General features: G+C 71.7%; 173 protein-coding genes, 1 tRNA gene and 10 pseudogenes (1 of these 184 only partly in view). 77 read left to right on the top strand and 107 right to left on the bottom strand.

All coding sequences use genetic code 11. The annotated features are described in order from the left end of the window. The 4 genes in view from ACIBVL_RS16700 to ACIBVL_RS16685 are tightly spaced (at most 11 nt apart) and all read right to left on the bottom strand, a layout consistent with a single transcriptional unit that may run on beyond the window. Positions 1–895: the 5' portion of an MDR family MFS transporter gene (locus tag ACIBVL_RS16700; protein ID WP_399097867.1), read on the bottom strand. Its footprint begins 338 nt before the window's first position; 895 of the gene's 1,233 nt are visible here — the first part of the coding sequence; it begins with the start codon at positions 893–895; its stop codon lies off the left edge, out of view. After that, positions 892–2,682 carry an ABC transporter permease subunit gene (locus tag ACIBVL_RS16695; protein WP_399097866.1) on the bottom strand — a complete coding sequence of 597 codons (1,791 nt, stop codon included), beginning with the start codon at positions 2,680–2,682 and terminating at the stop codon, positions 892–894. Before ACIBVL_RS16695 ends, ACIBVL_RS16700 begins: the two co-directional genes overlap by 4 nt. Before the next feature lie 3 nt (positions 2,683–2,685). Further along, positions 2,686–4,176 (bottom strand): ABC transporter substrate-binding protein, encoded by a 1,491-nt coding sequence (locus ACIBVL_RS16690; protein ID WP_399097865.1) that lies wholly within the window; start codon positions 4,174–4,176, stop codon positions 2,686–2,688. Positions 4,177–4,187: 11 nt separating this feature from the next. Beyond that, the gene (locus tag ACIBVL_RS16685; RefSeq protein ID WP_399097864.1) at positions 4,188–4,754 is read right to left on the bottom strand and encodes a GNAT family N-acetyltransferase; all 567 of its coding nucleotides are present in this window, start codon (positions 4,752–4,754) and stop codon (positions 4,188–4,190) included. Between the two features lie 162 nt (positions 4,755–4,916). Between ACIBVL_RS16685 and ACIBVL_RS16680 the strand changes: the two genes are divergently transcribed. The 3 genes from ACIBVL_RS16680 (at position 4,917) to ACIBVL_RS16670 (ending at position 8,379) form a co-directional block, all read left to right on the top strand. After that, positions 4,917–5,864, top strand: coding sequence for an AAA family ATPase (locus ACIBVL_RS16680; RefSeq protein WP_399097863.1), 948 nt, complete (start codon positions 4,917–4,919; stop codon positions 5,862–5,864). Positions 5,865–5,911: 47 nt separating this feature from the next. Next, positions 5,912–6,304 carry an SCO5389 family protein gene (locus tag ACIBVL_RS16675; RefSeq protein WP_399097862.1) on the top strand — a complete coding sequence of 131 codons (393 nt, stop codon included), beginning with the start codon at positions 5,912–5,914 and terminating at the stop codon, positions 6,302–6,304. A 290-nt stretch (positions 6,305–6,594) separates the two neighbouring features. After that, entirely contained in the window at positions 6,595–8,379 is a 1,785-nt protein-coding gene (locus ACIBVL_RS16670; protein WP_399097861.1) for a coagulation factor 5/8 type domain-containing protein, read from the top strand. A 76-nt stretch (positions 8,380–8,455) separates the two neighbouring features. Here the strand turns inward: ACIBVL_RS16670 and fusA are convergent, their stop codons facing one another. Both fusA and ACIBVL_RS16660 read right to left on the bottom strand, forming a co-directional pair. Beyond that, positions 8,456–10,546 carry an elongation factor G gene (fusA, locus tag ACIBVL_RS16665; protein WP_399097860.1) on the bottom strand — a complete coding sequence of 697 codons (2,091 nt, stop codon included), beginning with the start codon at positions 10,544–10,546 and terminating at the stop codon, positions 8,456–8,458. Between the two features lie 376 nt (positions 10,547–10,922). After that, positions 10,923–11,624, bottom strand: a complete 702-nt coding sequence (locus ACIBVL_RS16660; protein ID WP_399097859.1) for a DNA polymerase beta superfamily protein — start codon at positions 11,622–11,624, stop codon at positions 10,923–10,925. 448 nt (positions 11,625–12,072) lie between these two features. On the opposite strand from ACIBVL_RS16660, the gene ACIBVL_RS16655 reads away from it, so the two are divergent. From ACIBVL_RS16655 to ACIBVL_RS16625, 7 genes are all read left to right on the top strand, one after another. Continuing rightward, positions 12,073–13,233: an NAD(P)/FAD-dependent oxidoreductase gene (locus ACIBVL_RS16655; protein WP_399097858.1), complete on the top strand. Its 1,161-nt coding sequence runs from the start codon at positions 12,073–12,075 to the stop codon at positions 13,231–13,233. Beyond that, entirely contained in the window at positions 13,230–13,529 is a 300-nt protein-coding gene (locus ACIBVL_RS16650; protein ID WP_399097857.1) for a (2Fe-2S)-binding protein, read from the top strand. Before ACIBVL_RS16655 ends, ACIBVL_RS16650 begins: the two co-directional genes overlap by 4 nt. Continuing rightward, positions 13,522–15,006 carry an FAD-dependent oxidoreductase gene (locus tag ACIBVL_RS16645; protein ID WP_399097856.1) on the top strand — a complete coding sequence of 495 codons (1,485 nt, stop codon included), beginning with the start codon at positions 13,522–13,524 and terminating at the stop codon, positions 15,004–15,006. The genes ACIBVL_RS16650 and ACIBVL_RS16645 overlap by 8 nt, the downstream gene beginning before the upstream one ends. Next, positions 15,003–15,899 (top strand): dihydrodipicolinate synthase family protein, encoded by an 897-nt coding sequence (locus ACIBVL_RS16640; protein WP_399097855.1) that lies wholly within the window; start codon positions 15,003–15,005, stop codon positions 15,897–15,899. Before ACIBVL_RS16645 ends, ACIBVL_RS16640 begins: the two co-directional genes overlap by 4 nt. A gap of 23 nt (positions 15,900–15,922) precedes the next feature. Beyond that, positions 15,923–16,924, top strand: a complete 1,002-nt coding sequence (locus ACIBVL_RS16635; RefSeq protein WP_399097854.1) for a proline racemase family protein — start codon at positions 15,923–15,925, stop codon at positions 16,922–16,924. Between the two features lie 71 nt (positions 16,925–16,995). Beyond that, positions 16,996–17,697, top strand: a complete 702-nt coding sequence (locus tag ACIBVL_RS16630) for a GntR family transcriptional regulator (protein ID WP_399097853.1) — start codon at positions 16,996–16,998, stop codon at positions 17,695–17,697. Positions 17,698–17,875: 178 nt separating this feature from the next. After that, complete coding sequence (locus ACIBVL_RS16625; protein ID WP_399097939.1) at positions 17,876–19,162, top strand: flavin-containing monooxygenase; 1,287 nt, start codon at positions 17,876–17,878, stop codon at positions 19,160–19,162. Between the two features lie 237 nt (positions 19,163–19,399). Here ACIBVL_RS16625 and ACIBVL_RS16620 read toward each other — a convergent pair whose 3' ends face one another. The 6 genes from ACIBVL_RS16620 to ACIBVL_RS16595 all read right to left on the bottom strand — a co-directional run bounded on the left by ACIBVL_RS16620 (position 19,400) and on the right by ACIBVL_RS16595 (position 23,773). Then, positions 19,400–20,743 (bottom strand): cytochrome P450, encoded by a 1,344-nt coding sequence (locus tag ACIBVL_RS16620; RefSeq protein ID WP_399097852.1) that lies wholly within the window; start codon positions 20,741–20,743, stop codon positions 19,400–19,402. 8 nt (positions 20,744–20,751) lie between these two features. Continuing rightward, positions 20,752–21,345, bottom strand: coding sequence for a GTP-binding protein (locus ACIBVL_RS16615; protein WP_399097851.1), 594 nt, complete (start codon positions 21,343–21,345; stop codon positions 20,752–20,754). Then, complete coding sequence (locus tag ACIBVL_RS16610; protein WP_399097850.1) at positions 21,320–21,697, bottom strand: DUF742 domain-containing protein; 378 nt, start codon at positions 21,695–21,697, stop codon at positions 21,320–21,322. The genes ACIBVL_RS16615 and ACIBVL_RS16610 overlap by 26 nt, the downstream gene beginning before the upstream one ends. Beyond that, complete coding sequence (locus ACIBVL_RS16605; protein WP_399097849.1) at positions 21,694–22,095, bottom strand: roadblock/LC7 domain-containing protein; 402 nt, start codon at positions 22,093–22,095, stop codon at positions 21,694–21,696. Before ACIBVL_RS16605 ends, ACIBVL_RS16610 begins: the two co-directional genes overlap by 4 nt. Further along, positions 22,092–23,261: an ATP-binding protein gene (locus tag ACIBVL_RS16600; protein ID WP_399097848.1), complete on the bottom strand. Its 1,170-nt coding sequence runs from the start codon at positions 23,259–23,261 to the stop codon at positions 22,092–22,094. Before ACIBVL_RS16600 ends, ACIBVL_RS16605 begins: the two co-directional genes overlap by 4 nt. A gap of 427 nt (positions 23,262–23,688) precedes the next feature. Further along, a tRNA-Leu gene (locus tag ACIBVL_RS16595) sits at positions 23,689–23,773 on the bottom strand. A gap of 129 nt (positions 23,774–23,902) precedes the next feature. Here ACIBVL_RS16595 and ACIBVL_RS16590 point away from each other — a divergent pair. After that, positions 23,903–24,081, top strand: a pseudogene (locus ACIBVL_RS16590) (MFS transporter); the annotation flags it as partial. Between the two features lie 178 nt (positions 24,082–24,259). Here ACIBVL_RS16590 and ACIBVL_RS16585 read toward each other — a convergent pair. The 4 genes from ACIBVL_RS16585 to ACIBVL_RS16570 form a co-directional block, all read right to left on the bottom strand. Further along, positions 24,260–24,934: a GntR family transcriptional regulator gene (locus ACIBVL_RS16585; protein ID WP_399097847.1), complete on the bottom strand. Its 675-nt coding sequence runs from the start codon at positions 24,932–24,934 to the stop codon at positions 24,260–24,262. Positions 24,935–25,132: 198 nt separating this feature from the next. Further along, positions 25,133–26,080, bottom strand: a complete 948-nt coding sequence (locus ACIBVL_RS16580; RefSeq protein ID WP_399097846.1) for a beta-ketoacyl-ACP synthase III — start codon at positions 26,078–26,080, stop codon at positions 25,133–25,135. Between the two features lie 171 nt (positions 26,081–26,251). Next, positions 26,252–26,389, bottom strand: coding sequence for a hypothetical protein (locus ACIBVL_RS16575; RefSeq protein ID WP_399097845.1), 138 nt, complete (start codon positions 26,387–26,389; stop codon positions 26,252–26,254). Further along, positions 26,355–27,692: an OFA family MFS transporter gene (locus tag ACIBVL_RS16570; protein WP_399097844.1), complete on the bottom strand. Its 1,338-nt coding sequence runs from the start codon at positions 27,690–27,692 to the stop codon at positions 26,355–26,357. Before ACIBVL_RS16570 ends, ACIBVL_RS16575 begins: the two co-directional genes overlap by 35 nt. 150 nt (positions 27,693–27,842) lie before the next feature. Here ACIBVL_RS16570 and ACIBVL_RS16565 point away from each other — a divergent pair. Both ACIBVL_RS16565 and fdhD read left to right on the top strand, forming a co-directional pair. Then, a pseudogene (locus ACIBVL_RS16565) lies at positions 27,843–28,342 on the top strand (Fe-S-binding domain-containing protein); the annotation flags it as partial. Positions 28,343–28,349: 7 nt separating this feature from the next. Then, the gene (gene fdhD / locus ACIBVL_RS16560; protein WP_399097843.1) at positions 28,350–29,198 is read left to right on the top strand and encodes a formate dehydrogenase accessory sulfurtransferase FdhD; all 849 of its coding nucleotides are present in this window, start codon (positions 28,350–28,352) and stop codon (positions 29,196–29,198) included. 69 nt (positions 29,199–29,267) lie between these two features. On the opposite strand, the gene ACIBVL_RS16555 is transcribed toward fdhD, so the two are convergent. Both ACIBVL_RS16555 and ACIBVL_RS16550 read right to left on the bottom strand, forming a co-directional pair. Next, positions 29,268–29,795: an isochorismatase family protein gene (locus ACIBVL_RS16555; RefSeq protein ID WP_399097842.1), complete on the bottom strand. Its 528-nt coding sequence runs from the start codon at positions 29,793–29,795 to the stop codon at positions 29,268–29,270. A gap of 81 nt (positions 29,796–29,876) precedes the next feature. Continuing rightward, a complete protein-coding gene (locus ACIBVL_RS16550; RefSeq protein ID WP_399097841.1) occupies positions 29,877–30,896 on the bottom strand; it encodes a bile acid:sodium symporter family protein in 1,020 nt (339 codons plus the stop codon). Positions 30,897–31,492: 596 nt separating this feature from the next. Between ACIBVL_RS16550 and ACIBVL_RS16545 the strand changes: the two genes are divergently transcribed. Next, on the top strand, positions 31,493–33,319 hold the full coding sequence (locus tag ACIBVL_RS16545) for an AMP-dependent synthetase/ligase (RefSeq protein WP_399097840.1): 1,827 nt from the start codon (positions 31,493–31,495) through the stop codon (positions 33,317–33,319). 120 nt (positions 33,320–33,439) lie between these two features. Then, positions 33,440–34,276 carry an aldo/keto reductase gene (locus ACIBVL_RS16540; protein ID WP_399097839.1) on the top strand — a complete coding sequence of 279 codons (837 nt, stop codon included), beginning with the start codon at positions 33,440–33,442 and terminating at the stop codon, positions 34,274–34,276. A 123-nt stretch (positions 34,277–34,399) separates the two neighbouring features. Here the strand turns inward: ACIBVL_RS16540 and ACIBVL_RS16535 are convergent, their stop codons facing one another. From ACIBVL_RS16535 to ACIBVL_RS16525, 3 genes are all read right to left on the bottom strand, one after another. Then, on the bottom strand, positions 34,400–35,329 hold the full coding sequence (locus ACIBVL_RS16535; RefSeq protein ID WP_399097838.1) for a class I SAM-dependent methyltransferase: 930 nt from the start codon (positions 35,327–35,329) through the stop codon (positions 34,400–34,402). Between the two features lie 454 nt (positions 35,330–35,783). Next, positions 35,784–37,508 (bottom strand): glycoside hydrolase family 6 protein, encoded by a 1,725-nt coding sequence (locus ACIBVL_RS16530; RefSeq protein WP_399097837.1) that lies wholly within the window; start codon positions 37,506–37,508, stop codon positions 35,784–35,786. 71 nt (positions 37,509–37,579) lie between these two features. Further along, positions 37,580–39,076 carry a cellulase family glycosylhydrolase gene (locus tag ACIBVL_RS16525; RefSeq protein WP_399097836.1) on the bottom strand — a complete coding sequence of 499 codons (1,497 nt, stop codon included), beginning with the start codon at positions 39,074–39,076 and terminating at the stop codon, positions 37,580–37,582. Between the two features lie 316 nt (positions 39,077–39,392). Between ACIBVL_RS16525 and ACIBVL_RS16520 the strand changes: the two genes are divergently transcribed. Further along, positions 39,393–42,308, top strand: coding sequence for a glycoside hydrolase family 48 protein (locus tag ACIBVL_RS16520; RefSeq protein WP_399097835.1), 2,916 nt, complete (start codon positions 39,393–39,395; stop codon positions 42,306–42,308). A gap of 131 nt (positions 42,309–42,439) precedes the next feature. Further along, positions 42,440–45,112 (top strand): cellulose binding domain-containing protein, encoded by a 2,673-nt coding sequence (locus ACIBVL_RS16515; RefSeq protein ID WP_399097834.1) that lies wholly within the window; start codon positions 42,440–42,442, stop codon positions 45,110–45,112. A gap of 69 nt (positions 45,113–45,181) precedes the next feature. Here ACIBVL_RS16515 and ACIBVL_RS16510 read toward each other — a convergent pair whose 3' ends face one another. The 3 genes from ACIBVL_RS16510 to ACIBVL_RS16500 all read right to left on the bottom strand — a co-directional run bounded on the left by ACIBVL_RS16510 (position 45,182) and on the right by ACIBVL_RS16500 (position 48,489). Then, positions 45,182–47,068 carry a rhamnogalacturonan lyase gene (locus tag ACIBVL_RS16510; protein ID WP_399097833.1) on the bottom strand — a complete coding sequence of 629 codons (1,887 nt, stop codon included), beginning with the start codon at positions 47,066–47,068 and terminating at the stop codon, positions 45,182–45,184. Between the two features lie 138 nt (positions 47,069–47,206). After that, positions 47,207–47,959, bottom strand: a complete 753-nt coding sequence (locus tag ACIBVL_RS16505) for a class I SAM-dependent methyltransferase (protein ID WP_399097832.1) — start codon at positions 47,957–47,959, stop codon at positions 47,207–47,209. Between the two features lie 224 nt (positions 47,960–48,183). After that, positions 48,184–48,489 carry a 4a-hydroxytetrahydrobiopterin dehydratase gene (locus tag ACIBVL_RS16500; RefSeq protein ID WP_399097831.1) on the bottom strand — a complete coding sequence of 102 codons (306 nt, stop codon included), beginning with the start codon at positions 48,487–48,489 and terminating at the stop codon, positions 48,184–48,186. Positions 48,490–48,883: 394 nt separating this feature from the next. On the opposite strand from ACIBVL_RS16500, the gene ACIBVL_RS16495 reads away from it, so the two are divergent. The 3 genes from ACIBVL_RS16495 (at position 48,884) to narJ (ending at position 51,253) form a co-directional block, all read left to right on the top strand. Then, a complete protein-coding gene (locus ACIBVL_RS16495) occupies positions 48,884–49,747 on the top strand; it encodes a helix-turn-helix domain-containing protein (protein WP_399097830.1) in 864 nt (287 codons plus the stop codon). Between the two features lie 45 nt (positions 49,748–49,792). Further along, complete coding sequence (locus tag ACIBVL_RS16490; RefSeq protein WP_399097829.1) at positions 49,793–50,599, top strand: SAM-dependent methyltransferase; 807 nt, start codon at positions 49,793–49,795, stop codon at positions 50,597–50,599. A 126-nt stretch (positions 50,600–50,725) separates the two neighbouring features. Further along, complete coding sequence (narJ, locus tag ACIBVL_RS16485) at positions 50,726–51,253, top strand: nitrate reductase molybdenum cofactor assembly chaperone (protein ID WP_399097828.1); 528 nt, start codon at positions 50,726–50,728, stop codon at positions 51,251–51,253. Here narJ and dnaK read toward each other — a convergent pair. From dnaK to ACIBVL_RS16450, 7 genes are all read right to left on the bottom strand, one after another. Continuing rightward, a complete protein-coding gene (gene dnaK / locus ACIBVL_RS16480) occupies positions 51,250–53,121 on the bottom strand; it encodes a molecular chaperone DnaK (RefSeq protein WP_399097827.1) in 1,872 nt (623 codons plus the stop codon). The genes narJ and dnaK overlap by 4 nt on opposite strands. 95 nt (positions 53,122–53,216) lie before the next feature. Further along, positions 53,217–53,975, bottom strand: a complete 759-nt coding sequence (locus ACIBVL_RS16475) for a glycerophosphodiester phosphodiesterase family protein (protein WP_399097826.1) — start codon at positions 53,973–53,975, stop codon at positions 53,217–53,219. 139 nt (positions 53,976–54,114) lie between these two features. After that, on the bottom strand, positions 54,115–54,540 hold the full coding sequence (locus ACIBVL_RS16470) for an OsmC family protein (protein ID WP_399097825.1): 426 nt from the start codon (positions 54,538–54,540) through the stop codon (positions 54,115–54,117). A gap of 68 nt (positions 54,541–54,608) precedes the next feature. Beyond that, positions 54,609–56,408 carry a hypothetical protein gene (locus ACIBVL_RS16465; protein ID WP_399097824.1) on the bottom strand — a complete coding sequence of 600 codons (1,800 nt, stop codon included), beginning with the start codon at positions 56,406–56,408 and terminating at the stop codon, positions 54,609–54,611. Next, complete coding sequence (locus ACIBVL_RS16460) at positions 56,405–57,466, bottom strand: ATP-binding protein (RefSeq protein ID WP_399097823.1); 1,062 nt, start codon at positions 57,464–57,466, stop codon at positions 56,405–56,407. Before ACIBVL_RS16460 ends, ACIBVL_RS16465 begins: the two co-directional genes overlap by 4 nt. 101 nt (positions 57,467–57,567) lie before the next feature. Then, positions 57,568–59,592, bottom strand: a complete 2,025-nt coding sequence (locus ACIBVL_RS16455) for a phage holin family protein (protein ID WP_399097938.1) — start codon at positions 59,590–59,592, stop codon at positions 57,568–57,570. Positions 59,593–59,841: 249 nt separating this feature from the next. After that, positions 59,842–60,243, bottom strand: coding sequence for a hypothetical protein (locus ACIBVL_RS16450; protein WP_399097822.1), 402 nt, complete (start codon positions 60,241–60,243; stop codon positions 59,842–59,844). An 84-nt stretch (positions 60,244–60,327) separates the two neighbouring features. Here ACIBVL_RS16450 and ACIBVL_RS16445 point away from each other — a divergent pair, with 84 nt between their 5' ends. Both ACIBVL_RS16445 and ACIBVL_RS16440 read left to right on the top strand, forming a co-directional pair. Further along, entirely contained in the window at positions 60,328–61,101 is a 774-nt protein-coding gene (locus ACIBVL_RS16445) for an MBL fold metallo-hydrolase (RefSeq protein WP_399097821.1), read from the top strand. Further along, positions 61,098–61,730 carry a DedA family protein gene (locus ACIBVL_RS16440; RefSeq protein ID WP_399097820.1) on the top strand — a complete coding sequence of 211 codons (633 nt, stop codon included), beginning with the start codon at positions 61,098–61,100 and terminating at the stop codon, positions 61,728–61,730. Before ACIBVL_RS16445 ends, ACIBVL_RS16440 begins: the two co-directional genes overlap by 4 nt. A 205-nt stretch (positions 61,731–61,935) precedes the next feature. On the opposite strand, the gene ACIBVL_RS16435 is transcribed toward ACIBVL_RS16440, so the two are convergent. From ACIBVL_RS16435 to ACIBVL_RS16420, 4 genes are all read right to left on the bottom strand, one after another. Continuing rightward, positions 61,936–62,997, bottom strand: a complete 1,062-nt coding sequence (locus ACIBVL_RS16435) for an MBL fold metallo-hydrolase (protein ID WP_399097819.1) — start codon at positions 62,995–62,997, stop codon at positions 61,936–61,938. Continuing rightward, on the bottom strand, positions 62,994–64,241 hold the full coding sequence (locus ACIBVL_RS16430; protein WP_399097818.1) for an aminotransferase class I/II-fold pyridoxal phosphate-dependent enzyme: 1,248 nt from the start codon (positions 64,239–64,241) through the stop codon (positions 62,994–62,996). Before ACIBVL_RS16430 ends, ACIBVL_RS16435 begins: the two co-directional genes overlap by 4 nt. A gap of 235 nt (positions 64,242–64,476) precedes the next feature. Further along, the gene (locus ACIBVL_RS16425; RefSeq protein WP_399097817.1) at positions 64,477–65,343 is read right to left on the bottom strand and encodes a hypothetical protein; all 867 of its coding nucleotides are present in this window, start codon (positions 65,341–65,343) and stop codon (positions 64,477–64,479) included. 150 nt (positions 65,344–65,493) lie between these two features. Next, the gene (locus tag ACIBVL_RS16420; RefSeq protein WP_399097816.1) at positions 65,494–66,288 is read right to left on the bottom strand and encodes an RNA polymerase sigma factor SigF; all 795 of its coding nucleotides are present in this window, start codon (positions 66,286–66,288) and stop codon (positions 65,494–65,496) included. Between the two features lie 261 nt (positions 66,289–66,549). On the opposite strand from ACIBVL_RS16420, the gene ACIBVL_RS16415 reads away from it, so the two are divergent. The 6 genes from ACIBVL_RS16415 (at position 66,550) to ACIBVL_RS16390 (ending at position 72,735) form a co-directional block, all read left to right on the top strand. Continuing rightward, the gene (locus tag ACIBVL_RS16415; RefSeq protein ID WP_399097815.1) at positions 66,550–68,340 is read left to right on the top strand and encodes a thiamine pyrophosphate-requiring protein; all 1,791 of its coding nucleotides are present in this window, start codon (positions 66,550–66,552) and stop codon (positions 68,338–68,340) included. A gap of 139 nt (positions 68,341–68,479) precedes the next feature. Further along, positions 68,480–68,860 carry a DUF2795 domain-containing protein gene (locus tag ACIBVL_RS16410; RefSeq protein WP_399097814.1) on the top strand — a complete coding sequence of 127 codons (381 nt, stop codon included), beginning with the start codon at positions 68,480–68,482 and terminating at the stop codon, positions 68,858–68,860. Next, the gene (locus ACIBVL_RS16405) at positions 68,857–69,519 is read left to right on the top strand and encodes a diguanylate cyclase (RefSeq protein WP_399097813.1); all 663 of its coding nucleotides are present in this window, start codon (positions 68,857–68,859) and stop codon (positions 69,517–69,519) included. The genes ACIBVL_RS16410 and ACIBVL_RS16405 overlap by 4 nt, the downstream gene beginning before the upstream one ends. Before the next feature lie 6 nt (positions 69,520–69,525). Then, positions 69,526–70,068, top strand: coding sequence for a type 1 glutamine amidotransferase domain-containing protein (locus ACIBVL_RS16400; protein ID WP_399097812.1), 543 nt, complete (start codon positions 69,526–69,528; stop codon positions 70,066–70,068). Then, positions 70,068–72,173: a catalase gene (locus ACIBVL_RS16395; protein ID WP_399097811.1), complete on the top strand. Its 2,106-nt coding sequence runs from the start codon at positions 70,068–70,070 to the stop codon at positions 72,171–72,173. Before ACIBVL_RS16400 ends, ACIBVL_RS16395 begins: the two co-directional genes overlap by 1 nt. Positions 72,174–72,423: 250 nt before the next feature. Next, on the top strand, positions 72,424–72,735 hold the full coding sequence (locus ACIBVL_RS16390) for a hypothetical protein (RefSeq protein WP_399097810.1): 312 nt from the start codon (positions 72,424–72,426) through the stop codon (positions 72,733–72,735). A 145-nt stretch (positions 72,736–72,880) separates the two neighbouring features. On the opposite strand, the gene ACIBVL_RS16385 is transcribed toward ACIBVL_RS16390, so the two are convergent. After that, entirely contained in the window at positions 72,881–73,231 is a 351-nt protein-coding gene (locus ACIBVL_RS16385) for a DUF6158 family protein (protein ID WP_399097809.1), read from the bottom strand. Positions 73,232–73,296: 65 nt separating this feature from the next. On the opposite strand from ACIBVL_RS16385, the gene ACIBVL_RS16380 reads away from it, so the two are divergent. Beyond that, positions 73,297–74,406 (top strand): Vms1/Ankzf1 family peptidyl-tRNA hydrolase, encoded by a 1,110-nt coding sequence (locus tag ACIBVL_RS16380; RefSeq protein WP_399097808.1) that lies wholly within the window; start codon positions 73,297–73,299, stop codon positions 74,404–74,406. 11 nt (positions 74,407–74,417) lie between these two features. Here ACIBVL_RS16380 and ACIBVL_RS16375 read toward each other — a convergent pair whose 3' ends face one another. Together ACIBVL_RS16375 and ACIBVL_RS16370 are read right to left on the bottom strand one after the other, a co-directional pair. Continuing rightward, complete coding sequence (locus ACIBVL_RS16375) at positions 74,418–76,037, bottom strand: ABC-F family ATP-binding cassette domain-containing protein (protein ID WP_399097807.1); 1,620 nt, start codon at positions 76,035–76,037, stop codon at positions 74,418–74,420. A gap of 334 nt (positions 76,038–76,371) precedes the next feature. Next, on the bottom strand, positions 76,372–77,049 hold the full coding sequence (locus tag ACIBVL_RS16370) for a histidine phosphatase family protein (protein ID WP_399097806.1): 678 nt from the start codon (positions 77,047–77,049) through the stop codon (positions 76,372–76,374). A gap of 197 nt (positions 77,050–77,246) precedes the next feature. Here ACIBVL_RS16370 and ACIBVL_RS16365 point away from each other — a divergent pair, with 197 nt between their 5' ends. Both ACIBVL_RS16365 and ACIBVL_RS16360 read left to right on the top strand, forming a co-directional pair. Further along, a complete protein-coding gene (locus ACIBVL_RS16365) occupies positions 77,247–78,068 on the top strand; it encodes a class I SAM-dependent methyltransferase (RefSeq protein ID WP_399097805.1) in 822 nt (273 codons plus the stop codon). Positions 78,069–78,121: 53 nt separating this feature from the next. Beyond that, complete coding sequence (locus ACIBVL_RS16360; RefSeq protein WP_133913849.1) at positions 78,122–78,292, top strand: hydrophobic protein; 171 nt, start codon at positions 78,122–78,124, stop codon at positions 78,290–78,292. Positions 78,293–78,310: 18 nt separating this feature from the next. Here ACIBVL_RS16360 and ACIBVL_RS16355 read toward each other — a convergent pair whose 3' ends face one another. The 13 genes from ACIBVL_RS16355 to ACIBVL_RS16295 all read right to left on the bottom strand — a co-directional run bounded on the left by ACIBVL_RS16355 (position 78,311) and on the right by ACIBVL_RS16295 (position 88,236). Next, positions 78,311–78,595, bottom strand: coding sequence for a gas vesicle protein K (locus tag ACIBVL_RS16355; RefSeq protein WP_399097804.1), 285 nt, complete (start codon positions 78,593–78,595; stop codon positions 78,311–78,313). After that, on the bottom strand, positions 78,592–78,780 hold the full coding sequence (locus ACIBVL_RS16350; RefSeq protein WP_399097803.1) for a gas vesicle protein: 189 nt from the start codon (positions 78,778–78,780) through the stop codon (positions 78,592–78,594). The genes ACIBVL_RS16355 and ACIBVL_RS16350 overlap by 4 nt, the downstream gene beginning before the upstream one ends. Beyond that, entirely contained in the window at positions 78,777–79,565 is a 789-nt protein-coding gene (locus ACIBVL_RS16345; RefSeq protein ID WP_399097802.1) for a GvpL/GvpF family gas vesicle protein, read from the bottom strand. The genes ACIBVL_RS16350 and ACIBVL_RS16345 overlap by 4 nt, the downstream gene beginning before the upstream one ends. Further along, entirely contained in the window at positions 79,562–79,930 is a 369-nt protein-coding gene (locus ACIBVL_RS16340; protein ID WP_399097801.1) for a gas vesicle protein, read from the bottom strand. Before ACIBVL_RS16340 ends, ACIBVL_RS16345 begins: the two co-directional genes overlap by 4 nt. Next, a complete protein-coding gene (locus ACIBVL_RS16335; protein ID WP_399097800.1) occupies positions 79,927–81,093 on the bottom strand; it encodes an SRPBCC family protein in 1,167 nt (388 codons plus the stop codon). The genes ACIBVL_RS16340 and ACIBVL_RS16335 overlap by 4 nt, the downstream gene beginning before the upstream one ends. Further along, positions 81,090–81,785: a DNA primase gene (locus ACIBVL_RS16330; RefSeq protein ID WP_399097799.1), complete on the bottom strand. Its 696-nt coding sequence runs from the start codon at positions 81,783–81,785 to the stop codon at positions 81,090–81,092. Before ACIBVL_RS16330 ends, ACIBVL_RS16335 begins: the two co-directional genes overlap by 4 nt. After that, positions 81,782–82,045, bottom strand: a complete 264-nt coding sequence (locus tag ACIBVL_RS16325) for a gas vesicle protein GvpG (RefSeq protein WP_399097798.1) — start codon at positions 82,043–82,045, stop codon at positions 81,782–81,784. Before ACIBVL_RS16325 ends, ACIBVL_RS16330 begins: the two co-directional genes overlap by 4 nt. Positions 82,046–82,052: 7 nt before the next feature. Further along, entirely contained in the window at positions 82,053–82,808 is a 756-nt protein-coding gene (locus tag ACIBVL_RS16320; RefSeq protein WP_399097797.1) for a GvpL/GvpF family gas vesicle protein, read from the bottom strand. Further along, positions 82,805–83,245 carry a gas vesicle structural protein GvpA gene (locus ACIBVL_RS16315; RefSeq protein WP_399097796.1) on the bottom strand — a complete coding sequence of 147 codons (441 nt, stop codon included), beginning with the start codon at positions 83,243–83,245 and terminating at the stop codon, positions 82,805–82,807. Before ACIBVL_RS16315 ends, ACIBVL_RS16320 begins: the two co-directional genes overlap by 4 nt. Positions 83,246–83,303: 58 nt before the next feature. After that, positions 83,304–83,591: a gas vesicle protein gene (locus ACIBVL_RS16310; RefSeq protein ID WP_399097937.1), complete on the bottom strand. Its 288-nt coding sequence runs from the start codon at positions 83,589–83,591 to the stop codon at positions 83,304–83,306. Positions 83,592–83,772: 181 nt separating this feature from the next. Next, positions 83,773–84,705 (bottom strand): non-homologous end-joining DNA ligase, encoded by a 933-nt coding sequence (gene ligD / locus ACIBVL_RS16305; RefSeq protein ID WP_399097795.1) that lies wholly within the window; start codon positions 84,703–84,705, stop codon positions 83,773–83,775. Then, a complete protein-coding gene (locus ACIBVL_RS16300) occupies positions 84,702–86,555 on the bottom strand; it encodes a transketolase (RefSeq protein ID WP_399097794.1) in 1,854 nt (617 codons plus the stop codon). The genes ligD and ACIBVL_RS16300 overlap by 4 nt, the downstream gene beginning before the upstream one ends. Before the next feature lie 4 nt (positions 86,556–86,559). Next, positions 86,560–88,236, bottom strand: coding sequence for an FAD-dependent oxidoreductase (locus ACIBVL_RS16295; protein ID WP_399097793.1), 1,677 nt, complete (start codon positions 88,234–88,236; stop codon positions 86,560–86,562). Between the two features lie 209 nt (positions 88,237–88,445). On the opposite strand from ACIBVL_RS16295, the gene ACIBVL_RS16290 reads away from it, so the two are divergent. Both ACIBVL_RS16290 and ACIBVL_RS16285 read left to right on the top strand, forming a co-directional pair. Continuing rightward, positions 88,446–89,405 carry an LLM class F420-dependent oxidoreductase gene (locus tag ACIBVL_RS16290; protein ID WP_399097792.1) on the top strand — a complete coding sequence of 320 codons (960 nt, stop codon included), beginning with the start codon at positions 88,446–88,448 and terminating at the stop codon, positions 89,403–89,405. 5 nt (positions 89,406–89,410) lie between these two features. Next, on the top strand, positions 89,411–90,508 hold the full coding sequence (locus ACIBVL_RS16285) for an enolase C-terminal domain-like protein (RefSeq protein WP_399097791.1): 1,098 nt from the start codon (positions 89,411–89,413) through the stop codon (positions 90,506–90,508). A gap of 6 nt (positions 90,509–90,514) precedes the next feature. Here ACIBVL_RS16285 and ACIBVL_RS16280 read toward each other — a convergent pair whose 3' ends face one another. Both ACIBVL_RS16280 and ACIBVL_RS16275 read right to left on the bottom strand, forming a co-directional pair. Beyond that, positions 90,515–91,540, bottom strand: a complete 1,026-nt coding sequence (locus ACIBVL_RS16280) for an SDR family oxidoreductase (RefSeq protein WP_399097790.1) — start codon at positions 91,538–91,540, stop codon at positions 90,515–90,517. Positions 91,541–91,546: 6 nt separating this feature from the next. Further along, positions 91,547–92,056 carry a phage holin family protein gene (locus tag ACIBVL_RS16275; protein WP_399097789.1) on the bottom strand — a complete coding sequence of 170 codons (510 nt, stop codon included), beginning with the start codon at positions 92,054–92,056 and terminating at the stop codon, positions 91,547–91,549. A gap of 174 nt (positions 92,057–92,230) precedes the next feature. On the opposite strand from ACIBVL_RS16275, the gene ACIBVL_RS16270 reads away from it, so the two are divergent. Continuing rightward, on the top strand, positions 92,231–92,581 hold the full coding sequence (locus ACIBVL_RS16270; RefSeq protein ID WP_399097788.1) for a VOC family protein: 351 nt from the start codon (positions 92,231–92,233) through the stop codon (positions 92,579–92,581). A 94-nt stretch (positions 92,582–92,675) separates the two neighbouring features. On the opposite strand, the pseudogene ACIBVL_RS16265 reads toward ACIBVL_RS16270, so the two are convergent. Next, positions 92,676–93,310: pseudogene (locus ACIBVL_RS16265) on the bottom strand (arginase family protein); the annotation flags it as partial. A gap of 59 nt (positions 93,311–93,369) precedes the next feature. Here ACIBVL_RS16265 and ACIBVL_RS16260 point away from each other — a divergent pair. Next, positions 93,370–93,732 (top strand): DUF6204 family protein, encoded by a 363-nt coding sequence (locus ACIBVL_RS16260; protein ID WP_399097787.1) that lies wholly within the window; start codon positions 93,370–93,372, stop codon positions 93,730–93,732. On the opposite strand, the gene ACIBVL_RS16255 is transcribed toward ACIBVL_RS16260, so the two are convergent. Genes ACIBVL_RS16255 through ACIBVL_RS16230 form a run of 6 tightly spaced genes read right to left on the bottom strand, consistent with a single transcriptional unit; the run spans position 93,689 to position 99,761 of the window. Further along, a complete protein-coding gene (locus ACIBVL_RS16255; RefSeq protein ID WP_399097786.1) occupies positions 93,689–94,282 on the bottom strand; it encodes a GNAT family N-acetyltransferase in 594 nt (197 codons plus the stop codon). The genes ACIBVL_RS16260 and ACIBVL_RS16255 overlap by 44 nt on opposite strands. A 23-nt stretch (positions 94,283–94,305) precedes the next feature. Further along, a complete protein-coding gene (locus ACIBVL_RS16250) occupies positions 94,306–94,569 on the bottom strand; it encodes a DUF1049 domain-containing protein (RefSeq protein ID WP_399097785.1) in 264 nt (87 codons plus the stop codon). A gap of 36 nt (positions 94,570–94,605) precedes the next feature. Next, positions 94,606–95,532, bottom strand: a complete 927-nt coding sequence (locus tag ACIBVL_RS16245) for an LD-carboxypeptidase (RefSeq protein WP_399097784.1) — start codon at positions 95,530–95,532, stop codon at positions 94,606–94,608. Continuing rightward, positions 95,529–97,571 (bottom strand): S9 family peptidase, encoded by a 2,043-nt coding sequence (locus tag ACIBVL_RS16240; protein ID WP_399097783.1) that lies wholly within the window; start codon positions 97,569–97,571, stop codon positions 95,529–95,531. The genes ACIBVL_RS16245 and ACIBVL_RS16240 overlap by 4 nt, the downstream gene beginning before the upstream one ends. A 13-nt stretch (positions 97,572–97,584) precedes the next feature. Then, positions 97,585–98,898 (bottom strand): M20/M25/M40 family metallo-hydrolase, encoded by a 1,314-nt coding sequence (locus ACIBVL_RS16235; RefSeq protein WP_399097782.1) that lies wholly within the window; start codon positions 98,896–98,898, stop codon positions 97,585–97,587. Positions 98,899–98,927: 29 nt separating this feature from the next. Next, complete coding sequence (locus ACIBVL_RS16230; protein ID WP_399097781.1) at positions 98,928–99,761, bottom strand: M55 family metallopeptidase; 834 nt, start codon at positions 99,759–99,761, stop codon at positions 98,928–98,930. 92 nt (positions 99,762–99,853) lie between these two features. Between ACIBVL_RS16230 and ACIBVL_RS16225 the strand changes: the two are divergent. Continuing rightward, positions 99,854–100,429: pseudogene (locus ACIBVL_RS16225) on the top strand (sulfite exporter TauE/SafE family protein); the annotation flags it as partial. Positions 100,430–100,447: 18 nt separating this feature from the next. Here the strand turns inward: ACIBVL_RS16225 and ACIBVL_RS16220 are convergent. Continuing rightward, the gene (locus ACIBVL_RS16220; RefSeq protein WP_363090754.1) at positions 100,448–100,726 is read right to left on the bottom strand and encodes a metal-sensitive transcriptional regulator; all 279 of its coding nucleotides are present in this window, start codon (positions 100,724–100,726) and stop codon (positions 100,448–100,450) included. Positions 100,727–100,835: 109 nt separating this feature from the next. Between ACIBVL_RS16220 and ACIBVL_RS16215 the strand changes: the two are divergent. Next, positions 100,836–101,204, top strand: a pseudogene (locus ACIBVL_RS16215) (DUF2892 domain-containing protein); the annotation flags it as partial. A gap of 95 nt (positions 101,205–101,299) precedes the next feature. Here the strand turns inward: ACIBVL_RS16215 and ACIBVL_RS16210 are convergent. The 3 genes from ACIBVL_RS16210 to ACIBVL_RS16200 form a co-directional block, all read right to left on the bottom strand. Beyond that, positions 101,300–102,025, bottom strand: a complete 726-nt coding sequence (locus tag ACIBVL_RS16210) for a methyltransferase domain-containing protein (protein ID WP_399097780.1) — start codon at positions 102,023–102,025, stop codon at positions 101,300–101,302. A gap of 221 nt (positions 102,026–102,246) precedes the next feature. After that, positions 102,247–104,766, bottom strand: a complete 2,520-nt coding sequence (locus tag ACIBVL_RS16205; RefSeq protein ID WP_399097779.1) for a SpoIIE family protein phosphatase — start codon at positions 104,764–104,766, stop codon at positions 102,247–102,249. Between the two features lie 280 nt (positions 104,767–105,046). Further along, on the bottom strand, positions 105,047–105,490 hold the full coding sequence (locus tag ACIBVL_RS16200) for an SRPBCC family protein (protein WP_399097778.1): 444 nt from the start codon (positions 105,488–105,490) through the stop codon (positions 105,047–105,049). A gap of 201 nt (positions 105,491–105,691) precedes the next feature. Between ACIBVL_RS16200 and ACIBVL_RS16195 the strand changes: the two genes are divergently transcribed. Then, the gene (locus ACIBVL_RS16195; RefSeq protein WP_399097777.1) at positions 105,692–106,732 is read left to right on the top strand and encodes an Rv2578c family radical SAM protein; all 1,041 of its coding nucleotides are present in this window, start codon (positions 105,692–105,694) and stop codon (positions 106,730–106,732) included. A 144-nt stretch (positions 106,733–106,876) separates the two neighbouring features. Continuing rightward, on the top strand, positions 106,877–108,448 hold the full coding sequence (locus tag ACIBVL_RS16190; RefSeq protein ID WP_399097776.1) for an alpha/beta hydrolase: 1,572 nt from the start codon (positions 106,877–106,879) through the stop codon (positions 108,446–108,448). 143 nt (positions 108,449–108,591) lie between these two features. Here the strand turns inward: ACIBVL_RS16190 and ACIBVL_RS16185 are convergent, their stop codons facing one another. Both ACIBVL_RS16185 and ACIBVL_RS16180 read right to left on the bottom strand, forming a co-directional pair. Beyond that, on the bottom strand, positions 108,592–109,578 hold the full coding sequence (locus tag ACIBVL_RS16185; RefSeq protein WP_399097775.1) for a tryptophan dimethylallyltransferase family protein: 987 nt from the start codon (positions 109,576–109,578) through the stop codon (positions 108,592–108,594). 354 nt (positions 109,579–109,932) lie between these two features. After that, a complete protein-coding gene (locus tag ACIBVL_RS16180) occupies positions 109,933–110,508 on the bottom strand; it encodes an adenylosuccinate lyase (protein WP_399097774.1) in 576 nt (191 codons plus the stop codon). 670 nt (positions 110,509–111,178) lie between these two features. On the opposite strand from ACIBVL_RS16180, the gene ACIBVL_RS16175 reads away from it, so the two are divergent. The 12 genes from ACIBVL_RS16175 to pssA all read left to right on the top strand — a co-directional run bounded on the left by ACIBVL_RS16175 (position 111,179) and on the right by pssA (position 123,923). Continuing rightward, positions 111,179–111,703 (top strand): hypothetical protein, encoded by a 525-nt coding sequence (locus tag ACIBVL_RS16175; protein ID WP_399097773.1) that lies wholly within the window; start codon positions 111,179–111,181, stop codon positions 111,701–111,703. After that, positions 111,700–112,119, top strand: coding sequence for a hypothetical protein (locus ACIBVL_RS16170; RefSeq protein WP_399097772.1), 420 nt, complete (start codon positions 111,700–111,702; stop codon positions 112,117–112,119). Before ACIBVL_RS16175 ends, ACIBVL_RS16170 begins: the two co-directional genes overlap by 4 nt. Before the next feature lie 134 nt (positions 112,120–112,253). After that, on the top strand, positions 112,254–112,628 hold the full coding sequence (locus ACIBVL_RS16165; protein ID WP_399097771.1) for a hypothetical protein: 375 nt from the start codon (positions 112,254–112,256) through the stop codon (positions 112,626–112,628). Between the two features lie 384 nt (positions 112,629–113,012). Next, positions 113,013–114,818 carry a 3-hydroxyacyl-CoA dehydrogenase family protein gene (locus ACIBVL_RS16160; RefSeq protein ID WP_399097770.1) on the top strand — a complete coding sequence of 602 codons (1,806 nt, stop codon included), beginning with the start codon at positions 113,013–113,015 and terminating at the stop codon, positions 114,816–114,818. Between the two features lie 136 nt (positions 114,819–114,954). Then, entirely contained in the window at positions 114,955–115,770 is an 816-nt protein-coding gene (locus tag ACIBVL_RS16155; protein ID WP_399097769.1) for a TetR family transcriptional regulator, read from the top strand. Positions 115,771–116,193: 423 nt separating this feature from the next. Continuing rightward, positions 116,194–117,537, top strand: coding sequence for a crotonyl-CoA carboxylase/reductase (ccrA, locus tag ACIBVL_RS16150; protein WP_399097768.1), 1,344 nt, complete (start codon positions 116,194–116,196; stop codon positions 117,535–117,537). Positions 117,538–117,546: 9 nt separating this feature from the next. After that, complete coding sequence (locus ACIBVL_RS16145) at positions 117,547–119,574, top strand: protein meaA (protein ID WP_399097767.1); 2,028 nt, start codon at positions 117,547–117,549, stop codon at positions 119,572–119,574. Continuing rightward, the gene (locus ACIBVL_RS16140) at positions 119,571–120,530 is read left to right on the top strand and encodes an HpcH/HpaI aldolase/citrate lyase family protein (protein WP_399097766.1); all 960 of its coding nucleotides are present in this window, start codon (positions 119,571–119,573) and stop codon (positions 120,528–120,530) included. Before ACIBVL_RS16145 ends, ACIBVL_RS16140 begins: the two co-directional genes overlap by 4 nt. A gap of 4 nt (positions 120,531–120,534) precedes the next feature. Continuing rightward, positions 120,535–121,047, top strand: coding sequence for a MaoC family dehydratase (locus ACIBVL_RS16135; RefSeq protein ID WP_399097765.1), 513 nt, complete (start codon positions 120,535–120,537; stop codon positions 121,045–121,047). Between the two features lie 3 nt (positions 121,048–121,050). Next, positions 121,051–122,256: an acyl-CoA dehydrogenase family protein gene (locus tag ACIBVL_RS16130; protein WP_399097764.1), complete on the top strand. Its 1,206-nt coding sequence runs from the start codon at positions 121,051–121,053 to the stop codon at positions 122,254–122,256. Positions 122,257–122,425: 169 nt separating this feature from the next. Beyond that, entirely contained in the window at positions 122,426–123,082 is a 657-nt protein-coding gene (locus ACIBVL_RS16125) for a phosphatidylserine decarboxylase (RefSeq protein WP_399097763.1), read from the top strand. A 22-nt stretch (positions 123,083–123,104) separates the two neighbouring features. Continuing rightward, positions 123,105–123,923 (top strand): CDP-diacylglycerol--serine O-phosphatidyltransferase, encoded by an 819-nt coding sequence (gene pssA, locus ACIBVL_RS16120; RefSeq protein ID WP_399097936.1) that lies wholly within the window; start codon positions 123,105–123,107, stop codon positions 123,921–123,923. A 69-nt stretch (positions 123,924–123,992) separates the two neighbouring features. On the opposite strand, the gene ACIBVL_RS16115 is transcribed toward pssA, so the two are convergent. After that, a complete protein-coding gene (locus ACIBVL_RS16115) occupies positions 123,993–125,111 on the bottom strand; it encodes a glycerate kinase (protein WP_399097935.1) in 1,119 nt (372 codons plus the stop codon). A gap of 213 nt (positions 125,112–125,324) precedes the next feature. On the opposite strand from ACIBVL_RS16115, the gene ACIBVL_RS16110 reads away from it, so the two are divergent. Continuing rightward, positions 125,325–126,398 carry an ADP-ribosylglycohydrolase family protein gene (locus tag ACIBVL_RS16110; protein WP_399097762.1) on the top strand — a complete coding sequence of 358 codons (1,074 nt, stop codon included), beginning with the start codon at positions 125,325–125,327 and terminating at the stop codon, positions 126,396–126,398. Between the two features lie 81 nt (positions 126,399–126,479). After that, positions 126,480–126,980 (top strand): NUDIX domain-containing protein, encoded by a 501-nt coding sequence (locus ACIBVL_RS16105; protein ID WP_399097761.1) that lies wholly within the window; start codon positions 126,480–126,482, stop codon positions 126,978–126,980. A gap of 17 nt (positions 126,981–126,997) precedes the next feature. On the opposite strand, the gene ACIBVL_RS16100 is transcribed toward ACIBVL_RS16105, so the two are convergent. Further along, a complete protein-coding gene (locus ACIBVL_RS16100) occupies positions 126,998–127,198 on the bottom strand; it encodes a DUF2191 domain-containing protein (RefSeq protein ID WP_399097760.1) in 201 nt (66 codons plus the stop codon). Between the two features lie 78 nt (positions 127,199–127,276). Between ACIBVL_RS16100 and ACIBVL_RS16095 the strand changes: the two genes are divergently transcribed. Continuing rightward, positions 127,277–128,011: an SIR2 family NAD-dependent protein deacylase gene (locus ACIBVL_RS16095; protein ID WP_399097759.1), complete on the top strand. Its 735-nt coding sequence runs from the start codon at positions 127,277–127,279 to the stop codon at positions 128,009–128,011. Positions 128,012–128,017: 6 nt separating this feature from the next. Here ACIBVL_RS16095 and ACIBVL_RS16090 read toward each other — a convergent pair whose 3' ends face one another. The 6 genes from ACIBVL_RS16090 to ACIBVL_RS16065 all read right to left on the bottom strand — a co-directional run bounded on the left by ACIBVL_RS16090 (position 128,018) and on the right by ACIBVL_RS16065 (position 140,432). Further along, positions 128,018–128,557 carry a methylated-DNA--[protein]-cysteine S-methyltransferase gene (locus tag ACIBVL_RS16090; protein WP_399097758.1) on the bottom strand — a complete coding sequence of 180 codons (540 nt, stop codon included), beginning with the start codon at positions 128,555–128,557 and terminating at the stop codon, positions 128,018–128,020. After that, the gene (locus tag ACIBVL_RS16085) at positions 128,554–130,104 is read right to left on the bottom strand and encodes an AlkA N-terminal domain-containing protein (protein ID WP_399097757.1); all 1,551 of its coding nucleotides are present in this window, start codon (positions 130,102–130,104) and stop codon (positions 128,554–128,556) included. Before ACIBVL_RS16085 ends, ACIBVL_RS16090 begins: the two co-directional genes overlap by 4 nt. 50 nt (positions 130,105–130,154) lie before the next feature. Then, the gene (locus tag ACIBVL_RS16080) at positions 130,155–130,670 is read right to left on the bottom strand and encodes a hypothetical protein (protein WP_399097756.1); all 516 of its coding nucleotides are present in this window, start codon (positions 130,668–130,670) and stop codon (positions 130,155–130,157) included. Between the two features lie 91 nt (positions 130,671–130,761). After that, positions 130,762–132,174 (bottom strand): dihydrolipoyl dehydrogenase, encoded by a 1,413-nt coding sequence (lpdA, locus tag ACIBVL_RS16075; protein WP_399097755.1) that lies wholly within the window; start codon positions 132,172–132,174, stop codon positions 130,762–130,764. 76 nt (positions 132,175–132,250) lie between these two features. After that, a complete protein-coding gene (locus ACIBVL_RS16070; RefSeq protein WP_399097754.1) occupies positions 132,251–136,207 on the bottom strand; it encodes a glycoside hydrolase family 2 TIM barrel-domain containing protein in 3,957 nt (1,318 codons plus the stop codon). A 169-nt stretch (positions 136,208–136,376) separates the two neighbouring features. Then, the gene (locus ACIBVL_RS16065) at positions 136,377–140,432 is read right to left on the bottom strand and encodes a molybdopterin-dependent oxidoreductase (protein WP_399097934.1); all 4,056 of its coding nucleotides are present in this window, start codon (positions 140,430–140,432) and stop codon (positions 136,377–136,379) included. A 647-nt stretch (positions 140,433–141,079) separates the two neighbouring features. Here ACIBVL_RS16065 and ACIBVL_RS16060 point away from each other — a divergent pair. From ACIBVL_RS16060 to ACIBVL_RS16010, 11 genes are all read left to right on the top strand, one after another. After that, entirely contained in the window at positions 141,080–142,960 is a 1,881-nt protein-coding gene (locus ACIBVL_RS16060) for a M1 family aminopeptidase (protein ID WP_399097753.1), read from the top strand. Positions 142,961–143,162: 202 nt separating this feature from the next. Beyond that, positions 143,163–144,842 (top strand): FAD-dependent oxidoreductase, encoded by a 1,680-nt coding sequence (locus ACIBVL_RS16055; RefSeq protein ID WP_399097752.1) that lies wholly within the window; start codon positions 143,163–143,165, stop codon positions 144,840–144,842. Positions 144,843–145,032: 190 nt separating this feature from the next. Then, positions 145,033–145,587, top strand: a complete 555-nt coding sequence (locus ACIBVL_RS16050) for a hypothetical protein (protein WP_399097751.1) — start codon at positions 145,033–145,035, stop codon at positions 145,585–145,587. A gap of 120 nt (positions 145,588–145,707) precedes the next feature. Then, the gene (locus ACIBVL_RS16045; RefSeq protein WP_399097750.1) at positions 145,708–146,436 is read left to right on the top strand and encodes a class F sortase; all 729 of its coding nucleotides are present in this window, start codon (positions 145,708–145,710) and stop codon (positions 146,434–146,436) included. A gap of 133 nt (positions 146,437–146,569) precedes the next feature. Beyond that, positions 146,570–147,667: a SchA/CurD-like domain-containing protein gene (locus ACIBVL_RS16040; protein ID WP_399097749.1), complete on the top strand. Its 1,098-nt coding sequence runs from the start codon at positions 146,570–146,572 to the stop codon at positions 147,665–147,667. A 48-nt stretch (positions 147,668–147,715) separates the two neighbouring features. Next, positions 147,716–148,117, top strand: coding sequence for a cupin domain-containing protein (locus ACIBVL_RS16035; protein ID WP_399097748.1), 402 nt, complete (start codon positions 147,716–147,718; stop codon positions 148,115–148,117). Then, entirely contained in the window at positions 148,114–149,382 is a 1,269-nt protein-coding gene (locus ACIBVL_RS16030; protein WP_399097747.1) for a beta-ketoacyl-[acyl-carrier-protein] synthase family protein, read from the top strand. The genes ACIBVL_RS16035 and ACIBVL_RS16030 overlap by 4 nt, the downstream gene beginning before the upstream one ends. Next, positions 149,379–150,632 (top strand): ketosynthase chain-length factor, encoded by a 1,254-nt coding sequence (locus tag ACIBVL_RS16025; protein WP_399097746.1) that lies wholly within the window; start codon positions 149,379–149,381, stop codon positions 150,630–150,632. The genes ACIBVL_RS16030 and ACIBVL_RS16025 overlap by 4 nt, the downstream gene beginning before the upstream one ends. A 30-nt stretch (positions 150,633–150,662) precedes the next feature. Then, positions 150,663–150,920 (top strand): acyl carrier protein, encoded by a 258-nt coding sequence (locus ACIBVL_RS16020; protein ID WP_399097745.1) that lies wholly within the window; start codon positions 150,663–150,665, stop codon positions 150,918–150,920. 1 nt (position 150,921) lies between these two features. After that, on the top strand, positions 150,922–151,401 hold the full coding sequence (locus tag ACIBVL_RS16015; protein WP_399097744.1) for an SRPBCC family protein: 480 nt from the start codon (positions 150,922–150,924) through the stop codon (positions 151,399–151,401). A 22-nt stretch (positions 151,402–151,423) separates the two neighbouring features. After that, positions 151,424–151,756 carry a TcmI family type II polyketide cyclase gene (locus ACIBVL_RS16010; protein ID WP_399097743.1) on the top strand — a complete coding sequence of 111 codons (333 nt, stop codon included), beginning with the start codon at positions 151,424–151,426 and terminating at the stop codon, positions 151,754–151,756. Positions 151,757–151,828: 72 nt separating this feature from the next. On the opposite strand, the gene ACIBVL_RS16005 is transcribed toward ACIBVL_RS16010, so the two are convergent. The 6 genes from ACIBVL_RS16005 to ACIBVL_RS15980 all read right to left on the bottom strand — a co-directional run bounded on the left by ACIBVL_RS16005 (position 151,829) and on the right by ACIBVL_RS15980 (position 158,939). Next, a complete protein-coding gene (locus ACIBVL_RS16005) occupies positions 151,829–152,857 on the bottom strand; it encodes a methyltransferase (RefSeq protein ID WP_399097742.1) in 1,029 nt (342 codons plus the stop codon). Between the two features lie 40 nt (positions 152,858–152,897). Beyond that, positions 152,898–153,962, bottom strand: a complete 1,065-nt coding sequence (locus ACIBVL_RS16000; protein WP_399097741.1) for a nitrous oxide reductase family maturation protein NosD — start codon at positions 153,960–153,962, stop codon at positions 152,898–152,900. Positions 153,963–154,022: 60 nt separating this feature from the next. Beyond that, positions 154,023–154,532 (bottom strand): O-acetyl-ADP-ribose deacetylase, encoded by a 510-nt coding sequence (locus ACIBVL_RS15995; RefSeq protein ID WP_399097740.1) that lies wholly within the window; start codon positions 154,530–154,532, stop codon positions 154,023–154,025. 23 nt (positions 154,533–154,555) lie between these two features. After that, positions 154,556–155,968 carry a phytoene desaturase family protein gene (locus ACIBVL_RS15990; protein ID WP_399097739.1) on the bottom strand — a complete coding sequence of 471 codons (1,413 nt, stop codon included), beginning with the start codon at positions 155,966–155,968 and terminating at the stop codon, positions 154,556–154,558. Positions 155,969–156,099: 131 nt separating this feature from the next. After that, complete coding sequence (locus ACIBVL_RS15985) at positions 156,100–156,957, bottom strand: inositol monophosphatase family protein (RefSeq protein ID WP_399097738.1); 858 nt, start codon at positions 156,955–156,957, stop codon at positions 156,100–156,102. Positions 156,958–157,055: 98 nt separating this feature from the next. Next, positions 157,056–158,939: a gamma-glutamyltransferase family protein gene (locus ACIBVL_RS15980; RefSeq protein WP_399097737.1), complete on the bottom strand. Its 1,884-nt coding sequence runs from the start codon at positions 158,937–158,939 to the stop codon at positions 157,056–157,058. 467 nt (positions 158,940–159,406) lie between these two features. Between ACIBVL_RS15980 and ACIBVL_RS15975 the strand changes: the two genes are divergently transcribed. After that, on the top strand, positions 159,407–160,072 hold the full coding sequence (locus ACIBVL_RS15975; RefSeq protein WP_399097736.1) for a hypothetical protein: 666 nt from the start codon (positions 159,407–159,409) through the stop codon (positions 160,070–160,072). Between the two features lie 107 nt (positions 160,073–160,179). On the opposite strand, the gene ACIBVL_RS15970 is transcribed toward ACIBVL_RS15975, so the two are convergent. The 9 genes from ACIBVL_RS15970 to ACIBVL_RS15930 all read right to left on the bottom strand — a co-directional run bounded on the left by ACIBVL_RS15970 (position 160,180) and on the right by ACIBVL_RS15930 (position 171,355). Beyond that, positions 160,180–161,709 (bottom strand): NCS1 family nucleobase:cation symporter-1, encoded by a 1,530-nt coding sequence (locus ACIBVL_RS15970; protein ID WP_399097735.1) that lies wholly within the window; start codon positions 161,707–161,709, stop codon positions 160,180–160,182. Positions 161,710–161,834: 125 nt separating this feature from the next. Then, complete coding sequence (locus ACIBVL_RS15965) at positions 161,835–162,854, bottom strand: TIGR03842 family LLM class F420-dependent oxidoreductase (protein WP_399097734.1); 1,020 nt, start codon at positions 162,852–162,854, stop codon at positions 161,835–161,837. Between the two features lie 11 nt (positions 162,855–162,865). Further along, positions 162,866–164,269: a dihydropyrimidinase gene (gene hydA, locus ACIBVL_RS15960; RefSeq protein WP_399097733.1), complete on the bottom strand. Its 1,404-nt coding sequence runs from the start codon at positions 164,267–164,269 to the stop codon at positions 162,866–162,868. Between the two features lie 124 nt (positions 164,270–164,393). Further along, on the bottom strand, positions 164,394–165,236 hold the full coding sequence (locus tag ACIBVL_RS15955; RefSeq protein WP_399097732.1) for a nitrilase-related carbon-nitrogen hydrolase: 843 nt from the start codon (positions 165,234–165,236) through the stop codon (positions 164,394–164,396). Between the two features lie 180 nt (positions 165,237–165,416). After that, the gene (locus tag ACIBVL_RS15950) at positions 165,417–167,000 is read right to left on the bottom strand and encodes a PucR family transcriptional regulator (RefSeq protein WP_399097731.1); all 1,584 of its coding nucleotides are present in this window, start codon (positions 166,998–167,000) and stop codon (positions 165,417–165,419) included. A gap of 46 nt (positions 167,001–167,046) precedes the next feature. After that, a complete protein-coding gene (locus tag ACIBVL_RS15945) occupies positions 167,047–168,330 on the bottom strand; it encodes an aspartate aminotransferase family protein (protein ID WP_399097730.1) in 1,284 nt (427 codons plus the stop codon). After that, positions 168,327–169,169: a nitrilase-related carbon-nitrogen hydrolase gene (locus ACIBVL_RS15940; RefSeq protein WP_399097729.1), complete on the bottom strand. Its 843-nt coding sequence runs from the start codon at positions 169,167–169,169 to the stop codon at positions 168,327–168,329. Before ACIBVL_RS15940 ends, ACIBVL_RS15945 begins: the two co-directional genes overlap by 4 nt. Before the next feature lie 182 nt (positions 169,170–169,351). Next, positions 169,352–170,959 carry a hypothetical protein gene (locus ACIBVL_RS15935; protein WP_399097728.1) on the bottom strand — a complete coding sequence of 536 codons (1,608 nt, stop codon included), beginning with the start codon at positions 170,957–170,959 and terminating at the stop codon, positions 169,352–169,354. Positions 170,960–171,103: 144 nt separating this feature from the next. After that, on the bottom strand, positions 171,104–171,355 hold the full coding sequence (locus ACIBVL_RS15930) for a helix-turn-helix domain-containing protein (protein ID WP_399097727.1): 252 nt from the start codon (positions 171,353–171,355) through the stop codon (positions 171,104–171,106). Positions 171,356–171,387: 32 nt separating this feature from the next. Between ACIBVL_RS15930 and map the strand changes: the two genes are divergently transcribed. Continuing rightward, positions 171,388–172,158 (top strand): type I methionyl aminopeptidase, encoded by a 771-nt coding sequence (gene map, locus ACIBVL_RS15925; RefSeq protein WP_399097726.1) that lies wholly within the window; start codon positions 171,388–171,390, stop codon positions 172,156–172,158. A 172-nt stretch (positions 172,159–172,330) separates the two neighbouring features. Then, positions 172,331–174,874 (top strand): ATP-dependent Clp protease ATP-binding subunit, encoded by a 2,544-nt coding sequence (locus ACIBVL_RS15920; RefSeq protein WP_399097725.1) that lies wholly within the window; start codon positions 172,331–172,333, stop codon positions 174,872–174,874. Positions 174,875–174,895: 21 nt separating this feature from the next. On the opposite strand, the gene ggt is transcribed toward ACIBVL_RS15920, so the two are convergent. Then, complete coding sequence (ggt, locus tag ACIBVL_RS15915; protein WP_399097724.1) at positions 174,896–176,707, bottom strand: gamma-glutamyltransferase; 1,812 nt, start codon at positions 176,705–176,707, stop codon at positions 174,896–174,898. A 143-nt stretch (positions 176,708–176,850) separates the two neighbouring features. On the opposite strand from ggt, the gene ACIBVL_RS15910 reads away from it, so the two are divergent. Both ACIBVL_RS15910 and ACIBVL_RS15905 read left to right on the top strand, forming a co-directional pair. Further along, a complete protein-coding gene (locus ACIBVL_RS15910; protein WP_399097723.1) occupies positions 176,851–177,597 on the top strand; it encodes a hypothetical protein in 747 nt (248 codons plus the stop codon). A 3-nt stretch (positions 177,598–177,600) separates the two neighbouring features. Continuing rightward, a pseudogene (locus ACIBVL_RS15905) lies at positions 177,601–177,764 on the top strand (acyl esterase); the annotation flags it as partial. 117 nt (positions 177,765–177,881) lie between these two features. On the opposite strand, the gene ACIBVL_RS15900 reads toward ACIBVL_RS15905, so the two are convergent. Together ACIBVL_RS15900 and ACIBVL_RS15895 are read right to left on the bottom strand one after the other, a co-directional pair. Then, positions 177,882–178,625 carry an amino acid ABC transporter ATP-binding protein gene (locus ACIBVL_RS15900; RefSeq protein ID WP_399097722.1) on the bottom strand — a complete coding sequence of 248 codons (744 nt, stop codon included), beginning with the start codon at positions 178,623–178,625 and terminating at the stop codon, positions 177,882–177,884. A 134-nt stretch (positions 178,626–178,759) separates the two neighbouring features. Then, the gene (locus ACIBVL_RS15895; RefSeq protein WP_399097721.1) at positions 178,760–179,179 is read right to left on the bottom strand and encodes a DUF6278 family protein; all 420 of its coding nucleotides are present in this window, start codon (positions 179,177–179,179) and stop codon (positions 178,760–178,762) included. Positions 179,180–179,373: 194 nt separating this feature from the next. Here ACIBVL_RS15895 and ACIBVL_RS15890 point away from each other — a divergent pair, with 194 nt between their 5' ends. Continuing rightward, a complete protein-coding gene (locus ACIBVL_RS15890; protein ID WP_399097933.1) occupies positions 179,374–181,068 on the top strand; it encodes an SGNH/GDSL hydrolase family protein in 1,695 nt (564 codons plus the stop codon). A gap of 1 nt (position 181,069) precedes the next feature. On the opposite strand, the gene ACIBVL_RS15885 is transcribed toward ACIBVL_RS15890, so the two are convergent. The 4 genes and pseudogenes from ACIBVL_RS15885 to ACIBVL_RS15870 all read right to left on the bottom strand — a co-directional run. Beyond that, positions 181,070–181,849: an exodeoxyribonuclease III gene (locus ACIBVL_RS15885; protein ID WP_399097720.1), complete on the bottom strand. Its 780-nt coding sequence runs from the start codon at positions 181,847–181,849 to the stop codon at positions 181,070–181,072. 30 nt (positions 181,850–181,879) lie between these two features. Further along, a complete protein-coding gene (locus ACIBVL_RS15880) occupies positions 181,880–182,515 on the bottom strand; it encodes an MBL fold metallo-hydrolase (RefSeq protein WP_399097932.1) in 636 nt (211 codons plus the stop codon). A 43-nt stretch (positions 182,516–182,558) separates the two neighbouring features. Next, positions 182,559–183,860 (bottom strand): 4-carboxymuconolactone decarboxylase, encoded by a 1,302-nt coding sequence (pcaC, locus tag ACIBVL_RS15875; RefSeq protein WP_399097719.1) that lies wholly within the window; start codon positions 183,858–183,860, stop codon positions 182,559–182,561. A gap of 32 nt (positions 183,861–183,892) precedes the next feature. Next, positions 183,893–184,223: pseudogene (locus ACIBVL_RS15870) on the bottom strand (transposase); the annotation flags it as partial. 161 nt (positions 184,224–184,384) lie between these two features. Here ACIBVL_RS15870 and ACIBVL_RS15865 point away from each other — a divergent pair. Further along, the gene (locus ACIBVL_RS15865; RefSeq protein ID WP_399097943.1) at positions 184,385–184,873 is read left to right on the top strand and encodes a hypothetical protein; all 489 of its coding nucleotides are present in this window, start codon (positions 184,385–184,387) and stop codon (positions 184,871–184,873) included. Between the two features lie 3 nt (positions 184,874–184,876). Here ACIBVL_RS15865 and ACIBVL_RS15860 read toward each other — a convergent pair. Continuing rightward, positions 184,877–185,091, bottom strand: a pseudogene (locus ACIBVL_RS15860) (VapC toxin family PIN domain ribonuclease); the annotation flags it as partial. A gap of 173 nt (positions 185,092–185,264) precedes the next feature. On the opposite strand from ACIBVL_RS15860, the gene ACIBVL_RS15855 reads away from it, so the two are divergent. Continuing rightward, a complete protein-coding gene (locus ACIBVL_RS15855; protein ID WP_399097718.1) occupies positions 185,265–185,561 on the top strand; it encodes a hypothetical protein in 297 nt (98 codons plus the stop codon). Here the strand turns inward: ACIBVL_RS15855 and ACIBVL_RS15850 are convergent. Further along, positions 185,527–186,441, bottom strand: coding sequence for a pyridoxamine 5'-phosphate oxidase family protein (locus tag ACIBVL_RS15850; RefSeq protein ID WP_399097717.1), 915 nt, complete (start codon positions 186,439–186,441; stop codon positions 185,527–185,529). The two genes, ACIBVL_RS15855 and ACIBVL_RS15850, sit on opposite strands and share 35 nt — an antisense overlap. Then, on the bottom strand, positions 186,438–187,139 hold the full coding sequence (locus ACIBVL_RS15845) for a hemerythrin domain-containing protein (RefSeq protein ID WP_399097716.1): 702 nt from the start codon (positions 187,137–187,139) through the stop codon (positions 186,438–186,440). Before ACIBVL_RS15845 ends, ACIBVL_RS15850 begins: the two co-directional genes overlap by 4 nt. A 177-nt stretch (positions 187,140–187,316) precedes the next feature. On the opposite strand from ACIBVL_RS15845, the pseudogene ACIBVL_RS15840 reads away from it, so the two are divergent. Together ACIBVL_RS15840 and ACIBVL_RS15835 are read left to right on the top strand one after the other, a co-directional pair. Continuing rightward, a pseudogene (locus tag ACIBVL_RS15840) lies at positions 187,317–188,618 on the top strand (BTAD domain-containing putative transcriptional regulator); the annotation flags it as partial. 91 nt (positions 188,619–188,709) lie between these two features. After that, positions 188,710–190,887 (top strand): ATP-binding protein, encoded by a 2,178-nt coding sequence (locus ACIBVL_RS15835; protein WP_399097715.1) that lies wholly within the window; start codon positions 188,710–188,712, stop codon positions 190,885–190,887. Positions 190,888–191,018: 131 nt separating this feature from the next. Here the strand turns inward: ACIBVL_RS15835 and ACIBVL_RS15830 are convergent, their stop codons facing one another. From ACIBVL_RS15830 to ACIBVL_RS15820, 3 genes are all read right to left on the bottom strand, one after another. After that, positions 191,019–191,924: a type VII secretion system-associated protein gene (locus tag ACIBVL_RS15830; protein WP_399097931.1), complete on the bottom strand. Its 906-nt coding sequence runs from the start codon at positions 191,922–191,924 to the stop codon at positions 191,019–191,021. Between the two features lie 21 nt (positions 191,925–191,945). After that, positions 191,946–192,353, bottom strand: a complete 408-nt coding sequence (locus ACIBVL_RS15825) for a hypothetical protein (protein WP_399097942.1) — start codon at positions 192,351–192,353, stop codon at positions 191,946–191,948. A 125-nt stretch (positions 192,354–192,478) separates the two neighbouring features. Continuing rightward, complete coding sequence (locus ACIBVL_RS15820) at positions 192,479–193,774, bottom strand: MFS transporter (protein ID WP_399097714.1); 1,296 nt, start codon at positions 193,772–193,774, stop codon at positions 192,479–192,481. A 327-nt stretch (positions 193,775–194,101) separates the two neighbouring features. Between ACIBVL_RS15820 and ACIBVL_RS15815 the strand changes: the two genes are divergently transcribed. Together ACIBVL_RS15815 and ACIBVL_RS15810 are read left to right on the top strand one after the other, a co-directional pair. Next, the gene (locus ACIBVL_RS15815) at positions 194,102–194,998 is read left to right on the top strand and encodes a transposase (protein ID WP_399097713.1); all 897 of its coding nucleotides are present in this window, start codon (positions 194,102–194,104) and stop codon (positions 194,996–194,998) included. Positions 194,999–195,271: 273 nt separating this feature from the next. After that, positions 195,272–195,997 carry a hemerythrin domain-containing protein gene (locus tag ACIBVL_RS15810; protein WP_399097712.1) on the top strand — a complete coding sequence of 242 codons (726 nt, stop codon included), beginning with the start codon at positions 195,272–195,274 and terminating at the stop codon, positions 195,995–195,997. 125 nt (positions 195,998–196,122) lie between these two features. Here the strand turns inward: ACIBVL_RS15810 and ACIBVL_RS15805 are convergent, their stop codons facing one another. The 5 genes and pseudogenes from ACIBVL_RS15805 to ACIBVL_RS15785 form a co-directional block, all read right to left on the bottom strand. Then, positions 196,123–199,521: a BTAD domain-containing putative transcriptional regulator gene (locus ACIBVL_RS15805; protein WP_399097711.1), complete on the bottom strand. Its 3,399-nt coding sequence runs from the start codon at positions 199,519–199,521 to the stop codon at positions 196,123–196,125. Positions 199,522–199,639: 118 nt separating this feature from the next. Further along, positions 199,640–200,108: pseudogene (locus ACIBVL_RS15800) on the bottom strand (transposase); the annotation flags it as partial. 157 nt (positions 200,109–200,265) lie between these two features. After that, complete coding sequence (locus ACIBVL_RS15795; protein WP_399097930.1) at positions 200,266–201,345, bottom strand: transposase; 1,080 nt, start codon at positions 201,343–201,345, stop codon at positions 200,266–200,268. Between the two features lie 519 nt (positions 201,346–201,864). Continuing rightward, positions 201,865–203,028: a hypothetical protein gene (locus ACIBVL_RS15790; RefSeq protein ID WP_399097710.1), complete on the bottom strand. Its 1,164-nt coding sequence runs from the start codon at positions 203,026–203,028 to the stop codon at positions 201,865–201,867. An 11-nt stretch (positions 203,029–203,039) separates the two neighbouring features. Beyond that, the gene (locus tag ACIBVL_RS15785) at positions 203,040–230,522 is read right to left on the bottom strand and encodes a hypothetical protein (RefSeq protein WP_399097709.1); all 27,483 of its coding nucleotides are present in this window, start codon (positions 230,520–230,522) and stop codon (positions 203,040–203,042) included. Positions 230,523–230,686 lie beyond the last annotated feature (164 nt).

Below are 230,686 nucleotides of genomic sequence, written 5' to 3'. Positions count from 1 at the left end.
CGATCAGCGCCAGCCCGGCCGCCATCGAGCGGCGCGGGCCGATCCGCTCGCCCGCCCACCGGGTGACGGCCAGCTGCGCGGTCACCACGAGCAGCGACGACAGTGCGAACAGCCAGGCCAGCGGCGCCTGCGAACCGGCCGCACGCTCCACTTCGGCGGGCAGGGCCAGGTAGAACTGGTTGTGGGCGAGCAGGTAGGCGCCGTACGCGCAGCACAGCGCGAGGAAGCGGCGGTTGCGCAGCAACGGCCCCACCCCGCCCCGCACGTGAACGCGCTCACGGCCGGGGATGTGCTGCGGCAGCAGCCGCACGTGGCCCACGAGCACGAAGACGAAGACGCCGGCACCCGCAAGGCACACGGTACGGAAGTCGACCGACAACAGCAGCGCGCCCAACAGCGGTCCGACGAACGCCCCGGCCTGCCCGGCGACCGTGAACAGCGCCAGTACCCGGGTCCGCGACCCGCCGCCCGCCTCCTCGTGCACGACCGCCTGCCGAGCCACCTCGGACTCGACCGCCGGCGAGAACAGGGCGGCCGCGAACCCGATCAGCGACACCGCGCCGATCACCGCCCAGGCCCGCTCGGCGTATCCGAGCAGGCCGAACCCGGCGATCCTGAGCGCACATCCGGTGAGTACGACGGGCCGCACCCCGTACCGGTCGGCCAGCACCCCGCCGACCACGAACAGCCCCTGCTGGCTGAAGGTCCGCAGCCCCAGCACGAACCCGACGAGCCACCCCGCCATACCGACCGCACCGCCGAGATGCTCGGCGAGAAAGGGCAGCACGGCGAAGAAGCCGATGTTGAAGGCGAGTTGGGTGAGGACGAGCAGCCGCAGGAGCGCGGAGAGCCGGACCTTGTCCTCGGAACTCCGGTACAGGGAGAGGGCGCTCATCGGATGCCCGCCGACGCGGAGGCGCCGACATGAGGTCCGGGCGCCCTGCGCCGTGGCCGTCGCAGTCCCCCGGCCGCCGTGACGGCGAGGGCACCCAGCAGGGCGAGGACGGAGGCGGGGGCGAGGACGGCCCAGGGGGCGCGTTCGGCGTAGGGCTGGTTCTCGGCGAGCAGCAGACCCCACTCGGGGGACGGCGGCTGGGCACCGAGCCCGAGGAAGCCGAGGGAGGCGAGGGCGAGGGACAGGCCGGGCAGCCGCAGCAGGGCGTGGCGGGCGACGGGCGGGAGAACGGCGGGCAGGAGTTCGCTCCTGAGCAGATACCAGCGGCCGGCGCCCAGGGCACGGGTCGCGGTCAGGTGCAGCGTGGCCCGCTCCTCCCGCAGGAGTGCGGAGGTGTGCGCGGCGAGCGGGGCCCAGGCGACGACGGACACCGCGAGGACGGGCGTCGCGGTCCCGCTGCCCCAGAGCGCGGTGACGAGAAGGGCGGCCAGGACGGGCGGTACGGCGTTGACGGTGTCGACGAGCGGCCCCGACACCCGGGGCAGCAGCCCGAGCAGAACACCGGCGGCCAGGGCGAGCGCGCTGATGGCGAGGGCGAGGAGGAGGGTGTCGAGCGCGCCGTGGGCGACGCGGGCGAGCATGTCCCGGCCGAGGGCGTCGGTCCCGAAGGGGTGGCTGAGGGAGGGGGGTCGGAGGCGGGCGGTGGTGTCGAGGGCGAGGGGGTCGCGAGGGAGGCCGGGGCCTATGACGACGATCAGCAGAATGCCGTATGCGAAAGGGGGGATGCTGCGGGCGGTCGACGATGGTCCGTGGACCGTATGCGATGGCCCGTGGAGTGTATGCAGCGCACCGTCGCGCAGAGCCGGCCCGATGAGCCGTCGGGCGGCCAAGTGGGCCGCGCCGGTCGTGGCGGCGGCCAGAGCGACGAGGGTGAGCGTGCCGGCCTGGAGCACGGGAAGGTCCTGGGCGAGCGCGGCCTGCAGGGTGGTCCGGCCGAGGCCGGGGATGTCGAAGATCTGCTCCACGGCGACCGACCCGCCGGTCAGTCCCACGGCGAACAGCCCGAGGTTGGGGAGCAGTCCGGGCACGCAGCGGCGCAGCGCCTGGCGGGCGATGCTCCGGCCGGGCAGTCCGCGCGCGGCGGCGGCCGACGCCCAGGGCTCGGCGAAGGCGGCGGGCAGCTGGTCGTCGAGGAGACGCCCGAGGACGGCGCCGGCGGGCAGGCCGAGGGCGAGCGCGGGCAGGACGGTCCACTGCGGTCCGTACCAGCCGAGGGCGGGCAGCCAGCCCCATTGCACGCCGACGACGGTGGCGAGGACGGACGCGATGAGGAACTCGGGCAGCGCGGCGAGCACGGCGGACCCCGAGCCGCCCGAGGGCCGCCCGTCCAGGCGCCGGTGGGCGCCGAGGTACAGGGTGCGGGCGCACACCACGGCGGCCGTGCAGCCGGCGACGAACAGGGACACCGCCATCAGCAGCACGGACGCCCCGAGGGCCTGGGCGACGGCGGGCGCGACGTCGGCGCCGGAGATCCACGACCGTCCGGCGTCCCCGCGCGGGAGCCCGCCGAGCCACTTCCCGAGGAGGTTCGACGGGCCTTCCGCCAGCCCGAGTCGGGCACGGATGTCGGCGAGGACCTCGGGGTCCGGGTCGCGGTCGGCGGACCGGGCCTTGAGGACGGTGAGCGCCGGGTCGGTGTGCGAGAGCCAGGGCAGCAGCCCGATCCCGCACACCAGTGCCACGGCCAGTCCGGCACGCCACAGCAGCGTGCCCACCCTGCTGCCCATGGCTCAGCGCCGGGTTCCCGCACCGACCAGGGTGCGCTCGTAGGGGTCGAGGAGCACCCCGTCGACCTCGGCGGCGACGCCGGTGATGACGCGCTGGTGGGCCAGGGGGACGACGGCGTCGGTGCCGAGGACGGCGGCCTCGGCGGCCAGGGCGGCCTGCTGCCGCTTGCCGGTGTCGGCGACCGCCTGCGCCTCGGCCACGGCGCGGTCGACGGCCGGGGTGCACACCTGGGCGATGTTGTAGCCGCCGTCGCAGGTGAAGTCGCTCGCCAGGACGGCGACGGGGTCGCCCGTGTCGACGAGGGTGTTGCGGGCGAGGACGAACGCGTCGAACTTCCCGGCCAGCGCGTCGCTCTCGAGCCGCGAGTACTCGCGCACCTCCAGCTTCACCGTGAACCCGGCGTTCTCCAACTGCTGCTTCAACACCTGGGCTGCTTCGGGAAGTTCGGGCCGGTTGTCGTAGGTGGCGAGGGTGAGCGAGGCTCCGTCGGGATCCCCTGCCTCCGCGCGGTGGGCCGGCTTCACCCGGTTGCCCTCGGCCCAGGTGACGGCGGGCCCGTAGATGCCGGCGCCGGCGTCGGCGTGGCCCTCGTACACGCCCCGGGCGAACGCGGAGGTGTCGACGGCTGCGCGGGCGGCGGCACGCAGGGCGGGGTCCTCGAAGATGCCCGAGTCGGTGTTGAGGAGCAGACTCGTGGTGCGGGTGGTGGGGGTCTCGCGGCGGGTGTCCGCGTCGAGGCCGGCGACCTGGGCGACGGGTATCGCCTCGGCGACGTCGACCTGGCCGGTGCGCAGGGCGTTGGCGCGGGCGGTGCCGTCGGCGATGAAGCGGGCGTCGATGCCCGAGGCCTGGGCGCGGCCGCCCCAGTAGTCGTCGAACCGGTCGAGGCCGGCGGCGCCGGCGCCGGTGACCTCGGTGAGCTCGAAGGGGCCGGTGGCGGTGCCGGCCGGGTCGACGGCGTCCTTCTCCTCGTACGCCTTCGGGGAGAGGACGGCGAGGCTCGGGCTGGACAGGCGCAGGGGCAGGACGGGGTCGGGTTCGGTCGTGGTGATCCGTACGCCGGCGGAACCTTTCGCCTTCGCCGTGAGCGTGACGCCGGCGAGGGCGGCGGGGGCGGGTTCGGCCCGGGTGGCGTGGGCGAGGGAGGCGGCGACGGCGGCCGGGGTGACCTCGGTGCCGTCCTGGAAGACGGCCTCGCGCAGAGTGAACAGCCAGGTCCGGTCGTCCTCGCGGCGCCAGGACGCGGCCAGCGCGGGCGCTGCGGCGCCGTTGGCGTCGAGGATGGTGAGGCCCTCGGTCACCCCGAGGCGGCTGAGGATCGTGGCGTCGGCGCCGTACGGGGAGAGGTTCTCGGCGGGCGGGAAGGCGAGAGCGACCCGCAGCCGGGAACCGTCCTCGCCCTCGGACGCCTCCCCGCCGCCGCCGGTGGAGGCGAAGCAGCCGGCGAGGAGCGGGGTCAGGAGGAACGCGGCGAGGAGCCGGGGGTGGCGCATGGGTGACCGACCTAGGAAGTGAGGGGGGACAGGGTTGAGACGGCGAGGGAGTGCAGGGGGACCTCGAAGTGCACGATCTCCTGGCCGCCGGGGTCCTCGCGCTCGTCGTGCACGACCTCGCCGAGCGACCGCCAGAAGCCCTCGGCTCCTTCCACGGCCGGGTCGGTGTGCAGGTAGACGGAGCGGTAGACGCCGTCCGCGGCCGCGAAGGCGAGGAGTTCGGTGACCAGCCGCCGGGCGAGCCCGCGCCTGCGGTGCTCGGGGCGGACATAGACACGGCGCAACTGCGCGGTCGTCCCCGAGGGGAAGCGATCGGCGACGTGGCGCGGGTTGGGCGGGTGCGCGGGCCCACGCGAGTCCAGTGCGGCCGTGGCGACCACCTCGCCGTCGGCCGCGTCCAGCGCGACCAGCAGGAGGTGGCGGTCCGGGGCGAGATACGCGGCGGCCGGATCGATGATGTCGTGGTGCCAGCGCGGTACGTATCCGGTACCGAAGTCGCGGTAGACGGTGTCGAGCATGACGGCACGGGCACCGTCGAGGTCGTCGCGGCCGGCGGGCTTTATGCAGTATTCACGCATCTGCGCATCATATGCATTAAGGCCGGACGAGATGATCACCACCCGCCCCCGGCACCACTCGAGACGCCCCATTCCCCACACCTCCCCCCGACTTGACAGCGATCACGGCCGAGCCCTAAACCTAGCCACATGACATTCATTTTCAAAACAGGGGGTCGGTAGGTGCGCGTCGCGTTCGTCGGCAAGGGCGGCAGCGGCAAGACCACCCTGTCGGCGCTGTTCTCCCGTGAGCTGGCCCGGTCCGGGGCGCGGGTGCTCGCCGTCGACGGCGACATCAACCAGCACCTGGCCGAGGCGCTCGACCCCGGGGCCGGCCCGTTCGCCGCACCACCCCTGGCCGCGCATCTGGGCGGGATCAAGGACCTGTTGCGCGGTACCAACCCACGGATCGCCTCCCGCGAGGCGATGATCAAGACGACTCCTCCCGGCCGGGGCTCGCGCCTGCTGCGCCTGCTGGGCGAGGACGAGCTGCACGCACGCCACGTCCAACGGGTGGGCGGCGTTCCGCTGATGGTCACGGGCGAGTTCGACGAGAGCGACCTGGGCGTGGCCTGCTACCACTCCAAGCTCGGCGCCGTCGAGCTGTACCTCGGGCATCTGGTCGACGGCCCCGGCGAGTACGTCGTCGTCGACATGACCGCCGGCGCGGACGCCTTCGCCTCGGGCCTGTTCACCCGCTTCGACATGACGTTCCTGGTGGCCGAACCCACCCGCAAGGGCGTCTCCGTCTACCGCCAGTACCGCGACCACGCCCACGAGTTCGGCATCCCGCTCGCCGTGATCGGCAACAAGGTGACCGGCGAGGACGACCTGCTCTTCCTCAAGGAGCAGGTGGGTGACGACCTCCTCACCCACCTCGTGCACTCCACCTGGGTCCGGTCCTGCGAACGCGGTTCCCCCCAGGGCGAGTTGGAGGCGGCCAACCATCACACCCTCACCGTCCTGCGTGAGACGGTCGACGCCCGCACGAAGGACTGGCCGACGCTCCACCGGCACGCCGTCGAGTTCCACCTGCGCAACGCCCGCGCCTGGGCGGACGCGGCGACGGGCCAGGACCTGGCGGCCCAGGTGGACCCGGACTTCGTCCCCGGCCCGGCATCACTGACCTGACACCCACCCCCCTCTTCACGCTCTCCCCCAACACGAACAGGACACCCATGTCTCTCGACGTCTCCCCGAAGCTCCTCGCCGAGGCCGAAGCCGGTGACATCCGCGAGGCGGACTTCGTGGACACCGTCCGCACCTCCCTCCCGTACGCCTACGACCTCATCGGCTCCCTCGCCACCCGACTCCACTCCGGGACAGCGGAGTTCACCGACAACCAGACCCCGCCCCCGTCCGAGCAGGAGCGCGGCCAGCTACTGCGCGCCCTGGCCAGCGACGCCATCCGCGGCAGCCTGGAACGCCACTTCGACGTGACGCTCGCCTTCCAGAACTGCCACCGGGTCGCCGCCTTCCGGCCCGGGGCGCGGGACGGGGAGAGGTACGCCCGGTTCACTTCGACGCGGGCGCAGGTCCTGAACCAGTCTGCGGAGCTGCGGGACTGCTGACCCGCACTTCCGCGACGGTCCGTCTGCTCAGCGCCGGCCACGGCATCGAGCAGACGGGCCGGTTCCTCCAGCGGAAGATCCTCGACCACCTGGTGGACAAGGTCATCCCCGGCACCTCGGCCCGACCCCGGCACGGAACTGACGCACCACCACTTGACGTACGTGTTCGGACAGTTGAAGCATTCAGCGACGAGAGAGCGCTCTCAGAACAGCAGCCGTTCACTTCCTGAATCAGCCGTTCGCTCCCGGCCCGCCCATGCTTCGAGCCGCCCCACCGAGGAGAGCCGCCCATGCCCCAGACCCCCGCGCAGCCCCCTGCCCCGCGTCGCAGAGCCGTCCTCGCCGCCGCGGCGGCGGCCCCCGCCCTCACCGGACTCGGCGCCGCCCCCGCCTCCGCCACACCGCGCGCCCCGCGTCCCCGCCCGCTGCCGGGCGGCGGTGATCTCGGTCCGAACGTCCTCGTCCTCGACCCCTCGACCCCGGACATCCAGGCCCGCCTCGACGAGGTGTTCGCGCAGCAGGAGTCGTCCCAATTCGGCACCGGGCGCTACGCGTTGCTGTTCAAGCCCGGCACCTATCACGGCCTCAACGCCCAGCTCGGCTTCTACACCTCGATCGCGGGCCTCGGCCTCTCCCCCGACGACACCACCATCCACGGGGACGTGACGGTCGACGCGGGCTGGTTCGGCGGCAACGCCACGCAGAACTTCTGGCGCTCGGCGGAGAACCTCGCGCTCGTCCCGGCGAACGGCACCAACCGGTGGGCGGTCGCACAGGCCGCCCCGTTCCGCCGTATGCATGTCCACGGCGGCCTCAACCTGGCGCCCAGCGGCTACGGTTGGGCCAGTGGCGGATACATCGCCGACAGCCGGATCGAGGGCGAGATCGGGCCGTACTCGCAGCAGCAGTGGTACACCCGCGACAGTGCGATCGGCAGCTGGCTCAACGGCGTGTGGAACATGGTGTTCTCCGGCGTCGAGGGCGCCCCCGCGCAGAGCTTCCCCAGCCCGCCGTACACCACCCTCGACACCACGCCGGTATCCCGGGAGAAGCCCTTCCTCCACGTCGACGGCGGCGGCGCCTTCCGGGTGTTCCTGCCCGCCAAGAGGACGAACGCGCGCGGCGTCAGCTGGGGGAACGGCACACCGCGCGGCACTTCCCTGCCCCTGTCACGGTTCTACGTCGCCAAGCCGGGCGTCACGGCGGCGACGCTCAACCGGGCGCTCGCCCAGGGCCTGCACCTGCTGCTGACCCCCGGCATCTACCACCTCGACCAGCCGGTCCGGGTCAACCGCGCCAACGCCGTTGTCCTGGGCCTGGGTTACGCCACCCTCGTCCCGGACAACGGCGTCACCGCGCTCCAGGTCGCCGACGTCGGCGGCGTCCGGCTGGCGGGCTTCCTGGTGGACGCCGGACCGGTCAACTCCCGTACACTGCTGGAGATCGGACCTCGGGGCGCGTGCCGCGACCACTCCGCCAACCCCACCACCGTCCAGGACGTGTTCGTCCGGATCGGCGGGGCGGGCGCGGGCAAGGCCACCACCAGCATGGTCGTCAACAACCGGCACACGATCGTCGACCACACCTGGGTCTGGCGCGCCGACCACGGCGAGGGCGTCGGCTGGGAGACCAACCGGGCCGACTACGGCGTCGTCGTCAACGGCCACGACGTGCTGGCCACCGGCCTGTTCGTGGAGCACTTCAACAAGTACGACGTGCAGTGGTACGGCCTGCGCGGCCGCACGATCTTCTTCCAGAACGAGAAGGCGTACGACGCACCGAACCAGGCCGCCGTCCAGAACGGCCCGCTCAAGGGCTACGCCGCCTACAAGGTCGGCGACGACGTCACCACGCACGAGGCCTGGGGCCTGGGAAGCTACTGCTACTACAACGTCGACCCCACCATCGTGCAGCACCACGGGTTCGCCGCGCCGGACACCCCGGGCGTGAAGTTCCACGGCCTGCTGGTGATCTCCCTCGGCGGCAACGGCCAGTACGAGGCCGTCATCAACGACACCGGGGCGCCCACGTCGGGGACGTCCACGGTGCCGTCGACCGTGGTGTCGTACCCCTGACCGCCACATGCCGAAGGGCCGGGAACGGCAGAACCCCCGGGGGCTCCCTGGTCCGGAGTCCCCGAGGGCGGCGGAGCTACGGTGTCACCGCAGCCGTCGCCGGTGCCGGGGCGTACCCGGTGGGGCGGGCCGTGAAGGTGCCTCGGCCCTGGGTGCGACTGCGCAACCGGGTCGCGTAGCCGAACAGCTCCGCCAGCGGGACGGTGGCCGTGACCACCGCCGAGCCGCCGCGCACGGCCGAGTCGGAGACCCGGCCGCGCCGGGCCGCGAGATCGCCCAGGACTCCGCCGACGGCGTCCTCGGGCACGGTGACCGCGACCTCGACGACCGGCTCCAGCAGGACCATCGCGCAGGCCCGCAGCGCCTCCCGCAGCGCGAACCGGCCCGCCGTGCGGAAGGCCGTCTCCGAGGAGTCCTTCACATGGGTCGCCCCGTCGGTCAGGGTGACCCGCAGCCCCGTCACCGGATGCCCACCGAGGGGGCCCTCGGCGAGGGCGTCCCGGCAGCCGGCCTCGACGGCCCGCACGTACTCCTGCGGCACGCGCCCGCCGACGACGGCGGACCGGAAGTCGAACCCCTCCTCCAGCGCCTCCACGTCGAGCACCACCTGCGCGAACTGCCCGGCTCCGCCGTCCTGCTTGACGTGCCGGAAGACCACCCCGGACACCCCGCGGGCGACCGTCTCTCGGTATGTCACCCCGGGGCGGCCGACGTTGACGTCCAGGCCGAGGGTGCGGCGGATCTTCTCCACCGCGACCTCCAGATGCAGTTCGCCCATGCCCGACAGCACCGTCTGACCTGTCTCCGGATCCGTCCGCACGACCAGCGACGGATCCTCCTCCGCAAGCCGGGCGAGCGCCGAGGCCAGCCGGTCGGTGTCGGTGCTCCGCCCCGCCTCGACCGCCACCGACACGACCGGATCGGCGACCCCGGGCGGCTCGAGGACCAGCGGCGCCCCCGGCGCGCACAGGGTCGAGCCGGCCCGGGCCGCCTTGAGCCCGATCACGGCCACGATGTCCCCCGCGACCGCCCGGTCCAGCTGGGCGTGCCGGTCGGCCTGAACGCGCAGGATCCGGCCGATCCGCTCGACGCGACGGGTGCGTGACTCCCATACGGCGTCCCCCTTCTCGATCGTCCCCGAGTACACCCTCAGGTAGGTGAGCCGGCCGTTGGGGGTGGCGCTGACCTTGAACGCGAGGGCGGCGAACGGGGCGGCGGGGTCGGCGGGGCGTCGCTCGTCGACGGCATGCCGCATACCGTCGACGGCCGCGCGCATCCCGTCGACACCATCTCGCACACCGCATACAGCCGGCACATCCACCGGCGACGGCAGATAGTCGACCACGGCGTCGAGCAGCGGTTCGATTCCCCGGTTGCGGTACGCCGAGCCGCACAGCACGACCACGCCGTCGCCGGTGCGGGTGAGGTCCCGCAGGGCGGCGGTGAGGGTGCCGACGGAGAGCGTCTCGCGGTCGCAGAACTCCTCCAGCGCGGCCGGGTGCCGTTCCGCCACGGCTTCCTCCAGGAGTCTGCGCCGGCGCAGCGCTTCGTCCCGCAGGTCCTCCGGCACGTCGCCCTCGACGGCCGTGTCGCTGCCGTCGCCCCAGGTCAGTGACCGTAGGCGCAGCAGGTCCACGACGCCGGTGAAGGCGTCCTCCGCGCCGATGGGGAGCTGGACGACGAGGGGGACGGGGTGGAGGCGTTCACGTATGGACGCCACGGCGGTGTCGAGGTCGGCGCCCGCCCGGTCCAGCTTGTTGACGAACGCGATCCTCGGTACGCCGTGCCGGTCGGCCTGACGCCACACCGACTCGCTCTGCGGCTCCACTCCGGCGACGGCGTCGAACACCGCCACCGCCCCGTCGAGCACGCGCAGGGCACGCTCCACCTCGTCGGCGAAGTCGACGTGCCCCGGCGTGTCGATCAGATTGACGCGGTGGCCGTCCCAGTCGCAGCTGACGGCCGCGGCGAAGATGGTGATCCCACGGTCGCGCTCCTGGGGGTCGAAGTCGGTGACGGTCGTGCCGTCGTGGACCTCGCCGCGCTTGTGCGTGGTCCCGGTGGCATACAGGATCCGCTCGGTGACGGTGGTCTTTCCGGCGTCGACGTGGGCGAGGATGCCCAGGTTGCGTACGGCGGCGAGGTGACGGTCGAGGTTGTTGCGCACGGCCCTTGGCCTTTCGGGTGTATCCGGGGAACGGGCGGCGCGATGGGCGGCTGACGCAGATGTCCGCCGCGCCGTCCGCTCGGGGAGCGTGACGGCGCGTGGGAGTACTCCGGGTGTGCGTCAGCGCATCCGGTGCCGGCCGCGCAGCGGACACCGGACGGACGAGGACACGAGGATCACGTCGTAGCGGGCGCGGGGAGCGTCGACAGCGGTGTGGTCACGCATGGCCGGGCTCCCTTCGTTCGTCACGGTGGCGCACGCCTGTAGTGGGCGGTGCTGGATCTGCGGCGAGTGTAGGGGTGAACGGGCGGGCGCCGCAGGTGAATTTGTGGCGACCCGCGCCCTCTGCCTCGTCCACCCCCTCACCGTCGTGCAGTCAGGCCGAAGCCTCCTGCGCCGTGTAGTAGTGCCGCCGCACTCGGCGCAGCCAGGCCTCGGCGGCCGTCTCGTCGGGCTGATCGGGCAGGACGCTGCGGGTCTCGGCGAACTTCTCCTCGAAGTGGCGCAGCAGGGGCTGTGCCGCCTCGGGGTCGGCGGCGACCCGCTCGCCGAACCGGTGGTAGCTCTCCGGGTCCTCCACCCGGATGGTCAGGTGCCCGGTGGCGTACAGCTCGTAGCCCTGGGTGCACAGTCGCTTGAGGTGCCGGGCGTGCTTGGCGATCCGCCTGCCCGTGCCCCCGGCGGGTGTGCCGTCGCCGCGGTTTCGGAGCTTGCGGAACTGCTGGGTGGCGTAGCCGAGGTAGGCGTCACGGACGCGGCGGGCGCTCGGCAACGTCTCACGGATGCCGAGGAGTTCGTCGCCGAGCGGGGTGCGGACCTCGTACAACTCGTCCGGCAGCCAGACGAGTTCCATGACGGTCGGGTTGCCGCCGAGGGCGAGCCGGCACCATTTGGCGGCCTCGTGGAGGGTGAGGTCGGGGGCGGTGCTGACGTGCGACTCCTTCGGCGTGTGCAGGCCGTGCAGTTCTTCGGTGGGTGCCGCGAACAGGCCCAGGCGGTCCACGTCGGATCCTTCGTGCGCGAGTCCGTAGGCGGTCGAGCCGACGACGCCGGACAGGAGGATGTTGGTGACGGTCACTGGTGCCCCCGTGTGGTGTGCGCCCGGCGTGGTGACCCCGGGTGGTGGTGGCCCGTCACGGCGGTTCCGGATGCTCGGCGGCCCCACGACGGGACCGCCATGATGCCCCGGCGTCCTCCCCGCTCACCTCACATTTTCCGCGTCCCGCCGCATCCCTCCATTCACTCGAACGGATCAGTGCGCTGGTCGCGTGGCCGGTCAGGTGATGCCGTGGAGAGCCGGGGGCCTCTCCCCGTCCCGACCTCAGGAGGCATTCGTGACCACCCGTCGCCCGTCCCGGCCGCCCCACCCCTCCCGGCCGTCCGGCCCGACCCGCCCTTCCGGGCCGGGGCGCCCGGGCCGTCCGGTCCCTGCTCGGGCCGTCGCTTCCCGCCCTGTGCCCGGGCGGTCTCTTCGCCGTCGCGGTGGCCTTCTTCCCCCGGTCAGAACCATGTGACATATTACTGTGGTGACCAAGGGACCGAGCGGTGACGTGGTGGTCGTCGGCGCCGGCATGGTGGGCGCCGCCTGCGCGCTGTACGCGGCCCGCGCCGGGCTCGACGTCGTTCTGGTGGATCGCGGTCCCGTGGCGGGCGGCACGACCGGCGCGGGCGAGGGCAACCTCCTCGTCTCCGACAAGGAACCCGGCCCCGAACTCCAACTGGCCCTGCTGTCCTGTCGTCTGTGGACACGCCTCGCCGAAGAGCTGGGCGCCGCGGTGGAGTACGAGTCCAAGGGCGGGCTCGTCGTGGCGTCCACGCCCGAAGCGCTCACCGCCCTGACGGCACTGGCCACCGGACAGCGCGCCGCCGGAGTGGAGACGGTCGCCGTGGCTCCCGGGCAACTCCACGACCACGAGCCGTACTTGGCGCCGGGACTCGCGGGTGGCGTCCTCTATCCCCAGGACGCCCAGGTGATGCCGACCCTGGCCGCCGCCCATCTCGTACGGGCCTCCGGTGCGCGCCTGGAGACGGGCCGGACCGTGACAGGCGTGCTGCGCGGCGCCGACGGTGCCGTCCGCGGCGTGCGCACCGGCCAGGGCGACATCCTCGCGCCCGCCGTGGTCAACGCGGCCGGCACCTGGGGCGGTGAGATCGCCGCGCTCGCGGGGGCCCGCCTGCCGGTGCTCCCCCGCCGCGGCTTCGTCCTGGTCACCGAGCCGCTGCCGCGCCGGGTGCGGCACAAGGTGTACGCCGCCGACTACGTGGCCGACGTGGCGAGCGACTCCGCCGCCCTGCAGACCTCGCCGGTCGTCGAGGGCACCGCCGCCGGACCGGTGCTCATCGGCGCGAGCCGCGAACGCGTCGGCTTCGACCGCTCGTTCTCCCTGCCGGTCGTACGAGGGCTCGCCGCCGGGGCGATCCGGCTGTTCCCGTTCCTGGAACGCGTACGGGTGATGCGCACCTATCTCGGATTCCGCCCCTACATGCCCGACCATCTGCCCGCGATCGGCCCCGACCCGCGTGTGCCGGGCCTGTTCCACGCGTGCGGGCACGAGGGCGCCGGCATCGGGCTCGCGACCGGCACCGGCCATCTGATCGCGCGGGCGTTGACCGGCGAGAGCCCGGAGCTGGATGTGACGCCGTTCCGACCCGACCGCTTCGCCGCGTCCCCAGGAGGCCGCCCGTGAACCCGCTGCGCCTGGCGCGTGCCCGGCCCGGTACACCGTTCACCGTCACCTTCGACGGCCGGGAGATCGAGGCCCTGCCCGGGCAGACCGTCGCCGCCGCACTGTGGTCGGCGGGCGTCACCGCCTGGCGCACCACCCGCGGCGGAGGCAGACCGCGCGGGGTGTTCTGCGGGATGGGCGTCTGCTTCGACTGCCTGATCACCGTCGACGGCCGCCCCAACCAGCGGGCGTGCCTGGTCCCCGCCGTACCGGGCGCGGACATCCGTACGCAGGAGGGGACGGGTCACGATGACTGAGCGCGCCCCGGCCCTCGCCGTGATCGGGGCCGGCCCTGCCGGCCTCGCCGCCACCCTGGCGGCTGCCGCGCGCGGTGTCCGCGTGACGCTGATCGACTCCGCCGTGGAGCCGGGCGGGCAGTTCTACCGGCAGCCCGCGCGCGGCCTCGGCGCCCGGCGCCCGCAGGCGCTGCACCACCGGTGGCGCACCTGGGAGCGCCTGCGTACCGGCCTCGACGCCCACCTCGCCGCCGGACGTGTCACCCATCTGAATGACCGTCATGTGTGGTGCGTGGAAAGTGAGTCGACCGGCTTCACGGTCCACGCCCTGCTCGGCCCGCAGCAGCGGGAGTCCGTCGCGCTGCGCGCCGACGGGGTGCTGCTGGCCACCGGCGGATACGAGAAGGTCCTGCCGTTCCCCGGCTGGACCCTGCCCGGCGTGGTCACGGCCGGCGGCGCCCAGGCCCTGCTCAAGGGCGGACTCGTGCTGCCCGGACGCACGGCGGTCGTGGCCGGAACCGGCCCCCTGCTGCTGCCCGTCGCGACGGGCCTCGCCGCAGCGGGCGCCAAGGTGGTCGCCCTGATCGAATCGGCCGATCCGAAAGCCTTCGCGGGCCGGGCCCGGACCCTCGCCGCGGCCCCCGGCAAACTCGCCGAGGGGGCCGGATACGCCTCCAGGCTCCTGCGACACGGCATCCCCCTGCGGGCTCGTCATACGATCCTGGCGGCGCACGGCGCCGAGCGGCTGGAGTCGGTGACCGTCGCAGCGCTCGCCCCCGACGGCCGCCCGGTCCCCGGCACCGAACGCCGACTCGCCTGCGACACCCTCGCCGTGAGCCACGGCCTGCTGCCGCACACCGATCTCGCGGACGGGCTCGGCTGCCGCCTCGACGGGACCGCCGTGCGCGTGGACGACGAACAGCGCACCGACGTGCCCGGCGTCTGGGCGGCCGGCGAGACGACGGGGATCGGCGGCTCGGCCCTGTCCCTGGCCGAGGGACACATCGCGGGCCGGTCGGCGGCCGCCCGTCTCAGGGGCACCGCTCCCGAGCCGAGGGAGTGGGCACCCGCGGCCCGGACCCGTACCCGACTGCGCGCCTTCTTCACGGCACTCGACGGCGCATACGCGCCTCCGGCGCGCTGGGCGGAGCAGGTGACCGACGAGACGGTGGTGTGCCGCTGCGAGGAGGTCACCGCCGGGGCGGTCCGGGAGGCCGTCGGCTCGCTCGGCGCCGGCGACCTGCGCACCGTGAAGCTGCTGACCCGGGCCGGAATGGGCTGGTGCCAGGGCCGGATGTGCGAACCCGGGGTGGCGGGCGTGGCGGGCTGCGCACCGGTCCCCGCACGACGGCTGTTGGCCCGCCCGGTCCCCCTCGGCGTACTGGCCGCGTCACCGCCCCACCACGGCCCCAGTGCTATGTCACACCCCACTCCTTGCGACGACGAGCGCCGCAGGATCGCCGCACAGCCACCGACGGAAGAGAGGCCAACCCCATGACCACCTCACCGCACCGCCCCTGGCGAGGCGTCCTCGTCGCCACCGCGCTCCCGCTCGGCGACGACCTCCGCGTGGACTACGACCGGTACGCCGAGCACTGCGCCTGGCTGGTGGCGAACGGCTGCGACGGGGTCGTACCGAACGGCTCGCTCGGTGAGTACCAGGTCCTCACGCCCGAGGAACGCGCCCGGGTGGTGGAGACCGCGGTGGCCGCGATCGGCGGGGAGCGGGTGATGCCGGGGGTCGCGGCGTACGGGTCGGCGGAGTCGCGGCGCTGGGCGGAGCAGGCGCGCGAGGCGGGCTGCGGGGCGGTGATGCTGCTGCCGCCCAACGCCTACCGCGCCGACGAGCGCGCGGTGGTGGCGCACTACGCCGAGGTCGCCGAGGCGGGTCTGCCGGTGGTGGCGTACAACAACCCGATCGACACCAAGGTCGATCTCGTCCCCGAACTGCTGGCCCGGCTGCACGGCGAGGGGCTCATCCAGGGGGTCAAGGAGTTCTCGGGAGACGTCCGGCGCGCTTACCGCATCGCGGAACTCGCTCCGGAGCTCGACTTGCTGATCGGTGCCGACGATGTGCTGCTGGAGCTGGCGGTGGCGGGCGCAAAGGGCTGGGTGGCCGGGTATCCCAACGCGCTGCCGCGGGCCTCGGTGGAGCTGTACCGGGCCGCCGTGGCCGGGGACCTCACCGCCGCGCTCCCCCTGTACCGGCAGCTGCATCCGCTGCTGCGCTGGGACTCACGGGTCGAGTTCGTGCAGGCGATCAAACTGTCGATGGACGTGGTGGGCCGGCACGGCGGCCGGTGCCGTCCACCGCGCGTCCCGCTGCTGCCCGAGCAGGAGGCGGCCGTCCGCGCGGCCACCGAGAAGGCCGTCGCCGCGGGGCTCGCGTAACTCGACGAACACGAGGGGACCTCATGCGCAGCACACTCGTCCTGCACGCCGTCGACTCGCACACCGAGGGCATGCCCACCCGCGTGATCACCGGTGGGATCGGCACCATCCCCGGCGCGACGATGAACGAACGGCGACTGTACTTCCGCGAACACCGCGACGACATCAAGCAGTTGCTGATGAACGAGCCGCGCGGCCACTCCGCGATGAGCGGCGCGATCCTTCAGCCGGCCACCCGGCCGGACTGCGACTGGGGCGTCGTCTACATCGAGGTCTCCGGCTATCTGCCGATGTGCGGGCACGGCACGATCGGGGTGGCGACCGTGCTCGTCGAGACCGGCATGGTCGAGGTCGTCGAACCGGTCACCACCATCCGCCTGGACACCCCGGCCGGGCTCGTCGTGGCGGAGGTGACGGTGGAGGACGGCGCCGCCAGGGCCGTCACCCTGCGGAACGTGCCGTCCTTCTCGGTCGCCCTGGACCGCAAGGCCACCCTGGCCGACGGCCGGACGGTGACGTACGACCTCGCCTACGGCGGCAACTTCTACGCGATCCTGCCCCTGGAGGAGTTCGGGCTCCCCTTCGACCGCGGCCGCAAGGACGACATCCTGCGGGCCGGGCTGTCGCTGATGGAGGCGATCAACTCCGAGGAGGAACCGGTCCATCCGGAGGACCCGTCCATCCGCGGCTGCCACCACGTCCACCTGTACGCGCCCGGCGCCACCGCCCGCCACTCCCGGCACGCGATGGCCATCCATCCGGGCTGGTTCGACCGCTCGCCCTGCGGCACGGGAACCAGCGCGCGCATGGCGCAGCTGCACGCGCGGGGCGAACTCCCTTTGCACACCGAGTTCGTGAACGAGTCGTTCATCGGCACCCGTTTCACGGGCCGGCTGCTCGGCACGACGGAGGTCGCCGGCCGCCCGGCGGTGCTGCCCAGCTTCACGGGCCGCGCCTGGATCACCGGCACGGCCCAGTACCTGCTGGACCCGACGGACCCGTTCCCGGCCGGGTTCGTGCTGTGACGCCGGGGACTTCACCACCGTAGATACTGGTGGTACGTGACATGGCACCGCCCTTTCCGAGGAGAACCACCATGGCCGCCCCGCACCGGAGCAACAGCCCGCAGCCCGCAGCACCGTCGCTCCCCGTGCTCGGCGGCCGGCGCAGCAGTTACCGCGAGCGGGTCGCCGACGCCCTGCGGGCCGCGCTGATCGCGGGCGAACTGCGGCCCGGTGAGGTGTACTCGGCGCCGGCCCTGGCCGCCCGCTTCGGCGTCTCGGCGACACCGGTGCGCGAGGCGATGCTGGACCTGGCCAAGGAGGGCCTGGTGGACGCGGTCCCCAACAAGGGGTTCCGGGTCACCGAGGTCTCCGACCAGCAGCTCGACGAGTACACGCACATCCGCGCGCTCATCGAGATCCCCACGGTCGCGGCGCTGGCGACGACCGCCGACCCGGTGTCGCTGGAGGCGCTGCGGCCGGCCGCCCGGGAGATCGTCACCGCCGCGGTCGCGGGCGACCTCATCGCCTATGTCGAGGCAGACACCCGCTTCCACCTGGGCCTGCTCGCCCTGGCCGGCAACGCCCACCTCGTCGAGGTGGTCCGGGGCCTGCGTGGCCGGGCCCGCCTCTACGGCCTGACCGCCCTGGTCACCTCGGGCCGGCTGATGGCCTCCGCCGAGGAACACCTGGAACTCCTGGACGCCCTGCTGGCGCGCGACGAGCGGGCCGTACGCGAGGTGATGACCCGGCATCTGGGGCATGTGCGGGGGTTGTGGGCATCCGCCCGAGAATGACCGGCCGCGAGTGGGCCCCGACGCCGTCCTCGTACTCGCCCATTCCCTCCCCCGATACCCGTCCTGTCCCCGAAGCCCGCTGTGATCCTTGTCGCGGGCGGGCGAAGCGTGAGTGCTGCGCCGGACGGGCAATCATGTGCCGGTGCGAGAGGATGGTGTCCGACCTGTGGGGGAATCGGTGCGGTTGTGTCTGATCGGTGCGGGTCTGTCGGGGCTGGCGACGGCACACGCCCTGAAGACCGCCGGAGTGGACTTCGTCTGCCTGGAGCAGGCGAGCGACGTCGGCGGAATCTGGCGTCGGCCGCAGGCGGGCGAACGCGGCCCCGGCTATCTGTCGCTGCACCTCAACACCGCCAAGCAGCTGACGGGTTACTCGGACTACCCGATGCCCGCCTCCTACCCGCTCTACCCCCGTCACAGTCAGATGGCCGCCTATCTGCGCTCGTTCGCCGAGTGGGCCGGCGTACTGGACCGCGTCGAGCTGGGGACGACCGTGGAATCCGTACGGCAGGAGGCCGACGGTGGGTGGACGGTGGTCAGCCGGGACGCCGACGGCACGCTCTCGTCCCGTGGCTTCACGCAGGTGATCGTCGCTTCCGGGCACAACTCGGAGCCGTCGATGCCCGCTCTGCCGAGGGGTGCCGAAACGTTCACGGGAACGATTCGCCATTCTCTCGACTACCTCGACGGCAGCGAATACGCCGGACAGCGCGTCGTCGTCGTGGGGCTCGGCGCCTCGGCGGTGGACATAGCCGCGGATCTCTCCCGGCACGCCGAGGAGACGGTCCTCTCGGTGCGCCGGGGGCTGCACATCGTGCCCAAGCAGTTGTTCGGCATGGCCCTCGACGAGATCGCCGACGCGCCGTGGTGGATCGGCATGTCCCTGTCCGAGCAGCGCCGTTTCGTCGAGCAGGCACTGCTGGTCGCTCGTGGCAGGCTCGGCGACTACGGCCTGCCCGAGCCGGACCACCCGATCTTCGCCTCGGCCATCACCATCTCCGACGAGATCCTCAGCCGCATCCGGCATGGCGCGGTCACGCCGAGGCCCGCCATCGACTCGGTCGACGGCGACCGGGTCTCCTTCACCGACGGCACCTCGATGAGGGCCGACGCGATCGTGTACTGCACCGGCTACCAGATGGCCTTCCCGTTCCTGCAGCCCGGTTGCCCGGTCGGCCGGCAGGGCTCGGTCGAGTTGTTCAAGCGGGTCGTCGCTCCGGACCGTCCCGGTCTGTTCTTCGTCGGTCTGATCCGCCCCGTCGGTTCGATCACGCGGCTGGTGGAGGCCCAGGCACGGTGGATCGCGCGGCTCGTCACCGGTGCCGCGGTGCTGCCGGAGACGGAGGTCATGCGCAAGGAGATCGCCACGTACCTGAGCGGTGTCGCGGGTCAGTACGGGCAGCGGGAGGGCGCGTCGATCCAGGTCAACGTGGCCCCCTATCTGGAGGAGTTGCGCGAGGAGTGAGGCCGGAGAGCGGTCCGAGGCGATGTACTGCGGCCGGCCGAGCGGCCGTCCGGCCATGGACCGCGCCTGCCGCGACGGGACGAGGGCAAGAAGAGACCCGCCCCGGAGGACGGGTGTCTCGCCTTCATGCCTGTGCAGTCGGGGCCTTGGGGAAGAGCGCCCGCATTTGCCCCTCCTCCCCCCGGCGATGGGGGAACGGCGTCGATCAGGCGCCGGTTGGAAGGCTGCGAGGAGGCATCACTTCGTCAGCCAGTTGAGGAACTTGCTCCACACCCCTGCCTGTTCCTGGCGGCCCGCTCCGGCACTCTCGTGCACCGGGGCCGGGGTGGTGGTCTGCCGGCCCGGCCGGACCACCGGCTTGGCCGGGGTGAACCTCGCGGGAAGCGTGACAAGACCGCGGCTGAAGGGTCCCGGACGCCAGGTCAGACTGTCCTCGGGGACGCTGAGTTCCACGTCGGGCAGCCGGTTGAGAAGGTTCTCGATGGCCGACACGGCGATCTGCCGGGCGGGTTCCTTCGAGGGGCAGGCGTGCGGGCCGGCGCTCCAGGCGAGGTGCGCCCGGTTGCTGCCCGCCTGCCGGGCCGCCGACAGCGCGGGACCGGTGTTGGCGCCGGCGATGCTGACCAGCATCAGGTCACCGGCGGTGAGCTTCTGCCCGGCGAACTCCATGTCGGACACCGGATAGTGGGCGGCGAAGTTCGTCATGGGCGGGTTCTCCCACAGCGTGTCGTCCATCGCCTCCTCGATCAGCCCGCCCCCGTTGGCGTACCGGTCGTCGGTGAGCAGCCGGTGCAGGGTGTTGCCGATGAGGTTGACCAGGGGCTCGGCTCCCGCGCCCAGCAGCAGGGAGACCTGGTGGAGCATCTCCTCGTCGGTCAGGCCGGTGTGGTGCTTCAGCAGCCAGGAGGTGACGTCCTCTCCGGGCTTGCGCCGCTTGAGGGCGATCAGCTCGCCTACGGCCTGGAACAGCACCTCGCTGGCCTTGTCGGCGTTGACTCCGTCGAACATGCCGGAGATGCCGAAGAAGACACGGTCGCCGATGTCGGCGGTGCAGCCGAAGAGCTCGTTGAACACGAACAGCGGAAGCTGCTTGGCGTACGAGCCGATCAGGTCGGCGGAACCGCGTTCGCCGAACTGGGAGATGAGGAAGTCGGAGATCCGCTCGACGCTCTGGCTCAGCCGCATCGGATCGATGCGGGACATGCTGTCCGTGATGGACTGACGCAGCCTCAGGTGCTCGGCGCCGTCGGTGTACATGCAGTTGGGCCGGTGGGCGAGGACGGGCAGGACGGGGTTGTCGGGGGCGATGCGGCCCTCGTTGAAGTCCCGCCAGCGGCGTGCGTCCTTGCGGAAGGAGCCGGAGTCCTGCAGGAGTTGGAGGGCGGTGGCGTAGTCGGTGACGAGGGTGGCCTCGACTCCTGGGACGATCTCCACGGGCGCGGTGGGCCCGTAGTGCCGCAGATAGGTGTAGTAAGCCTGCGGGTCGGCCGCGTACTCCGGCCCGTACAGCGGCACTCTGCCGCCGGGCTGGTGCGCCGGGCACCCCGGAGGGGGCACGGGGGCGGTGGGTTGGGCGTCCATTTCTGCTCCTAGTGGGCACGGTCCTGCAGGTGGCGGACGAGGGTGATCAGCGCTTCCGCCGAGGACCTCTCGTCCCGTGCGTCGCAGGTGACGACGGGGGTGTCGTCGAGCAGGTCCAGTGCGTCGCGCAGGGCCATCTCGTCGCGCAGCGGCGAGCCGTCGAAGTGGTTGACGGCGATGGCGTAGTCGAGTCCGTACTGCTCGATGAGGTCGATCACGGCGAAGGAGTCCGCGAGTCGCTCGGGGTCGACGAGCACCAGCGCGCCGAGCGCGCCGCGCGCCATGTCCTCCCACATCTGTACGAAACGCTGCTGGCCCGGCGTTCCGAACAGGTACAGCACGACGCGGTCGCTGATGGTCAGACGGCCGAAGTCCATGGCGACCGTGGTGGTGGTCTTGCCCTGGACTCCCTTGAGGTCGTCGACCGACTCGGCGGCCCGCGTCATCGTCTCCTCGGTGGACAGCGGCTCGATCTCGGAGATCGCTCCGATGAACGTGGTCTTGCCCACCGCGAAGTGGCCGACGACGAGGATCTTGACCGCCGTCTGGGTCGCGCCCTCACGGACGTACGCCTTCTCATCCAAACTTGGCCCTGAGACCATTCAGCACCTCCTCCAGGATCTCCCTGTCGGCGAGCGGAGCCCGCTGCACGGGCGGGCGGGTGACGAGGTAGCCGCCCTCGGTGAGGGCGGCGAGGAGGATCTTCACCACACCGAGGGGCAGTTGGGTGTGTCCCGCGATCTCGGCGACCGAGAGGTAGCCTGCCGAGCACAGGTCGAGCAGGTTCTGTTCCTCCGGGGACAGCCGGGTGGGCCGCTGCTGCTGGTCGGCGGCGGCCGTGACCAGGGTGATGAGGGAGAGCTTGTCCTCGTCGGGCAGTCCGCGTCCCTTGGTGATGACGTACGGACGCACTAACTCCGGCGTCTGGGGTTCCAGTTCGTCGAAGCCGGTCATGACCGTACGCCGAGGTTCTCGCGCGGCGGGGTCGTGAGGGCCTTTCCGAGCTGGCCGACGAGTTGCTGCATCCGGAAGGTGATGTCCTGCATGTCGACGTCCGGCGAGGCCGAGACACCGAGGTAGGCGCCCTCGCCGGCGGAGATCAGGAAGACCCAGCCGCCGTCGAACTCGACCAGCGTCTGCCGCCAGCGCTGGTTGGCGTCCTCGCAGAAGAAGGCGAGCGAACGGCTGAGCGACTGCACCCCGCTCATCGCCGCGGCCACGCGGTCCGCGTCGTCCTTGCCGAAGTCCTGCGTCCGTGCCATCAGCAGGCCGTCGGCGGAGATCAGGACGGCATGCAGGGCCCCGGGAATCTCCAGGGCGCTGTCAAGCATCCAAGACAGATCGTCGTTCACGAGAACTCATGCCCTTCGCTGCTCGCACCACGGGTGCTGCTCGACTGTTCCGCGGGGTCCGACTGCGTGGCCCGGCCCGATCGGGTGCCTCGCTGGAAGGCACCCATGATCGCCGCCGTCTCGGCGCCCGAGCGGGCGGGACCGGAGGCGTTGGCACTGCCGGGCACGATGGCCATCGGCCGCTTGCGGCGCCGCTTCGGCAGACCGTCGGCGGTGGTGGTCATGCCCAATGGGGCCTCGGGGCCGCTGGAGGCCGGGGCGGTCGTCACGGGGGGTGCGACCGGCGTCGGCTCCTTCTGTTCGGGCGCGCTGGTGAGCAGGTCGTGCGGCAGGAGGAGGACCGCGCGGACACCGCCGTAGGGGGAGGTGGAGTCCACGGACACCTCGAAGCCGAAGCGCTCGCTGAGCACGCCGATCACGGCGAAGCCGAACTGCGGCGGGTTGCCGAGCGAGGAGACACCGGAGACGCGCTCGCTGGTCAGGAGTTTCTCGGCGCGGGCCCGTTCCTCGTCGTTCATTCCGACACCGGCATCGTCGACGACGATGCAGATACCCTTGGGCACCGTGCGGATGTTGATTTCCACGACGGTGTCCGGGCTGGAATAGCTGGTGGCGTTGTCGAGGAGTTCGGCGAGGGCCAGTGCGACCGGTTCGACGGCGCGGCTGGTGATACCGAAGTCGACCTGAGACAGAATTTCCACCCGCCGGTAATGGCGGACCCTGCCCTGGGCGCTGCGGACGACGTCGTATACCGACGCCACATCGCGCTGACGTCCGAGCCAGCCGTCGCAGAGTACCGCGATGGACTGGGCGCGGCGACCGAACTGCGAGTTCGTGTGGTCGATCTCCAACAGGTCTTGTAGGATGACCGACTCACCGTATTTGTTCTGCAGTCGGGAGACGATCAACTGCTGTTCCGCGGCAAGGCCCTGGAGAGTCCGCATGGCGGACTTCAGGACCGTTTTCGTTGCCTCGTCGGCTCTTTCCTGAGCTGCCTCGACGGATTTCGCGTACCCGTTCTCGAGCTCGGCGTGACGAGCCCGGAGATCTGCGAACTCCTGCCTTAACGTCCTTGCTGCCCTGCGCTGGCGAACGATGAGGGCGACGGTGACGATGAGGGCGACGAGGAGAGCCCAGAGTACCGGGTTCTGTATGTAATCAGTCATAAGACTCTCTTCAGGCGGCCTCGACTGACGGCCAGTTGCTGAATTCCCGTCAATTGCGGGTGGACCGGCGGACCGCCCACACCGGGGTTGCCGCCCGGACTGTCCCCGTAGTCGGAGATGTCGTCTTGCACCCATCCGCCCGCTCTACAAGCGAGCGTGATCGTATCACCACAAGAGGGCGGCACAGACCGTCAATATGGGGATCCTGCTGAACCTTGACGGCTCGTCAGCCGTACCGGAGAACGCCTCCGCAACAGCGCGTCCGCAGGGTGCGACAGAACAAGTGATAAACGATCTTCCGCGACATTCCGGTGAGGGGCAAACATTCAGCCCCGCGCCAGGAACAAGAGAACCCGCGCCCGGCGAGGCCGGGTGCGGGCATCAACCACTCACGGAGCGGACGCCCGCTCGATACGGAGGGTGAGAGTGTCCGAGGGGGGACTTGAACCCCCACGCCCGATAAAGGGCACTAGCACCTCAAGCTAGCGCGTCTGCCATTCCGCCACCCGGACAAGGTGTCTGCCGCCGGACGGGGGTGTTCCCCGCGGCGACATGGACAACAATACCAAGGTTTCGGAGTGCGTTTCACCTGCGTATCCGCCCGGCGGGGAGGTGGCGGCCCGGCGGGCCCGCTCGGCCATCCGAAGGAGGCCGTCAGGACCGTATGCCGCCCTTGATGTGGGTGTCCGTCGTGATGACGGCCGGCGCGTCGATCTTCGGGATCCCCTTCCAGGTCGACTACGCCAAGGACGCCGGCTTCGGCTCGCCGGTGGCGGCCTCCTGGATGGGTGTCATGGCGGTCGTCAACGGCATCGGCCGGCTACGACGGCGTCCACGCGCCGGCGGGCGGCGTGTCCATGGTGGCGGCCGGCATCGCGCTGCTGCTGCGGCAGCCGGGTGCCCCGGGGGGGCCCGTCCGGCCGCCGGGGGGTGCGCACCGCCGGCGCGTCCGCCCAGGGGGCCGCAGGGCCCCGAACCCGTGGGCCGAAGCCCCCAGGTCACTTGACGCGGGCGTGATACGAGCGCCGGGTGTGCTCGGTGTGCTCGCGCATGAGGGTGGTGGCGAGCTGCTCGTCGCGGTTGAGAATGGCGGTGATCAGATCACGGTGCTCGATCCAGGACTGCTCGCCGCGCTGCCGGGCGACCGGCGTGTAGTACCAGCGCACCCGCCGGTCGACCTGGGCCGCCAGTTCGGCGAGGACCGCGTTGCCCGCCAACTCCATGATCTTGGCGTGGAAGCGGGCGTTCAGGGCGACGGCCGCGTCCACGTCGTCGTCGGCGACGGCCTGCAGGCCCAGGCCCAGGATCTCGTCCAGGGCGTCGATGTCGGCGGTGTTCGCGCGGGCGGCGGCGAGCCGGGCCGCCTCCGCCTCCAACAACGCACGGACCGTGAGGAGTTGGTCGGCCTCCTCCTCGGTCGGCTCGTGCACGAACGCGCCCTGGGCGGGCCTGAGGTCCACCCAGCCCTCGGTGTTGAGCCTCTGCAGCGCCTCGCGCACGGGCTGGCGTGAGACACCGAGATGGCTTGCCAGCTCGCTCTCGACGAGGTGCTGCCCGGGCTGGAGAGCGCGGGTGGCGATGAGTTCGAGCAGCGCCTCGTAGACGCGGTCGCGCAGCGGGCCTGGCCGTTCGAGCTTGGGTACCGCGCCCTGCGGCAGTCCTGTCGACAACATCGGTCGGTTCCCCTCCTGGGCAGCGCCGGGCGACTGCAGCCGGAAAGCCACGTATGCGAAAAGCAAGGGGGTCGGCTGTCCGCTGTGTACTGCGTACTGTCTACAGCCAGTATCGATTGCCTTTCGTCTACAGTCTACGGCGCACGGTTGCCCGCCCCGGCGCAGTCGGACGCGTCACACAACCCCCGGGCAGACCCCTCACGGGCACCGTACGACCTGCCCGGCGTACGACAGGTTGCCGCCGAAGCCGAAGAGCAGCACCGGGTCCCCGGTGGAGATGGCGCCCTGCTCGACGAGCTTGGAGAAGGCGAGCGGGATGCTGGCGGCGGAGGTGTTGCCCGAAGCGGTGACATCGCGGGCGACCACCGCGTTGACGGCACCGATCTTCTGCGCGAGGGGCTCGATGATCCGCAGGTTCGCCTGGTGGAGGACCACGGCGGCCAGGTCCTCGGGGGCGAGTCCGGCCCGCTCGCAGGCCTGCCGGGCGAGCGGCGGCAGCTGGGTGGTGGCCCACCGGTAGACGCTCTGCCCCTCCTGCGCGAACCGGGCCGGCTGCCCCTCGATGCGTACCGCGTGCCCCATCTCGGGCACCGACCCCCACAGCACGGGCGCGATGCCGGGCTCGGTGCCGTCGGGACAGGCCTCGACGACCGCGGCGCCCGCCCCGTCGCCGACGAGCACGCACGTGGTGCGGTCGGACCAGTCCGTCACCTCGGACATCTTGTCCGCGCCGATGACCAGCGCGCGGGTCGCGGCGCCCGCGCGGACGGTGTGGTCGGCGGTGGCCAGGGCGTGGGTGAAGCCGGCGCACACCACGTTCACGTCCATCGCGGCCGGGCGCGGGATGCCGAGGCGGGCGGCGACCCGGGCGGCCATGTTGGGCGAACGGTCGACGGCGGTCGAGGTGGCGACCAGCACCAGGTCGATCTCGGAGGGCACGAGGCCGGCCGCCGCGAGCGCCTTGGCGGCGGCGTGCGCGGCCAGCTCGTCCACGGGCTCGTCGGGGCCGGCGATGTGGCGGGTGTGGATGCCCACCCGGCTCCTGATCCACTCGTCACTGGTGTCGACCATGCCCGCCAGGTCCTCGTTGGTGAGCACCTTGGCGGGCTGGTAGTGGCCGACGGCGGCGATGCGCGAGCCGTTCATGGGGGGTCCCCCTCGTTGCCGTGGGTTGCGGGATCCACCAGTCTGATCAGTGACTCACGGGTACGAGGACAGGTGTTGCGACAGGAAACGGGCGCCGGGGTTGTCGGCTTCCCTCTAACCCTCGGACGCCCGAACACTTCCCGAACGCCTGCCCGCGAGCAGGGCGAACTTCTAGCCGGTGAACAGTTTCGTCGCCTTCTGCACGAGCTCGTAGAGCCCGTAGGCGAGCGGGGCGCCCACCCAGAGCCAGGCGAACGCGATCAGCGGCCGCCGGTCAGGCGGACTCGGACTGCTGTCGGGCTGCGACATCGACGGCCTCCTTCGGGGCGGGGACGTGGTGGCGGGTGTGGACCGGGCGGACGAGTTCGTTGGCGACGAAACCGACGGCGAGCAGCCCGATCATGATGAAGAGGGAGAGGGAGTAGAGGTCCGAACCGTGTTTGCCGGCCTCCTCCTGCCGGTCGGCGATCCAGTTCACGATCAGCGGGCCGAGGACTCCGGCGGTGGACCAGGCGGTGAGCAGCCGCCCGTGGATGGCGCCGACCTGGTAGGTGCCGAAGAGGTCCTTGAGGTAGGCGGGGACGGTCGCGAAGCCGCCGCCGTAGAAGGAGAGGATCACCAGCGCGCAGAGGATGAACAGCGGCTTGGACGAGTCGCCGAACAGGGCGATGAGCGCGTACATCAGTGCGCCGAGGCCCAGGTAGAGGCGGTAGATGTTCTTGCGGCCGATCAGGTCGGAGGTGGACGACCAGCCGATGCGGCCCGCCATGTTGGCCGCCGACAGCAGGGCGACGAAGCCCGCGGCGGCGGTCACGGACACCGGGGTGGAGGTGTCGGCGAAGAAGTCCGTGATCATCGGGGCGGCCTTCTCCAGGATGCCGATGCCGGCGGTCACGTTCATGCAGAGGACGACCCACAGGCACCAGAACTGCGGGGTGCGCACCGCGGAACGCGCCGAGACCTGCACACCCGTGACACTGCTCGGGCCGGCCGCGGCCGCCGCCCCAGCGGTGCGCGGCACACGCACCAGCAGCACACCCAAGGTCATGAAGACTGCATACGACATCCCGTGGACAAGAAACGCGAGCGCGATCCCGGAGTGGTCGGCGCCGAAGGACTCCAGCATCTGCGCCGACCAGGGCGAGGCGATGAGCGCGCCGCCGCCGAAGCCCATGATGGCGATGCCGGTGGCCATGCCGGGCCGGTCCGGGAACCACTTGATCAGTGTGGAGACCGGCGAGATGTAGCCGATGCCCAGGCCGATTCCGCCCACGAAGCCGTAGCCGAGGACGATCAGCCAGTACTGCTCGGTGGCGGCGCCGAGCGCGGAGATCAGGAAGCCGGAGGAGAAGCAGACCAGGGCGACCGTCATGGCCCAGCGGGGCCCGTTGCGCTCGACCAGGGTGCCGCCGAACGCGGCGGACAGCCCGAGCATGACGATGGCGAGCTGGAACGGCAGCGCGCTCTCGGTGCCGCTGAGGCCGAGCGCGGACTCCAGCGGCGGCTTGAAGACGGACCAGGCGTAGGCCTGGCCGATGGAGAGGTGGACCGAGAGGGCGGCCGGGGGCACGAGCCAGCGGCTCCAACCGGGCGGTGCGACAGGGGGACTCATGAAACCCGAACGGTAGGAAGGATCACGGCCGTTGAGAAGGCGGCGCGTCGACCGTATGCGGTGAGCGGTATCCAGCATGCGACGAACGGTCGGACCGGCCGGTTTCCCGGGAGACGGCCGGTGCTGCGCACACCCTTGCCTGAAGGCCCACAGCCGGACCGCTTCGGCACGGACGCCGCCCGGCTCGACGAGGAACCGGAGATCGACAACGACCTTGCTGTGCGCGACTACGACAAGGGCATCCTGTGCCACAAGTGCGTCGACGCCTGCGGCGACCAGTGGCAGAACACGTTCGCGACCTCGGTGACCGGCCCCGGTTTCGACGCCCGGATCGCCGTGGAGCACGACGTCCCGCTGACCGACTCGGCGTCGCGGGTAGTACGGGAACGAACTGCGTCGAGGTGCGCCCGACGGGGGCGCTGTCCTTCAAGCCGGAGTACGACCGGCGGGCGGCGGGCATCTGGGACGAACCCGCGCAGACGCGGACGAGGACCGTGTGCGCGTACTGTGCCGTGGGCTGCCATCTCACCCTCCACGTGCAGGACAATGAGATCGTGAAGGTCACCTCGCCGCACGACAACCCGGTGACCCACGGCAATCTCTGCATCCAGGGCCGCTTCGGCTACCAGCACGTACAGAACCGGGGCTGATCATCACATGGGACGAGTCACCGAACGACGCAAGGTGCTCCGCATACGCGACGGAGCGGTCTCCACCCGGCCGGACACCCTCGTCGCCGAGGAACCGATGGAGATCCGGCTCAACGGCAAGCCACTCGCCATCACCATGCGCACCCCCGGGGACGACTTCGCGCTGGCCGCCGGTTTCCTGGTCAGCGAAGGTGTCCTGGGTTCCGTATCCGATCTGCAGAACATCGTCTACTGCGCGGGCGCGACCGCCGACGGCTCGAACACCTACAACGTGGTGGACGTGAAGACGGCCCCCGGGGTCACGGTCCCCGACATCACCCTCGAGCGGAACGTCTACACCACCTCGTCCTGCGGCCTGTGCGGCAAGGCGAGCCTGGACGCCGTCCGTACGACGGCCCGCTGGCCCATCGCCGACACTCCCCCGGTCCGTGTCGAACCCGAGTTGCTCGCGAGCCTCCCCGACCGGCTGCGCGCGGCCCAGCGGGTCTTCGACCGGACCGGGGGCCTGCACGCGGCGGCCCTGTTCTCCGAGGACGGCGAGCTGCTGGACGTACGGGAGGACGTGGGCCGGCACAACGCGGTCGACAAACTGGTCGGCCGTGCCCTGCAGAACGGCGACCTGCCCCTGTCCCGGACGCTCCTGCTGGTGTCGGGGCGGGCCTCCTTCGAGCTGGCGCAGAAGGCCGTGATGGCGGGCATCCCGGTGCTCGCCGCGGTCTCGGCGCCCTCCTCGCTGGCCGTGGACCTGGCCGCGGAGGCGGGGCTGACGCTGGTGGGCTTCCTGCGGGGCGCCTCCATGAACGTGTACGCGGGTGAGGACCGCATCGCCCTGCGGACCGCGGCCGTCCGGGGGTGACGCGGTTCCCCGCGGCACGGCGGGGACCCGGCCCGGCGGGGAGCGCCCCCGCGCCGCAGGGGGCGCGTCTCAGTCCGCCGCCAGGCGCACCTGCCCCGCCCGCACGACCGTTCCCAGCCGCGGGAAGTCCAGCTTGACCGAGGCCTCGTGCTCGGCCTCGGTGAGCGCGGCCATGGCGTCCTCGACGAAGACGAGGTCGTAGCCGAGGTCGCCTGCGGCGCGGGCGGTGGACTCGACGCCGAGGTTGGTGGCGATGCCGCCGAACACGACGGTGGTCACTCCGCGGGCGCGCAGCCGCTCGTCCAGGCCCGTGCCCTGAAAGGCGCCGATCGTGCGCTTCACGATCTCCGCGTCGCCGTCCCGGAGCAGCCCGTGGACGAGTCCGCTGCCGGGCGGCTGTTCGGCGACGCCGGGGCGTTCGACGCGGACGAGGACGACCAGAGCGCCGGCCGAACGGAAGGCTTGCGCCAACTCCTCGGCCACGGACAGCACTTCGGTGCCCTTGCGGGGTTCCAGGGGCAGGGCGACGATCCGGTCCATCAGATCGACGAGGACGAGGGCGGTGCGCGCGGGGTCGAGCGCGAGGGGTGCGGTCATGACGGAACGTTATCCGTCATGAGCCGTCCGTACCCGGCATCCGGATCAACAGGCCGGTGTGCCGCTCGCGTCGGCGTCGTCTCACGCCGTCGCCGACGCCCGCTCCGTGGCCGCTTCCCGCGACGAAGCCTCCAGCGGGTCCCGCGCCCGCCGCTTGGCGATCACCGCGCACACCATGAGCTGCATCTGGTGGAACAGCATCAGCGGCAGCACGGCGAGCGAGGCGTGCGCGCCGAACAGGACGCTCGCCATGGGCAGTCCGGAGGCCAGGGACTTCTTGGAGCCCGCGAACTGGATGGCGATCCGGTCCTCCCGGCCGAAGCGCAGCGCCTTGGCGCCGTACCAGGTCAGGGCGAGCATCACCGAGAGCAGCACCGCCTCGACGACGAGCAGTGCGCCGAGCCGTACGGGGCTGACCTGGTGCCAGATGCCCTGGACCACGCCCTCGCTGAACGCGGTGTAGACGACCAGGAGGATCGAGCCGCGGTCGACCAGTCCGAGCACCTTCTTGTGCCGGGTGACGAACCCGCCGATCCAGCGGCGCAGCACCTGCCCGGCGGCGAAGGGCACCAGCAGCTGCAGCACGATCTCCACGAGGGAGTCGGCCGAGAAGCCGCCCCCACCGCTGCCCAGCAGGGCGGCCGCCAGCAGCGGGGTGACGACGATCCCGGCCAGGGAGGAGAAGGAGCCGGCGCAGATCGCGGCGGGCACGTTGCCGCGGGCGATCGAGGTGAAGGCGATCGACGACTGGATGGTCGACGGGACGAGGGTGAGGAAGAGCAGCCCCTGGTAGAGCGGGTGGGTCAGGAACACCGGCACGAGTCCGCGGGCGGCCAGGCCGAGCAGCGGGAAGACGACGAAGGTGCAGACGAGGACGGTGGTGTGGAGCCGCCAGTGGCGCAGACCGTCCAGTGCCTCGCGGGTGGAGAGCCGCGCGCCGTAGAGGAAGAAGAGGAAGGCGATCGCGGCCGTGGAGGCGCCGGAGGCCACGTCCGCGGCGGTGTCGCGGGCCGGGAGCAGCGCCGCGAGCCCGACCGTCCCGAGCAACAGCAGGACGTAGGGGTCGACCGGCATCCAGCTCGGCCACTGCAGGCGTTTCACGGTGCTCCACGTACGTTCGATGGGCTGCCTCGGGGGCCGGAGGACCCCCTCCATCGTCCTCCTCGGGCCCGTGATCGGGAATCCGTCATACCGCTCTCACTGTGATGGCGGTATGCGATACCCGGTAGCCGGGTCGACGCACACGCTCGCGGGCGGCGGTGCGGCGGCCCTCGAAGGCGTCGTGCCCGGGCACGACGCTGCGCGCCGCCTTCACCACGGGGCTCGACACGGCGGAGGTGACCGCGGGCCGGGTGGGGGCTGATCGCCGTCGTTCTGGTGCGCGCACCGCGCGCGGCGGCCGCCGGAGTAACGGAATCGGCCACTCCGGCGCTGATCCAGGGGAGACCGGCACGCCGCACCTGACCTCGCCGGGAGGGTCGGGCGGCGTAAGCGGGACGGGCAGATTCGGTGGAGATTACGGCACCGAAACTTACTCTTCCGTCAGCTTTCTGTCCGACCCTTCCCCATGTGAGCCCATTTTCCGGCGCTGACCAGCGCAGACGAGAGCATCGTTCGCTTTCCGCCCCCCTCCCGCCCCATCGAGAGGTGGGGTAGCTTTCACGGCGCTGTGCGGCCATGAGAAGCGGGGTGCGGGTTTGCGCGAGTTCACCAACCCTCCGTTGGCGTTGGCACCGCCGGTGGGCGGTCTGGCCGACGTCGTCTTCCGGCACGCCCAGGAGGACCCGCTGTACGTGGCACTCGGCCGCAAGAACGAGCAAGGCGAGTGGCGGGACGTGACCGCCGCCGAGTTCCGCGACGAGGTCCTGGCCCTCGCCAAGGGCCTCCTCGCACAGGGCGTCCGCTTCGGCGACCGCGTCGCGATCATGTCCCGCACCCGCTATGAGTGGACCCTGTTCGACTTCGCCCTGTGGACGATCGGCGCCCAGGTGGTGCCGGTCTATCCGACGTCGTCGGCCGAGCAGTGCTTCTGGATGCTGTACGACGCCGAGTGCACGGCCGCTGTCGTGGAGCACGAGGACCACGCGATGACGATCGCCACCGTCATCGACCGGCTCCCGCAGTTGCGGCAGCTGTGGCAGCTGGACGAGGGCTGCGTGCGGGAGCTGTACGACGCCGGCGCCTCGGTCGAGGACGAGGTGGTGCACCGGCACCGGGAAGCGGTCACCCCCGACTCGGTCGCCACGGTCATCTACACGTCGGGAACCACGGGCCGCCCCAAGGGCTGTGTGATCTCGCACGGCAACTTCATGTTCGAGGCCGACACGGTCATCGAGCGCTGGGAGCCGGTGTTCCACTCCAAGAAGGGCGACGAGGCGGCGACCCTGCTGTTCCTGCCCCTCGCGCACGTCTTCGGGCGGATGGTGCAGATCGCGGCGATCCGCGGCAAGGTCCGCTTCGGCCATCAGCCCCAGCTGCACGCGGCCGCCCTGCTGCCCGACCTGGCCGTCTTTCGGCCCACGTTCTTCCTGGCCGTGCCGTACATCTTCGAGAAGGTGTTCAACGCTGCCCGCCGCAAGGCCGAACGGGAGGGCAGGTCGGGCCCGTTCGAGAAGGCCGTGGACGTGGCCGTGGCCTACGCGCAGGCGCTGGAGGCGAAGGCGTGGGGCATCGGGCCCGGTCCGTCGGCGGGGCTGCGGATGCAGCACCAGTTCTTCGACAAGGTCGTCTACTCCAAGGTGCGCGCGGCGATGGGCGGCCGGGTCCGGCACGCCATGTCGGGCGGCTCGGCCATGGACCGCAAGCTGGGGCTGTTCTTCGCCGGCGCGGGCGTGCAGATCTACGAGGGCTACGGGCTGACCGAGTCGACGGCGGCCGCGACCGCCAACCCGCCCGGCCGCACCCGCTACGGCACCGTCGGACAGCCCATCCCCGGCATGACCGTGCACATCGCGGACGACGGCGAGATCTGGCTGCGCGGAGAAAACGTCTTCCAGGGATACCTCAACAACCCCAAGGCCACCGACGAGACCCTGCACGACGGCTGGCTGGCCACCGGTGACCTGGGATCCCTCGACGAAGACGGTTACCTGACCATCACCGGCCGCAAGAAGGAGATCCTCGTCACCTCCGGCGGCAAGAGCGTCTCGCCGGGGCCGCTGGAGGAGCGGGTGCGCGACCATCCGCTGGTGGGCCAGTGCATCGTCGTCGGCAACGACCGCCCGTTCGTCGCCGCCCTGCTCACCCTCGACCACGAGGCCGTCGAGCACTGGCTGCGGATGCGCGGCAAGCCGCAGCTGGCCCCCGCCCAACTGGTGCGCGACCCCGACCTGGAGGCGGAGGTGCGCCGGGCCGTCGTCGCCGCGAACACGCTGGTCTCGCAGGCCGAGTCCATCCGCACCTTCCGCATCCTGGCTCAGCCGTTCACCGAGGAGCACGGGCTGCTCACCCCGTCGCTGAAGCTGAAGCGCAAGGCGATCGAGAACGCCTACGCGAACGAGGTCGACGCGCTGTACCGGACGTAAGGACGTTGTACGGCAGGTAAGGCTTTGGGGTACGAATTCCTGGGTCAGGAATGCATCACGGCCTGTGATCGTTGACGATGGGAGTACCACTTTGACGGACAACCGAAGGATCAAGAGCTCGTGAGCAGCAAGGTCCCCCCGATCATCCTCAACAACGGCGTCGAGATGCCCCAGCTGGGCTTCGGCGTCTGGCAGGTGCCGGACGACGAGGCGGAGCGGGCGGTCTCCACCGCGCTGGAGACCGGGTACCGCAGCATCGACACAGCGGCGATCTACGGCAACGAGGAGGGCACCGGCAAGGCCATCAACGCCTCCGGCGTGCCCCGCAAGGCCATCTTCGTCACCACCAAGCTCTGGAACCGCGACCAGGGGTACGACGCCACACTGCGCGCGTTCGACACCTCTCTGGAGAAGCTGGGCCTGGACTACGTCGACCTGTACCTCATCCACTGGCCGCTGCCGGCCCGGGACATCTACGTCGACACGTACAAGGCGTTCGAGAAGCTGTACGCCGACGGCCGGGTCAAGGCCATCGGTGTCTCCAACTTCCTGCCGGAGCACCTTCGGCGGCTGATCGAGCAGACGTCGGTGATCCCGGCGGTCAACCAGATCGAGCTGCACCCGCACCTGCAGCAGCACGCCGCCCGCGAGTTCCACGCGGAGCAGGGCATCGCCACCGAGGCCTGGTCCCCCCTCGGCCAGGGCAAGGGCCTCCTGGAGGTCCCGGCGATCGTGGCCATCGCCCAGAAGCACAACCGCACCCCGGCCCAGGTCGTGCTGCGCTGGCACCTCCAGCTCGGCAACGTGGTGATCCCGAAGTCCGTGACGCCGTCGCGGATCAAGGAGAACATCGAGGTGTTCGACTTCAGCCTGGACACCGAGGACCTGGCGGCGATCAGCGCGCTCAACGAGGACCGGCGGATCGGCCCGGACCCGGCGACGTTCGACCTCGGCTGAGGCCGGTCCGACACGGGCCCGGGCCCCGGGTTCGACCGGGATCGAGCGCGCGTATGAAGCGTGGAGGCAGAGGTGAGGGGGCGTGGCCAGTGGGTCACCCCCTCACCGGCGTCGGCGGTCGCTCTACGCCGGCTTCACCGCCGTGTGGACGGTGTGCGCCGCCAGCACGAACACGTCCGGCCTGCGGTGCACGCCCGCCGCGTCGTCGGGGTCGAGCAGCCGGTCCAGCACGGAGCGGTCCTCGGGGTCCATGGCGTCGCCGAAGACGTCGCGCAGCCGGGACAGGGACGTCGTGATGTAGGCACGGGCCCGGTCGGGGGCGGGGGCGGGCAGGTCGAGCAGGAAGCTGCGGGTGCGGCTGTGCTTCAGGCCCGCGGAACCGAGCAGCGCCGGCCAGTCCTCGGTCACGTCGACCGAACCGGGCAGGTCGGCCCGCATCCGCGCGAACCACTCCTCCTGCAGTGCGTCCAGCCGCGCCTCCAGGCCGGGGCGGCCCAGGCCGAGGTCGCGCGGCAGGAACCGGCTCGGCAACCCACCCTCCATGATCGCCAGCGTTCCGCCGGGCGCCAGCCGCTCCGTGAAGGCGGTGAGGGCGGCGCGCTGGTCGCCCAGGTGGTGCAGGCTGCGGCCCGCCCACAGCAGGTCGGCCGGATAGTCCAACTCATCCAGCACGCCGGGAAGTTCACCGGCCAAGGTGCCGAAGCGGTCGGCGTACCCGAGCCGGGCGGCCCGCGCCCCGGCCCTTTCCAGCAGTGGCTCGGAGCCGTCGACAGCCAGGACCCGCGCGCCGGGGAAGGTCTCGGCGAACAGACAGGACACGACCCCGGGACCGCTCCCCGCGTCGACGATCAGCCCCGGCTCGGTCACCTCCTTGCCCAGCCAGGCGAGAGCCCGCTCGTACAGGGGCATGAACAGTTCGGCCTGGGCTTCGAGGTGCGGGCCCATCTCGGCCCAGTCGATGTCGGTGCCGCCGGAGCCATGCGCGTGGCCATGCCCGTGGCCGTGGCCGGGTCCGTGCTCGTGCTGCTGGTGCTCGTGCGGGTGGTGCGCCATGGTGATCAGCCTCTCGTCGGGTACGCCGTCAGCGTGCGCCGACGCACCGCACGGTGGCCACTTCTGTTGCCGGGACAGCAAAAAAGCACCCCCACTCCACCGTCGCGGGAGCAAAAATCGGGATGTCGGACACGCGCCGGATCCCGGACGAGGCCGCCATGGACGACAGGCCGGCTGAACGGACTCGAGATCGCTCCGCGGCTGGTCGAGGCGCCGCGCACCGCCCGACGGCGTATGCGCCGGGCCGGCCCGGCGCGGTGTGACTGTGAGGTGTTCCTGGTGCGCGCGGCCCGGTCGCACCACGGCACCCGCCCCCGTTTCCGGGCCCGGCCGCCGCTGTGTCCGGCCGCCCCCACGAGCTGGAGCGGCCGGACGGGAATTACTCGGCGGTGGAGTCCGCGGTCCGCCGGGGCCCGGCCCGGGGGGGCCGGAGCCCCGGCGGATCCACCCGTCACTACAGCGGCGGGTACGCGTTCTGCATCAGCTGCTGGAACTGCGCCGAGAACCAGTGCCCGGACAGTGGGGCGTTCGCCAGGGCACCCGACATGTTGTTGCCGTTGCGGGGGTTGCCCGTGTACGTCGGGTCGCACATCCGGTCGAAGCCCTTGCCCTCGTCGTTCGAGATCGCGGTGCTGGAGCCGTCGGACTCGCCCGGCGGCTTCATCCACACGTACGCGTCGATCCCGGCGGCCGGAGCGGCCTGCGGGCGCTCGCCGAGGCCGGCACCGGACTGGTTGCACCAGTTGCCGATGTGGATACGGCGGTCGTAGCGGCCGCCGTCGACGTAGGTGTCCACGCTGGTCGTGGCGCCCGGGCCGGTGGGCCGGGCGGTGCCGCCCCAGCCGTTGCGGGAGGTGTCGATCAGCATGCCGATGTTCGACCGGAAACCGGTGGAGACCAACTGCGTGCGGAAGGCCTGCGCGTACGACAGCTCGTCGACGTACCGGTTCCAGTCCACCCACTTGGACTCACGGACCGACTTGCCGGCCACGGAGTCGTTGATGGTGAAGTTGTTCTCCTTCAGGGCGCTGTAGTTCGCCGTGTTGGTGATGAAGCCGTGTACATCGTCCACCGTCGCCCCTTCGGCGGTGGCGGCCTGGTAGAAGAGCTGGGCGGACGGGGCGAAGTTGTCGTCCCAGCCGAGCCAGCCGTGGTGACCGGCGTCGATGTAGTTGTAGACGTTGGGGATGTCGCCGAGCTTGTTCAGCGCGTAGCCGACGCCCTTCACGTAGTTGCCGTTGGCCTTCATGGTGTCGCAGGCCGCCGTGGCGGTGGGCCGGCTGCCGGTGTTGGTGACCAGGTTGGGCAGCGAGTCGATCTCGATGGTGGTGACGATCCGCAGGCCGGCGTACTTGCTGTCGGCGAGGATCGCCGCGATCGGGTCGATGAACTGCGTCTTGTACTTGTCGATCTCCGTCGGGCCCAGCTCGCCGTTGGAGGCGAGGGCCGCGCAGTCACGCCCCGGCAGGTCGTAGACGACCAGCTGGACGACCTCCTCGCCACTGCCCTTCTGGGCGAGGGCCGCGTCGAGGTGGGCGCGCAGCCCCATGCCGCCGTTGACGCCGTTGATCGCGGCGATGCGGTCGAGCCAGACGCCGGTGGGCTGGTTGGAGACGCGGGAGCCGCCCGGCTCGGCGGCCGCCTTCGCCGACCACTCCGGGTTCACGTACACCTTGGCGCCCGCGTAGGGGTTGTCGACCCTGGTGGAGGGGGTGCCCGGGTCGGTCGGCGTGCCGGGGTCGGTGGGCCCGCCGGTGCCGCTGTCGACGTTGCAGGTCACGCCGTCGAGCGTGAACGTGGTGGGCACCGCGTTGGTGCCGCTGTAGGAGCCCTGGAACCCGAAGCTGACCGAACCGCCGGTCGCCAGCGTCCCGTTGTAGCTCTCGTTGTTGGCGGTGACGGCCGTACCGGACTGGGTGATCTTCGCGTTCCAGCCGCTGGTGACCTTCTGGTTGCCGGCGTACGCCCATTTCACCGACCAACTCGTCTTCGCCGCCGAGTTGTTGGTGACCGTGACGTTGGCGGTGAAGCCGGTGTCCCACTGGTTCTGCACCTTGTAGTCGACGGTGCACGGGATGGCGGCGATGCCCGGGTCCCCGGGGACGACCGCGAGCGCCGTCCCGGACGCGCCGGCGACCAGCGCCAGCGCGGCGAGTATCGCTGTTCTGCTACGGCTCATGAGTGGGGGTTTCCTTGTCCGTTGCGGGTGTGGTCCGTTCCTTGGTCGTGCGGCTCGTTCTCGGGTGGCGCCTATCCGTCGAGGGCTCGCAGATGGTCGCGCAGGCCGGTGCCGTACGCGGTGGGGGTGCCGTCGTAGCTGGAGATGAGCGACGGGCCGGAGGAGCAGTCCCAGGTGTTCCAGGTCCAGCCCAGATACGACAGGTTCCGGTCGTCGAACCACTTCATGACCTGGTCGACGAAGGAGTGCGCACAGGTGTTCTCCCCGATCTCCCCGGCCACGAGCGGCACCTGGGCGGCCACGGGGGCGAGCGTGGAGTTCCAGCAGCTCTCGCTCGCACAGGAGTTGAAGTTGTAGACGTGGTACGCGGCGGCGAGATTGCCGGTGGGGTCGCTGGGCTTGTAGGTCAGCCACTGACTGAGGTCGTTGGAGTAGGCGAGCCCGCCGGCGAGGATGACGTTCTGGGCGCCGGTCGCCCGTATGGAGTCGACGAGATCCTGCATACCGGCGACTTCGTACCCGATGCCGGGGCAGGTGCCGCCGTCCCGCCAGCACTGCCACGCCTGGGTGGTCGTGGAGGTCGCGCGGTCCGGATAGGGCTCGTTGAACAAGTCGAACACGACGGCCCGGTCGGCCTTGAAGGTGTTGGCGACCGAGGTCCAGAACGACGGTGTGTACTGCATGTCCGGCATGGGCTTCTGGCAGCTGGCGTGCACGTCGGAGCAGCCGGCCGAGTTGCCGGTGTACTGGCCGTAGGTCCAGTGCAGTTCGACCACCGGTGTCATGCCGTGCGCCTCGACGCGGGCCACCAGGTCCTTGACGGCGTTGATGTAGGGGGCGCCGCCATAGGCGGAGTTGATGTTCGAAAGGCCCAGCCAGCACTCCTCGTTGAGCGGAATGCGGACGGTGTTGGCGTTCCAGTCGGCGATCGCCTTGATCGCGGCGTCGTCGACCGGGCCGTCCCAGATGCCGCGGCCCTGCACGCACATGAACTCTCCGCCGGAACGGTTCACGCCGAGCAGACGGCGGGCCGTTCCGTCGGCGTCCACGAGCCTGTTCCCGGAGACGTGCAACGCGGGTGGCACGTCACCGATGTCCGGCGGGTCGGTCGAGGGCGGGGTGGTGGGCGTGGGCGTCGGCGTGGGTTGCGTGTCGACATTGCAGGTCGTGCCGTTGAGCTTGAATGTCGCCGGCACCGCGTTCGCCGCGCCCGGCTTCGACGCGACGAAGCCCGCGTCCACGCTCGCGCCGGCGCCGAGGGAGCCGTTCCAGCTCTCGTTGGCCCCGGTGACCGTCGTGCCCGACTGAGACCACTTGGCACTCCAGCCCTGGGTGACCTTCTGCCCGTTGGCGAAGTCGAACGTCAGGCTCCAACTGCTCAGGGCCGCCGCGTTGTTGGTGATTCTCACGGCACCCTGGAAGCCGGCGTCCCACTGACTGGTGACGGAGTACTCCACCGTGCACGCGGGCGTGGCTCCGTGCGCCGTCATGACCGGCAGGGTCAGCCCCGTCCCGAGGGCGAACGTGCCGGCGACGGCTGAAAGGATTGAACGAGGGGGGTGTCGCATGAGCGACTCCTTGCAGCTCAGCGCGTCGTGACGGACGCGTCGACTGATGGAATCGCTCCCACTGGTGTCTCGAAGCTAGCGCCAAGCGCTGGCAAAGAACAGGGGAGCCGCTGACTTTCCCTCAACTTTCGGCGTCGAATCTTTTCGACTCTTCAAGCACCTTGACCGCTCTCACCCCCGTCCTCACTATGGGAGCGCTCCCACTGGTTCAAGGCTTGTTGCTCCTCCCCCCACCGCAACCGCCGACAGCCGACCGGCGACTGTCTACAGTCGCCCGCCGACCGCCGACGCCGAGCCGCAAGGAGAAACCAGACCCATGGACCTCTCACGCAGACGCCGCGCCGCGCGGCGCCTGTGGACCGCCGTCGTGGCGGCCCTCGCGCTTCCCCTCGCCATGCTGAGCACCAGTACGACTCCCGCCCAGGCGGCGGCACTTCAGTGCAGCGTGGACTACAAGGCCAACGACTGGGGCTCCGGCTTCACCGCGGACCTGACCCTCACCAACCGCGGCACCGATCCGATCAGCGGCTGGACCCTGACGTACTCCTACTCGGGCAACCAGAAGCTGTCGAACGGCTGGAACGGGACCTGGTCGCAGTCCGGTCAGCAGATCACGGTGAACAACGCCACCTACAACGGGACGATCGCCGCGGGCACCGCGGTGAGCACGGGCGCGCAGTTCACCTACAGCGGCACCAACACCGCGCCCACGAGTTTCGCGGTCAACGGCACCACCTGCGCCGGCGCCCACCAGCCGCCGGTCACCGTGCTGACCAGCCCGGCCGCGGGCGCCGTCTACACCCATGGCGACCCGGTGCCGCTCGCGGCGACCGCCGCGGCCGCCGACAACGCGACGATCAGCAAGGTCGAGTTCTACGACGACACGACCCTGCTGGGTACGGACACCAGCTCGCCGTACACCCTGTCGGCCTCCGGGTTGTCGGCGGGCAGCCACTCGCTGGTGGCCAAGGCCTATGACAGCCTGGGCGCGTCGGCGTCGTCGACGCCGGTCGGCATCACGGTCGCCTCGGGACCGGCCGTGGTCGCCTCCACGAACCAGCTGGCGGTGCAGCAGGGCAAGACGGGCACCTACGAGGTGAAGCTGTCGACCCAGCCCTCGGCCAACGTGACCGTCACGACCGCCCGCACCAGTGGTAACACCGGCCTCACCGTCACCGGCGGCGCGTCCCTCACCTTCACCCCGTCGAACTGGGGCACCGCGCAGAAGGTGACCATCACCGCGGACGCCTCCGGAACGGGCGCGGCCACCTTCGAATCGACGGCCACCGGACACGCCAAGGCATCGGTCGCGGTCACCGAGATCGCCGGCAGCAAGGCGTACGACGCCCGGTTCCTGGAGCTCTACGGCAAGATCACCAATCCGGCCAACGGTTACTTCTCCCCCGAGGGCATCCCCTACCACTCGGTGGAGACGCTGATCGTCGAGGCGCCCGACCAGGGCCACGAGACGACGTCGGAGGCGTACAGCTATCTTCTCTGGCTGCAGGCCATGTACGGCAAGATCACCGGTGACTGGACCAAGTTCAACGGCGCGTGGGACGTCATGGAGAAGTACATGATCCCCACCCACGCCGACCAGCCGACGAACTCCTTCTACAACGCGTCCAAGCCGGCGACGTACGCACCGGAGCTGGACACGCCGAACGAGTATCCGGCGAGGCTGGACACGGGCGTGTCCGTGGGATCGGATCCGATAGCCGGTGAACTGAAGACCGCATACGGTACGGACGATGTCTACGGTATGCACTGGCTCCAGGACGTCGACAACGTCTACGGCTACGGCAACGAGCCCGGCAAGTGCGAGGCCGGCCCGACCGCGACCGGACCGTCGTACATCAACACCTTCCAGCGCGGTGCGCAGGAATCGGTATGGGAAACGATTCCGCAGCCGACCTGCGACGCCTTCAAGTACGGCGGTGCGAACGGGTACCTGGACCTGTTCACCGGGGACTCCTCCTACGCCAAGCAGTGGAAGTTCACCAACGCTCCGGACGCCGACGCGCGGGCGGTGCAGGCCGCGTACTGGGCGGACATCTGGGCGAAGGCGCAGGGCAAGGGCAGTGACGTGTCCGCGACCGTCGGCAAGGCCGCGAAGATGGGCGACTATCTGCGGTACGCGATGTACGACAAGTACTTCAAGAAGATCGGCAACTGTGTCGGTCCGACCGCGTGCGCGGCCGGCACCGGCAAGGACGCCTCGCACTACCTGCTGTCCTGGTACTACGCCTGGGGCGGCGCCACGGACACCAGCGCCGGCTGGGCCTGGCGAATCGGCTCCAGTCACGCCCACGGCGGCTACCAGAACCCGCTGGCCGCCTACGCGTTGAGCAGTTACGCGGACCTGAAGCCCAAGTCGGCGACCGGGCAGGCGGACTGGAGCAAGTCCCTGACCCGCCAGCTGGAGTTCTACCGCTGGCTGCAGTCCAGCGAGGGCGCCATCGCGGGCGGCGCGACGAACAGCTGGGCGGGCCGCTACGCGACTCCCCCGGCCGGCACCTCCACGTTCTACGGCATGTACTACGACCAGCAGCCCGTCTACCACGACCCGCCGTCCAACCAGTGGTTCGGCTTCCAGGCGTGGTCGATGGAGCGGGTCGCCGAGTACTACCAGCAGACGGGGAACGCGCAGGCCAAGGCAGTCCTCGACAAGTGGGTCGACTGGGCGCTGTCCAAGACCACGATCAACCCGGACGGCACCTTCCTGATCCCCTCCACCCTCCAGTGGTCGGGCCAGCCCGACACCTGGAACGCGTCAAGTCCCGGAGCCAACACGGGTCTTCACGTCACCGTTGCCGACTACACCAACGATGTCGGCGTGGCCGCCGCGTACGCCAAGACGTTGACGTACTACGCCGCCAAGTCCGGTGACACGGAGGCGAAGACAACCGCCAAGGCGCTCCTGGACGGCATGTGGACCAACAACCAGGACGCCCTCGGCATCGCGGTCCCCGAGACCCGCGCCGACTACAACCGCTTCGACGACGGCGTGTACGTCCCGAGCGGCTTCAGCGGCAAGATGCCGAACGGCGACACGATCAACTCCTCCTCGACCTTCGCCTCGCTCCGTTCCTTCTACAAGAACGACCCGGCCTGGTCGAAGATCGAGAGCTATCTCGCGGGTGGTGCCGCGCCCGTGTTCACGTACCACCGGTTCTGGGCCCAGGCGGACATCGCCCTGGCCATGGGCTCGTACGCGGAGCTCCTCGAATAAGTCCCCGCTAAGGCTCCGCGTACCGCGCCGGGCGGCCCCTTCCCGCATGGGGGCCGCCCGGTAGTCGCACGTCCTCCACCAGCACTACTCGCACCTCCTCCCACATGGCTTCGCGAGGAAGGACCCCCACCGTGCGAAGAACCCGCATCCTCACGGCCGTGCTGGCGCTCGCCGCCGGCCTGATCGCGGGCGGCCCGCCCGCCCTGGCGGCGGACGGCGCCCAGCAGGTGACGCCGGCCGCAGAGTCGTACACCTGGAAGAACGCCCGGATCGACGGCGGCGGCTTCGTCCCCGGCATCGTCTTCAACCGCAAGGAGAAGAACCTCGCGTACGCGCGCACCGACATCGGCGGCGCCTACCGCTGGCAGGAGTCGGCCAGGACCTGGACGCCGCTGCTGGACTCGGTCGGCTGGGCGGACTGGGGGCACACGGGCGTGGTGAGCCTGGCCTCCGACTCCGTCGACCCGAACAAGGTGTACGCGGCGGTCGGCACGTACACCAACAGCTGGGACCCGGGGAACGGGGCCGTGCTCCGCTCCGCCGACCGGGGCGCCGGCTGGCAGAAGACGGACCTGCCGTTCAAGCTGGGTGGCAACATGCCCGGCCGGGGCATGGGCGAGCGGCTCGCGATCGACCCGAACAAGAACAGCGTGCTGTACCTCGGCGCGCCGAGCGGCAAGGGCCTGTGGCGGTCGACGGACTCGGGTGTCACCTGGTCGCAGGTGACGAACTTCCCCAACGTCGGCACCTACGTACAGGATCCCGGTGACACCAGCGGGTATGCGAGCGACAACCAGGGGATCGTCTGGGTCACCTTCGACGAGTCGACGGGTACGGCCGGTACGGTGACGAAGACGATCTACGTAGGGGTCGCCGACAAGGACAACGCGGTGTACCGCTCGACGGACGGGGGCGCGACCTGGAGCCGGCTGGCCGGGCAGCCGACGGGATACCTGGCACACAAGGGTGTACTGGATACCGTCAACGGCTATCTGTACATCGCATACAGCGACAAGGGCGGTCCGTACGACGGCGGCAAGGGCCGGCTCTGGCGGTACTCGACGGCGACAGGGACCTGGACGGACATCAGTCCGGTGGCGGAGGCCGACACCTACTACGGTTTCAGCGGGCTGACGGTCGACCGGCAGAAGCCCGGCACCGTGATGGCCACCGCGTACAGCTCCTGGTGGCCCGACACCCAGATCTTCCGCTCCACGGACAGCGGCGGAACCTGGACGAAGGCGTGGGACTACACCTCGTATCCCAACCGTTCGAACCGGTACACGATGGACGTCTCGTCGTCGCCCTGGCTGACCTGGGGCGCGAACCCGTCGCCGCCGGAGCACGCGCCCAAGCTCGGCTGGATGACCGAGGCGTTGGAGATCGACCCGTTCGACTCCAGCCGGATGATGTACGGGACGGGCGCGACGATCTACGGCACGGAGAACCTGACCGACTGGGACAGCGGAGGCCGGTTCACCATCAAGCCGATGGTGCAGGGGCTGGAGGAGACCGCGGTCAACGACCTCGCCTCTCCCCCGGCCGGCGCCCCGCTGTTGAGCGCCCTCGGTGACGTCGGCGGCTTCCGGCACACGGACCTGACGAAGGTGCCGTCGATGATGTTCACCGCGCCGAACTTCACGACGACCACCAGCCTGGACTACGCCGAGACCGACCCGAACACGGTGGTCCGGGTCGGCGATCTGGACTCGGGACCACATGTGGCGTTCTCCACGGACAACGGCGCCAACTGGTTCGCCGGAACGGACCCTTCGGGCGTCAGCGGCGGCGGGACGGTGGCCGCGGCGGCGGACGGCAGCCGGTTCGTGTGGAGTCCGGCGGGCACCGGCGTGCAGTACACGACGGGCTTCGGCTCGTCGTGGCAGCCGTCGAGCGGGATACCGTCCGGCGCGATCGTGGAGTCCGACCGGGTCGACCCCAAGACCTTCTACGGCTTCAAGTCCGGCAAGTTCTACGTCAGTTCGGACGGCGGGGCGACCTTCACGGCCTCGTCGGCGGCCGGGCTCCCGAGCGGTGACAGCGTGCGCTTCAAGGCGCTGCCCGGCACGAAGGGCGACGTGTGGCTGGCGGGCGGGGCGAGCGACGGCGCGTACGGGCTGTGGCACTCCACCGACTCCGGCGCGACCTTCACCAAGCTGTCGACGGTCGAGCAGGCCGACACGATCGGCTTCGGCAAGGCGGCGACGGGCGCCTCGTATCAGACGCTCTACACCAGCGCGAAGATCGGCGGGGTACGCGGCGTCTTCCGTTCGACGGATAGGGGCGCCACCTGGACGCGGATCAACGACGATGCCCACCAGTGGGGTTGGACGGGTGCGGCGATCACCGGTGACCCGAGAATCTACGGGCGGGTGTACGTGTCGACGAACGGCCGGGGTGTGATCTACGGCGACACCTCCGACACCAGCGGCGGCGGAAGCGGGGGCGGCGGCGGAGGTACGGACCCCACGCCCACCCCGACCGGCGCCTGCGCGGTGACGTACACGATCACCAACCAGTGGTCGGGCGGCTTCCAGGCGGACGTGAAGCTCGCCAACACGGGGACGAGCGCCTGGTCGGGCTGGAGCCTCGGCTGGACGTTCCCCGGCGGCCAGACGATCTCCCAGCTGTGGAACGCCGACTACACGCAGTCGGCGTCGGCGGTGACGGCGAAGAACGTCGGCTGGAACGCCAACGTGGCGGCCGGCTCGTCCGTGAGCTTCGGCTTCACGGGCAGCTGGACGGGGTCGAACGCGAAACCGGCGGCGTTCAAGCTGGGCGACCAGAGCTGCACGGTGAGCTGACGGGTGAGCCGACGAGCGTGGGTGCGCGCCCCCGGGGACGGGGACGCGCACCCACGTTCCTTCAGGCGTTCAGGGCGTGTACACCGCCGGGCGTGGTGCCGTCGGCATCCCGTTGCCGATGAAGAAGCTCGGGTGCGGCGGTTGATTGTATGCAGTGTTCTGCCAGGCCAGGCCTGTGCGGTACATCGTGTCGTGCAGCAGGGTGGTGATTCTCGTCGTCGTCTCGTACGGCGTCGAGTAGATCCTCAGGGCCGTGTTGTCGCTGGTCGGCCAGACGACCTCCTCGCGCCAGTCGCCGAGAATGTCGCCGGACAGGGACGGGGTGGCCTTGGTGCTGTTGTTGGAGTGGACGCCCGAGCCGGTCAGCAGGCGGGTGTCGGAGGACGTGCCGTACTTGTCGATGTGGGTGCCGTCCAGGAGCTCGCGGGTCGTGTCGGCGTCCCACCAGGACAGGAAGTTGACGGAGGACGGTTCCCGGCCCTTCGTCGCGCCCGCCGGGTCGCGGATGGAGGAGTCGGAGGCCGACCAGACCTCGGCCCCGTCGTTGCCGGCCCAGATGTCGCCGGCGACACCGCGGCCGTTGTCGCAGCAGGCGGCGAGCTGCCAGTTCACCGTGCCGTTCGCCGGGTTGATGTACAGCTCGGCGGGCTGGCTTGTCGACTCCGAGACCTTGAAGTACTCCAGGCCCGCGTGGGACGGGTCGAGATCGCCTAGGTGCTGGGCGTCGCCGTGGCCGGTCCTCGTCGTCCACAGGCCGTTGCCGTTGTCGTCGACCGCCATCGCCCCGTAGACGATCTCGTCCTTGCCGTCGCCGTCGACGTCCCCGACGGAGAGGCTGTGCGAACCCTGCCCGTCGTAGCCCTTGCCGGAGTTGGTGGAGGAGTTGGTGTCGAAGGTCCAGCGGCGGGTGAAGGCGCCGCCCCGCCAGTCCCAGGCGGCGACGACCGTGCGCGTGTAGTAGCCGCGCGCCATGATCAGGGAGGGGCGGGCGCCGTCCAGGTAGGCGGTTCCGGCGAGGAAGCGGTCGACGCGGTTGCCGTAGGAGTCGCCCCAGGACGAGACCGTGCCGCGGGCCGGGACGTAGTCGACGCTCTGCATCGCCTTGCCGGTCTGCCCGTTGAACATGGTCAGGTACTCCGGGCCGGACAGGACGTAACCGCTGGAGTTGCGGTAGTCGGCCGACGAGCTGCCGATCACCGTACCCGTGCCGTCCACCGTGCCGTCGGCCGTCTTCGTCGCGACCTCGGCCTTGCCGTCGCCGTCGTAGTCGTACACCTGGAACTGCGTGTAGTGGGCGCCGGAGCGGATGTTGCGGCCCAGGTCGACTCGCCACAGGCGGGTGCCGTCGAGCTTGATCCCGTCGAGGACGGTGTTGCCGGTGTAGCCGGACTGGGAGTTGTCCTTGGCGTTCGTCGGCTGCCACTTGAGGACGAGGTCCAGGGCGCCGTCGCCGTCGAGGTCGCCGACGGAGGCGTCGTTGGCCTCGTAGGTGTAGGCCACGCCGTCCGGCGTCGTGCCACCCGCGGGCGGGGTGATGGGGACGTCCTTGTAACCGGTGCGGAGTTGGACCGCGTGGACGGAGTCGGCCTGTTCTACGCCGCCCACGACCGCGCGGACCGTGTAGTCGGCCTGGGCCGGGGCGCCGGAGTGGAAGTAGTTGGTGGAGCCGGTGAGCGGGGTCGGGTTGACCTTCGTACCGGCCCGGTAGACGTTGAAGGAGACGCTGTCGGGGTCGGTGCCGAGCCAGCGCCAGCTGACCAGGTTGCCGCTGTCGGTGTGGACGCTGACCACGCCCCGGTCGAGGGCCTCGACCTGGCGGGCGGTGGCGGCCTCGGCGGTGCCGGGTGCCAGAGCGGTCAGACCGGCGCCGGCCAACGCGGCCGCGGCGGTCGCGGCGGCCAGGACAGCGGTACGGCGTCTGCGGTGGCGGTGCGCGTGCGGGTGGGGGTGCTGCACGAGACGTACCTCCCGGGTGGGCGGACTGGTTCCGATCAGTCAGTTGCCGCCGGGAGCGGCGGAGTTGCCGGGTCCGGGAGCCGGTGTCCGCCGTCTTCGGGATGCCGTCGACGACCTTTCGCATACCGTCGACGGGCTTCAGGTGCTGTCGGCCGGTTTCCGAAACGCCCGCAGAGTGAACTGCGGTTCCGGACGCGCCCGTTCCTGGTCCGGCAGGGCCGCGAGGCGCGCGGCGAAGTCGTCGGCTAGGGGGTGGCCGGGCGGCAGGGTGACGAACCAGCCGCGCCGGAGGTCGGCGATCGCCCGGCGCGGGCTGCGGCCCTGCCCCCGCCCGGGGAAGCGGGCCTGCCCGGCCGGGACCAGGCCGCAGCCCACGGCGTACGCCTCGACGAGCGCGGCGGCGTCGGACGCGGGGCGGCTCGGGCGGGAGGCGAGGACGACATCGATGTCGCTGCCCACGTTGTGCGAGGCGCCCTTGTCGACGGTGGTGACGTAGACCCCGCCCGGCCGCAGCACCCGGGCGCACTCGGCGACGATCCGCCGCACGTCCTCGGCGGCCTCCGCGAGATGCAGCAGCCAGACACTGCTGACCGCGTCGAACTCGGCGTTCCGGAAGGGCAGTCGGCGGCTGTCGGCGCGCACGATCGCACCGGGCAGCCGGGCGGCGGCCTGGCAGGCCATCGCGGGCGACAGGTCGACGCCCGCCACACGCAGGCCGTCGCGTCCGGCCGCGAGCCGCCGGGTGACGATGCCCGTGCCGCAGGCGACGTCCAGCAGACTGCGCGCCCGCGGCGGCAGCAGCCCCAGAACGGCCTCCGCGGCGGCGGCCGCGCGGGGTTCGCCACCGCGCGAGGCGTCGTAGCGTTCGGCTTCCTCGTCGTAGTCCAGCACGCGCCCTCCCCGTTCCGCCCGTCGACCGTACGCCCTGTGCTGGGAGCCGAGGTCGTATGCAGTCTGCTGTCAGCCCTATGTGGTATGTCGTATGCGTATTCCGTATCTGGTATCCCTCAGCCCGTACACCGCGGACCGTGCGCCGCGGGATGTATTTCGCGGGATGTTTCTCGCGGGTCGTACACGTGTCCGCCCTCGACGGAGCCCGCCGTCGGCCGTCGGCGTCAGTGCGCCCCGTGGCCCTCCGCCGCGTCCTCCACCCGTCGGGCGAGTTCGACGTCGAGGTCGGTGACGGCGCCGCCCGCGCTGTGGGTGTGCACGGCGAGGGAGACGGTGTTGTAGCCCAGGGTGAGGTCGGAGTGGTGGTTGAGCTCCTCCTGGATCCGCGCGACATGGACGACCAGGGCGGTCGCGGCGAAGTGGGAGGCGAGCCGGTAGGAGCGGGTGAGGCGGTCGCCGTCCAGCGACCAGCCGGGCAGCTCGGACAGCCGGTCCTCGATCTCCTTCTGGGACAGCGGTTCCACGGCCATGTCTGACTCCCTTCCTGGGTGTCGCGTACCTGTCCAGCGTGCCACAGGAGAGCGGCGGCGACCCTGGTCAGGAGGGTTCCCGGCGGTCCGTGCCGGGAACCCTCGAGGGACCCAGCCGCGGGCGGCCCCGTCGGCGAAGTCGTCCGCCGGCGCGGCGATCCCGGGCGCGGCCCTCGACCGGGAGTCGGGCAGGAATTCCTCCCGGCCGATCCCGCGACCGCCAAGCACTTCTGGCATTGAGGGACTGACATATGGTCTGTTGTCCTGTCGGCGGGGCGGGCCTTTGCGCAATGCCGAGCCACGAGTGGCGAGGACGTCACCTCCGACCCCGTGTGACCTCGGCCGGAACGTGACACACTGATCGGCGTGCCTCGACACGTAGGGGAGACGTGGCGTGAGTGAGCGGCGGCCCGCGCCCACGGTGGGTCAGGTGGTACTCGGCAGACGGCTGCAGGAGCTGCGTGAGGCGGCCGGCCTCGGCCGTGAGGAGGCGGCCCGCGCCCTGCGGGTGGCTCCCGCGACCGTACGGCGCATGGAGACGGCCGAGGTCGCGCTGAAGATCCCGTACGTGCAGGTACTGCTGGAGACGTACGGGGTCACGGCGGAGGAGGCCGAGGCGTTCGTCAGGCTCACCGAGGACGCGAACCTGCCCGGCTGGTGGCAGCGCTTCCACGACGTGCTGCCGGAGTGGTTCAGCCTGTATGTGAGCCTGGAGGGCGCGGCCCGGCTGATCCGCAGTTACGAACCGCACTTCGTGCCGGGTCTGTTGCAGACGGAGCGGTACGCGCGCGCCGTCCTGGAGGCCGGGACGGTAGGGCGGACGACGCCCCGGGCGACCGAGCGGCACGTGTCGCTGCGCATGGCCCGCCAGCGCCTGCTGGACGGCCCGAACCCGCCGCATCTGTGGGCGGTGATGGACGAGACGGTGCTGCGCCGCCCGGTGTGCGAGGACGCCTCCGTCATGCGTGAACAGCTCGACAAGCTCCTGGAGTTGACCGAGCGGGACGGGATCACGCTGCAGATCGCCGAGTTCGCGGACGGCCCGCACCCGGGGACGGCCGCGCCCTTCTCGCTCTTCCGTTTCGCCGAACCCGAACTGCCCGACATGGTCGTCAGCGAGTACCTGACCGGCGCCCTGTACCTCGACTCGCGCAAGGAGGTATCCGCGCATCTCGAGGTCCTCGACCACCTGACGACGCATGCCGCGTCCGCCCGGCACACCCAGAAGCTGTTGCGGGACGCCCGCAAAGCCCTCTGACAGCACTGGCCACCACGGCCCCCACGCGCGAGGAGAACAGCCCCTATGACCGGATCCGAGGCCGGGCAGGCGCCCGTCCGCATCGACACCAGCAGGCCGCACCCGGCCCGCGTCTACGACTGGTGGCTGGGCGGCAAGGACAACTACCCGGTGGACGAGGAGCTGGCCCGGAGGATCCTCGCCGTGGACGGCACGGTGCTGCGCGGGGCGCGCGCCAACCGCCGCTTCATGCAGCGGGCCGTCCGTGCCGCCGCCGAGTCCGGCATCCGCCAGTTCCTGGACGTCGGCACGGGCATCCCCACCGAGCCCAATCTGCACCAGGTGGCGCAGGGCGTGGCACCGGAGGCGAAGGTGGTGTACGCGGACAACGACCCGATCGTGCTACGGCACGCGGAGGCGCTGCTGCGCGGCACGGCCGAGGGCTCCACCGCCTACGTGCACGCCGACGTCCGCGACCTCGAGACGCTGCTGTCGCAGGCAGCGGACTCCCTCGACCTCGGCCGGCCGGTCGCGCTGTCGCTGGTGGCGCTCACCCACTACCTGGACGACACCGCCTACGAGCTGGTGCGCGCCTACCTGGCGAGGCTCGTCCCGGGGAGCTGGCTGATCCTCTCCCAGGTGACCCCCGACCTGAGCCCGGAGGCCATCGAGAACGCGGCGAACCAGTTCCGCCGCAGCGGCACCCCCTTCTTCCCGCGTTCGCTGCCCGAGTTCGCCCGCTTCTTCGAGGGGCTGGAGCTGCTCGGCCCGGGCCTGATCCCGGTGTCGGGCTGGCGGCCGGAGCCGGAGGACGTGGCGGTGCAGGCGGAGGGCATCGTGCCGGTGTACGCGGGGGTGGCCCGCAAGTCCTGAGCGGTGTGCCGTACCCGTCCGGGCCGTACACCCGGACGGGTGCCGTGAACGGGTGCGTTCACCGGTGCGCCCCTAGCGTCGGAGGACGGGGACCCGCACAGCATCGGCGACGCTAAGGAGGCCCCGATGCCCTCGGACGCCGTGCTCCATCAGGCTGCCGCGCTCTGTCTGACGTACCCTGACGACGACCTGCGTGCCCGGCTGCCCCTGCTGCGCGAAGCGGCCCCGCAGCTCCGGGGGTTCGCCGACCACGCCGCGCTCACCCCACCGCGGGAACTGGCCGCGCATTACGTGCAGGTGTTCGACACCGACGGTCGGCGCAGCCTGTACCTGAACCACTGGCGGAACGGCGGCGGCACCGGCCGGCCCGGCAGTCCGGTGCTCCGCTTCCAGGACCTGTACCGGGAGTACGGGCTGGAGTGCACCGGCGGGGAGCGGCCCGACTTCCTGCCCGCGGTGCTGGAGTTCGCGGCACGCACCGGCAACACCGACCCGCTCACCGAGCACCGCGAGGGCCTGCAGCGGCTCCGCTCCCGGCTGAACGGCTTCGGGACGCCGTACGCCTCCGTCCTGGACGCGGTATGCGCCACACTGCCGACCGTATGCACCACGCGGTCGACGGTATGCGGTACGCCCCGCTCGTCTCCGCTCTAGGCGCCCTTGGCCTGGTCCCGGTCGTCGTCGACGATCTCCGCGTCGACCACCGTCTCGTCGTCGTCCTGTGCCGAACGTCCGGTGTGGTCCCCGGTGGGGGCGTCGGCCGGCTGCTGCTGGGCCTGGGCGTACATCGCCTGTCCCATTTTCTGGCTGACGGTGGCGAGTTTCTCGAGGCCGGTCCGCAGGGCGGGTGTGTCGGCCTGCTGTTCGAGCAAGGCCTTCAGTTCGGTGACCGCCGTCGACACCTCCGTCCGGGTCTCGGCGGGTACCCGTTCCTCGTTCTCGCGGAGGAACTTCTCGGTCTGGTAGACGAGTTGCTCGGCCTGGTTGCGGGTCTCGGCGGCCTCGCGGCGTTTGCGGTCCTCCTCGGCGTACTGCTCGGCGTCGCGCATCATGCGGTCGATGTCGTCCTTGGGGAGCGCCGAGCCGCCGGTGACGGTCATCTTCTGTTCACGGCCGGTGGCGAGGTCCTTCGCGGAGACGTGCATGATCCCGTTGGCGTCGATGTCGAAGGCGACCTCGATCTGCGGGACGCCGCGCGGGGCCGGCGGCAGACCGGTGAGGTCGAAGACGCCGAGCTTCTTGTTGTAGGCGGCGATCTCGCGTTCGCCCTGGTAGACCTGGATGCCGACGGAGGGCTGGTTGTCGGCGGCGGTGGTGAAGATCTCCGAACGGCGCGTGGGGATCGTGGTGTTGCGTTCGATGAGCTTGGTCATGATGCCGCCCTTGGTCTCGATGCCGAGGGACAGCGGGGTGACGTCGAGGAGCAGGACGTCCTTCACGTCGCCGCGGATCACCCCCGCCTGGAGGGCCGCGCCGACGGCGACGACCTCGTCCGGGTTGACGCCCTTGTGCGGGTCCTTGCCTGTCAGTTCCCGTACCAGGTCGGTGACCGCGGGCATCCGGGTGGAACCGCCGACGAGGATGACGTGGTCGATCGCCGACAGCTTCACCTTGGCGTCCTTGACGGCCTGGTGGAAGGGCGTGCGGCAGCGTTCGAGCAACTCCGCGGTGAGCTCCTGGAACTGAGCGCGCGTCAGTTTCTCTTCGAGGTGGAGGGGGCCTTCGGCGGAGGCGGTGATGTAGGGGAGGTTGATGGTCGTCTCGGAGGACGACGACAGCTCGATCTTCGCCTTCTCGGCGCCCTCGCGCAGTCGCTGCAGCGCCATCTTGTCGTTGCCCAGTTCGATGCCGTACTGGCCCTTGAACTTCTTCACCAGGTGTTCGACGATCCGCTGGTCCCAGTCGTCGCCGCCGAGGTGGGTGTCGCCGTTGGTGGCCTTGACCTCGATGACGCCGTCACCGATCTCCAGGAGCGACACGTCGAAGGTGCCGCCGCCGAGGTCGAAGACGAGGACCGTCTGTTCCTCGCCGCGGTCGAGGCCGTAGGCGAGGGCGGCGGCGGTCGGCTCGTTGATGATCCGCAGCACCTTCAGACCGGCGATCTCCCCGGCCTCCTTGGTGGCCTGCCGCTGGGTGTCGTCGAAGTAGGCGGGCACGGTGATCACCGCGTCGGTGACGTCCTCGCCCAGGTAGGACTCGGCGTCCCGCTTCAGTTTCTGCAGGACACGGGCGGAGAGCTCCTGGGCGCGGTAGCGGGTGCCGTCCACGTCGCCCTGGTCGGGGAAGCGCCAGTTCGCGTCGCCCATGTGCCGCTTGACCGAGCGGGCGGTGCGGTCGACGTTGGTGACGGCCTGCCGCTTGGCGACCTCGCCGACGAGGACGTCGCCGTTCTTGGCGAAGGCCACGACCGACGGGGTGGTCCTGGCACCCTCCGCGTTGGCGATGACCGTGGGTTCGCCACCCTCCAGCACGGCCACCACCGAGTTCGTGGTGCCGAGATCGATGCCGACCGAACGTCCCATCGTCGTCCCCTTCCGTCAGGGAGCCTCCCGTGCCACCGGACTTCCAGCACAAATCGTGCGCGGGCTTCTGTCAATGGGGCGCAGGAGGCACACCTCTACGGGGAGTGACCGTCGCGGAGCTCAACCGCCCGCCGGGGCCGGTCGGTGATCACCACGTGCACCCGCGCGTCGGCGAGGAACCGGCGCAGTCGGGAGTCGTCGTTGACGGTCCAGACCATGGTGAACAGGCGGTGCCGGGCCGCGCGGCGCAGCACGGTGGCGCGGGCGAGGAGCTGGTGCACGGCCACGCCGTGCGCGCCGCAGGCCCGCAGGCGTCGCAGCGGGAACAGCTCGCCGGCCCGGGTCCCGGCCAGCCGGGCCGCCCCGACCTCCTGCCGGTCGCGGCCCAGGGACAGGGCGGTGCGGACCCCGGGGAAGTCCCGGGTGATCGCGGCGACGGAACGGTCCTCCAGGGAGGTGGCGACGAATCCGTCCCGGCCGAGCAGCGCCACCGCCCGGTCGACGACCTCGTGCTCGTAACCGGTCTCCTTCAGGTCCAGGTGCCCGGCGAGTTTCCCGGCGACCAGGGCCATCACCTCCTCGACGAGGGGAACGGCGTATCCGGCGCGCCGGCACAGTTCGGCGTATGTGATCCGGTTCAGCGGGGGGCCGGTGCGGCCGCCGGCCCGGGCGTCGTGGTGGACGACGAGCACGCCGTCGGCCGTGCGGCGGATGTCGAACTCGGCGTACTCCGCTCCGGAGGCGAGCGCGTCCTCATATGCCTGGAGGGTCGCGGCGCCGTGGCGCTCGGAGCCGCCGCGATGGGCGGAGACGGCGGGTCGGGCGGCCGACGGGGGGTGCGGGGGGCTGGTCACGGCTTCATGATCGGGGATTTCCGGTGGCGGCGGCCTCCCCGTGTCGCCCGGCGCGGCCGTGGTGCCGCCGGCGCCGGGCGCGCCGAACCGGCCGGTGCGCTGGGGCGCGGCCGGCCGGTGTCGGGGGTGGGGCGTCGGGTCAGGCGAGCTTCGCCGACAGGGTGATCGTGGTGCCGGTGAGGGCCTGGCTGACGGGGCAGTTCTTCTTGGCGTCCTCGGCGGCGGCGACGAACGCGTCGTTGTCGAGACCGGGGACCGTGCCCTCCACGGTGAGGTGGATGCCGGTGATGCCCTCACCCGGCTGGAGGGTGACGTCGGCCGAGGTCACGAGCTTGGTGGGCGGGGTTCCCGCGCCGGCCAGGCCGTGGGAGAGGGCCATGGAGAAGCAGCTGGAGTGGGCGGCGGCGATCAGCTCCTCGGGGCTGGTCTTGCCGTTCGCCTTCTCGGCGCGCGACGGCCACGACACCGGCTGTTCACCGATGCCGGAGGAGTCGAAGGTGACGACGCCGTTGCCCTCGAGCAGGTTGCCTTCCCAGACGGTGTGTGCGGAGCGCGTGGTGGCCACGGTTGTTCCTTTCGAGTGGGTTTCCCGTCGGACGGGTTTCCGTGGTTCCCATCCGATCACACTCTCGCTCACCGTACCCGGAACACCGGCCCCCGAGCCGTGAACGGCAGCCGGTTGCCCTGCGGGATCAGGTAGGCGTGTTCCCGCCGGATCCGCAGGACGTCGCACAGGCCGTCGGTGATGACCAGAACCGGCGCGCCGCGCGGGAAGTCGTCGGCGCGGTGCAGCAGGTCGATTCCGGGCTGCAGGACCGTGCCGCCGCGTCCGTGCACGCGGACCCGGCCCGCGATCTCGGTGACCGGGAGATAGCCGGCGTCGTGCGGTGCGGCGTCGCAGAAGACGACGCGGGCGGCCGGTACGTCGCGGGCCTCGGCGTAGGAGGCGATGGCGCCGAGGGCCTTGCCGAGGAGGGTGCGGTCCATGGAGCCGGAGGTGTCCAGGACGACGCCGAAGGTGCAGCGGGCGACCTCCTCGGGCGGGAAGTAGCGGCCCGCGCGGGGGATGTCGGGCGTGGACGCCTGGCGGCGGGCGGGGCGGGAGTACGTCCGCAGGGGTTCGGGGCGTGGGACGAACTCGTCGAACCAGCGGGCCAGTCGGGCGTCCCAGGGCAGCGGCGGGTGGCTCAGGGCGCGGATCTCCTGCACCAGCCCGCCGGGCAGGTGGCCCCGTTCCTGCCGTTCGTGCAGGTCGAAGCCCTGGGCGAGGCCGCGCCGGTAGAAGCCGTCGAGGTCGACGCAGTCCCGGGGCGGACCGAGGGGGGCGCCGAGGACGTCGCCGGCTCCCCTGCCGCGCGGGGTGGCCAGGCGGCGCATGCGGCGCAGGTCGCGGGCGATGCGGTCGTAGACCTCCTCGGCGGACAGCCCGGCCAGCTCCGGGTCGTGGAGGAGCCCGTCGGGCATGGTGCCGACCTGCATCTCGCGCAGCCATCCGTTGATGACGTAGTCGCAGGCGACGTTGAAGAGGTACGGGTCGCGGGTGCCGCAGCGGTCGCCGTGCCGGAGGGCGGCGTGCAGCATCTCGTGGGCGAGGACGAACCGCCATTCGTCGTCCTCGAGCCGGTGCAGTGGGTTGATGTAGATCTCGCCGGCCTCGGCGTTGACGGCGGCGATCTGGATCCCGTGGGCGCGGGCGAGCTCGGCGTCGGGGACGAGCCGGATGCCTGCCGCGATCCCGCCGAGCAGCGGGTAGGAGGAGATGAACCAGCTCAGCGCGCGTTCCCAGGGTCGCGCCGGGTCCACCTCGTCGTCGAGGCGGGCGCGTCGGCCGCCCGCCATGTCCATCGCGGCGGACACGGTCCGGGTGAGGGCGGTGGCGAAGGCGAGCTGCCGGTCGGGAGGCTTTCCGTTCCGCCAGGTGTCCCAGGTCAGCAGCAGCTGGTCGGGGGCGGGGCCGGCCGTGCCGCAGCGCTCGTACGCGGTGGGCAGACCGGTGCGGCGCCAGCGGGCGGCGAGCTGCTCCTCGTCGCCGTCGGGGTAGGTGAGCGGGTGGTCCTCGGGGGCCCTGCCGACGGGGAAGGTGAGGAGGAAACGGTTGACGACGGTGCAGCGGGCGGCGATGTCGTACCGGTCGGGCTGGGTCCGCACGGCGTTCTCCGCCGGGAGGTGGCCGAAGGCGAGGTGCAGGCCGGCGTGGGCGATCGACCAGGCCCAGACGGCGGGGTCGGCGATCCGGGCCGGGTGGGCGTGCAGGTCGCCGTCGGAGTCGACGCGGACGAGGCCGTCGCGCGGCGCGAGCTCGCAGTCCTCCCGGCGGCAGACGCCGAAGCCGAGGGCGTCCAGCGCCGGGTTGGCGCGCACCAGCCGCAGCCCTTCGGTGAACGCCTCCGCCGCCAGGTCCCGCTTCTTCTTGCCGCGGCCGCCCCGGCTCACCGGCGGGCCTCCACCAGCCGGGGCATGTCGCGGGCAGCCTCCACCAGGAACCAGGAGGGCAGCACCGGGTTGCCGTCGGCGTCGGAGGCGATGACGGTCTGGGCGACCTCGACGGATATCTCGGCGAGCCGCACGAGCAGCGACTTGGCGCGGTGGGCGGTCTGCCGGCCGTTCGCGGACATGTGTTCCTTGACGGCGGGGAGTTCCTTGATCAGGCGGCCGCGGAACGACTCGGCGAGGTAGTAGAGCAGGTCGCGGTCCTCGACGCGGTGCGGCCAGGGGGCGTCGCCCCTGAGGATGGCCTCGATGCCGTACCGGCTGCGGACGATCTTGACGTAGCCGCAGAAGGCGGTGGCGTGCGCGGGCGTCAGCGTGCCGTGGGCGAGGACCTTGAGGGTGTCCTCGTCGAGGCCCTGGCCGAAGGAGTGCAGGGCGTCGGAGAGCATGTGCCAGGAGCGGGGCGTGGAGAAGGGTTCCTCGGTCTTCGGCGGCTTGGACCACAGGTGGTCGGGGCGGTCGGTGAGGTGGTCGAGGACCCAGCGGTGGATGCCGTTGCCCGCCGCCCAGGCCAGCCAGTCCCTCGAGGACGCCTCCAGGTGGACGTGGGTGAGGCGGTTGACGAGCGCGGAGGCGATGGGGCGGGCGAGGGCGTTGTCGGTGGACCGGTTTCCGGCGCCGATGACGATCGAGCCCCGGGGAAGTTCGTAGTTTCCGATACGGCGGTCCAGGATCAGCGAGTAGAACGCCTTCTGCACATCCGGCGTGGCCGCGTTCAGCTCGTCCAGGAACAGGCAGTACGGCTCGTCGCGGGCGATCGCCTCCGGCGGGCAGAACACCGACCGTCCGTCGCGGATCTGCGGCACGCCGATCAGGTCCTCGGGCGCGAGCTGCGTACCGAGCAGGCTCACGCATTCCAGGCCCAGCGACTCGGCGAACTCCCTGACCAGGGAGGACTTTCCGATGCCGGGGGCGCCCCACAGGAACACCGGCCGGACGGTGGCGAGGCCGAGGAGGAGGTCGGGGATGCGGGAGGGCGTGACGGTGACGGCTGCCTGCAAAGCAGGGGCTCCTTGCGAGGGTCGTGGCAGAACTCGAGAAGGGCGCAGCGGCGCGGACTGCGACCAGTGTGTTCGTACGGCCCTGTCGGCGCAGCCGATTTTCAGGCGGCCCGTTCCTGAGGTGCCGGTTCCAGGGGGACCTGGGGGCCGTTGGACTCGCGCAGCCAGCGGCGCAGGACGCGGTGGACGTGTTCGGCGCCGGACAGCGCCTCGTCCTCCTCGACGGGCGCGGACAGGGCGAGCGGAGAGAGCAGGAAGGGTCTGGCCTGGGCGCCGCCGAGGCCGCCGTGGGAGCCGATCTGCTCCTCGAAGGCGAGGACCTCGCCGTCGGCCGGGTCGTGGAAGGAGTTGACCATGATGTCGGCGGTGTGCGGGAAGGAGTGGGTGCGGCGCACGGCGTCGGCGGCGCCGGGCCCGAACGCGGCCAGCGGGCCGGAATCGTCGTCGAGCCGGCCGAGGGGTATCTCCGCGCCGTAGGCGCCGAGGACGACCCCGCCGTGCTCCTCGCTGCGCACCAGGAGGAAGCCGATGCCGGGGTGGTTGGCGAGGGTGGGCAGCAGGGCGGGGTGGCGGGCGTCGATCTCCTCCTTGCTCATCCGGTGCGGGACGTCCGGGAAGGAGATCAGGCCGAGGTTGCCGGAGGCCAGCACGACCGGCTCGGAGCGGCGGCCGGACGGGCGGTGCTGGGCGCGGCCCTCCTCCACGGGCCGGTGCAGCGCCGCCCGGACGGCCGCGCGGGCCTCGGCGCCGCTGTGGGTGCGCTCGGCGCGGCGCGGCACGGGCAGCCCGCAGCCGGCCCGCACCAGGTCGCCGAGGGTGAGGCCGTAGCGGGCGCGGAAGGTCTCGCCGGGGCTCTGGCCGTGGTCGGACAGGACCACGATCCGGTAGGGGCGGGGGGCGTGCTCGGCGACCGTCTCGATCAGCGCCAGGGCCCGGTCGAGGCGGCCGAGCACCTGTTCGGTGTCGCGGCCGAGCGGTCCGGAGTGGTGCGCCACCTCGTCGTAGGCGACCAGGTCGGCGTAGACGGCGGTGCGGCCGGCGAGCATGTCGCCCATGACGGCGGCCACGACGACGTCCCGTTCGACGACGGTCGCGAAGGCTCGGACGAACGGGTAGAGGCCGCCGCGTGCCACGCGCGGACGCTCCTTGCGCAGCCGGGCGCGGGTGGACTGGGCGATCTCGCGGACCACCTCGGCGATGAACGACAGTGCCGTGCGCACGGCGTTGGCCGGGTCGGAGAAGTAGGCGAAGTACCCGGCGCGGGAACGGGTTTCCCGGCTGCGGCGGCGCGTGGCTATGGACAGCACGAGGGCCTGTTCGTCGGCGCCGCCGCCGAAGAGGTTGCCTCGGCTGGCGCCGTCGGCGGAGAGCAGCCCGCCGTCGCCGGTGCGCTCGACGGCGCGGCGCTGGAGTTCGGCGGCGCTGGTGGGGCGGTTGCAGACCATCACCTCGCCGGTGTCCTTCTCGTACCAGCGGAAGGCGGGCACGTCGTGGTTGCTGCCGTGCAGGATGCCGAGCTGGCTGGCACCGGTCTGGCTGGACCAGTCGGTGTGCCAGGGGGTGAGGCGGTGGGTGCACCGGCGGTCGGCGGCCTCGCCCAGCCATCCGGCGACCGTCGGCATCACCCCCTTGGCCACGGCCGTGGCCAGTACGTCGTGGCCGACGCCGTCGAGCTGGACGAAGACGGTGCCGGGGGTGGGCGGGCAGGGCGGGCCGCTCCGGCGGCGGCGGTCGGCGAGGCGGTAGAGGCGGCGGCGGTAGGCGTCGTCGTCGCGGACGGCCAGGGCGCCGCCGGTCGCGGAGGCGACGGCGGACATCACGGCGGCGACGATGACTGCGGTCTCGGGGGCGGCCTCGGTCTGTCCGGACGGGGTCAGCCGCAGGGCGATCAGCAGCAGGGAGCCGTTGAGGAAGAACACCAGCAGGCCCAGGACGAGCGCCGGCACGAGCAGCAGCAGGCGTACCAGCAGCGGCCAGGCGAGGGCGGAGAGGACACCGAAGACGCCGGCGCCGACGGCCGCGGTGACGGCGATGGTGGTGGCGCTGTCGCCGTCGGCGGACTGCAGGCGGAAGTCCGGCAGGATGCCCGCGAGCACCAGCATCGTCAGCGTGGAGACGGCCCACACCGCGAGACTCCGCCCGGCCTGGCTGACGGCCCGCCGCCACCGCACCCCTTGCACGCCCCGTCCACCTCGTCTTCCGGCCCCGACGCCCGTGAGGGGCCGTCATCCACCCTGTCATACGGCACTGACAGTCGCCCCGGGATATCGCCGGTGGCGACCCGGCCGCCGGTGGCGGCAAGCGCGGCGCATCCGGGTCGGCGGCTGCCCGCCGGAGGGCACCGGGGGGGGCGCCGCGGCGGCGGATCCTCTCGGCTACCGTCCGTCGTAGCCGGCCGTCGGCATCGACAGCCGCCGGTGCACACGGGCCTTCATCTGGGCGTCGTAGGCGGGCTCGGCGAAGCCGACCGTCTCCACCCGCACCCCGCGCCGGGCGCACTCCTCGGCGAACTCCTCGACGTCCGACAGCGCGCTCTCCAGGACACGGCGGCTGGGCGCCACGAACAGGTCGACGCCGGGCCGCACCCCGTCCCACAGGACGCAGTGGTCGGCGCGCAGCCCGCGCACCAGCAGCTCGCGGCTGACGACGTAGCCGCGCTGGGCGGCCCAGCGCGCGCACATCGCGTGCTGGCTGCGGGAGTCCACCAGGAAGGGATCGGCGTCCAGTTCCTCGAGCGGCGTCAGACTCGCGATCGCCGTGACCCGCACCGGTCCCATGGCGTCCCCCTCACCTCCGGGTTTCGCCGCCGACCCTACTCCTGCCCGTAGGCTTCGGGGGAGTCGCGCGAAGGAGGCAAAGGGGTGCCGGTGGAGATCACCTGGTGGGGTCATGCGACCTGCACGGTCGAGGATTCGAACGTGCGCGTGCTGACCGACCCTCTGTTCGCCCGCCGGCTCGCGCATCTGCGCCGCCGCCGGGGCCTCCTGCCCCCGCCGAACGCCTGGCGGGCGGACGTGGCGCTCGTCTCCCATCTGCACGCCGACCACCTCCACGTGCCGTCGCTGGCGCGTCTCGCGCCGGGCACGCGCCTGCTGGTGCCCCGGGGCGCGCCGCGCGCCGTGCCGGGGCTGCGGCGCCTGGCGCATCTGCGGGTCAGCGAGGTGGAGCCGGGTGACGAGACGTCGGTGGGCGGGCTGCGGGTGCGGGCCGTGCCCGCGCGGCACGACGGACGGCGGCTGCCGGTGGGCCCGCACCGCTCCCCCGCGCTCGGGTACGTCGTCGAGGGCGAGGCGCGCACCTACTTCGCCGGGGACACCGGGCTGTTCGAGGAGATGGCCAAGGAGGTCGGGCCGGTCGACGTGGCGCTGCTGCCGGTGGGCGGCTGGGGGCCGTATCTCGGCGAGGGGCATCTGGACGCGGGCCGGGCGGCCGAGGCGCTGGCGCGGCTGGCGCCGGGGAGCGCGGTGCCGGTGCACTACGGCACGTACTGGCCGATCGGGATGGACGCCGTGCGCCCCCATGAGTTCCATGCGCCGGGCGAGGAGTTCGTGCGCCTCGCGTCGCGCCGTGCGCCGGGCGTGACGGTGCACCGGCTGGAGCACGGGGAGAGCGTGCGCCTGGAGGCCGGGCGGTGAGGTGGTGGCTCGCCGCGGCCGCGACGACGGTGGTGCCGACGGAGTCCACGCAGCAAGTGCTCGGCTATCCGTCGCTGTTCCTGCTGGTGCTGATCGGCGCGCTGGTGCCGGTGGTGCCGACGGGGGCGCTGGTGAGTTCGGCGGCGGTGGTGGCGTTCCATCAGACGGCGCCGTTCGCGCTCGCGCTGCTGTTCGTGACGGCGTCCCTGGCGGCGTTCCTCGGCGACGCGACGCTGTACTGGCTGGGGCGGCGCGGCCTGCGGTCGAAGAACGGCTCGCGCTGGCTGGAGGCGATACGCTCGCGCGCCCCGGAGGAGCGGCTGGCGCAGGCGCAGGAGAAGCTCGCCGGCCACGGCACGGCCGTGCTGGTGCTGTCCCGGCTGGTGCCGGCGGGCCGGATCCCGGTGATGCTGGCCTGTCTGCTGGCGGAGTGGCCGCTGCGCCGCTTCGTCCGCGGCAATCTGCCGGCCTGTCTGGCCTGGGCGCTCACGTACCAGTTGATCGGTATCCTCGGCGGCTCCCTGTTCCCGGAGCCCTGGCAGGGCGTGGTGACGGCGGTCGCGCTGACCGTGGCGATCAGCGCGGCGCCGAGCGTGTGGCGAAGGATCAGACGGCCACGGGCGGCCTGATCCGGCACTCCGGGGCGAAACACACGCCAGTGCCGCGGCAGACGACGTTCGCCCCGTCGCGACGCCCGGCACGCTCCCCCAGTGGGGGCGCCCCCACTTTCCGCATCGGGCACAACCCCAAGTACGTCCCGTACGAGGGCTTGCGCCCGGCACGCCGAGAGCACACACCGGACGCCGCTCCGGGGGAACGTCGCCTGCCGCGGCACTAGTCCAAGGTCCGTGAGCCTCCGATCGGCAGGTCCCACAGGGCCTCGCGGTCCAGTCCCGCCTTCCGCCAGGCCGCGCGGACCCGTTCCAGGGGCTCCAGCACGGGCTCGGCGGACAGGACGAAGGTGCCCCAGTGCATGGGCGCCATGCGGCGGGCGCCCAGATCGAGGGCGGCCCTGACGGCCTCCTCCGGGTCGCAGTGGACGTCGCTGAGCCACCAGCGGGGGTCGTAGGCGCCGATGGGCAGCAGGGCCAGGTCGATGCCGGGGTAGCGCTGTCCGATGCGGGAGAACCAGTGGCCGTAACCGGTGTCGCCGGCGAAGTGGACCCGCTGCCCGTCGGGCGCGGTGAGCACCCAGCCGCCCCACAGGGAGCGGCAGGTGTCGGTGAGGGTGCGCTTGGACCAGTGGTGGGCGGGGACGAAGTCGAAGCGGACACCGGACAGTTCGGCCGCCTCCCACCAGTCCAGCTCGGTCACACGGGTGAAGCGGCGGCGGTGGAACCAGCGGCCGAGCCCGGCCGGCACGAACACGGGCGTGTCGCGCGGGAGGCGGCGCAGCGTGGGCGCGTCCAGGTGGTCGTAGTGGTTGTGGCTGATGACGACCGCGTCGACGGTCGGCAGCGCCTCCCAGGGAATGCCGACGGGGGTGATGCGGGCCGGGGTGCCGAGGATGCGGCGGGACCACACCGGGTCGGTGAGGACGGTCAGTCCGCCGATGCGGACCACCCAACTGGCGTGTCCCGCCCAGCTGACGGCGACGGTGCGGGCGTCCACGCGCGGCAGCGGGGCCGGCGCGAACGGCAGCCGGGGAATGTCGGCGAGGCCCTCCTTGCCGGGCCGTACGGAGCCCTCGCGGGCGAAGCGGGCGAGGGCCTTGAGTCCGGGCAGCGGAGCGGTCAACCGGTCGTGGAAGGTACGCGGCCACACCCGCGGCTCCCCCAGCGGGCGGGGCTCGGCGAGGGGCGGGACGGTGGGAGCGGACAGGGGTGACGGGGCGTCGGTGTCCCGGGTGGTCACCGTGCCGGTGGGGGTGGTGGTCGACTCGGACTGCTGCGTCATCGAGGAGGCTCCCATCGCTGAGCGTCGTCACGGAGATCGTCGAAGACCGACCTCAAGAGGATCAACGCGCGTTGCACGTGCGGCAGTTCCAACGGCGTGGGTGAGGTGAGGCATTCCGTGCGCTCGGCGTCCGTGCCGCCCAGCAGCCTGCCGGTGGACAGGCGCACCCGCAGCGCCCCGAGGTCGTCTCCGAAGCGGTGGCCGCCGGGCGCGGGCATGCCGAGCCGGGCGGTGAGGAAGTCCTCCAGGTCCTGCGCGTCGCCCACGCCGTGCGACGCGAGCGCCTCGCGCAGCGGCCCGAGGTCGGCGTACAGGTGGCGTCCGGCCTGCGGCGGCAGGGCGAAGGCGCCGGCGGCGACGACGGTGGCGTGCACCGCCTCGGCCACGCGCGCGTGCAGGCGTACGGCGGCGGCCACGCGCGCGGTGACGGGCTCGGGCTCGGCCAGAGCGTGGGCGGCGGCGGCGGCGACCGGTGCGGCCACGCGCGCGTCGAGGGCGGTGAGCACGTCGAGCACGCGCGCGTGCAGGCCTTCCCCGGCGGCCGAGGCGGGGAAGCGGGCTACGGCGGCCGGCCAGCCGACTGGCAGCAGCGCGCCGGCCAGGTCGGTGACGACGGTGACCTGCTCGGGCAGCATCTCGGCGGGACTGACCAGCACGGTGCCGTGCGGGTCGTGCAGGGTGTCGCGCCAGGTCTCGTCGCTGACCAGATGCAGGCCTTCCCCGGCGGCGGCCTCGACGGCCTCGTGGAGCACCTCGGGCGGGGCGACGGTGGCGGTGGGGTCGTCGGCGACGGACAGCACCAGCAGCCGCGGCTCGCCGCCCTCGGCACGCACCCGGCGCACGGTCTCCAGCAGGGCGAACGGATCCGGCACGCCCCCGCACTCGGCGGGCGTCGCCACATGGAAGACGGGCCGGCCCAGCAGGCGCGCGTACGGCGCCCACCAGGCCGCGCAGGGCCGGGGCACCAGGACGTCGCCGCCGAGCGCGGCGGTCAGCGCGAGCAGCAGGGCCGGGGCGCCGGGCCCGGCGACGATCCGCCCGGGCCCGGCGGGGGTGCCGCGTCGTTCCCAGTAGCCGCAGGCGGCGTCCAGGAGCGCGGGTCCGCCGCCGACGGGTTCGCCGTACGCGCGCGTGGCTGCTTTCGCGAGCACGGCGGCGAGGTCGGGCAGCACGGGCAGTCCGTCCGGCGGGAGCGGCGGGCCGTAGCGGACGGGCCCGTGGCCTTCCGGTTCCGTGCGCCGCATGGGTCCTCCGCGCAGTCCGTCCCTGTGCCGTGTGCCGCCGGGGCCCCGTGCCGTGTGGTGCCTGCCGTCTCGGTGGTGTCCGTCGTCCCGGTGGTGCGTGGCGTTTCGCATGGGGCGGGTCGTGCCCCCGGGCTCTGAGTACCCAGCAGTGCCCGTTCCCATGGCCGCCCGCCAGCGTTGCGCCGGTCACAGCGGGCCGGGGGGTCCTCCGGCGAGGTCAGGCGTCCGCCGGGGGCTAGCGGCGGCGCACCAGCCGGTGCGCGGCGGCCCCGCACGCGCCGGCGATCAGCAGACCGCCGGCGACCAGAGCGGGCACGGAATCGCGGAAGGCTCCGCCGGTCCCGGCCCGGACGCCGTGTGCGACCGTGGCGGGATCGGTGGCGTGGACGTGGGCTGTGGGGTGGGCCGTCGGGTGGGCGGTGGGCTGGGTCGTGGCGCAGGCGTCGTAGGAGCAGGTGGGGCCGGTGCCGGTGGAGCCGGGGTCGGTGTGGCCGGGGTCGGTGTGGCCGGGGTCGGTGGGGCCGGTGCCGGTGGAGCCGGAGTCGGTGTGGCCGAGGTCGGTGTAGCCGGTGCCGGTGGAGCCGGAGTCGGTGGAGCCGGGGTCGGTGGAGCCGGAGTCGGTGTAGCCGGAGTCGCAGGAAGCTCCGCTCCGGCCGGGGTCGACGGCGCATGGCTGGGTGCCGCCGTCGCTGCCGCCGGCGTCGCTGACGTCGAAGGTCGCGCTCCAGGGCCCGCCCTGTCCGCCGGGCGGTGCCGGGCAGGTCCCGTCGACGGTCCAGGCGCTGTCCGGCCCCGTCCCGCCGTCCGTTTCGGCGAGGTCGGGGACGATGTCGGCGCTGCCCTGGTAGGCGGGCCCGGCCGCTCCCCCGCCGTCGCCGGGGACCCGGCTCAGCTTGACGGTGCCCTCGGCGAAGGCCGGGGAGACGGCGTCCAGGGTTTCGGGGGCGGTGCCCTCGAGGGGGTCGCAGGAGACGGACACGGTGACGCTGCCACCCGGGTCGACACTGCCCGGGCCGACTTCGGCCGCCGGATCGGCGACCGCGACCGGCCCGGCGACGACCAGCAGGGCGGCGGCGAGGAGGAAGGGGGCGGTGCGGCGCATGCAAGGGCTCCTTAGGCCGACGAGTGCGGGCCACGGCGTTCATGCCTCGCCCTCATCACAGCCCGGGAGGACCCGCCCCGCGCGCGGCCACGGGCCATTGGCGGGACGGAAGCCCGCCACACGGGTGACTCGCAGGCGCGACGCCCGCCCCTACGCGGCGTCCCTCAGAACCTCTTCGCGCAACCGGTCGCAACACCGATTGATCAGCCGTGACACATGCATCTGCGAGATCCCCAACCGCTCGGCGATCCGGCTCTGTGTCATGTCCCCGAAGAACCGCATGTAGAGAATCGCCCGCTCCCGCTCGGGCAGCGCCGCGAGCCGAGGCCGAACGGCCTCCCGGTCCACGACGGTGTCCAGCGCCGGATCGGCCGCCCCCAGTACGTCGCTCAACGAGTAGCCGCCCTCACCACCGGGCATCTCCGCGTCCAGCGACAGCGCGGTGAAGCTCTCCAGCGCCTCCAGCCCGGCCCGTACGTCCTCCTCGCTCAGCTGCGCCTGCTCGGCGATCTCGGTGACGGTCGGGCTGCGTCCGGGCACGGTCTGGGACAGGTCCTGGCAGGCGAAGCGGACGCGGTTGCGCAGCTCCTGGACGCGGCGGGGCACGTGCACGGTCCACATGTGGTCGCGGAAGTGCCGTTTGATCTCGCCGGTGACGGTGGGGACGGCGTAACTCTCGAAAGCGTTGCCCCGCTCGGGGTCGTAGCGGTCGACGGCCTTGACGAGGCCGAGCGCCGCGACCTGGCGCAGGTCCTCGTGGCTCTCGCCGCGGCTGCGGAAGCGTCCGGCGATGCGGTGGGCCATGGGCAGCCAGGCCTCGACGAGCTGGTCACGGAGGGTGTCGCGCCGGGGGCCCGGCGGCAGTGCGGCGAGCCTGCGGAAGGCGTCGGCGGTGTCGGGGGCGTCGTCGTGGGGGTGGCGCTTCGCGTTCGCTCGATTTCGCATGATGCGTGGCAACTCCCTTGGAGTGCTCAGGGTTGACCGGTCTCCGTGGGAGTGCGGCCACAGCCGGCCGGGCCTGCCGGGGCCGTCGGCTACGGCGGTCCCACGGACGTGCCTCCGGTCCGAAGCACTGGGAGAGCGCCTGCCCCCGGCCCCCGCCCGCAAACGCCTGCCCAGGTTTTCCGGCGGTCCTCGGGGTCACTCGGCACACGTCACCTCAAACGTCCGCATGCCTTCTTTTCCCGACACCGGGAGGTCACGTCCATGAGCACCAAGGTCTCCGACCACATCCTGCAGCGGCTGCGCGAGTGGGGCGTGGAGGAAGTGTTCGGCTACCCCGGCGACGGCATCAACGGTCTGCTGGCCGCTTGGGGCCGGGCCGAGGACCGACCGCGGTTCGTGCAGTCCCGGCACGAGGAGATGTCCGCGTTCGAGGCGACCGGTTACGCCAAGTTCAGCGGCCGTCTCGGGGTGTGCGCGGCGACCTCGGGACCGGGCGCGATCCACCTGCTCAACGGCCTCTACGACGCCAAGCTCGACCATGTGCCGGTGCTGGCGATCGTCGGTCAGACGCACCGCACGGCGATGGGCGGCTCGTACCAGCAGGAGGTGGACCTGCACACCCTGTTCAAGGACGTCGCCTCTGACTTCGTGGAGACGGTGACCGTTCCCGAGCAGCTGCCGAACGTCCTGGACCGGGCGATCCGCACCGCGTACGCCCGCCGCTGTCCGACCGCGATCATCATTCCCGGGGACGTGCAGGAGCTCGAATACTCCGCCCCCACCCATGAGTTCAAGATGGTGCCCTCCAGCCTGGACCGCAGCGGCTGGACGGCGATCCCGTCGGAGGAGTCCCTGGAGCGGGCCGCCGAGATCCTCAACTCCGGCGACAAGGTGGCCATCCTGGCCGGGCAGGGTGCGGCCGGCGCCCGCGCGGAGGTCGAGCGGATCGCCGAGGTGCTGGGCGCGGGCGTGGCCAAGGCGCTGCTCGGCAAGGACGTCCTCAGCGACGAACTCCCCTACGTCACCGGCTCCATCGGCCTGCTCGGCACCCGTCCGTCGTACGAGATGATGCGCGACTGCGACACCCTGCTGACGATCGGCTCCTCCTTCCCCTACACGCAGTTCCTTCCGGAGTTCGGCAAGGCGCGGGGCGTGCAGATCGACATCGACCCGCACATGGTGGGGATGCGCTATCCGTACGAGGTGAATCTCGTCGGCGACGCGAGGGAGACGCTGCGGCGGCTGATCCCGATGATCCGGGGCGAGGAACGCGGCCGCGAATGGTTCGACACCGTGTGCGACAACGTACGGCGCTGGCACGAGGTGATGGAGCGGCGGGCGCAACTGTCCGCCGACCCGATCAACCCGGAGTACGTGGCCCGCGCCCTGGACCCGCTGCTGCCGGCCGACGCCATCGTCACCTCCGACTCGGGCTCGGTTGCCAACTGGTACGCCCGGCATCTCACGATGCGCCCCGGCATGCGCGCCTCCCTCTCCGGCACGCTGGCGACGATGGGCTGCGGGGTGCCGTACGCGATCGGCGCCAAGTTCGCGCACCCGAACCGGCCGGCGATCGCGCTGGTCGGGGACGGGGCGATGCAGATGAACGGCATGGCGGAGCTGATCACCGCGGCCAAGTACCGGCACCGTTGGGAGGATCCGCGGCTGGTGGTCGCCGTGTGGAACAACCACGACCTCAATCAGGTGACGTGGGAGATGCGCGCCATGGAGGGCGCCCCGTCGTTCCTGCCCTCGCAGGAACTGCCGGACGTGCAGTACGCGGCGTTCGCCCGCTCGCTGGGACTGACCGGGGTGCGGGTGGAGAAGCCCGAGGACGTCGAGGCGGGCTGGCGTACGGCCCTGGAGGCGGACGGGCCCGCGGTCGTGGAGTTCCTCACCGACCCCGCGGTGCCGCCGATCCCGCCGCACGCGACCTGGGAGCAGATGGAGGCGACGGCCGAATCGATCCTCAAGGGTGACGCCGACCGCGGCTCCATGATCAAGCAGGGGTTCAAGGCGAAGGTGCAGGAGTTCCTGCCGGGCAGGAAGTGACGGCTCCGGTCCCCGCGGGATCTCGTATGCAATATCCGCCATTCGGGATCTCGCATACCGGCATCCGTCTCCGCCAACCCGTGTCGGCTCCCGCCCCACGGGTACGCGGTGGGCCGGCCGAGAAGATCTGGAGGGAGACATGCAGCGAGGCAGTGACCGGCTGAGTGTGCACCGGGACGACGAGATGAAGCACGAACTGCAGGGTCTGCTCCGGTCCGGGCACCCCACGCGGTCCGAGGAATGGCACGACCCGGAGCCGTCCGCGGAGGACGATCCCGAGGTCTGGGGCGGTCCGGTGGTGCCCGGCACCTCCCGGGCGTCCCTGGCCACGGTCCGGCTGGAGCTGGGCCGGATCCTGGGGCGCAGCCCCTTTCCCGCGGGCCCGGACGAACTGGCCCTGACCCTGCGCCGCAGGAACGCGCCGGACGCGCTGGTGGAGGCCGTACGGCGGCTGCCGCACAAGGAGCGCTACGCCAACGCGGCCGCGCTGGCCGAGGCGCTGGTGGGGAGCGGCCGGTGAGCCGCGGTGACCGTGCGGCTCAGATCGCCGCCACGGGCGCCACCGTCGACGTGGGCGACGCGACCACCCGCTATCTGCTGTACGGGCTGCTGCCGAGCTGGTTCGTGCCCGGTCTCGCCGACTGGGCCATGCACCGGCGCACCCGTATCGAGGACACGGCGGGTACCAAGGAGTCGTTGATCCACTCGCTGATGATGGCCGAGGTCGGCCTCCCCATCGCACTCACCCTGCGCTACGAGGTCAATCCGCTGCTGCTGACCGTGCAGTGCGCGGGCGCCGCGGTGCACGAGGCGACCGCGCTGTGGGACGTACGGACGGCCGTGCACAGCGAGCGCGAGGTCAAGCCCGTGGAGCAGCACATCCACAGTTTTCTGGAGTCGCTGCCGTTCGGTGCGCTGGCCTCGCTGATGTGCCTGCACGCCGACCAGGTGAAGTCCCTGCTGCGGGGCGGACGCGGCGATCCGGACGCATGGCGGCTGGTGCCCCGCCGGAAACCGCTTTCACCCGGCTATCTGGCGGCCATCGCCGCCGCCATCGGCACCTGTGTGCTCCTGCCCTACGGCGAGGAACTGCTGCGCTGCCGACGGGCGGCCAGGGCCAGGAAGAAGAAGCGCGCCGGGGGCGACGCGGCCCACCGGCATGCCACGAAAGGACATTGAACGATCATGCGTATCGCGTTTCTGACGGCACCCGAGGGCGTCGAACAGGTCGAGCTCACCGATCCCTGGCAGGCCGCGGTGGACGCGGGCCACGAGCCCGTGCTGGTGTCGACGGAGTCCGGCGAGATCCAGGCCTTCAACCACCTCGACAAGGCGGACACGTTCATGGTGGACGAGGTCGTCGGCGAGGTCCCCGCGGAGTCCTTCGGCGGCCTGGTCCTGCCGGGCGGGGTCGCGAATCCGGACTTCCTGCGGATGAACCCGAAGGCCGTGGCGTTCGTGAAGGAGTTCTTCGAGCAGGGGCGGCCAGTCGCCGCGATCTGCCACGCCCCGTGGACGCTCGTCGAGGCGGACGTCGTGCGCGGCCGTGAACTGACCTCGTGGCCGAGCCTGCAGACGGACATCCGCAACGCCGGCGGCACCTGGGTGGACGAACAGGTGAAGATCTGCGACCACGGCCCCAACAAGCTGGTCACCAGCCGCAGGCCGGACGATCTGAAGGCGTTCTGCGAGGCCTATCTGGACGTGTTCGCCGGGGAGGCGAACTGATGGGGCCGTCGGCCGACCGCAAGGACCACCAGCTCGACGGCTTCCGCGCCGAGGACCCGGCGTCCGGGCCGCTGACCACCGACCAGGGCGTGGAGGTCGACCACACGGACGACTCACTGGCCGCCGGCGAGCGCGGGCCGACCCTGATGGAGGACTTCCACTTCCGGGAGAAGCTCACCCGCTTCGACCACGAACGCATCCCCGAGCGGGTGGTGCACGCACGGGGCGCGGGCGCCTACGGCTACTTCGAACCGTACGAGTCCTGCGCCGAGTTCACCCGCGCCGCCTTCCTGCAGGACCCGTCGGTGCGCACACCGGTGTTCGTGCGGTTCTCGACCGTGCAGGGCCCGCGGGGGTCGGCGGACACCGTGCGCGACGTACGGGGCTTCGCGACGAAGTTCTACACGTCCGAAGGGAATTACGACCTCGTCGGGAACAACTTCCCGGTGTTCTTCATCCAGGACGGCATCAAGTTCCCCGACTTCGTGCACGCGGTGAAGCCGGAGCCGCACAACGACATCCCGACGGGCGCCTCCGCGCACGACACGCTCTGGGACTTCGTGTCGCTCCAGCCGGAGACCCTGCACGCGATCATGTGGCTGATGTCGGACCGGGCGATCCCGCGCAGTTACCGCATGATGCAGGGCTTCGGGGTGCACACCTTCCGGTTCGTGAACGCGGACGGGCGCGGCACGTTCGTGAAGTTCCACTGGAAACCGCGGCTCGGCGCGCACTCGCTGGTGTGGGACGAGGCCCAGGAGTGCCAGGGCCGCGACCCGGACTTCAACCGGCGTGACCTGTGGGACGCGATCGAGGCCGGCGAGTACCCGGAGTGGGAGCTGGGCGTCCAACTGGTGCCGGAGGAGGACGAGTTCGCGTTCGACTTCGACCTGCTCGACGCCACGAAGATCATCCCTGAGGAGCTGGTGCCGGTCCGCCCGATCGGCCGGATGGTCCTCGACCGCAACCCGGAGAATTTCTTCGCGGAGACCGAACAGGTCGCCTTCCACACGGCCAACGTCGTGCCCGGCATCGACTTCACCAACGATCCGCTGCTCCAGGCCCGCAACTTCTCCTACCTGGACACCCAGTTGATCCGGCTCGGCGGCCCCAACTTCAGTCAGCTGCCGGTGAACCGCCCGGTCGCGCCGGTCCGCAACAACCAGCGCGACGGCTACCACCAGAGCACGGTCCACCGGGGCACGAACTACTTCCCGAACTCCCTCGGCGGCGGCTGCCCCGCCCACGCGGGCGCCGACGGCAAGGCGTTCACGCACTACACGGAACGCGTCGACGGCGCCACGATTCGCCGGCGCAGCCCCAGCTTCCAGGACCACTACAGCCAGCCCGCCCTGTTCTGGAACAGCATGGCGGACTGGGAGAAGCAGCACATCGTGCAGGCGTTCCGATTCGAACTGGGCAAGGTCGAGACCCGGGAGATACGGGTTCGTACGGTCGAGCAGCTCGCGCGGGTCGACGGCGGCCTGGCGCGGCAGGTGGCGGGTGGCATCGGGGTGGCCGAGCCGTCCGGCGGGATGGAGACGGCGTCCAAGCTGTCGTCTCCCGCGCTCAGCCTGGAGTCGCTGCGGGGCGAGGGGGCGATCCGCACCCGGCGGATCGCGGTGCTCGTCACCGACGGAGTGGACGCGCAGCAGGTGACGTCGGTACGGGAGGAGCTGGCCGCTCAGGGCGCGATCGTGGAGGCGCTGGCGGCGACGGACGGGAGCGTGTCGGCGATCGACGGTGAACGGTATGCAGTCGACCGCGCACTGCCGACCGTCGCCTCCGTCCTGTATGACGCCGTCCTGCTGCCGGGAGGCCCCACCGGCACCCCCGCGATCACCGGGGACCCGGACGTCATGCCGTTCGTGCGGGGCGCCTACCGGCACGGCAAGCCCGTGGGGGCACTGGGGTCCGGGGTAGGCGTGGTGGCGGCACTGAAGCCGGAGGGGGTGCGGCTGTCCACGGAGTTCCACCGGGTGGTCACCGACCAGGGGGTGGTCACGGACACCTCTCCGGGCGCCGCGAGCGAGGAGTTCGTCCAGGCGTTCGTGGCCGCGATCGCGGCGCACCGGCATTGGGGGCGGCTCCCCGTGCACGGGTGAGGCGACGGTAGGCGATCAGCGGGATGCGGTCGACGGCATGCGGGGCGGTCGACCGCATCCCGCTTTCTGCACGCGGTCGACCGCATACGTCACCCGCTCCGCCCCTCGCATCCCCCGAGCGGCACGCCGTCGGTTGCCGCGGGCGAGTCGGCGTGTTGAGGTGCAAAAGGTGCAATCGTAACATACGGTGCACACTTGTAACGCTCCGTTACAGAACGGAACACGCCACCCAGATAGCAAAGGTGATGTAATGCGCAAGCTTCACAAGGCCGGTCTCGTCGCCGCCATGATCGGTAGCCTCGGCCTGGCCGGGGCCGGTGTCGCCTCCGCCCACGGCTCGGGCGGGGACGAGGGCTCCCGGCAGTGCATTCAGCAGGGCGACGTCAACGTCGGTCTGCTGAACCTCCAGCACCTGAACCTCGGACTCGGAGGCCTGCTCGGTTCGCCCGGGATTGCCAGCGAGGACAACTCGAGGCAGCAGAGCTGCGTCACCGGTGACGGCTCCTACAGCGTGCAGGTCCGGGGCGACAGCGAGGACGGCTCGGGCCGCAAGCACGGCTGAGCGGCCTGAAACCGGACGGCCCCGGGATCCGACTTCGGGTCCCGGGGCCGTCTTGCACCGCTCAGTGGTGATGTATGCGTTCGACGGCATCCGGCAGGCGCCCGACGGACGACCGCAGACGACCGACCGCAGACCGTATACCGCCTCACACCTCCCCGGCGCCCCCGCCCGCCGCCCCCCGCCCCCACTTCCCCACCGGGGTCTCGGCCGCGGCGGGGCGAGCGCCCCGGACGCCCTCCACCGCGGTGGCCCGCTCCCTGGCCCCCTCCCGGGTGCGGCCGGGGGCCACGAAGCGGCGCGGGTTGCGGCGCAGGTACTCGCCCTCCAGCCGGGCCATGCGCTCGTTGTGGGCGCGCAGGGCGTCGTTCGAGCCGTACAGCAGGGTGTCGTGGCGCGTGCGATGGATCGTCTCCAGCTCCTTCATGAGTTGCTGGTCGTCCAGCCGGTCGGGGTCGACTCCGGTCATCGTGGTGCCCCACTCGTCGTGTTCGTCCATACGGTCCGGGTACCCGCTCGGGAGCATTGCCAGCACTACCCCCGAGCGGCATCCGGGAGGGAGCCATGGATCTCGCGTTTCTGCATCCACTGTACGAACATTCCGGCCCTTGGGCCTCCGTGTACGTCGATACCTCCCGGCACACGGAGAACACCCCTCAGGAGCGTCGCCTCACGGCCGCGGCAATGGCCCGCGAGCTGGCCCGGCAGGGTGCGGACGACGCCACGTGCCGGGCCGTGCAGCACGCCGTCGAGGAGCTGAGCCACTCCTCCGAGCCGCACGGGCGGGCCCTGTTCGCCCGGGCCGGCGAGGTCGTCCTCGATCCCGCGCTGGCCGCCCGGCCCCCGCAGGGCGACTGGGCCGAGTGGGCGCCGCTGCCCCGGGTCGCGCCACTGCTGGAGCTGGCCGACCAGGACCCGGTGTGCGTGGTGGCGTACATCGACCGCAAGGGCGCGGACTTCGAGCTGCGGACACCGTTGACCCGGGAAAGGGTGGACACGGTCAGCGGTCGGCAGTATCCGGTCCACCGCACGGCGACGGCCGACTGGTCCGAGCGGCACTTCCAGCTGAAGGTGGAGAACACCTGGGAGCACAACGCTGCGGAGATCGCGGACGCGCTCAGCGTCTGCCAGGAGGAGACCCGCGCCGATCTGCTGGTGCTGGTCGGGGACGACCGGGAGCGGCGGGCGGTGCACGAGCGGCTGCCGCGGCGGTTGCAGGACCGGGTGGTCGAGACGGACCGCGGTCAGGGCAGCAGGCTGCTGGACGAGGATGTGGAGGCGGCCCGCGCCGAGCATGTGCGTCGGCGCACCGAGGCCGAGCTGGAACGTTTCCTCGCCGCTCGGGCCCCGGACGAGAAGGGGCGTACCGGGGCGGTGGAGGGCGTGCCGGCGCTGGTCGAGGCGGCCCGTGAGCACCGGATCGACGAGTTGCTGATCCGGCCGGACAGCCCCGACGCCCACCGTGAGGTGTGGATCGGCGAGGACCCGGACCAGGTGGCGGTGCGCCGTACCGAACTGAAGGCGCTGGGCGAGCAGCACTCGTGGGCGGCCCGGGCGGACGACGCGCTGATCCGGTCGGCGGTCGCCACGGACGCGAGCGCGCTCGTCGTACCGCCCGAGGCGCCGGAGGAGGCGCCGGTGGGCGGGCTGGGCGCGCTGCTGCGCTGGAAGTAGCCCGCCTGGATTCACCTGGCCCGTTCCACGCGCCGTTCGTCCCAGACCGGGTCCGGGGTTTCCCGGACCCGGCCGTCGCTGCCGAAGACCAGGTAGCGGTCGAAGGAGCGGGCGAACCAGCGGTCGTGGGTGACGGCGAGGACCGTGCCGTCGAAGGCCTCGAGGCCTTCCTGGAGGGCCTCGGCGGACTCCAGGTCGAGGTTGTCGGTGGGCTCGTCGAGGAGGAGGGCGGTGACGCCCTCCAGTTCCAGGAGCAGGATCTGGAAGCGGGCCTGCTGGCCCCCGGAGAGCTTGTCGAAGGTCTGTTCGGCCTGCTGGGTGAGCTCGTAGCGGCGCAGCCGCGACATGGCCGCTCCCCGGTCCTGGGAGTGCTCCTTCCACAGGATGTCGAGGAGGGCGCGGCCCTGGAGTTCGGGGTGGGCGTGGGTCTGGGCGAAGTGTCCGGGCACGACCCGCGCGCCGAGCTTCCACTCCCCCGTGTGCGTCACCTCGTCACCGGCGAGGAGGCGCAGGAAGTGCGACTTGCCGGAGCCGTTGGAGCCGAGGACGGCGACGCGTTCGCCGTAGAAGACCTCCAGGTCGAAGGGTTTCATCAGGCCGGTCAGTTCGAGTCCCTTGCAGGTGACGGCCCTTACGCCGGTACGGCCGCCCTTCAGACGCATCTTGATGTCCTGCTCGCGCGGCGGCTCGGGCGGCGGGCCGGCCTCCTCGAACTTGCGCAGCCGGGTCTGGGCGGCCTGGTAGCGGGAGGACAACTCGTGGCTGATGGAAGCGGCCTGACGGAGGTTCAGGACGAGCTTCTTCAGCTGGGCGTGCTTCTCGTCCCAGCGGCGGCGCAACTCCTCGAAGCGGGCGAAGCGTTCGCGGCGGGCCTCGTGGTAGGTGGCGAAGCCGCCGCCGTGCACCCAGGCGTCGGCGCCGGTGGGCGAGGGCTCCACGGAGACGATCTTCTCGGCGGCGCGGGAGAGGAGTTCGCGGTCGTGGGAGACGAAGAGGACCGTCTTGCGGGTCTCCTTCAGCCGCTCCTCGAGCCAGCGCTTGCCGGGGACGTCGAGGTAGTTGTCGGGCTCGTCGAGGAGCAGGACCTCGTCGGTGCCGCGCAGCAGCGCCTCCAGCACCAGCCGCTTCTGTTCGCCTCCCGACAGGGTGCGGACGAGCCGGAACTGCGCCCTGTCGTAGGGCACCCCGAGCGCGGCCGTGGTGCACATGTCCCACAGCGTCTCGGCCTCGTAGCCGCGTGCCTCGGCCCAGTCGGAGAGGGCCTGCGCGTACTGGAGCTGCGCGGCCTCGTCGTCGACGGTCATGATCGCGTGCTCGGCCTTGTCGACGGCCTTCGCGACTTCCTGGATGCGGGGCGAGGACACGGAGACCAGCAGGTCGCGTACGGTCGTCTCGTCCCGTACGGAGCCGACGAACTGGCGCATCACACCCAGGCCGCCGCTGACGGTGACGGTGCCGCCGTGCGGCTTCAGCTCGCCGGAGATCAGGCGCAGCAGGGTGGTCTTGCCGGCGCCGTTGGGTCCGACCAGGGCCACCGCGGCCCCTTCGCCCACCCGGAAGGACACGTCGCCGAGCAACGCCCTCCCGTCGGGGAGGTAGTACTCGAGGTGCGCGGCTTCCAGATGTCCCATGAGGAGGCATTCTGCGGGCCGTCCCCGCCAACCGGCAAACCCTTATCCCGCCCCCGGCGCCACCTGCCCGAGCCCCTCGCCACGACCGACGGGCCGTACCGGGAACGCCTGGACCGCCGACGAAGCCAGCGGCCCCACCGGAAGAGGACCGGCCTCGCCACGGACAGCGCCCGAGCGTCGCCCTGCCGCCCCTGCCATGCCCCCGGCCCCCCGCCCCGGACGGCACCCGGCGGCGGCCGGCTCCCTCGGCGGCGTCACCGCCGGCAGCGATCACGTACGCGCCGTGCCCCGTCACCCTCGGCCCGAGCACCGCGCCCGGGCCGCGGGTACGCCCTCACCCGCCGAGCGCCTCGCCCGCCGGACGCGTCTCGCCCGCGGGACCCGCCTCGCCGGCCGGTACCACCGTGGCGCCCGCCCAGGTCAGGGCCTTCCAGCCGTCCTGCGGGGTGCCTTCCAGGATCACTGTGCCGGTGTTGGCGAGGCGGTGGGCGGCGGCGAAGGGGACGTCGATGTTGTGGGCGCGGGCGGCGACCCAGGTGCGGATCGCGGCGCCGTGGCTGACCAGGGCGACCGCTCCCGCGCCGGTCCCGGCGGCTTCGGCGGCCTCCGCGACCACGGCGTCGTAGCGCGCCAGGAATTCCACGCCGTTCTCGCCGCCCGGCATGCGCAGCTCCACCTCGCCCGTGGCCCAGGCGAACACCGTGCGCATGTAGAGCGCGCCGTCCTCGGAGTCGCCGGACCGCATCTCCAGGTCGCCCGCGGAGATCTCCCGGATGCCGTCACGGACGAGGACGTCGAGCCCGCGGGCGGCGGCCAGCGGGGCGGCGGTGAGCTGGGTGCGGACGAGCGTGGAGGCGTACACGGCCCCGATGCGCTCGTCGGCGAGGGCCGCGGGGAGGGCCGCCGCCTGCCGCTCGCCCAGTTCCGTCAGGCCGGGGCCGGGGACGGCGGTGTCGAGGAGGTAGTTCACGTTGGTGGGGGTCTGGCCGTGGCGGACGAGCAGCAGGCGCATGCGGTGACCCTTCCGGTCGCGGACGCCGTCCCGGCGGGTGACGGTGGCTTCAGGGTATCCGGAGACAGCGTGACACTCCGTCAGTCCACATGGTGAAATAGTTGGTCTCAAAATACGGTCGGCGAGCGTACGGTGATGAGCATCGCCCCGGGCTTTTCGGGAGCCGGGGGGCCGGTATGTCGAGAAGGGGTAGAGCCATGCCGAAGGCACAGGAGACCGCCGTCTACACGCACGGGCACCACGAGTCGGTGCTGCGTTCGCACACCTGGCGGACCGCCGCGAACTCCGCGGCCTACCTCCTCGGCTCGCTGAAGCCGCACATGAGGATCCTGGACATCGGCTGCGGCCCGGGCACCATCACCGCCGACCTGGCCGCCCTGGTCCCCGACGGGCACGTCACCGGCGTCGACCACGCGCCCGCCGTCCTGGAGCGGGCGCGCGCCACCGCCGCCGAGCGGGGCCTGACCAACGTCGACTTCGCGGTCGCGGACGTGCACGCCCTCGACCATCCGGACGACTCGTTCTGCGTGGTCCACGCCCACCAGGTGCTCCAGCACGTCGGCGACCCGGTGCAGGCGCTGCGCGAGATGCGGCGGGTGACGAAGCCGGGTGGGTACGTCGCCGTACGCGACTCGGACTACGCGGCGATGACCTGGTTCCCCGCCTCCCCCGGAATGGACGGCTGGCTGGACCTGTACCGACGGGTGGCGCGGGCCAACGGCGGCGAGCCGGACGCGGGGCGCCGGCTGAGGTCGTGGGCGCTGGCGGCGGGGTTCACCGACATCACGGCGACCTCCGCCACCTGGACGTTCAGCACGGCCGAGGAGCGGGCCTGGTGGAGCGGGCTGTGGGCCGACCGCACGCTGGCCTCGGCCTACGCGGAACGCGCCACGCAGGGCGGGCACGCCACCCCGGAGCAGCTGCGGGCCGTGTCGCGGGCCTGGCGGGAGTGGGGCGGGCGGGAGGACGGCTGGTTCGCCGTCCTCCACGGAGAGATTCTGTGCCGAAAGGATGTGTGAACCGCGGATGATTCCTGAAATCCGGGACACCCGGATTTCAGGAGGTTCACACTATGGTTCCCATTCTGCTGGTGCTGCTGCTGGTGCTGATACTTTTCGGTGCCGGATTCGCGGTGAAGTTGCTTTGGTGGATCGCGCTCGCGGTTCTTGTCGTCTGGCTCCTGGGATTCCTCTTCCGGGGCACCTCCGCGGCGGGAGGCAGGGGCCGTTGGTACAGGTGGTGAATTGACGGCTCTTCGGGATCATTCCCGGGGAAGCAGCGGTCCGAGCGGCCCGAGGTCCAGATTGAGGTCCTCGGGCCGCAGTCCGTAGCGGTCGCGCAGTTCGGCCATGCGGTCGTCGAGGAGCATCAGGGTGAGCCCGATGCGCTCCTCCTGCTCCTCGTTCAGGTCGCCCTGGTCGAAGCGGCGCAGCGCCTGCCGTTCCATCAGCTGGCGCAGCAGCTCCACCACGGTGAGGACGAGTTTGACCAGGTCGCGCTCGACGGTGTCGGGCTCGAGGTCCAGCCGGTTGCGGCGAGCGGTCACAGCGCATCCCCCCACGGCGACGGCACTTGTTCGTTCACGGAGCTGATCAGGGCGTTCAGGTCGATGCGGACGAGGTCGACGTCCGCGATGCGCAGCGTGACGTCGCCCGTGATGACGACCCCGCCGGCCAGCAGCCGGTCCAGCAGGTCCACGAGAGCGACCTCACGGCGCTCCACGACGGTCATGGGCCCTCCCCCTCGCCGGCCCCCTCGCCGGCGTCGTCGACGAACGAATAGGCCGCCCAAGGACCGGTGAGTTCCACGCGAATACCGGGCTCCTCGCCCTTTGTGCGGTCCACGATTTCCACGAATTCCTCGGATTGTCCGCGCGGCACGAGATAGGCGGCGTTCAGCACGTTCTGGCCGGCGGCAGAGGAAAGGGCGGAGTTCTGCGGCGGATGGAGCCTCGCGTCGTCGGCGTGCGCGCTCAGGGTGGTGTGCAGCCGGCCGGCGAATCGCTCGGCGCGCTGCCAGGTGTCCTCCTGCGCCATGGCCTTCCGGCGCCGCTGGAGCAGATAGTCGCGGCCGGAGGCGGGTTTCGCCGCGGGCGGCGCCGTCGCGCCGGGCTCCGTCTCGGGCTCGAGGTAGACCTTCACTCCCCACTCGACCCGTCCGGCCAGCCGGTCCAGGGTGCGCAGGAAGTACTCCTCGCGCTCCTCCATCATCACGCGGACGCCGCTGTCGTCCCGGAAGACGGTGGCCAGGCGCAGCGGCAGCGGCGTGGTGACGGCCGTGAGCGCGTCGATGACCTGCTGATGGGCGCGGGCGGTCGCGGCCAGCCAGTCCAGGTCCTCCAGATGCCGGCGGAGCGGCTCCTCGGAGAAGTCCCGCTCCGGTACATGACTGACCACGGCGATCAGGCCGTGGTGGGTGAGCAGCCTGGGCGGATCGCCCGCGACCCCCGTCAGATCGGCCTGCAGGGGCGCGCCGAGCGGCCGGCACACGGCGTAGACGTAACGCAGTCCGGTCATGGGGACTCCTCACGGACGTCCTGCGGGGTGTTCTCCCGGTTCTGGCGGGCGCGGCGGGGCTCCAGCTCCTCCAGCCGGGCCAGCCGCTCGCGCAGCTCGGCGTTCTCGCGCGAGAGCGCGTCGCGGCGGGCCCGGGTGGAGAGCGCCGGGTCGTCCTCCCACCAGTCGATGCCCATCTCCTTGGCCTTGTCGACGGAGGCCACGATGAGACGGAGCTTGATGGTGAGCAGTTCGATGTCGAGCAGGTTGATCCGGATGTCGCCCGCGATGACGATGCCCTTGTCGAGGACCCGTTCCAGGATGTCGGCGAGATTGGCGCCGCCGCCCTGGCCGTACGGCTCCGGCAGCCGGCTCGGCATGCTCATCGACGGCTCCCGCCCTCGGCGTAGGCTTCCTCGTCCTCGGGCTCCTCCTCGTCGTACTCCTCGTACTCGTCCTCGGCGGCCTCCTCCGGCTCACCGTCCTCCTCTTCCTCCTCCGACGCGCCCTCGGGTTCCTCTTCCCCGGGCTCTTCCTCCTCCTCGTCCTCGGCGTACGGGCCCTCCTCGTCCTCGGCCCCGTTCTCATCGTCCTCCGTGGCGCGGTCCTCGGCATCCCGCGCCTCGGCGCCCTCCTCGGGCTCGCCGTTCTCCTCGTTCTCCTCGTTCTCCTCCGCGACCGCGTCGTCGTGGGAGCGGACGACCTCGCCGTCGCGGATCTCGCCGCGCCAGCCGTCCTCCGCCTCTCCCTTCAGGGTGATGAAGCGGGCGAAGTTCTTCAGGTCGAGGCGGGCACGGCGGCCCTGGGCGCGCCAGATGTTGCCGGTCTTCTCGAAGAAGCCCGACGGGTAGTACTCGATGATCAGCAGGACGCGGGTGAGGCTGTCGGCGAGCCGGTGGAAGGAGACGACACCCCTCGTGGTGCCCTTGGCGCCCTCCGAGGACCAGGCGATCCTGTCGTCCGGCACCTGTTCGGTGGTCTTCGCCTTCCAGCTGCGGTTGGACCAGAAGACCTTCGCCTGCCAGTCGCTGGTGGTGTCGTCGGCGCGGCTCGCGCTCTTGACGCCCTTGGCGAAGGTGCTGAAGTCCTGGTACTGGGTCCACTGGTCGTAGGCCGTGCGCAGCGGCACGCCGACGTCGATGTGCTCCATGATGACGGTCGGCTTGTTGCCGGCTTTCCCCTTGCCCTTGCCCTTGCCGCCACCGAGTTTCTTGAAAGCGCCCATCACGTTGTCCTTGGCACGGGAGGCGCCGAGTTCCAGCGCGGAGCGCAGAGGTCCCTTGCCCTGGGCGAGCTTGCGGCCGCCTTCGAGGGCGAGCTTGCCGAGGCCCGGGCTGTTGCCCTCGGCGATGTCGGTGAGCTTGCCCGTGGTCTCGCCGAGCTTGCGGCCGACGCCGGTCAGCATGCGCGTGGCCTGGGCGGCGAGGTACTCCTGCACCTCTTCCTTGAGCCGTTCGGCGGCCTCGCTGTGGGCCACCTCGGTCAGCGGGTTGCCGGCGGAGGAGGCCGCGGACGTCGCGGATTTGGCGGATCCGAGTGTCTCGGTCATCGGTCACCGCCTCCCTTCGACCGCCGGGCGCGCGAGCCGCTGCCCGAGGCAGTCCTGGATGTGGTCCGCCCGGCCGTCTTCCCGGCCGAAGCGGTGGTCTTGGCGGCCGCCTTGCGGGCCGGGGCCCTCTTGGCGGGCGCTTTCCTGGCCGCCTTCTTCGCCGGCCCCTGCCTGGCCGCCGTCTTGCGCCGCGGCTCCTCTTCCTCGGTTTCCTCGGTCTCCTCCTCGTCCTCCTCGAGGTCCTGCGGCTCCTCGTCCTGCGCGCCCTCGTCCTCGGTCTCTTCCTCGTCCCGGGCGTCCTGCGGCTCCTCGTACTCCTCGTCCGCCCGGTCTTCCGTCTCGTCGTCCGCCCGCTGATCGCCCACGTCGGGGACGACGCCCGCGACCTGGTCGCGCACCTGCGCGGTGCGGCCGTGCAGCCGGTCGGCGAGCGCGTTCATCTGCCGTTCGACCATGGCGCCGGAGGCGGCCTTGCCGACCCCGCGCAGATCCTGGCGCACCTGGTCTCCGATCTCCTTGAACTGCGGGTTGTCCCGCAGTTGCTGGGAGAGCAGGTCCGCGAGGGCCTTGGGGGTCAGGTTCAGCTTCTTGCCCGCCACCAGCGAGCCGACGGCGAGGGCCATCTTCAGCTTCTTGGTCCGTCCGAGGAGGTATCCGGCCCCGACGGCGAGGCCCAGTCCCATTCGGTTCATCGTGTCGTCCCGTCGTCCGTTTCCACGTTGCCGCGCATCGCGACCTCCAGCCGGTCCAGGAGTTCGTCCTCCATGCGGTCGAACTCCTCCTCGGTGATCTCACCGGCTTCCAGCTGCTCCTCGAGCCGGGAGAGTTCGGTCCGGATCGCGGAGGGGTCGTAATAGATGCGTTCGGCTTCCTGGACCAGTTGTCTGATCACCCACGCGCTGCCACGCACGGGGGCGAACGGCAGCAGCAGTACCTCTCCGACCAGTCCCACGGCACACCTACTTCCCGGCTGTCTGCTCCGCGGGCTCGGCCGGTCCGGGCTCGACGAAGCTGTACGGCGGCAGCGGCCCGTTCAGGCGCACGTCGAGGTGCGGATGAGCCGCGCGGAGGTCGTCCACCGCCTGTGCGAAGCCCGCGGCCGCGTCCCGGTCCACCAGGAACGACACGTTGGCCAGCCAGCCCGTGGACTCCGGTCCCACGCTGACGGCCGCGGCGAGCGGCTCCAGGGCCTGCTGCACGAGGCCCGCATCCTCGGCCTCCTGGGCCTTGACGGCGGCGGCCACCATCTCGCCCAGCTGCAGCTTCTGCTCGTAAGTCCCGCCGCCCGCCTTCCGGTTGGCCTCGGCGAGGGCGCGCAGCTCCGGATTGCCCGCCATCACGTGGTGCAGCACGGCCTCCTCGGCATGGGTCGCCTTGACGTTGTACTCGACCTTGCCTTCGAGGGCCTTCAGCCGTTCCTTGTAGTGGTCGGCGCGCTCGGCGAGCACCCCGGTGACGGCGCTGTCGTCGGGGGCGACACTGCCGAACCTCATGGGCAGCACGCAGCCGGCGGATCCCGCCTCGGCGAGCACGTTCTGGTGGGCGAGGAGATCGCGCCGCTTGGGGCGCAGCCCCTCGGGGGCGTCGCTGACGATCGCCGCCAGCTCCCCCTCCTTCAGCACACGCACCGGCATGGGCGGCTCGCCGACGCCGCCCAGATCCTCCGGGACGGTGGGGTGCGAGCCGGCGGTGATGCCGTAGACGTACGTGCTCACTCCTGTTCCTCCTTACGGCGCGCCGAGGTGGTCTTGCGGGCCCGCGGCCTGGATTCGCGCTCCTCCTCCTTGCCGGAGCCCTCGTCACGGGCCTGTTTGAAGGCGTCGGAGATGGTCTCCGCTGCGCCGGACAGCGCTCCCTTGGACTTGCCGCGCGCTCCGGACTCGGTGATCTCGCCGACCATGTCGGGCAGGCCCGGGCTCTTGCGGGGCCCCGCCTCCAGGTCCAGGCGGTTGCACGCCTCGGCGAAGCGCAGGTAGGTGTCGACGCTGGCCACGACGACACGTACGTCGATCTTGAGGATCTCGATGCCGACCAGGGAGACCCGGACGAACGCGTCGATGACCAGCCCCCTGTCGAGGACGAGCTCCAGGACGTCGTAAAGGCCGCTGGAGCCCCCTCCGCCGCCGGACTGCTGTGCCGGGACTACGGTCATGCCGACCGCACCTCCTTGCCTTTGTGAGTGATGTCGGGACGTTCCGTCGCCGAGCGGCCTAGCGGCCGCCGGGCCTATGTGCGTCGGCCCGTCCGCGTTCGTAGCGGCGAACGCGCCGGTAGCCGGTGAGCTGCCCCTGGGGATCGAGCTGGACCTGATAGCTCGCCATCAGGCTCATGGTGTCGGGCACCCGTTCCAGTTCGAGGACCTCGACCTCCAGGGACCAGCCGTCCTCCGTCTGCTCGAAGGACGAGACGCTCTCGGCGGTCATGCCGGTCAGCTCGGCGAGCTGGGCGCGCGCCTGGCGCAGCACCTCCATGGGGCTCGGCCGGTCCTGGTCCGCCATGCTGTCGACCTCGTCCTTCGCTCCGTGCACGTCGTCCTCGGATCTCGGCGCGTCGCCCTTCGATCTCTGTACGTCGCGTGCAGTGCGTGTTCGCTCTGTGTTCCTCGTGTCAGACATGACCACCTCTTCCTCCGGGTGGCCTGAAGACTCTTGGCCAAACCTTCACGAACGACGGAGTGCTTCACATCCCGCGCAGGGCGTCCAGCCGGCGGCGGGCGGGCCCCAGTGAGCGTCCGCGGCCGGTCGCCGTGGACCAGGGGCGGCTGCGGGCCTGGTCGACCGCGCTCGCGACGGTCCAGCGGCGGGGGCCGAGGTCCGGGTCGTCGAGCTGGTCCCAGGTGATCGGCACGGCGACGGGCGCGCCGGGCCGGGCGCGCACGGTGTAGGGGGCGACGGCGGTCTGCGCGTAGGCGTTGCGGCCGACGTCGAGGTAGAGCCGGTCGCCGCGGTCGTGCTTACGGGCGGCCGTGGTGAGCCGGTCGGGGTGTTCGGCGGCGAGCAGTTCGGCGGCGTCCCGGGCGAAGGCGCGCACCTCGTCGAAGTCGTGCTGCCCGTCGAGGGGGACGACGGCGTGCAGTCCGCGCGAGCCGGTGGTCATCAGCCCCGAGGGCAGCCGGAGTTCCTCGAGCAGCTCGCCCAGCCACCGCGCCGCTTGGCGCACCGCGGCGAAGTCGTCGCCGGAGGGGTCGAGGTCGAAGACCATCAGGTCCGGCCGGTCGAGGTGCCGCCCGGACCGCGACAGCCAGCGGTGCAGGGTGAGGCAGGCCTGGTCGGCGAGGAAGGCGAGGGTGGCGGAGTCCTCGCAGACGGTGTGGCGGACGGTGCCGTCCTCCTTCGGCACCTCGACCCGGGTGATCCATTCCGGATACCGCTCGGGGGTGTTCTTCTGCATGAACCGGGGCCCGTCGACGCCGTCCGGATGCCGCTCCAGCATCAGGGGGCGGCCGCGCAGGTGCGGCAGCATGAACGTGGCCACCGACCGGTAGTACGCGACGAGGTCCTCCTTCGTGTACTGCGGCCCGTCCCCCTGTGCGGGGAAGAGCACCTTGTCCGGCCGGTGCACCTCGACGGTACGGCGCCCCGCGCGCACCGTGCGGACCCCGTCACCGCTCACGGCACGACCGCCGTCTCCACCAGCAGCCGGGCGGACGCGGCGATCGACTCGGCGTCGATGCCGGCGGCGTGCAGCTGCTCGTCCGGGGACGCCGAGCCGGGCGTCGTACGGACGGCGAGGCGCACCAGGCGGGGCATGGGGCGTCCGTCGAGGAACGCGTCGAGGACGGCGTCCCCGAGGCCGCCCTCCGGGTGGTGGTCCTCCACCGTCATCAGACATCCCGTCTCCTCGGCCGCCCGGCGCAGCGTCGCCCGGTCGACGGGCTTGACCGAGTACAGGTCGACGACACGGACCGCGATGCCCTCGCCGGCCAGGGCGTCGGCGGCTTCGAGCGCCTCGTGGACGGTGACGCCGGCCGCGACGACCGTCAGCCGGTCACGGTCGGAGGAGCGCAGCACCTTGCTGCCGCCGACCGGGAATTCCTCGTCGGGCCCGTAGAGCGTCGGTCCGCCGCCGCGCGAGGTGCGCAGATAGCGGATGCCGTCGAGCCCGGCCATCGCGGTGACCAGGTGCGCGGTCTGGTTGGGGTCGCACGGGTACAGCACGGTCGAGCCCTGCACGGCACGGAACATCGCCAGGTCCTCCAGACCCATCTGGGAGGGCCCGTCCTGCCCGATGGCGACGCCCGCGTGCGAGCCGACCAGGTTGATCCCGGCACCGCTGACCGACGCCATCCGTACGAAGTCGTGTGCGCGGGTGAGGAAGGCGGCGAACGTGGAGGCGTACGGCACCCAGCCGCGCGTCGCGAGACCGACCGCGGCGGCGACGAGCTGCTGTTCGGCGATGTAGCACTCGAAGAAGCGGTCGGGGTGCTCCTTGGCGAAGAACTCGGCGCGCGTGGAGTCGCCGACCTCGCCGTCGAGCGCGACGACGTCGGGCCGGGCGGTGCCGAGGGCGGCGAGGGCCTGTCCGTAGGCGTCGCGGGTGGGGACCTTCTCGTCGGCGTCCTTCTCCCAGCGGGGCAGGTCCAGATGACCGTTCGGGACGGAGTGCAGCATGCGGGCGGTGGGCGGCCCGTGGACCTCGACACGCAGGTCGCGGATGCCGCCCAGCTCCTCGATCGCCTCGTCGGCCTCGGGCAGCGGCTTGCCGTGCAGGCCCTCGCGGTCCTGGACGCTCTCGACGCCCTTGCCCTTGAGGGTGCGGGCGAGGATCACGGTGGGCTGGCCCCGGGTGGAGGCGGCCTCGCCGTAGGCACGGTCGATGGCGTCGACGTCGTGCCCGTCGATCTCCACGGTGTGCCAGCCGAAGGCCTGGAAGCGGCGGGCGTAGGCGTCGAGGTCGTGGCCGTGCCGGGTGGGGCCGCGCTGGCCGAGCCGGTTGACGTCGACGATGGCGGTGAGGTTGTCCAGATGCTCGTACGCCGCGTGCTCGGCGGCCTCCCACACGGAGCCCTCGGCGAGTTCGCTGTCCCCGCACAGCACCCACACCCGGTATCCGGTGCGGTCCAGGCGCTTGCCGGCCAGGGCGATGCCGACGCCGACGGGCAGGCCCTGGCCGAGCGACCCGGTGGCCGTCTCCACCCAGGGGAGCCGGCGCGGGGTGGGGTGCCCCTCCAGACTGCTGCCGAGCTTGCGGAACGTGAGCAGTGTGTCGTCGTCGATCGCGCCGGCCGCCTTGTAGGCGGAGTACAGGAGGGGGGAGGCGTGGCCCTTGGAGAGGACGAAGCGGTCGGCCGCCGGGTGGGCGGGCCGGTCGAAGTCGTAGCGGAGGTGGTTCGCCAGCAGCACCGCCATCAGGTCCGCGGCCGACATCGACGACGTCGGATGCCCGGAGCCCGCGGCGGCGGAGGCGCGCACACTGTCCACGCGCAACTGCTGGCCCAGCTCGGTGAGTTCGGCGGTGTCCATCGGGTTACTGGTCTCCTTCGGATCGGGTGTCGGGACGCTTCACGGGCCCGGGTGCGGGCGGATTGCCGCCGGGCTCACCCCTGGGCTGGTTCTTGGCGGGCTCACCGCCCGGCTGGTTCTTGGCGGGCTCACCGCCCGGCTGGTTCCTCGCGGGTTCGGGGGTCGGCGCGACGACCGTCGCCGAACCGCCCTCCTCACCGTCGGACGCGGGCTCGGACTCGGGTGCGGAGTCGGGCCGGTCCTTCGCGACCCGGGAGGTGGGGGCCACGACCGCCGCCGAGTCGTCGTCCGCGGCGGTGCCGCCGGCGCCGGACGCCCGCTCCCCGTCCGCCGCGTCCTGCGGGAGGGCCGCGCCGGGCCCGGGCTGCCGCTCCGGGCGGCCCGGCAGCCGCGCCAGCTCCGGGGACGCCGTGTCCAGCGGCACCGACCAGGACCGTACGAGGCCCAACTGGACGGCCTGGCGCGGCAGTACGGCGTCCAGCAGCCAGTCGGCGGCGACGCGGACGCGGTTGCCGGGCAGGGCGGCGAGGTGGTAGGCGCGGGTGACGAGGCTCGCCGGCAGCCCGGACAGGGGCACGCCCAGCGGGTCGGCGGCCGCCTGCACCCCGCCCAGGTCGACCACGAACCCCATGTCCTCGTGCCGGTAGGGCCGCAGATCGCCCCGGCTCAGCGAGGCGGCCACGTTCTCCCCGGCGACCTTGCCCTGCCGCCACGCGTGCTGCGCGGTCATCGGCGTGTACTGCCCGGGCCGCTCCAGATCGGGTACGGCGGCCGCGTCGCCGCACGCGAACACCTCGGGCCGGCCCGGCACCCGCAGGGTGGGTTCGACGAGGAGCCGGCCGCGTTCCAGGGGCAGTCCGAGGGACTCGGCGAGCGGATCGGGCCGTACGCCCACGCACCACACCAGGGTGCGGGTGTCGACGAACTCCCCGTCGGTCAGCAGGACTCCGTCACCCGTGGCCTCCTTCACCGAGGTCCCCATGCGCACCTCGACACCCCGCTCGCGCAGCACCCGGTCGGCGGTGCGGGAGAGCCGTTCGCCCAGTTCGGGCAGGACGCGTTCGGCGACGTCGAGGAGCAGCCAGCGCGGCCGGATGCCCTTGCGCAGCGGGTGTGCGCGCACCAGTGCGTCGGTGAACTGCTGCCCGTGCGCGGCGACCTCGGTGCCGGTGTAGCCCGCGCCGACCACCACGAACGTACAACGTGCCGAGCACTCCTCGGGGTTGGCGGCGGTGGCCGCCAACTCGATCTGGCGGGTGAGGTGGTCGCGGAGGTAGAGCGCCTCGGGCAGGCCGCGGAAGCCGTGGGCGTGCTCGGCGACGCCGGGGATGGGCAGCAGCTTGTTGACGCTGCCGGCGGCGAGGACGAGCCGGTCGTAGGCGAGGGTCCCCGTGCCGCCCTCGGGGTCGGTGTAGTGGACCGTGCGGCCGTCGAGGTCGATCCGGTCGGCCTCGCCGAGCACCAGCCGTACCTCCCGCAGCGTCCCGGACAGCGAGACGGTGACCCGGCGCGGTTCGAGGATGCCGGCGGCCACCTGGGGCAGCAGGGGCAGGTAGAGGAAGTAGTCGGTCGGGTTGAGCACGGTGATGTCGGCTCGGCCTCGGGCCTCCCGCGCGAGGGTGCGGGCCGTACGGTATCCGGCGAAGCCGGCTCCGACGATCACGATGCGGGGTCGGGCCACGGTTCGCCTCCGGGTGTCGGTCGTACGGGGATTTCCGCGTCCCCCTGGCCGGGACGGCCAAACGTGCGGCGGGCGGGGGCGGCGCCCGGCGACCGGTTTCCCGTGCGGGCGCCGGGTACTCGGACCGGGCCCCGGCCAGGACCGGTCCGGGGAGCCCGGTCACGACCGGCCGGGACCCGATCGACCCGCCCAGCGCGGAGGTGCCCCCCATGCCCGAGTACGGCTACTTCCTGTCCTGCGAGGAGTTCGGCCCCGCGGACCTCGTCGAACAGGCACGGATGGCCGAGCAGGCCGGTTTCCGGGCGCTGTGGATCTCCGACCACTACCACCCCTGGAACGACGCCCAGGGCCAGAGCCCGTTCGTCTGGTCGGTGATCGGTGCCCTGTCGGAGGCGGTCTCCCTGCCGATCGAGACGGCGGTGACCTGCCCGACCGTGCGGATCCACCCGGCGGTGGTGGCTCAGGCCGCGGCGACCTCGGCGGTGATGACGGGCGGCCGCTTCCGGCTGGGTGTGGGCTCGGGCGAGGCGCTCAACGAACACGTCCTCGGTGACGTCTGGCCGCCCGCCGACGTCCGCCTGGAGATGCTGGAGGAGGCGATCCAGGTGATGCGCCGGCTGTTCACGGGTGAGGAGGTCACCCACCACGGCCCGCACTACACGGTGGAGAACGCCCGCCTCTACACCGTCCCGGACGAGCCGGTGCCGATCGACATCTCCGGCTTCGGCCCCAAGGCGACCGCGCTCGCCTCCCGGGTCGGCGACGGCTACATCACGATGATGCCCGAGGCGCCGATGGTGGAGCAGTTCCGCAAGGGCGGCGGCGGGTCGAAGCCGGTCAGCGGCGGTACGAAGGTCTGCTACGGCACCGACCGCGCCGAGGCGGTCCGTACCGTGCGCCGCCTGTGGTCGAACCAGTTCCTGCCCGGCGAGATGGGCCAGATCCTGCCCACCCCGCGCCACTTCGAGCAGCTGGAGCCGCTGGTCACCGAGGAGATGGTCGGCGAGAAGGCGGTGTGCGGCGACGACGTCGACGAGCACGTGGCCGCGCTGACGGCGTTCGCCGACGCGGGCTTCGACCGGATCTACGTCAACCAGATCGGCCCCGACCAGCGCGGCTTCTTCGACTTCTACCGCACGAAGGTGCTGCCCCGGCTCCCGCAGGAGTGACCGCGGTGGAACTGAGCCGCCCCACCGTGTCCGTGTACACGGTCCCCACCGACGCGCCGGAGGCCGACGGCACACTGGCCTGGGACTCCACGACGGTCGTGGTGGCCGAGGTGACGGCGGGTGACACGGCCGGCCTGGGCTGGACGTACGGTCCGCCGGCCGTCGGCGCCTTCCTGGACGGTCACCTCGCTCCCCAGGTCGAGGGCCGGGACGCCTTCGCCATCCCCGCGCTGCACGAGACGCTGGTGCGCTCGGTGCGCAACGCGGGCCGCGCCGGGATCGCCTCCTGCGCGATCTCCGCCCTCGACCTCGCCCTGTGGGACCTCAAGGCCCGCCTCCTCGGCCTTCCCCTGGCCCGTCTTCTGGGCACGGCGGTCGAGGAGGTCCCGGTGTACGGCAGCGGCGGCTTCACCACGTACGACGACAGCCGGCTGGCGGACCAGCTGCACGACTGGGTGCACGTCCGGCACATCCCCCGCGCCAAGATCAAGATCGGGGAGGACCGGGGCCGGGCCGTCGACCGCGACCTGGAGCGGGTGCGGGCCGCCCGTCGGGTCGTGGGCCCGGACACGGAGCTGTACGTGGACGCCAACGGCGCCTACACCCGCAAGCAGGCCGTGCGGGTCGGGCGGGCGCTCACCGAGTGGGGCGTCGGCTGGTTCGAGGAGCCGGTGTCCTCGGACGACCTGACCGGTCTGCGTCTGGTGCGGGACGCGCTGGTGTGCGACGTGGCGGCCGGAGAGTACGGCTACGACCTGCCCTATTTCGCCCGTATGGTCGCCGCGGGCGCGGTCGACTGCCTCCAGGTGGACGTCACCCGGTGCGGCGGCGTCACCGAGTTCCTGCGCGCCGCCGCGCTGGCCCGGGGGCACGGTCTGGACGTCTCCGCCCACTGTGCGCCGCACGCCCACGCGGCCGTCGCGGCGGCCGTACCGAACGTCCGGCACATCGAGTGGTTCCACGACCATGTGCGCATCGAGTCGCTGTTCTTCGACGGGACGCTCGACCCGCAGGGCGGCACGATCAGGCCGACGGAGGCACCGGGGCACGGCCTGACACCGAAGAGGGACGCGATGGAGCCGTACCGGGTGCCCGGGCGGTGAGCCGTTTCAGCCGCGTGACCTGCGGCGCAGCCCTGCGGTGACGGCGGCGCCCAGTCCGCCGAGGAGCAGTCCCGCGCCGACCCGGCCCCGGTTGAGCGAGGCCCACTCCTGCGGGCTGCGGGAGGCCGCCTCGCCGTCGAATCGCCCGTGCGCCCCGAAGTCGTGCCCGTGCGGCCCGTCGGCGGGGCTCCACAGGTTCCCCGCGCCCTCGTGGTCACCGGGCTCCTGCTGGGCGTCGAAGCCGGTCCGGGCGAGATAGCGGTCGAGGAAGCCGGGGACCACCGCGTTGGCGATCAGGGTCGCCGCCGTGGAGCCGCCCACCCAGTACTCCCGCCGTCGCGCGTGCCCGGCCGCGTGCACGATCGCCCGGGCCGCGACCTCCGGCTGGTAGACGGGGGCCACCGGACGGGCCCGCCCCGGCATCCGGTTCACGACCCACTCGAACTGCGGGGTGTTCACGGCCGGCAGCTGCACCATCGTCGTACGGACCCGGCTCCCCGTGTGCAGCAGTTCGCACCGCAGCGACTCGTTGAACCCCTGGATGGCGTGCTTGGCGCCGCAGTACGCCGACTGCAGCGGCACCCCCCGGTAGGCGAGGGCGGAGCCGACCTGGACGATCGTGCCGCGGTCGCGCGGCAGCATGTGCCGCAGGGCGGCGCGAGTGCCGAACACGTAGCCCAGATACGTCACTTCCGTCACCCGGCGGAACTCGTCGGGCGCGATCTCGGTGAACGGGGCGAAGACGCCCGCGAAGGCGTTGTTGACCCAGACGTCGATGGGGCCGAACGCGTCGGCGACCTTCTGCGCCGCGTCCTCGACCGCCTTGGCGTCGGCCATGTCGACGCTGACGACGAGGGCCTCACCGCCGGCGCGCTGCACCTCGTCCGCGGTGGCGGCGAGGCCCTCGCGTCCCCGGGCGAGGAGGGCGACCCGGTCGCCGCGGGCGGCGAAGGCCAGGGCCGTGGCCCGGCCGACGCCTCCGCTGGCCCCGGTCACCACCACGGCCCTGCCCGGTCCCCAGGGGGTGCGCACCGCGCATCACGCCCGGTGGTGCGGGTTCTGGGGGTCGACGTGGTCCGCGCCCGGCGTCACGCCCGGCTGCGGCGCGTCGGCGCCGGGGACGGCGGGTGCGGTGGGCGGCATGGGCGGGTACGGCGTGCCCGGTCCGGCCGGCGGCATCCCGCCGACGGCGGGCCCCTGCCCCGCGTGCTCGGCACCGTGGCTCAGCTCCGCGCGGCGCTCGGCGGTGCCGGTCGTGTGCGGCCGGGCGGCACCGCGCAGCGCGTACGCCACGACGCCCAGGATCGCCGCGGTGATCAGCGCGGCGGCCCAGCCGGGCAGGCCGATGTCGAGCGCCAGGCCCACGGCGAGCGCGACGGCCGCGCCGGCGTACAGGGCGACGGCACCGGACGCCGCGTACAGGGTGGCCTTGCGGCGCTGCTTGCGGGTCTGCTCGCGCAGCTCGTCGCGGATCGTCTCGCGCGCCACCTGCGCCAGCTCGTCGACGAGGTGCTTGTCCAGATGCTCCAGATGATCCATGCGCTCCATGGCCGCCGGGTACCCGCCGTCACGGACCCGTAACGCCGCGGGCCGGATGGCGGTGCGGGCCGGATGGCGGTGCGGGCCGGATGGCGGTGTCGGCCGGGTGGCGGTGCGCGGCGGCCGGGATGGGGATCAGGTGAAGGGATCCCGCCCTCCGTCCGGCCCAACTAGGCTCGCCGCATGGACATTCTGGGAGCCACGCTGCGGATCTGCGTCGACGATCTGGAGGCCTCGGTCTCCTTCTACGAACGGCTCGCGGGGACCGAGGCGCTCCGTTTCGAACGCGGTGGTGTGGAGGTGGCCGCGGTCGGCTGCTTCCTCCTGATGAGCGGGCCCGAGGCCGAGCTGGAGGTGCTGCGCAAGGTCGCGGCGACCATCGCCGTCACGGACGTCGACGAGGCCCACAAGACCCTCACCGAGCTCGGCGCGGACGTCGTCGCGGGCCCGGTGGCGACCCCGGCGGGCCGCAACCTGATCGCCCGTCACCCCGACGGCACGGTGTACGAGTACGTGGACCGCCGGCGCGGCTAGAAGGCCGATGAAGATCTTGCTCTGCCGGCCCGCCTCGCCCTGGCTTGCCGGCGATTGCCGAGTTGCGGGATGCCGAAGGTCTGGCAACGGTGTCGCCGAGCACCTCGGGGCCCCACTCGCGCAGCTCGCCGACGGTGACGACGGGCGTCTTCAGGGCGCGGAGTTCGACGACCTCGTCCTCCTCGGCGAAGTAGTCGCGGATGCCGAAGAACCGGATGTCCTCGTCGCGCAGACAGGGCCCGAGGCCCTCCAGGTTCGGGTTCGTGAGGTCCTTCTGCCCGCGCCCGGTCGCGAGGGCGACCTCCTCGCCGCCCGCCGCGCCGATCCGGTCGGAGTTGCCCGGGTGCCGGAGTCGGGCGAGGCGTCCACGGCGGCGAGCCCGTACCGTCCGAGGCGGCGCAGCGCGAGCGAGGCGCCGAGCCGGATCGAGCAGTCCCCGCCGAGGACGACGGGAAAGGCACCGGCGCGTACGTGACGCTCGATCCGGTCGGCCAGCCTGCGGGTGTAGGAGGCGATGGCGGCCGCGGTGAAGACGCCGTCGCCCTCCTGCCAGTCCCCCCGGTCGTATCGCGGCGGGACGACGACCCCGCCCTCGGCCGCGCCGAGCCGCCGCACGATCCCCTGTTCCCGCAGGGCACCGGCGAGCTTGTGACAGCCGGGGACGGTACCGGGCGCGGGCGGGCGCAGGCCCAGATTCGACGGGGCGTCGAGCACGACGAAATTCCGTATGCGATGCATCGTCGCCGACATACAGTCGACCGTCCATCGAGTTGCGTGAAGGAGCGAACGTGAGCGAGCAGCACACCTACCGGGTGATCGTCCGGGGTACCTGGGACGGCCTCACCGACGAGGCCCGTGCCCGGCTGCTCGCCGAGGCCGCCGATCACGGTCTGGCCGCCATGCGCTTCACCGAGGAGGGCACGCTGTCGTACGAGCCGCAGCCGCTGAAGCACTTCTCGATGCGCTATGTGGTGGTGTCGGACGCGGCCGACGGCGAGGAGATGGCGGGCGCCCTGGCCGAAGACCGGGCGGAGACGGCGCTGCGGGAGCTGGGCTACGGCTTCACCGGGCTGAAGTCGACGGTCACCGACCTCGACACGATGAAGGTCAACCGGAAGCCCGCGTCCCGGCGGCACGCATCTCGGCGGTGAGCGCCCACCGCTCGTGATCGCGCCACTCCCCGTCGATGTGGATCATCTTCGGGGAGAAGCCCTCCAGCCGGAACCCGCAGGTGCGCGCGAGGGCGATCGAGGCGGTGTTCCCCGGCTGCACATTGATCTCCAGCCGGTGCAGCCGCATCGGCCCGAAGGCGTACCCCACCACCAGCTCGAGCCCCTCCCGCATCAGCCCCCGCCCGGCCGCGTGCGCGAAGGCGCCGTATCCCAGGGCGCCGCACTGGAAGCCGCCCTGGACGATGTTGTTGATGTTGATGAACCCGGCGACGGCCCCGCTCTCGTTGCCTTCGCCGTCGCTCCTGGCGCCCTTCTCGCAGACCAGGAACCCGGCCTTCGTCGGGTCCTCGATCAGCCGTCCCGCGTAGGCGGTGTACGCCTCGGGGGTGGCCGGCGGGAACAGCCACGGGTGGTGCAGGTCCTTGCTCTCGCGGACCCGGGCGGTGAACTCGGCCCCGTCCGCGTAGGTGAAGTGACGTATCCCCACACGGGGGCCCTCGGCGAGGTAGCGGGAAGCGGTGTGCGGCACCCGGCCAGCCTACGGCCGGCCGCTCAGCGCCGCCGCCCCATGAAGTAGTACGCCCCGCACAGCGCGCCGATCAGCGCCGTGGCGAGCAGAGCCGCCCACAGGGGCATGGTCACCTCGGGGATCAGCAGTCTGATCCTGGTCTGCTGGGTGTTCTCGAAGATGAAGACCAGGGTGAGCGCGGCGACGACCAGCATGACGACCCGGCCGGGCGTCATCGCCTCGCGCCAGCCACCCGACGTGTGGCGGGGCCCGGAGGTCTTCGGGAACTTCGAGGTCTTCGGGCTCATACGTCCAGAGTGAGCCGCGAACCGCCGTCCCGCACGTCAGCGCAGGGCGGGCACGTCCAGGGCCAGCGTGCCCGCGTCCGCGTCGAGTTCTGCGCTCACCCCGAACGGCACGGTCAGCGCGCCCTCGCAGTGCCCGAACCCCAGTTCCTCGACGACCGGCACACCGAGCCCGCCGAGCCGGTCCGCGAGGACCGGCCGCAGTTCCTCGTAGGGCCCGCATCTGTCCCAGGAGCCGAGCCCGATGCCGGCGACCCCGTCCAGCCAGCCGGTGCGAAGGAGCTGGGTGAGGGCACGGTCGACCGCATACGGTCGTTCGCCGACGTCCTCGATCAGCAGCAGCCCGCCGCGGGCGCCGGGACGGGTGTGCGGGGTGCCGTATCCGGTGGCGAGGAGCGTGAGACAGCCGCCCAGGGTGACGCCCCGTGCGCGGCCGGGGGCGAGGGGCGTGCCGGTGGTGGTGAGGGTGCGGACGGTCTCGGGGGCGAAGAGGGTGGCACGGAGGTGGTCCTGGGCGCGGGCGTTCTTCACGAAGTCGATGCCGGCGGCCACCGGGCCGTACAGCGTGACCAGCCCCAGCCTGGCGGCGAACGCCTCGTGGAGGGTGGTGCTGTCGCTGAAGCCGACGAACACCTTCGGTCCGGCGGCCCGCATCGCGTCCCAGTCGAGCAGATCGACCATGCGCTGGGCGCCGTAGCCGCCCCGCGCGCACAGCACCGCGTCGACGGCCGGGTCGCACCAGGCCCGCTGGAGGTCGGCTGCCCGGTCGGCGTCGGTGCCGGCGAGGTGGCCGAGGCCGCCGGTGTGCCGGTCGAGGACATGGGGTGCGGGCACCGGGTCGAGGTCCCAGCCGCGCAGCAGGTCGAGCCCGGCCTGGAGCCGCTCCTCCGCCACGGGTCCGCTGGGCGCGACGACGGCCACCCGGGCACCGGGCGCCAGCCGGGTCGGCCGGACGAGGTCCTTCACTGCGTGAGCTCCAAGGTGGGGATGCCGGGCGGACGCAGCCCGAAAACCTGAGCGTACAGCGACAGCTCGGCCTCCAGCGCCCGCACCGTCGTCCCGGCCCGCCGGAATCCGTGCCCCTCCCCCTCGAACGCGAGATAGGCGTGCGGCACTCCGCGTCCCGCCAGCCGGGCGAGGAACCGCTCGCACTGGGCCGGCGGACAGATCACGTCGTCCAGGCCCTGCAACAGCAGAAACGGTACGGCGATCCGATCGGCGTGCTCGAGCGGCGAGCGCTCCGCGTACCGGGCGGGCACCTCGGCGAGCGGCCCGACGAGGGTGTCCAGGTAACGGGACTCCAGGTCGTGCGTCCCGCCGGTCGCCCAGCCCACCAGGTCCAGGACGGGGTAGCGGATGGTGCCGCAGGCGTACACGTCGGTGCCGGCCAGCGAGGCGGCGGCCGTCCAGCCGCCCGCGCTGCCGCCCCGGATCGCCAGCCGGTCGCGGTCTGCGGTGCCCTCGTCGGCGAGGGTCCGGGCGACGGCCGCGCAGTCCTCCACGTCCACCACGCCCCACTGCTCGCGCAGCCGTCCCCGGTACTCCCGCCCGTATCCCGTGGACCCCCCGTAGTTGACCTCGGCGACCCCGATGCCCCGGGAGGTGAAGTAGGCGATCTCCAGGTCCAGGACGAGCGGCGCCCGGTCGGTGGGCCCGCCGTGCGCCCACACGACGTAGGGCGGCAGCTCGTGACCGGGGGCCGCGCAGCCCGGGTGGTGGGGCGGGTAGACGTGGGCGTGGATCTCGCGGCCGTCCGGGCCGTCGAAGGTGCGGATCTGCGGCTCCGGGTAGAAGGCCGGGTCCACCGCGTCGTCGTGCGCGGCCCCGATCACACGGGCCCGGCCGGTCCGGGCATCCAGCTCCACCACCTCGTAGGCGCTGCGCGGACTGGCGGCAACGGTGACGACCCGCTCGCCCTGCACGGCGAGCGTGGAGGCGAACTCCGTCCAGGGCCCGGCCGCGTCGACCAGTTCCCCGGTCTCGGGATCCAGGATCCCGAGGGCGGTCGCGCCCTTGCCGTGCACGACGGCGACGAGGCCGTTGTCCAACGGGGCGAACCAGCGGTGCCCGAGCTTCCAGAGGGCTCCGCCGAACTCCTCGTCGCGGGGGCAGACCGGCTGGTGGTCGCGGTAGAGGTTCCACCAGCCGCTACGGTCGCTTGTATACAGTAGACAGTCACCCGCGGGCGGAGTGCCGTCGCCGGTGGACCGCATACCGTCGCCCGAAGATTGCATACCGTCGCCCGCGAAGGGGATCCCGCCGCCCCGCGACCGCTGCCAGTCGACCTGCGCGATCGACTCCTCCGGCCCCCCGGCCACCACCCGCGCCCCGCCGAGGGTCCCGTCCGGCGTGACGTCGGCGACGAGCACCTCCGTGCCGTCCCACGGCATCCGCGGATGGTCCCAGGCCAGCCAGGCGGCCCGGCGCCCGTCGGGCGAGAGCCGCGCTCCGGTGACGAACCGGTGCCGGCCGGCGGTGAGTTCGCGCACGGCGGCCCGGTCCTCGGCGGCCGAGCCGTCCAGCGGTACGGCGGCCAGGACCCGGCGCACGTCGGTCGGCGCGTCACCGGTGAACTCCTCCAGGACGCACCACACTTCACCCCGGCCGAGGAGCAACTGCGGCTCCGCCCAGCGCAGCCCGCCCCCGACGGACGACACGGGAGTCAGGGGCCGGGGCTCGCCGCCGGGCTCGTAGGCGTACAGCCGTTGGTCGGCGAAGTGCGTGAACACCACCAGCGGGCCGTTCTCGCGCACGGCTCCCGTCCAGGGCTGTCCGCCGTACTCGACGACCCGGCTGCGCACGTTCCAGGGCGGGGGAAGAACCGATTCCTCCGTGCCGTCCGCGCGTCGGCGGACCAGGGTGCGCCGACCGTCCTCGGTGGGGCGGGGCGCGGTCCACCACACCTCGTCGCCGACGAAGCCGACGTACTCGGGCCGTCCGTCGTGAGTGGCGGCGAGACGCGCGTCGATGGGCGAGGGCCATGACCCGTACGGCAGGATCTGCACGTTCTCCCCTCGTCTAGGCCGTGCGCAGGAAGCGGTCGAGGACCTGGACGCCGAAGTGCAGGGCGTCGACGGGCACCCGCTCGTCCACGCCGTGGAACAGGGCCTGGTAGTCGAAGCCCTCCGGCAGCTTCAGCGGCGCGAAGCCGTAGCCGGTGATGCCGAGTCGGGAGAACTGCTTGGCGTCCGTGCCGCCGGACATGCAGTACGGCACGACATGCCCCTCGGGCGCGAACTCCTCGACCGCGGCGCGCATCCTGGCGTAGAGGGGGGCGTCCACCGGTGCCTGGAGGGCGACCGAGTGATGGCGGAACTCCCAGTCGACGTCGGGGCCGGTGAGTTCGTCGAGGGTCGCGCGGAACTCGTCCTCGGCGCCCCAGAGATACCGTCCGTCGACATGGGCGACGGCCTCGCCCGGGATGACGTTGAGCTTGTAACCGGCCTCCAGCATGGTCGGGTTGGCGCTGTTGCGGACCGTCGCCTCCACGAGGGAGGCCGCCGGGCCGAGCTTCTCCAGCAGCGCGTCCACGCCGGCGGGGTCGTCGAGCGCGGCCTCGATGCCGTAGAGCGCGGCGAGTTCGGTGAGTGCGGCGCGGACGGTCGGGGTGAGCCGCGTCGGCCACTCGTGCTCGCCGATGCGGGTGACGGCGGCGGCGAGCCGGGTGACGGCGTTCTCCCGGTTGACCTTGGAGCCGTGTCCGGCGCGCCCGCGCGCGGTGAGCTTCAGCCAGCCGGTGCCGCGCTCCCCCGCCGCGATGGGGTAGATCTCGTGTCCGGCGCCGTCGTGGAAGGTGAACGCGCCGGACTCGCCGACGGCCTCCGTGCAGCCCTCGAACAGGGCGGCGTGCCGCTCGGCGAGGAAGGCGGCACCGTCCTCGGCGCTGGCCTCCTCGTCGGCGGTGAAGGCGAGGACGAGGTCGCGGCGGGGCCGTACGCCCTGCCGGGCCCAGGCGCGCACCACGGCCAGGATCATCGCGTCCATGTTCTTCATGTCGACCGCCCCGCGCCCCCACACGACCCCGTCGCGCACCTCCCCGGAGAAGGGGTGCACGCTCCAGTCGGCGGCCTCGGCGGGGACGACGTCCAGGTGGCCGTGGAGGAGCAGCGCGTCCGCGGACGGATCGGTGCCCTCGATGCGGGCGACGACGTTGGTGCGTCCCGTGGTGCGTTCGAGGAGGGTCGGTTCGATGCCCGCTTCGGCGAGTCGCGCGGCCGCGTACTCGGCGGCGGGCCGCTCCCGGCAGTCACCGCCGCCCCGGTTGGTGGTGTCGATGCGGATGAGGTCGGAGGTGAAGCGGACGACCTCGTCCCGCGCCTGCGCGTCAACCATCCCGCTCCTGTTCCCGGTTGTCCTGCCGCTCAGCCATACTGCTCCTCGATCGCGGCCGAGACGATCGTGGTGACCGCCTTGAAGGTACGGATGCCCTCGTACATCGTGCCGCTGGTGTAGGCGATCCTACGTTCGCCGACGCGGGCCACGCCGGGGACGACGGTGGCGGCCGTCGCGAGGTGTTCGGCGTCGAACTCGACGGCGACCGTATGCGGTCCACCGTCGACGGGATCCTGTCGTACGGCGAGCGAGGCCGCCTCCTTCGCGGCCGCCCGGATGTCAGCGGCGGTACGGGCCGGCGTCCGGCAGACGGCGGCGTACCGCGAGACATGGTCCTTGACGGCGACCTTCAGCGCCTCCGGCGCGTAGCCCAGCGCGTCCTCGCAGGCCAGATCGTCGCCGGTGACCAGCACCACCGGCACGCCGTACTCGGCGACGACGCGTGCGTTGAGCAGGCCCTCGCTGGCGCGTACGTCGTTCAGCCAGACGCCGGTGATCGAGTTGGCGAGGTAGGTGTGGGCCAGGACGCCCTCCATGCCCGCGCCGGTGTGGTAGCCGAGGAACGCGATGCCGTCGACGTCGCCGTACTGGACGCCCTCCACCATCGAGAGCGACTTGTGCCTGCCGGTGAGCATCTCGGCCCGGTCGTCGAGCCGTTCGAGGAGGAGGTTGCGCATGCTCCAGTGGGCCTCGTTGATCAGCACCTCGTCGGCGCCGCCGTCGAGGAACCCGAGCACGGCCGCGTTGACGTCGGAGGTGAACATCGACCGGCAGCGCTCCCACTGGGGGGTTCCGGGCAGCACGTCGGCCGGCCAGGTGACGCCGGTGGCGCCCTCCATGTCGGCACTGATCAGGATCTTCACGTGCGGGCCCCTGTCCTCTCCGGAAGGTCCCCGAGCCTAGCGGGCCGCCTCCCGGTTCCCCGGGGAGCGACTCGGGTCGGAGGTGTGCTCTCGTCACCTCGCTCACCGCGCTGGTCGCCCACGCGCGGGCGGGAGCGGTGCGCTGGCGGGCCGGGCTGTTGTTCGCGGCGGCCGGTGTGCCGCCCGCCGCCACGGCCGGCGCGCTGTCCTCCCGTGTCCCGCAGACCGTGCCGACCCTGATGTTCGCGGCGCTGGCCGCCGTGGCCGCCGTGCGCATGCTGCGCCGCCGTGTCCCGAGCGGGGACGGCAGGGGCTCGGGGGCCCGTGCGGTGGGCGCCGGAGCGGGACTGGGCGCGGTGACCGGGTTCCTCGGGGTCGGTGGCGGGTTTCTCGCCGTACCGGCGCTGGTGGGCGTGCTGGCCGTGCCGATGAGTGCGGCGGTGAGGACGAGTCCGCTGGTGATCGTCGCCAACGCGCTGGTGGCCGGCGCGCACCCGGCGGCCGGCCCGCACTGGGCCCCGATCCTGCCGTTCCTCGCGACCGCCGTGCTGGGGGCGTGGGACGGCCGGCGGCTGGCCGCGAGGGTCTCCGCCGGCACGCTCCAGCGGGTCTTCGGCGCCGTCCTGCTGGCCGTCGCGGCGGGCATGGGCCTCACGGCCGTCCTGTGACCACGCCCCGGACGCGGGTCAGGCCAGCGACAGGAAGAGTTTCTCCAGGCGGGCGCGCATCTGCGTGGAGTCCCGCACCTCGGGGTCCTCGCTGGTCATGCACTGCTCCAGACCGGTCGCGATGATCGAGAAGCCCGCCCGGTCCAGGGCCCGTGAGACCGCCGCGAGCTGGGTGACCACGTCCTCGCAGTCCCGGCCCTCCTCGATCATCCGGATCACGCCCGCGAGCTGGCCCTGGGCCCGCCGCAGCCGGTTGAGCGCCGACTTCAGCTCCTCGGCCGACATGTCGAGTTGCACTACTCCTCCTCCTGCATACCCCCATGGGTATCCTACCCGTGGGGACAACATCCCGGAGAAGGGTTCTGTTCCGTGACCGGTTCGCAGACCGCGCCCACCGCCCTCTCCCGTGCCGCTGGACCGGCTCACCGAGGCCGCGCCCGTACCGAGGACGGCCGCGGAGCGGCGGCCCCTGCTGATCGTATGCGCTTGCGGGTCCCCCTCCGGCGGGGGCTGCGCACAGCTCGCGGCCCTCGGGGTCGGGGCGGCCACGCTGGAGGGCGGCACCGGCGCGTGGGCCGCCGCCGGGCACGCCCTGGAGCGGCCGGCCGGTCCCCGCACCCGGTGGCCGACGGACCGTCAGGTGCGCCTGGCGGCCGGCTCCCCGGTCGTCGCGGGCTTCGCGGCGGGCCTGGACCGACGGCCCGCGCACCGGCCGTCCGGGCTGGTCGGCGCCGGCCCGGTGGGCTCCGGCGCCACCAGCACCTGCGGCATGGCCGCCCTGCTGTCGCGGTTCCCGCACGGCCGGCCGGGCGCGGACACCGTCTCCTTATGGGAGGCGCCGGAGCGGCGCACCGCCCGACCGATCCGCGGTCAGGCGGCCCGCCCTGCCACCAGCCACTTCGACGGCAGCTCGATCCAGGTGCCGTCCGGCGCGGTCTCGGTGGTGACGAGCGGGAGTTCACCGCTCGCGAGGACGGTGAGACCGGCCGCGCCCAGGTAGGCGGGCACCGCGTCGTCGGCGACGTCGCCGGGTGCTATGCCGTGGCGGAAGATCGGCGCGAGCTTGGGGGGCGGGCCGGCCGGGCTCTGGGCGAGGCCGCCGAGCACGGGACGGGCCGCCTCCGACAGTTCGACGAGGAAGACCCGGCCCCGCTCCCCGAGCAGCGCCGCTATCCCGTCGGCCAGCGGCTGCCGGTCCGCGGGCTCGCACTGGTGCAGGACACCCCGCATGTAGACGTTGGCGTCGCCGAGTTCGGCGTGCAGGGTCTCGGCGGCGCCCTTCTCGGCCGCGTCCAGCAGCCGGTACGCCGCCCGTCCGGCGGGGTCGGCGCGGCGGGCGTGGTCGAGGGCGGCGGCGGCCAGGTCGACGCCGACGACATGCCGGAAGCGGTCGGCGAGGTAGCGGGTCTGGGTGCCGTTGCCGCAGCCGAGGTCCACCAGGGCCAGCCCGGAATCGACGACATGGGGTTCGAAGAGGGCGAGGTGGAGGGCGGCGGTCACCTTCGGATCCGCGTCCCAGAACACCGCGCCCGGGTCGTCGGGGGCCTCGCTCCAGAAGCCCTCCCAGGCCTCCCGGTACCGCATCGTCACGCTCATGCACGCTCCCCAGGGTGCGACGTCGATCCGCCGTAAGTGACGGGCGAGTACGGTTTATCGCTCCCCGGTCACCGCTACAAGCGCGGTGCGCGTTCCTTCACGCCCCGTTCCGCAGTCGTACGCCGTTGTGCGCCCCCCGGCACGGGGCGTGCGCTCGAATCGCCGGCCGTGGGGCCCTTCGGGGCGGGCCGCTCAGCGGGTGGGTGGCGTCTGCCGGGCGGTCAGCGCCGTGGCAGCGTCAGCTCGAACCACACCGTCTTCCCGGCGGCCGTACGGCTGGTCCCCCACTCCCGGGCCAGGGTGCTCACGACGCGCAGGCCTCGGCCGGTTTCCTCCCCGGGCCCGGCGCTCAGCAGGGTCGGCAGCTCGTGGTCGTCGTCGTCCACCTCGCACAGCAGCGTCTCGCCGCGCACCAGCCGCAGGGCGACGGGCCGCCGGTGGGAGTGCCGTACGGCATTGGTGACCAGCTCGCTCACCAACAGCTCGGCGGGGTAGGTCAGTTTCCCCAGTCCCCAGTCGTGGAGCTGTTCGCGGACCACGGCGCGGGCCCGGCCGGCCTCGGCCGGGCCGAGGGGGAAGCGCCACTCGGCCACGTCGTCGGGTTCGACGCCGTTGAGGCGGGCCATCAGCAGGGCCACGTCGTCCTTGCGGCCGCCGCGCCGGTTGAGGGCGCGGATGATGGTGTCGCAGGCGTCGTCCATGGAGGCGGCCGGATGGGCGGCGGACTCGCACAGCGTCGCGAGGCCCACGCCGATGTCCTCGCCGCGCATCTCCACCAGGCCGTCGGTGCACATCACGAGGCGGTCGCCGGGCTCCACGCGCACGCGTACCGACTCGAAGGGAACCCCGCCGACGCCGATGGGCGCTCCGGTCGGCAGGTCGAGCAGTTCGCTGCGGCCGTCGACGGCACGCACCAGGACGGGAGGAATGTGGCCCGCGTTGGCGAGGTGGAGTTCGCTCGCGATGGGGTCGTAGACGGCGTACAGGCAGGTGGCGAGGTAGGTGTCGCCGAGGCGTTGCGCCAGGTCGTCGAGGTTGCGCAGGAGCTGGGCGGGCGGCAGGTCGAGGGCGGCCATGGTCTGCACGGCCGTTCTCAGCTGGCCCATCATGGCGGCCGAGTTGAGGCCGTGGCCCATGACGTCGCCGACGACCAGGGCGGTGCGCGCGCCGGGGAGTTTCACCGAGTCGAACCAGTCGCCGCCGACCCGTCCCAGCAGCGTGCCCGGAAGGTAGCGGGTGGCGATGTCGCAGCCCGCCATGCGGGGCGGGATGTGCGGCAGCATGCTGTCCTGGAGGGTCTCGGCGACGCTCTCCTGGTAGGTGTACATGCGCGCGTTGTCGAGCACGAGGCCCGCTCGGGCGGCGAGTTCGGCGCCGGTGACCCGGTCCATGTCGTTGAACTCGGCGCGCTCGGGGTGGCGCAGCAGGATCATGAAGCCGAGGACGACGTGACGGGCCTTCAGCGGGACGACGAGCATGGAGCGGCCGGTGATCAGGGGCCGGATGTCGCGTTTTTCGAACTGCGAGGCGATGGCGTGGCCCATCTGCTCGCTGATGCGCGGCACGAGGACGGGCTCGCCGGTGGTCATGCACTGGAAGAACGGGGTGTGGGCCGGAAAGGGCATCGCCTCGCCGACGGGGACGACGTCGTCCCAGCGGCCGGGTTCGTCGGTGTGCTCGACGGCCACGCGGTGCCACATGGTCCTGGTGTCCGGCACGCCCTCCGGGAACCCCTCTCCGGCGACGACCTGTTCGCGCAGATAGGTGCCGGCGACGTCGGTGAAGCGGGGCACGACGGCCTTGCTGACCTCGATGATGGTGCGCGAGAGATCGAGGCTGGTGCCGATCTTCCCGCTGACCTCGTTGAGGAACTCCAGGCGTTCGCGCACGGCGGCGTACTCGAGGTCCTCGCCCTCGTCGGCGATGTCCAGCGGTATCGGCCGTCCCTCGGCGGCGGAGCGGGCGGCCCGCTCGCGGCGCGCCCTGCGTTCGACGCGCCGGGCGACGCCCCAGTCGGGGGTGACCGGCACCCGGTCGTTCTGGCTGAACTCCAGGACGGGGTAGCCGAGTTCGAGGATCTGGGCGACGATGCGGGCGCTTTCGCCGACGCTCATGCTGGGCAGGATCTCGGGCAGTCCGCGGGCGAGTTCCTCGGCGCCGGGGAAGTCGGTGTGCAGGGCGAAGCCGGGCGCGATGCGTTCGAGGGCGGGCGGAGTGGAGCGCTCCGCGGGCGCCTCGGCCTGTTCCTGGTGGAGTCGGGCGGCGTCGGCGGCGAGCACGAGCAGCCGCTCGCGGCCCGGTCCGACCAGCGGGTAGGCCCACCACAGGACGTCCACGCGGTCGCTCCCCCGCCCTGCGGGCCGGAGCACCCCGCTCTCGCTCCGCTCGGGCACGGAGAGACGGGCGCGTCCGGCAGCCGGGTAGCTCAGCCCGTGGTCGAGGGAGGACTCCAGGCCGGGTCCCAGTCCGTCGTACGCCCCGTAGTCCCCGTGGGGAAAGTCGTCGTCGGGGTCGGGCAGGGCGCCGGAGACGGGGAGCAGGTCGATGGCGGCCTCGCCGATCGCCTCCTCCTTGGCGACGCCGAAGAGCCGGCGTGCGCCGGTGCTCCAGTGGGAGACGAGCCCGTCGCGGTCGACGACCACCACGGCCAGGGGGATGCGCCCGGCGTCGGCCGTGCCGTCCGCCGCTCCGTCGTCCGCTCCGCGGCTGGGAGGTGCGTCCCTCTCGGTGCCACGGTCCATGGCCCAGGCCCTCTCTCCCCAGAGCTGTGCAAGATCTGTCCGCGGCAACAACCGTACGGCGCGGGCCCGTCGGGATGTGCGGCAATCCTGGAATTGGTTTCACCGCGGCGCGCCGGGGTACGCCGGCGGCCCGCGGGCGGCGTGTCGACCCGCGGCTGGCCGACGGCGACGACGGTGTCGTCGCAGGTCCTCGGGCACCGGAGCGGTCCCGCCCACGTGCCGTTCCCGGTCGGGTGACGAGCAGGGCCCCGAGCCTCCCGGGGACGGGGCCTGCTCCGGGCTACTTCTCGACCTCGACGGCGAGCTTGTCGAGGACGGCGTCGTAGATGCGGCCGAGGCCCTTGGGGGCGAAGGTCTTCTCGAAGAAGCCGCCGATGCCGCCGGCGCCCTGCCAGGTGGTGGTGACGACGACTCGGGACCTGCCCTCACCGGCGGGGGTGACGCGCCAGACGGTGACCATCGAGGAGTTGCGGTCCTTCTCGACCAGTTCGCCGTCGGTCGGCTCGGTGACCTCCAGGAGGCAGTCGCGGACGCGCTTGCTGGTGGCCTGGAGCTTCCAGTGGACGAGGGTGCCCTCGCCGTCGCCGCCCTCGCGCACCTCGTACTCGCTGAAGTGCTCGGGCAGCAGGTTCGCGCGCGCGCCGCTGTAGTCGGCGAGCGTGTCGAACACCTTCTCGGGGTCCGCCGCGACGACCCGCTCGGTGATGGCCTCGACCTGCGCCATGAAGTTCCTCCAGGTCCGTGTTGCTCAGGAATTCTCGGGGTGGGGCAAGCCAACCACCCCGCTCCACGGCCGCCCAAATCGGGGGCGCGGAAGCGATCACCGGGCGAGCGAAACGCCGAGGCAGACACCCACGCGCACGATCATGGGAACAGATGTTCTATTGTGGGAGCAGAGCGTGGGCAGTGCTACCGAGGAGGCGTCATGCGCTGGGACAACCTCGCCGAGACCGGCCACGGCCGGGTGGCGGACGCCGCGCTGTTCGGCGCGGACGCGGTGACGACCCGGACCTTCGACACGCCCGAGTTCGCCGGCATCACCTTCCACGAGATCCGGGCCCGCACGGTCCTCAACCGAGTGCCGGGCGCCTCGCGGATGCCGTTCGAGTGGACGGTGAACCCCTACCGCGGGTGCACACACGCGTGCGTCTACTGCTTCGCCAGGAAGACGCACAGCTACCTGGACCTGGACACCGGGATCGGCTTCGACACCCAGATCGTCGTCAAGGTGAACGCGCCGGAGGTGCTGCGCCGCCAGCTGGCCTCGCCGCGCTGGCACGGCGACCACGTCGCGATGGGCACCAACGTCGACTGCTACCAGCGCGCGGAGGGCCGCTACCGGCTGATGCCGGGCATCCTGTCCGCCCTGCGCGACCGGGCGAACCCCTTCTCGATCCTGACCAAGGGCACGCTCATCCTGCGCGACCTGGACCTGCTGAGGCAGTCCGCCGAGGTGACCGACGTGGGCATCTCCGTCTCGGTCGGCTTCACCGACACCGCTCTGTGGCACACCGTGGAACCGGGCACCCCGGCCCCCGAACGGCGCCTGGACGTCGTCCGCACCTTCACCGAGCACGGCATGGGCGTCGGGGTGCTGATGGCGCCGGTCATCCCCTTCCTCTCCGACGAGCCGGCCCAGCTGCGGGCCACCGTGCGGGCGATCGCGGCGGCCGGGGCCACCTCCGTCACCCCGCTCGTGCTGCATCTGCGCCCCGGGGCGCGCGAGTGGTTCATGGCCTGGCTCGGAGAGCACCACCCCTACCTGGTGCGCCGCTACGAGCGGCTGTACGCGGACGGCGCCTACGCCCCGAAGTGGTACCAGCGCCGGATCACCCGTCAGGTGCACGAGCTCGCCCAGGAGTACGGCATCGGCCCCACGCGGGCGGAGATGCCCCGCCGCGTCCGGCCGCCCGAGCAGGAGGAGGAGCCCGCCCCGGCCGGGCCGACCCAACTCACCCTGATCTGAGCGCGTTCGAGCGCATCCGGCGACCCGATCGGGTCAACTCGCACCGGAACGGGAATTTCCGGACGATCTTTCCGGGACGATGCCGCGAGGGCCGTGAGCCACGCGGCCCGGCCACCTCGGCCCTCTCCGTCCTGGGAGGACTTCTTGAACACACGCGCAGCCGTGCTGTGCGCTGCCGCCGTCGTCGTGGCCGGGACGGTCACGGCCGTACCGGCCGGGGCGACCCCGGCGCCCGCCGCCGCCCCGGCGACGAAGCTCACCTGGAAGAAGTGCGCCACCACCGACCAGCCGACGCTGCAGTGCGCGACCCTGAAGGTGCCGCTCGACCACGACGCCCGGGGCGGGGAGCGGATCACCCTGGCGCTCTCGCGCGTCCCGCACACCGCAAAGACGTACCAGGGGCCGCTGCTGGTCAACCCGGGCGGCCCCGGCGGGCGGGGGCTGTCCCTCGCCGGATTCGTCGCCTCGGCGCTGCCGAAGTCGGTGGCGGCCCAGTACGACGTCATCGGCTTCGACCCGCGCGGAGTGGGCAGGAGCACGCCCGCCCTGGACTGCAGGCCCGGTCACTTCACCCCGGCCCGCCCCGACTCGCTGCCGGCCACCGCGGCGCTCGAGCGGGCCAACCTCCGGCGCGCGCGGTCCTTCGCCGCGGCCTGCGGCAAGAAGTACGCGCGCGTGCTGCCGCACATGGACACGATCAGCGCCGTGCGCGACATGGACGCGATCCGCGCCGCCACCGGCGCGCCGAAGCTCAACTACTTCGGCTACTCCTACGGCACCTACCTCGGCGCGGTCTACGCCAAGCTGTACCCGCAGCGGGTGCGGCGTCTGGTCCTCGACTCGATCGTCGACCCCACGGGCGTCTGGTACGACGACAACCTCACGCAGGACGTCGCCTTCAACGACCGCCACCGCGCCCTGATGGCGTGGATCGCCAGGTACGACAAGACGTACCGGCTCGGCACCGATCCCGTGAAGGTCGAGGCCCGGTGGTACGCGATGCGCGCGGCGCTCGCCAGGAGACCGGCGGACGGCAAGGTGGGCGCCGCGGAGCTGGAGGACACCTTCCTGCCCGGCGGCTACTACAACGGCTACTGGCCCCACCTCGCCAAGGCCTTCGCGGCGTACGTCCGTGACAGGAACGCCGACCCGCTGGTGCAGGCGTACGAGAACTTCGCCGCCGTCGACGCCTCCGGGGACAACGGCTACAGCGTCTACACCTCGGTGCAGTGCCGGGACGCGTCCTGGCCGGGCGACTGGGACGCATGGCGCTCGGACAACTGGGCGGCCTACCGCAAGGCGCCGTTCATGACCTGGAACAACGCCTGGTACAACGCGCCGTGCGCGTTCTGGCCGGTCAGGTCGCGGGGGCCGGTGAACATCATGAACGACAAGCTGCCGCCGGCCCTGCTCTTCCAGGCGACGAACGACGCGGCGACCCCGTACGAGGGCGGCGCCATGGTCCACGCCCTGCTGCACGGCTCCAGCTTCGTGATCGAACAGGGCGGCGGGAACCACGGCATCACGCTGAGCGGGAACAGCTGCCTGGACAAGCACCTGGCGAGCTACCTGGCCGACGGCACGGTGCCGCGCGGCACCGGCGCGGTGGACGCGGTGTGCAGGGCCCAGGCCGACCCGAAGCCGATCACCTCGAAGGTCGCCTCCCGCACGGCCCACGGCGCGACGCTGCACGGCCTGCTGGGCTTCCGCGGCTGACCGCCGGTCACGGCCCGTCGCAGGGGCCGGACCCGGCTTCTCACCGGCGGGCCGCGTCGGGGACGGACGGCACCGGGCTCCGCGAGGTCGTCACCGACCGCACCGAGCCCTCACGCCACTCCTGGCGCGGCTCCGCCTCGCGGTCAGGCCACAGGGTCGGCGTAGGTGCTGAACCGCAGGTACACCCCGATGTCCGCGGGCATCTCCGGCGAGATCGTCCGGTAGCTGCACAACTCCTGCAGCCCCGGGTCGCCCTCCGGCAGTCCCTCCGTCAGCCGGCGCAGAATCTCGGCGTGCGGACGCGGGTCGACGCCCTCCAGCTCCATGAGCCGGGCGATGCGTACGGCGGCCTCCGCGTCGGAACGGGTGTTGTTCGGCAGCCGCAGATAGACGTTGGCCTCATCCGGGCCCGGCGCGCCCTCCCGGAACGCCAGACAGGTCATCGGCTCGTTGCTGACGGTGCCGCCGTCCCGCCCGTAGATGACGGTACGCGCCCGGGCCACCCGGGCCGGCTCGTAGCGGTGCGCCAACGCCGCCACGGTGTCCAGCTCGTCCATCGGCATGGGACGGTGACGGAAGTAGACCTTGACGCGGGAGGCGTCTGCGCCGTCCAGGTCGAGAGCCATGAGCTCCAGTTCGTGTCCGCGCCGCGCGAGTTCCCCTCCGCGGTGGCCCACCGGTTCCCAGGCGTCCGACAGGCCCAGCCGGCGCATGGCTTCCGCCATGACCTCGTACGCGCGGTCCAGTCCGTGCACCTGCGGGTTGAGGTAGACCTTGTAGTGGGGCCGCTCCCCCGGCCGCCAGGCCAGGGAGTGCCAGATGGTGGCCCGGTAGCGCTCGGGCTCGGACGTGACGAACAGGTCCTCGATGCTCGAGTAGCGCTCGATGTCCGTCCCGGGGCGCCCGGCGAGCCGACGCGTCAGCTCCCGGCCGGCCTCCTGGCAGCCGAGCGGGGTGCCGTCGGAGCCGAGCGACTCGAACAGGATGCGGACCTCGGGTCTTCCGCCCTTCCAGCTGACGGAGAGTTCGGCGGGGAAGCCGTCGGCCGAGACGAACGAGGGCGGATCGCACCGGGTGCCGATGGGCCGCTCCCCCCACGGGTGGAGGACTTCCCGCAGGTCCTGCAGCACGGTCTGCGTCTCCCACTGGTCTGTACCCAGGCCTCGGCAGACCGCTGTCCACTTTTCTTCCAAGAACTGCCCAAACGATTTTTCCGGGTCCTGACGCAAGGCCAGGCCGGGTATCTCATCAGGGAGTTGCGCACTGGTCACTGTCGATCACCCTCCACAGCCGGACCAACCCGGCTTCGTCCGCGGTCACTTCGGCAGCCCGACGGGCGCGCCAAGCCTTCACAGTTCGGCGGAAAGCGATCTTCCCCTTGGAAACATATTCGAATCTCGAACTAACAGGCGAAGCGACAGCGCCGCGCAGGCGCCGAACCGGCGGGGTCGAGTGCCGGAGACCCGTCCGGGGCTGACGGCGGCTCAGCTCCGCCGGGGGATCCTGGCCAGCGCCTGGACCGCCGCCTCGGCGAGCGCCGGGTGAGCGAGGGCGTCGTCGAGGACGGGCCGGGCTCGGGCGTCCCCGAGCACGCCCAGACCCTCCACGCAGGCGAGGGCCACCCGCCGGTAGGGGTCGTGCGGGGTCAGCCGCCGCCGGAGTGTGGTGATCAGCGCGGGCACGGACTCCGGCGCGCGCAGCTCCACCAGGAGCCGGACGGGGTGCAGGGCGTAGGCGACCCGCAGTTCGTTGGTGGCCAGGGCGGCCGCGGCGCGGGCGGTGCGGGGGTCGCCGAGGCGGGCCAGCGCGTGTGCGGCGGAGGCGCAGCGCGGCGGGTCGCGGTGGTTGAGCAGCAGGACGAGCGTCTCGAAGGCGCGCCGGTCCCCGGCCAGCCCCAGCCTGAAGGCGGCCAGCTCCCGGGCCCACAGCGGCCGGCCCGCCTCGGTGAGCACGTCCGCCAGTTCGTCGTGATCGGTCGTGGCCCTGAGCCGTTCGTACGCCGCCGTGCCGCCCGACTCCTGCCGTAAGCGCTCCGTGAGCGATCGCAACTCCTCGTCCATGTGCCGAGGGTAGGGCAGAGCCCGCACCCCCCGACGGCCGCAGGCGCGCGGCGGCGCACGGAAGCACGACCCGCGCACATCGAGCCGCGCTCCCCGCGCCGGCGCGCGTCGGGCACCGGGCCACCGTGGCATCCGGCCGCCCCTCACCATGCGGTCGCATTCCACCAGTGACGTGCAGCAACGTCATGCATCTCGAACAGAGGGCACATGTTTAGGAGCAACTCCGCTCACCCATAGCCACGTTCGACAGGTTTTCGAACGAAGATCATTCGCCTAGGCGAATTTTCGCCAAGGAAAGCGGTCGGCACGCACGTCAGTACTATGACGCCCCGACAGCGGCACAGCACCGCTCAACCCCACGCGAGGCGGCTGTTGTTGACGCTCCGACCCCTTGCCCACAGCCATGATCCATGGCCTGTCCAAGAACGATCAGAGAGCGTTGCTACTGATAAGTAACGAGCCGTCAGATGGGTGTCCGAACCGACAGGAAAGGGTTCCCGACCACCCGCCTGATGATGTGAGCCGTCGATGCGGAGCCATGAGCTCCTGCACCGAGGCGCCGGCGGCGCCGTCACGTGTCCGAAGGGCCTTGAACCACCCCATTCACCCCGAAAGGCCTTGAACCATGAGTCCTACCTCACCCCTTGATCCGTCCCGCCGGAAGGAACTGATGAGCCGTCTGTTCCACAAGGTGCGGTTCGACACGTTCGAGGTCTACGACGACCCCCGTTTCCATGTCACGGCCTTCACCCTCGAGTCCTTCACCAGGACCCTGCCCCTGCTGCCGGCCGGGGTCAGCGACGAGGAGGCCTACGAACAGCTGATGGACGTGACCATGCGACTCGCGGCCGACCACCAGGAGGACTGCGAAAACCGCTGTGGCCTGTCCGAGGTGCATCTGGTGCCCCTCGTGTCCCTGTACGGGTTCAGGTCGGAGGAGGTCGACGACGAGTTCCGGCCGTGGCTGGCCGAGGTCGACGCCCTGCCGCCCTGGGACCGCGCGGTCTTCCGGCTCGTGGCCTCCCTCGGCTGGACCAACGCCAAGGCGGCCAGGGTGCTGGGCCGCTCGGAGGGCTGGACCAGCAAGCTCAACAGCCGGGCCAGAGAGACTCTGACGTCCGCCGGCGTCTCCGTGGAGGAGCTCCAGAAGGGCTTCTTCGACGTAGAGATCAGAAGAAGAAAGGAGAAGGCATGACCACCCCGAAGGCGTTTCGCCGCCAGGCGCGCCTGATCGACCATGCCGCTCCGCCCACTCCCCAGGAGTGGCTGGAGCACGACGCCCGGTACTTCGACGACGTCGAGGCCGAAATCCAGCGGCGGGCCGCGGGCGGTGCCCCCGACGCGGCTCCCTGGGCGTCACCGCTCTACTTCGGCACGTCCCACGGCGACGAGTCCGCCCCCGGACGCCTGTTGCTCACCCTGCGGCATCTGTCGGGTGAGGCGATCGCCCGGCTGGTCCTGCTCGGCCGGGTGCTCCACAAGGAGAGCACCCGGCCGGAAGGGGCCCCGGCGGCCGAAGCGTACGAGGACACCGGCACCGTCAGTCCGGCCACGCCGGTCGGCCGGGCCATGGTGGGGCCGTCGGCGAGCGCGAAGGCGCTAGCCGGCTGACCCCCTGACCGAGTGCCGCCGCTCCCGCCCCACCGACGCCGGAGCGGCGGCACCCGGCACCACCCGCACCGCACCCCGCCCCTCGGCACACACCCCGATCCACCCCGATCACGCCGGACAGAAAGTGCACGAACATGGCGATCCACGACACCCCGCCGGAGAACGACGCCACTGCGCGGCAGAACGACGCCGGTCGGTCGGCCGGCATCCCGCGGCCGCGTCCGGCAACCGACTCCCCGGCCGAGGCCGAGGCCGGGCCCGCGGCCGAGCCGTCGACGCGCGACCATCCCGCGGACCGCCGGCTGCTCCTCGCCCTCAAGTCCGTCATCGCCCTGCTGGTCACCGGCTCCGTCACCTGCGTCTGCCTGGCCGTGCACCAGCTCGCCCACCAGTCCCCCTTCACCAACACGTACGTCGGACTGGCCGGCGTGAGCGCGACCGGCGTCGCCGCCTGCGTCCCCGCCTACCTCCACTTCCGCCGCAAGGACCCGTCCGACGGCGGCCACTGACCCGAAGACGGGGCACGGCCGGACGCGGCCCACGTCACAGAAATGGGGACTGGCGCGCTCGTTACCCACCGGTTAAGCTCATACGAGCGAGTCACCCACTCGCCACACCTCCTCATCGCGGCCTGGTGACGCAGCCGAGGTGAGAGAAGTCGGTTCGGTACCTCGTACCGATGTACGACCCGGCCACGGGACAGGGCCGGTCGGATCCCCGTTCGTCCGGTGGGCGTGTGCGCGCCCACGACGACGACACCGGGCGTGTGCGCCAGTAGCCCGGCAACACCCGCGCTCCTTCTTTCCGCACCCGGTGCGCCCAGGCCTCCCAGAGGTCTTCCGGCGCACCCGGGGGCGTTCCCAGTCGTCACCCTCTTTCTCTGGAGTCCCGCGATGGCCACTCCCCTGCCCGCCACCCCTCTGTCCCCGCTCCGGACGATCGCCGTCGTCGGTCTCGGCACGATGGGCACCGGTATCACCGAGGTCCTGGCCAAGGCCGGCCGCGAGGTGATCGGCATCGACATCAGCGAGGCCCAGGCGGCCCGTTCGCTCGCCGCCCTGGAGACCTCCACCGCCCGCGCCGTGCAGCGCGGCCGGCTGACCGGGCAGGAGCGCACCGACGCCCTCGCCCGGGTCCGTACCTCCACCGACCTGCGCGCGGCGGCCGACGCCGACCTGGTGATCGAGGTGACGCCCGAGTCGTACGAGATCAAGCAGCAGGTCTTCCGGGAGCTGGACGCGATCGTGCGGCCGGAGACGATCCTCGCGACCGGCACCAACGCCCTGTCGGTCACCCGGCTCGCCGCCGAGTCGGCGCGCCCCGAGCGGGTGCTGGGCCTGCACTTCTTCAACCCGGCGCCCGCGATGAAGCTCGTCGAGGTCGTCTCCTCGGTGCTGACCGCGCCCGCCGCCGTCACCGCCGTCACCAACCTCGCCCTCGACCTCGGCAAGGAGCCGGTCGCGGTCGGCGACCGCCCCGGGTTCGTCGCGGACGGGCTGCTGTTCGGCTACCTCAACCAGGCCGCCGCGATGTACGAGGCGCGCTACGCCTCCCGCGAGGACATCGACGCCGCGATGCGGCTCGGCTGCGGCCTGCCGATGGGCCCGCTCGCCCTGCTCGACCTGATCGGCGTCGACACGGCCCGTACGGTCCTGGAGGCCATGTACGCCGAGTCCCGCGACCGGCTGCACGCCCCCGCCCCCATCCTGGGGCAGCTCAGCGAGGCCGGCCTGACGGGCCGTAAGGCGGGCCGCGGCTTCTACACCTACGAGGCGCCCGGCAGCGCGACGGTCGTCCCGGACGCGCTGACCCCCGCCGCCGGCGGCACCGGCACCCCCGGCCGTCCGGTGCGCGGCGTCGGCGTCGCCGGCTCCGGCACCATGGCCTCCGGTATCGCCGAGGTGTTCGCCAAGGCGGGCTACGACGTCGTCCTGGCCGCCCGCAGCGAGGAGAAGGCGCAGACCGCGAAGGCCCGCATCGGCAAGAACCTCGCCCGGTCCGTCGACAAGGGCCGGATGACCGCGGAGGCCGCCGCGCAGACCCTGGAACGGATCACCCCGGCCGGCTCCTACGACGCCTTCGCCGACGTCGACCTGGCCGTCGAGGCGGTCGCCGAGGACCTGGAGATCAAGCAGCAGCTGTTCGCGACGCTGGACAAGGTCTGCAAGCCGGGCGCCGTCCTGGCCACGACCACCTCGTCCCTGCCCGTCGTCGCCTGCGCCCGCGCCACCTCGCGCCCGCAGGACGTGATCGGGATGCACTTCTTCAACCCGGCGCCGGCGATGAAGCTGGTCGAGGTCGTCCGTACCGTGCTGACGGCCGAGGACGTCCACTCGACGGTGCGCGAGGTGTGCGGACGGATCAAGAAGCACGCCGTCGACTGCGGAGACCGCGCGGGCTTCATCGTGAACGCGCTGCTCTTCCCGTACCTCAACAACGCGATCAAGATGGTGCAGGAGCACTACGCGACCCTCGACGACATCGACGCCGCGATGAAGCTGGGCGGCGGCTACCCGATGGGCCCCTTCGAACTGCTGGACGTCGTCGGGCTCGACGTCTCCCTCGCGATCGAGAAGGTCCTGCACCGCGAGTTCCGCGACCCCGGCCTGGCTCCGGCGCCGCTCCTGGAGCACCTGGTGGCCGCGGGCTGCCTCGGCCGCAAGACCGGCCGCGGCTTCCGCGAATATGCCCGCCGCTGACGGGGCCGGCGACTGGTTCGCACGCGACCGGGACTGGGGCGGACTGCTCGGCCCGGCCGGGACACCCCCGCCCACCACGGGCGGGGGAAACCCCGGACCTGCGCACCGAGCTGCGCACATGCAGTACGTTCGGGTCATGTCCCAGCCCGCCAGGTCCCCACGTACACCAGCCACGCCCGACGCGCCGGAGAGCGCCGCGGGCAGCCGCGCGGCCGCCCAGCGGCTCAGGATGCGCCGCGAACTGGCGGCCGCGGCCATGGAGCTGTTCGCCACCAAGGGGTACGAGGCGACCACCGTCGACGAGATCGCGGCCGCGGCCGGCGTCGCCCGCCGCACCTTCTTCCGCCACTTCCGCTCCAAGGAAGAGGCGATCTTCCCCGACCACGACGACACGCTGATCCGCGCCGAGGCCGTCCTCAACGCCGCCCCGGCGCACGAGCACCCCCTCGACACCGTGTGCCGCGGCATCAAGGAGGTCATGAAGATGTACGCGGCGCGGCCGGAGATCTCGGTCGCCCGCTACAAGCTCACGCGCGAGGTGCCCACCCTGCGCGAGGCGGAGATCGCGTCGGTGGCCCGCTACGAGCGCCTGTTCACCCGTTACCTCCTCGGCCACTTCGACGAGCACGCGCACGACGACGACGCCAACGACGATCCGCTGCTCGCCGAGGTCGCCGCCTCCGCCGTGGTCACCGCCCACAACCACGTGCTGCGGCGCTGGCTGCGGGCCGGCGGCCAGGGCGACGTCGAGGCCCAGCTCGACCACGCCTTCGCGATCGTCCGCAGGACCTTCGGCACCGGCATCGGGGCGGGACGCAACGGCAGCGGCCCCGCGCAGCAGGCCCCCGCGGCGATCTCCGCCCAGGGCGAGGTGCTGGTGACGGTCGCCCGCACCGACGCCCCGCTGGAGGAGGTCATGCGCACCATCGAGCAGGCGCTCAAGGAGCGCTGAGCGACCTCCGCCCCATGAATCCGCTGTGATGACGGCCACCCCACCGGGTGGCCGTTTTGGCATGTCAGAGCACCTTTTCGCGCGGATTTCAGAGCCCGTTCGATCGATCATCGCTCATTTGTTACGTAAAGATTTCATCTGAGGCCAGTTCCTGGCACTCAGTGCCTTGCGCCCTGACACGGGGTGTCATACGTTGAAGACGTCCGGGCGGCCGGCGTGCAGAGACCATTCGTACGCCGGCTGTCCCCGCAAGCCCCATGGCTGCGCGCCCGGACGCCTGCGTCACAGGCAACCTCCCGCGCCACAAAGCGCTGCCGAACAGCACCCCGGCCGAACCGACGGCACTTCCCGAAAAACCCTCAGCAGCACCGACGTAACCCCCAGCGCCCCTCCCTCAGGGCGCTCACCGCCGGAGGCAACACCGTGACCACTCAGGACATCCTGGACGCGATCCAGTCGCCGGAATCGACGCCGGCCGACTTCGCCGCCCTGCCGCTCCCCGAGTCGTACCGCGCGATCACCGTGCACAAGGACGAGACGGAGATGTTCGCGGGCATGAGCACCCGCGACAAGGACCCGCGCAAGTCGCTCCACCTCGACGAGGTTCCCCTGCCCGAGCTCGGCCCGGGCGAGGCCCTGGTGGCCGTCATGGCCTCCTCGGTCAACTACAACTCCGTGTGGACGTCGATCTTCGAGCCGCTGTCCACGTTCGGCTTCCTGGAGCGCTACGGCAGGCTCAGCGAGCTCACCAAGCGGCACGACCTGCCGTACCACGTCATCGGCTCCGACCTCGCGGGCGTCGTCCTGCGCACCGGCCCGGGCGTCAACGCCTGGAAGCCGGGCGACGAGGTCGTCGCGCACTGCCTCAGCGTCGAGCTGGAGTCGTCCGACGGCCACAACGACACCATGCTCGACCCGGAGCAGCGCATCTGGGGCTTCGAGACCAACTTCGGCGGTCTCGCCGAGATCGCGCTCGTCAAGTCCAACCAGCTGATGCCGAAGCCCGGTCATCTGTCGTGGGAGGAGGCGGCGGCCCCCGGTCTCGTCAACTCCACCGCCTACCGGCAGCTGGTCTCCCGCAACGGCGCCGGCATGAAGCAGGGCGACAACGTCCTGATCTGGGGCGCGAGCGGCGGGCTGGGCTCGTACGCCACCCAGTTCGCGCTCGCGGGCGGCGCCAACCCGATCTGTGTCGTCTCCAGCGAGCAGAAGGCAGGCATCTGCCGGTCCATGGGCGCGGAGGCGATCATCGACCGCACCGCCGAGGACTACAAGTTCTGGAAGGACGAGCACACCCAGGACCCCAAGGAGTGGAAGCGCTTCGGCAAGCGCATCCGCGAGCTCACCGGCGGCGAGGACATCGACATCGTCTTCGAGCACCCCGGCCGCGAGACCTTCGGCGCCTCCGTCTACGTCACGCGCAAGGGCGGCACCATCACCACCTGCGCCTCGACCTCGGGCTACATGCACGAGTACGACAACCGCTACCTGTGGATGTCCCTGAAGCGGATCATCGGCTCGCACTTCGCGAACTACCGCGAGGCCTGGGAGGCCAACCGGCTCATCGCCAAGGGCAAGATCCACCCGACCCTGTCGAAGGTCTACTCCCTGGAGGAGACCGGCCAGGCCGCCTACGACGTGCACCGCAACCTCCACCAGGGCAAGGTCGGCGTCCTGTGCCTGGCCCCCGAGGAGGGCCTGGGCGTGCGCGACGAGGAGAAGCGCGCGCAGCACATCGACGCGATCAACCGCTTCCGGAACATCTGAGAGGCGTCCATGACTGAGCGTCAGAAGGACCGGCCGTGGTTGATGCGGACCTACGCCGGTCACTCCACGGCCGAGGCGTCCAACGAGCTGTACCGGCGCAACCTCGCCAAGGGTCAGACGGGTCTGTCGGTGGCGTTCGACCTGCCGACGCAGACCGGCTACGACTCCGACCACGTCCTCGCCCGCGGCGAGGTCGGCCGGGTCGGCGTGCCGGTGGCGCACCTCGGTGACATGCGCCGGCTGTTCCAGGACATCCCCCTGGAGCAGATGAACACCTCGATGACCATCAACGCCACCGCCATGTGGCTGCTGGCGCTCTACCAGGTCGTCGCGGAGGAGCAGGGCGCGGACATCACCCAGCTCCAGGGGACGACCCAGAACGACATCGTCAAGGAGTACCTGTCCCGGGGCACCCACGTGTTCCCGCCGGGGCCCTCGCTCCGGCTGACGACGGACATGATCGCGTACACGGTCTCCCACATGCCGAAGTGGAACCCGATCAACATCTGCAGCTACCACCTGCAGGAGGCGGGCGCCACGCCGGTCCAGGAGATCGCGTACGCGATGTCCACCGCCATCGCCGTGCTCGACGCGGTGCGCGACGGCGGCCAGGTGCCGCAGGAGCGCATGGGCGACGTCGTCGGCCGTATCTCCTTCTTCGTGAACGCGGGTGTCCGCTTCATCGAGGAGATGTGCAAGATGCGGGCGTTCGGCCGCATCTGGGACAAGGTCACGCGCGAGCGGTACGGCATCGAGAACCCCAAGCACCGCCGCTTCCGCTACGGCGTCCAGGTCAACTCGCTCGGCCTGACCGAGGCGCAGCCGGAGAACAACGTCCAGCGGATCGTCCTCGAGATGCTCGCCGTGACGCTGTCGAAGGACGCACGCGCGCGTGCCGTGCAGCTGCCCGCCTGGAACGAGGCCCTCGGCCTGCCCCGGCCCTGGGACCAGCAGTGGTCGCTGCGCATCCAGCAGGTCCTCGCCCACGAGAGCGACCTGCTGGAGTACGAGGACATCTTCGAGGGCTCGCACGTCGTCGAGGCGAAGGTCGCGCAGCTCGTCGAGGATTCCCTCAAGGAGATCGAGCGGATCCAGGAGATGGGCGGTGCGATGGCCGCCGTGGAGTCGGGCTACCTGAAGTCGCAGCTCGTCTCCTCGCACGCCGAGCGCAGGGCCCGTATCGAGTCGGGTCAGGAGAAGATCGTCGGCGTCAACATCTTCGGGACGACGGAGCCCAATCCCCTCACCGCCGATCTCGACACGGCCATCCAGACGGTCGACCCGGCCGTCGAGGCCCGGGTCATCGCCTCTCTCCGGCACTGGCGCGACACCCGCTATCAGCCGCCCTTCAACCACCCGCGCCCGTGCAAGGCGCTGGAGAAGCTGAAGGAGGCCGCCAAGGGCACCGACAACCTCATGGAGGCCACCCTGGAGTGCGCCCGCGCCGGGGTCACGACCGGCGAGTGGGCCGGGGCCCTGCGTGAGGTGTTCGGAGAGTTCCGCGCGCCGACCGGGGTCTCCTCGGCGCCGGTGGCGGTTCCCGCGGAGGAGGGCTCGGCCATGGCCGACGTCCGCCGCAAGGTCGATGTGACGGCCAAGGACCTCGGCGTCGGCAAGCTGCGCTTCCTGGTCGGCAAGCCGGGCCTGGACGGGCACTCCAACGGCGCCGAGCAGATCGCCGTGCGCGCGCGTGACGCCGGCTTCGAGGTGGTCTACCAGGGCATCCGGCTCACACCGGAGCAGATCGTGGACGCGGCCCTGGCCGAGGACGTGCACGCGGTGGGCCTGTCGATCCTCTCCGGCTCGCACGCCCAACTGGTGCCGGACGTCCTCGAACGGCTGCGTGTGGCCGGTGCCACAGATATACCGGTGATCGCCGGTGGCATCATCCCCAACGGGGACGCCGAGCAGCTCAGGGCCGCCGGAGTAGCCGCGGTGTTCACCCCGAAGGACTTCGACATCACCGGAATCATCGGCCGCATCGTCGACGAGATCCGGAAAGCGAACAAGCTCGACCCCCTGGAGGTCCCCGCATGACCGTCAACCGTCTTCGTCCGCGGCGCTCGTGTCTCGCCGTTCCGGGCAGCAACCCGCGCTTCCTGGAGAAGGCCCAGGGCCTCCCCGCCGACCAGGTCTTCCTCGACCTGGAGGACGCGTGCGCGCCGCTCGCCAAGCCCGAGGCGCGGCACACCATCGTCAAGTTCCTCAACGAGGGCGACTGGACGGGCAAGACCAGGGTCGTGCGGGTCAACGACTGGACGACCGAGTGGACGTACCGCGACGTGGTCACGGTCGTCGAGGGCGCCGGCCAGAACCTCGACTGCATCATGCTGCCGAAGGTGCAGAACGCCCAGCAGATCGTCGCCCTGGACCTGCTGCTGACGCAGATCGAGAAGACCATGGGCTTCGAGGTCGGCCGCATCGGCATCGAGGCGCAGATCGAGAACGCCCAGGGCCTCAACAACGTCAACGAGATCGCGCAGGCCTCCCCGCGCATCGAGACGATCATCTTCGGCCCGGCCGACTTCATGGCGTCGATCAACATGAAGTCGCTGGTCGTGGGCGAGCAGCCGCCCGGCTACCCGGCGGACGCCTACCACTACATCCTGATGAAGATCCTCATGGCCGCCCGCGCCAACGACCTCCAGGCGATCGACGGCCCCTACCTCCAGATCCGCAACGTCGACGGCTACCGCGAGGTCGCCCGGCGTGCCGCCGCCCTCGGCTTCGACGGCAAGTGGGTGCTGCACCCGGGCCAGGTCGAGGCGTCCAACGAGATCTTCTCGCCCTCCCAGGAGGACTACGACCACGCCGAGCTGATCCTGGACGCGTACGACTACTACACGTCCGAGGCGGGCGGCAAGAAGGGCTCCGCGATGCTCGGCGACGAGATGATCGACGAGGCCAGCCGCAAGATGGCCCTGGTCATCTCCGGCAAGGGCCGGGCCGCCGGCATGCAGCGCACGAGCAAGTTCGAGATTCCGGAGGCGTGAGGCGATGCAGTTCGGGCGCACCTACGAGGAGTTCGAGGTCGGGGCGACGTACAAGCACTGGCCGGGCAAGACGGTCACGGAGTACGACGACCACCTGTTCTGTCTCCTCACCATGAACCACCACCCGCTCCACATGGACGTCAACTACGCCGAGAACACGACCGACTTCGGCAAGAACGTGGTGGTCGGGAACTACATCTACTCCCTCCTTCTCGGCATGTCCGTCCCGGACATCTCCGGCAAGGCGATCGCCAACCTGGAGATCGAGTCGCTCAAGCACGTGGCGCCGACCTTCCACGGCGACACGATCTACGGCGAGACGACCGTGCTCGACAAGTGGCCGTCGAAGTCGAAGAACGACCGTGGGATCGTGTACGTCGAGACCAAGGGCTACAAGCAGGACGGCACGCTCGTGTGCGTGTTCCGCCGCAAGGTGATGGTGCCGACCGAGACGTACATCAAGGAGCGCGGCGGCGAGCAGCCCGGCCGCCCCGAGCTCAAGTCGCAGGAGAAGTGAGTCATGGCCCGTCTCGCCCAGACCGCCGGTCTGACCGACATCCAGCAGGAGATCCTCTCCACCGTCCGTGACTTCGTGGACAAGGAGATCATCCCGGTCGCCACCGAGCTGGAGCACCGCGACGAGTACCCGCAGCAGATCGTCGACGGCCTGAAGGAACTCGGCCTGTTCGGTCTGATGATCCCCGAGGAGTACGGGGGTCTGGGCGAGTCGCTCCTCACCTACGCCCTGTGCGTCGAGGAGATCGCCCGCGGCTGGATGTCGGTCTCCGGCATCATCAACACGCACTTCATCGTGGCGTACATGCTCAAGCAGCACGGCACACAGGAGCAGAAGGACCACTTCCTGCCGCGCATGGCGGCCGGCGACATCCGGGGCGCGTTCTCGATGTCGGAGCCGGGCCTCGGCTCGGACGTGTCGGCGATCACGTCGAAGGCGGTGAAGGACGGCGACGAGTACGTCCTCAACGGCCAGAAGATGTGGCTGACGAACGGCGGTACGTCGTCCCTCGTGGCCGTTCTGGTGCGAAGTGACGAAGGACACCCCGAGGGTACGGCGCCCCACAAGTCGATGACGACCTTCCTGATCGAGAAGGAGCCCGGCTTCGGTGAGGTCCGTCCCGGCCTGACCATCCCGGGCAAGATCGAGAAGATGGGCTACAAGGGTGTCGACACCACCGAGCTCATCATGGATGACCTGCGGCTTCCCGCGGATCGGGTGCTCGGAGGGGTCACCGGCCGAGGTTTTTACCAAATGATGGACGGCGTCGAGGTGGGGCGCGTGAACGTGGCGGCGCGTGGCTGCGGCGTCGCTCAGCGTGCGTTCGAACTGGGCGTTCAGTACGCCCAGCAGCGGCACACGTTCGGCAAGCCGATCGCCCAGCACCAGGCGATCCAGTTCAAGCTCGCCGAGATGGCTACCAAGGTCGAGGCCGCGCATGCCATGATGGTGAACGCCGCACGCAAAAAGGACTCCGGCGAACGAAACGACCTCGAGGCAGGGATGGCGAAGTATCTCGCCTCCGAGTACTGCAAGGAGGTCGTGGAGGACGCCTTCCGGATCCACGGTGGCTACGGCTTCTCCAAGGAGTACGAGATCGAGCGTCTCTACCGCGAGGCCCCGATGCTGCTGATCGGTGAAGGCACCGCCGAGATCCAGAAAATGATCATTGGGCGCCGACTGCTCGAAGAGTATCGGTTCCAGGGATAGATGTCCGAGTTGGGTGTTTTCTTCGAGAAGGAGATCACACCCCGTCAACTTTCCTCGGCCGTCGACTCAGCTTCCCGGCTTACCCAGTTGCGCCCCCGAACCGCTACGATCGCCGGAAAGCCGCCGTCCCCCCGTCGAAGCGCGGCATCATCCGCTACGAAGGTCATCCATGCCCCACAGCCAAACCTCTGCACACCGCGACCGCCTGGTAGGCGCACGCCTCGCGCGCGGAGCATCGCCGTGGCTTCTGCCGACCGTCGCCACCGCAGCCGTCAGCCTGGTCCGCGCCCGCCGCTCGGGTGTCGCCAAGGCCGTCGCCGTGCCCGCCACCGCTCTCGCGGCGGGCATGCTGTGGTTCTTCCGCGACCCCGAGCGCGAGATCGCCGCAGGCCGGGTCATCTCCCCCGCCGACGGAGTGGTGCAGAGCATCATGCCGTGGAAGGACGGACGGACCCGGGTCGCGATCTTCATGAGCCCGCTCAACGTCCACGTCAACCGCGCGCCGCTGGCCGGCACCGTGACGTCCGTCGAGCACATCCCCGGCGGCTTCGTTCCGGCGTTCAACAAGGAGAGCGAGAACAACGAGCGCGTCGTCTGGCACTTCGACACCGAGCTCGGTGACATCGAGATGATCCAGATCGCCGGTGCCGTCGCCCGCCGTATCGTCCCCTACGTCCCCGAGGGCACGAAGGTCGAGCAGGGCGAGCGCGTCGGCCTGATCCGCTTCGGCTCGCGCGTCGACATCTACCTGCCCGAGGGCGTGGAGGTCGCGGTCGAGGTCGGCCAGAAGACCGTGGCGGGGGTGACTCGCATTGACCGTGATTGACCCGGAGACACAGACGGGCTGGGTGCCCGAGGCCGACGAGGTGGACGAAGAGGAGGAGATGCCCCTCTCGCTCCGCCTCTCAATAGCGGACACCCTCACCCTCGGCAACGCGACCTGCGGCTTCATGGCGGTGTACTTCACCACCACCGGCATCCTGATCCCGCACCTCACCGGCAGCCAGGAATCCGGCATGGCCCGCCACAGCGCGGCCACCGCGGTCATCCTGATGCTCTGCGCGGCGGTCTTCGACCTCTTCGACGGCCTGGTCGCGAGGAAGCTGCGCTCCTCGCCGATGGGCGCGGAGCTGGACAACCTCTCCGACCTGATCAGCTTCGGCCTGGCGCCGGCGTACTTCGTCCTCGTCTACGGCATGGTCGCCGACGACGCCCACCAGCGGGTGGCGGCGGTCGGCGCGATCGTCGTCCTCCTGGCCGTGGTACTGCGCCTTGCCCGCTTCTCCTGCGTGACACCGCCGAACGGCACGTTCCAGGGCATGCCCTCACCGTTCGGCGCGCTGACGGTCGTCTCGATCGTCCTGCTGGAGCTGCCCTTCGTCGCCACCCTGCTGGCGATCCTGGGCACCGCCTGGCTGATGGTGAGCCGGGTGGAGTACCCCAAGCCGCGGGGCCGCCTCGCCGGCGCGATGCTCTGCTGGATCGTGCTGTCGATGGGCCTCCTGGCCGCCTGGGCCTTCGACGCCCCCAGCGGCCAGCTCCTCCTCCAGACGGGCTGCGCGCTGCAGCTGGTCATGGGCGCGGTCATCCCGCTGTTCGCCACGGCCCGCCGGGTGAACAACTTCCGTGACAACCGACGCGAGGCCCGGGCGGCACAGCTGCCCTGATCCTCACGCACCACGAACGGGTGTGGCCCGAGCCCCGAGGCTCGGGCCACACCCGTTTCGGCCGTCGGGTCAGACCAGGAAGTCCCGCCCGATCCGCTCCGCCACCCGCTCCAGGATCGGCCCGGCGTCGGAGATGCAGGTGGCCACGTCCGGCTCGATCTCCGTCAGCGGGTACGCCCGCCGGATGCCGGCCCGGCCCAGCGCCTCGGGCGGCAGGGCGAGCCGCCCGCACACGGCGACGACCTCCTTGCCGGCCTTCCGGGCGGCCGCGGCGACCCCGGCGGGGGCCTTGCCGTGCAGGGTCTGCTCGTCCAGCGACCCCTCCCCGGTGATCACCAGCTCCGCCCGCTCCAGCGCCGGGGCGAAACCCAGCACGTCGAGCATGACCTCGATGCCGGCGCGGAACCGGGCGCCGAGCAGCAGGGCGCCGTAGCCGATGCCGCCCGCGGCGCCCGCCCCGGGCGCGGCCGCGTACTCGGCCGCCTCGGGCCCGACGGCCGCCTCCAGCACCTTGGCGTAGTGGGCGAGTGCCGCGTCCAGTGCCTCGACGTCGTCCGGGGAGGCGCCCTTCTGCGGCCCGTACACCGCGGGCGCACCCTTCGGCCCGGTCAGCGGATTGTCGACGTCGCTCGCGAGGATCAGCTCGACGGACGACAGCCTCTCGTCCAGGCCGGAGAGGTCGGCCCGGGCCAGGTCCGCGAGTCCGCCGCCGCCCGGCGCCACCGGCTCCCCGTCCTCGTCCAGGAACCGCGCCCCCAGCGCCGACAGCATGCCCGCGCCGCCGTCCGTGGTGGCGCTGCCGCCGACCCCGAACACGATCGTGCGCACGCCCGCGTCCAGCGCGGCCCGCAGCAGCTCCCCGGAGCCGTACGTGGACGCCGTCAGCGGTGCGAAGACGCCGGCCGGCAGCCGCTGCAGGCCGCTCGCCTCCGCCATCTCCACCACGGCGGTGTCGCCGCGCAGCGCGAACGCGGCGGTGACCTCGTGCCCGAGGGGGCCCGCGACCCGCACCTCCCGGCGTTCGAACCCGGCCGCGACCGCCGCGTCGACCGTGCCGTCGCCGCCGTCGGCGACCGGCAGGGCCTCCACCTCGACGTCCGGCACGACCCGGCGCAGCCCGGCCGTCACCCGCTCGGCGACCTGTACGGCCGTCAGCGACCCCTTGAACTTGTCCGCGGCCACGAGCACCCGTCGGGTGCCCTGCGCTGCAGCGTCCGCCACCGTTGTCATCCCCTTGCTCTGCGGGCCCGCGCACGTCAGGGCCAGTCGCGCCGCAGCGACCTTAACCAAAGGACGCCCCCGCCGTCATGCGATGCCCGGACCCTGGAACAACCCTGAGCGGTGGCTGTGGGAGCCGCCGAAACCCGCGCGAGCGGCACCGGAATCGGGTAAACCGGAGCCATGACCCCTACGGGCAGCGACCCGGACCTCGCCGACCGCGTCCTCGGCGGCTGGCTGGGCCGGATCGCCGGCAACATGCTCGGCAAGCCGGTCGAGAACGGCGAGGTGTGGACGCGCGAGCGCATCGACGACTACCTGCGGCGGGCCGGCGCCCTGCCGCTCACCGACTACCTGCCCGAGCCGGCCGCCGACGAGGACCGCCGGTGGCTGCGCCCCGAGTGGCGCGCGTGCGTGCGCGGCCGCATCCACGGCAGCTGCCGCGACGACGACGTCGACTACGCGATCCTCGGCCTGCACCTCCTGGAGACCCACGGCTTCGGCTTCAGCACCGAGCAGGTGGGCGACCTGTGGCTGCTGCGGCTGCCGTACCTGCAGACGTTCACCGCGGAACGCGTCGCCTACCGCAACCTCGCCGACGGTCTGAAACCGCCGGTGACGGCGACGTACGACAACCCCTACCAGGAGTGGATCGGCGCCCTCATCCGCGCCGACGTCCACGGCTGGACCTGCCCCGGTGCCCCGCGCCGCGCCGCCTCCCTGGCCCGTCGGGACGCGACGCTCTCCCACACCGGCAACGGCGTCTACGGCGCGATGTGGGCGGCGGCCCTGATCGCGGCGGCGTTCACCGCGCCGACGGTGCGCCACGCGCTCGACGAGGCGTTGGCCGTCGTACCGGCGAGCTGCCGCCTCGCACGGACCGTACGCCGGGTCGCCGCCCTCCATGACGCGGGTCTGACCTGGGAGGACACCCTGACCACGCTGGCCGACGAGACGGCCGGCCTCGGCTGGATCCACACGGTGCCGAACGCCGCCGTCCTCACCGCCGGCCTGCTGTACGGCGACGGCGACTTCACCCGCACGATCACCCTCACCGTGCGCGGCGGCCTGGACACCGACTCCAACGGGGCGACGGCCGGTTCGGTGGCCGGCGTCCTGACCGGCGCGCACGCGATCCCGTCCCGGTGGACGGAGCCCCTGGAGGACACCGTGCGCAGCGCGGTGTTCGGCTTCGACGGGGTGCGGATCAGCGAGCTGGCCAAGCGGACGGTGCGGCTGGCGGAGACGGAACGCTGAGACGCCGGTCCGCGAAGAGAGCAGTCGTGCAGACGGATGACGTTGGGCGAGGCGGACCCGCGGGCTGGATACCCTGCCGGGGTGACTAACTCCAGCGCGTCCGACTTCGCCGCGTACATCGCCTCCCTGCCCCGCGTCCTGGCCGGAGCGGCCGCACTCCTCCGCGACGATCAGGGGCGGGTCCTGCTCGTCGAGCCCAACTACCGCGACGGCTGGGCGCTGCCCGGCGGCACCATCGAGTCCGACCAGAACGAGTCGCCGCGCGAGGGCGCGCGCCGGGAGACGCTCGAGGAGATCGGCCTGGACCGTGCGCCCGGGAGGCTGCTCGCCGTGGACTGGGTGACGGGTCCGGGCCGGCCGCCGCTGGTGGCGTACGTCTACGACGGTGGGATCCTCGACGAGGACGACCTCAAGGCGATCCGGCTGCAGGAGGAGGAGCTGCTGTCCTGGCGGCTGGTCCCGCGCGAGGAGATCACCGACCATCTGCTGGGCGCGCTGGGCCACCGGGTCCTGGCCGCTCTGGACGCCCTGGCGGACGGCTCGGGGCCCATCGAGCTGGAGAACGGTCACCGGGTCGGCTGACCTCCCGGCGCCCCGGTTCAGCCGTCGGGATTGCGGGGCCTGCCGTCCACCTCGCGCAGCGCCTCGTCACGGGCGGCGACCCGGGCCTCCGTGCGGTGGCCGCGCTCGATGTAGTCCCGGACGACGAGCTCGACGGCGTCCTGGGGGTTGCCGACGCCGGAGAGAACCATGATCTCGACGACGAGTTCGGCGTCGAGCGAGACAGTGACCTTGGCCATGCCGGGACGGTAACACCGGGGCGGGGCGGCCGGATATCCGTTCGCGGGACGCGAATCCGCCGCCTTACCCTCGGTCGCATGAGCAAGCCCCTCGTCGCCCTCCTCAGCGGTGCCGGCATCTCCACCGACTCCGGCATCCCGGACTACCGCGGCCCCAACGGGCTGTGGCGCAAGGATCCGGAAGCGGAGAAGCTCGTCACGTACGAGTACTACATGCGGGATCCGGAGATCCGGCGGCGGTCCTGGCAGATGCGCCGCAAGAACCGCACTCTGGCGGCCGAGCCGAACGCGGCCCACCGCGCCGTCGTCGACCTGGAGCGGTCCGGGGTACCGGTGCGGGTCATCACCCAGAACGTCGACGGACTGCACCAGCTCGCCGGTCTGCCCGCCCGCAAGGTCCTCGAACTCCACGGCACCGCACGGCAGTTCGTGTGCACCGAGTGCCATGCGCGAGGGCCGATGGAGGACGCCCTCGCCCGGCTCGACGCCGGCGAGGAGGACCCGCCGTGCCTGGAGTGCGGCGGGATCCTGAAGTCGGCGACCGTCATGTTCGGCCAGCGGCTCGACCCGGTGGTCCTCGGCGAGGCCGTCGCCATCACCAAGGCCTGCCAGGTGTTCCTCGCCGTGGGGAGCAGTCTGCAGGTCCAGCCGGCCGCCGGGCTGGCCGGCGTCGCCGCCGAGCACGGCGCCCGGCTGATCATCGTCAACGCCGAGCCGACCCCGTACGACGAGCTCGCCGCCGACGTCGTGCGGGAACCGATCGGGACGGCACTGCCCCGGCTGTTGCGGGAGCTGGCCGGCACGGATCTGTGAGCCCGGTCAGGGGGTCCCCGGCGGCCGTCCCGGACCGTGGACCCGGCTCCGCGAGATGAACGGCTGGAACAGGGACGTTCCGTTCTCGAAGTCCAGCAGGCGCTGTTTGCGGTCCAGGCCGCCGCCGTAGCCGGTGAGGCCGCCGTCCGCGCCGACCACGCGGTGGCAGGGGACGATGATGCCGACGGGGTTCCTGCCGTTGGCGAGGCCGACCGCGCGGGAGGCGGCCGGGTTGCCGAGCGCCTCGGCGAGTTCGCCGTAGGTGCGGGTCTCGCCGTACGGGATCTTCCGGAGCAGGTCCCAGACCGAGCGCTGGAACGGGGTGCCGTGCAGGCGGAGTGGGAGGGTGAACTCCTTCAGCTCCCCGGCGAAGTAGGCCTCCAGTTGTTCCTCGGGCTCGCCGAAGAGGGTGTCGTCGCGTGGGCCGAAGTCCTCCTGGGGCGGGCGGTGGCGCTGCTCGGTCATGTAGAGGCCGCACAGCACGCCGTCGTCGGCGACGAGGGTGAGGGGGCCGTACGGGCTGTCGATGACGCCGTGGTGCTTCATGCGAGGTCCTTGTGCGGTCCGGTGCCGGCTGTAGGGGCCTGAGCGGGGAGGAAGTTGATCGGGTGGCTGTCGGTCGCCCACAGGTACTGCACCGCGTACGCCCGCCAGGGGCGCCAGGCCGTCGCGCGGGCCGTCAGGGCCGCCGGCGTGGACGGCAGGCCCAGCTCCTGGGCGGCGCGGCGGACTCCGAGGTCGGTGGGGAGGAAGGCGTCGGGGTCGCCGAGGGCGCGCATGGCGATGACGTCGACGGTCCAGGGGCCGAATCCGGGGAGGTCGAGGAGCTGGGCGCGGGTTCGGGGCCAGTCGCTCTCCGGTCCCAGGTGGAGGAGGCCGTCGGCGAGTTGCTTCACCAGGGTGGTGAAGGTGGTGCGGCGGGTGCGGGGCATCGCCAGGGTCTCGGGGTCGACGGCGGCCAGCGCCTCGGGGGTGGGGAAGAGGTGGGTGAGACCGCCTTCCGGGTCGTCGACCGGGTCGCCGTACGCGGTGACGAGCCGGGCGGCGTGGGTGCGGGCGGCCGCCGTGGACACCTGCTGGCCCAGCACGGCACGGACGGCGAACTCCGCCTCGTCGGCCGTACGGGGCACCCGGCGGCCGGGCGCCTTGTCCACCAGCGGGGCGAGCAGCGGGTCCGTGCGCAGCTGGTCGTCGACGGCGACCGGGTCGGCGTCGAGGTCGAGCATGCGCCGGCAGCGGCTGATGGCGACGGTGAGGTCCCGCAGGTCGGTGAGGGTGAGACGGCAGCCGATGTGGTCGGGGTGCGGGGTGAGCGCGACGACCGCGTGCCCGTGGGGGAGGCGCAGGGTGCGCCGGAACGCCCCTTCCCGCCACTCCTCCACGCCGGGGACTCCGGTCGCGGCGAGGTGCCCGAACAGGTTGTCGGGGTTGAGCGGAGCCCGGAACGGCAGCCGAAGCCGGAGCGTGCAGGCGGTGACGGGCGATGTCGAACGCACTTTCGGGAGGGGGGCGTTCGTCTTCGGGGCACGGACGCGCAGTTGGCTCGGGGAGAGCGCGAACACCTCGCGCACGGTGTCGTTGAAGGTGCGGACGGAGGCGAAGCCGGCGGCGAAGGCCACGTCCGCCATGGGGAGTTCCGTCGTCTCGACGAGGAGGCGGGCGGTCTGCGCGCGCTGGGCACGGGCCAACGCCAGTGGGCCCGCGCCGAGTTCGGCGAGGAGTTGCCGCTCGATCTGGCGGGCGCTGTAGCCGAGGCGGGTGGCGAGGCCGGACACCCCGTCCCGGTCCACGACACCGTCGGCGATCAGCCGCATGGCGCGGGCGACCAGGTCGGCCCGCTGGTTCCACTCCGGGGAGCCGGGGCTGGTGTCCGGGCGGCAGCGCTTGCAGGCACGGAACCCGGCCTGCTGGCAGGCGGCGGCACTCGGGTGGAAGACCATGTTCTCCGGCCTGGGCGGCACGACGGGGCAACTCGGCCGGCAGTAGATGCCCGTGGTCAGGACCGCCGTGAAGAACCATCCGTCGAACCGCGCGTCCTTCGACCGCACGGCACGCACACAGCGCTCCCGGTCGCTGTACATCCCGTTCTGCATGCGTCCAGCATCGACCACCGTCCGCCCCCGTCGCTGGCGAGAATCCGACATCAACCTCGTCCGGACTGCACCGCCGCCGATCGCCCAGCTCCGTCCCGAGGTGCCGCCAGGGCCCGGATCACGAAGATGTCGACGACCATCACGGTGGCGGACCAGAGCGGCGCGTAGGGGAGGAACAGGAACTGCGCGACCAGGCCCAGGGCGGCGAGGAGGATGCCGGCGAAGCGGGCCCGGGGCAGGTCCACGAGGAGGGCCGCGCCGGTCGCGGCCGCGAGGATGCCGAGGACGAGGTGGATGCGGCCCCAGCCGGTGAGGCTGAGCTCGTAGACGTAGGAGCCGACGCGGGCGTAGACGTCGTCCTCGGCGAGGGCGGCGATGCCCTGGAGGACGGCGAGGGCGCCGCCGCACAGCATCAGGACGCCGGCGAAGGCGCGGCCGCCGGTGATCGGGCTGTCGCGGGGGGCGGGCGCGGGCGGGCGCGGGCCGCCGGGCGGTACGGACCAGGCGGTGCCTATCTCGCCCTGGGTGTGGCCGGTCGGACCGTCGGGAGGGGGGTGGGAGGTCATAGGGGCAGGACATCCCACGGCGTACGGCGGCGGCGAGCGCGGCGGGGCCGTTCGGGTGAACGGTCCCGCCGGGTGCCGGGTCGGGCCGGGCTCACATGTTGATCATGTGGCCGGCCAGGCCGTGCACGGCCTCCTTGACGGCCTCGCCCAGGGTCGGGTGGGCGTGGACGTTGCGGGCGACCTCGTGGACGGTGAGGTCCCACTGCTGGGCGAGGGTGAGTTCCGGCAGGAGTTCGGTGACGTCGGGGCCGATCAGGTGGCCACCGATCAGCTCGCCGTGCGTGGCGTCACTGATGAGCTTCACGAAGCCGGTGGTGTCGCCGAGGCCGTGGGACTTGCCGTTCGCGGTGAACGGGAACTTGGCGACCTTGACGTCGTAGCCGAGGTCGCGGGCCTGGGCCTCGGTGTAGCCGAAGCTGGCGATCTGGGGCTGGCAGTAGGTGGCGCGGGGGATCATCGCGTAGTCGAGTTCCATGGTCTCGGCGTCGGCGAGGGTCTCGGCGGCGATCACGCCCATCGCCTCGGCGGTGTGCGCGAGCATCAGCTTCGCGGTGACGTCGCCGATGGCGTAGATGTGCGGGACGGAGGTGCGGCAGCGGCCGTCGACGTCGACGGCGCCGCGGTCGGTGACCTTGACGCCGGTGTTCTCCAGGCCGTAGCCGGTGACGTTCGGGGCGAAGCCGATGGCCTGGAGGACCTTGTCGGCCTCCAGGACCTGCTGGGCTCCGTCCTTGCCGGTGACGGTGACGCGGACCTGGGGTCCGGACTCGTCGATGGCGTCGACGCGGGTGGAGGTGAGCACGTCGATGCCGAGCTTGCGGTACTGGCGGGCGAGTTCGGCGGAGACCTCGGCGTCCTCCAGGGGGGCCACGCGGTCCAGGAACTCGACGATGGTGACCTTCACGCCGTAGTTGTGCAGGACGTAGGCGAACTCGATGCCGATGGCGCCGGCGCCCGCGATGATCACGGACTGCGGGAGTTCCTCGGCGAGGATCTGCTCCTCGTAGGTGACCACGCGGGAGGTGCGGCGGGTGCCGGGGAGCAGCTTGGGGGTGGCGCCGGTGGCGAGGATGCAGTGGTCGAAGCCGATGGTGCGGGTCTCGCCGTCGTAACCGGTCACCTGGATCGTGTGCGGGTCGAGGAAGGTACCGCGGCCGTCGAGCTCGGTGATCTTGTTCTTCTTCATCAGGTAGTGGACGCCCTTGACGCGGCCGTCGGCGACCTTGCGGCTGCGGCGGTAGGCCTCGCCGTAGTCGAAGGAGACCTGTCCGTCGACCTTGATGCCGAAGGTCTTCGCCTCGCGGGTGAAGATGTGGGCGAGTTCGGCGTTGCGCAGCAGGGCCTTGGTGGGGATGCAGCCCACGTTCAGGCAGACGCCGCCCCAGTACTTCTCCTCGACGACGGCGACGCGCTTGCCCAGCTGGGCGGCGCGGACCGCGGCGACATAGCCGCCGGGGCCGGCGCCGAGGACCACGACGTCGAAGCGGTCGTCTTGCTCGGCCATGGGAGGTTCCTCTTCCGTAGGTACCGTTTCCTGTTCCGACGGGAAACGGTACCTACGGCATCCCGCTCGTGCCTCACTACCCCGTCGCCGTGGGCCTGCGGGAGGCCGCCATGGCCTTGTTCACGTCGGTCAGCGGGCGCAGTCGGTAGGTGTACGCGTAGTCGCGGTCGGCGAACAGCTTGTACTCGTCGTGGGTGTGCGCGCCCCAGCTGTTGTCGCCGCCGACGCCCATCTGGCGGTGGTTCAGGCGCAGGACGACCTCCTTGCGCGGGGTGAGCTGGTAGTCGTGGCGGGCGCCGACGGAGAGGTCCTCGGGGGTGAAGTGCGAGGCGTTGACCTCCAGGAGCGGCTCGCCGGAGACGAGCAGGCCGACGCCGTCACGGTCGGTGAGGGCGATCCAGCGCACGTCGGTCCTGTTGCCGTTCTCCTGCGGGCGCAGATAGGAGGTCCACTGCCCGGTGACGGTGCCGGAGTACAGGCCCACGTCGGTGGCGTCGTTGCGGTCCCAGTGGTTCTCCTCGGGGCCGCGGCCGTAGTAGCGCAGGTGCTCCAGCCGGGCCGGCAGGAGGAGGAGGGTGCCGATCTCCGGGATGTACGGCAGGTTCGCGGCGCCGGGGTGCAGGGTGTTGTCGACCTTGATCTCGCCGTTTCCGAAGACGGTGTACGTGGTGGTGTACGTCGATTCCGTCGTCGTGGGCAGGGTGCCGGCGACCCTGATCTCGACGGCCCGGTCGCGCAGCGCCCGCACGCTCACGTCGGTCACCCGGCGGCGGGCGCCGGCGTCGCGCCAGGTCTGGTTGCGGGTGTGCTGGCCGTTGCCCCGGTCGTTGTCGGTGGGGGCGCGCCAGAAGTTCGGCGCGGGGCCGGAGGTGATCAGTTCCGTGCGGCCGGACCGGTAGGAGGTGATGACGCCGGTGCGTTTGTCGACAGCGACCGTGAAGTTGTGGCCGGTGACGGTCACGGTGGTGTCGCCGACCTCGTGGGAGAGGGCCGGGACCTGTCCGAGGGGCACGGGGGTGACGGGCGGGCTGCCCGCGTCGAGCGGGAGTTGCTGCCGGGCGATCTCGAAGCCGGCGTCGGCCCAGGGCGTGGACTCCTTGAGGGTGAAGGAGAGTTCGAGGAAGTACTCGGCGCCGGGCGCCGGGTCGGCGGGCAGCCGGAGCGGGATGCCGACGTCCTTGCTGGAGAGCGGTGCCACGTCGAGCTGGGCGCGCGTCAGCTTGCCTCGCTGCACGGTCTCTCCGTCGGCGACGAGGGCCCAACGGCCGTCGAAGGCGGAGAGGTTGGTGAAGAGGTACTCGTTGGTGAGCGTGATCCGGCCGGGCGAGCCGCCCGCGGCGACCTGGACGGCCTGGTAGATCCGCTTGACCTCGGCGGACTTGCCGGTGAGCCCGCGGTCGGCGGTGACGATGCCGTCGCCGGAGAAGGCCCCGTCGTTGGGGTTGTCGCCCCAGTCGCCGCCGTAGGCGTAGAACGTCTTCTGCCGCGGTCGTTTCTCCGTGAGGCCGACGGTGGCGGCGTCGAACCAGAACCGTACGCCGTCGTCGCCGGGCCCGCGGCTGCCGAGGGCCAGTTCGTCGGCGCTCAGCGCCCGGGCGTAGACGCGGGCCCGCCGGACGGTGCCGCTGAACTCGCGGGTCGGGTTGTCGACGTCGGTGGCCAGGGACAGGGGCGCGGTGTTGACCGCGGGGCGGACCGTGGTGCTGCGGGTGGCCCGGACCACGCCGTCGACGTGCAGGGTCAGCGTGCCGGCCTCGGCGTCGAAGACGCCCGCCACATGGTGTTCGGTGCCCGTCCAGTCGTCCGGCACCGCCCAGCTCGCGGTGATCCACTGGCCGCTGCCGTAGATGAAGAACTCGATGGTCCTGTTGGTCTGCTTCAGGGCGTACTGGGTGTCGCCCTTGGCGAGGACGGGCTGGTGGTATCCGGTGACGTGGGGGGTGATCCAGGCTTCCAGGGTGAGGGAGCCGGTGAGGTCGAGCCGCGGGTCGCGGGCGAAGACGGTGCCGCCGGAAAGGCCCTTGTCCCGGCTGAAGGTGCCGCTGGGGGCGATGATCTCGCCGCGCAGCGCGGCGGGCCCGGACTCGGTGAGCAACTTGCGCGTCGGGGTGGGCCAGCTCAGCGCCTGGTCGACGAAGTCCCAGATCCAGCCGCCCTGCAGCACCTCGTGGCGGCGGACGAGGTCCCAGTACTTCTTGAAGTTCCCGCTGGAGTTCCCCATCGCGTGGGAGTACTCGATCATCACGTACGGCCGGGTGTCGGCGGTGTCCTTCGCCCGTGCCTCGACGCGGGAGGGGCTGTCGTACATCTCGGAGCGGATGTCGCTGATGCCCGGGCGGTCGTCGCCCTCGTACTGGATCACGCGGGTGGTGTCGTAGGAGCGGATCCAGTCGTGCATGGCGGTGAAGGTGCTGCCGCCGCCCGCCTCGTTGCCGAGGGACCAGATGACGACCGAGGCGTGGTTCTTGTCGCGGTGGACCATGTTCTGGGCGCGGGCCACGCACGCCTTCGTCCATTCGGCGTGGTTGCCGGGGTACTCGCTCCGGATGCCGTGGGTCTCGAGGTTGGTCTCGTCCACGAGGTACAGGCCGTACTCGTCGGCGAGTTCGAGCCAGAGCGGGTTGTTGGGGTAGTGGGAGGTGCGGACGGTGTTGATGTTGAGACGTTTGATGATCCCGATGTCCTTGACCATGTCCGCGCGGGTGAGGGCGGAGCCGCGGACCGGGTGCATCTCGTGCCGGTTGGTGCCCCGGAAGGAGACCGGTTTGCCGTTGATGCGCATGAGCCCGTCCTCGAGGGCGAACTCGCGCAGGCCGACGCGGTGGGAGAGGGTCTCGATCACCTTGCCCGCGGGGTCGCGCAGCCGGAGCACGGCGGTGTAGAGGTAGGGGTCCTCGGCCGACCAGAGCCGCGGCGCGGGCACGGCCTTCGCCGCGCGGACGGTCGCCTCGCTGCCGGGGTCGAGGTCCACGGTCTGCTGGAGCGGGCGGGACCAGACGGGGTGACCGTCGGCGGTGTACAGAAGGGTGTCGACTGTATACCGCCCACCGGATCCAGGCCCCTCCGCCGTTCCGTAGTCACGCACACTCGCCGTCACCGCCAGCTCGGCCGCCCGGTGGCCGTCGCTCAGCGGGGTGTCGAGTCTGAAGTCGCGCAGGTGCACCGTCGGCGTGGAGTACAGGTAGACCGAGCGGAAGATGCCGCTCAGCCGGATCATGTCCTGGTCCTCCAGCCAGTCGCCGTCGGAGTAGCGGTAGACCTCCACGGCGATCCGGTTGGTGCCCGGCCTGAGGTACGGGGTGATGTCGTACTCGGCGGGGTCGTAGGAGTCCTCGTGGTAGCCGACCAGCTCGCCGTTGATCCAGACGTAGTGAGCGGACTTGACCCCGTCGAAGTGGAGGAAGGTCCGCCGTCCCGCCCAGTCGCGCGGGACCGTGAAGGTGCGGCGGTACTGGCCCACGGGGTTGTGGCGGGTGGGGGCGGCGGGCGGCTGCGCGTCCTCGCCCCGGCCGTTGGGGCCCCACCAGGGGTAGGTGATGTTGATGTAGATCGGGCGGTCGTAGCCGTGCAGCTGCCAGGCGGAGGGGACCGGAATGGTGTCCCAGCCGCTGTCGTCGAGGTCGGTGCGGTGGAAGTCGGGATCGCGGTCGTCGGGGCGGTCGGCGTGGGCGAACTTCCAGGTGCCGTCGAGGCTCAGCCGGTAGGGGGAGCGGGTGCGGTCGGCGGCGAGGGCCTGGGCGAGGCCGGCGTAGGGCATGAGGGTGGTGTGCGGGTCCTCGGTGCCGAGCCGGAAGACGTCGATGTGACCGTTCCATTCCGGGGTGTCCGCGGCCTGCGGGGAGCTGTCCGCCGCGGCGGCCCGGCGGGTGCCGGCCGGGCCGGACAGGGCGAGGGCGCCGAGGACGGCGGCCGAGCCCTCCAGCAGACGACGACGGCTGACGAGCGCCCGCCGGGACCGGCCCTGCGGCTCTGGCGGCTTCGACGACTCCAGCGGCTCCAGCGGGTCCATGGGCGACACGTGCGGGTGCGACATGACCACGACCTTCCTCGGGGCGGACCGTGCGGGCGCACGGACGGAGGGTGCGTCAGATCTTGTCGGATAGTGTTGATAAACCGAACAGTGGCACGCCGTGATGGCCGGAATTCAACTCTCTTCGGCGCAACGCCACTTGACTCACTCCCGTGGCCACCCGCCCGTCGCGTCAGTACACGTCCCGCACGTACCGCTTGTCCGCGGCGAGCTGTTTGACGTACGCCGCCGCCTCCGCCTCGCCCAGTCCGCCGTGGACGACGGCGACGTCGCGCAGGGCCTGGTCGACGTCCTTGGCCATGCGGGAGGCGTCGCCGCAGACGTAGAAGTGGGCGCCGTCCTGGAGCCAGGACCACAGGTGGGAGCCGTGCTCGCGCATCCGGTCCTGCACGTACACCTTGGCGCGCTGGTCGCGGGAGAAGGCGGTGTCCAGCCGGGCGAGGGTGCCGTCGGCGAGGAGGGCGGTCAGTTCCTCCTCGTAGTAGAAGTCCGTCGACCGCCGCTGCTCGCCGAAGAACAGCCAGTTCGGGCCCCGGTGCCCGCGCGCCCGGCGCTCCTGGAGGAAGCCGACGAAGGGCGCCACTCCCGTGCCGGGGCCGACCATCACCATGGGGGTGGACGGGTCGGCGGGCGGGCGGAAGTGCGGGGAGCGCTGGACGTGGACCGGGACCTCGGTGCCGGGTCCGGCGTCGGCGAGGAAGGGCGAGCAGACGCCCTGGCGGAGGCGGCCGGCCAGGTTCTCGTACCGCACGACGGAGACGGTGAGCGAGACCAGGTGCGGGTCGGTCAGCGGGCTACTGGATATCGAATACAGTCGCGGCTGGAGCCGGCCCAGCACCTCGGCCCACTCCTGGGCACCGGCCCGGATCCCGAACTCGGCTGCCACGTCGACGGCCTGCCGTCCCCAGGACCACTTCGCCAGCTCGCCCTTGTTGTCCGGCCGCAGCAGCTTGCGCAGCTCACGGGGGTCGCGGGTGCGGTCGGCCGTGAAACGCAGCAGGGCTGGGGTGATCCGGGTGATGTCGAGATGCCGCAGCAGGGCCTCCCCCAGGGCGACCTCGCCGACGCCGTTGACCTGTACGGCCGCATGGCCGTCGAGGCCGGTGACGGCGAGCCACTCCGCCACCAGCGCCGGGGAGTTGAGGGGCCGTACACCGAGGGCGTCCCCCGCCTCGTACACCAGCGGCGTCTCGCAGTCGCGGGTGTCGAAGGTGAAGCGGCGGACCTCCTTCCCGGAGCCGGGCAGGCTCAGCAGACGGTTGCCGGTGAGGCGGGCGGTGACGGGGGTGGGGCGCTTCGGGCGGGCGGGGGCGGGAGCGGCCTCGGTGGTCACGGCAGGCGCCGCGGGCGCGGGTGCTGCCGCGGCCTCGGGCCGGGTGCCCTCGAATGCCGTGGCCTCCTTCAGGGCCGTGAGCACCTGGTCCAGCCACGCCTCGGCCTGCGGCTCGTAGTCCGGTTCGCAGTCGGTGCGGGGGGCCAGCCGTACCGCGCCCAGTTCGTCCAACCGGCGGTCCAGGCGCCGGCCGTGCCCGCAGAAGTCGTCGTAGGAGGAGTCGCCGAAGGCCAGGACGGCGTAGCGGCGGCCTTCCAGGCGGCCGGAGTCCAGCGCGTCGAGGCCGTCCCAGAAGCCGGCGCCGTTGTCGGGGGCGTCGCCGTCGCCGAAGGTGCTGGTGATCAGCAGCAGGTCGGCGCCCGCGGGCAGGGCGGACGGGTCGGCCTCGTCCATGGCGAGGAGGGAGGCGGCGTGGCCGCCCGCGGTGAGGCGTTCGGCGGTGGTGGCGGCGAACTCCTCGGCGTTGCCGGTCTGCGAGGCCCACAGGATGACGACCCGGCGGGCGGCGTCCGTCCGCGCCGCGGGCGCGGGTGCGGCGCCGGTGCGGGAGTACATGCCGGCGAGGGTGCCGTTGACCCACAGGGCGTGTTCGGGACTGAAGGGGGCGTCCGGCGGCAGGACGGGGACGCCGGGGGCGCCGGCCGGGATGCCGGCGAGGAAGCCGACCAGATACTGGCGTTCGCGTTCGGTCAGGACCGGCGGCGGGGCGGGTTCGAGGCCGAAGACGGCGGCGGCGGAGGGCTGGACGGCGGTGGGCACGAGCACCGGTGTCCCGCCGGTCTGCCGTGCCGTGACGGGTGTCTGCACGCTCACCGGGGTCGACACCTTCGTCAGCGACACGGCGCACACCTTCAGCTCCGGCTGGAAGGACAGCGGGTCGACGGCGTCGCTGGTCACGGCGTTGACGCTGAGGTACTCGCCGAACAGGTCGTTCCAGTGGAAGGGCGCGAAGCAGGAGCCGGGCAGCACCCGGTCGGTGACGACCGCGGGCAGCACGGCCCGGCCGCGTCGGGAGGCGACCTCGACGGAGTCGCCGTCGGCGAGGCCGAGCGCGGCCGCGTCCTCGGGGTGCACCTCCACGAAGGGCCCGGGGTTGAGCTTGTTGAGCTTGGCGACCTTGGCGGTCTTGGTCAGGGTGTGCCACTGGTGCTGGAGGCGGCCGGTGTTCAGGACGAACGGGTAGTCGTCGTCCGGCATCTCGGCGGGCGCGAGGTGCGGGCGGGCGTGGAAGACCGCGCGGCCGCTGGGGGTGGCGAAGGTGAGGGAGCCGTCGGGGTCGACGTACCGGACGGGGTTGCGGTCGGGGCCGTCGGCGGTGGCGGCCGGCCACTGCACGGGGGTGGCGCGCAGCCGGTCGTAGGTCACTCCGCGCAGGTCGTAGCCGGTCTGCGGGTTGTGGAAGCGTTTGATCTCCTCGAAGATCTCCTCCGCGCTGTCGTAGGAGAAACCGTCCTCGTACCCCATGGCACGGGCGACGGCGGCGATGAGGCGCCAGTCGGCGGTGGCCTCGCCGGGCGGGTCGGCGGCGGGCCGGGCGAGGGTGAGGTTGCGCTCGCTGTTGATGAGGACGCCCTCGGTCTCGGTCCACAGGGCGGCGGGCAGGACGACGTCGGCGTAGGCGTTGGTCTCGGTGTCGGCGAAGACGTCCTGCGCGACGACGAACTCGGCGGCCTCCAGGCCCTCGATGACGGTCCGGCGGTTGGCGACGGAGGCGACGGGGTTGGTGCAGATGATCCAGCAGGCCTTGATGTCCCCGTCGGCCATCTTCCGGAACATCTCGACGGTGCCCTTGCCGACGCCGTCGGCGCGGAGGGTGCCGGGTTCGAGCCCCCACACGTCCTCGGTGAAGGCGCGGTCGGCGTCGACGAGGACGGACCGCTGGCCGGGCAGCCCCGGCCCCATGTAGCCCATCTCCCGGCCGCCCATGGCGTTGGGCTGGCCGGTGAGGGAGAAGGGGCCGCTGCCGGGGCGGCAGATCTTGCCGGTGGCGAGGTGCAGGTTGATGAGCGCGTTCGTGTTCCAGGTGCCGTGCGTGGACTGGTTGAGGCCCATGGTCCAGCAGCTGGTCCACTCCCCCGCCTCGCCGATCAGCCGGGCGGCCTCGCGCAGGTCGGCCTCGGGGATGCCGGTGAGCTCGGCGACGGTCGCGGGCGGGTAGTCGGCGAGGAAGGCGGGCATCGCCTCCCAGCCCTCGGTGTGCGCGGCGACGAAGTCGGGGTCGGTGTGGCCGTTCGCGTGCAGGAGATGCAGCAGCCCGTTGAGGAGGGCGAGGTCCGTGCCCGGCTCGACCTGGAGGAACAGGTCGGCCTTGGCGGCGGTGGCGGTGCGGCGCGGGTCGACCACGATCAGTTTGGCGCCCGCTTTGACCCGGTCCATCATGCGCAGGAAGAGGATCGGGTGACAGTCGGCCATGTTGGAGCCGATGACGAGGAAGACGTCCGCCCGGTCGAGGTCCTCGTACGAGCCGGGCGGGCCGTCGGAGCCGAGGGACAGCTTGTAGCCGGTTCCGGCGCTGGCCATGCAGAGCCGGGAGTTGGACTCGATCTGGTTGGTGCGCAGATAGCCCTTGGTGAGCTTGTTGGCCAGGTACTGCGCTTCGAGGCTCATCTGGCCGGAGACGTAGAGGGCGACGGCGTCGGGTCCGTGCTCGTCGACGACGGCCCGCAGCCTCCGTGCCACCTCGGCGACGGCCGCGTCCACGGAGGCGGGCTCGGGCTCCTCGCCGCGGTCGGAGCGGACGAGGGCGGTGGTGAGGCGGCCGGGGGCGGAGAGCAGGTCGGCGGTGGTCGCGCCCTTGGTGCACAGCCGGCCGAGGTTCGCGGGGTGCTCCTTGTCGCCGGACGCCTTCAGGACCGTACGGCGTCCGTCCGGTCCGCGGCCGATGTCGAGGACCATGCCGCAGCCGACACCGCAGTACGAGCAGACCGTGCGCACCTTCGTCGCGCTGTCGGTCCGCGGGTCCGGCACGGCCACGGGCGCCCCTTTCGTTCTGCCGCGTTCTGACGTCGGCCCTGGTGAGAGCCTTCTCGAGGGTACGAAGTGTGCATTACACAGGTGTCTCCCACACCGGCCACCGGGAGTTAAGCCCGTCGCACAGCGGGGGGTGGGCGGGTGTGAGCGGGCCCTTCGGGCTTGCGGCCGAGGGTACGTGCGGGGGTCGAGTGGCCGGGCGGAGGTCCGGCTGCCGGACGCGTCGGGGCGGGCGGGGGTCCGGCTCATGGACGCGTCGGGCGGGCGGGGTCGGGGCCTGCGTCTCCGCGTTCCGGCGCCCGCGTCCCGGCCGGTGCGGCCTGGAGGTCGTTTCGGACTCCCCCGAGCCGAGCGGGGCGGACGGCGTCGGGGCCGGTGCCGCGTGCGCCGAGCCGCCGTCCCGCGATCGCGTGCGGCTCCTTTGCCCTCCCCTTGTGGCATGGACGTGTCAAATCTGTCAGGCTTCCGGAACCGTCGCCCACCGCACTCCCGCACTCCGCCCCCGGCACACCCACGCCGTCGGGGTCAGCCACCGAGCAGGCCGGAATCCGGCCGCCGCAAAGGAGCCACGTGTGAGACCCACCCCCCGCAAGGCCCTCGCCGCGAGCGCGCTCGCCCTCGCCACGGCGGCCGCCCTGGCGCTCCCCGCCACCCCCGCGTCGGCCGCACCCCCCGCCACCGTCCCGGCGGCCGCCACCGCCCCCCTCGCCGAGGCCTGCACCCCCAGCCAGGTGGTCGCCAACGGCGGTTTCGAGAGCGGCGCCGCCTCCTGGACCCAGTCGTCCACCACCCTCGTCACCAACCGCACCGGTCAGAGCGCGCACGGCGGCGGCTACTACGCCTGGCTGGACGGCACCGGCGGCACCCACACCGACACCCTCTCGCAGAGCGTCACCGTCCCCGCCGGCTGCGGCAGCGCCACCCTCACCTTCTGGCTGCACATCGACACCGCCGAGACGACCTCCTCCACCGCGTACGACAAGCTCACGGCCAAGATCGGCTCGACGACCCTCGCGACGTACTCGAACCTCGACAAGAACACCGGGTACACGCAGAAGTCGTTCGACGTGTCGGCGTTCGCCGGCCAGACCGTCACCCTCGCCTTCACCGGCACCGAGGACTCCAGCCTCCAGTCGAGCTTCGTCCTCGACGACATCGCCCTGAACACCGCCGACAGCACGACCCCGCCCGCGGACTCCACGCGGACACCGGCCGCGCCGTCGTACACCGTCAGTCTGAGCAGCAACACGGCCGGCACGGTGTGGACCGGTCACGAGAGCGCGACCTTCACCAACGCCTCCGCCACCGCGCTCGGCGAGGTGTACCTGCGGTTGTGGGACAACTACCACGGCACCTGCTCGTCGATGCCGATCGTCGTCAGCAACGTCACCGGCGGCACCGCGGGCGCCCTCTCGGTCGGCTGCACGGCCCTGCCGATCACCCTGGCCACACCCCTCGCCCCGGGACAGAGCGCCACCATCGGCTTCGACCTGGGCATCACCGTGCCCAGCGGCGCCGACCGGTTCGGCCACGACGGGTCGTTCAGCTTCATCGGCAACGCGCTGCCCGTGCTGGCCGTGAAGGACGGGGCGGGGTGGCACCTGGACCCGTACACCAACAACGGCGAGTCGTTCTACTCCCTGGCCGCCGACTTCAAGGTGACCCTCGACCACCCCACGAGCCTGCTCGTCCCGGCCACCGGCACCTCCGTCGACGCCGCCGGCTCCAGCGGACGTACCGTCACCACCGCCACCGCCACGAAGGTCCGGGACTTCGCGTGGGCGGCGGGTCCGTTCAGCAAGATCTCCGGTACGTCGACGGCCGGGACCCCCGTCAACGTGTACTCCGTCTCCGCCATCGGCTCCTCCGACGCCCAGTCGATGCTCAGCACCGCGAAGACGGCCGTCGACGCGCACGCCGCCCGCTTCGGCGCCTACCCGTACGGCGAGCTGGACGCGGTCATCGACAACAACTTCTGGTTCGGCGGCATGGAGTACCCGGGGTTCGTCCTCGACCTGGTCAGCACCACCGCGCTCACCCATGAGATCGGCCACCAGTGGTGGTACGGCATCGTCGGCGACGACGAGTACAACAACCCCTGGCTGGACGAGTCCTTCACCGACTACGCCACCGACCTGGCGCTCGGCAAGACGGGCACCGGTTGCTGGAACAGCGTCTCGTGGGCGTCGGCGGCGGAGAAGATCACCAACTCGATGGCCTACTGGGACAGCCACTCCTCCCGGTACTCCACCGTCGTCTACGGCTACGGCAAGTGCGCCCTGCACGACCTGCGGCGGCTCATCGGCGACACCGCCATGGCCAAGCTGCTCAAGGACTACGCCACCGCGCACTGGTACGGCGTATCGACCACCGCCGAGTTCAAGGCGGCCGCGCAGGCCGCCACGACCACCGACCTGACGTCGTTCTGGAGCACGCACCGCATCGAGGGCTGAGCGGGCAGCCGTTCGTCACGGGTGACGCCGCCGGCGTCACCCGTGCACCTGTGAGGGCGTCAGCTCGGTGAATCGGATGGGTCAACCGGGTGAAGCGCGTGACGGCCGAGGCCGTGTCCGCCGTGCGGGGCAATGCATGAAGATCGCGGCCCCATTGCGGTCGAGTCGGCGGACATGACGCCTGGAGGCGAGTGATGAAGGAATGACGAACGCAACAGCCGGTCGAACCGGCGACACGATCCAGAAGGTCCCGGTCCTCGTCGTCGGCGGTTCCCTGGTGGGACTGTCGACCTCGCTGTTCCTGGGCCGGCTGGGGGTGCAGCACACTCTCGTGGAGCGCCACGCCGGCACCTCCATCCATCCGCGCGGACGCGGCAACAACGTCCGCACGATGGAGCTGTTCCGGGTGGCCGGGGCCGAACCGGCGATCCACGAGGCCGCGGCCACCCTGGCCGACAACCACGGCATCCTGCAGACGCCCACCCTGGTCGGCGACGCGGGCGAGTGGCTGTTCCGGGACATCGACCCGGGCGGTGGACTGGCCCGGTTCAGCCCCAGCTCCTGGTGTCTGTGCAGCCAGAACGACCTGGAGCCGGTCCTGCTCGACCAGGCCGTGCGGCTCGGCGGCGATCTGCGGTTCCACACCGAACTGATGTCGTTCGAGACCGACGCGGACGGCGTCACCGCGCTGGTCAAGAGCCGTGAGACGGGCGAGCACACCACCATCCGGGCGGACTACCTGGTCGCCGCCGACGGCCCGCGCAGCCCCGTGCGGGAGCACCTCGGCATCGGGCAGAGCGGCCCCGGCGACCTGTTCCACAACGTCAGCATGACGTTCCGCTCCCGCCGGCTGGCCGAGGTGGTGGGCGAGCGTCGCTTCATCGTCTGCTACCTGACCAGGCCGGGCGCCGACGGAGCGCTGCTGCCGGTGGACAACCGCGAGCACTGGGTGTTCCACGCGCCCTGGCACCCCGAACGGGGCGAGACGATGGAGGAGTTCACCGACGAGCGCTGTATCCAGCACATCCGGCGGGCGGTCGGGGTCGCCGACCTCGATGTGGAGATCACCGGCAAGGCGCCCTGGCACGCCGCCCAGCGCGTCACCCGGGCCTACCGGTCGGGGCGGGTCTTCCTGGCCGGCGACTCGGCGCACGAGATGTCCCCCACCGGTGCCTTCGGCTCCAACACCGGAATCCAGGACGCCCACAACCTCGCCTGGAAGCTGGCCGCGGTGCTCGGCGGCTGGGCGGGCGACGGACTCCTCGACACCTACGACGCCGAACGCCGGCCGGTGGCGGAGTCGACCAGCGCCCGCGCCGCCGCCCGGTCGGCCGAGCACAGCCACCCCGGCTTCGCACCCCCGCCCGGCGCCGGCGGCGGGCCCCAGCGCGGCATCCTCAACGTGGCCCTCGGCTACCGCTACCCGCGGGGCGCCGTGGTCGGCGCCGACCCCGCGACCCCGGTCGTCCCGGAGCAGCTCTCGCTGACCGGGGAGCCCGGCAGCAGGGCTCCCCATCTGTGGGTGCGGCACCTCGGCGAGCGGATCTCCACCCTCGACCTGTACGAGCGGTCGCTGGTCCTGCTCAGTGACGCCGACGCGCACCCCGACGCCGGGGAGCCGGGCGCCTGGCACGAGGCCGCCGCCCGGCTGGCGGACCGGCTGGCCCTCCCGCTCCTCCCGTACCGGGTGGGTTCGGGGCCCGATGCCGAGCTGACGCCCGAGGACGACACGGTGGACTGGCGCGAGCGCCACGGCACCGGGCGCGGGGGCGCCGTACTCGTCCGGCCGGACGGGTTCGTCGCCTGGCGCTCCCCCGGTCCGGTCCCGGACCCGGAGTCGACGCTCCGTCAGGTGCTGAACGCGGTCCTCGCCCTGCCCTGACCCTCATCCCTCGCGACCTCGGCCGGCGGCCCACAGTGCCGCCGGCCGACTCGTTTGCCGGATCGGTTCACCCGCGTGAGCGCCCCGAGTGGTGAGCGGCCGGAGTCTGGCTGACGGTGGATCACGTCAGGGCCGGGTCATCCCAGCTGACGAAGCGCCAGCTGCCCGGCCGTGTCGAAAGGACCCTCATATGCGTTCTGCTCGCATGATCCTGGCCACCGCGGCGGCCTCGGCCGTTCTCGCCATCACCGCGCCCGGCGCCTACGCGGCGGACGGTGACTGGGAGAAGGGTGACTCGTCCTACAGCAAGGAGGACTCCGGCTACAGCAAGGAGCACGGCAAGGAGGACTCCGGCTACAGCAAGGAGCACGGCAAGGAGGACTCCGGATACGGCAAGGAGCACGGCAAGGACAGCGGCTACGGCAAGCCCCACGGCGGCGTCCACACGGGCGGCGGCGCGCTGACCGCGGTGAACGACAGCCACGACAAGGGCAGCAAGGACTGGAGCAAGGAGGACGGCGGCAAGGAGGACTCCTGGAGCAAGGAGGACGGCGGCAAGGAGGACTCCTGGAGCAAGGACGACTCCTCCTGGAGCGGCAAGGACAAGCCCCACGGCGGGATGCACACCGGCGGCGGCGCGCTCGCCGCGCCTGCCGTGACCGCGGGCGGTCTGGCAGTCCTCGCGGTCGCCGGAGCCGGCCTGTACTCCGCGCGCCGCAAGAAGTCGGCCCACGGCCTGGCCTGATCCATGCCGGACGCGATAGAGCCGCGGCCGCCACCGGTGCATCGTGTGGCGGCCGCCCGGCCGGTTCTCCGGCCCGCACCCGTCCGCTTCGCCGCCGTGTTCTCTCCGAGGTGTTCCCCGATGGCAGTCCCCCCTCCCTCCTCCGCCGAACCGGAGCCGACCGAACAGGGGTCGCGCTCGACCCTGACCGTGCTGTGCGCCGTGGCGCTGCTGATCCTGGCGTTGGTCCTGGTCGGCGGCAACGACACGTCGTCGTCCGGCACCTCCCGCCCGCCGCAGGCCCGGCAGGCGCCCCAGGCCCCAGTGGCCCCCGAGGCCCCCGAGGCCCCAGTGGCCTCCGAGGTACCCCGCTCGTCCGCCCCGGCCGCTCGCGCCGGGCAGCCGGCGGGCCCACGTCTGCCGCGCGCGCGGCCCGTACGCCTGCGTATCCCGAGGATCTCGGTGGACGCCCCCTTCACGGACCTCGCCATCGGCCCCAAGGGGCAGCTGGAAGCGCCTCCCCCGGACGACACCAACCTCGTCGGCTGGTACGCCAAGGGCCCCTCCCCCGGTGAGACCGGCACCTCGATCATCGCCGGGCACGTCGACACGAAGACGTCCGCCGCCGTCTTCGCCGGGCTGAGGGAACTCCGGAAGGGCGACGTCTTCGACGTCCTGCGGGCCGACGGGCGCAGCGCGCACTTCGTGGTCGACAGCGTGGAGACGTTCGCCAAGGACGACTTCCCCAGCGAGCGGGTCTACAACGACACGAGCCGGGCCGAGGCCCGGCTCATCACCTGCGCGGGTGCCTACGACCACGGGGTCCGGGACTACACGGACAACCTGGTCGTCTTCGCCCATCTCGCGTGAGCCCGTCACCCCCAGGGGTGACCGGTCACCCGCGTGATCCATCCGAATCGCGCGCCGGTGGGGACCGGCCCAGGATCGAGTCACGTTCACCTCGCGTCACCGCGACCGAAGTCCACAAGGAGATGTGCCCCGTATGACCACCACCTCCGCCCCCGCCTCCGCGCCGTCGGCCCGCCAGGTCTCGCAGCGTGTCTCCCAGTCCGTGTTCGACGGCTCCCGCCTGCGGGTCGTCCTGCTGGTGGACGTCTACGACGGCGCCCAGCAGCAGTTCCTCGAGGCGTACGAGCAGCTCTGCAACCAGGTCGCGTCCGTCCCCGGGCATGTCAACGACCAGCTCTGCCAGTCCATCGAGAACCCCTCGCAGTGGCTCATCACCAGTGAGTGGGAGAGCGCCCCGCCGTTCCTCACCTGGGTGAACAGCGAGGAGCACGTGGAGATGGTGAAGCCGCTGCACAGCTGCGTCCGCGACACCCGTTCGCTGCGCTTCCACGTCGTACGCGAGACCGGTGGCCCGGCGTCGGCCGCCGAGCGCAGTCTGCAGGCCGCGCCCCGCATGGGGGACGGCGTGATCCGCCACGCGCTCACCTTCACCGTGCGGCCGGGCAGCGAGGAGGCCGTGGCGAAGATCCTCGCCGACTACGCCTCGCCCGACCCGAAGGTCGACGAGACCACCCGGCTGTGCCGCACCTCCCTGTTCATGCACGGCAACCGGGTGGTGCGGGCCATCGAGGTGCGCGGCGACCTCCTCGCGGCGCTGCGCCATGTCGCCCGGCAGCCCGAGGTGCGGGCCGTCGAGGAGGCCATCAACCCCTATCTGGAGCAGGACCGGGACCTCGACGACCCCGATTCGGCGCGGGTCTTCTTCACCCGGGCGGCACTGCCCGCCGTCCACCATGTGACGGCGGACCAGGAGGACCCGAAGGCCGAGCGGCACGCCCTCTACTACCCGGCGAAGCCCGGCTGCGGCCTGGAGCTGGCCCGGCTGCTGGCAGGGCGGGACGAGAGGGCCGCGGACGACCCGAAGTCCCCGGTGCTGCGCAGCACGATCTTCCAGCGCGACGACGTCGTGGTGCGGCTGGTCGACGTACGGCACGGTGTCGGCGCCGACGACCCCGCCCTGTCCCCGAAGGCCGCCGAGCTGAAGAAGCTGCTGAACGACCGTGAACTCGAGGGTTCCACCGGGCCCGCCCGGATGGCCCTCGTCACCGACCGCCGCTCGCCCGGCGCCTGACCCCTCCCCGGCCTCCCCGCCGACACAGCACACGATCGGAGCAACGTCGTGATCAATTCCCGTCCCAGAATCGTGGATCTGAGCGAGGTCGAGCCCAACACCCGGCGCGGCGGCGACCTGCGTGCCATGCTCACCCCGGCCACGGTCGGCTCCACCAGCGGTTTCATGGGCGTGGCCATCATCCAGCCCGGCGACCGCATCGGCGAGCACTACCACCCGTACTCCGAGGAGTTCGTGTACGTCGTCTGCGGGCAGCTCGAGGTCGACCTGGACGGCGAGCCCCAGCCGCTGCGGCCGGAGCAGGGGCTGCTGATCCCGATGCACATGCGCCACCGCTTCCGCAACGTCGGCAAGGTGGAGGCACGGATCGTCTTCCACCTCGGTCCGCTGGCCCCGAGCCCGCCGCTCGGCCATGTCGACACCGAGGAGACGGCCGAGGTGGTCTCATGAGCCGGCGCGTGGCCGTCACCGGCATAGGTGTCGTCGCCCCCGGCGGCATCGGGGCACCGGCGTTCTGGGACCTGCTCTCGCACGGGCGGACCGCGACGCGGGGCATCACCTTCTTCGACCCGGCCGGCCTGCGGTCGCGGATCGCCGCCGAGTGCGACTTCGACCCGGCGGCCCACGGCCTGGACGCCGAGCAGATCGCCCGCAGCGACCGGTACATACAGTTCGCGCTGGTCGCCGGGGAGGAGGCGGTGCGTGACGCCGGGCTCGACCTCGGCCGGGAGAACCCGTGGCGGGTCGGGGTGTCGCTGGGCACCGCGGTCGGCGGCACCACCCGCCTCGAACACGACTATGTGCTGGTCAGCCATCGCGGGCAGCGCTGGGACGTGGACCACGGGCAGGCGGAGTCGCATCTGCACCGCGCGTTCACGCCCGCCACCCTCGCCGCCACGGTGGCCGAGCGGTTCGAGGCGCGCGGCCCGGTGCAGACCGTCTCCACCGGCTGCACCTCGGGGCTCGACGCCGTCGGGTACGCCTTCCACACGATCGAGGAGGGCCGGGCCGACGTCTGCATAGCCGGTGCGTCGGACTCGCCGATCTCCCCGATCACCATGGCGTGCTTCGACGCGATCAAGGCGACGTCGCCGAACAACGACGACCCCGCCCACGCCTCCCGCCCCTTCGACGCCGACCGCAACGGGTTCGTCATGGGTGAGGGCGGCGCCGTACTGGTGCTGGAGGAACTGGAACACGCCAAGGCCCGGGGCGCGCGCGTCTACTGCGAGCTGGGCGGCTACGCCACCTTCGGCAACGCCTACCACATGACCGGTCTGACCAAGGAGGGCCTGGAGATGGCCCGGGCCATCGGCTTCGCCCTCGACCACGCCCGTCTCGACCCCACGGCCATCGACTACGTCAACGCGCACGGGTCGGGCACCCAGCAGAACGACCGCCATGAGACGGCCGCCGTGAAGCGGGCCCTGGGGCAGCACGCCTACGACACCCCGATGAGCTCCATCAAGTCCATGGTGGGTCACTCGCTCGGCGCGATCGGCGCGATCGAGGTCGTCGCCTGCGTCCTGGCCCTGGCCCACCAGGTGGTACCGCCCACCGCGAACTACGAGACCCCCGACCCCGAGTGCGACCTGGACTATGTGCCGCGGGTCGCGCGCGAACGGACGCTGAACAGCGTGCTCTCCGTGGGCAGCGGGTTCGGCGGGTTCCAGTCCGCGGTGGTCCTGACCCGGCCGAGGGAGAGGACACGATGAGCGAACCGCGTCCACGGCGCGCCGCCGTCACCGGAATCGGTGTGATCGCGCCCAACGGAACCAGCACCCGGGCCTTCTGGAAGGCCACGCAGGAAGGCATCAGCGCCCTGGACCGGGTGACCCGCGAGGGGTGCGAGCACCTGCCGCTGCGGGTGGCCGGCGAGGTCCGGGACTTCGACCCGACGGGCGCCGTGGAGGAGCGTTTCCTCGTCCAGACGGACCGGTTCACGCACTTCGCGATGGCCGCGGCCGACCTCGCGCTGGAGGACGCCCGACTCGGGCAGGCCGACACCGCCGAGGCCCCGTACTCGGTGGGCGTGGTCACCGCGGCCGGCAGCGGCGGCGGTGAGTTCGGGCAGCGGGAACTGCAGCGGCTGTGGGGAAAGGGCAGCCGGTTCGTGGGGCCGTACCAGTCGATCGCCTGGTTCTACGCGGCGAGCACCGGCCAGATCTCCATCCGTCGCGGCTTCAAGGGCCCCTGCTCGGTGGTCGCCGCGGACGAGGCGGGCGGTCTGGACGCCCTCGCGCACGCGGCGCGGGCGGTGCGGCGCGGCACCGATGTGCTGGTGACCGGCTCGACCGAGGCGCCGCTCGCGCCGTACTCGGTGGTCTGCCAGCTCGGCTACGACGCGCTGAGCACCGTCGAGGAGCCGGAGCGCGCCTACCGTCCGTTCACCGACTCCGCCTGCGGGTTCGTGCCCGCCGAGGGCGGTGCCATGTTCGTCGTGGAGGCCGCGGCCTCGGCCCGGGAGCGGGGGGCTCGCGTCCGGGCCACCCTCGACGGGCATTCGGCGACCTTCACCGGCGCCTCCCGCTGGGCGGAGTCCCGGGAGGGGCTCGCCCAGGCCATCCGGGGCGCGCTGGACGAGGCGGGCTGTGCCCCGGAGGAGATCGACGTGGTCTTCGCCGACGCCCTCGGTGTGCCGGAGGCGGACCGGGCCGAGGCCCTCGCGATCGCCGACGCGCTCGGCGCACACGGCCGGAAGGTGCCGGTCACGGCGCCGAAGACCGGCATCGGCCGCGCCTACGGCGGGGCTCCGGTGCTGGACACGGCGGCCGCGGTGCTCGCGATGGAGCACGGCCTGATCCCGCCCACCCCCCATGTCTTCGACATCTGCCATGACCTCGACCTGGTGACCGTCCGTGCCCGTGCCGCCGAGCTGCGCACGGCACTGGTCCTCAGCCGGGGCCTCATGGGGTCGAACTCGGCGCTGGTGCTGCGGCACGGCGCCGCCCACGCCTCCTCGTGAGGCGCCGCAGAACACAAGGAGTGGAACCGCATGAGTGACCACATCACCGTGGAAGAGCTGTCCGAGCTGATGAAGAAGGCCGCCGGGATCACCGTCCCGCCGGCGGAGCTCGAACAGCGGTCCGACACCGGTTTCGACGAGCTGGGCATCGACTCGCTCGGCCTGCTGGGCATCGTGGGCGAGCTGGAGAACCGGTACGGCGCGCCGATGCCGCCGGACGCCGAGCGCTGCAAGACGCCCCGGCAGTTCCTGGATCTGGTGAACAGCGCGCTGCCGGCGGGGGCGTGACATGACCGGACACACGCAGAACGAGATCACCGTCGCCGCCCCGCTGGACCTGGTCTGGGACATGACCAACGACCTGGAGAACTGGCCGCGGCTGTTCAGCGAGTACGCCTCCGTGGAGATCCTCTCCCGGGAGGGGCGCAAGACCACGTTCCGGCTGACCATGCACCCGGACGAGAACGGCAAGGTCTGGAGCTGGGTCTCCGAGCGGGAGCCGGACCGCGACACGCTGAGCGTGCGGGCCCGCCGCGTGGAGACCGGGCCGTTCGCCCACATGGACATCCACTGGCGGTACGAGGAGGTCCCGGCCGGTACGCGGATGATCTGGACGCAGGACTTCGCGATGAAGCCGGACGCGCCGGTCGACGACGAGTGGATGACCGACAACATCAACCGGAACTCCAAGGTCCAGATGGCCTTGATCCGGGACCGCATCGAGAAGGCCGCCGCGGAGCGCGGGGCCACTCGGGGCCTGACCGACTGAGCCGGACGGAGGACACTCCCCCATGCACCAAGCCCTGATCGTCGCCCGGATGGCCCCGGGCTCCGCCCCGGACATCGCCAAGGTGTTCGAGGAGTCGGACCGGGGAGAGCTGCCGCATCTCGTCGGGGTCGTCCGGCGCAGCCTCTTCCAGTTCGGCGACGTGTACCTGCATCTGATCGAGTCCGAGCGCGAGCCCGGCCCCGCCATCGCCAAGGTCACCGGTCATCCCGAGTTCCGGGACGTCAGCGAGCGTCTGGCGGCGTACGTCAGCGCGTACGACCCCGACACCTGGCGGTCCCCGAAGGACGCGATGGCGCGGCGCTTCTACCTCTGGGAGCGCGACCCCGCCGGCTGATCCCGCCGGCGTCACCGGTCGCCGGGTCCGCGACGCTGCGGGCCCGGCGACCGGTGGTACGGGGGGAGGCCGTCACTCGGGGACGTGGCAGTCGAACGCGTGCAGATAGGGGTTGACCGGACGGATGTCGTCGATGACCAGGCCGGCCTCGGTCAGCCGGCTCACCATGGACTCGGTGGTGTGCTTCGCCCCGCCGACGTTGAGGAGCAGCAGCAGGTCCATGGCGGTGCTGAACCGCATGGAGGGGGTGTCGTCCACGAGGTTCTCGATGACGACGACCCGGGTGCCGGGTCCGCCCGCGCCGATGACGTTGGCGAGGGTCCTGGCCGTGGACTCGTCGTCCCACTCCAGGATGTTCTTGATGACGTAGACGTCGGCCTCGACGGGGACGGCCACGCGGACGTCGCCGGGCACGATCCGGGTGCGCTGCGCGAGGTCGCCGCCCTGGCGGAGCCGGGGCAGGGCGTTCTCGACGACGCGCGGCAGGTCGAGCAGGGCGCCCCGCATCGCCGGGTACTTGTCGAGCAGGCTGGCCACCACGTGCCCCTGACCGCCGCCGATGTCGGCGACCGAGCTGCTGCCCGACAGGTCGAGCAGGGCCGCGACCTCCCGCGCCGACTGCTCGCTGGAGGTGGTCATGGCCCGGTTGAAGACCTCGGCCGACTCGGGGGCGTCCTCGTTGAGGTAGGTGAAGAACTCCTTGCCGTACAGGTCCTCCACGACGTTGCGCCCGGTGCGGACCGCCTCGTCCAGCTTGGGCCAGGCGTCCCAGGTCCACGGCTCGGTGCACCACAGGGTGATGTTGCGCAGGCTGTGGGGGTCGTCCTCGCGCAGCAGCCGGGACATCTCGGTGTGGGTGAAGGTCCCGTCCGGCCGCTCGGCGAAGACGCCGTGGCAGGACAGGGCCCGCAGCAGCCGGCGCAGCGGTTTCGGTTCGGTCTTCACCGCGGCCGCGAGGTCCTCCACGGTCATGGGTCCCTCGCCGAGGGCGTCGGCGACGCCGAGCCGGGCGCAGGCGCGCAGGGCGGCGGCACATGCCGCCCCGAACACGAGCTCCCTCAGCCGCATGGGTGGGGGCGGGGCGCTTTGAGCGGTCGTCATGTGCCGCCTTTCTTCCTCTTGTCGGTCGGGGGTTGTCCGGTCAGCACAGCCCCGCTGGCCGGGACGCCTTGCAGGAGTTGCGTTCGAAGGTGTTGCCCTTGCCGGTGTCCGTGACGACGAGGTCGGCCGGGGAGTTGCCGTGCAGCACGTTGTCGCTGATCCGGTTCCGCTCGGATGTGGTGCCGACGAAGCTCTTGAACAGGACGATCCCGCCGGAGAGCGGGGACGAGCCGACGTTGTCCGTGATCGTGTTCCGGGTGACGACGCTGTCCTCGGCGCCGGTCAGGACGATGCCGGAGCCCTGGAGGGCGTCCAGCCGGGCGGTCTTCGGGCAGGACTTGTTGTTACGGGTGATGCGGTTGTCGCGCACGGTGACGTGGCCGGCCTTCGGCTTGTTCTCGTCGCCGACGACGAAGACGGCCGCGCAGTTGCCGGTCATCCGGTTGCGGGCGACGGTGAGGTCGCGCAGCCGGCGGACGGTGACGCCGATCCGGTTGCCCTCCAGCCGGTTGCCCTTGACCAGGGTGCCCTTGGTCTCCGTGGCGCCCTGCTCCTCCTTGACGCTGTTGGCGAGGAACAGTCCGGCGTCACCGTTGTCGCGGGCGGTGTTGCCCCGGAACACGGTGCGCACCGACGCCTCCGCGGCGATGCCCCAGACCCCGTTCTTCTCCGCCGTGACGTCCCGTACGGTGAGCCCGTCCGTGGCCGTGGCGTACACGCCGTTCCTGGTGAACCCGGAGACGGTCAGGGAGGCGACGGTGACGCCCTTGACCTTGCGGTCCTTCGTACCCGTCACACAGACGCCGTTGCCGTCCGCGGCGCAGGTGCCGGCCTTCTTCCCGGTGACGGCGGCCGGACGGAGCACGGTTCTGGGGCTCGTGCCGCGCAGGGTCACCCGGTCGGTGTGGACGGTGACGCTCTCGCGGTAGGTGCCGGGCCGCACGAGAACGGTGTCTCCCGGCGCGGCGGCGTCCACCGCCTTCTGGATCGACTGTCCGGGGTGGACCACATGGGTCACGGGGTGGGCGGCGGGCGGAGCGGCACCGAGGCCGACCCCGGCGAGCGCCGCGGTGCACGCCAGGTACGCAATATGGCATTTCGTCATATTGCGTACCATATGCATGCGCTGGAGTCTTACCTGCCGTATGGGCCGTCCGGCGGCGTGTCACCTCACCCGCTGCCCGAACGCCGCGTAGGCCCGCTCGTCGAACAGCACGAACCTCACTTCCTCGACGTCCGTCCTGGTCGCCCGCACCGTCTCCACCGCGATCCGGGCCGCGTCGTCCATCGGCCAGCCGTAGATGCCGGCCGAGACGGCGGGGAACGCGACCGTGCGGGCGCCCAGTTCGTCCGCGACCCGCAGGGACTCCCGGTAGCAGGAGGCCAGCAGCTCCGACCGGTCCTCGCTCGCGCTGTACACGGGGCCCACGGTGTGGATCACCCAGCGGGCGTCCAGTTCGCCCGCGGTCGTGGCGACCGCCTGCCCGGTGCGGAGGCCCTTGCCGTAGGAAGAGGCGCGCAGGCGTCGGCAGTCGGCGAGGATCGCGGGTCCGCCCTTGCGGTGGATGGCGCCGTCGACGCCACCGCCGCCGAGGAGCGAGGAGTTGGCCGCGTTGACGACGGCGTCCACGGACTGAGCGGTGATGTCGCCCTGGACGAGCGTGATGGTGGTCATGGCCGTGTGTATACCAAAACCGGTCAGCCCTGCTGCCGCAGTCTGCGCCACACCGCCTTCGCCGCGTTGTGGCCCGACATGCCGTGGACACCCGGGCCCGGCGGGGTGGCCGAGGAGCAGATGAACACGGCCGGGTGCGGGGTGGAGTAGGGGGACAGGGACAGCTTGGGGCGCAGCAGCAGCTGGAGGCCGGTGGCCGCGCCGGAGGCGATGTCGCCGCCGACGTAGTTGGCGTTGCGGGCGGCGAGTTCGGCGGGGCCGGAGATCGCGCGGGCGAGGACGCGGTCGCTGAATCCCGGGGCGAACCGCTCGAGTTGGCGTTCCAGGGCGCCGGTGAGGTCGCCGGTCCAGCCGTTGGGTACATGGCCGTAGGCCCAGAACACCTGCTTGCCTGCCGGGGCGCGGCTGGGGTCGACGATGCTCGGCTGGACGGTGATCATGAAGGGGCGGTCGGGGGCGCGGCCCTCCCTGGCGGCGGCGCGCAGGGCGGCGCCGATCTCCGCGCTGTCCGCGCCGATCTGCACCGTCCCCGCCACGCGCGCCTCCTTCGCGGTCCAGGGGACCGGTCCGTCGAGCGCGTAGTCGACCTTGAAGGCGGCGGCGCCGTACCGGAACCGTTCGTAGTGGCTGCCGAAACCGGCGATGCGGGCGAGGGCGGTGGGTGAGGTGTCGAAGACGTAGGCGCGGGCCGGAGGCAGGTCGTCGAGGCGCTTGACCTCGTAGTCGGTGTGGATGCTGCCGCCGAGGTCGGCCAGGTGGGCGGCGAGGGCGTCGGAGACGGCCTGGGAGCCGCCGCGGGCCACCGGCCAGCCTCGGGCGTGTGCGGCGAGGGCGAAGACCAGGCCGACGGCGCCGGTGGCGATGCCGCCCAGGGGGGCCATGACGTGGGCGACGAGGCCGGCGAAGAGGGTCTTGGCCGGTTCGTCGCGGAAGCGGCGGGTGAGCCAGGTGGACGGGGGCAGGCCGGCCAGGCCGAAGCGGGCCAGGGTGACCGGGTCGCGCGGGAGCGCGGTGAGCGGCAGGGACATGAAATCGCGGACGAGGGTGTCCCAGCGGGGCAGGAAGGGCTCGACGAGACGGCGGTACGCGCCCGCGTCGCGGGGGCCGAAGGACGCGGCGGTCTCCGCGACGGAGCGGGAGAGCACGGCGGCGGTGCCGTCGGGGAAGGGGTGCGCCATCGGCAGCTCGGCGTGCAGCCACTCAAGGCCGTAGCGCTCCAGGGGCAGGGCGCGGAAGGCCGGGGAGTTGATGCCGAGGGGGTGGGCGGCGGAGCAGGGGTCGTGGCGGAAGCCGGGCAGGGTGAGCTCCTCGGTGCGGGCGCCCCCGCCCACCGTGTCGCGTGCCTCGAAGAGCGCCACGGAGAAACCGCGCCTGGCCAGCTCCACCGCGGCGGTCAGCCCGTTGGGCCCCGCCCCCACCACGACCGCATCGAGCATCGACGGCACTTCCGACCCCTTCGTCAGCGGGTGGCCTCCGCAGACCGGCGGCCTCCGGGATCAGGATATGCCGGGGGTATGACAGCCCTCTCGGCACGGGCCCGGAACCGGCCGGTCCGCCGCAGCGGGCCTCAGCCCGCCGCTACCCCCGCGCCCGACAGCAGACCCGCCACCCGGCGGGCCGTCGCCGCGTCGCGGGCGGCGGTGAAGGGCAGGGTGTTGCCGCCGGTGATGCGGAAGGGTTCGCCGGCGAGGGTCAGATGGGCGCCGCCCGCCTCCTCGACCAGCAGCAGGCCGGCCGCGTGGTCCCAGGCGGCCTCCCAGGAGAAGGCGGTGGCGTCCAGCTCGCCCCGGGCGACGGCGAGATACTCCAGGCCCGCGGAACCGCAGGGGCGCGGTGCGACGCCGTCCGTGCGCAGGGCGAGCAGGGCGTGCTTCTGCTCGTCGGTGGTGTAGTCGGGGTGGGAGGTGGCCACCACCAGGTCGCGGCCGGGGGCGGGCGGCCCGGCGAACAGCCGCTTTCCGTCGAGGAAGGCGCCACCGCCGCGCACGGCGGTGGCGAACTGGTCGCGGGCCGGGGCGTACGTCCAGGAGGCGCGCAGGACGCCGTGGTGGGCGAGCGCGACCAGGGTGCAGAATCCGTCGTCGCCGTGCACGAACTGGCGGGTGCCGTCGACCGGGTCGACGATCCAGACCGGCGCGTCGCCCTGTATGGCCTCGTACGTCGCCGGGTTGGCGTGGACCGCCTCCTCGCCGACGACGACCGAGCCGGGCAGGAGGGAGCCGAGGGCGTCGGTGAGGAACAGTTCGGCGCCCCGGTCGGCGTCGGTCACCAGGTCGTGGGGGCCGCTCTTCTGGACGATCTCGTGCGCGGCGAGCTGCCGGAAGCGGGGCATGATCTCGGTGGCGGCGGCCTTGCGGACCGCGTCCTCCACCTCGGCCGAGCGGCGGGCGAGAAACTCGTCGATGGTTTCCTTGTCTTCGATCATGCGTCCATGAGAGCACGCCCCACTGACAATCCCCACCCCGCCGGTGCACTTCAGGCGGAATCGGGATGAAGAACGGGTGCGCGCCGCTCGGCGGGCGGTCAGCGGCCCACCGCGTACCCCTGCATGCCCCGCGGGTTGGCGGCCGCCGACAGGATCCCGGTGCGCGGGTCGCGGGCGACGGCGCACAGCCGTCCCTCGGACCAGGGGTCGCCGACGGTCACGTCGTGGCCGCGCCGCCGCAGTTCCTCCACCACCGCGGACGGCATCCGGGACTCCACGGTGACGCTGCCGGGCCGCATGCCGCGCGGGTAGAAGGAACCGGGGAAGGAGTCGTTGTGCCAGTTCGGGGCGTCGATCGCGCCCTGGAGGTCGAGGCCTCCGCGCACCCGCGCGTGGAGGGCGACGGCGAGGAAGAAGTGCAGTTGCCACTGGTCCTGCTGGTCACCGCCGGGCGTGCCGAACGCCAGCACCGGCACCCCGTCGCGCAGGGCGAGGGAGGGGGTCAGGGTGGTACGGGGGCGGCGGCCGGGGGTGAGCGAGTTTGGCAGGCCCTCCTCGAGCCAGGTCATCTGCAGCCGGGTGCCGAGCGGGAAGCCCAGCTCGGGCACGACCGGGTTGGACTGCAGCCAGCCGCCGCTGGGAGTGGCCGCGACCATGTTGCCCCAGCGGTCGACGACGTCGAGATGGCAGGTGTCGCCCCGGGTGAGCCCGTCCGCGCGGACGTCGGGACCGCCCCGCGAGGCCTCCCCCGCACGCCCGCGTGCCCCACGGGCCGTCCCGGGCTCTCCCGGCACTGGTGAGGCCGGGCCCTTGGCGACCGTCGGCTCACCGGCGCCCGGCGGCTCGAGTCCGGGCTCGTCGGTGGCGACGAGGTACGCGTGCGTGCACAGCCGTGGGGCCCGGCCGCCCGGGCTGCCGGGCCGCAGTTCGTGGGACGCCGTGTCGCCGACGAGCGACCGGCGCCCGGCGTTGTAGGTGTCCGACAGCAGTTCGGCCAGCGGGACGTCGGCCGCGTCGCCGTACCAGGCCTCCCGGTCGGCCATGGCGAGCTTGCAGCCCTCGACGAGCAGATGGACGTACTCCGCGGAACCGTACGCGGGCAACTCGGGCGGGAGCAGGGCGAGTTGCTGGAGCAGGGCGGGGCCCTGGCTCCAGGGGCCGGCCTTGCACACGGTCCAGCCGTTCCAGTCGTACGCCGCCGGCGCCTCGTAGGTCGCGGACCAGCCGGCGAGGTCGGCGGCCGTGAGTGTGCCGGTGTGGCGCTCGCCGCTGGTGTCCAGGGTGGGCCGGGCGGCCTGCCGGACGAGCGCCTCGGCGACGAATCCGCTCCGCCACACCTGCCGCGCGGCCTCGATCCGCTCCTCCCGGCCCCCTGCCCCCGCGGTCTCGGCGAGCAGCCGCTTCCAGGTGGCGGCGAGGGCGGGGTTGCGGAAGAGCTCACCGGCTCGTGGCGCCTTCCCGTCCGGCAGGTACACCTCGGCCGACGAGGTCCACTCGGTCTCGAACAGCTCCCGCACGGTCTCGACGGTCGCGCCGACGTTCTCGACGGGCGCGTGCCCGTGCTCGGCGTACCCGATCGCGTGCTTCAGGACGTCGGCCAGGTCCTTGGTCCCATGGTCGCGCAGGAGCAGCATCCAGGCGTCGAACGCGCCGGGGACGGCGGCGGCCAGCGGTCCCGTACCCGGTACGAGGTCCAGGCCGAGCCCCCGGTAGTGGGCGGCCGTCGCGCCCGCCGGTGCCACGCCCTGCCCGCACAGCACCCGTACCTCACCGCCCGCCGGAGCGAGCAGGATCGGGACCTCGCCCGCGGGCCCGTTGAGGTGCGGCTCGACGACGTGCAGCACGAACGCCCCGGCGACGGCGGCGTCGTAGGCGTTGCCTCCGTCCTCCAGGAGGGCCATCGCCGACTGGGAGGCGAGCCAGTGCGTGGAGGACACCATGCCGAAGGTGCCCTGAAGGGTGGGCCGGGTGGTGAAGCTCATCTCTCACCTCGCTGGGCGCGCGCTCCGACTGGTCGACGAGGAGGCTATCCACGGGGGGCGTGCCTTAGAGCTCCGATCAGGAGTGGAGCCCGAGCCGGGCTCCACTCCTGATCGGAGCTCTTACGCGGGTTCACAGCGTATGTGGCCCCCGCGGTCGTGGTACCGCGTCATCGCGAGGCCGAAGAGCAGGGCGAGGGAGGTGGCGGCCGCCGTGAGCTGCTCACCGAGGTGACGGGCGCGGGTCTCGGGGGCGGGTCCGTCCGGGCGACGATTCGACCACGGGGACATATCCCTTTTCTCTCCATAAGCACGATAAATCCGACGATACGTCAGAAGGGGTGTGCCCCTTCGTCACCACCCGTGTACGCTGCGAGTTTTCGCTTCCGCCTCACAGGGAGTCGTGTGACACTGGCGTCATTGTCCGCACTGCGGACTGCTGTCCGCACCGTCCCCCACGAAAGCGCGCCGTGCGTTCTCTCCCTCTGCCGCTCGCCCTCACCGCGCGCCTGACCCCGGTGGCCGTGCTGGCCTGCGCGGGCTGGGCGCTGACGTCCGGTCCGGACACCGACGCGCAGGACAGCGCGGGCAAGGAGACGCGGAAGACCCAGCCGGAGAAGACGTCCGGCCCGTCCGGGGCCGCCGTGTCCAAGACGTATGCCGCCGCACCCGCGCCCTGCACGAGCGTGGCCACCAAGACGGTCACCTCGCTGGTGCCGGGCGCCAAGACGGCCGGCAAGGAGATCCCCTCCACGGACACCGAGCTGCGCCGCACCTGCTCCTGGAACGCGCTCAAGGGGTACGACTACCGCTGGCTGGACGTCTCCTTCGAGATCACGGAGTCGGACCAGGCGGCGCAGACGTCGTACAAGGAGCGCCTGAAGGAGAAGAGCGGCGGTGGCGCCGTGCCGGGACTGGGCGACGACGGCTACTCGGTGGTGAACCTCACGACGGAGGACAAGCAGCAGACGCGGGAGGGCACCGTCATCGCCCGGGTCGCCAACGCGCTGGTGGTCATCACCTACAACGGCAGCGACTTCGAGTCGAAGAAGGCGCCCGGCACGGATGTGATCAACACGGGTGCCATCAAGGCGGCGAAGGACGCGGTGGCCGCGCTGCGGAAGTCGAGCGGCTGAGTCCCGGCTTCGAACCGCGGTCGGCCCGGCGAACACCGGCCCGCATCTGAGAAGCGTGAAACGGCCGGGAGAGCAGTCAGCTCTCCCGGCCGTCCTTCCCTCACGCGTCAGGCGCCGCCTTCCTCCTGCCGTCCGCGCAGCAGCATCAGGGCCAGGTAGACCACCGTCGAGGTGCCCAGGCCGACCGCCCAGCCGTAGTTCGCGAGCGGTTCCAGGGCCGGGATGGGCCTGCCGTCGATCAGCGGTTTGAAGCTGGCGCCGCCGACCGCGAGGACACCGCCGGCCACGAAGGCCGCGACGGCCCGCCAGTTCCAGCCGTTCTCGTACCAGTAGCGGCCGCCCGCCCGGTACAGGTCGGTCAGGTCCAGCTTGCCGCGGCGCAGGATCCAGTAGTCGGCGATGAGGATGCCGGCGACCGTGCCCAGCAGACCGCCGACCAGGCCGAGCCAGGTGAAGATGTACCCCTGCGGGTCGGAGTACAGCTTCCAGGGGAAGATCAGCACGCCGAGGACGCAGGTCGCGAGGGCGCCGGTACGGAAACTGATCTTCCGGGGCGCGATGTTGGAGAAGTCGAACGCCGGCGAGACCAGGTTGGCCGCGATGTTCACGGACAGGGTCGCCACCAGCACGGTCACCAGCGCGAACAGCAGCCCGAAGACGTTGTCGGTCTTGGCGGCCAACTGGACCGGGTCCCAGATCGTCTCGCCGTACACGGCCTGCGAACCGGAGGTGACCAGCACCGACAGCAGCGCGAAGAGGGTCATGGTGGTCGGCAGGCCGAGCGCCTGGCCCCAGGTCTGCGCCTTCTGCGACTTGCCGTAGCGGGTGAAGTCCGGGATGTTCAGCGACAGCGTGGACCAGAAGCCGATCATGCCCATCAGGGACGGCCAGAACAGTTTCCAGAAGTCGCCGCCCCAGCCCAGCTTGGAGGGCTGGTCGAGCAGCGGGCCGAAGCCGCCCGCCTTGTCGCTCATCCAGATCAGCATCACGAGCGCGCCGACGATGACGAAGGGCGCCGCCCAGTTCTCGAAGCGTCGGATGGTCTCCATGCCCCGGTAGATGATCGCGACCTGGATCGCCCAGAAGATCGCGAACGACAGCCACATGGTCCAGGCGTAGCCGCCGACCTTCCCGGCGTCGCTCCAGCCGTTGCCGATCAGTTTCCCGGCGAGGAAGTAGATGGCCTCCCCGCCGATCCAGGTCTGGATGCCGAACCAGCCGCAGGCCACCAACGCCCGGACGACCGCGGGGAGGTTGGCGCCGCGGATGCCGAAGGAGGCGCGGGCGAAGACCGGGAAGGGAATGCCGTACTTGGGTCCCGCGTGCCCGGTGAGCAGCATCGGGATCAGCACGATCACGTTGGCCAGCGCGATGGTGAGCACCGCCTGCTTCCAGTCCATGCCGACGGCGATCAGACCGGAAGCGAGCGTCCACGACGCCGTGTTGTGGGCCATGCCGACCCACAGCGCGGAGAAGTTGTACGTGTTCCAGGTGCGCTTCTCCACCGGGACCGGAAGCAGGTCCTCGTTGGCGTAGGGGCCGCTGGGCTGCGGCGAACCAGGGGCGATCTCCACCCGGCCGTCGGCGAGGGTGACTTGAGAGGTCGGCGGTATGGCCGTGGGAGCGGTGTCGGTCATGGGCAGGCCAATCAAACGAGGGGCGGATCCGGAAAGGCCGTGCGGGCTCCGGCCCCCTCCCCGGGGAGGTGGGGAGGGGAGAACAGGAGTGGGGGGATGGGGAGTCGAGCGGTGGGTCGGTACCGTCAGCCGTTGACGGCCGGGATCACCTGCGCGCCGTAGGCGTCGATGACCATCTCCTGCGCGTCGTGCATGTCGTAGACGGCGAACTGGTCGACGCCGAGCTCGCGCAGGGCGTTGAGCTTCTCGATGTGCTTCTCGACCGGTCCGATGACGCAGAACCGGTCGACGATCTCGTCGGGCACGAACGCGGTGTCGGGGTTGTCGCTGCGGCCGTGGTGGGAGTAGTCGTACCCCTCGCGTGCCTTGATGTAGTCGGTGAGTTCCTCGGGGACCTGGGAGGAGTGCTCGCCGTACTTGGACACCAGGTCGGCGACGTGGTTGCCGACCATGCCGCCGAACCAGCGGCACTGGTCGCGGGCGTGGGCGAGCGCCTCGGGCGAGTCGTCCTCGGTGACGTAGGCGGGGGCGGCGACACAGATCTTCACCTCGGACGGGTCACGTCCGGCGGCGACGGCCGCGTCCTTGACGGCCTTCACCATGTACTCGGTGAGGTACAGGTCGGAGAGCTGGAGGATGAACCCGTCGGCCTCCTCACCGGTCATCTTCAGCGCCTTCGGGCCGTACGCGGCCATCCAGACCGGGAGGCGGGCGTCCTCCTTGATCCACGGGAACCTGACGACCGTACCGCCGAGGTCGGCCTCCTGGCCGGAGCCGAGCGCCCGGATGACCTTCATGGCCCCGCTGATCCGGGCGAGGGTGTTCGGGGGGCGGCCCGCGACGCGCATCGCGGAGTCGCCGCGGCCGATGCCGCACACCGTGCGGTTGCCGAACATGTCGTTGAGGGTGGCGAAGGTGGAGGCGGTGACCTCCCAGGTACGGGTGCCGGGGTTCGTCACCATCGGACCCACGGTCAGCTTGCTGGTGTTCGCCAGGATCTGACTGTAGATCACGAACGGTTCCTGCCAGAGCACGGCCGAGTCGAAGGTCCAGCCGTAGGTGAAGCCGTTGCGCTCGGCGCGCTTCATCAGGCTGACGACCTTCGAGGCCGGCGGGTCGGTCTGCAGGACGAGTCCGAAGTCCATGTGCGCCCTTCCTAGTTGAGGTACTGACAGGTGGAGCGCGGGGTGTAGACGCCGTGACCCGCGCGTCCGGTGTACTCCCGCTCGGTGATGACCGGTTCGCCCCGCGACAGGACCGTCTCGACGCGGCCGGTGATGCGCTTGCCCTCGTAGGCCGAGTAGTCGACGTTCATGTGGTGCGTCTCGGCGGAGACGGTCTGCTCGGCGTGCGGGTCGTAGATGACGACGTCGGCGTCGGCTCCGGGGGCGATGGTGCCCTTCTTCGGGTACATGCCGAACATCCGGGCCGGCGTGGCACAGGCGATCTCGATCCAGCGGCGGCGGCTGATGTGCCCGTCGACGACGGCCTGGTGGAGCAGGTCCATACGGTTCTCCACGCCCGGCAGACCGTTGGGGATCTTGGAGAAGTCGCCCCGGCCGAGCTCCTTCTGTCCCACGAAGCAGAAGGGGCAGTGGTCGGTGGAGACCACCTGCAGATCGTTCGTGCGCAGGCCCTGCCACAGCTTGGCCTGGTGCTCCTTCGGCCGAAGGGGCGTCGAGCACACGTACTTGGATCCCTCGAAGTCGGGCTCGGCCAGGTTGTCCGTCGACAGGAACAGGTACTGCGGGCAGGTCTCGCCGAAGACGTTCAGCCCCTCGTCGCGCGCCTTGGCCAGCTCGGCCACCGCCTCCATCGCCGAGACGTGCACGACGTACAGGGGCGCGCCGGCCACCTGCGCGAGCTTGATGGCACGGTGGGTGGCCTCGGCCTCCAGCAGTGCCTTGCGCACCTCCCCGTGGTAGCGGGGATCGGTCTCGCCGCGCGCCAGCGCCTGCTCCACCAGGACGTCGATCGCGATGCCGTTCTCGGCGTGCATCATGATCAGGCCGCCGTTCTCGGCGGAGCGCTGCATGGCGCGCAGGATCTGGCCGTCGTCGGAGTAGAAGACACCGGGGTAGGCCATGAACTGCTTGAAGGAGGTCACGCCCTCCTCCACGAGCAGGTCCATCTCCTTGAGCGTCTCCTGGTTCACATCGGAGACGATCATGTGGAAGCCGTAGTCGATGGCGCAGTTGCCCTCGGCCTTGGCGTGCCAGGCGTCCAGGCCCTCGCGCAGGGTGTGGCCGACGCTCTGCACGGCGAAGTCGACGATGGTCGTCGTGCCGCCCCAGGCGGCCGCCCGGGTGCCGGTCTCGAAGGTGTCGGAGGCGAAGGTGCCGCCGAACGGCAGCTCCATGTGGGTGTGCACGTCGACCCCGCCCGGGATCACGTACTTCCCGGTGGCGTCGATGACCCGCTCGGCCGTCCAGGCCTCGGCGGCCGGGGTGCCGGAGGCGGCGAGGGCGGCGATACGGCCGTCCTCGATCAGGACGTCGGCGTGGATCTCGTCGGACGCGGTGATGACGAGACCGCCGCGGATGATTTTACGGCTGCTCATGTTCCTTCTCCAGAACGGCAATCGGGAAGGTGCGGGTCGTGGGTGTCGCCCGCGCCCAGCGGCGGAGCCGCTGATGGGCGCTGCCCCGCGCCCCCCGAACGGGGGCGCGGGAGACGTGGATCGGTCAGGGAGCCGTCAGCGGGCCGTACGCCTCCGGGCGGCGGTCGCGGTAGAACTGCCAGCGGTCGCGGACCTCGCGCAGCTTGGCCATGTCCAGGTCGCGGACGACGAGTTCGCTCTCCTTGTCGCTGGCGACCTCCCCGACGAACTGGGCCTCCGGGTCCACGAAGTACGAGGTCCCGTAGAAGTCGTTGTCGCCGAGTTCCTCGGTGCCGACCCGGTTGATCGCACCGACGAAGTACTCGTTGGCGACGGCCGCCGCCGGCTGCTCCAGCTGCCACAGGTAGGCGGAGAGGCCCCGCGAGGTGGCCGACGGGTTGAAGACGATCTCGGCGCCCTCCAGCCCCAGCGCGCGCCAGCCCTCCGGGAAGTGGCGGTCGTAGCAGATGTAGACGCCGATCTTCCCGACGGCCGTGTCGAAGACGGGCCAGCCCACGTTGCCGGGGCGGAAGTAGAACTTCTCCCAGAAGCCCTTGACCTGCGGGATGTGGTGCTTGCGGTACTTGCCGAGATAGGAGCCGTCGGCGTCGAGCACGGCGGCCGTGTTGTAGAGGACGCCGGGCTGCTCCTCCTCGTACATCGGCAGCACCAGGACGATGCCGTGTTCGCGGGCGAGCGCCTGGAAACGCTGGACGATCGGGCCGTCCGGGATCTGCTCGGCGTACTCGTAGAACTGCGGGTCCTGGACCTGGCAGAAGTACGGTCCGTAGAAGAGCTCCTGGAAGCACAGGACCTGAGCACCCTGCGCGGCCGCGTCGCGGACCGCCTGCTCGTGTACCTGGATCATCGATTCCTTGTCGCCGGTCCAGGCCGTCTGGAAGACGGCGGCGCGGATCACTCTGCTCATCGGGACCTCCGGTCGCTCGGTGTGCGAGGAGCCTAGAAAGGCCTGACGAGCCATTTGAGTTGCACGGTGTCACGTCTGCGGGAGCCTGGCGTGTCACCGTGTCACGTCTTCCCGGTCCCATGTTTCACCGCCGTTTTCGCAGGTCGTCGCATGTTTCTGGGCTGTTGCCCGGCGCGCGGGTCAGCCTTGCTGCGCGTCGTGGGCGAGCAGCGCGATGTGCACCGAGGCGGCCTGTTCGAAGTCGTCCAGGTCGACGCCGAGCCGTGCCTCTATCGCCTCCAGCCGGCGGTACAGGGCCGGCCGGGAGACGTGGTGGAGCTGGGCGGTGCGCGACTTGTTGCGGCCGGTGGCCAGATAGGTGCGCAGGACGGCGAGCAGGTCCTCGCCGTCCGCGCACAGCAGTCCGTCCAGCTCCCGTTCGGCGAAGGACTGCACGTGCGGGTCGTCGCGCAGCAGCCGTATCAGACCGCGCAGATGGACGTCCCTGAGGCGTACGACGGCCGGGAGGTCGAGGGCGGCCGAGGAGTCGGCGACGGCGTCGGCGACGTGCTGGGCCTCGCGCAGCCCGGCCGGGACGTCGTCCCAGACGGTGCGGGGATCGGCGGCGGCGACGACCGTGCGGGTCTCCCCCGACTCGGTGCGCAGCCGGGCGGCGAAATGCGCGGCGAGGGCTTCCGCGTCCTGGTCGCGGGCGAGGCTCAGCAGTACGGCGGTGGCCCCGTCGGCGAGTTCGGCCACCAGCCCCGGCAGGCCCAGCAGCCGGAGCATCCGGTCGAGGGGGGCGGGCTCCCCGTCGCGTACGACCAGCGGTACGAAGGTGCGCCGGTTGACCGGCAGTCCGGCCGCGCGGGCCCGCGGCAGCAGCTGCCTCGCCGGTACGACACCGGAGACCAGGTCCGTCAGCAGGCTCTGCGCGGACTGCTCCTCCCAGGTGTGGGCGGAGGTGCCGCCCAGCATGCGGTGCAGGACGAGGGCCTCGGCGGCGCGGTCGGCCAGCAGCCGACCGCCGGCGGTGTCCCCGCGATATCCGCAGAGCATGATCTGCCCCCAGCGCTCGCCGCGTCCGCCCAGTTCGGCGCGGATCCAGCCGTCGCCCTCGCTGCCGCCGGCCTGCCGGGCGATGCGCTCCCAGTCCCGCAGCACGTCGTCGACCGCCGACCGCTCCCCCGCCGTGGCCAGCACCCGGTGGGCGAGGTTGGTGACGACGACGGGACAGCCGGTGTGGTGGGCGACCTGGTCGAGCAGTCGCTGCAGCGGGGCCCCGGCGGTGATCAGCCCCGTCAGAGCGGTCCGTACGGCCTCCGAGAGGCTGACGGCGGCGAACTTCCGCCGCACCAACCGGGACTGGACCTCCTCGGTCAGTTCGGCGAACGGGAAGGGCCGGTGCAGCACGACCAGGGGCAGCCCGCACCGCTCCGCCGTGCGCCGCATCGCGTCCGGCGGGGCGGGGAAGGCGCGCCCCAGGCCGAGGACGACGGCGGCGGCCTCGGCCCGGTGCAGGGACTGGATGTAGTCGGCCTGCGCGCCCTCGTCGCCGGCGAGCAGCACACCGGTGGTGAGGACCATCTCGCCGCCGCTGAGCATCACGCCCACGTCGGGGGCCTCGGCGACGTGCACCCAGCGCACCGGCCGGTCGAGCCGGTCCGCGCCGGCCACCACCTCCGGGTCCCCGGCGAGGACCCGTTCCAGGGCCAGGACCTGCCTGACCGACAGGGCGGGTTCCAGGGGCTCGACGGGGCCCCAGGGCTCCAGGGTGGTGGTCATGGCGGTGTTCCCTTGCGTCAACCGGCGCGCCTGCGCCCGACCGGTGCTACTGCGTGCTCCTGAGCGCGCTTTCGAGGATCGCGGCGCCCTCCTCGGCCTCCGCCACGGTGAGGGACAGCGGCGGGGCGACGCGCAGGGCGCTGGTGTCGTGCCCGCCGCCCTTGCCGATCAGCAGGCCGCCCGCGCGGGCCGTCTCCAGCACGGCGGCGGCCCGTTCCGGGTCGGCCCGGTCGGTGCCGGGCTTCGTCAGCTCGACGCCGATCATGAGTCCGCGCCCGCGCACCTCCCGTACGCCCGGATCCTGCACGGCGGCGGCCCGCAGCCGCTCGATGAGCAGACCGCCGACGCGCCGGGCGTTGCCCTGGAGGTCGTGTTCCAGGAGGTAGGTGAGGTTGGCGAGGCCGGCCGCCATGGTGATCTGGGTGCCGCCGAAGGTGGAGATGCTGTTGGCGTCCAGGCAGTTCATGATCTCGGAGCGGGCGACGACCCCGCCGATGGACATGCCGTTGCCGATGCCCTTGGCGAAGGTGACGATGTCCGGCGGGCCGCTGCGGCCGTGTGCCTGCCAGCCCCAGAAGTGGTCGCCGGTGCGGCCCCAGCCGGTCTGCACCTCGTCGGCGATCCACAGGATGCCCCGCTCGTGCAGCACCTCGCGGAAGGCCGCGTACAGGCCGTCGGGTGGTGAGGTGAAGCCGCCGACACCCTGGATGGGCTCGGCGATGAGCGCGGCGGGCGGACGGGTGTGCCCGAGGAGGTCCTTCAGGTCGTCGACGCAGGCGGCGATGAACTCGTCGTCGCTCAGCCCGGCGAACGGGCCGCGCCCGCGCACCCCGCCGTGCACGTACAGCGTCTGCAGCGGGGACAGCGAGGTCGGGGACCAGCCGCGGTTGCCGGTGATGCCGACCGCGCCGAAGGAGCGGCCGTGGTAGCTGTTGCGCATCGCCAGGACGGTGTTGCTGCGCCGGTAGGCGGTGGCGAGCAGCAGGGCGGTGTCGTTGGCCTCGGTGCCGGAGGTCGTGAAGAAGACGCGGGCGTCCGGGATGCCGCTCAGCTGGGCGATCCGCTCGGCGAGATCGACCATCGGCCGGTTGAGGTACAGGGTCGAGGAGTGGATGATCCGCCCGGCCTGCTCGGTGACCGCCTTGGTCACCTCGGGCAGGGCGTGCGCGGTCATCGTCGTCAGGATGCCGCCGAAGAAGTCGAGGTACCTGGTGCCGTCGGCGCCCCAGACGTACCGTCCCTCCCCGTGGGTGATCTCCAGCGGCTCCTCGTAGTAGAGCGCCAGCCAGTCCGGCAGGACGCCTCGGTGACGCGCGTACAGGTCGCTCACGGCTGCACCAGCCCTTCGTAGGCGTCGGGGCGGCGGTCACGGTAGAAGGCCCACTGCTGCCGCACCTCTTCGATCAGGTCGAAGTCGAGGTCGCGGACGACGAGTTGCTCGGTCCTGTCGCTCGCGACCTCGCCCACGAACTGCCCTCGCGGGTCGACGAAGTACGACGTCCCGTAGAAGTCGTTGTCCCCGTACTCCTCCACTCCCACACGGTTGATCGCCGCGATGAAGTACTCGTTGGCGACGGCCGCCGCGGGCTGTTCGAGCCGCCAGAGGTGCGCGGACAGCCCGCGGTGGGTGGCGGAGGGGTTGTAGACGAGCTGGGCGCCGTTGATCCCGAGCTGCCGCCACCCTTCCGGGAAGTGCCGGTCGTAGCAGATGTAGACGCCGACCTTGCCGACGGCGGTGTCGAAGACGGGCCAGCCGATGTTGCCGGGCCGGAAGTAGTACTTCTCCCAGAAGCCCTTGACCTGCGGGATGTGGTGCTTGCGGTACTTGCCGAGATAGGAGCCGTCGGCGTCGATCACGGCGGCGGTGTTGTAGTAGAAACCGCTCTGCTCGACCTCGAACACCGGGACGACGATCACCATGCCCGTCTCGCGCGCGAGCTCCTGCATACGACGTGTGGTCGGCCCGTCCGGCACCGGCTCGGCCCAGCGGTAGTGCTCCGGCTCCTGGACCTGGCAGAAGTAGGGGGCGTTGAAGACCTCCTGGAACCCGATGACCTTCGCGCCCTGCCGGGCCGCCTCGCGGGCGTGCTCCTCGTGTTTCGCCACCATGGACTCGGTGTCGCCGGTCCAGGTGGCCTGGACCAGTGCGGCACGTACGACGTCGGTCATGAGCTGCTCCTTCGACGGGACGTCAGAGCCTCTACACCCGTAGACGAAGGTCGTAGAGGGACGAACGTAAGCCTCCCGGAGGGGCTTGCCAAGACCATCGTCGTTAACCCGCGGAGTCGATCGCGTTTCACACCCGAGTGGGCGAGGCGTGCGGCGTACGGCGTACGCCACGCGCCCCGGGGTCAGGCGCTGAAGCCGGCCACCCGCAGGGCGTGCACCAGGTCCCAGCGGCACTGCTCGGAGACGCCCCCGGCGGACTCCAGCAGGAGGGGGACGAGGGTCTGCGGGTCGGAGGCGGCGCTGCGGGCGGCCTCCTCGGGGGTGCGGACGCCGACGTAGGCGTCGAGCAGGGCGCGGGCCTCTCGGCGGCGCCCCTCGCCGACCAGCCCGAGGACGGCCTGCCCGATCTCCTCGGCCGGGCGGGCGACCCCCTGCCGCAGGATCTGCTCGCCGTCGGCCGTACGCCCCACCGCGACCAGGGCGTCCGACGCGGCGACGAGCCGGTCGGCGGGCAGCGACGCGGCCTCCCAGAGCAGGGTCGTCCAGTCGGCGCTCAGCCCGGCGCCCCGGAGTTCCGCCGCGAGCAGCGGGATCCGGGCGGCGGGCCAGTACGCCAGCTCGACGAGCAGCGCGTGCGCCTCACCGCTGCGGCCCTCTCCCCGCAGACCCACCAGCCGTTCCACCGCCTGGACGGTCTCCCGCCTGGCCACGTCGTCCAACGCCTCACGCTGCGGCTGCGCCCGCCGCTCGCCGCCCGCCGCCCCGGCGAAACGCGCGCCCCTGAGCGTACGGCGGGCGGCGGGGGCGGGCTCGGGCGGCAGCGGCTCGACGGCCGGGGGGACGACGACGGGTGCGCTTTCCTCCTCGGCCATCCCGGCGAACCGCGCACTGCCCCGACGCCGCTTGCGCTGCCTGGGGAGGGAGGCCTTCTCGGCGGCGGGGGTGTCCGGGGCGTCCGGCGCGAGAGCGGGGTCGGTGGCGGCGGGTGCGGGAGGTTCGGGGTGGTCGACGGGCGGGGCGGAGCGCGGCGCGGAGCCGCCCCGGGCGTCGGCAGAAGTCTCCTGGTCGTAGGCGAAAACCATGGAATCGGCCGCCGCCGTGCCGTCGTGGTCCGGCCCGCCGGAGCCCACCCGGGGCTCCATGCCGTACGCAGGGTGCGCGGGGCTGTCGGCGGTCGGGGAGTCGTACGTCGTCGGGGCGCCGTATCCGGCGGCGGGGGGCGCCTGGGGGTCGGGGCCGGGGCGGCGTGTCGACTGGGCGGCCCAGGGCCGGCCCTCCCCCGCCCGGCGGTCCAGCTCGGCCATGCGGTAACGGAGTTCGGCGCAGCGGGCGACGGCGCGCTCGTGGTCGTCGTGGGCCCAGGCGAGGTCGAGGCGGATGGCGTCGGCGTCCTCCCGGCCGGCCGCGGCGGCCAGCCGTCGGCCCAGTTCGGCCTGGCGTTCGGCGGCGTAGCGCTGTTCGCGGAGCATGACGTCGAGGCGGTCACCGAGGGCTTCGCGGCCGCCGGGGCGGGCGTCGTAGGCGGCGAGCGCGGCGGCGTGCAGGGGCCGCACACGGTCGGCCTCCTGGGCGGCGGCCGGGGTGCCGTACTCCGCGGCGAGGTCCTGGAGCAGGGCCTCCACCACGTCCCACGGCGGAACCTCACGCCCGTCGAGACAGGCCTGCATACCATCGGGATCGCGCTGCCAGAACACCGCGCACCATCCGGCGCCCTGGTCGAGGCGCGCCAGCAGTCCGTTCAGGTAGTTCGCGAACTCCCGTACCCGGACCGGGAGTTGATCCAAAGCCATCGCCCAACTCCCGCCCGACCGGAACACTCCGGTCCGTAGAAAACACCAGTCGTGTTACAGCTGGGCTACGACGGGTTTTCAAAGGAGACGTACCGGGAACCTTGCTCGATCTTGACCAGAAAGCACCCACGCCCCTCGAGACCCTCACACAGCCGCCGTCGCACACCACCCCGCCAGTTCGTCCAGGGACAGTCCCAGCGCGCCGGCGAGCGCGGCGACCGTGAAGAACGCCGGTGTCGGAGCGCGGCCGGTCTCGATCTTGCGCAGTGTCTCGGCGGAGATGCCCGCGCTCGCCGCGACCTCCGTCATGCTCCGGCCGCCACGGGCCTCGCGGAGCAGTCGCCCGAGCCGCTCGCCGCGCTCACGCTCTTCCGGGGTCAACGGGGTGCGCACCATGCCACCATTGTAATACCGGTATAGTAATTGGCATGGTGGAACTGAAGACGGACACATCGATCGACGCCATGTACGCGGCGGGCCAGGTCGTGGCCCAGGCCCTGACGGCCGTACGGAAAGCCGCCGACGTGGGGGTTTCCCTGCTGGAGCTGGACGGGGTGGCGCACGACGTGCTGCGCGCGGCCGGTGCGGACTCTCCGTTCCTCGGCTACCGCCCGTCCTTCGCGCCCACCCCCTTCCCGGCGGTGATCTGTGCTTCGGTGAACGACGCGATCGTGCACGGCATCCCGACCGGCTACCGGCTGCGCGACGGCGACCTGGTGTCGATCGACTTCGGCGCGCGCCTGGACGGCTGGGTCGGCGACTCCGCGATCAGCTTCACCGTCGGCACGGCCCGCCCGGCGGACGTCCGTCTGATCGAGACCGCCGAGCGGGCCCTGGCGGCCGGCATCGAGGCGGCGGTCGTCGGCAACCGCATCGGCGACATCGCCCACGCGATCGGCTCGGTGTGCCGCGCGGCCGGCTACGGCGTCCCGGACGGCTTCGGCGGCCACGGCGTGGGCCGCCACATGCACGAGGACCCCCCGGTCCCCAACGAGGGCCGCCCCGGCCGCGGCCTGCGCCTGCGCCGCGGCATGGTCCTCGCGATCGAGCCGATGCTGATCGCGAGCGGCGAGGACGGCTACCACGCGGCTCCGGACGGCTGGACGCTGAAGACGAACGACGGCTCGAGGGCGGCACACACGGAACACACGGTGGCGATCACGGAGGCCGGGCCGAGGGTACTGACCGAACGCCGGTAGGGCAGGTCCCGGGGGCGCGTGGAACCGCCCGGGCGACCCCGCACCACCCGCACACGCGGTACGACACGGAGCACCCAGGACATGCCGCGAACGGCCACCCATGCCATGGTTGTGTAAGCCCCGCAGGGACAGGGCACCCGCGTCCGAACGGTAGTCGATCGAACGGAACGCCATGACCAGCGGCTACACCGGCCCGGAGGGCTACGGCGACCCCTTCGGTGAATTCCTGGCCCGCTTCTTCGGCGGGCCCCGCCCAGGCCCCCGCCAGATCAACATCGGCCAGCTCCTGAGCCAGCCCGCCAGGGAGCTGGTGCGCGGCGCGGCGCAGTACGCCGCCGAACACGGCAGCCGCGACCTGGACACCGAGCACCTGCTGCGCGCGGCCCTCGCGTCGGAGCCGACCCGCAGTCTGCTCAGCCGCGCCGGCGCGGACCCCGACTCGCTGGCGACGGAGATCGACAAACGGTCGGGCCCGGTCCAGCACCCGCCGGGCGAAGCGCCGCCGCCGACCTCGCTGTCGCTGACCCCGGCCGCCAAGCGCGCCCTGCTGGACGCCCACGACCTGGCGAGGTCGCGCGGCGCCGGTTACATCGGCCCGGAGCACGTGCTCAGCGCCCTCGCCTCGAATCCGGACTCCGCTGCCGGGCACATCCTCAACGCGGCCCGGTTCGCGTCGACGGGCCTGCCGTCCGAGGCCCCGGAGACCGCCCAGGGCCGTCCGGAACGCCAGCGGCCCACCGGCACGCCCACCCTGGACAAGTACGGCCGTGATCTCACCGACCTGGCCCGCCAGGGCCGTATCGACCCGGTGATCGGGCGGGACGACGAGATCGAGCAGACCATCGAGGTGCTCTCCCGGCGCGGCAAGAACAACCCGGTGCTGATCGGTGACGCGGGCGTCGGCAAGACCGCCATCGTGGAGGGGCTGGCGCAGCGCATCGCGGACGGTGACGTGCCGGATGTGCTCGACGACCGCCGGGTGGTCGCCCTGGACCTGCCCGGAGTGGTCGCGGGCACCCGCTACCGGGGCGACTTCGAGGAACGCCTCAACACCATCATCGACGAGATCCGTGCCCACTCCGACCGGCTGATCGTGTTCATCGACGAGCTGCACACGGTCGTCGGCGCGGGCGGCGGCGGCGAGGGCGGCTCGATGGACGCGGGCAACATCCTCAAGCCGGCCCTGGCGCGCGGCGAACTGCACATCGTGGGCGCGACGACGCTGGAGGAGTACCGGCGGATCGAGAAGGACGCGGCGCTGGCCCGCCGCTTCCAGCCGATCCTGGTGCCCGAGCCGTCCGTCGCGGACGCGATCGAGATCCTGCGCGGGCTGCGGGACCGCTACGAGGCCCACCACCAGGTCCGTTACACCGACGAGGCGCTCGTCGCGGCCGTGGAGCTGTCGGACCGCTATCTCACCGACCGCCGGCTGCCCGACAAGGCGATCGACCTGATCGACCAGGCCGGGGCCCGGGTACGGCTCGGCGCCCGGACGAAGGGCACGGACGTACGGGCGATGGAGCGCGAGGTCGAGCAGCTGGCCCGGGACAAGGACCAGGCGGCCGCCGACGAACAGTACGAGCAGGCCACGCGGCTGCGGGACCGGATCGTCGAGTTGAAGCAGCGCATCGCGGACCTGGCCGGCGAGGAGACCGCGGACGAGGGCCTGGATCTGGAGGTCACCGCGGAGGCCGTCGCCGAGGTGGTCTCCCGCCAGACGGGCATCCCGGTCGCGAGCCTCACCCAGGAGGAGAGGGACCGGCTGCTGGGTCTGGAGGAGCATCTGCACGAGCGGGTCGTCGGCCAGGAGGAGGCCGTACGGGTCGTCTCGGACGCGGTGCTGCGGTCGCGCGCCGGACTGTCGAGCCCGGACCGGCCGATCGGCAGCTTCCTCTTCCTCGGCCCCACCGGTGTCGGCAAGACCGAACTCGCCCGCGCGCTCGCCGAGACCCTGTTCGGCAGCGAGGAGCGCATGGTCCGGCTGGACATGAGCGAGTACCAGGAGCGGCACACCGTCAGCCGCCTGGTGGGCGCCCCGCCCGGATACGTCGGCCACGAGGAGGCCGGACAGCTGACGGAGGTCGTCCGGCGTCACCCGTACTCCCTCCTCCTGCTCGACGAGGTGGAGAAGGCGCACCCGGACGTCTTCAACATCCTGCTCCAGGTCCTCGACGACGGCCGGCTCACCGACGCTCAGGGCCGTACGGTCGACTTCACCAACACGGTGATCGTGATGACCAGCAACCTCGGGTCGGAGGCGATCACCCGGCGCGGGGCCGGCATCGGCTTCGGGGCGGGCGGCCCGGATGCGGACGAGGAGGCGCGGCGGGAGGCGATCCTGCGTCCGCTGCGGGACCACTTCCGGCCGGAGTTCCTCAATCGCATCGACGAGATCGTCGTCTTCCACCAGCTCACCGGCGACCAACTGCGCCGGATCACCGACCTGTTGCTGGAGAAGACACGGCGGCTGCTGCACGCGCAGGGCATCGGCGTGGAGTTCGCCGACCAGGCCGTGGACTGGCTGGCCGAGCGCGGCTACCAACCCGAGTACGGCGCCCGTCCGTTGCGCCGCACCATCCAGCGCGAGGTCGACAACCAGCTGTCCAGGCTGCTGCTCGACGGGCGGGTCAAGGACGGCGACCGGGTGCGGGTGGAGGTGGAGGACGGACGGCTCGCGTTCCGTACGCGGCCGTCCGTCCCCACCGCCGAGCTGTGAGGGCCCCTTCGTCGAAGGGGACTACCGGGCCGGGTAGACCACTTGGGCCGAGCCGCCGCCGCGCCGTACGGTCTCGGCGGCGGCCAGCCACTTCCCGCCCGGCAGCCGCTGCACGCCCGTCGCCGCGCCGATCTCGGCGTTCAGCTTGAACGAGTGCCCGATGGCCTCCAGCCGGGACCTCAGGCTGTCGCTGCCGGTGTCGTTGTAGAGGGCGGGCTCCAGTTCCGTCTGGGCGGCGTTGCGCTGGCTGGCGCGCGGTGCGGCGATCGCGTCGACGAGCGGCAGGCCCCGGTCGAGGAACTCGGTGAGGGTCTGCAGAACGGTGGTGATGATGGTCGCGCCACCGGGTGAACCGAGCGCCACCACGGGCTTGTCGTGCTGGTCGAGGACGATCGTCGGCGAGATCGAGGACCGCGGCCGCTTGCCCGGGCCCGGCAGGTTCGGGTCGTGCACGGCCGGGTTCGCCGGGGCGAAGGAGAAGTCCGTCAGCTCGTTGTTGAGGATGAAGCCCCGGCCGGGGACGGTGATGCCGCTGCCGCCGGTCTGCTCGATGGTGAGCGTGTAGGCGACGACGTTCCCCCACTTGTCGGCCACCGTCAGATGGGTGGTGTTCTCGCCCTCGTACGTGGTCGGCGCCGCCGTACCGCCGCTGCCGCAGGCGGCCGGGTTCCGCGGGTCGCCGGGCGCCACGGGGCTGGTGAGCACCGCGTCGTCCTTGATGAGGCAGGCGCGCGAGTCGGCGTACTTCTGCGACAGCAGCTGCTTCGTCGGTACGTCCTCGAAGGCGGGGTCGCCGACCCAGCGCCCGCGGTCGGCGAACGCGATCCGGCCGGCCTCGATGAAGTGGTGCAGGTACTGCACCTCGCTCGCCTTGGACAGGTCGGTCTTCTCGAGGATGTTGAGGGCCTCGCCGACGGTCGTGCCGCCGGAGGAGGAGGGCGCGATGGAGTAGACGCCGAGGCCCCGGTACGTCGTCCTCGTGGGCGCCTGGAGCTTGGCACGGTAGGCGGCGAGATCGTTGGCGGACAGCTTGCCGGGGCGGGCCTTCCAGCCGGAGGCCGGGTCCACGGGCGGGTTGTTGACGGTGTCGACGATGTCCTCGCCGAGGTCGCCCTTGTAGATCGCCGAGACGCCCTCGCGGGCCAGCTCCCGGTACGTCCTGGCGAGGTCGGGGTTCTTGAACGTCGAGCCCACGACCGGGAGTCGGCCACCGGGCAGGAAGAGTTTCGCCGTGTCCGGGAAGTAGCGGAAGCGGGTCTCGTTGGCGGCGGTCTGGGAGCGGAAGGTGTCGTCGACCGTGAAGCCGTCACGGGCGATGCGCTCGGCGGGCTTCAGGACCGTGCCGAGCTTCCTGCTGCCCCACTTGCCGAGCGCGGTCGCCCAGGTGGCCGGTGTGCCGGGGGTGCCGACGCTCAGACCGCTGCTGACGGCGTCGGCGAAGGCGAGCGGGGAGCCGTTCTCCAGGAAGAGTCCGGAGTCGGCGGTCAGCGGGGCCGTCTCACGGCCGTCGATCGTGTGCACCGTACGGGACTTGGCGTCGTAGTACACGAAGTAGCCGCCCCCGCCGATGCCGGAGGAGTAGGGCTCGGTGACGCCGAGGGCGGCGGCGGTGGCGACGGCCGCGTCCACGGCGTTGCCGCCCTTCCTCAGCACCTCGATACCGGCGGCGGAGGCGTCCGCGTCGACGCTGGCGACGGCACCGCCGTAGCCGACGGCCACGGGGACCTTCCCAACCACCGTTCTCTCCGCGGCGGGTGGCGCGGCCGCCCCCACCGTGACCACGGCGGCCGAGACCGCCAGGACCGACAGTTTCCGCGCGACAGGGCGACGCATCCATACCTCCAGTCCAGGACCGTCCGCGCAGCGTAACCACATTCGAGGGGCCCTGACAGCCTCCTTCCGGGCACTGTCATACGACTGCCACACCTCGAACACGGGTACGTCGGGGTCGTGCTGGACCGCTAGCATGCCCGCCCATGAACGACGACGTGCGCAACATCGTCCTGGGGGTCGTCGCGGCAGGCGTCAGCGCCGCGCTCGGCTGGGTCACCCGGACCTACCTGTGGCGCCGGAAACTCCGGCGCAAGCAGGCGTTCTTCGGGCTGCCGCAGAACTCGGAGTCCCTGCTCGTCGTCAACCGCGACGCGGGCAGCCCGGACCTCGCGGTGCACCGCTACGACGTGTTCGCGCTGCTGGAACTCGCCGCGCTCATCAAGGAGTGCGGGGCGAACGCCGAGGTGGTCACCCAGGACGCGGCCCGGCAGGGCTTCGGGGAGCGCACGGAGTTCTGTGTCGGAGGCCCGGGATCCAATCGGCGTATGGCGGCCCATATGCAGGCCATGCTGCCCGGGGTGCGGGTGAACACCGACGCCGAACCCGGCCCCGACCGACTGGCGTTCCAGATCGGCGGCGAGCACTACCGCATGGACTCGGGCGTCACCGAGTACGTCCTGCTGGCCCGGCTCACCGCAGGGCGGCGGCGGGACGCACGGCCGGTGTTCCTCTTCTGCGGCCAGCGCGCGATCACCAACCAGGCCGCCGCCCGCTACCTCGCCCGCAACCACGAACGGCTGGCCCGCAAACACGGCACGGGCTCCTTCGTGCTGCTCCTGAAGGTGATCAACTCCCAGGTGTACGGCCCCGATGTGGTCGAACTGGTCGAGGACGTCACGCGAGCGGCCCAGACGCCGCGGCCGGCCACGACCGTCGCCACGTCCACCTGACGTACCGCCGCCCCGGCCAAGGAGAGCGGCACCCTCGTCGCCCGCCTCGACGACGTGGGGCCGCTCGGCCTCGGCGAGCGGCCGACACGGTCGATCCGCTCCGCATCGAGCACGACCCGTCCGGCGCTCGGCTGACCTTCTCCTCACCGGCGGACGACCCGTCGTAGGCGTCAGGTCCCGCTGTGCGAGCAGTGATCTCCGGCCGTCGCCGGGCGGGCAGAGCTCTGTGACTGCCACCCCCTACGGCCGCGAGGCCGATGAACCGCCCATCCTAGTCGCCCCCTTCAGTGCTTGAGAATCTTGGACAGGAAGTCCTTGGCCCGGTCGCTGCTCGGGCTGGTGAAGAACTCCTCGGGGGTGCGGTCCTCGACGATGCGGCCGTCGTCCATGAACACCACGCGGTTGGCGGCGGAGCGTGCGAAGCCCATCTCGTGGGTGACGACGATCATGGTCATGCCGTCCCGGGCGAGTTGCCGCATGACCTCCAGGACCTCGTTGATCATCTCGGGGTCGAGGGCGGAGGTGGGCTCGTCGAAGAGCATCGCCTGGGGTTCCATGGCGAGGGCGCGGGCGATCGCCACGCGCTGCTGCTGGCCGCCGGAGAGCTGGGCGGGGTACTTGTCGGCCTGGTCGGCCACGCCGACCCGGTCGAGGAGGGCGCGCGCCCTGTCCTCGGCCTCCTTCTTGCCGGCCTTGCGGACCTTGAGCTGGCCCAGCGTGACGTTCTCGAGCACGGTCTTGTGCGCGAACAGGTTGAACGACTGGAAGACCATGCCGACGTCGGCACGCAGCCGGGCGAGCGCCTTGCCCTCGTCCGGGAGGGTCCTGCCGTTGAGGAGGATCTCCCCGGACTGGATGGTCTCCAGCCGGTTGATGGCCCTGCACAGCGTCGACTTCCCCGACCCCGAGGGGCCGATGACCACGACCACCTCCCCCCTGCCGACGGCGAGGTTGACGTCCCGCAGAACATGCAGTTCGCCGAAGTACTTGTTGACGTCCCGCAGCTCGATCAATGGATCGACGGCCATCCGCAGCCCTACTCACTCTCAGCTGTGTCGTGGTTGCCGCAAACTATCCAGCCCGGCCCGGAGCCAGGATCCGACACGCACTTTTCGAGCATTAGCCGTATTTACGTCGGGCTTATACCGGGTGCGCGGGAGCCTCAGTTCTCGGCCACCTCGCCGTACAGCTGTGACAGTTCGGGGACCCCGTTCACCACCCACTCCTGTCCGGCGGTCACGACGTCGAACTCCCGGCCCGACGCCAGCCGGACGACGGGCTGCCCGTCCGGCCAGAAGTCCCACACCGCACCGGGCACGGTACGCACGATGACCGTGCCCAGGTAGAACCCGGCGTCGTTGCCGAGCCACGGCAGGATCTCCTCGTCGTCGCGCCAGAGCGGCACCAGTTGGTCGAGCGCCTCCAACGAGGCGGCGGTGTCGTCGAGTCTGATCCCCGCCCGGGCCGCCTGGGAGCGCAGCAGCTCGCACTCGGAGAGGAGTTCGGCGACCCCCTCGGGGTCCGCGGCCAGGACCGCTTCACCGTGCTTCTTGCGCCTGTTGCCCAGGAAAGGGATGTTCATACGTCCAGCGTGTCATTCGCACCGACGTACGCACCACAGGCGCGCGGGCACCCGCTTACGGTCGAATTCGCGGCGCCGGCGCGCATGGCTCGTTGACCGGTCGGGGCCGGCTGCCTAGCGTCGCCAGGCGCTGTTGGTGTGGCGGGTGCGGGAGGAGTCGGTACGTGCGCCGACGTGTCCGAGGGTTTGCCCTGATGCTTGCGCTGTGCGGGCTGCTGCTCAGCCCCGCGCAGGCGGCCACGCCACCGGCCCCGCCGCCACTGGACGCACTGTACGACAATACGGCCGCGGTGGATCTCGACGGCGCGGGCGGGTTCCTGCCGGCGTCGGATCTGGCGGCCGCCGGCTGGCGTCCGGGCCGCACCCTGATCGTGCAGGGGGCCCGGCTGACCTGGCCGCGCCGCCCGCCGGGCGCCCCCGACAACGTCCGCGCCACCGGGCAGACCGTACGGGCCGGCGGGCACGGTGACGCCCTGGCCTTCCTGGTCACGGGCACGGGCGGCCGGGAGGTGGGCGGCGCGGGCAGCGTCACGTACGCCGACGGCTCCCGCTCCCCGTACTGGCTGGCCGCTCCCGACTGGCGCACCGGCCCGCTCGCCACCAAGGCGCTCGCCCTCCCGCACGTCGGCACGCCCCGCGGGCTGCTCGCGGAGGCGGCGCGGCTGTATGTCGTGACGGTGCCTCTGGCGCGGGGGCGCGAGGTCGTCTCGGTACGGCTGCCGGTGGCCCCCCGGCTGCATGTGTTCGCGCTGGCCGTGCGGGAGGCGTCGCCGGGCTGGACGGGGACCTGGGCGGCGGCGACGTCCGGGCAGCCGGCCGTGGGGCCGTGGACCGACCGGACGCTGCGCCTGGTCGTCCACACCTCGGCGGGCGGGCGCCGGCTGAGGCTGCGCTTCGACAACACCTTCGCCTCGGCACCGGTGCGCATCGGGGCGGCGACCGTGGCGCTGCGGGCCCGGGAGGCCGCCGTGGCGGGGACGCCGGTCCCGGTGTCCTTCGGGGGCCTGCGGAGCGTCGAGGTGCCGGCGGGAACGCAGGCGCTCACCGATCCGATGGGCTTTCCGGTACCCGCCGGGGCGGATCTGCTGGTGAGCTTCCATCTGCCGGGCCCGGTGGTCTCGGCACCCCTGCACGGGCTCGCGGTGCAGCGGTCGTACGTCAGCGAGCCGGGTGATCACACGGCTGACGTCGGCGCGACGGCGTACACCGCCACGGTCACCCACTGGCCGCTGCTCACCGGAGTGGACGTGGGCGGCGGGCCCGGGGCGGTGGTGCTGCTCGGGGACTCGATCACCGACGGGGCCGGCTCGACGGTGGACGCCGACCGGCGCTGGCCTGACGCCCTGGCCGGGCGGCTGCGCGGGCAGCACGCCGTGCCCCGCTACGGCGTCCTGAACGCCGGGATCGCCGGCAACCGTGTCGTCACCGACCGCTACCCCGGTGACGGGGTGTCCGCGGTCGTCTCCGGGGTGAGCGCACTGCACCGGCTGGACCGGGACGTGTTCGCGCAGACGGCGGTGCGGACACTCGTCGTGTTCGAGGGCATCAACGACGTGCGGAGCGGGACGACGGCGTTCGAGGTGATCGCCGGGCTGCGGGAGATCACCGGGCGTGCGCGCGAGCGCGGGGTGCGGGTGCTCGGGGCGACGCTGCCGCCCTGCGGCGGCTCCCGGAACTACACGGCGGCCATGGAGGCCGAGCGGGCCGCGGTGAACGCCTGGATCCGGGACGCCGGCGCCTTCGACGCCGTCCTCGACTTCGACCGCGCCCTGCGCGACCCCGCCGCCCCGACCCGCCTGCTGCCCGGCTACGACAGCGGGGACCATCTGCATCCCGGGGACGCCGGGTACGCGGCGCTCGCGGACGCCGTGGACCTCGGGGTGCTGTGAGCTACACGTCCAGGTCGACGACGACCGGCGCGTGGTCCGAGGCGCCCTTGCCCTTGCGCTCCTCGCGGTCGACGTAGGCGTCCTTGACGGCCTTCGCGAACGGCTCGTTGCCGTACACCAGGTCGATGCGCATGCCGCGGTTCTTGGGGAAGCAGAGCTGGCGGTAGTCCCAGTACGTGAACGGGTGCTCGTACTTCAGGGGGCGCGGGACCACGTCGGAGAGGCCGGCCTCGCGCAGGGACGCCAGGGCTGCGCGCTCGGCCGGGGTGACATGGGTGAGCCCCTCGAAGGCCGCCACGTCGTAGACGTCGTCGTCCGTCGGCGCCACGTTGTAGTCGCCGAGGATCGCGAAGGGGCGGCCGCCGGACGCGTCGCCCGCGACGGCCGCCTTCAGGGCCTCGAACCACTGGAGCTTGTAGGCGTAGTGCGGGTGGTCCACCTCCCGTCCGTTCGGCACGTACACCGACCAGACGCGGACCGGGCCGCAGGTCGCCGAGAGCGCGCGGGGCTCGGGAGCGCCGTCGTATCCGGGGTCGCCGGGCAGGCCCTTGACGACGTCCTCGACGCCGACGCGGGAGAGCACCGCCACGCCGTTCCACCGGCCGGTGGCGTGGACCGCCGCCTCGTAGCCCAGCTCGCGCAGCTGGTCGAACGGGAACTGCTCCTCGGCGACCTTGGCCTCCTGGAGGCAGAGCACGTCCGTGCCGCTGCTCTCCAGCCAGGCCAGCAGCCTCGGCAGGCGGGCGGTGATCGAGTTGACGTTCCAGGTCGCGATGCGCATGTCTCACAACCTACCGGGCGCCACCGACACTCACAGGGCCGTGCTCTGCCCGGGCGCCAGCCGCAGGTGCTCCGAGCCGCCGAGGGCGCCGATCTGACGGTCGTAGATCGGGCGGGCGAGGTCGGTGAGGAGGGCGTCGTGGATGTCGTAGGCGCGCTGCGGCTTCACCTCGCGGACGTAGTCGATGACCTCGGAGATCTTGCTCCACGGGGCCATGACCGGGAGCATCAGCGTCTCGACCGTCCGGCCGGGGACGGTGAGGGCGTCACCGGGGTGGAAGACGCGGCCGCCGTCGACGAGGTAGCCGACGTTGGTGATGCGCGCGATGTCCGGGTGGATGACCGCGTGCAGCTCGCCGTGGACCTGCACGTCGAAGCCCGCCGCGGTGAAGGTGTCGCCGTGGCCGACGGTGTGGACGCGGCCCGGGAAGGCGGCGGAGATCTTCTCCGCGACCGAGCGCAGGGTCCAGATCTCGGCGGCCGGGTCGGCCTCCATCGCCGCCCGCAGCCGCCCCTCGTCGAAGTGGTCGGGGTGCTCGTGCGTCACCAGGATCGCGTCGGCGCCGACGGCCGCGTCCTCCTCGCTGAATCCGCCCGGATCGATGACGAGCGTGCGTCCGTCCTTCTCGAGACGGACGCAGGAGTGCGACTTCTTCGTGAGCTTCAAGGACGTCATGGATCCATCCTGCCCGCCGCCGGGGTCGTACCGCTCACTCGGTGGGAGTGGTCTCCTCGCGGATGACCTGCTGCGCCACCCGGAAGGCGCTGTTCGCCGCCGGTACGCCGCAGTAGACCGCCGCCTGGAGCAGCACCTCCTTGATCTCGTCGGGGGTGAGGCCGTTGCGCAGGGCGGCGCGGGTGTGGAAGGCGAGCTCGTCCAGGTGGCCGCCGGCGACCAGCGCGGTGAGCGTGACGCAGGAGCGGGAGCGCCGGTCGAGGCCGGGGCGGTCCCAGATCTCGCCCCAGGCGTAGCGGGTGATGAACTCCTGGAAATCCCCCGAGAAGTCGTCGGCCTGCGACAGCGCGCGGTCCACGTGCGCGTCCCCGAGGACCTCGCGGCGGACCTTCAGGCCGGCGTCGTACGGGTCGGGACGCCCCATGACCTGCTGCGGCTCCACGACGGGGGCGGGCGCGATCTCCGCGATGGGCACCGGCTGCACGGGTGCGGTCACGACGGCCCTGACGGGAATGCCGGGCACGGCCGTCTGTCCGGTGCTGGACTCGTAGGCGGGCTGCCAGGCGGTGGAGAAGTGCCGGACGAGGAGGTCGGTGACGGCCGCGGGCTGCTCGACCGGGACCAGGTGCGAGGCGCCGGGTACGACGGCCAGGCGGGCGTCGGGGATGCCGGCGACCAGGATGCGGGCCTCGGCCGGGCCGGTGACCTGGTCGTCCGAACCGACCAGGACCAGCGTCGGGGCGCCGACCATGCCCAGTTCGGCGCGGACGTCGAACGCGGCGAGCGCCTCGCAGGCCGCGATGTAGCAGCCGGGGTCGGTGGTGCGCACCATCTGCACCGCCCACTCGGTGATCGCGGGCTGTGCGGCCGCGAACCCGCTGGTGAACCAGCGGTCGGGCGAGGTGCGGGCGATGGGGTCCAGCCCGTTCGTACGGACGATCACGCCGCGCTGGCGGAACTCGTCCGCCGTGCCGAACCGCGGTGAGGCGGCGATCAGCGCCAGCGAGGCGACCCGCTCGGGGTGGCGCAGGGCCAGTTCCACACCGACGGCGCCGCCGAACGCGCAGCCCGCGTAGCCGAAGCGCTGCACACCGAGCCCGTCGAGCGTGGCGAGCAGACGCTCGGCGAGGTCGGCGACGGCGCCCGCCGGGTAGGCGGGGGCGCCGCCGTGGCCGGGCAGGTCGTAACGGAAGACCCGCCACTGCTGGGCCAGTTCGGGGACTTGGCGGTCCCACATGTGCCAGGTGGTGCCCAGGGAGGGACCCAGGATCAGGACGGGAGCCTCTTCTGGCCCGTCAAAGCGGTATTGCAGGGTGTTCGACGGTGTCTCACTCACGCCTCAGACCCTCTCACGTATCACGGACGCCCCTATAACGGGGGGATGCTGGATACCGTCCTGACCAGGTTGAAGACCTCTCGGGCGGCGTATCGCTTGAGGCATCGGATGATCTCACGTCGGTTTTGCCCTCCTGAGTGCGGCGTTCGTAGTACGCCTGGGTGCGGGGGTCGACGCGCAGCCGGGTGAACACGATACGGTGCAGAGCGGCGTTGGCCTGGCGTCGCCGCGACGGTTGAGCCGGCGCGAGACCCGGCGGCCCGAGGAGTACTCGATGGGGCTGACTCCGCACAGAGCGGCGAAGGACGCCTCGGTTTTCAGCCGCTCTGGGTTGTCTCCCATGGTGATCTGCAGAACCGCGGCCTCGTCCCCGTCCCCCCGAGCGCAGGAAACTCCGGCCTCCGCGCGAAAGCCAAGCCCTCCCCCACAGCGTCGCGTGACATTCACGGAGCAACTTCTGCAAGAGCTCGCGAAGGCAGGCGGCCAGATCGTCAAGCTTCCGGCAGCGGTCCAGACTCCGGGAAGTGGCCGTCCCGGATCGCCGCGGCGCGCAGATCCGGAAGGATTCCGAGACGAAGGAGCTGTACGGGGGTTGGTCCCGTAGCGGGTACGAGATCAAGCTCGTCGACATCCCCGCATGGCGCCTCGCCGTCCTCGAACCCGTCCCCGTGCCCGCCCGGCTCACCCGCCCGCACACCGTGGTCCGGGCCATGCAGAACGAACAACAGCCGCTGGGCCTGACCAGGCCCGCCCAAGGACGTGCTCTCCGGCTCATCCAGGCGCTGATCACCGCTGCCGAGGCCGAAGGACACCCCTGTTCGGCGGGAGCGACCGGCTTCGCGCCCCCGTCTCATCGCCGCCGCAGAGCGTCTCCCCACTTCACCATCACCGCACAGGGCCAGACCGTGGGGTTCCGCGTCCTCGAGGAACAGGACCGGACCGAGCACGTCGCCGAACCAGGAGCCGACGACCTCAGGCCCTTCCTCGGGCGCTGGAGCCCCTACGGCCCCTGAGTCGCGATAGCGGGCGCACACCGACTGGGTGAAACCCAGATGATCATCCGTGATCTCGGACAGAACGACACGGCCTCGTCGCACCCAATGTCAGATGTCGTCGACCGCGCTGAGCGCCGCTTCACGGCCGAGCTCGTGCGTGGCACGTGGTCCGTCTCCGAGAGCAGCAGCGGGGACATCACCAGGAGCCCCGCAGCCATGATGGCTTCGTTTGACGCACGCACGCAGCTCCCCGCGATCGCCCCCAGCGTGCCTTGCAAGATCGCCGTGCGGTCTACGGGGCAGCGCCTCTGACACCTACAGGCAGAAGTAGCGTCTGAGGTAACCGACGCACCTGGCTCCTTGCTTTGCTAACCCTGTCGGCACCCACGCCGACTTCCACTCGACATGCATGAGGACGGCATACCTCGTCAACGCCAGGGCTGACGTGGATGACCGTGCCCACGACGGCCCGCAGTACGAGCTCTACGAGGACGCGTACGCCGAACTCGTCGAGGAGCCGGGCCGGGCATGTACCTCCGGCTCGGCGTACCCGTCCCGGTCCTGGCCCGCTGTCCTGCCGCCATGCCCCAACGGGTCGGCCCTCGGCGACGCAAACGCCTGGATGGACATCTTCGACACCGTCACCGCACATATCGCCGGGCCGGTCCGCGTCACCGGCGCTTGGCCTCGGCCACCAGATCTCTGAACTCCGCCCACTGGACCGGCGGTCGGGAGATACCGCGCCGCTCCAGATAGCGGGCAGTGGCCCGGTGCGTACTGCGCAGTACCCTCAACGCGTCGCTCGGGCGTCCGGAGCCCATGGGCTCCACGACCCGCTCGGGGACCAGCAGCCAGGTGTTGCTCCCAGTCCCTCTCAACTCGCCGCGCACCAAGGCGTTGTGCATGTGGTTGAGCCTCTCGTCGTGCCGGTGCACCAGCAGGGAGGCCGCGCCCGCGACGGCGGCGCAGTCCGCAGGGACGCTGATCTCGAAGCCGCCTTCCGCGGGTACGGGCCGAGCACGGGCGAGCACCGGCGCCCCGGAGGCGTCCCGGGCGGCGAGCACCGCGCTCGGATAGCGGGCCAGCTGGGTGGCTCCCGGGAGCGTGCTCGGGCGGGGCGACTCGGAAAGGGGTGCGGGAGGCTCGCGTACGATCACCCGCTCCGGGGTGACGGTGATCAGCAAACGCAGGTAGTACCAGGCCATCGTGCGGCGCAGTGGCAGTGAGACGTACGCCCTGCTGTGCGGCTGCCGCTCGAAGAGCATCCGCCAGTAGTCCTCGGCGCCCTGCGGACCGGTCCTGATCTCGTCGGGGCACTCGGCGCGGCCGCCGACGAAGATCTCCGGGGCCCGGTCCAGGCCGCTGCCGGTGGGGTCGGAGAAGAGCAGGGCGACCCGGCCGTCCCGGCGGATGTTCAGCGCCTTCTGCGCGAACGCCAGGGTCGTGGACAGCAGCAGCGTCCCGTCCGGGCGGCGCCACGCGGCTGTCGGCCAGACCAGCGGGGTACCGTCCTTGCCGAGCGTCACGAACTCACAGGTCCGGTAGGCATCCAGGACGTCGTGCGGAGCGGGGTCGAGCAGGCTCACGCGTTGTGCCCCCCGTCCAGCGGGCCACGGATCGCCCGGCGGGCGGCGGCGTACTGGCGCTTGCCCACCACCTTCCACAGCAGACGGCCGACGAGAGGGGCCTTGCCGAGAAAGTAGGCGCTCTCCTCGGGCGTGGCCTCCTCCAGGAGGGCGCCGAGGGCGATGAAGAGCTGGTTCTTCGGTACCTGCTCCAGACCGCGCGTGCCGACCAGGTCCCACTCCGCGACGGTCAGATGCTCGGCAACGAGCGGAAGAACCAACCGCTCCTCGTCGTCGAGGTGTTCGAGCAGGACGGTACGGTGCGCGTCCAGCGCCAGGGCCAGATTTGTCCCGGCGACGCGGTCCGCCGCCTGCTCCCAGGCGGGCGTCCACTCCGCGACCGCCTCGAGACTGACGTCTATGCGCCGGTGCTGCTCCTCCATCCGGGAGACCAGTTCGTCGTCCTGCGCGGCGCGTGCGTGCAGCAACGGCCAGACCAGCTCGTCCTCCAGCGCGTGATGGTGGTGCAGACCGCCGACGTACGTGCGCAGGTGCTCCGCAACCTGCGCCGCGCGCAGCGAGGCGCCGCCGGGCACCGCGCGCACCAACCGAGGGAGAAGCGCCGACTCGCGGCGGAAGACACGGTGGACCACGACCATCTCGTGGGTGTTCGGCCGCTCGGCCTGGGGAAGTTCGCCCGTCGTACTGCTGGGGGACACGCTCGGAATCTCCAACGATCAGATGCCTGCAACAGGCTTCCAGCGTCGGCCCACGTCTTGGACTCCGGTGGGAATCTGCTTGGCGTCCGCTTGGCGCCCGTCGGACCGCTCGGCTCGGGGGCCGCGTTCATAGTCAGTTCACGTGACGGAACCGCCATTCGGGTAGATTCCCACTGCATGCTGCGTATTCGAGTCCTGGGTCCGCTGGGCGCCGAGGTCGGGGGCGAACCGGTCGATCTGGGCACGCCCCGGCAGCGAGCCGTGCTGGCCCTTCTGACGGCGGCCCGTGGCGGTGTCGTGCCGGTGGACCGGATGACCGACGCGCTGTGGCGCGGGGAACCACCCGCCAAGGCCAGGGTGTCCCTGCACAGCTACGTCTCCAACCTGCGCCGCTCGCTCGAACCCGGGCGGCCGCCCCACACCCCGGCGACCGTCCTGGTCACCGCCCCGCCCGGCTACGCCCTGCGGCTGTCCCGGGACGCCGTGGACGCCTGGCGTTTCGAGGCGTCGGTGGGCCGGGCCCGCCGTGCCCCGGCCGAAGAGGCCCGCGCGCTGCTCACCGAGGCCCTCGGGTGGTGGCAGGGGCCCGCCTTCGCGGAGCACGCGGACGAGACCTGGGCCGCCTCGGAGGTGGCCTGCCTGACCGAACTGCGTACCGAGGCCAGCGAACTCGCCGTGGCGGCCGACCTGCGCACCGGACGCGTGGCCGAGGCCGTCCCCGCGGCCGAAGTCCTCGTCGGGCAGAGACCGTTGCGGGAGGAGGGCTGGCGGCTGCTCGCCCTCGCCCACTGGGCCTGCGGCCGCCAGTCCGACGCCCTCGCCACCCTGCGCCGCGCGACGCGGACGCTCCGCGAGGAACTGGGCTGCGACCCGGGCCCGGCGCTGGCGCAACTGGAACGGGCGGTGCTCACCCAGCGCATGGAGGTACTGGACACGGCCGCCCCGATGCATACCGCGTCGGCCGTGCCGGCTTCCGCGTCACCTGTCCCGACTCCGGCGTCGGGCGCCGTGCCGGTGCCGGCCGTGCCCGCTCCGGCCGCGGCGGCGCCTGTTCCCGCTCAGGCGACGGGGGCCGCTCCGCCGTCGGCCGTGGGGGTTCCGCCGTCGGCCAGGCTCGTGCTCACCCCGGTGTCGGGTGGGATCGGGGAGGGCGCCGGGCTGCCCGCCGTCGGGCCGGGGACGGGGGTGCCCGCTACGGGCCTCGCGGGCGGCGAGGTCCGTAGCGGGAACGCCCTCTTCGTCGGCCGTACCGGCGAACTGCGTGCCCTGGAAGCCGCCGCGCGGGAGGCCCGGTGCGGGGGAGGGGTGGCGCTGGTCAGTGGGGAGGCCGGGGCGGGGAAGTCGGCGTTGCTGGAGCGGCTCGTCGGCGTGCTGCGGGCCGACGGATGGGCGGTGGTTGTCGGGCGGTGCCCCGAGTACGAGGGCGCGCCGCCCGCCTGGGCATGGGTGGAGGCGCTCGGCGAACTGGCCCGGGACCTACCCCCGGCCCGGCCCGGCGAACTCGACGTGCTGCTGCGCGAGCCCGCGAGCACGGCCGCCCCGCGACGAGGCGACCGCCGGACGCTTCCGGATGCACCGCGCGTTCGCCGCCTGGCTACAGGCCGCCGCCACCGCCGCCCCGCTCGCCGCCGTCCTGGAGGACCTGCACCATGCCGACGGCGAGACCCTCGCCCTGCTCGAAGTGGCGGCCGCGGTCACCGGCGTCCCGCTGCTCACCGTCGCCAGCTACCGCCCGGCCGAGGGGGGCGAGCACCTCGTCAAGACCCTCGCCCAGCTCGCCCTCGGTGCCCCGCATCGCGTCGCGCTGCGCGGGCTGCCGCCGGAGGACGTCGCCACCGTGGTCGACGCCGTCTGCGGCGGGCCCGTCGATGCGACGACCGTGGCGGTCCTCGCCGAGCGCACCGGCGGCAACCCCTTCTACGTCCTGGAGAGCGCCCGGCTGCTCGCCGGCGAGGGCGCCCTGGTCGCCGTGTCGGAGGTACCGCAGGGGGTCCGGGACGTGCTGCGCCGACGGCTGGCGCTGCTGCCCGCCGGCGCCCGGGCCGCCGTACGGCTCACGGCCGCCGTGGGTCTGGAGGCCGAGGTGGCGCTGCTGGTCGACGCGGCCGACACCGACGAGGACGAGGTGGTGGAGGGACTCGACGCCGCCCTGTCCGCCGACCTGCTCACCGAGCCGGGACCCGGACGGGTGCGGTTCGTGCACGCGCTGGTCCGCGACACCGTGTACACCGACCTGTCGGGTGTCCGCCGCGCCCGGCTGCACGGCCGTATCGCACGCGCGCTGCGTCGCCACCGCCCCGACGACCTCGCCGCCCTGGCCCACCACTTCGCCCGCTCCGGCAGCCCCTCGGACGCGCCCCTCGCCGTCGACTACGCGCTGCGCGCCGCCGAGGTCGCCGAGCGGCGCTACGCCCACGACATCGCCGTAGGCCTGATCCAGCAGGCCATCGACGTGCACACAACGTCCGTGCCCGACCCCTACCTGCGGCCCGAGGACACGGTCGGGCTGCTGGTGCGGCTGCTCGGGGCGCAGATCCGGGCCGGTTCCACGGAGGCGGCGCGGGGCACCCGGCAGCGGGCCGTCGAACTGGCCGAGCAGGCCGGCCGGGGCGACCTGGTGGCGGCGGTCTACGGCGCCTGGACCGAGCCCTCGCCCTGGCGGAGTCGGCTGGAGGGCGTCTACGACCGTGGCGCGCTGGCCCGGCTGGAGGAGCTGGCGGCCGATCCCGGCCTCGACGACCCGACCCGCGCCCGGGTGCTCCAGGTCCTCGTCGACGCGGTGGCCGCCGAGGACGCCCCACGAGCCCTGGACGCGGCCCGCACCCAGCTGGCGCTCGCCCGCGCGGGCGGCGAACCGCGCCTGCTGGCCGCCGCGCTGATGACCTCCGCCAGGCTGCTGCCGCACGAGGGACAGGCCACCGCCCGCCCTCCCCTGGTCGCCGAGCTGCGCGAGCTGGCCCGGGCCCACGACCTGCCCGCCTACCGCTGGATCTGCGAGCAGCTCGACGGCATGACCGCCGCCGCCCTCAACGATCCCGAGGCGGTCCGCCGGCACACCGCCGACGGGCTGGCCCTCGGCCGCCGCTACCGGATGCTCTGGGCGCAGGGGCTGGGCGCCGCGACCTCGGCCATGCTGGCCGCCGTCGCCGGACGCTTCGACGCCGCCGAGGCCGGATACGCCGAGGCGGACGGCCTGCTCGAGCGGGTCGGGGCGCACCACGCCACCGGCCTGCGCACCCTCGGGCTGATCACCGTACGGCTCGCCCAGGGACGCATCGCCGAGGTCGAGCGGATCATTCGCCCGGTGTACGACTCCACGGGGCCATCCGTGGGCGTCATGCTCGCGCTCGCCCTGGCCGGCCTCGGCAGATTCGACGAGGCGCGTGCGGTGGACTTCCCGCCGGAACCGGTGACCGACCACCTCTACGGCGTCGAACTCGACATGCGCTCCCGGCTCGCCGTCCTGCAGGACGACCACGCCACCGCGGCCGCGCTGGTAGGGCAGCTGCTGCCTTACCGGGAGCAGCTCGCGGGCGCCGCCGGGATGGCCTACGCGACCCGTCCGCTCGCCCACGCTCTCGGCGACCTGTACCGGTTCCTGGGCGAGCACCGGGCCGCCGCCGAGCACTACGCCCTGGCCGCCCGCACCGCGCAGGCGTGGGGCTCGCCCCATCTCACCGCCGACGCCCACCGGGCCGCCGCCGAGCTGGCGGCGGACCGGGCACGGCGACGCACCATCCTGGCCTGACGTGGCGCAGGGCGCCTGGAGGGCGCACGCCTTGCCTGCGCCCGGCGCACGCTGGTCTTGTGCCGGGCACTGGGCAGAAGCCCCGACGGTCCCAAGAACCTGCTGGCGTCGTACGACGGAACCGGATGCCGTCAGCGGCCGGACGCGCCCATCAACGCTGCCGCGGCCCCTTCCGCGAGACTGGCTGCCGGGGAGTCGGCGTGATCGGTCGCCTGGGACACGGCAGCAGGCGTCTCCGAAACGCCACCGACTCCCTCGGCCGCTGCTCGCTGCCCGGTACCGAAAGCGTCATCGGTGTCCGACGCGCCTGGCGGAGTCTGCGGACTTCCGTCGGAGTCGGCCGCGGCCCGTTGAGGGACGACGGGTGTGGGAGCCGAACCACTGGTTTCGATGCGGGTCGCGCCGACGACCGGCTCGTCGTCCTGCCGGTCGGCTTCTTCTGCGGATGGGCCGGCGTCACGGTCAGCCGCGTCCGCCGGAGTGCCCTGCTCTTCGCCGACCTCGTCCCCTACGGCGGCCTCGCCCCTCACCACGGCAAGGGCCTGCTCAAGCGCTTCAAGGTCCAACTTCATGGACACCTCGGCTGCCGGGTTGAGGTACAGCGCGTGCCCCGTCGGCACCATTTCCATCAGGTCCAGCACCGGGTGAATCTCGTAGGCAAGCCGTCCCGCCCTGTCCACCTGGAACTGCGAGGTGAGAACCGGCACCACGGCACTGCCGTCCGGCGCCACCGCCGTCATCAACTCCCCGTCCGGCCGTACGTAGACGGCCACATCCGCCCGGGCGACCAGGACCGGCACCTCGTTGTCCCCGCCGTAGCCGGACGCGGCCCGCTGCACCGCCGCGTCGATCGCGTCGGTGGGCCGGGACCAGCCGCGCGCGGAGGGAGAAGGATGGTACTCCGGATTGCTCTGCCACTCCACGAGCCGGCCTGCGTCATCGGAGCGCCACTGGCCCACCACCGCCCACATCGGCGGCGGCCAGGTACCGCGCCAAGCCGCGTCGACGAGGCCGAACCAGTGGTCGGGAGCGAGCAGGGCGGCATCGACGGTGCATCATCATCCACCCGGTTGGGTCGGCCGCGCGGCGAGGTGCCTGTCGTGGCAGGTCCTGTTCCGCTCGGCCTCCCGCCGATCCGGCGTGACGATTTCCCGATCGAAGCCGCGAAAGCCCCGGTCGGCCAGGACCAGCATGCCCGGCGTCAGCACGGTGACCAGACGCTGGAAGCGTGGCTGCGCGTGCATCCGCGCGTCGAGGTCGTGTGCCGTGACGGCTCCGCGGCCTATGCCGAGGCCGTCCGCCGCCCCTGCCCGACGCGGTGCAGGTTCGCTCAGCGCTATTCCGATCGCGCCATGCGGTGAATGGTGAATGAGGCCGACGGCTTGCGCCTGCTGATTGACTCCGAGTCCATCCCTACCCGTTGACCAGCTCAATCGCTGAGTCCTTCGTGTCAGGGTCGCGAGCATGCGCCACCTCGTACCCCGGAACGCGCACCGTTTCTGGTGCGGTGATGAGATGAAAGCCGTGCGTCTGCTGTGTCGGCGCTTTCGTGGACGATGGTTCGGTGTCACCGTGCAATGAGGTGACAGGATCAGCTGCGCGTGATCGGCACAGTCCAGCGGCCCGGTTCACCCTCGCGTCCGACCTCGGGAAGCCTGGAACACGCCAGGACGCCGAGCAGACCGAACGCGGCCAAGGTGCCGAACAGCGCGGTATAGCCGCCGATCGTCAGCATTACTGGCGCGGCTAGCGGTACGAGCGAATCCGGCAATGAGTTGGCGACATTGAAAATCCCTAGATCCCTGGCCGAGTCGGTCCTACTGGGCAGAACGCGCACGCACACAGCGAGGTCGACGGAGAGAAACGTTCCCATGCTGATGCCCATGATGGCCACTCCGACGTAGATCAATGTCATGTTCTGGGCCCAGGCCATCAACACGAGAGCCGCAGCAGCCAGCACACCGGAGAAGACCAAGAACGGCTTCTGGCGTCGGACCCAGTCGGAGAGATACCCCGCGGCTACGCAGGACGCAGCGACGCAACTGATCGTGAGAAGCCCGAGCAGGAGCACGACACGGCTTAGTTCCTCTGCGTTTGTATCGAAGCGCTCCATGAGGAAGAAGGTGCTGTACGTACTGGAGGCGTAGGCACAGGTGATCAAAAAGCGGACAAACCATGCCCATGCGAACGCCGGGTGTCGACGGGGGTCGAACCAGAATGACGTGGCGATGGTCCGCAGATTCAGCGGATATCTCGGTGAGTCGCTGCGTGGCTCACGCAGCAGCAAGAATGCGATAGTCGTGGCCCCGAGCGCGAACAGTGCTACCGCCAGCCACTGGCCGGCTCTGCCCCCCGGGGCCACATTGGCAACAGCCAATCCCACGAGCGGTCCCGACGCGGCGGCCAGGCCAAGCAGCCCCGTCACGCGCCCCGTTCGTTCCTTGACCACCTGATCCGCTACCAGAGCACTGCTCGCGGCCCGTTGAAACGTGCAGGCCATCTGCACGCCGCACCACAGCAGCACGATCTGCCAGACCTCGGTCGTGAAGGGGACAGCGACCAAGGCCAGTGCACCGAACAGAGAACCGATGAGCATCCAGGGGCGGCGACGGCCGAGACGAGTGCGGGTGCGGTCTGAAATCCGGCCGGCAACAGGGCTTGACAGTATCGCGACCAGGGCGCCGAAGCCGGTGATGATACCGAATGCAGTCGCAGCCCCGGCACCTGCGATGGCGTCGAGGTGAAGAGCGAGCAACAACTGGACGGGGGTCGCCAGCGCGATGGTAAAGGCGAATTCAGACATCATGATGGCCGGGGCTAGGCGGCGCATAGGCGTGACGCCATCATGCGGGTCCTCAACTGGCGCGACGAGGGATGGTGTAGCCATGGGAGGGCTCTAATCCTCGGGGTAAGTGGCTCCGTCGGGAGCGTTCGAACGATCGATGTGGTGCGGTATGCAGCGGCCTCGTGGGCACCGGGCCGACTCCTCCAAATACCCGGAGTCTGAACCTGCATCCGCGCTCGCGCATTTATCAGCAGGTTTCGCGGTCCATCTATGACCAGGTTTTTTGGACCGTGCCTGGATGGCGGATATGAGATATGAGCAGCCCCAGTAGGCGTGAATTATCAAGCACAAGAGAAGCTTTTCCGGCCAACCGGAGCGTGGTTTAACTCGCATTTTCTTGACTCGCAGAGAATATTTAGGTCGACTGAAATGTCAAGTGAGGTGCGGAAGTCCGCAGGGCATGGTGGCTGTTGCGAGGAGTTGACTGCAAGCTGGCAACGAATCCGCCTCGAGCGCTACGCCTTGACCATCAGGACTCAGGGTGTTGTCCGCGACAGTTTGAGGGGACCGAGGACGGGCGACGGGGCCCAGCGTGTCGCGACTGTCTTGGCGTCGACTTGGTGCCCGCTTGTGAAGGTTCCACTTGCTCTCCGGACAGTCCCTGTGAGCCTCGGTGGGTGGTGCCTGTATCGGATCCGGCTCGCGCGTATTTGCACACCGTGCAACGGTTCAGGCCCAGCTCGCGAGCTGCGGCATGGAGCGAGCGACCGGTGTCGGTCACCTCCTGCACCGCCGCTTCGCGTGGCGGCGGGCTGGGTTGTCGGCTTCGTCGGACGGCCTGGATGGAGAGGGTGCCGGCGCGGGTTCGGGTTCGGGGACCGCGGCCAGGCGACCAAGTCCGGCCACCGGTCGATCCACCTTGATCGCGGCCCGGCGGAGGGGCGCCGTAAGGGCTTCACCAAAACCGACTACGCCCGCCCGCTCGACGCCGCACACCAGCAGCTCGGCGGCCCGGTCGCCCTGGTCTGGGACAATCTCAACACGCACGTCAGCCGCAGAATGCGGAAGCTGATCGAGGCCCGATTACGGCTGACCGTCTACCAGCTGCCCCCGTACGCACCCGCGTTCAACCCGGTTGAGGGCGTGTGGTCGCACCTGAAACCGTCGCTGGCCCACCTCACCAAACACAGCCTCGACCAGGCTCACCGCGCTGGTGAAGACCCGGCTCAAACGGATGCAGCACCGACGCGGCCTCATCGACGGCCTCATCGCCAAGACCGTCCTCGACTTCCAACCGCCGTAACCTCAGCCATTGAAGATCCCTAGTGGCCCCATTCGCCCCCACACCACATCGGAAGCGAGGCCACATCCGGCACTGCTGGTCGAGGGCGAACCGATACGCGATCCACCTCAACGGACCGAGTGCAACAGGGGACTGCCCGGGCCGTGGTTGCCACCCGATGCCAAGTCGGCTCCAACCGCGGGCCCGCAACATCTGGCATTGCCAGTACTACGCCGTGCGTTACCGGAGAGGTTCACGTGTCCGCCAAGAGGAAGACCGACAGCAGTTCCACGGGCGAGCGTCCGTACACTGACGCGATGGTGGTCATCCACCGCATCTTCCGCCGGGAGTCGGGTCTGTTGGCGCGTCTGGTCCGTGCGGTGTCTCCCGGTGACACCGCACGGGCGGAGTTGCTGGCCGAGAACATCGAAGAGTATCTGACCGGCCTGCACCACCATCACAGCCTGGAGGAAGAACTCATCTGGCCGCTGCTCTCGGAGCGGGCAAGCGGCCACCAGGAAGTGGTCGAGCTGATGAAGAATCAGCACCAGGCGATCGACATCACACTGGCCGCGATCAGTACCACCCTGCCCTTCTGGCGCGAGCGCGCGCACAAGGACGCCGGCGAGTTGCTCGCCGGTGCCCTCGACGAGCACCGTGAAATCCTGCTCGTCCACCTCGACCACGAGGAGAAGCTGGTGCTCCCGCTGATCGAGGATCACCTGACCGTCGCGGAATGGGACCGCGTGGGCAAGCACGGTCTCGAGACGGTCCCGAAGGACAAACTGATGCTCGCGCTCGGTGCCATCCTGGAGGAAGCCAACCCACAGGAGCGAGCCTACTTCCTCGCCCGGGTCCCTGCCGTCGGCCGCCTGGCCTTGAGGCTGGTCGGGCGGCGCCAGTACGCGCGACGCCGCCGATTGGTGCGTGACGATCTGTACACCGTGCAGGCGGGTACCAGGACCGTCTTCGCAGACGCCCCCAGCCTTCAGGTTGGGGCGGGTGTGGCGCCGTTCCGCGCCTACGGCTCCCCCCACAGCTGACGTAGCTCCGGCCACAGCGCATTGCAGGGACAGCTGCGCGCCACGCCGTCCGGCGCACGATCGGCGCCGACAGGTTCTTCGCAGTCGTGCGGCGCCGGTCACGCATTCACCGGTACGGCAACGCCTCATGCCCGCAGTTCGAGGCCCCCGTTCCGAAGTGCGGTCAGGGAATCGCGGGCGGCGTCGGCCCAGTGCCGGGAGTTCCACTGGTTGGCCACGCGCTCGGCTCGCATGAAGTGTTCCCGGGCCTCATGCCTGTGGCCGAGAAGCACGGCGAGTTCCCCGAGGGACTGTGCCACAGGCCGCAGAGCGATGCAGAGGCTGGCGGCCCCGGCCACTTCGTCCCGGAAGGGCAGCAGCATCGGATACAGCTCGGCGGCCTCGGCACGGTCGTTCAGGGCGACGACGGCGACGGCCCTCAGCGTCGCCTGGATGGAGAAGGAGAAATCGCGCCGGAGGGGGATTCGCTCGGCGTACACCTCTCGGGCGCCTTCTGCATCGCCGACGGCAAGCAGGGCGAGGACGGGGAGAGCCTCGCCGGTGGGGCGGATCTGCCGGTACACGGCCAGTACCGCGGGAGCGATGTCGGCAAGTCGGCCCTGCTGTTGCCGCATGCAGCCGAGGGCCAGGGCGACAAGACCCTCCAGATTCACCATTCCTTGCTCGCGCAACACGTCCACGGCCTTCAGCAGGGCCTGCTCGGCCTCCTGGAAGCGACCCTCCGCCATGGCGAGCATCGGGTGTCGCAGCAGGCCGAGTGCGTTCGTGCCGGCCAGTTCATGGCTCCGCGCCAGTTCATCGGCCAGGTCGAGATGACGATTGAGAGCGGGCAGGTCGTTACTGACCGCGGCCACTCGTGCAGCCGTGTACTCCGCGATCCAGGCGTACTCCGGCATGTCGTCGGCCTTGGCGAGCACGGCGAGTTCCCGGTTCAGCGTCAGCACTGCGTCCGGGCCCCGCAGAAAGTCGACGATTCTCAGGAGCGAGGTGATCGACAGGGCGACCAGACGCGGTTCACCCAGGCTGCGGGCGAGCGCCACGGCCTCACGCGCCGGCTCCTCGGCATGGACGTCCGCGAGGTCGTGGGCGCAGGCGAGCCTGTCCAGCAACAGGCACCGCTGGCGCGGCTCCAGGTCGGCGCGGTTCAGCAGCCGGGTCAGGTCCGCAACGGCCACCGCGTCGGTGATCCCGTAGCCGCGTGAGTACCACGGGGTGGGCTCGGTCCACGAGCTGTAAGCAGCGACCATCAGGTCGTCGCGCCCGTGGCTGCGCGCCAGCTCCACCGCCCGGCCGAGGGCCTGCTGCGCGCCGAGCATCGCGCCGAGCCGGACCCGGATGTGAACGAGACGGCCGAGCAGCGCCACCTCCAGTGCCGGGGCGTCCGTCGTGGCGAAGGCCGCAGGGTGTCGCTCCAGACACTCCAGAGCCCCGTTCAACAGGACTTCGCCCACGTGCGGCGCGTAGCGCTGGACCGCCTGTTCCGAGGCTCTGCGAGCGTATTCCACCGCGAGCGGCGCGTCAGCGGCCAGAACGTTGCAGGACCGAAGGAAGTGATGAGCGACCGCCGCCACATCGCGGGAGCCGAGCTTCAACAGGCAGTGGCCCAGCCTGGAATGAATGCGGGCCCGACGCAGTTCGGTAAGGTCGGCCTCCAAGGCCTCGCGGACCAGCGCGTGGCAGAACCTTACCTGGCCGGGACCGGGTTCGACGACCAGTCCGGCAGCGACGCCTGCATCCAGAGCGTCAAGAACCCGCTCCTCGTCCGCGTCGGCCGCGGCGACCAGCAGATCCACCGTCGTCTGTCGTCCGGCCACCGCCATGAGCCGCAGCACCGCGAGATCGGCCGGCTCGTAGCGCGCGAAACGGCGCCGCAATGTGTCGAGAATGCCTTGCGGAACCCGGGCGAGAGCCTCCCGTTCTCCCTCTTCGGCAAGCAGCAGGGCGCTCTCGCGCAGGTAGAACGGATTACCGCCGGTGCGCTCGGCGAGAGCGACGGCTGCCTGATCGCTCACCGCGACAGGGCAGACCTGCTGCACCAGGTGCCGCGCCTGCGGTGCGGTCAGCCCGTTCAGCGCGAGACGAAGTGGGGAGCAACGCGCCAGGCGGCCGAGAGCCTTGGTCATGTTGCCTTCGTCAGGACGGTAGGCGGCGACCAGAAGCAGTGGGGCGGTACGCAGTTGCTCGGCGCACAGCAGGAACAGTTCGAGGCTTTCCTCGTCCGCTCGGTGAAGGTCGTCCAAGAGGAGGGCCAGGGGGCGCTGGGCAGCGATGTCCCGGAGCCAGGACAGCAGAGACCGGTGCATGCGGAAGCGGCGGGCTCGGTTGCCGTCTGTGGCCGTCCACGCTTCGGGGGCGTCGGGGGCGTCGCCCGACAGCAGCGCGACGAGGTCATCGGCGGGCGGGGCGGCGACGGCGAGGGTGCCGACGATGTCGAACCAGGCCCAGCCGGGAGGTACCCCGTCGGTTTCCGGGCACTGTCCGCCGGCTACCAGCCACCCCTGTTCGGGGAGGTGGCTCTCCAGGTGGTCGAGCAGGCTGGACTTGCCGATTCCCGCTTCACCGGAGAGCAGGACGACCTGCCCCCGACCCTGACGTACCCGGGCTGCCGCCGACGCCAGCTCGGTCAGTTCGGTGTCCCGGCCCAGGAGCTCGGCGGCCGCCACCGGCGCAACCTGAGTTGCACGCTGTGAGGTCGGTTGCGAGGACGCGATCTCCTGCGGCGGGTGGTCGGTGACGGCCGGACGCGTGGAGCGATGCAGGATGTCCAGCCGCTGCTGGAGCACGGCCTGTTCCAGTTCGACGAGTCCGGGGCCCGGGTCGACACCCAGCTCGTTCCGTAGACTGTCCCTGGCCCGCCGCAGCGCCGCCAAAGCGTCCCCCTGGCGGCCGTTTGCCCACAGAGCGAGAGCCAACAGGCGCCAGCCCTCCTCGCGCAGCGGCTGCTCGCGGGTGAGCGTGTCGGCGTCCGCGAGTGCCTCGTGCAGAGCGCCGCTGTTCAGGCGGGCAGCAGCGAGGGTTTCGCGCCCGGCATGCCGCAGCTCCTCCAAGCGCATACTCTCGTCCGCCGCCCACGGTTCATCGGCGAACTCGGCGTAGGCGGTTCCGGACCAGAGGTTCATCACCGCCTTCAACCGGTGAGCCACCTCGGCGTCATGCCCCGGTGGAAGCGCGAGGCAGGCCGCCAGCTCGCGTTCGAAGTGCCAGGCGTCCACGAGGTGCTGGTCCGGTGACAGCCGCAGGGCATAACCATACGGCGCACTGGCCAACAAACGTGCGGGCGCCCGTGGCAGGCGGTCGGGTTCCAGGACTCGGCGCAGCCTCGCGATATAGCCCTGCAGGGAAGCGTGAGCGCTCGGCGGCGGGGTCTCCTGCCACAGTTGTTGCACGAGCCGGTCCACAGGCACGTACGCCCCGCGTGCGATCAGCAGCTGGGCGAGGATCGCACGCGTCAGGCGGCTGCCGAAGTTCGCCGTCTGCCCTTCAACCTCGACCCGCAGGGGGCCAAGCACGCATATCTTGACCATGGTACGGCGACCCTAAAACAGGTGAGGCCGATGAACGAACCGGCCCGCCAATGTCTCACCAAGTGGACCGTCAAAAAAATGGCTCTGCCCCGTAATCGGTGGTAGCGCTGTGTGGTGATCAGTGGAGGAGGATGCGGTGGCGGAGCAGGGGGAACCCGGCTCGGCCGTGCATCTGCCTCATGATCCGCTTGGTTCGGCTGTTGACGCCCTCGGTGCGGCCGTTGTGGTACGGGAGGGTGAGTCCGGCGTCGACGGCGGCGCGGTCGAGTTCGAGGCCGTTCGTGAAGGAGTGCAGGTGGGGCAGGCCGACCGGCGGGGACCGTGGTGATCCATTTGGTGAGCTTGGCGTCGTTGCCCTCCGCCGGGGTCAGTAGCTGCGTGAACTCGCGGGTGAGTCGCGCGAGTTCCGTCATCTCGGTGCAGGCTGCGGTGAGTTCCCGCAGTAGTGCGGTGTCCTTGTCGCGCAGGTACTCGGGGTGGGTGAGCAGGAGGCGGGCGAAGCGCTGCGGGGTGGTGACCGGCTGGTCGCCCTCGGCGCGGCCCTGGGTGATGTAGCGGTAGAGCAGGTTGAGGCTCCCGGTATTGCCCAAAAAAGGACTCATTCACGCGGATGAGTCAGATCAGGTTGCCCAAGCGCAGCGTCCAGCCGGTCGGTCATTCGCCCAGATACCGATGGCACAGCGCTCCCCCAGAACCGCTGCCGCACACAGGGCCTCCGCCGCGCATCCTCTGTCACGGACGCCCCTATAACGGGGGGTCGGTGGAGGCCGTCGGGACCAGGTTGAAGACCTCGCGGGCAGCATATCGCTTGAGGCAACGGATGATCTCACGACGGGTTTTGCCCTCCTGCGTGCGGCGCTCGTAGTACGCCTGGGTACTCGGGTCGTGGCGCAGTCGAGTGAACACGATGCGGTGCAGAGCGGCATTCGCCTGCCGGTCGCCGCCATGGTTGAGGCGACGCGAGTTCTGCTGGCCCGAGGAGTACTCGATGGGACTGACCCCGCACAAGGCGGCGAAGGACGCCTCGGTGCTCAGCCGCTCAGGGTTGTCGCCCATGGTGATCAGGAGCGTGACAGCGGAGTCCGGGCCGATGCCAACCGGTGCGAGCAGTTGCGGGGCGTGGCGTTCGACGAGCCCGGTCAGTCGCTGATTCAGCTCATCGATCTGCACCGTGAGCTGCTCGATGCGCTCGGCCAGCAGCCTCAGGGTGATGCGAGTGGCCCGGGCGACGGCATCCTCGTCGACGGCTGCCTTGGCGCGCAGGCCGAGGGCGCCGCGGGCAGGGAGCTCGTCGGCTTCGCCGCCGCACCGGTCGGCGGCCGACTTCTCACCCAGCGCGGGCAGGCCGTCGGCGCCCATCGGGCTGGGGGTGGACCACGTGCCGGAGGCGTCGATGACAGCGCGGGCGATGATGCGCTCCTCGCGGCCGTCCGCGGTCTGGATGTGCACGGTGAAGGGCTGTTCGTCACGGCCCGCGTCGACGATGCGGTCGCGCCCGGCGCGGGCCACACCGATCACGGTCGCGCCATAGCGGACCTTGTCGCCGAGCACGTCCGCAAGCGGCTGCAGATACCTCTCGGCCCAGTCAACACCCGTGGGATACGTCACCCCGTCGGGCCGCACCCAGCCAGTCGGGGCGAGGAGCTTCTCGGCGGCCGGGTCGATGACCTCGGACCAGGGGGAGAACAGCCGGACGTGCGCCCAGTCGCGGACGGCAGTGCCGGCCGACGGACCGGCTTCCAGCACCAGCGGTTCGATGTCCCGTTCGATGAGGTGGGCGGCGGTGGCCAGGCCGATCGGGCCGGGGGACGTTGGGTCACCCAGGTCAGGTCTGTGGCGTACGCCAGGTCCTTCGACATGGTGCTGAGGAAGGAGCAGCCGGATGCCGACGTGAGGGGTTGACGGCGTCACGTGGGGCGGTCACCTTCGACAGCGGACTGCGAGGGAGCACTCCCACGCCACCCTTGAAACCTCTCGGTGCGGAAGCCGGGCGGCCCAGCCTCGGTCGGCACCGCCCACGCCTCGTTGCCCGCCGACGGCGCTGCCCTGCGCGGCGTCCGGCACGCGCAGGCGGTGGTCGACCTCGTCACGGATGACAGCTCGGCGACCGCGTCGGCCGCCCCGGGGCCCGCGAGGGGTGGGGCCGCGACCGGCCGTGTAGAGCACCGCGCGCCCCGCACCGGACACCACCACGGGCACGGCGACGACGGAGCGGATTCCCTCCGTCAGCACGGGCGGGTGAGGACCCAGCCACCCAGCCAGGTCCCGGCGGGCACCCCAGCGCAGACCCGCCGTCCGCACACCGATGTACTGCGTCGGGCATGCGGCGGGACCACACCTGCGTCAGTACCTTCCGTTCTGGTTTACCTCGTCGCTGTCACCGGCGGCCGTGGTCACCACGGCCCACACGTCATGGAGGGTGTCGCGGGTGCCCTGGTCGTGGTTGTACCCGAACTGGAAGACGTACTGCCCGGCGTCGAGGGTGACGCCCGGGTTGAGCGTCACCACGTAGTCCACCGCCCCGTCCGAGCCCCTTCCCGTGTGCACCGTGACCTTGTCACCGAGCGACGTCCAGACGCCGGTGTTCGCCACGCCACCGGTCTGGGCTATGTGCAGGACGACCTTGAGCGCGGTGAGCTTCTTGGTGGTCGTGACGTTGATGGAGCTCTGGCTCCAGTAGTCCTTCGGAGACGCCACGGAGGTGTGGACGGAGAGATAACTGCTCTGCCGGACCACCGGGGACGTCGTGGTCGTCTGCCGGGACAGGACCTGCGGGGTGTGCGACGGCTCGGGGGTGTACGACGGACCGGGGGTGTGATCGCTCTGGGCGCGGGGGTGGGGGAACGCCGCCTTCCCGACCACGGCCGCCGGATGGCCTTTCGGATGCGTCGTCGGGGTCGGAGCCGGGGAGCCCCCCTCGTCGAGGTCGTTGCCGGGACCCACGATCGGATCCGGACGCACCTTGGCGCTCGCGGCGGACGGATGCGAGCTCAGTCCCTCCGCCATCCCTACGGCCGCGAGGAGACCGCCGGCCGCGACGGCGACGCCGAGAAGCCACTTCGAGACGGCGTGGCCTGCGATGCCAACGGCCCCCGCGGGAACCGGCGCGGCGTGCGCACCGCGCTGCTGCTTGGCGGCGGTCGCCTGCCACAGTGCGACGGAGGACTCGTTGTCGGCAGCCTTCGCGTCGCCCTTCGCATCGTCTCCACCCTCCTCAGGAATGGCGGCTCCGCCCTCCTCACGAACGGCGGCCGTCTCCGGTGCCGGGCTTGCCGCTGCCGCGGGCTCCGCGGCCCGCGCGGACGTGCGCTGCCCGGTGCTCGGGGTCTCGTCCCCGTCCCCCGGAGTGACCCAGGGCAGAGGTTGGTCCCACACGGAGCCGGTCCCCGGACCGGCCTGGCCGCCGGCACCGCCGTCCGGTGCTGTGCGCGCGGGTGCGACCGCGACCTGTCCGGCGGATCCGCCCGACCCACCGGGATCGTCGGAGGCGCTGTCTCCTGGTCTCATCTGGGCCTTCCTTATTCCTCGTCGGTACGGCTGCCGGCGTCGGCAGCCCATTGATCACCGTTGATCAGCGTGAGAAACCTGTTCGCACTGGCCTCGGTGGTCTTCGCTCCGTCCGGCTGGTGCTCCAGCACCTCGGACTCGTTCCCGGGCGCCGACGCCGGGGGCGGCGTGGGGGGAACGGGAGATTCTGGTGAATGGCCGTCAGACGCGGCATCACCGTTGATGCGGATCAAGAACGCCTCGAACAGGGGGTCAACCTGCCCGCCCTCGTCGTTGCCGACATTGCCCACATGGTCGGGCTCCGGCTCGGTGACGAGGACTTCCGACACCGCGGACGAGTCGGCGACGGCGATGGGGAGCATGAAGTACAGGCCCCCGGGCGCCGGTACGAGCAGCTTCCCGTGCGGGCCGGAGAGGACGACCTCCACGTCGGCCTTGTAGTAGCGGAACGGCCGGACGGAGGCCGTGTTGCGCTCCAGGATCTCCTCGGACTCCGCGGCCCGGTCCTCGGACGTCTGGCTTTCGTAACGAAGGGGCACCACGTCCCGCTGCGGATCGTCGTCGACCTTCCAGCCGCCGACGGCACCGATCGCGGCGAACCAGGCGCGGGTCGTGCCGCTGTGGTGCTCCTCCGTGTCGCGCCCCTGGGTGAAGTGGCGCGACAGGATCTCCACGTCGGACTCCGGCAACGCCATCAGGCGGGTGATGCGCATGCCCACCGTCACCTTCTCGCCGCCGACCAGCACCTCGTAGCCGTGCCGCAGCAGCCTCTCCAGGCTCATCCGCATCTGCACCTCGTTGGTGAGGTGGTCGTACAGCATGCCGAAGAACGTGGTGCTGTCCGGACGCCAGGACTCCGGCGCCGTCGGCAGGGGGCGCGAGGTGGTGGGCGCCGCGGGCAGTACGGCCCAGCGGTTGATCTGGGTCGCGGCGGGCAGCGCCCAGGGGTGCCCGTGCTCGGAGACCAGGTCCACCAGCGCGTCGTTCAGCGGCTGTTCCTCGGCCTCCCACACCGGCGGGTCGGCGTCCGGCACAGAGTCGGCGGTCCGCTGTGGCGCCGGGCCCGGCCGGACCAGGTGGGCGGGGACGACGACCCGTACCGAGCCGTCGACCACGCCGTCGTCCTCGGATCGCCGGGGGAACCGCGCGAGGAACGACTGCCGCTGCCGGAGGCGGCCCGCCGCGTGACGCCGGTGGCCCATCAGGCTGGAGACAGCGAGCGTCACACCGTGGAGGAGACGGACGGGCGCGGAGAGCACCTCGGGCATCTGCCGGGTGAGGGCCATCTCGATCCTGAACCGCTGCCGCAACTCGAACTCGACCGAGGGGTTGCGGGTCTGGCCCCAGTAGACGTCCACGCTCTCTTCGTGCACCTCGTGTTCCGTGCTCGCCTCCCTGGACCAGCCGGCCGCGACCTGGATCCCGCCGACCAGGGAAGTGCCGGTCCTGCCGTGCAGTTCGCCATGGACCTCGGCCTCGGTCGAGCGGGACGTGCTGGCCGTGTTCTCGGTGATCGCCTTGCCCCGCAGCATCATGGTCAACTCGGGCCGCTCATGCTGCGAAGTCGGCTCCAGGGTCTCGGCGGTGACCTTGGTCCACAGGTAGCGGGTGGCGCCGAAGGCCGACGGAATCGGCAGCCACCGCGTCACCCCGGTGGTGTTCAGCAGGGTGAACTGGTCGAGCAGGGCCGCGGGTGAATAGGACGCCTCGATGGCGCTCAGCAGCAGGCTGGGCCGGTGGCCGGAACCGTCGGGGCCGGGCCGCAGCAGGCCCTGCTCGGTCAGCCACCGCTTCATCCTCTCCTGCACGCCGTCGGCCTTCAGCACCTCCGGGTGGGTCGCGCCGGCCAGCAGTGCCGGGTCGAAGTGACCGGTCGGCTCCTTCGGCTCGACGGTGGCCACGTCGTCCGGTTTCGGCAGGTCCAGGTCGAAGATCCGCCGCTCGGGGACCACGAACTCCAGTCCGTGCTTGACCTGCAGCGTCAGCTCGTCGCTGGTCGTGCCGGACGTGCCGCGGGTCAGCGGATCGGTCAGGTGGGGCCTGCGCCACCGGCTGAGGGTGATCCGGAACACCGCGTGGGCGCGGTAGGCGTGCTTGGGGCCGCCGTACGTGCCGCGCGTGATGCCGACCGGTCCGACGGCAGTGCCGTCGCCGGTCTCCCAGCCCCGTTCGAACGCGCCGCCGAGCGTGCCGCCGAACTGGACGGTCCGCCCGTCGTGTTCGGTCGTGGACGGCTGCTCACCGGTCGAGAGCCGCTCCGCACCGGCCCCGACCCCGGCCAGATCGTCGCCCTCCTCCTTGTCGTGGCCGAGGTGCACCATCGGACCCAGCCGGCCCGCCACGCCGACGGTACGGGTGCGCCCGTCGGTGCGCTCGTAGGTGGCCGTCCCGCTGGTGTTCTGCCACAGCTGGAAGCCGGCGCCGCTGTGCGCCCGCACGTGGTACGGGTCAACGGCGATGATCCGCAGCCGCAGGGCCTGGTGCCACCCGTCGGGCCCGTCGGGCAACTCGGCCAGCCGCCCCTGGTCATCGGTCAGCGACGCGAAGTGCGCCACCAGTTCGTTGGGAGCGAAGAGCTTACTGATCGCCGCGGGCCAGTTCGCCGAGTCCGCCAGCCACGCGTCCGGGTGGCCGTTGGCCTTCCGGTACATCTCCGCCGTCGCACGCACCACCTCGGGCGGGGCCACGATCGACCGGTACACCGCGGCGGTGCCACGGCCGGCGAAGTCCACCTGCCGGTCCTGGGCGGGAGGCGACTCCAGCGGCTGTGTGTCGTATGCCTCGCGCAGCACCTCCTCCGGGATCTTCTCCGTCGGCACGTGCAGGTGCGGCACGGCCACCCGGGCCACCACCTCGTCCGGCTTGTCGATCCACCACTTCTGCTCCGGGTGACCGTCCGTGCGTACGGAAAGCTCGTAGACGACGTCGTAGACGTGCTCGTCGGCCTTGCCACCCATGTCGGCACGCTGGGTGGACTTCGCCGCGCCGGAGAACTCGTGCTTGGTTCCGCTTCCGAAGCCGCCGGTCAGACCCGCCTGCCCGAGTTGGAGTCGCACGGCCTCGGTCAGCTCGACCCGGGCACGTGCGCCCAGGAAACCCCGCAGGCTCCAGCTGTTCTTCCGTTCGCCGGAGATGACGGCACTCTGCCCGGAGCGGACGTTGAGCGAGAGGGGCCGCGCCTCGTCGCCGGTGGCTCCGCCGACGCGCTCCCGCAGCCGGGCGGTCACCGACACGTCGTACGTCCGGCTGCCCAGCCGTACGGAGTGCTCCATGACCGACAACAGCTTCACCACGTCGACCTCCAGGGACGGCCGCCCGAACGCGGTGAGCAGCTCCTTGTCCGCGCCCGCCCAGTTCACCCGGGGGCGGCGCAGCTTGAGGAAAGGCGGCTGCGAAGTCAACCTGGGTCGGCGGCCGGTCAGCTGTTGGTGCATCTGGCCGATGACGGTCTTGATCTGGTCGTGGACCAGTTCGGCACCGGGCAGTGCGAGGAGGGTGCCGAAGCCCAGGCCGTTGCGCGTCGCCAGGGCCAGCGGCTCGCGCGGGTGCGGAGCCGGCAGCTCCGCGTCCAGCCGCGCCGGGCGCTGGTACGCCGTCTCCGGCAGACCGACGCCCAGCTCGGCCGCCTCGGCGAGCAGCGCCCGCACGTACGGCCGCGCCTCCACCGGGCCGTTGGGCTCCTGCGCCTGCCGCAGCAGCGGAGCGTCCTGACCGAGCACGCGGTGTTCGAAGTCGGCGGCCTCATGGCTGGGGACGCCGAGTTCGGCCGGCACGATACGGGTGAGCGGCTCGATCCGGTGCGTGGTGGAGCGCACCTCGATGGTGACGTTCAGCCAGGCGCGGTACCGGGCATGGTCGTCGTTGGTCTGGATGATGGTGTGGGTGGCGGTCGCCACGGCCAGACTGTGACTGCTGCCGCGCTTCATCTCGCCGGTGAGCGAGAGGAACTCCGCCGGTCCCGCGGTGATCCGCCCGCCCAGCGAGAAGCCGCTGGTCGCGCCCTCCTTCCGTCGCACGACCAGCGCGCTGGAGGAGTCCTCGCGCACCGGGACCTTCTTGGTGTCGCCCAGATACTCCAGGCCCTCGATCGTCGCGGTGATCGCCACGTGGCCCTTGAAGGACCGGCCCAGACCCGTGGAGCGGGACACCCGGTCCGTCACCAGCTCGTTGGCCAGCAGGTACCTGGTCCGGTTGATGAAGGTCCGCTCGTTCAGCTGGACGAGCGTCCGGTCCATCAAGTCCCGTACGACGTCGGCGGGCAGTCCAGCGGTGTGCAGCCGTCGCTCGAACTCGGCGGCCGGCTGGATCAGATCGACCGCGTTGATGATGGGCCGCGCCCGGTGACGCCCGGTGCCCGGCTGCTCGCCCTCAGACGGTGGGACGTCGTGCTTGACGTGACGCAGAGCGCCGGTGGCGGTCAGGGACTTGGGGAGCCGCACGGTGAAGCGCGCACCCGTGACCAGGTCGTGCGGTCGCTCCTCACCGTTGACGAAGACCCGCACGTGCAGGCCCGCGCGGAACAGCGTGCTCTGCTGCATCCAGACCTTCCGGTCGAAGACCACGTCGCGGTTCGTCTGCGTCTCACCGGTGCGGTGCGCCTCGACGGTCAGCACCGGCGCCGGCACCACCGAGGACACGACCTTCGAGCCGGTGGAGAGCGTCGTCAGCAGGGACGTCCCGGTCCCCCAGCCCCGGTCCCACGCCGACTTCTGGGTGGTGGCCAGGCTGCCCCAGCTGAGGGTGTACTGCTCGATCGCGGGCGTGTCCAGCGGCAACGGCTCGACGTCGCGCAGCACCGGCCGCAGCGACACCACACGATCACCCGCCTGGAACCGCATCCCCTGCTGGAGGATCGCCTCCCAGAAGTCCTGCTGCCGCTCCCGTTCGGCGGCGGATGAGGCGGCGGTGCGCCCGCCGAACGCCAGCGCCCCGGGCACGGACCCGCTCCGGAGCAGCGTGCGCAGGCCCTCGCGGACGCCCGTCTCCAGCTCGGCGCCGTCGCCGTCGCGCCGCACCGCATCCGTGATGTCGTTCGCCCACCGCCGGACCAGTTCCTCGTCCCAGGGGTCGACGGCGGTGATGTTCAGCTCACCGTGCGCGTCCATGCCGTCCTGCTTCATGTACCAGGGGGCTTCGGCGTGCGGGGGCTGCGGCACGGAGGACGTCTCGGGCTGCTCGTCCTCGTGGATCTCCACGGTGTCCGTGGACGGACGCGACCCCTCATCCTCATACGTCTCCACGGTGTCCGTGGACGGACGCGACCGCTCGTCGTCGTGCACCGTGTTCGACGCGTCCTCCGGTGCGGGGACGGTCTCGGTTCGCGTGCCGTCGGCGCTGAAGAAGTGCGTTTCGCCGGTGCGCAGGTTCTCGATGAGGAACTGACGGAGGGGGTCCGTGCTCGCCCCGGTCTCGTCGCCCGTCCAGCCGACGGTGAGGTGCTCTCCGACCTGTGCCCTGTCCGCCCACGCGAACATGAACTCCCCGTTGATGTTGTTGTGGGTGATGTGGGTGACGTGGACCGGCTGTCCCGCCAGCTCCGGGGGGACCTCGTGCAGGTACACCTCGTGCGAGACCAGTTCGTCCTGGGGCCCGAACGTGGTCTCCAGGCCCGTGGCCTCGTGCACCACCGGGCGCAGTCCGCCCGGCGGGGCGGGAAGCACCGTGAACCCGTTCACGGAGCGCCCCGCCGTGTCCTCGACGGGCCCGGCCGCCTCCAGCGCCCGCCGCGCGTCCGCCCACAGCGCCTCGTGGGCCGTGGCCCGCAGCTCGGTGAGCGACTCGAGGTCCGACAGGCCGAGCCCGGAACGCAGCAGGAAGTCCGTGGCATCGCGTGAGATCAGCGGTGTCAGCCTCAAAGCCCTCTCACCGCGCGGGCCGGTCTGCCGCGCCTTGGGCAGCGACTCGTCGAAGATCCGGGCCAGCACGGGGTCGAACTCCGGCCCGACGGTGCCCAAATGGTTCTGCGGCTTCACCCGAGGCGCCCGCTCCGCGAACAGCGCCTCGTTCAGCCGGCCCAGCCAGGTGCGCCGCTGCGCCTCACGGTTGTGGTTCACCGACTCCAGAGCCCCGTCCGTACCGAAGCGGAACGTGTCGCCGGTCACCCGGTCGGTGAGGACGTACGCGTCCGAGGCCGCCTCCAGGCCGTGGGACGTCACGGCCCACGGGTCGTCGGCCACCAGTTCCGCGACCCAGCCTCTGGGCGCCTCCTCGGAGACCGGGGCCCGGCGCCTGCGGATCAGCGCACCCGCCAGGTGAGCGGGCAGGCCCTCGCCCGTCAGCGACACCTCGACGTCCCGGGGTGTGCCGTTCCCGTCGAAACGCCATCCCAGCTCGTCCTCGGGAGTGCTGAGCCACACCTCGGTCAGCACGCCCGACGTGTCGCGGACTTCTGTCAGCTCGTACCGGTCGGCCCCTACGACGGACAGTTCGGGGCCGTCCTCACCGGCGGCGAACCGCAGGAAGTCCTCCGTCTCCGCCACCCGCACGTCCAGAGCCTGCGGCGCCCGGTCCGCATCGAACTGCCAGCGCCGCTCATCCGCCGCGTCGGACACGGTGTATCCGCCGTCCGTCCGCGAAGCCACCGTCCAACCCGGTACCCGCCTGTGCTCGCTGTCATGGACCTCCGGGAGAGCCGGCATGCCCAGAGCCTCGTACTGGGCGGCCACCCGCGGAGGCAGTGCCACCAGCCGGAACTCCGGAGCCATGGACAGCCCCTCGGGAATGACATGCGTACCCGGCCGCCATCGCGCCCGCTGTCTGCGGCCGGCTTCCGCCGATGCCTCCTCCGTGGCGTCCTCGGTCGACTCCGTGTGCTGCTCGTGCTCCTCGTTCTCCTCCTGCTCCCCGGACTCCGTGTGCTCCTCGTACTCCCCGGACTCCTCGTACTCCCCGGACTCCGTGTGCTCCTCGTACTCCCCGGACTCCTCGTACTCCCCGGACTCCGTGTGCTCCCCGGACTCCGTGTGCTCCTCGTGCTCCTCGTGCTCCTCGTGCTCCGTGTGCTCCTCGTACACGGTCGGCAGCACCTCGTCGTCGGAGGCGGCCTCCTCGTCGTGCACTGTCTGCTCGTCGGTCGGCTGCGCCACCTGCGGGTCGGGAGTCACTGCCTCCGAGGAGCGCGACACCCCGAGCGGATCGAAGTGGTGGACGCGGCCGCTGCGCGCGTCCGTCACGGTGAAGCCGGCGTCCAGGCGCTCCTGTGACGAGGGCGTGGGCTGCTCCAGCCAGACGTCGAAGAGGGCGCCCAGGGGGCCCTGCAGCGTGCGCTTCTCGACGACCCCGTCCGTGCCCGGCAGGAGGTCGGTGCGCATGCTCAATCCGGACAGCCCGCCGATCTCGTCGCCGCGCAGCGGGACGTCCAGCGCGCGCACCTGCGCGTTGGCGTCGAGGTGCCACACCAGCACCGCCCCGTCGGGCCCGTCCGCCACGGGCATCCGCACCGTGAGGCCGCCGTCGGCGGCAGCAGCGGCCTTGATCGCCGGTCCGGGCATGTCCGCCCGTGGCGCGCTCTCCGGGCCCGCCAGACGGACCCCGCCGTCAACCCCCACCGGGGTGTAGAACTTCAGCCGCCGGTCCATGCCCGGCAACGGCACCGTACGGAACTGGAACTGCCCGGCCGCCGAGAAGTGAAGCGTGCCCGGCCGAAGCCCGGCAACCGTGAAACCGCCTTCCTCACGCGGCGCCACGACCACGCCGGGCAGGGGTGCCCCCTCACGGTCCACCAGGGTCAGGCGCAGCGGATGCCGCAACTGGATCTTCACGCCGCCGAGTTCGAGAACCTGGTCGACGCCGGACAGACGCGTGCCCTCGACGGAGGTGTCCTCGGTGTGCTCGGCGATGGTGTCCAGCACCGGGCGGAAACCAGGACCTCGCCGGTCGCTCCTCGTGGCGGGCACGCTCGCGGGGGGCCGTGCGGTGAGCACGGGGGCGCCGAGCCGCTCGAACAGCGTCCGGGGCGCCGCGCCGTCCTGCTCCGGGACCACGACCCGCACGCCGCCGTCGTCCGTGGTCTCCAGCAGGGCGTGGTCGAACCGGTCGCCGACGAAGGTGACCGTTCTGCCGTTGTCATCGACACGCAGGGCGATTGAGGCCCGGTAGTCGAACTTCCAGTGAGTGCCGGGGAGTTCGGCGTCACTGCCCGGCGCAGCGACGATCTCCTCCAGACGGCGCCCGGTGTCGGCGTCGACCACGATCCGCTCCTGCGGTGTCGCGTCGGCTCTCGTGGATACCAGGGCGATCCTCTCGCCGCCCAGGTCCTCCACCCGGTGCAGCGTCGACGGCCTGCCCGCCTCGTCCAGCAGTACCGGCTCCCCGCCCGGCCGGAGCATGTCGAACCGCAGATACGCCTGCTCGTCCTCGACCGGCTGGTCCTTGGCGATGACCCTGCCGTCCGGAAGGTAGTGCAACCAGCGGCCGCTGTCCTTCTCCAGGACGCTGAACGCCGCCTGCCGGCCCTCCCGCAGGTCACGAGGCGCCTCGCGGACCGTGAACCCGTCCACCGCCGAGGGGTCGCCGAGGAGCCGGAACCGCGGGGTGATCCGGCCGTCCTCCTGCCGGACGTGCTCGACGGCCACCTTCAGCCCGCGCAGCACCCTGGACCCGAAGCCCGGAGCGGCCTCGTGGTACACGACCTCGTGCCGCTCGCCGGTGAACCGGGTGGTCAGGCTCGTGGGCAGGTGCACGACCTCATGGCCGCCGTCCACTTCCGTGATCACGAAGTCCCGGTCCGCGCGCTTGCGCCGCCGCGCGCCCAGATGGTCGGTCAGGGCCCGACGCGCGTCGTCCACCGGGTCGTATGCCGCGACCCCCGGACCACGTACCAACTCGTCGGGGAAGAGCCCCTCCGGCGTGACGTGATCACGAAACTCCTGCTCGGTCAGGGGGGCGAGGTGACGGTAGCGCTCCCAGTTGTCGTGGTCGTACGCGAAGCCCAGCTCGCGCAGCGGCCGGTACGCCGGGTCACGGGCCAGCACGTCGGAGCCCTGGAGAATCTCGTGCAGTGAGTGGGCGCCGGCCTGCAGCATGGTGCCCACCAGTCCGAGCCGGAAGTACTGCAGGTCGAGGCCCGCGTTCCAGACACGGTTGGCCGCCTCGGCATACCGCAGCATCAGCCAGGTCGTGCGGGAGGCTCCGCCCATCACGAGTCCGCCGGTGGACTGGGCTGTCGCGTGCGGCCCCCGCTCGAACGTCTTCGCGTCGAACGGCACCTCCTGCTCGTCCTCGCCCTTCGGCAGGAAGGTCGAGCCGTACTCCTGCTCAGCGCCCTTCCACTCGCGCCCGTCATCCGTCCAAGCCCGTTCCCGCTCACTCAGCGGAACGACGTCCGGATAGGTGACATGACGAGGCTCGGGAACGAAGGGGTCGGAACGCTGCCACAGCCGCTTGAAGTCCAGCTCCGACGGATACTTGTCCAGGTCGATCACGGGGTCCAGATGTGCCGCTGGGCCCAGGTGCTTGTGCAGGACACGGTTCTTCAGAGCAGCTCTCAAGAACGCTGCCTGCTCGCGGATGTTCCCGTCGTAGGCCACGGCCTGTAGGTCGACCAAGTCCGTTCCGACGCCGCCCAGGAACGACGGCCTGACAGAACTGAACTTGACCCGCTCAGCGGCGGGGATCCGCTCCCAGGCGATACGGGCGAACTTGGCGATCTGGTCCTGCACCCTGGGTTGCTGCACCAGGTAGGCGCCCAGCCTGCGTTCGAAGCGGTCGGCCTCCCGCTGGTAGGCCAGCCGCTCCAGGTCGGCCCGGCTCGCGGGAGCGTGCGCGGAAGCCTCCTCGAAGGCAGGTGCGCCGGGGGGCTCGGAGTGCAGCCAGGCGACACCGCCGCTCCTCGTGCCGGGCCGCTCGAACAGGACCTGCGGTTCCCTGCCGTCGCCGGCCCCCGGCCGGACCACCCGAAGCCTGCCGTCGCCGGCGACCTCGATCAGACCGCGATCACGCTGATCGAGGTGCCCGAGCCGACCGCTCGCGGGCTCGCCGTCGTCGCCCAGGCGCACCGCCGTTCCGGCCTGGAAGTCGAGCTTCCAGTGCTGGTAGCCGAGGAGTTCGGCGCGCTCGCGCGGCACCCCGACCGTCTCCTCCAGCACCCGCCGGCTCACGGTGTCGACCAGGAGCCGAGCCTCCTCCCGCCCCGCGCCGTCCGTGCGGATCACCGCGATCCGGCCGCCGCCCAGAACCTCCGTCCCCAGCCGGAGGTCAGCCAACGGACCCCGCGGACCCACGAGTTGCGGCTCCCGGTTCTCGCCGAGCCTCAGGATCAGCGATTCCCGGCTGTCCAGCACACGCTCACCGGCAGGCCCCAGGCCCAGCGGCATGTCCTGCGCCACAAGACGGGCGGCGCGGCTGAAGTGATACCGCATGTCCGTCCGGGAGTCGGTAACGGTGAACTCGGCCTCCGGGGCACCCTCCATGTCGTCGGGCACCGGTCCGAGGCTGAAACGCTCCAGAGCTGCCTCGGAGCCGCCCAGGGTCAAGTCCGGCAGCACGTCGGCGTGCTCCACGTCGAGCCACAGATCGCGGAGCGCCGCATCCTCGCCGCCCAGCAGCGGCAGCATCTCCGAGCGCAGTATGCCGGTACGGGAGAATTCGTACCGCGCCTTCGCCCCGTGCTCCGCGCCGGGCGCCTCGACATCGACGGTCAGGCCGTAGAACCGCGAGACGTGCACCGGCAGGTCGATCCGCTCGCCGGTGTGCTGGTCCACGAGACGCAGCGCCTCAGGCTCCCCCAGGGGCGCTTCGACCCTCACCAGTCGGTTGCCGTCCGGAAGCCCGAGACCGAAGACGAACGCATTGGGCCCGACCTGCAGTGATATGTCGTACGACAGGATGTCGCCCAGCGGTTGGCGTTCGAACAGGAGGGTGGAGCCAGGCCCACCCAGCAACTTGAGGCCGCCGTCCCGGTCGGTGACCACCGAAGCCCTCGAGGAGCCGTCCTTGGCCACGGGACGCCCCGCCTCATCCAGGCGCACCGCCGAGGAAGCCACGTGGTCGATCTCCCAGAAACCGGTGACCACTCCTCGCTTGCCGCGGATCGCGACGGTCTCCTTCAGCAGCTCGCCGGTGCCACCGTCGACTTCCAGGTGCTCGATCGAGCCGACCGGTGCGTCGAGACGCACCACTCTCACCCGGCCGCCGTCCAGCGGACTCGCGCTCCAGTACCGCGACACCATACGGTCCGCGTCCAGCACTACGGGGGCTTCGTCCGGGCGCATCGCGTCGTACAGAAGACGCCCTACCCCACCGCGCATCAGGACCTGACGCCTCACCATGACAGCGGTGGCGTCGACCGTGAAGCTGTGGCCGTACGCGTTGTCGACGATCTCGAGCCAGTCCCTCCCCGGCCCGATCCCCTGCGCCGGGCGTTCGGCATGGAACCGCGCGTTCACCCCTGCTCGGCGCCTACCCGCCAGGTCGCGCTGCAGCGCCTCCCGTCCGTCCTCCTCCCACGCCCGGTGGACGACGACCTTCAGGGCGGCCGTCTCCGGCGGCGCGTCCACCAGCCGGTACTCGCGAGACGTCCACTCGAGCCCACCGTCGACCAGGGTGAAGGTGCTACGCAGCCCGGTCGCGTCATGCACCGCGGCGATGCCGCCATCCTCCACCGAGGCGAGGCTGAAACCGTCGACGTGCGCCCCCTCCGACCGCTCGGACGCGTCGAGCCACTTCCGTGTCGCGCCGGTCGCGTCCCGGAGCAGCCTGTCGTAGGCGGCGTTCCTCTGCTCGACGGCCCTGGCGTAGTCACCGGAATCCACGTCGGTCCCGGCCGACCGCGCCCTGGCATCCACCACCCGTTGCTCGATACGCGCCAGGTCCGGCGTATCCCCGGCACCGTGCACGCCCTCGGCGTCCGAGGAGTCCTCGGTGTGCTCCACGATGGTGTCCGGCACCGGGCGGAAACCAGAACCTTCCGCAGATATCTCAATGGGTGCCTGCGAGACTCCATGCGATGGCGAGCCGTCCGGGGCGGCCACCGGGACCTCGACTCCGCTCACCGTCCCCGAGGGCTCCGCGGCCTCGGTAGTGCGGACCTCCGGGACGGGGTGGCGGAGGCCGGATGTGTCCTCCACGAGAATGTCCCCTTCGCGGGGAGTGGAGGTGTCCGTACGGCCGAGCGGTGAGCCGTCCAGGAGATAACGCACCGACAAGCCATGACGGTCAGTGATGACGTATGCCGCCCCGTCCACGTCGACTGTCACGTGACCCTTCGCGTCGACGGTCTCGGCGTTGCTGACGGTGCGGCCGTCGATGACCTCCTCGGGACCGACCAGCTCGTGCGTCGTCACCAGGTTGTCGTAGTCCTCGCGGATGCCGACCTTCAGGCCCGCGGGCTGGCCCGCGGGGACGCTCTCCTGGTACACGCGATCGCCGTCGGCGTCGTACTCGAACCGCAGACCGGTGGGTTCGTGGACGACCACGTGGCCGTCGGCGTCGCCCGGCGTGACGGTGAACTCGCCGATAAGGGAACCGCTGTCCGGGCTGCCCGAGCCGAGGTACGCGCCCAGGGCCTCCTGGGCGTCGTCGAGCATGTTCTGGTAGGCGTCGGCCCGGACGGTCGCCAGGTCGGCGTCCATCATGTCCGCGGGCAATCCGAACTGCCGGAACCTTGCCGCGGTCTCCTCGGTGAGCCGGAGGACGTCGGCGAGGTTCTGCGGGCGGGACTCCTGCCCCTCGTCGAAGCCGGCCGCGCGGTGGATGACCTCCATGGGACCGACGGCGGGGTCCATGCCCACGCTCGGGACGTCGGCCGAGGGACCTGTCCGATCGAGGGCCTGGTTCGCCTGTCTGGCTTTGTCGACGAAGCGTCTGAAACTCTGCGCCAGGTTCGGATCGTAATCCGCGACCCAGCTCGGGTCGGTCATCATCTGCCACGGCTCGATCACGAACTGGTGCTGGGCGGGCCGTCCGCCGACGACGTTTCCGTGATCGGTCCCCTCCTGCGCGGGCGATGCGGAGGAAGCCGTTTCGGTGTCGCCGCCCCCCTCGTGCAGGGGACTCGACGAAGGGGGCGTGTGCGTCGGGGCGTCGTCCTCGAAGCGTGCCTCGGAGCTTCGCGGGCTTTGCGTCCCGGACACAGGCTGCTGCGACGTGTTCGGCGACATGGCGTGCTCGTCGGCCTGTTCAGGCGCGTGCCGCTCGGCTGGGACGTCGGCCGAGAGGCCGGGCCGCGCCACGGTCCCCACGGGGAAGGGCCACGCCTGGCTGCTGCGCCGGGCAACGGTCTCCCGGCCCGTCTCGGGATCGACGTAGACGTCCTTGTAGCCGGAACGGATCCAGTTCCAGCGCCGCGTACCGGACAGCAGCTCGGCGCCGTCGGCGTCGAAACGGGTCCAGGTCCAGGTGCCGTCGGCGCCCTGCTGGGCGCGGACCGCGCCGCCGTCCGCCGTCGGTTGGTAGGTGCGCACGGCGAGGAGGTTCATCCGCGGCAGCCGGCTGGTGCGGGTGTCGTGGAAGGTCCGCGTCCTGGCGTCCCAGGTGCGCTTGCCGTGGGCGATCTGCTCCCCGGCCGGGTCGAACTCGGTCCAGCGAAGCTTGCCGGCGTCGTCCCGGTCGACCTGCAGGACGTGACCGTCGCCCAGCGGTTCCCGCTCGAAGAGGACGACCTCGGGCTGGTCCTGGGCGGTCAGGCGCAGCGCACCGGTGGGAGACGTGCCGACCGTCGCGAAGGCGTGCGGGCCGGCCACCTCGGTACCGGTCGCGTCGATGCGGGACGCCGTGCCGGTCGTGTGATCGATCCGCCAGTGCTCGCCGGTCGGGACGCCTGCCCGCCGGCGGATGGAGACGGTCGTCTCCTGAAGAGTGCCGTGCGCGTGGTAGACCCTGTGCTCCAGCGGCAGGCTGCCCGGCACCTCCCGCCTCAGAGCGAGACGACCGGCCCCGAGCAGGCGGGCACTGACGGTGTCGTCCCGGTGACCCGCGGCATCGACGAACACCGGCACGGTCATCTCGGCCGGTCCCACCTTGAAGTGCAGTGATCCGGTCTGGTCGGAGAGCCGGACCAACCGGCCGTTGTAGACGCCCTCCGCAGTGAAGTACCACGTCGTACCTGTCCCGTCGGCGATGCCGAAGGTGGCGTCCACACCCTCGGGCAGCTCCGTGGTCAGGGTGAACCGGTCGGCGATCCGGGAAGCGTCGGCGAAATCGACGGTACCGCCGGTGAACCCGACCTTGGTTCCCTCCAGTTCGGCGGGGATGTCGCGGGCCACACTGCCGAGGAAGACGTCGTGGTACGCCTCCGTCGCACTGCCGTCGAAGCCCCAGCGCAACCCCGTGGGGATGTGCGTGACCTGGAAGATGCCCTGGCCCGGCACCTCGCGCGGAGTGGGGGTGACGGCGTAGTCACCGATCGTCACGATACGTGCGGACGGCCTCGCGCTTCCCTCGGTGACGACCGTGATCCGCTCCGCCTGGGGCAGTTGCCGGTACGTCGCCAGGGCACTCTTCGCCCCACCGTCCAGTGCCCTCCGGCCCCGGGCCATCGCGTCCACGACATTCGAGTGGAACAGGTTCCGGGAAATGCCCGCCCGCTCCAGCCTCTCGCCCAGCTCTGGCGCGATCTCCTCGACCCGCCCCACCGGGAGGCTGTCCGAGTTCTTGTCCGGGAAGTACGTGTCGAAGTCCGCTTCCATCCAGTCCACGAGCTCACTGGCACCCGACGTATCGGGCCCCTCACCCGGCCGGACCCCGTCGACCACGTCCAGTGCCTCGGCGAGGACCGCGTTGAACACCTCGGCCCGGTCAACCGGGTCGAACTCCGGCAGGGGGTGGTCCCGCACGACGGGGCCGGAGTCGATGGTGCCCTCGATGATCTCCAGGTAGCGCTTGGGCAGACCGGTGTCCGGGGCTGTGGCGTGGCTGGCCATGATGCCGGTGTCGGTGGACTTCCCGGGGGTGTTGCGGAACACGAACTCCGGGTCGAAGTAGGTGTCCGGCAAGCCGACGAAGTGCGCCAGCTCGTGCAGGCCCAGCAGGTCGTTGCGCTGCTGCACCCGTTGCCGCTCCGCCGGGTCCAGGGCCTGGTTCTCGGACTGCAGCCGGAAGTGCAACTGGTCCCACCGCCCCGGGTCGGGCGACATGCTCAGCTCGGTGGCCTCCCGGTTGTCGGAGACGGGAGTCAATTGCAGGCCGACGTGCAACTGGTCGCCCGATCGCGGCAGTTGCAGACCGGTGTTGAAGTAGCCGTCCAGCGCCGCACGCCAGCGCCGCTCGAACTCCGGCAGCATCTGGGGCGTGAAGCCCTCGCCGAGGCGCACCGGCAGATGCAGCGTCACATCGCGTACCCAGCGCAGGTCTTCGGCCTGGATCCGCCGGATGGTCGCGCGGATCCTGGTCTTGTTCCCGGGCAGCCAGCCGTCCGCGAGCGGCTTTCCGCGCATCGGGTCGAACCGCTCGGTCCGCAGCTGAGCGCCCGGCGCCTCGGACCGCCGGTGCTGCCACTGCTCCGGCAGCACCGGATCCGCCGCCGGCCACGCCATCTCCTGCGGCGTCCGGGCGAACTCGCCCGGTGCGGTCCCCCGTTCGGGCGGGGCCTGCGAGGGCTGGTGCGTTTCGGCCCCGCCGGTCTCCGTCGTTTCGGCCCCGCCCGTCTCCGTCGTTTCGGGCGCCGATTCCTCCTCAACCGTCGTGAGCCTGAGCGGCTGGGTCGGCTCCGTCCACTCGGTCAGGTCCGCGTCGGCCGGAAGCATGAAGTACAGGCCGTCGGGGACGGTGACCCGCAGCTGTCCGTGGCCGCCGGTCAGGACCAGGCCGAGCTTGGCCTTGTAATAGAGATACGGCTGTCTCGACCGCTCCCGGTTGGTCTCCTCGACGTCCTCCGCCTCGCCCGAGGTCTCCTGGCTGCGGTCCCACCCGTAGGTGAACGGCATACGGCCGATGAACCGGGGGCCCTCCTCCCAGTCCCGACCGGTCTCCGGACCGGCCCCGACGGACCACCCGGAGGACTGCTTGACGGGGTCCTTCTCCGACTCGTGGGCCTGGGTGTAGTGACGGGCCTTGAAGGTGGCGGGGTCCGCCGGGCCGATGCGCGTGACGCCCGTCACGTCGATGCCGACGATGACGACGCGATCGCCGACCGGCACCTCGTACTGGTGCTTCAGGAGCTTCTCGAGCCCCGCGCGCAGCATGTTCTCGCCCGTGTAGTGGGCGTACGCCACGCCGGCCGTGATCTGCGGCCCGGGGATGTTCCAGGTCTCCGGGGCCACCGCCTCCAGGTTCTCGCGCTGCACCCGCGAGGGGGCCGCGGCCAGCGCCGCCCACTTGTGCACCGCCGCGTGCGCGGGCATCGCCCACGGGTGGCCGTCGTTCAGCAGCCGCTCCAGCAGGGGCGCGGGCGTCGCGGCGACGGACGGCTGCGGCCGGCGGACGGCCTGCTCCCACACCGGGTCGGTGCCGTGGGCACGGGCCGGCGCGGGCGGCAGTTCGCCAGGGGTGACCAGGTGGCCCGGGACGAGGAGACGCACCTCGCCGCGTACGGTGCCGGCGTCGGTGTTCTCCGGCTCGGGGAAGCGCTTGACGAACGTCTCGTGGGCCTGCCACCAGTCCGCCGCCGCCTGGCGGTACCCGGTCCAGCCGGCCACCTTCAGCGCGCTGCCGCGCACCAGGCCGAGAGGAGCGCGAAGCACGTCGGGCAGCTCGAAGGCGAGCCCCATCCGGACGTGGAAGGTCATCTCGTGGCCGAACTCGACGGAGCCCTCCCGGGTCTGCGCCCGGTAGATCTCCATCTCCTTCTCGGACTCCTCGTGGCCGGTCTCGGTCTCCCGGTGGTAGCCGACCTCGATCTCCGGGCCGATATGGGTGTTTTCGCCGAACAGGGCGCGCCCCACGAAGGCGGTCTCCCATCCGAAGGACGTCGCCGTGGATGTGCCCGTGTTCCGCACCGCCTGGTTGCGCAGCGTCAGCCGCACGTCGGGCCGGTCGAGCTGCTCCCGCGGCGGCCCCACCTCAGCGGTGACCTGCATCCACAGGTAGCGGGCGCCGAAGGCGGAGGGCACGGCGAGCCATCGCGACACGCCGCCGCCCGTCAGCACCGAGTACTGGCTGAGCAGGGCCTCGGAAGAGAAGGACCTCTCCAGTTCGCGCAGCAGCAGGTTCGGCCGGTGCCCGTCGCCGCGGTCCTTCACCAGGCCCTGCTCGGCGAGCCACCCCTTCATCAGGTCCAGCACACCGTCGGCGCGCAGCACTTCGGCGTGGCTCACTCCCGGCAGCAGTGTGCGGTCCACGTAGCCTGTCGGCTCGTGCGGCGCCACGGCCACCTCCCGCGGCACGGGGAGACGCAGATCCGGGATCCGCCGCTCGGGTACGAGGAACTCCAGTCCGTCCGTGACCCGGACGACCTGGGTCGTGCTGGTCATGCCGCGGCCGAAGCCGCTCAGCCGGTCGAGCAGGCCAGGGCTCCTCCAGCGGAAGACGGTGAGCTCGAACACCGGGTCCGCGCGGTAGGTGTGCGAGGTACCGCCGTAGGTGGCACGGGTGATGCCCACCGGGCCCGCGCTCGTGCTCTCCCCGCTGCTGCGGCCCCACTCCCAGCCCACCTTCTGGATGGCCGTGAGCCTGGCATGCTTCCAGTTCGCCTTTTCGTGACCGGCCTCGGACTGCGGACCGACACCGGCGTCCAGGTCGAGCGAGCCTTCGCTCCCGCTGCCGCTCTCGTGCTGCGCCGGTTTCCTCTTTTCGGGACCGACCTCGAACCGCAGACCGACACCGGCGTCCAGGCCGATCGAGCGGTCCTTCCCGCTGCCGCTCTCGTGCTGCGCCTGTCCCTGCGAGTACTGCTCGATCTCCACCTCCTCGCCCCGCTCGGCGTGGGCGGTGAGGTGCCTGGGCTCGGTGACCACCATCCGGACGCGCAGCATGTGGTGCCATCCGCCCTTGGTGGTGGGCAGGTCGGCCAGCAGGCCACTCGGTCCGACCAGTTCCGCGAAGTGGGCCGCCAGTTCGGTGGACGCGAAGGTCCGGTTCAGCTCGGCGGGCCAGTTCCCCCAGTCCTCCAGCCAACTGTCGGGGAGCCTGTCGGCCTGCTGGAACAGCCGTGCCGCGGTCAGCGGCAGGTCACGGGGGGTGAGGAAGACGGGGAAGACGCCGGCGACGCCGCCGCGGCGGAAGTCGGTCTCCGTCCGGGGCAGTTCGGCCAGCGGGCGCACCTCGCCGGCCGCGCGGACGTCGTCGACGGTGAGCGGCTGCGCCGGGACATGCTGGTGCGGCACGACGATCCGGGCCACCACGTCCCCGGGCCGGTCGATCCACCACCGGTGCGGCGAGTGGCCGGACGCGCGCACCGACAACTCGTAGACGAGGTTGTAGACATGCTCGTCGACGGAGCCGACCGTCTCCGTGCGTCGGTACGACTTTGCGGCACCCGAGAACTCGTTGGTCCGGCTGCGCCCACCGCCGACCGACACGCCCACGTTGCCCACCTGCAGGCGGAGCTTCTTCCTGAGTTTCACGCCCAGCCGCCCGCCGACCTGGAGGTCGCCGCCCCAGGAGGTCTCCCGGCTGCCGGTCACCGCGGCGCTCTCCAGCGCCCGCGCGTTGACGATCATCGGGTAGGCGTCCACGTCGGTCCGGCCGGAGACCCGCTCCAGCAGGCGCGCACCGACCGACACCGTGTAACTCCGGCCGCTCACGGTGATCCGGTGCGTCACGCCCGCCAGCAGCCGCGGCAGGTCGCCCTCCAGCGCCGGGCGGTCGAACCAGGTGACCAGGTCGTCCTGCGCCTTCGACCAGTCGGGCGTCCGGCCGCCCCTGAGCTGCCGGTGCAGTGTGGCCAGCACGGTGCGGATCTGGGGGAGCACCAGCTCCGCGCCGGGCAGGGCGATGCCCATGCCGAAGCCCTGACCGAGCCGGGAGGCCAGCGCGAGGGGCTCGCGCGGGTGGGGCGCAGGCAGTGGGGCGTCCAGCCGCGCCGGCCTCAGGTACGCGGACTCCGGCAGTCCCACCCCGTGGTCCGCGGCCAGAGTCAGCAACCGCGCGACGTTCGGCTGCGCGTCGACGGGACCCTCCAGGGCCGGCGTCTCCTGCCGCAGCGGCGGCGCGTCCTCGCCCAGCAGCCGCTTCTCGAAGTCGGCCGCCTCCCGGCCGGGGACGCCGATCTCCGCGTCGACGACGTGCTCCACGGGGGCGATGCGGTGGGTCTCCGAGAGCACCTCCACCGTCACGCGCAGTCCCGCCCGGTAGCGGGCCTGCTCGCTGGTGGCGTTGAGCACGGTGTGGCTCATCGCCACCTCGGCCAGACCATGCCCGGCGTTGCGGCTGCGGTCGTACGTCAGAGCAGCGGAGGGCAGGAACTGGACCGTGCCCTTGGTTCCGCCGCCGCTGGCCACGCCGAGCGACAGCCGCCCCTTGTCCATCCGAGAACGGGCGGCGGTGATGCCGACGCCGGAGTCCTCACGCACCGCGATCTCGGGGGTGTCGCCCAGGTACTGCAGGTCGTGGATCCGCGCCTGGATGGCGAAGCGGCCACGGAACCGGCCCCAGCCCACGCGGACGTCCACGCGGTTCGTCAGCACGCCGTTGCCGAGCAGGTACCGGCTGCGGTTGCGGGCCGACTTCTCGTTGAGGCGGGACAGCACCGTCTCCGCGACCTCCCGCACCGCCTCGGCGGACCACCCCGCGGAGCGCAGGCGCCGTTGCAGTTCGGCCGCCACCGGCACCAGGTCGACGGCGTTGATCACCTCGCGGGCGTGGTGCGGGCGCGACACACCGGCGCCCTGCTGGACAGGCTCGTCCACCGTCTGGAGGCGTGGCCCGCCCGGCCGGGTGAAGTCCGACGGCAGATCCACCGTCACCTCGGACGGAACGACCAACTGCTCGTCCCTGGAAACGTAAGGGCGCCGTTCGCCGTCCACGAAGACGCGCAGGTGCACTCCGCCGGCCAGGAACCGGAGCGTGTCCCGCACGAAGACCTTGCGGCCCGCCACCACACTGCGTTCGAGTTCCGTGGCCTGCCCGCGGCTCCACTGGCCTCCGACCAGCGGGATCACGGGCAGCAGGGAGCCGGCGCCCTTGGCGATCGACAGGATCGTCAGCGGGACGAGGGCGGCGCCGTGCGGCCGGTCGGTCCCGCTCTTGGTGGTGGACGACTGCCCGGCGAAGGACACCTGGTACTCGCGCACCGCCGCGTCCGCCTGAGGATCCGCCGGGGCGGGAGCGAGCTGTTTCAGCACCGGCCGCACCCACACCACCTGGTCGCCGGCCACCAGCATCACGCCGCGCTGCAGCGCCCTGTCCCAGACGGCGGCGGGGGTGGCGGCGTGCTCTTCGTCGCCGTGGGCCTGCGGCGCTCCCGTCAGCAGCCCGTGGACCGCGTCGTAAATGCCCTCGATCAGCTCGGTACTGTCCCCCGGCCGCGTCACCTCGTACGCGACCCGATCCGCCCACTGCCGTGCCACGCCCTCGTCGAGCGGGCGGGCGTCGTGAACGGTCACCTCTCCCAGAGCACCGTGCTCCACGTACCACGGCAACTCGGCTTGCTCGTCTCCCGACGAGGACCCGACCACTGGCTCGGACACGGAGGCGTTCTGAGGGGGAGGTACTTGCTCGGGGGTGCGGGTCTCCTCGGCGCGGATCTGCTCGGCACGGATCTGCTCGGCACGGCGCTCCTCCGCAACACGGAGCTCCTCAGCGACACGGAGCTCCTCAGCAAGGATCTCAGCGCGGATCTGCTCGGCACGGCGCTCCTCCGCAACACGGAGCTCCTCAGCAACGCGGAGCTCCTCAGCAAGGATCTCAGCGCGGATCTGCTCGGCACGGCGCTCCTCCGCAACACGAAGCTCCTCAGCGACACGGAGCTCCTCAGCAAGGATCTCAGCGCGGATCTGCTCGGCACGGCGCTCCTCCGCAACACGGAGCTCCTCAGCAACGCGGAGCTCCTCAGCAAGGATCTCAGCGCGGATCTGCTCGGCACGGCGCTCCTCCGCGACACGAAGCTCCTCAGCGACACGGAGCTCCTCAGCGCGGATCTCAGCGCGGATCTGCTCGGCACGGCGCTCCTCCGCGACACGAAGCTCCTCAGCGACGCGGAGCTCCTCAGCGGTGTGCGTCTGCTCCGGGTCACGGATGACCTCGGGACCTGTCCCGTCCCCGGTCGGCTGCGCTGTCTCCCGTAGGGGTGACTCCGCGAAGAGGCTTGCCAGGGTCGGCCTCGGGTGGCTGGTCGGGTGGCTGATGGTGATGACCGCGCGGCGAAGGGCGGCCGGGCCGCCGGCGGTACTCGTGCCGGCCGGATACTCGCGGCCGCGTGAGGTGACGACGACGTTGAAGCGGGTGTGCAGCTCCGGGGGCGCTCCTGCTGCCTCAAGGTGGTGGCGCAGGCTCTTGGTGAAGGCGTCGGCCACCGCCTCCGCTCGTTCCTGGCCCCGTCGGATGGCCCGGCCGTAGTGGGGCCGCCCGAGCATGGTGCCGTTGCCGTGACCGCTGATCGACACGACGGTCCCGGACCGTTCCTGGTCGGCGGCCGTCACAGCCTCCTGGGCCGTGCTCTCTGCGAGTGCGTCGATGGCCCGCCAGGCGTCCGCGGACAGCCGGCTCGATCCTCCGTCGAAGAGGATGTGCCGGGTGACCGGCTCCGGAGCACGCACCTGCCGTGCCGCGTGGTCGAAGTAGTACTCCGTCGAGGTACGCGGATCGGTCACCCGGAATCCACCGGGCAGCCGCCCGGCCGCCTCGCCCCGCAGCACCTCGGCGTGCAACGGGGTCCCGGCACCGCCCTGCGGCACCACCCGTACCGCTTGCAGATCGCCGTCCGGCCCGAAGCCGAACCTCACTCGCTGACCGTCGAGCGGGTTGCCCCGGTACGCGACCAACGGCCGTTCCATCGACTCCAGCACCCGGTCGGCGCCGTAACGCCAGGTCACCGGGCCGCCGCCCGCCAGGCCCTCCACGTGTACCAGCAGCCCGCCGTCCTCTGTCGGCTCGACCCGGACGTCGGTATCGGCCCCCTCCCCGGCGGACACCACGGACAGCAACTGTCCCGACTCGGCATCGACCCGGATGACGAGATCGGTGCCGGGCAGCATGATGTCCTCGTACTCGGCGACGAGCTCCAGCGGCGTCGACGAGCTCGAGATGCTGATGGCACCGCCCCGCAGCCCAGACCGGGACACGTCGACGCCCCGTTCCCCGGCCAAGGTCTTGGCCACCGCGACGGCCCGCTCGTGCCGGTCCGGCGCGCCCGTGCGCTCATGCAGCTCCTGGGCCACCCGCATCGTCGCCCAGTACTGCTCCGGATCCCGCTCCAGCAGCGAATCGCCACCCTCGGCCACCGTCAGGTCGAACGGGTTGTGCTCCGCCGTGATCCGCGCCGCCTCACCCCACAGGACCCCGGCCGTACGCTCGTCCAGCTTGCCGAACGTCACCGCGAACCGCCGGAGCTCCGCCGACGGCGGCGCCAGCTCCCGGACCTCGACCTTCTCGTAGTCGCCTTCGCCTTTCCTGTGGCTCTCCAGCGACGTCGGCCCGGCCCCGTCCAGCACGACCACTGCATCCGGTGAGACCTTCGAAAGCACATGCACGCCGGACTCACCGCTCCCCAGCGGATTGGTTACCGACTCCTCCTGGATCGGGGGTAGCACGGCAGGCCCGGTCTGCTTCACCGGCTCGTCCAGGGCCATGTCGGCCGGGAGCATGAAGTACAGGCCGTCGGGGACGGCTACCCGGAGCTGTCCGCGGCGGCTGGTCAGGACGAGGCCGAGGGCGGCCTTGTAGTAGACGAACGGCTGGTTCGGCCGCTCCCGGTTGGTCTCGTCGACGTCCTCCGCCTCGCCCGCGAGTTCCTGGCTGCGCTCCCACGCGTAGGAGTAGGGGTCGCGGTTGACGAACTTGGGACCGCTGTCGGTCTCCTGACCGGCATCCGGGCCGACCCCGATGAACCACTGGGAGGACTGGCTGACCGGGGCCTTCTCCGACTCGTGGGCCTGGGTGTAATGGCGGGCCTTGAAAGTGACGGGGTTCGCCGGGCCGATGCGCATGACGCTGGTCACGTCGATACCGACGGTGACACTGCGCTTGCCGACCGGCACCTCGTACTTGTGCTGCAGCAGCTTCCCGAAGCTCGCCCGCAGCATGTTCTCGCCCGTGTAGTGGGCGTACGCCACACCGGCCGCGATGTGCGGCCCGGGCACGTTCCAGGTCTCCGGGGCCGCGGCCTCCAGGTTCTCGCGCTGCACCCGGGACGGGGCAGCGGCCAGCGCCGCCCACTTGTGCACCGCGGCGGCCGCGGGCAGCGCCCACGGGTGGCCGTCCGTCAGCAGCCGCTCCAGCAGGGTCGGGGGCGTCGCGCTGGCGGACGGCTGCTGCCGGTCGCCGGCCGGCTCCCACACCGGGTCGGTGCCGAGGGAGCGGGCCGGAGCGTGCGGCAGCTCGCCGGGGGTGACCAGGTGGCGCGGGACCAGGAGGCGCACATGGCCGGGGACGGTGCCGGCGTCGGCGTTCTCCGACCCCGGCTCCGGGAAGTGCTTGACGAACGCCTCGTGGGCCTGCCACCAGGTCGCCGCATCCTGGCGGTGCCCGGTCCAGCCGGCCACCGCCAGCGCGGTGCCGCGCACCGCGCCCAGGGGGGCGCGGAGCACGTCGGGCAGATCGCGGGCGAGGCCCATCCGGACGCGGAACGTCAGCTCGTAGCCGAACTCGACGGAGCCCTCCCGGGTCTGCGCCCGGTAGATCTCCATCTTCTTCTCGGACTTCTCGTGGCCGCGCTCGGTCTGCCGGTTGTAGCCCGCCTCGAACTCCGGCCCGTAGTGGATCTTCTTTTCGTTCTCCTCTTCGGGCTTCTTCTCCTGGCCGCCCTCGATCTGCGGGCTGGATCCCGTCTCGGTGTCCGGCCCGTGGTGGAACTCCGTGCCGAATCGGTTACGGCTCTCGACGGAGGCCTGCCATCCGGAGGACTTCGTCCCGGACTCACCGGTCGACTGCATCACCTGGTTGCGCAGCGTCAGCTTCACCTCGGGCCGGTCGAGCTGCTCCATCGGCCGTCCCGCCTCCGCGGTGACCCGCACCCACAGGTAGCGGGCGCCGAAGGCGGAGGGCACGGCGAGCCACCGTGACACGCCGCCGCCCGTCAGCACCGAGTACTGGCTGAGCAGGGCTTCGGAGGAGAAAGACCGCTCCAGTTCGCGCAACAGCTGGTTCGGTTGGCGCTCGTTGCCGTGGTCCTTCACCAGGCCCTGCTCGGTGAGCCACCCCTTCATCAGCTCCAGCACACCATCGGCGTCCACGGCCTCGGCGTGGCTCGCCCCCGGCAGCAGCGCGGGGTCCACGTGGCCAGTCGGCGCGTGCGGCGGCGCCATCTGAACGTCCGGCGGCAGCGGGAGGCCCAGATCCGGGATCCGCCGCTCGGGAACGAGGAACTCCAGTCCGTCCGCGACCCGGACGACCTGCGTCCTGCGGATCAGGTTCTGGGGAACACCGATCAGCCGGTCGACCAAGGGGCGGCCCCTCCACCGGTGGACGGTGAGCTCGAACACAGGGTCCGCGCGGTAGGTGTGGGAGACACCGCCGTAGGTGGCACGGGTGATGCCCACCGGCCCCACGCTCGTGCTCTTCTCGCTACTGCGGCCCCACTCCCAGCGCGCCTTGCCGATGGCTGAGAGCTGGGGGGGCGTCGAGTGCGTCTTCTTCTCGTCCTTGTTCTCGTCCTTGTTCTCGTCCTTGTGCTCGTCACCGACCGTGAACCGCATACCGGCGCTGGCGCTCAGTCCGCTCGAGCGCTCCTTCGAGCTGCCGCTCTTGTGCTGCGCCTGACCCTGCGAGTACTGCTCGATCTCCACCTCCTCGCCCCTGGCGGCGTGGGCGGTGAGGTGCCTGGGCTCGGTGACCACCATCCGGACCCGCAGCATGTGGTGCCATCCGTCGGCGTCGGGCAGGTCGACCACAAGGCCGCTCGGTCCGGCCAGCTCCGCGAAGTGGGCCGCCAGGTCCGTGGACGAGAAGGTCCGGCTCAGCTCGGCGGGCCAGTTCCCCCAGTCCTCCAGCCAGCTGTCGGGAAGGCCGGCGGCCTGCTGGTACAGCTGTGCCGCGGTGAGCGGCAGTTCGCGGGGTGCGAGGAAGGCCGGGAAGACGCCGGCGACGCCGCCGCGGCGGAAGCCGGTCGCCGTCTCCGGCAACCCTTCCAGGGGGATCACCCGGCCGGCCGCGCCAATGGCCTCCGCGGTGGGCGGCTGCGCCGCGACGTGCTGGTGCGGAACGACGACGCGGGCCACCACGTCGCCGGGCCGGTCGATCCACCACCGGTGCGGCGTATGGCCGGAGGAGCGCACCGACAGCTCGTAGACGACGTTGTAGACGTGCTCGTCGACGGAACCGACCGTCTCCGTGCGCCGGTACGACTTGGCCGCGCCGGAGAACTCGCTGCTCCGGCCCCGCCCGCCGCCGACGGACACGCCGGCGTTGCCCAGTTGCAGGCGCCGCTTCTTGTCGAGCTTCACGTTCAGGCGGGCGCCGAGCTGGAAGCTGACGCCCCAGGAGGTCTCCCGGGTGCCGGACGCCGCGGCGCTCTCCAGGGCCCGCGCGTTGACGACCATCGGGTAGGCGTCCACGTCGGTCAGGCCGTGCACCCGCTCCAGCAGACGCGCCGCCACCGAAACGGCGTACGTACGGCCGCCCAGGGTGATCCCGTGCGACACACCCGCCAGCAGGCGCGGCAGGTCGCCCTCCAGCGCCGGGCGGTCGAACCACGCCATCAGTTCGGAGTCGGCCTTCGACCAGTCGGCCTTCCGGCCTCCCGACCTCTGCCGGTGCAGTGTGGCCAGCACGGTGCGGATCTGCTGGAGCACCAGCTCCGCGCCAGGCAGGGCGATTCCCATGCCGAAGCCCTGACCGAGCCGGGACGCCAGCGCCAGGGGCTCGCGCGGATGCGGCTGCGGCAGGGGGGCGTCCAGGCGCGGGGGCCTGTGGTAGGCGGACTGCGGCAGTTCCACCCCGTGCTCCGCGGCCAGAGCCAGCAACCGCGCGACGTTCGGCTGCGCGTCGACGGGGCCCTCAAAGGAGGGTGCCTCCTGCCGCAGCGGCGGCGCGTCCTCGCCCAGCAGCCGCTTCTCGAAGTCCGCCGCCTCCCGGCCCGGGACGCCGATCTCCGCGTCGACGACGTGCTCCACGGGGGCGAGGTGGTGGGTGTCCGACCGCACCTCGATCGTCACCCGCAGCCCTGCCCGGTACCGGGCCTGCTCGCTGGTGGCGTTCAGCACGGTGTGACTCATCGCCACTTCGGTAAGGCCGTGCCCGGCGCTCCGGCCGCGGTCGTACGCCAGCGAGGCGGAGGGCATGAACTGGACCTTGCCGGCTTTTCCGCCGGTGCTGGCCACCCCGAGCGACAGGCGCCCCTTGTCCGCCCGCGAACGGGCGGCGGTGATGCCGATACCGGAGTCCTCACGCACCGCGATGCCGGGCGTGTCGCCCAGGTACTGGAGATCGTGAATGTGGGCCCGGATGGCGAAGTGGCCGCGGAACCGCTTCCGGCCCGCGGGGACGCTCACCCGGTTCGTCAGCACGCCGTTGCCGAGCAGGTGCCTGCTGCGGTTGCGGGCCGACTTCTCGTTGAGGCGGGACATGACCGTCTCGACGACCTTCCGCACCGATTCGGCGGGCAGCCCCTCGGAGCGCAGGCGTCGCTGCAGCTCTGCCGCCACCGGCACGAGGTCGATGGCGTTGATCACCTCGCGGGCGTGGTGCGGGCGCAACACGTCGGCGCCCTGCTGGGTGGGCTCATCCACCGTCGTCAGGCGCGGGCCGCCCGGTTGGGCGAAGTCCGACGGCAGGTCCACCGTCACCTTGGCCGGAACGACCAACTGCTCGTCCCCGGTTATGTAGGGGCGCCGCTCGCCGTCCACGAAGACGTGCACGTGCACGCTGCCCGCCTGGAACCGGAGGGTGTCCTTCACGAAGACCTTGCGGCCCGCCACCACGTTGCGTTCCAGTTCCGTGGACTGCTTAGTGCCCCACTCGGCTCCGATCAGCGGGATCACGGGCAGCAGGGTGCCGGCGCCCGCGGCGATCGACATGATCGTCAGCGGGACGATGTCGATGCCGTGCGGCCGTTCGACAGCGGTCTTGGAGGTGGACGACAGCCCGGCGAAGGACACCTTGTACTCACGCGGCGCCGAAGCCTCCTGGGGCTCCGGCGGGGCGGGCGTGAGTTCCTTGAGCACCGGCCGCAGCCACACCAAACGGCCGTCGGCCACCAGCAGCAGGCCCTGCTGCAGCGCCTTGTCCCACACGGCGGCGGGCCCGGCGGAGGCGTGCTCGTCCTCCCCGCGGTGCTCTTCCGTCCCCGGCGCGGGCGCGCCCACCAGCAGCCCGCGGAGCGCGTCGTAAATGCCCTTGATCAGCGCGGTACTGTCCCCCGGCCGCGTCACCTCGTACGCGACCCGATCCGCCCACTGCCGTGCCACGTCCTCGCCGAACGTCTCCGCGTCGTGAACGGTCACCTCTCCCAGAGCACCGTGCTCCACGTACCACGGCAGCTCGGCTTGCTCGTCTCCCGACGAGGACCCGACCACTGGCTCGAGCACGGGGGTGTTCTGAGCGGGAGGTACTTGCTCGGGGGTGTGGGTCTCCTCGGCGCGGATCTGCTCGGTGCGGATCTGCTCGGCGCGGAGCTCCTCAGCGACGCGGCGCTCCTCAGCAAGGATCTCAGCGCGGATCTGCTCGGCGCGACGCTCCTCCGCGACACGGA

It is taken from the genome of Streptomyces sp. NPDC049687, from assembly GCF_044465285.1.
Classification (GTDB): Bacteria; Actinomycetota; Actinomycetes; order Streptomycetales; family Streptomycetaceae; genus Streptomyces.
Note: the sequence above shows the minus strand (reverse complement) of the source record. Positions and strands in the feature narration are given on the sequence as shown.

Bases quoted from the DNA above. Each gene is read 5' to 3' on its own strand.
- ACIBVL_RS16015 (WP_399097744.1), top strand. From the start codon at position 150,922: ATGACCGGACACACGCAGAACGAGATCACCGTCGCCGCCCCGCTGGAC.
- ACIBVL_RS15955 (WP_399097732.1), bottom strand. From the start codon at position 165,236: ATGAGCAGAGTGATCCGCGCCGCCGTCTTCCAGACGGCCTGGACCGGC.
- ACIBVL_RS16525 (WP_399097836.1), bottom strand. From the start codon at position 39,076: ATGCGACACCCCCCTCGTTCAATCCTTTCAGCCGTCGCCGGCACGTTC.
- ACIBVL_RS16005 (WP_399097742.1), bottom strand. From the start codon at position 152,857: ATGACGACCGCTCAAAGCGCCCCGCCCCCACCCATGCGGCTGAGGGAG.
- fdhD (WP_399097843.1), top strand. From the start codon at position 28,350: ATGGGACGAGTCACCGAACGACGCAAGGTGCTCCGCATACGCGACGGA.
- ACIBVL_RS15825 (WP_399097942.1), bottom strand. From the start codon at position 192,353: ATGCTCGCGACCCTGACACGAAGGACTCAGCGATTGAGCTGGTCAACG.
- ACIBVL_RS16275 (WP_399097789.1), bottom strand. From the start codon at position 92,056: ATGGAGCGCATGGATCATCTGGAGCATCTGGACAAGCACCTCGTCGAC.
- ACIBVL_RS16520 (WP_399097835.1), top strand. From the start codon at position 39,393: ATGGACCTCTCACGCAGACGCCGCGCCGCGCGGCGCCTGTGGACCGCC.
- ACIBVL_RS16370 (WP_399097806.1), bottom strand. From the start codon at position 77,049: ATGCGCCTGCTGCTCGTCCGCCACGGCCAGACCCCCACCAACGTGAAC.
- ACIBVL_RS16205 (WP_399097779.1), bottom strand. From the start codon at position 104,766: ATGGACCGTGGCACCGAGAGGGACGCACCTCCCAGCCGCGGAGCGGAC.
- ACIBVL_RS15950 (WP_399097731.1), bottom strand. From the start codon at position 167,000: ATGACCACCACCCTGGAGCCCTGGGGCCCCGTCGAGCCCCTGGAACCC.
- ACIBVL_RS16575 (WP_399097845.1), bottom strand. From the start codon at position 26,389: ATGTCGCAGCCCGACAGCAGTCCGAGTCCGCCTGACCGGCGGCCGCTG.
- ACIBVL_RS16420 (WP_399097816.1), bottom strand. From the start codon at position 66,288: ATGCGAAATCGAGCGAACGCGAAGCGCCACCCCCACGACGACGCCCCC.
- ACIBVL_RS16045 (WP_399097750.1), top strand. From the start codon at position 145,708: ATGGCAGTCCCCCCTCCCTCCTCCGCCGAACCGGAGCCGACCGAACAG.
- ACIBVL_RS16345 (WP_399097802.1), bottom strand. From the start codon at position 79,565: ATGACCGGACTGCGTTACGTCTACGCCGTGTGCCGGCCGCTCGGCGCG.
- ACIBVL_RS15935 (WP_399097728.1), bottom strand. From the start codon at position 170,959: ATGGCTTTGGATCAACTCCCGGTCCGGGTACGGGAGTTCGCGAACTAC.
- ACIBVL_RS16670 (WP_399097861.1), top strand. From the start codon at position 6,595: ATGCCCCAGACCCCCGCGCAGCCCCCTGCCCCGCGTCGCAGAGCCGTC.
- ACIBVL_RS16135 (WP_399097765.1), top strand. From the start codon at position 120,535: ATGCAGTTCGGGCGCACCTACGAGGAGTTCGAGGTCGGGGCGACGTAC.
- ACIBVL_RS16180 (WP_399097774.1), bottom strand. From the start codon at position 110,508: ATGGACGAGGAGTTGCGATCGCTCACGGAGCGCTTACGGCAGGAGTCG.
- ACIBVL_RS15890 (WP_399097933.1), top strand. From the start codon at position 179,374: ATGCTTGCGCTGTGCGGGCTGCTGCTCAGCCCCGCGCAGGCGGCCACG.
- ACIBVL_RS15900 (WP_399097722.1), bottom strand. From the start codon at position 178,625: ATGGCCGTCGATCCATTGATCGAGCTGCGGGACGTCAACAAGTACTTC.
- ACIBVL_RS15895 (WP_399097721.1), bottom strand. From the start codon at position 179,179: ATGAACATCCCTTTCCTGGGCAACAGGCGCAAGAAGCACGGTGAAGCG.
- ACIBVL_RS16175 (WP_399097773.1), top strand. From the start codon at position 111,179: ATGAGCCGTCTGTTCCACAAGGTGCGGTTCGACACGTTCGAGGTCTAC.
- ACIBVL_RS15855 (WP_399097718.1), top strand. From the start codon at position 185,265: ATGAGGACGGCATACCTCGTCAACGCCAGGGCTGACGTGGATGACCGT.
- ACIBVL_RS16430 (WP_399097818.1), bottom strand. From the start codon at position 64,241: ATGCGGCGCACGGAACCGGAAGGCCACGGGCCCGTCCGCTACGGCCCG.
- map (WP_399097726.1), top strand. From the start codon at position 171,388: ATGGTGGAACTGAAGACGGACACATCGATCGACGCCATGTACGCGGCG.
- ACIBVL_RS16490 (WP_399097829.1), top strand. From the start codon at position 49,793: ATGACCGGATCCGAGGCCGGGCAGGCGCCCGTCCGCATCGACACCAGC.
- ACIBVL_RS15930 (WP_399097727.1), bottom strand. From the start codon at position 171,355: ATGGTGCGCACCCCGTTGACCCCGGAAGAGCGTGAGCGCGGCGAGCGG.
- ACIBVL_RS16010 (WP_399097743.1), top strand. From the start codon at position 151,424: ATGCACCAAGCCCTGATCGTCGCCCGGATGGCCCCGGGCTCCGCCCCG.
- ACIBVL_RS15970 (WP_399097735.1), bottom strand. From the start codon at position 161,709: ATGACCGACACCGCTCCCACGGCCATACCGCCGACCTCTCAAGTCACC.
- ACIBVL_RS15985 (WP_399097738.1), bottom strand. From the start codon at position 156,957: ATGATCGAAGACAAGGAAACCATCGACGAGTTTCTCGCCCGCCGCTCG.
- ACIBVL_RS16630 (WP_399097853.1), top strand. From the start codon at position 16,996: ATGGCCGCCCCGCACCGGAGCAACAGCCCGCAGCCCGCAGCACCGTCG.
- ACIBVL_RS15810 (WP_399097712.1), top strand. From the start codon at position 195,272: ATGGTGGTCATCCACCGCATCTTCCGCCGGGAGTCGGGTCTGTTGGCG.
- ACIBVL_RS16555 (WP_399097842.1), bottom strand. From the start codon at position 29,795: ATGACCGCACCCCTCGCGCTCGACCCCGCGCGCACCGCCCTCGTCCTC.
- ACIBVL_RS16160 (WP_399097770.1), top strand. From the start codon at position 113,013: ATGGCCACTCCCCTGCCCGCCACCCCTCTGTCCCCGCTCCGGACGATC.
- ACIBVL_RS16645 (WP_399097856.1), top strand. From the start codon at position 13,522: ATGACTGAGCGCGCCCCGGCCCTCGCCGTGATCGGGGCCGGCCCTGCC.
- ACIBVL_RS16500 (WP_399097831.1), bottom strand. From the start codon at position 48,489: ATGGCCGTGGAACCGCTGTCCCAGAAGGAGATCGAGGACCGGCTGTCC.
- ACIBVL_RS16380 (WP_399097808.1), top strand. From the start codon at position 73,297: ATGGATCTCGCGTTTCTGCATCCACTGTACGAACATTCCGGCCCTTGG.
- ACIBVL_RS16330 (WP_399097799.1), bottom strand. From the start codon at position 81,785: ATGAACCGAATGGGACTGGGCCTCGCCGTCGGGGCCGGATACCTCCTC.
- ACIBVL_RS15995 (WP_399097740.1), bottom strand. From the start codon at position 154,532: ATGACCACCATCACGCTCGTCCAGGGCGACATCACCGCTCAGTCCGTG.
- ACIBVL_RS16415 (WP_399097815.1), top strand. From the start codon at position 66,550: ATGAGCACCAAGGTCTCCGACCACATCCTGCAGCGGCTGCGCGAGTGG.
- ACIBVL_RS16025 (WP_399097746.1), top strand. From the start codon at position 149,379: ATGAGCGAACCGCGTCCACGGCGCGCCGCCGTCACCGGAATCGGTGTG.
- ACIBVL_RS16435 (WP_399097819.1), bottom strand. From the start codon at position 62,997: ATGACGCAGCAGTCCGAGTCGACCACCACCCCCACCGGCACGGTGACC.
- ACIBVL_RS16065 (WP_399097934.1), bottom strand. From the start codon at position 140,432: ATGGTCCTCGACATCGGCCGCGGACCGGACGGACGCCGTACGGTCCTG.
- ACIBVL_RS16300 (WP_399097794.1), bottom strand. From the start codon at position 86,555: ATGGACACCGCCGAACTCACCGAGCTGGGCCAGCAGTTGCGCGTGGAC.
- ACIBVL_RS15820 (WP_399097714.1), bottom strand. From the start codon at position 193,774: ATGGCTACACCATCCCTCGTCGCGCCAGTTGAGGACCCGCATGATGGC.
- ACIBVL_RS16340 (WP_399097801.1), bottom strand. From the start codon at position 79,930: ATGAGCATGCCGAGCCGGCTGCCGGAGCCGTACGGCCAGGGCGGCGGC.
- ACIBVL_RS15940 (WP_399097729.1), bottom strand. From the start codon at position 169,169: ATGACCGACGTCGTACGTGCCGCACTGGTCCAGGCCACCTGGACCGGC.
- ACIBVL_RS16640 (WP_399097855.1), top strand. From the start codon at position 15,003: ATGACCACCTCACCGCACCGCCCCTGGCGAGGCGTCCTCGTCGCCACC.
- ACIBVL_RS16375 (WP_399097807.1), bottom strand. From the start codon at position 76,037: ATGGGACATCTGGAAGCCGCGCACCTCGAGTACTACCTCCCCGACGGG.
- ACIBVL_RS16635 (WP_399097854.1), top strand. From the start codon at position 15,923: ATGCGCAGCACACTCGTCCTGCACGCCGTCGACTCGCACACCGAGGGC.
- ACIBVL_RS16055 (WP_399097752.1), top strand. From the start codon at position 143,163: ATGACGAACGCAACAGCCGGTCGAACCGGCGACACGATCCAGAAGGTC.
- ACIBVL_RS15835 (WP_399097715.1), top strand. From the start codon at position 188,710: ATGCACCGCGCGTTCGCCGCCTGGCTACAGGCCGCCGCCACCGCCGCC.
- ACIBVL_RS16000 (WP_399097741.1), bottom strand. From the start codon at position 153,962: ATGACGAAATGCCATATTGCGTACCTGGCGTGCACCGCGGCGCTCGCC.
- ACIBVL_RS16050 (WP_399097751.1), top strand. From the start codon at position 145,033: ATGCGTTCTGCTCGCATGATCCTGGCCACCGCGGCGGCCTCGGCCGTT.
- ACIBVL_RS16080 (WP_399097756.1), bottom strand. From the start codon at position 130,670: ATGACCTCCCACCCCCCTCCCGACGGTCCGACCGGCCACACCCAGGGC.
- ACIBVL_RS15885 (WP_399097720.1), bottom strand. From the start codon at position 181,849: ATGCGCATCGCGACCTGGAACGTCAACTCGATCACCGCCCGCCTGCCG.
- ACIBVL_RS16360 (WP_133913849.1), top strand. From the start codon at position 78,122: ATGGTTCCCATTCTGCTGGTGCTGCTGCTGGTGCTGATACTTTTCGGT.
- ACIBVL_RS15980 (WP_399097737.1), bottom strand. From the start codon at position 158,939: ATGAGCTTCACCACCCGGCCCACCCTTCAGGGCACCTTCGGCATGGTG.
- ACIBVL_RS16620 (WP_399097852.1), bottom strand. From the start codon at position 20,743: ATGGACGCCCAACCCACCGCCCCCGTGCCCCCTCCGGGGTGCCCGGCG.
- ACIBVL_RS16315 (WP_399097796.1), bottom strand. From the start codon at position 83,245: ATGACCGTAGTCCCGGCACAGCAGTCCGGCGGCGGAGGGGGCTCCAGC.
- ACIBVL_RS16040 (WP_399097749.1), top strand. From the start codon at position 146,570: ATGACCACCACCTCCGCCCCCGCCTCCGCGCCGTCGGCCCGCCAGGTC.
- ACIBVL_RS16235 (WP_399097782.1), bottom strand. From the start codon at position 98,898: ATGGTTGACGCGCAGGCGCGGGACGAGGTCGTCCGCTTCACCTCCGAC.
- ACIBVL_RS16350 (WP_399097803.1), bottom strand. From the start codon at position 78,780: ATGACCGTCGTGGAGCGCCGTGAGGTCGCTCTCGTGGACCTGCTGGAC.
- ACIBVL_RS16030 (WP_399097747.1), top strand. From the start codon at position 148,114: ATGAGCCGGCGCGTGGCCGTCACCGGCATAGGTGTCGTCGCCCCCGGC.
- ACIBVL_RS16195 (WP_399097777.1), top strand. From the start codon at position 105,692: ATGCGCTGGGACAACCTCGCCGAGACCGGCCACGGCCGGGTGGCGGAC.
- hydA (WP_399097733.1), bottom strand. From the start codon at position 164,269: ATGAGCAGCCGTAAAATCATCCGCGGCGGTCTCGTCATCACCGCGTCC.
- ACIBVL_RS16400 (WP_399097812.1), top strand. From the start codon at position 69,526: ATGCGTATCGCGTTTCTGACGGCACCCGAGGGCGTCGAACAGGTCGAG.
- ACIBVL_RS16140 (WP_399097766.1), top strand. From the start codon at position 119,571: ATGACCGTCAACCGTCTTCGTCCGCGGCGCTCGTGTCTCGCCGTTCCG.
- ACIBVL_RS15910 (WP_399097723.1), top strand. From the start codon at position 176,851: ATGAACGACGACGTGCGCAACATCGTCCTGGGGGTCGTCGCGGCAGGC.
- ACIBVL_RS16110 (WP_399097762.1), top strand. From the start codon at position 125,325: ATGACCCCTACGGGCAGCGACCCGGACCTCGCCGACCGCGTCCTCGGC.
- dnaK (WP_399097827.1), bottom strand. From the start codon at position 53,121: ATGGGACGTTCGGTCGGCATCGATCTCGGCACCACGAACTCGGTGGTG.
- ACIBVL_RS16210 (WP_399097780.1), bottom strand. From the start codon at position 102,025: ATGAGCGTGACGATGCGGTACCGGGAGGCCTGGGAGGGCTTCTGGAGC.
- ACIBVL_RS16570 (WP_399097844.1), bottom strand. From the start codon at position 27,692: ATGAGTCCCCCTGTCGCACCGCCCGGTTGGAGCCGCTGGCTCGTGCCC.
- lpdA (WP_399097755.1), bottom strand. From the start codon at position 132,174: ATGGCCGAGCAAGACGACCGCTTCGACGTCGTGGTCCTCGGCGCCGGC.
- ACIBVL_RS16535 (WP_399097838.1), bottom strand. From the start codon at position 35,329: ATGGCGCACCACCCGCACGAGCACCAGCAGCACGAGCACGGACCCGGC.
- ACIBVL_RS16085 (WP_399097757.1), bottom strand. From the start codon at position 130,104: ATGCAGAACGGGATGTACAGCGACCGGGAGCGCTGTGTGCGTGCCGTG.
- ACIBVL_RS16450 (WP_399097822.1), bottom strand. From the start codon at position 60,243: ATGGGACCGGTGCGGGTCACGGCGATCGCGAGTCTGACGCCGCTCGAG.
- ACIBVL_RS16695 (WP_399097866.1), bottom strand. From the start codon at position 2,682: ATGGGCAGCAGGGTGGGCACGCTGCTGTGGCGTGCCGGACTGGCCGTG.
- ACIBVL_RS15965 (WP_399097734.1), bottom strand. From the start codon at position 162,854: ATGGACTTCGGACTCGTCCTGCAGACCGACCCGCCGGCCTCGAAGGTC.
- ACIBVL_RS16100 (WP_399097760.1), bottom strand. From the start codon at position 127,198: ATGGCCAAGGTCACTGTCTCGCTCGACGCCGAACTCGTCGTCGAGATC.
- ACIBVL_RS16675 (WP_399097862.1), top strand. From the start codon at position 5,912: ATGTCTCTCGACGTCTCCCCGAAGCTCCTCGCCGAGGCCGAAGCCGGT.
- ACIBVL_RS16610 (WP_399097850.1), bottom strand. From the start codon at position 21,697: ATGACCGGCTTCGACGAACTGGAACCCCAGACGCCGGAGTTAGTGCGT.
- ACIBVL_RS16170 (WP_399097772.1), top strand. From the start codon at position 111,700: ATGACCACCCCGAAGGCGTTTCGCCGCCAGGCGCGCCTGATCGACCAT.
- ACIBVL_RS15920 (WP_399097725.1), top strand. From the start codon at position 172,331: ATGACCAGCGGCTACACCGGCCCGGAGGGCTACGGCGACCCCTTCGGT.
- ACIBVL_RS16530 (WP_399097837.1), bottom strand. From the start codon at position 37,508: ATGAGCCGTAGCAGAACAGCGATACTCGCCGCGCTGGCGCTGGTCGCC.
- narJ (WP_399097828.1), top strand. From the start codon at position 50,726: ATGCCCTCGGACGCCGTGCTCCATCAGGCTGCCGCGCTCTGTCTGACG.
- ACIBVL_RS16410 (WP_399097814.1), top strand. From the start codon at position 68,480: ATGCAGCGAGGCAGTGACCGGCTGAGTGTGCACCGGGACGACGAGATG.
- ACIBVL_RS15990 (WP_399097739.1), bottom strand. From the start codon at position 155,968: ATGCTCGATGCGGTCGTGGTGGGGGCGGGGCCCAACGGGCTGACCGCC.
- ACIBVL_RS16365 (WP_399097805.1), top strand. From the start codon at position 77,247: ATGCCGAAGGCACAGGAGACCGCCGTCTACACGCACGGGCACCACGAG.
- ACIBVL_RS16145 (WP_399097767.1), top strand. From the start codon at position 117,547: ATGACTGAGCGTCAGAAGGACCGGCCGTGGTTGATGCGGACCTACGCC.
- ACIBVL_RS16585 (WP_399097847.1), bottom strand. From the start codon at position 24,934: ATGTTGTCGACAGGACTGCCGCAGGGCGCGGTACCCAAGCTCGAACGG.
- ACIBVL_RS16395 (WP_399097811.1), top strand. From the start codon at position 70,068: ATGGGGCCGTCGGCCGACCGCAAGGACCACCAGCTCGACGGCTTCCGC.
- ACIBVL_RS16385 (WP_399097809.1), bottom strand. From the start codon at position 73,231: ATGGACGAACACGACGAGTGGGGCACCACGATGACCGGAGTCGACCCC.
- ggt (WP_399097724.1), bottom strand. From the start codon at position 176,707: ATGCGTCGCCCTGTCGCGCGGAAACTGTCGGTCCTGGCGGTCTCGGCC.
- ACIBVL_RS16125 (WP_399097763.1), top strand. From the start codon at position 122,426: ATGCCCCACAGCCAAACCTCTGCACACCGCGACCGCCTGGTAGGCGCA.
- ACIBVL_RS16155 (WP_399097769.1), top strand. From the start codon at position 114,955: ATGTCCCAGCCCGCCAGGTCCCCACGTACACCAGCCACGCCCGACGCG.
- ACIBVL_RS16390 (WP_399097810.1), top strand. From the start codon at position 72,424: ATGCGCAAGCTTCACAAGGCCGGTCTCGTCGCCGCCATGATCGGTAGC.
- ACIBVL_RS16070 (WP_399097754.1), bottom strand. From the start codon at position 136,207: ATGTCGCACCCGCACGTGTCGCCCATGGACCCGCTGGAGCCGCTGGAG.
- ACIBVL_RS16685 (WP_399097864.1), bottom strand. From the start codon at position 4,754: ATGCGTGAATACTGCATAAAGCCCGCCGGCCGCGACGACCTCGACGGT.
- ACIBVL_RS16310 (WP_399097937.1), bottom strand. From the start codon at position 83,591: ATGGCGGACCAGGACCGGCCGAGCCCCATGGAGGTGCTGCGCCAGGCG.
- ACIBVL_RS16615 (WP_399097851.1), bottom strand. From the start codon at position 21,345: ATGGTCTCAGGGCCAAGTTTGGATGAGAAGGCGTACGTCCGTGAGGGC.
- ACIBVL_RS15815 (WP_399097713.1), top strand. From the start codon at position 194,102: ATGTCAAGTGAGGTGCGGAAGTCCGCAGGGCATGGTGGCTGTTGCGAG.
- ACIBVL_RS16580 (WP_399097846.1), bottom strand. From the start codon at position 26,080: ATGAACGGCTCGCGCATCGCCGCCGTCGGCCACTACCAGCCCGCCAAG.
- ACIBVL_RS16600 (WP_399097848.1), bottom strand. From the start codon at position 23,261: ATGACTGATTACATACAGAACCCGGTACTCTGGGCTCTCCTCGTCGCC.
- ACIBVL_RS16130 (WP_399097764.1), top strand. From the start codon at position 121,051: ATGGCCCGTCTCGCCCAGACCGCCGGTCTGACCGACATCCAGCAGGAG.
- ACIBVL_RS15805 (WP_399097711.1), bottom strand. From the start codon at position 199,521: ATGGTCAAGATATGCGTGCTTGGCCCCCTGCGGGTCGAGGTTGAAGGG.
- ACIBVL_RS16690 (WP_399097865.1), bottom strand. From the start codon at position 4,176: ATGCGCCACCCCCGGCTCCTCGCCGCGTTCCTCCTGACCCCGCTCCTC.
- ACIBVL_RS16250 (WP_399097785.1), bottom strand. From the start codon at position 94,569: ATGAGCCCGAAGACCTCGAAGTTCCCGAAGACCTCCGGGCCCCGCCAC.
- ACIBVL_RS16270 (WP_399097788.1), top strand. From the start codon at position 92,231: ATGGACATTCTGGGAGCCACGCTGCGGATCTGCGTCGACGATCTGGAG.
- ACIBVL_RS16335 (WP_399097800.1), bottom strand. From the start codon at position 81,093: ATGACCGAGACACTCGGATCCGCCAAATCCGCGACGTCCGCGGCCTCC.
- ACIBVL_RS16095 (WP_399097759.1), top strand. From the start codon at position 127,277: ATGAGCAAGCCCCTCGTCGCCCTCCTCAGCGGTGCCGGCATCTCCACC.
- ACIBVL_RS16090 (WP_399097758.1), bottom strand. From the start codon at position 128,557: ATGAAGCACCACGGCGTCATCGACAGCCCGTACGGCCCCCTCACCCTC.
- ACIBVL_RS16020 (WP_399097745.1), top strand. From the start codon at position 150,663: ATGAGTGACCACATCACCGTGGAAGAGCTGTCCGAGCTGATGAAGAAG.
- ACIBVL_RS15790 (WP_399097710.1), bottom strand. From the start codon at position 203,028: ATGAGACCAGGAGACAGCGCCTCCGACGATCCCGGTGGGTCGGGCGGA.
- ACIBVL_RS16290 (WP_399097792.1), top strand. From the start codon at position 88,446: ATGCCCGAGTACGGCTACTTCCTGTCCTGCGAGGAGTTCGGCCCCGCG.
- ACIBVL_RS16200 (WP_399097778.1), bottom strand. From the start codon at position 105,490: ATGGCGCAGGTCGAGGCCATCACCGAGCGGGTCGTCGCGGCGGACCCC.
- ACIBVL_RS16425 (WP_399097817.1), bottom strand. From the start codon at position 65,343: ATGCGCCGCACCGCCCCCTTCCTCCTCGCCGCCGCCCTGCTGGTCGTC.
- ACIBVL_RS16165 (WP_399097771.1), top strand. From the start codon at position 112,254: ATGGCGATCCACGACACCCCGCCGGAGAACGACGCCACTGCGCGGCAG.